Source organism: Arthrobacter sp. USHLN218, assembly GCF_037144715.1.
Classification (GTDB): Bacteria; Actinomycetota; Actinomycetes; order Actinomycetales; family Micrococcaceae; genus Crystallibacter.
The window spans coordinates 1-223978 of sequence record NZ_JBBCYT010000005.1 but is presented as its reverse complement, the minus strand read 5'-3'; the positions used below and the strand labels follow the sequence as shown (position 1 = coordinate 223978).

Genomic DNA, 223978 nt, shown 5'->3' with positions numbered 1-223978 from the left:
ACCCACGGGTTGTGGTTGGCCGCGGTGCGGGCGTTGCGCCAGTGGCGGTCGAAGTTCTTCTTGGTGCTGGTGCCCGAGGCGGACAGCGCGTCGAAGACATCCGAGGTGGCACGCGTGGCCAGGTCGGTCAGGACCACCTGGGCCTGGGCGCTCTCGAGTTCGGCGAGGTCGTTGAGGTGCTCTTCCTGCTCGAGGTCGTCGAGGAACGCGGCTTCGTACGCGCGCTGCAGGGCCTGGGCGGCCCGCTCGACGGTGGCGTCCGCGGCATAGGCCTTGGCGGACACCTCGCCGATGACCTGCAGGATCTGCGGATCCTCGCGGAAGGAGTCGGCGTTGCCGTGCGAGAAGATGCGGGTGCGGTTGCGGACCTCGGTGGCGATGTCGCGCTCGGCGGCCTTGATGCTGCCGGCGAGGACGGCGAGCAGCACGACCTGGTAGAACGCGGTCTGGTACTTGAACCGGGTGTCGAAGTCGATCACGTTGTCGGCCTCGACCACGGCGTCCTTGAAGGTGCTGGTGCCGGAGCCGGTGGTCTGCTGGCCGAAGCCGTCCCAGTCGTCGGAGTGCGTGACGCCTGGCTGGTGCGCGTTGACCACGGCGATGACCTTGACGTCGTTGTCCGTGCGCTGGGCGAAGGTGTCGATCCAGTCGGCGAAGATGCTGCCGGTCGAGTAGTACTTGGTGCCGTTGACGCGGAAGCCGCCGGTGGCCGAGTCCGGGTCCGGGCTGACCTTGGTGATGACGTCGCCGATCTTGACGGTGCCGACCTCGGTCCACGAGTTGCCGGCGATCTCGCCGTTCACGAAGCGCTCCAGCCAGACCGCGCGCTGCGGGCCGGAGGAGACCAGCCGGTCCTCGACGAAGGCGAAGTGGCCGCGCAGCGCCTGCGGGATGTTCGAGTCCGCGGCGGCGAGTTCGGTGAGCAGGCGGAACAGCTGCGGCAGGGTGGCGCCGGCACCGCCGTCGGCCACGGGAACCCGCACGGCGCCGAAGCCGGCCTTCGTCAGCTCCTTGATCTGGTCGAAGGGCAGCTGGTGGTCCTGCTCGCGGGCGCTGGCGCCCTCGGCGATGCGGGCGAAGATCGGGCGGAAGCGGTCGGCGAGGGTGTCGTAGTCGGTCTCGGCGGCGTGGGTGCTTTGCGTGGTTACGGAGGTCATGACGGGCCTTTCGTTGTTACGGAAATTCGGAAGTCGGGTGGGTCAGACGCCCGCGGGTGTCGGCTCTTGGGCGGGCTGGGGCAGTACGGCGGCGGCGGGTTCCGGTGCCTGTGCGGCGTGCGTGTGCTCCGGTTCCGGGAGTACGACGGCGGCGCGGCCGGTGCGCCGGGCCAGGAACCCAGCGGCGCCAAAGAGGAGGGCGATCACGACGGCGGCTGCCGCGGCACTCCCCCAGCCCGACGGCCAGGCGCCGTTCAGCCCCAAAAGGGCGGGCACCGTCGTCGTTAGCTGGCTGGTGAGCAGGGTGACCCAACCGGTATAGGACGTGAGGGCGGACCTGCCGAAAGCGAGGAGCAGGAAGAACAGCGTCCACAGCACGGCCCAACTGGTCCACAGCACCGCGGAGAACGGGTCGGCGGCTAGGTTGGAGACCGCGTACACCACGGCGAGCGCGGCGACGAGGCCGCAGAACCAGCCGACGCCGGCCGACCCGAGGTCGAACAGCGAGTTCAGGCCGACGTAGGTGTAGGTCAGGCCGAAGAGGACGACGCCGGCGGCGCCGAGCAGCTGGGCCGAGTCACCGGCTGCGGTCACGGCGATCAGGGCGGCCAGGATCAGCTGGAGGCCGCCGATGAGCAGGTTCAGGGTGCCGCTGTCGCGCGGCGGGATGCGTCCGAGCAGGGCCAGGCCGTTGATCAGCAGTGCCACGCCGGAGAGGATGAGGCAGATGAAGGACATGGGCATGTTCCGTCTGTGCGGGAGGGCTCGCGGAGGAGCCGGCTCGATGCTTGCCGGAACACGGTTGTGCCCGGCCGGATCTTCACCTGGGGCACCCCACCACGAAGAGGGTTGCCGTCCAACCAGCCAGGGCTTCGCGTTGGAACTCGTGATCTGTTGAAAAAGCTATGCCGCGGCGGCGGCCCGCGGCAACGGTTTGGGGCGAAGATGACGCAAGGTCACGCCCTGTTACCCGCAGCACCGGCAAAAGGTTGCAGGGGCTTGCCAGTCAGGCCCGCGGTCCGCTAGTGCAGCTGCGCCGGCCCGTCCTGCCCGGGCTTGGTTCAGTACCGCGGCCCCGCCGGCCGGCAGCGTGCCCTCAGGCGAGGCCCTTGTCCTTGAGCCAGGCGGCTGCGGCGTCCTTGGGGTTCTGCTTCGCGTCTCCGGAGACCTTCTCGTTGAGCTGCATGAGGTCCTCGGTGGTCAGTTCCTGCGAAACCTTGTTCAGGATTTTCTGGGCCTCGCTGCCGACGGCGTCGGTGCGGATCAAGGGAAGCACCTGCTGGGCTGCGAAGAGGTCCTTGGTGTCCTTCAGCGTGACCAGGTTGTTGGCCGCAATCGACGGGGAGGTCGTAAAGATGTTCGCGGCCTGGACCCGGTCGTCCAGCAACGCCTGGAGCGTCAGCGCCCCGCCGCCGTCGCTGAAGGGGACGAACTCCTTCGGGACACATCCGTAGACGGCCTTGAGTCCCGGCAGTCCCTGCGGACGCTCCTGGGCCTCGGGCGGCATTCCAAGGGCGATGCGGTCGCAGGCTTTGCCCAGGTCCTCGAGGGATTCCAGTCCGTACTTGTCCGCGGTCTGTTGCGTGACGACGAGCGAGTCCTTGTCCTCCGCGGCCGCCGGTTCCAGCACCGCGAGCCCCTCCGGCAGCTTTCCGGGCAGTTCCTTCATCACTTCTTCGGCGCTGCGCGCCGAGGTGCCCTCGTCCAGATAGCGCAGGAGATTGCCGCTGTAATCGGGCACCAAATCGATGGAGCCGTCCTGGACTGCCCGGACATAGACTTCGCGCGAACCAATCCTCGGTTTGGTGGCCGCGGGGACGCCCCCGGCATTCAAAGCCCCGGCGTATATCTCGGCAAGGGTCTCGCTCTCCGGGAAATTCGCCGATCCCACGAGCACGGGCCCCTGCGCCCCGGTCTCCCCGGCGCTGGTCTCTCCGTCCTCGAACGGGCTGGCGCTGCAGCCGGCCATTCCCAGGGCGAGCAGGAGCCCGGTGATGAGAACGGCTGGAAGTCTGAAGGTGTTCCGCATGGAGGTTTTCCTTAGAGGTAGGTCCAAGCTGTGCTCACAGGCTAGACGACTGAAAGCGAGGCAACCAGAATGCGCAGGTTTTTACGTAAGGGTTGGCAGATTCACCGGTGGGCCGATTCGCGGCCGGGGCTTCAGCACCGCGGAAGTGACATTGCCCCGGGGGCCTAGGCTTCCCGGGGCAACGCCGCTGCCCCTTCGCGGGAGGGGCACAAAGGAACGGGTCTGGGGGGTCGGCCCCGCTCCGCGGGCCGGGCCTTCCACAAGGGCGGGTGATCCGGCACACTCTGAGTCTGCCTGCCGCGGCGCCGTCGGGCCAGATTCCAGTTCTGGGGATGGGCGGAACCCCCAAATGAGTGGCAAGGGGTGTGCCTGTGTGCTTCTTTTCCGGTGGGCCGATGTTCCGGAAGGTGACGCGAACGCGTGTCCGGAGCGCCGCCGTCGTAATTTTCACTATCCTGAAGGCTGGTTTCCCGCTCCCCCACGGACACATCCCGTCCTCCGCGGGCGGCCGGCGACGACAAGGAAATGCTGACTAGATGATGGCAAGTGCAGGCGGTTCCGGCGACGATCACGGCAAGCCACGGAACCGCGTACCCGATGGCGTCCTGCGGTCGGTCGGATTCCTGTCCTTCTTCGATCGCTTCGGCACGCCGCCGATGCTCGTGGTGCTGGCTGACCGGACGGACCTGTCGCTCGGCCAGGCCGTCCAGCTGGTCGCGGCGTACGCACTGCTCTACGCCGTCGGGCAGCCGGTGTGGGGGCTGCTCAGCGACAGGTTCGGCCGCCTGGCGATCCTGCGCATGGCTCTGACGGGAGTCATGATCGGGTCGCTGGCCAGCACGCTGTCCGGCAGCTACCTGCCGCTGCTCCTGGCCCGGGCGTTCACGGGGCTGATGGCAGGCGCGCTCTATCCGACGCTGATGACGATCCTCGGCGACACACGGACCGGGATCGACCGGGCCCGCGGGCTGTCCGACCTGCAGATCTACTCATCCCTCGGGACGACCATCGCTGCCCTCGCCACCGGCACCCTGGCCGCGCTGGTGGACTGGCGGCTGGTGTTCGCGCTGCCGGCCGTGGGCTGCCTGGTCCTGCTGATCCTGCTGCGCGGCGTGGAAATCGACGGGCACTCCGGGCGCCGCGGCATCCGCCTGGGCCACGCGTTCTCGCCCTCCGCCCTGGGCATCTACGGACTGGCGGTCCTGGAGGGCGCCGTGCTGATGGGCATCCTGACGTATATCGTCCCGGCCCTGCAGAACGCCGGGGTCGGGGTCAGCCTGGCGGGCATGCTGGCCGCCGGATTCGGCGTCGGCGTCATCCTCGGGGCCCGCGTCATGCGCCGGCTGGTCCAGCGGTTCACCCGCACCCAGCTCATCGCCATCGGAGGAAGCGTGCTGGTCACGGCGTTCCTGGTTTCGTCGCTCTGGCACGTCCCCGCAGCATTAACAACGACGGCGGTACTCGTCGGCGTGTCCAACGCCGTCCTTCACTCCTCCATGCAGGGATGGGCCACCGACATTGCCCCGCAGGCCCGCGCCACGAGCGTCGCACTGTTTGCGGGCTCCCTGTTCCTCGGCAGCTCGCTGCAGAACTTCCTCACCGCCGGACTCGCCGACAACCGGCAGTACGGCACCATCTTCCTCATGGGCCTGGTCGCAAGCATCTTCCTGACGGTTATCGCTGCCCTGGGCCACGCCTCCTGGAAGCGCATTCACGCCAGCTGACTGACGGTCCGGGGCGATCCCCCGGCTCCGGACGCACCCCAACACGTGGCGGAACGAGCGCAATGCCGCAGGTCGTGAGCGCGGTCCGATTACCAGTTGGTGCCTTCGCGAAAGGGGAATCCGGGACGCGGTCCGACATTGACGCTACCCCCCTTCTCAGGGCGCAGGGGCGGAGGGTGACACAGTTCCGCCGTCCTGTGCGGATGTTAAGCACTTCCACCCGTCACATGGCCCGAATTTTTCCTCCTTTTGATCCCGCCCGGAGCAGTGTTGTAACGCTTAAACCGCAACAATCCCCAAAAGAATTGGAGCAAAAATGACGTTTCGGAACGCTAAGACCGGCCGCCTTGCAGCAGCAGTAGTTGTCGCAGGAGTGGTGACCACTGCAGGAGCAGGAGTCGCTTCGGCCGTCGACGAACCGAACGCTGCGGGAGCAGGAGCCCCCACGCCCATCAGCCAGGCGCAAGACCCCTTCGTGGCCATCTCAGCTGAGAACGTGTACGTATCGCCCAATCTGATCGTCACCGACGGCACCGCCCTCGAAACGCCGCCCGAAGAGCTGGCACCCATCGAAGAGGCCCCCGTCCCGGCACCCGACCTGCCGGTCGACGAGGCACCCGCCGAGGACGCACCCGAGGCACCGGTCCCCGCGCCGGAACTCCCGGTTGACGAGGCGCCGATTGAAGAAGCACCCGCCCCGGCACCTGAACTCCCGGCCGACGAAGCACCCGCCGAGGACGCACCCGAGGCACCGGCTGAAGACGCACCCGAGGCTCCGGCTGAAGACGCACCCGAGGCTCCGGCTGAAGACGCACCCGAGGCTCCGGTTGACGAGGCGCCGATTGAAGAAGCACCCGCCCCGGCACCTGAGCTCCCGGCTGAGGACGCCCCCGAGGCACCGTCTGAAGACGCCCCGGCTGACGAAGCCCCGGCTGACGACGCACCCGAGGCCCCGGCTGAAGACGCACCCGCCGACGAAGCCCCGGCAGCCGGTTGGAAGGCTCTCAAGGCCGAAGCCGATGCAGAGTGGAAGGCCGCCAAGGCGCAGGGCCAGGCCGACTGGAAGGACATCAAGGCCGAAGGCAAGGCCGAGTGGAAGGCCGCCAAGGCCGCTGAGAAGGCAGCCGCACCGGGCAGCTAATCTCCGTCCCGCCGTAAGGGCGGCCTCCCAGCCAGGGAGGCCGCCCTTTGCGCGCCCGGCAGTACAAATCATCTCCTCGGGACGCACACGCCTAGCACTGACGCCGCCGCGGGATGCGCTAATCGGCGAGGGCGATAACTTCCAGCCTGCTGCCGGGCCCCGCGATAACCAAGACGCGGTCGGCCAGAATATCCGCCAGCGCGCGCTCCAGCCGGACGGCTTCCGCTTCCTCCCGGTCCGGCCCCTCCCCGCTTGCCACCGGCACGTCCGGCGCGCCGGCACGGGTCCAGACCGTCACGCGGGCGCCGGTCACTTCCTCTGCCGCACGACGCCAGGGTTCAGGGTCTCCCGCAGCCACAAGGACGATGTGGCCGATGGGCCGGGACCGGGCGGGTGGGCGGGCGGGGACGGCCGGCCGCTCATGCCGCCATACGCTGAAGTGGTATCCGGCGACCAGCCCGGTGGCTGCCAGCAGGCCGAACGGAGCGCGGATCCGGTCGACCAGGCTGCCCGGCGTGGTGCCGTCGAGCAGGAGCTCAAACACCCGGTAGCCGATCACCAGCAGGGTCACCAGTGCCACCACCGCGCTGACGCCGAAGACCGTGATCAGGTAGACCCGCCGGCCCGCCGGTTCCGCCGCGCCAGCGGTTGCCCGCCCGGGTTTGCCGGGCTGCCAGCTGCGCCACCACAGCGGTCCGCCGACGGCGAGCGCGCTGATCCCGCCGAGCAGGAGGGTGCGCGGGTCCGTTCCCGCCAGGGTGTTGCCGGCAAGGGCCAGCACGGAATTAACGATGACGCCGATTCCCGTCGCTGCGGCGGCCAGGGCCACCCCGCACACCACGAGTCTCGCTCCCTCCCTGGTACCTTCCGTCCTGCCCGCCGCCACCGACGAGTGGTACAGCCAGACCACGGTGCCGACCGCTCCCGCCGCGAGCGCAAATCCCAGCGGCTCCAGCAGCTCAGCCACCGGTTCGGAGCGGTCGAAGGCGAGCCGAAGGATGATGAACAGCAGGGTTCCCCAGCCAGTCACGGCCAGCACGCTGGCACCGAGGACGCCGGCCACCACAAGCGCCACGTCAGCGAGCCGGGAGTGCAGGCGCCTGCCTCCTTCGCGGAACCAGTGCCACAGCCAGAGGAGGATGCCGGCGACGGCCCAGACCAGGGCCTGCAGCGCGAACACCCACCATGGCTTGCCGACCGCCGTCGTACCCGTCAACGAATCAACCGCCGAGTCGAACAGCGCGGCCAGCGCCGTGACGGTGCCGCCGGTGCCGATGACCAGCCCGTAGACGGTACCGGCGACGGCGGGAACCGGGGTGAGCCGAAGGGGGCCCTTCCCGGGATGCCGCCACATCCACCGGTGCCAGACCCAGACGGCGCCCCAGACCAGTGCTCCGCCGATGGTCATCCCCCACCCGGCTGTCCGCCCGGCGATCAGTTCGGACAGCGCGGCCAGCAGCGAGGTCGTGGAGATGACCATCGACACGACGTACATCGCCGCGACGTAGAGGCCCCAGGCCAGCGAGGAGCGCTCGGCCGGCTCTCCCAGCCGCCGCCACACGGACCACCAGAGGATTGCGGCCAGCGGCCCGCCGATGAGGAAGAAGGCGAAGCCCTGGGCGAGGCCGGCAACGTCGCCGGCGACGAATTCGGACCCGATCCCGAGCAGCCTGCCCAGCAGGGCCCCCGCGCCGCTGGCGGCGATGGACACCAGGACGAAGAGCAGCGTGTAGACGACCAGACGGCGCACGGTTTGCTGCACGGTCCCCGCGCCGGAGCCGGGGGCCGGTGCCAGCGCCGCCGTCACGGGGACGCCGCCTTGCTGGTGCACAAGGCGAACTGCCAGGGCGTCGACTGGACGAGCCACCGGCCGTCCTCCTTGACGAGGTCGAAGACCTCCTCGGTCTCGTAGTCGGACATGCCGAAGGGCCCGCCGTCGCTGGAGGTCACGATGAGCACCTTCACGTCCGCGGAGCTCTCCCGTTCGACCGTGGAGATCAGGGAGACCCGGAGGTTGTCCGTGTAGGGCTGCTCCGGCTCGCTGCAGCGTTCCCGCGCCCGCGCCGTCAGATACTGCGCCGCCGCGTCCTCATCGCCGTCGATGATGGCGGCCGTGTAGCGCTGGACGACCCCGGCGGGGGTCGCGGCGTCGAGGGGCTTCGGTGTGCCCCGGGTGAAAACCAGGGCCAGCGCCGCGACCACTAGGACTCCGACCAGGACAAGAATTCCGAGCAGCAGGCGCCGGGGCCTGGTCGCAGAGTCATTCATGGCATCAGTATGACCGACCGCATAGGGCCCGGCTATGTCCGCCGCGGACGTGTTTCCGCTGGCCGGAGGGCGGCGCCGAGCCCCAGGTGGCGCCGGGCGAAGTCGAGCGTTTCGCCCAGCCATTCCTCGCGTTCGCCGGCGCCCCGGGCCTTGCGTGTGCTGACCTCCGCGACGACGATCCCGGGCCAGCCGCTGCTGCCGAGGTGCTGCAGGCTCTCCGCGCAGGGCTGGTCGCCGTGCCCGGGAACGAGGTGGTCGTCCCAGCTGGTGTGGAAGCCGTCCGTCAGGTGCACGTGGCTGAGCCGGTCCCCCAGCAGCTTGATCTCGGCCAGCGAGTCGACACCGGCGGAGGCGGCGTGCGAGAAGTCCCAGGTGATGTGCTGGTAGTCCAGCGGACGCGGGTCCCAGTGCGGCAGGTAGGCTTTGGTCTCGCGCCCGCGGACCTTCCAGGGGTACATGTTCTCCACCGCGATGGTGACCCCGAAGTCTTCCATGATGTTGCGGATGCCTTCGGGGAAGTTCTCGGCGTAGCCGGACTGCCAGCGGAACGGCGGATGCACGACGACGGTGGAGGCGCCGACCTCGGCCGCCATGGCCGCGGACATGACGATCTTGTTCCAGGCCTTGCCCCAGACCTGCTGGGTCAGCAGCAGGGTCGGCGCGTGGACCGCGACGATCGGCTGCTGGTAGCGTTCGTGAAGGTTCCGGAGCGCGTCCGGGTCCTGCGAGTCCTGGTTATTGGTCACCATGACTTCCACGCCGTCGTAGCCGAGGTCCGCGGCGACGGCGAACGCGTCGTGGACCGCCAGCGGATAGACGGAAGCGCTGGACAGCGCCACTGGGATCCGGGCGCCGTTGCCTGAGGCATCGGCGGCCGTGGTCACGGCGTCACGTTGCCATTCGCCGACGCGGGCTGGAGCGCCTTCTGGACCAGCGCGGTCCCCACCGGCCGGACCGGGGCGTCGCTGTCGTAGAGCAGGTGGTCGAAGCGTTTGAGGATCAGCCCCTCCCGCAGGGCCCACGGGCAGATCAGGAGGGTGTCGACGTCGAACATTTCCATCGCTGCCTCCGCCACCATCGCGCCGGCCAGCAGCTGCGGCGCCCGCACCCGGGAGACGCCGGGCAGGTGGACGCGGTCCTCGACCGGCATGGCCACCAGCCGCTGGGTCCAGAGCGAGAGGTCGTTGCGGCGCAGTTCCCGCCGGACGTAGGGGCCGGCGGCCGACGGCGCCGCGCCGGTAATGCGCGCCAGTGACCTGAACGTCTTCGACGTTCCCGCGACAAGGTCGGGCACGCCGAGCCCGTCGAACTGCCTGATGGCCGGTTCGAGCGTGGTGCGGATGTGGTTCCGCAGGTCCTTTACGCTTCCGGCGCTGGGCGGGTCTTGCGGCAGCCATTCCCGGGTGAGGCGGCCTGCGCCGAGCGGCACCGACACCGCCACCTCGGGCTGCTCGTCGCGGGCCATCGCCATCTCGAAGGAACCGCCGCCGATGTCCAGGTCCAGCACGGTGCCGGCGCCCCAGCCGTACCAGCGGCGCACGGCCACCAGGGTCATCGTCGCTTCCTCCGGGCCGCTCAGCTCCTGCAGCTCGACGCCGGCCTCCCGCTTGACCCGGGCGAGCACCGCGTCGCCGTTGGTCGATTCCCGGATGGCGGAGGTGCAGAACGCCAGCATGTCTTCGGCATTGTGCTGGACGGCGAAGCGCCAGGCCTCGCGGACAAACGAGACCAGCTCCCGCTGGCCGGACTCCGTGATGTTGCCGGCACGGTCCAGGTAGGCCACCAGCGACAGCGGACGCTTGTGCGACGCGAACGGCACGGGCCGCGCGCCGGGGTGCGCATCCACGAGCAGCAAGTGGACCGTGTTCGAACCGATGTCGAGGACGCCTAGACGCATGGTCCCATTATGTCGCCTGAGGTCCGGGCCGGGTGAACGCAGGCCGGTCCGCCCGGAGCACTGCGGCGGACCGGCGGCATCCGGGCCCTACTTCTTGGCGGCGGCTTTGCGCCGCGTGGCGGGCTTTTTGGCCGGGCCTTTGGCCCGCTTTTCCTTCAGCAGTTCGATGGCCTGCTCCCGGGTCAGCTGCTCGATCGTGGTCGACCGGGGCACCGTAATGTTCGTGACGCCGTCGGTAATATACGGACCGAAGCGGCCCTCCTTGACCACGATGTTCTTCTCCGAGACCGGATCGACGCCGAACTCGGCCAGCGGCGGGACCGCGGCCTGCCGCCCGCGCTGCTTGGGCTGGGCGTAGATTTCCAGCGCCTGCTCGAGGGTGATCGTGAAGATCTCCTCCTCGGAGCCGATCGAGCGCGAGTCCGTGCCCTTCTTGAGGTACGGCCCGAAGCGCCCGTTCTGCACGGTGATCTCGTTGCCTTCGGCGTCCGCGCCCAGCACCCGCGGCAGGCTGAGCAGCTTCAGCGCGTCCTCCAGCGTGACGGTGTCCACGGTCATCGACTTGAACAGCGAACCGGTCCGGGGCTTGATCTTGGCTGGCTTCTTCGGCGGCTTCGGCTTGCCGTTCTTGTAGTACTCCACCGGCTGGTTGGCGATTTCCTCCGCCGTCGGCTCCGGGATCACCTCGGTGACGTACGCGCCGTACCGGCCCTCCCGGGCCACGATCGTGCGCCCGGTCTCCGGGTCCTGGCCCAGCTCCCGCTCGCCCGGACCCTGGGTCTCCATCAGCTCCACGGCCTTCTCCGCGGTGAGCTCGTCCGGTGCCAGGTCCTCCGGCACGTTCGCACGCTGCGGCTCCTCCGAGCCTTCCTCGCCCGCGCGCTCCAGGTACGGCCCGAACTTGCCCACCCGCAGGGTGATGCCGTCGGCGATGTCGATGGAGTTCACGACCCGGGGATCGATTTCGCCCAGGTCGTTGACCACGGTGCTGAGCCCGGTCTCGTGCCGGTCACCGTAATAGAAGCCGTTGAGCCAGTCCGTCCGCTTGGCCTCCCCCGCCGCGATCCGGTCCAGGCCCTGCTCCAGCTCGGCGGTGAAGTCGTAGTCCACGTAGTCGCGGAAGTGGTCCTCCAGCAGCTTGACCACTGAGAACGCGATCCAGCTCGGCACCAGCGCGGAACCGCGCTTGCGGACGTAGCCGCGGTCCATGATCGTCGAGATGGTTGCCGCGTAGGTCGACGGGCGCCCGATTCCGCGGTTTTCCAGTTCGGCCACCAGCGAGGCTTCGGTGTACCGCGGCGGCGGCGAGGTTTCGTGGCCGACGGCGGTCACTTCCTGCGGCGTCAAGCCGTCACCTTCGGCGAGGTTCGGCAGGCGGCCGCCCTCGGCGTCGTCCTGTTCGTTGCGGCTGGCGTCCTTGCCCTCTTCATAGGCGGCCAGGAAGCCGGGGAAGGTGATGACCGTGCCCGAGGCGGTGAACACGGCGTCGCGCCCGTCCGAAGCCGTAGCCCCGAGCCGGACGGTCGACGTTGATCCGCGCGCGTCCTCCATCTGGGAGGCGACGGTGCGCTTCCAGACCAGTTCGTACAGCCGGTACTCGTCATTGCCCAGCTGGCTGCGGACCTGCCCCGGGGTGCGGAACGAGTCGCCGGCGGGACGGATGGCCTCGTGGGCTTCCTGGGCGTTCTTGGACTTGCCCTTGTAGACGCGACGCGACTGCGGGACGTATTCGGGGCCGTAGAGTTCGGAGGCCTGCCGGCGGGCGGCGTTGACGGCCTGGTCGCTCAGCGCCGGCGAGTCCGTACGCATATAGGTGATGTAGCCGTTTTCGTACAGCCGCTGGGCCAGCGACATCGTGGTCCGGGCGGAGAACCCGAGCTTGCGCGCGGCTTCCTGCTGCAGTGTGGACGTGGTGAACGGGGCCGCGGGGCGGCGGGTGTAGGGCTTGTTCTCGACCGAGCGGACCGCGAACTCGGCGCCCTGCAGGGCCTCGGCCAGCGCGGTGGCGGCGGCCTCATCCAGGTGCACGGCTCCGCGGGTCTTGAGCGCGCCGCGGTCGTCGAAGTCGCGGCCGGTGGCCACGCGGTCGCCGTCGACCTGCGCCAGCTTCGCCTTGAAGCTGCCGCCCTTGGCCGTCTCCAGCGGCTCGACGGTGGCCAGCAGGTCCCAGTAGGAGGCCGAGCGGAACGCCATCCGCTCACGCTCGCGCTCCACCACCAGCCTGGTGGCGACGGACTGGACACGGCCGGCCGAAAGCCCGGCCTTGATCTTGCGCCAGAGTACCGGCGACAGCTCGTAGCCGAACAGCCGGTCCACGATGCGCCGGGTTTCCTGCGCGTCCACCAGGTCCGTGTCGATGTCCCGCAGCTCGTTCAGCGCCCGCTGCAGGGACTCCGGCGTGATTTCGGAGAACGTCATGCGGTGCACGGGAATCTTCGGCTTCAGCACCTCGAGCAGGTGCCACGCGATGGCCTCGCCCTCGCGGTCACCGTCAGTGGCCAGATAAAGTTCGTCGGCGTCCTTGAGCAGCGACTTCAGCTCGGAGACCGTCTTCTTCTTGCCGGGCGAGACCACGTAGTAGGGCTCGAACCCGTTCTCGATGTCGACGGCGAACTTGCCCACCGAGGTCTTCTTCAGCTCGGCCGGCAGGTCCGACGGCTGCGGCAGGTCACGGATGTGGCCCACCGATGCTGTGACCTCGAAGCCCTCGCCGAGGTACCCGGCAATGGTCTTGCTCTTGGCAGGAGACTCGACGATGACGAGTTTCTTGCCGGTCTTTTCGCGGGCCTTCGCTGGCACGTTGCTCCTACTGACGAATTGCTGTGGTTCTGCGGATGCGCCGCCGCTGCGGTGCGACGGTGCTTACCTGCACTAGGGTAGCCGCAACATTAGCGCAACACGGAAGCGGGGCCGCCCCCGGAAGTCTTCCGATGGGCTCAGGCGTCGTCTATATCGCCCGGCAGGAACGAGAAAACGTAGTAGAGCTTTTCGGCACCCTCGCCCCTGTTGTCGGGGTTGGTCGTCGGGCTGTATTCAAGCAGGATTTCACCGATCCGGCGGCCCAGATCCGCGCGCTGTTCCGGCGTCAGGTAGAACCGGCCGGTGCTCAGCGCCGCCAGGTGCCCTTCCTGCCGCCAGGTATCCGGGTTGGGGGTTTCCTTGTCCCGCTTCACATATTTACTGAGGCGTTCGCGCAGGTCGTTGAGTTCGACGTCGACGACGCCCAGCGTCGCGGCGCGGCTGTCCGCCACCGACGTAACGTCCAGCCGGCCGGCGGCCGCCTGCCAGTGCCGCTCGCGGCCGTCGCCCTGGTTGGCGCTGCGCTTGACGAAGCCCCACTTCTCCAGCGCACGCAGGTGGTAGCTCATGGCGCTCGGGGTCAGGCCGTGCCGCTGGGCCAGTTCGGTCGCCGTGGCCGGCTGCTGGGTATCGAACAGCTCCTCGATAACTTTCAGGCGCACCGCATGAGCCAACGCCCTGATGGCCCTGGCATCGGAGATGTTGACCCGGTCCGCCGGGCCGTTCGAAGCCTCGCCCGCGACAGGATCGAGGGAGGGCGATGCACCTTTTGTCATGACTAGTAAGTCTATCCCGCCGCGCAGGCCCGATGGCCAGCTTCCCCCGCCGCGGGCGGTAGGGCCGTTACGGGGCGGCCGGAAGCAGGAAGCCGTCCAGGACCAGGTTCCGGGTTTCCTCCAGCAGCCGCGCCGCGAATTCCGCCCCGGGCTGCTCCAGCAGGGCCGCCAGCGCGGTCACCAGCTGGCCGACGGTCAGTTCGCCGTCGCTGGCTGAGACAAGGCCGGCCAGTTCCGAACTCATCAGGTTGGTCCGCCGCAGGCCACCGCCCTGGCGCAGCAGGATGACGCCCGGATGCTCGGCCCCGGGACGCTGGTGCCGTTCCTCGGTGACGTCCTCCGCCACGGTCAGCCGCTGATCCGCGAAGTCGCCGCGGTGCCCGGCCAGCCAATCGTGCCGCTCCACGGCTGCCGCCAAGTGCGGGCCGATCGGCTGTTCCAGCGGATACGTCAGCTCCTCGAACCGCCGCAGCGCCCGGGTGCCGCCGTCGTGCGCCTTAATCTCCCCGCCGCCGTCGGGCGCCGGAGCCGCGCCGGAACGGCGCAGCCACACCATGCCGAACCCGACGGCGTCGACGTTCCGCGCCCCGAAGTCCTCCAGGTAGGCCCGGTAGACCCTCTCGTACAGCTGCGGATCCCGGTTCTCCGAGGCGTCCCGCAGCCAGGTCTCGGCGTAGGCGGCGGGGCTGAGCTGTTCGCGCTGGATGACCCACGCCTCGATGTCCGGGTCCAGCCAGGATTCCAGGCGGCTGTGCCAGGACCGGGCGTCCGCAGGGATCTCCCAGTTTCCGAGCATCTGCGCGACGCCGCCCGGTCCCAGCACCGAGGGCAGCCGCCGCACCAGCGTGGCCACAATGTCGTCCCCGGGGAGTCCGCCGTCGCGGTACGTGAACAGCTCATCGGCGGCCGTCTCCGAGGTCCGGGGCGTGATGACGAAGGGCGGGTTGGACACCACCAGGTCGAACCGCTCCCCCGCGACAGGATCCAGGAGGCTGCCGAGCCGGAGGCTGACGCGGGAGGCCAGGTTGTCCGGGTCCAGGTCGAGGGCCGGCGCGTTTAGCAGCAGGTTGAAGCGGGTGAACGCAAGCGCCCGCTCGGAGATGTCGGTGGCGGTCACGTGCCGCGCATGGCTGAGCAGGTGGAACAGCTGGATGCCGCAGCCGGTGCCCAGGTCCAGCGCGCGGTCCACGTCGCGGCGGATGGTCAGCTGCGCGAGCGTCAGCGACGCCTGGCCGATGCCGAGCACGTGGTCGTGCCGCAGGACTCCGGACCGCTGGTGCGCGCCCAGATCGCTGGCCACCCAGAGATTGGTGGCATCGAACGCGTACGGCCGCAGGTCCACGCTGGCATGGAACCGCCCGCCGTCGTTGGTGGCCAGTCCCAGCGCAACGAGCCCGTCCAGTCCCAGCCCCGGAAGGGCGGCAGCCAGGTGCGCTTCCTCGACGTCCTCGCCCAGCAGCCATAAACGTACGACGGCGGCCAGCGGGTCCGGCGCATCGGCATCGGGTTTCCGTTCGGTCGCCAGCTTGGCAGGGACCAGCTGGTCGCGGCCGAGTGCTTCGTAGGCCGCCGGCCCCAGCAGCCGCTCGACGCCGTCGACGGTGTATTCGAGGGCGCGAAGATCCGCGGCGAGGGCTGCGATCAGCCGCTGATCCGTACTCTGCGGGGCCTGCGGAACGTTGCCCGTATTGAACTCAGTCACAGAGGAAAGTCTAGGCGCGGCGGGTGGGTCGCCGGCCCGACACGTGCGGCACGGCCGGGGGACGCACCGGGCGGGCGGGTGATGGACAGGCCGGGCCTCCGGCGTGGGGTTGAAGCGGCCACGGGGACGGGCCGGGCAGCGGGCGTGGCAGGCGGAACAGTTCAGGCCGCGCTATCCAACAAGCCGGGCTCCTACCCAGCGATACGAATCAAGCGGCGCAGCCGTCCGGACAACGCAGCGTCTCGGGATTAGCGGCGCAGTCGGCGCAGTACAGCGTGAGGTTCCGGCAGCTCTGGTTCGAGCAGTTCTCGAACTTGTTCGTGGGGGCCTGGCAGCGCACGCACTCGCCAATTGTCTTGGCTTCCGGCGAGAACTCCAGATGCATCCTCTTGTCGAAGACGTAGAGCGAGCCCTCCCACAGGCCTTTGTCCGCGTACTGTTCGCCGTACCGGACGATTCCGCCGTCGAGCTGGTAGACCTCCTGGAAACCGCGGTTGACCATCAGCGAGGAAAGGACCTCGCAGCGGATGCCGCCGGTGCAGTAGGTGACCACCGGCTTGTCTTTCAGCGCGTCGTACTTGCCGGAGTCGAGTTCGCGGATGAAGTCATGGGTGGTGGCGACGTCGGGCACGACGGCGTTGCGGAACTTGCCGATCTGGGCTTCGAAGGCATTCCGACCATCGAAGAAAACGACCTCTTCCCCTGCCTGTTCCTTCACCTCGACGAGCTCGTGCAGTTCCTCGGGGCGCAGATGGGTGCCGCCGCCAACGACGCCGTTTTCGTCCACCTTTAGCTCGCCCGGGGCACCGAAGGAAACGATTTCATCGCGGACTTTGACGCTGAGCCGCGGGAAGTCCTCAGCGCTGCCGTCGGACCACTTCACGTCCATTCCACGGAAGGCCTGGTACTCGCGGGTGGTCTTGACGTACTGCTTAACCGCGTTGATTTCACCGCCGACGGTTCCGTTGATGCCGTCTTTGGAAATCAGGATCCGCCCGGTGAGCCCGAGCTTCTCGCACAGAGCCCGCTGCCAGAGGCGAACGGCCTCCGGGTCAGGAAGCGGGACGAAGGCGTAGTAAAGCACAATTCGGTTAAGAGCCACGCCTTTAAGGTTACGACGCGGCACCAAACCATAGATTGTGACCGCGCTTGATCACCGGTGCATATCCAGAGTGCCCACGGTTAGGTACTGTCATCCTATGGGCCTCGATTTCACTGCAGACGTACCCGATAACTTGCTCCCGGCCTGGGTCTCCGGCTGGTCGGCCTGCCGTGGTTACACGGCGGCCGAAGAGGCGGGCCATCCGGCCATCGTCCTCTCCGACAAGACGGGTGACTGGGAGTTTTTTGCCTACGAGCCGGGCGACGAGGAGTTCGCCGACCTGGCCAGGAACACCATCGCGTCTCCCAAGCGCATCTTCACCGTCCTGACGCGCGAACCCGAGCGTTTCAAGGCCCTGGCCCCGCAGCACGGCCTTCGGGTGCACCACAGTGACCAGTCCATGATGGTTACGAACATGTCAGATCAGGACGCCGAAGATCCCTGGTACCGCGATCCGGAGTTCAAGACGGAGATCGACCGGGACGGCAACGTGCACCGTGCCCGGGTCATGTTCGGCGAGGAAGAAGCGGCCCACGGCGTAATGGCCGTTGTGGACGGCTTCGCCGTCTTCGACCACATCGAAACGAACGAGAACTTCCGCCGCCGCGGCCTCGCGACCCACATCATGCGCGCCCTGGCCGCCTCGGCATTCGAGCACATCGTCGACACGGGCCTGCTCATCGCATCGCACGACGGCCGCATGCTGTACCAGCACCTGGGCTGGGATACCGTCTGCGACGTCATGATCCTCAAGCCCACGGACGCTGCCTGACCCGATCCTGCGGTTGCCGCACTGGGATGAAACAATGCTGTGGTGGCCCTGCATGATTCGCTGATTCCGTTGCTCGGTTCCGGTGCCGATCCGGAACAGCTCATGCACGTGCGCGAAGTACCGGCGCGCGAAGCCGTCCACGATCCCTGGCCGGACTGGGTGCACCCGGACGTTGTCCAGGCCTACGCATCCTTGGGCGTCGCGCAGCCGTGGCGGCACCAGCTGCAGGCGGCCTCGCAGGTCCACGCCGGGCGGCACACGATCATCGCCACCGGCACTGCGTCGGGAAAGTCACTCGCCTACCAATTGCCCGCGCTGGATGCCATCCACCGCACCGCCCTCGAGGACCAGGCCCGGCTGGAACCCACCGGCGCCACCGTCCTCTACCTGGCACCGACCAAGGCGCTGGCGGCCGACCAGCTGGCAGCAGTGAAATCCCTGAAGCTGCCGACCGTCCGTGCCGAGACGTACGACGGCGACACCGACCCGGGTGCGCGGCGCTGGATCCGGGACCATGCCAATTTCGTGCTCGCGAACCCGGACATGCTGCACTTCGGCATCCTGCCCAACCACACGTGGTGGGCGCGGTTCTTCCGCCGCCTGAAGTTCGTCGTCGTCGACGAGGCCCACAGCTACCGCGGGGTCTTCGGCTCGCACGTGGCGAACCTGATGCGGCGATTGCGCCGGGTCTGCGCGAGCTACGGAGCCGACCCGGTGTTCATCGGAGCCTCCGCCACGGCCGGGGAGCCGGCGGCCTCCTTCAGCCGGCTCATCGGAGCGCCGGCCGGCAGCGTCACCGAGGACTGTTCCCCGCACGGCAGCACCACGGTCGCCTTCTGGGAACCGCAGCTGACGGACCTCAAGGGGGAAAACGGCGCCCGCGAGCGCCGAACCGTGATCGCGGAGACGGCCGACCTGCTGGCCAACCTTGTGTCGGCGAGGGTCCGCACCATTGCCTTCATCAAGTCGCGGCGCGGCGCGGAAACCATCTCCAGCATCACGAAACGGCTGCTCGAGGAGGTGCATCCCTCCCTGCCAGGCCGGATCGCCGCCTACCGCTCGGGGTACCTGCCGGAGGAGCGGCGCGAACTGGAAGCGAAACTGCGCTCCGGCCAGCTCCTGGGCGTCTCCAGCACGTCCGCCCTGGAGCTGGGGATCGATATCTCCGGACTGGACGCGGTGCTCGTCGCCGGCTGGCCGGGGACCCGGGCATCGCTGTTCCAGCAGATCGGGCGCGCCGGGCGGGCCGGCCAGGACGCACTCGCCGCCTTCGTCGCCAGCGACGATCCGCTCGACACCTACCTGGTCCACCACCCGGAGGCGGTCTTCGACGTCTCCGTCGAGGCCACGGTCTTCGATCCTTCCAACCCCTATGTCCTGGGCCCGCATCTGTGTGCCGCGGCCCAGGAGCTTCCGCTGACGGCAGACGACATCGAACTCTTCGGCCCGTCCGCCGGCGGGCTGGTCGACGAGCTGACGGCGGACGGCTTCCTGCGCCGGCGTCCGGCGGGCTGGTTCTGGACGCATGCCGAAAGTGCCGCCGCCATGGTGAATCTGCGGGCCGACGGGGGCGGTCCGATCAGCATCGTCGAGAGCGAATCCGGCACGCTGCTCGGGACCATGGACTCTCCCCAGTCGCACTACCAGGCGCATACCGGGGCGGTCTATGTCCATCAGGGCACGACCTACTTGGTCGAGGAGCTGAACGAACAGGACCATTGCGCCATGGTCACGCGGTCCAACCCGGACTACTACACGCAGGCACGCGACGTCACCCAGATCGAGGTGCTGGGGGAACTGCGGGGCGAAGACTGGGGCACCGTCCGTGCCTGCTTCGGCGACGTCAAAGTCACCACGAAGGTCATCTCCTTCCAGCGCAAGGCCTTCGTTTCCAATGAGATCCTCGGCGAAGAGCCCTTGGAGCTGCCCTCGCGCGAGCTGTTCACAAAGGCCGTCTGGTTCACCATCGATGAGCCGGACCTGGCCGCCGCCGGCCTGACCGCCGCGCGGATTCCCGGCGCCCTCCATGCCGCCGAACACGCCGGCATCGGCCTGCTGCCGCTCGTCGCATCGAGCGACCGCTGGGACATCGGCGGCGTTTCGACCGCCCTGCATGCCGATACCGGCAAACCGACCATCTTCGTCTACGACGGCCACCCGGGCGGGGCCGGCTTCGCCGAGCGGGGCTACGACGCTGCACGTATCTGGCTCTCGGCCACCCGCGACGCCATCGAGTCCTGCGAGTGCGACTCGGGCTGCCCCTCGTGCGTCCAGTCGCCCAAGTGCGGCAACAAGAACAATCCGCTGGACAAGGCCGGAGCCGTCGTACTCCTCGACGCCCTCCTGCACGCTGCCAGGACGCCCCTCGAACAGCCCGTCTCCTAGGCCCTCTCGCCCCCGCAGGAACTCCTGGCCGCGTAGCCGTGCATAGGCCGCCGGGGCATCCACGGCCTCTGTAGGTGCGCACGGCCTACGTAGGCACGCCCAGCCCGCCGGGGCACGCACGGCCGCGCTGGCAATCACGGCGCGCGCCCCGGCGGCGGGCCGGCCCTGCTGACGCCCTTGGCTTCCCGCCAGGGTGAATCGAGCCAGCCGAACAACCGCAGCGGAACGGCAACATCGACGTCCACGATGTGCCCGGACGGCCCGATCCTGCGGCATTCCTCTAGGGCGGCCCCGTGTTTGCGGGCGACTTCCGCCGCCCGCAAACACGGTTCGCCGCTGATCAGGCCGCGCGTGGCATCGGCCGCTGCCAGCGCGGCCAAGTCGGCCGTCTTCGCTGCCCGGTACGACGCCGCGCCTGCCTGCACCGCCATCGCCACGGCAGCGAGCAGCAGGCACAGCAGGATCGCGATCCCGGCCGCCAGGACCGTGCCTGCGCCGAGTTCCTTCTGCCGCCCGGCAGGGCAGCTGGTCAGCCCGCGGCTCATGGAGCTGTCCCGATGCCGGCGTGCGGCTCCGCCGGAGCCGAGGCCTCGGCCGTCAGCTTCCAGCCCTCGCCGGCCCAGGGGCCGGGGACGGCTGCGCTGACCTCGACCGTGATCCACCCGCCCGCGTTCCCGGATGCCAGCACCGCCCGCGGCCCGGCAATACGCCGTACGGCCGAGGCAGCGTCAGCTCCGGACTCGCCGCGGGCAAGCTGGCGGGCCGCTGTTTGTGCCGCCTTCTCAAGCTGGAGCTGGGTTGATCCGGCCGTCGCTCCCGCCAACAGCATGGCCAGCACCGCCACCACCGCCGGAAGCACGATCGCTGTTTCGGCAGTGACCGAACCGCGTTCCCTGCGGACCTCCATCGGCCGCGGCGGCTTCGCTGCCAGGCGGAATGCCCTGCGCATATGCAGAGCCGAAAGCCGGACCATGGTGCTCACACTGCGGTCAGGGCCAGCTCAACGAGGCTCATCAGCAGCCCCCGCACTTCGCCGCTGCGCAGGATCAGTACCAGCAGCCCGGCAAAAGCCACTGCTGCCAACGTGGCGATGGCGTACTCGGCAGTGGCCATCCCCGCCTCGGAACCTGACAGGTCCCGCCACCTGCGCTGCGCCTTTTCGACACGCGCCGCCGGAAACTCGATGATGTCTGCGTCCGGGCCGGCGGCGGGCTCCGGTTCGGCGGCAGAGCCTGCGGGACGGGGTGCCAGCGATGGTGTTGATGACATTTTTCCTCCTGTGGTTGACCGCGGTGTTGCGGTATTCATGAGCTTTCCGGATGGGGATCCGGACGATCAGTGGGCTCTTCGCCTAGGTGGATATCCGCCGCATCCGCCTCCGTTGTGGAGGATGACTCGTGCCGGTCAAAGCCGGGGCAGCAGCGAGATCAAAACCGGCACGATGCCCAGGGCGACGAAGGAGGGAAGGGCGCACAGTCCCAGCGGCAGCACCAGTTTGGTGCCCAAGGCCGCCGCGCGTCGCTCGGCTTCCTGCCTGCGCCGCCGCCGGAGCTGTTCGGCCTGGGCATGGAGGATCTCGGCGGACGGCGCGCCGGTGGCCGCGCCGAAGGTCAGCGCCTCGCGGATACGGGCCAGGCCTTCGTCCTCGCCGGCGAGCGCCCACGCGCTGCCCCATTCGGTACCCAGCTGCAGAGCCGCCGCGACCTTTTCCAGCCGCATCCGCCCGTCTCCTTCGGCCGCCCTGGCGAGCGTCCGTACCGCCGCCGGCAGCGAGGTGCCGGCCCGGAACATGGCGGCCAGCAGATCCAGCATGAGCGCCGGATCCGGCAGCGGCGGATCGGCCCGGCCCCCTGCACCGGGAAGCCGCCCCGCTCTGCGGCCTGTTACCGGTCCGAACACGCGCCGCCGCCGGCCGCCGGATCCGGGCGGATCCAGCAGCAAGAAGCCGGTTAGTGCCAGCAATGCCACCGCAAGTGCCGTCAGCATCCGGGCTACTCCCGGGCCGCGGCGTTGACGAGCCGCTGCGACCAATGACGGCCGGCCGCGAGCAGGGCCAGCCCTACGGTGAGGATGAGCCATCCCGAGGGCGACCCCAGGAGGATGCCCAGCGGGTCAGCCCCCATCGCCATCCCCAGGCCGAGCCCGAGCAGCGGGAGCCAGCCCAGCAGCGTGGTCGTCGCCCGGGGTCCTGCCAGCGCGGTCCTGCGGGCAGCCGCCGCGTCGAGCTGGTGCTGCAGGTGGTGTGCATAGTTCTCCAGCAACAGTGCCAGCGGCGCACCGGTCTGTTCCGCTGCGTCCCAGCATGCTCCGAGATCCCGCCAGAGCCGAGCGGTCATCACGCTGGTCTCCGGAGGCAGGCCCGCGGGAAGCTTGAGGTGCCGCAGCGCGACAGCGACGCTCAGTCCCAGCCCGGCGGCCTGGCCGGCAGCGCGGATGCCGGGCTGCAGCAGGGCGGAAAGCGCGGCCTGCCGGAGGGTCTCCGGCGCGCCGGCATCCGGCCCGGCGGAGCCGGCCGGGCCGTCGCCACCCGCGCCGTAGAGCCTGCCCGCTTCCTCCCACATCCGCGCGGGAGTGCTGCCCGAGCGCAGCAATGCGGCCAGTTGCCGGACGAACATCGGCAGTTCGTGCAGGCAGTCCGCGTAGGCCTTGCTGCCGGCGTTGCGCGTTCGGCTGTGCCTCCGCCGGCGCTCGCGGCGGCGGACGGTCCCCTGGACGCCGAACAACAGGACGGCCGCTAGGCACAGCAGGAAAACCGGCAGCCCGCTCATGGCGCCTCGATCGCCGGCAAGGAATAGCCCGCCCGGGCCAGCCGTTCCCGGAGCGCGGCCCAGCCCGGCCCCTGGCGCAGGACACCGCCGTCCATGGCCAGTGCAGGCACCGTCGCCAACGATCCCGCCGACGTGCAGCGGATGAGGGCCAGCTCGGCGACTCCCCGTCCGCCCTCTGTCCGCTCCAGATGGATAACCAGGTCCAGGGCGCTGCCGGCCTGCAGGGCCACTGCCTCCGGCGACAGCCCGGCGAGCGCGCCCATGGCCGCCAGGCGGGCCGGCACCCCGGCCGCTGAATTGGCGTGCACGGTGCCGCCGGCCCCCGCATGCCCCGTATTCATGGCGGCGAGGAAGTCGCGCACTTCGGCGCCGCGGCATTCTCCGACCACCAGCCGGTCCGGCCGCATCCGCAACGCCTGCCTGACCAGTTCGCCCAGGTCCACGGTGCCGCTGCCTTCCAGGTTGCTGTGCCGGCTCTGCAGGCCGATCACGTGAGGATGGTCGGGGTTCAGCTCGGCGGCGTCCTCGACCAGGACCAGCCGCTCGTGCGCGGATGCCAGCCCGAGCATCGCGGACAGCAGCGTGGTCTTGCCGGACCCGGTGGCGCCGCTGACCAGGAAGCTCAGCCGGCTGCCCACGACGGCCTCCAGGTACGGGATCCAGACCGGCGTCTGCCCGAGCAGCTCGGCGAGAGTGAAGACCCGCGGACGCCGGATCCTGATCGAGAGCAGGGTCCCTTGGGTGGAGACGGGCGGGAGGACTGCGTGGACGCGGTAGCCCTCCAGGCGCACGTCCACGCAGGGGCTGCTGTCATCGAGCCGGCGTCCTCCGGCCGTCACCAGCCGGGCGGCCAGGGCCCGGACCTCGGCGTCGCTGCCGAACACCACGTCGCTCCGCCGCAGCCCTGCCGCCCCGTCCGTCCACACGTCCTCCGGCCCGTTGACGAGGATGTCCGTGACTCCGGTTTCCTGCGCCAGCCGCTGCAGCGGACCCAGGCCACGCAGGTCCGCGTTGAGCGTCTCGACGGCCTCCAGCACGGCCGCCGTCCCAAGCACCTGGCCGCTTGTCTGGACAGCCGCCGCCAACCGGGCTCCGGTAACCGGGGACGGGTCCGCCAGCACTGCGTCCCGGAAGGCGCCCAGGTCCAGCGGACTTCCCAGCGAGGTCCTGGCGGCCCTCCGCCCATGCGTTCCTGTCCGAAAGTCCACCGCTCAGCCCGCCCTCGTCCGGGCCGGCGAGACGGCCGGGCCCAAGCGCCGCAGCAGGCGGCGGACGCTGCGGTGCGCGGCCTTCTCCAGCAGCCTGCCGCGGTCCTGGGCGGCAGCCATGCCGTGCAGCCGCGGCAGGTAGCCGGCAAGTTCCACCCCCGCCTGCTCCGCGGCCAGGTCTTCGTCAACACCGGCCGGCAGCGGGCCGCGGACCACAGCGCTGGTTGGCACCGGGCGCAGGAAATCGGCCGCTGCGGCAGCTGCCGCGATCCCGCGGGTACCGGCCGGCATGAGCAGCACCGCCCGGTCCGCCACGGCCAGCCAGCTGCCCGCTTCGGCCCGGACCCGGCCGGCGTCGACAACCACCAGGTCGAAACCGGCCGCCGCACCCGCCATGACCTCGGACACGGCCTGCCTGGGAATGTCCACCGCTCCCCCGCTGCGGCCCCAGCCGAGCAGGGAAAAGCCCTGGGCGGCGGGCAGCGAGGCGCGCAGCTGGGCGGGATTGACCGTGCCCCGCACCCCGGCCAGATCCGGCCAGCGCAGTCCCTCGGCCTGTTCCCATCCCAGGCCGGCTTCCAGCCCTCCGCCCAGCTGGTCCGTGTCCACCAGCAGGGACGCATGGCCTCGGGCGGCAGCATCCGCGGCGAGCCAGCTGGCCAGCGTGGAGCAGCCGATTCCGCCGTTGGTTCCCAGCACCGTGACCACCGTGCCGCGTGCGTCACCGTGCCGGCTGCGGCTCAGGTACTCGGCCAGCCAGCCCGCGGCCTCGGGCAGTACGGCCACCCGATGGGCCGAAGCTGCAGCCGCCTGCTCCCACAGGAGCGTGGATTCGTCCGGGAAACCCGCGACGATCACGTCCGCCGCCAGCCGGGGCAATCTCGCGGCGGCATCGCTGCCGAGCACCACCACGCTGCCTTCGGGAATGTGCCCGGCCTCGTGGACCTCGAGCAGGCTGACATCCACGCCGGCCGCCGCCGCAACGCGTGCCACTTCATCGCGTAGTCGCGCCGACGCGGTCACCAGCAGCACCTCGGCTCCGTCATGCCGCGGTGTCCAATGCCGTGCCGCCAAACTCTCCGTCTGCATAACGACCAACCTGCCCCTTCCGCAGGCGGCGACGGAAGCGCCGGTACGGCCGCTGTGGACGGCGGTGAGCCTGTGGAGGACGAGACACTGGCCGCCATCGGCGAAAATGGCTGGGTGTACATGGTTCTAGCGCCGGGCTCCCCCGGCGATGGCGGCGCCGTCCGCGAGGCCACCTTCCTGCTGCAACGCGCGGACGCAACCGGCGCGCCCGCGGCACCGGCCGCCGTCGTTAGCTCAGCGGACCTTCCGGCCGCCGTGGCGGCGATGGAGGAGCCGTCCCTGCGCTGGGTCTGGGAGGGCACCCGCAGGAGCTACCTGCCGCTGCTTCGTGCCGGAACCACGGTCGAACGCTGCCACGACCTGTCCCTGACCCGGGAACTGCTCGTCCTGTCGCAGTACACTGCGGACACTCCCTACATCCGGGCCCTGCGCGCCGACGGCGGGCGCCGGCCAGCGGAGCAGACATACCGGGACGACGAACCGGACCAATTCACGCTCTTCGACCAGCAGCCGGCGTCGGCGACGATCGAGTCGGTGATGCAGGAGCTGCAGGACCAGCTGGCCGCCGTTGCCGGTTCGCCCCGCCGGGAGAGGCTCCAGCTCCTCGTGGCGGCCGAATCCGCCGGCGCCCTGGTCGCCGCCGAAATGGAACGGGCGGGCCTGCCCTGGCGCCGCGAGGTGCACGAAGAGATCCTCACCCGGCTGCTCGGCCCGCGCCCGCGGCCGGGTCACCGCCCGGCCCGGCTGGACCTGCTCGCCCAGGAGCTGTACCGGCTGCTCGGAGTTCCCGCGTTCAACCCTGATTCGCCCCAGGAGCTGCTGCGTGCCCTGCACCGGGCGGGCATTGAAGTGCGGAGCACGCGTTCCTGGGAGCTGCAGGAACACGGCCACCCGGCGATCGGGCCGCTGCTGGAGTACAAAAAGCTTGCCCGGCTGGCGTCCGCCAACGGCTGGGAGTGGCTGGATTCCTGGGCCGGCGAGGGGCGGTTCCGGACCGAGTACGTGGTCGGCGGGGTCGTCACGGGGCGGTGGGCTTCGCGGGGCGGCGGCGGGCTCCAGATCCCGCAGCAGGTGAGGGACGCGGCGCGGGCGGACGACGGCCACCGGCTGGTGGTGGCCGATGCCTCCCAGCTGGAGCCGCGCATCCTCGCCGCCCTGGCCCGGGACGATGCGCTGGCGGCAGCCGCCCGCGGACGGGACCTCTACCAGGGCATCGCCGACGCCGGGTTCGGCGGGGACCGGGCCAAGGCCAAGGTGGCGATGCTGGGCGCGATGTACGGGGCGACGACGGGCGAATCCGGCCGCCTGGTGCCGCAGCTCGCCCGGACGTATCCACGGGCCCTCGCGACCGTCGAGCGCGCGGCGCGGGCCGGCGAGGCCGGAGAAGTCGTCAGCAGCCATCTGGGCCGGGGCTGCCCCGAGCCCCCGGCGGCGTGGCGGCGTGCCCAGCTCACCGCCACCGCGGAGGAGCAGCGCCGGGCGGATGCGGCCGCACGCAGCCGGGGCCGTTTCACGCGCAACTTCATCGTGCAGTCGACGGCGGCGGAGTGGGCCCTGTGCTGGCTGGCGGAAGTACGACGGCGGCTGCGCGCCTCCGCTGCGTCCGGCACCTTCATTGGGGAGCTGGTGTTCTTCCTGCATGACGAGGTGGTCCTGCATGTGCGGCAGGACCAGGCCGATGCCGCCAGTACCCTCGTGGCGGAGGCCGCCGCGGATGCGACCCGTTTGATGTTCGGGCGGATTCCGGTCGAGTTTCCCGTCAGCATCGCCGCTGTCGATTCCTATGCCGACGCCAAGTAGCGGCTTTTCCACAGCCCGCGGACGGGCCGTAGCCGCTGCGGGCTGCGTCGCATAGCCTCGAGCCGAGGACGGCCGCGAGGGCCGGGCGGCGGAGGAGGAAAATGGCAGTCCTGACGATCGACACCGAGGCCCTGTGCGCGTCGGCCGCGTCGGCGGAGGGCGTCGCCGCCAACCTGGCCGCGTTGCGGCAGGACGCCGCCGGCAGGTCGGCCGCAGCTGCCGGCATGTCCGGTTGGGAAACCGAGGCTCTGGCATGGGGCGAGGCCTACGATGCCGCCGCAGCCGGCATCCTGGCCGCGCTGGACCAGCTGTCGGCCGCCTATGCCTCGGCCGGGTTCCACACCCGGGTAGCGGCGTCGCTCTACGCCTTCACCGAGCAGTTGTCCGGCGGGGCGCCGGCGCCGTACGAAGTCCCGCCGGAACCGGTCGCCTCGGTGTGCCCGCCGCACGCCGTGTCCGCGGTAGGGGGCCGGGTCCCGCTGATGCCGGAGTTCGGCCAAGTCGTCGCGGACGCCGCCGGCCGGGCCTGGCCCTCGGGCGATGCTGCGGCCATGCGGACCACGGCCGCCGCCTGGACCTACGTCGCGGCCGAACTCGAGGCGGAAGCGGCCCGTGCTCTCTCAGCGGCCACCTTGCCCCTCGCCGGCCAGCGGTCCACGGACGTCGCGCTGCTCGAACAGCACCACGGGCAGCTCCACCGCAGCCGCCTGGACATTGCCGAGGCGTGCCGTGCCCTCGCCGGCGACTGCACGCGCATGGCCGGGCTGGTCGAAGACGCCCACGCGCAGCTGGCGGCCGAAATCGAGTCCTTCATACGCGACGTCGCCGTGTCCGTCGGAGTCTCGGTCCTCGTGTCCGTGCTCAGCGCGGGAATCGGGGCCTTGCTCGCGAATGCCGCGGCGGCCGGCCGGCTCCTGGCTGCGGTCCGGGTCTTCCAGCTGGTCACCGATCGTTTCGCCGCCGACGCCGGCATCGCGGGCCAGCTGCTGCGCACTTCCGGATCGGCGCTGGCCGGCGGCCTCCCGAAGAGCCTGAGGACCGCGGTCCTGCCATTTGCCGGCGGGAGGCGGCAGCCGGTGCTCCGGCTGGGCGGCCTCGGCGGCCCCACGCCCGTCGGCCGTGCCCTGGAATCGGCGCGCACGGGCGGCGACTACGCCCTTTCCTTCGCCGCCTCGGGACCGGCCGGCATCCTGTCACACGGGCTGGCTAAGGCGGCCAAGACCGGCCTGGAACGGGCCGCGGGCGGCGCGGCCTTCGGCAGCCCCGCGGGCCAGTCCTTCGCCGGGAGGGTCATCCACAATCTGGACTTCGGATCCAGGTTTTCGATTGTCGCGGTGGGCGCCAGCCGGCAGCATGGCCGGCTCCAGGATGCCGACGAACTGCGTCGCCGGACGGATATCTCCGCGCGGCCGCCGCGCCCGCGCTCCCCTCCGTCACGCCGGCAACGATCGTCATGCCGGCCCGGCTGCGGGTGAAGCTCGGCGCTACTCCCCAGCCGGTCGGGCGGGACGCAGCGGAGCGGGGATTTCTTGCGACGCATCCCAGGGCATCGTCCACCCCAGGTCGTCAAAAAGATGGCTCAGCAGGATCGCGGTGAAGCCCCAGACCGTCACGCCGTGGACCAGGAAGCAGGGGCTTTTGAAGGCGTGGCCGCTGCGCTCCACGACTGCCGTACGCCGGTTTTCCGGGTTGAGCAGGTCCGCCACGGGGACCCGGAAGACCTGAGCCGATTCCGCGAAGTCCACCACGGAGACCGGCGACGGCGACGTCCACCACGCGAGCACGGGCGTCACGAGGAAATTGCTGACGGAGAGCGGGATCTCGGGCAGCGTGCCGAGGACCTCGACACCGCCGGCGTCCAGGCCGGTTTCCTCGACCGCTTCCCGCAGCGCTGCCGCCACGGGTCCGTCGTCGTCCGCGTCGATCCCCCCGCCGGGGAAGGCTACCTGGCCGGGATGGGAAGACAGCGTCGCCGCCCGCTCGATGAACAGCAGGTCCAGATCGTCCGGCACGACGGAGTGGTGGAACTCCGCGGGCGTATCGTCCAAGGCTCCGAAGAGCATCAGGACGGCAGCCGTCCGGGCTTCGTCCTCGTCCAGTTCGACGTTGTACCAGCGTTCCCGGTCGCGGACCGACAGCCGTTCGTGGAGCGGCACGCTCACCAGCTTCTCAAGATCCGCCTTGGCACTCATGCATCCAGCTTAAAACCGGCGGCGCGCAGTTCTGCCCGTGTCTGGCCGGCGCGCATGCGGGCCAGCAGTTCCTCCCGCCCGGGAGCCAGCTCGTACTTCAGGAGTTTGGCGGCCTTGTCCGGATCGACTTCCCCCTCGCCGAAGGACGGGCAAAGATCGGCCACGGCGCAGGCACCGCAGGCGGGCTTCTTCGCGTGGCAGACCCTGCGGCCGTGGAACACGACACGGTGGGACAGCATGGTCCAGTCCTTGGGCTCGAACAATTCAGCCACGTCGAATTCGACCTTGACCGCATCGGTGGATGACGTCCAGCCGAAGCGCCTGGCCAGGCGGCCGAAATGGGTATCCACCGTGATGCCCGGAGTCCCGAAGGCGTTGCCCAGCACCACGTTCGCTGTCTTGCGGCCCACTCCGGCCAGGGTGACGAGGTCCTCGAGCCGGCCGGGGACCTCACCGTTGTATTCGTCGACGATCCGGTTCGAGAGCGCCAGCAGGCTCTGGGCTTTCGCGCGGAAGAACCCCGTGGGCCGGATCATCTCCTGCAGCTCCGCCTCATCCGCCTCGGCCATGGCCTTGGCATCCGGATAGCGGGCGAACAGGGCCGGAGTCGTGGCATTCACCCGGACATCCGTCGTCTGCGCGGACAGGACCGTCGCCACGACCAGTTCGAAGGGGTTGCGGAAGTCCAGCTCCGCGACGGCGTAGGGGTACTGTTCGGCGAGGATCTTGTTGATCCGCCGCGCCCTGCGCTTGAGCGCCAGCGGGGTCTCCTCCGCGCCGGTCCTGCGCGGCCTGCGCGCAGGCCTCTCAGGCACGCTCAATGTTCGTCAGATCCCGGAGTACCCCGACGCGCCCGTCCGTGTGCTGGACCAGGAACTCATCGCCGCGGTCCTGCAGGGCCAGGATCCAGGCCCCGGGTTCCAAGGTGAACGCGACCTGGCCGGTGTTCTCATCGAACACGGGGCGTGTCCGGCCTACGGCGAACCAGAAGGCCTCGTACGTGATTTCCTCTTCCGGCTCTTCATAGTGTTCGCGCGTGGCGCTGATCGGCGTGGCTGAGGCGGTCCTGTCACCCGCCGGCACGGAGCCCATCGCCGCGGTCCTGGGGTACGACGCCGTCGCATCCTCTGCGCGTTCCTCCCGCGTGCGCTCCTCCTCCTTCGGGGCTCGGTCCGCCTCCGCAGCGGTCCGTCCGGTGGCTCCGGCCGCGGAGAGCGCGGCATCGGGCTGGCCCTTGGCCGCGTCGGGGCCGCGGGAGCCGGCGCCCGCGATGCTGTTCGCCTCGGTCTTGGTTCCGAGCTCTGCGGGCGGCGTGGTTTCCTTCGCTGCCTCGGCCGAAGCCGCAGCGCTGCCCTCCCGGGCGGAACGTCCGGCGGCGGAGGCAACGGCCTCGTCGTCCGATACCGGGATTCCCACGGCTTCGCCGTCGGCTGCGCCCGGCGCCGCCTCATCGTCCGCTGCCGGGGAGGGAGTCTTGGCTGCCGACCCGGTCGGCGCCGTTACGCGCTGGCCCGCACCGGTGCGGCCTGCCGCGGTCGCCCCTGTTCCCGAGGTGCCTGACGAGGCGGAAGCGCCAGACGTGCGCGCCGTCCCGGCTCCGGCCGCTGCCCCCGTGCCGGGGGTACCGGCCGAAGACGCAGAGCCCGCTCCGGCTGCGGCAGCTGCGGCCGCCCCGGCGACTGCAGCTCCGGCCTTCGATCCTTCGGCCTTCGACCCCGCTGCCGGCGAGGGGACGGAAGCATCTGCGGATCCGCTCTTCGTCTCGACGGCGGTGCTGCCCTGCCGGTTCCCGGCTCCGGGACGTGGCCCTTCGGCAGCTGATGCCAGGGCGCTGTGCCCGGCCGGCCCGGCGGCTGCATCTGCTGCTGCCGCCCCGGCTGAAGCACCGCCGGCTGCTGCCGCGGCCTGGCCCGTCCGGGCTGCCGGAGCCGTGGTGGCCTTGGGCTTGGCCGTCTTCGGCCGCGGCTCGATGGCGTCGCGGGCCACCGGGTGCGCGGTGGTCTCCGGCCGTCCCACGAAGTCTGCCCGGAACTGCGGAATCCAACGCGCGCAGACGGTTGCGGACAACAGGCCGAGACCGCCGACGAAGCCGATGATGGATACGGGCTTGAGCCCCGATACCAGCTCGAGGAAGTAATAGGCGGCGTTGAAGCACGCCACTACGGAGGCGAACTGGTCCACGGACAGGGACCCGATCCGAAGCTTGGTCTTCGGCGCCAGCCTCCGGATGGCGAACAGGACCAGCACGATGACCGGCAGCAGGATGCTGAGGCCGAGCTGGAAGAGACCGCCGGAGTTCCACATGTTGAAAACAATTCCCCGGAATACCCCTGCGGGCAGCACCGACGCGAGGAACAGCAGGACTACGGACAGCGCCACGGTGATGTCGCGCATCGTGAAGGGGCCTGCCACCGCCTCTCCCACGCCGTCGCGGTTGGTCACGGCAGGATCAGTCATCGTCTATCTCCGTTCGTTTCGGCCACCAGAGCCAGCTGATTTCAGCGTAGTCAACGATGTGGGCCTTCACTAGCCGAACCGCGGCGGCGGGCCGAACCCGATCTGACCGCTCGGCGCAGATTTGCAGCCTTTTACATCGCCGAATGTGACGCCGCGCACTCATGTCGGAGGCAGGCGCTAGTGTGATAATCGACACGGATGGCAGCCGCTGCCATCGGCAGGCCATGCAAGCCGCAACACGAAAGGTCTTCGAATGTCTGAAGCCAACGGTGCCTCGTCCGCAGCCAAGAGCGATGCCCTGGAGAACCTCCTCCAGGAAAACCGGAAGTTCGCACCCAGTGAGGAGTTCGCCGCGAACGCGGTCGTTCACGCCGACATCTACGCGGAAGCGGACGCCGACCGCGTGGAGTTCTGGGCCCAGCAGGCCCGCGAACTGCTGACATGGGACACGGACTTCACCCAGACCCTGGACTGGTCCGGAGCACCCTTCGCGAAGTGGTTCGTCGGCGGTACCCTCAACGCTGCCTACAACGCGCTGGACCGCCATGTCGAGAACGGCCTGGGCGACCGGGTGGCTATCTACTTCGAGGGCGAGCCCGGCGACACCCGGACCTACACGTACGCGCAGCTGACCGAAGAGGTCAAAAAGGCCGCCAACGCGTTCGAGTCCCTGGGTGTGGCCAAGGGCGACCGCGTCGCCGTCTACCTCCCGATGATCCCCGAGGCCGTCATCACGATGCTGGCCTGCGCGCGGATCGGCGCAATCCATTCGGTCGTCTTCGGCGGGTTCTCCGCGGACGCACTGCGCAGCCGCATCGACGATGCTGAGGCCAAGCTCGTCGTCACCGCGGACGGCACCTACCGCAGGGGCAAGCCGAGCCCGTTGAAGAACGCGGTGGACGCCGCGCTGGAGGCCGAGGGCCACAACGTCGGCAACGTCGTCGTGGTCAAGCGCAACGGCGAACCGGTCGACTGGCACGAGGGCCGCGACCAGTGGTGGGACGACGTGGTGGAGACCGCCCCGGCCGAGCATTCCCCGGTTCCGCATGACTCCGAGCATCCGCTCTTCATCCTGTACACCTCCGGTACCACGGGCAAGCCCAAGGGCATCCTGCACACCACCGGCGGGTTCCTCGCCCAGGGCGCATTCACGCACAGGGCGACCTTCGACCTGCACCCGGAGACGGACGTCTACTGGTGCACCGCGGACATCGGCTGGGTCACCGGCCATACGTACGTCACCTACGCCCCGCTGATCAACGGCGCCACCCAGCTGATGTACGAGGGCACGCCGGACACGCCGCACCAGGGCCGCTGGTGGGAACTGGTGGAGAAGTACAAGGTGTCCATCATGTACACCGCCCCGACGGCCATCCGCACCATGATGAAGTGGGGCGAGGACATCCCGGCGAAGTACGACCTGTCCTCGATCCGCGTCCTCGGCTCGGTCGGCGAGCCGATCAACCCCGAGGCCTGGATGTGGTACCGCCGCGTCATCGGCGCGGACAAGGCCCCCATCGTCGACACCTGGTGGCAGACCGAGACGGGCGCCCACATGATCGCCCCGATGCCGGGCGTCACCGAGACGAAACCGGGCTCGGCCCAGGTCGCGGTGCCGGGCATCGCCGTCGACGTCGTCGACGAACTGGGCGAGCCGGTGCCCAACGGGCACGGCGGCTACCTCGTCGTGCGCGAGCCGTGGCCCGCCATGCTGCGCGGCATCTGGGGGGACCCGGACCGCTACAAGGACACCTACTGGTCCCGGTTCGACAACATGTACTTCGCCGGGGACGGTGCCAAGAAGGACGACGACGGGGACATCTGGCTGCTGGGCCGCGTCGACGACGTGATGAATGTCTCCGGGCACCGGCTCTCCACCACCGAGATCGAGTCCGCCCTGGTGAGCCACCCGTCGGTCGCCGAGGCCGCCGTCGTCGGTGCCACGGACGACACGACCGGCGAGGCCGTCGTGGCATTCGTCATCCTGCGCGGCAGCGCCGCGGAGGACCCGGAGATCGTGACGACGCTGCGCAACCACGTGGGCAAGGAAATCGGCCCGATCGCCAAGCCCCGCCAGATCCTGGTCGTGCCGGAACTGCCCAAGACCCGGTCGGGCAAGATCATGCGCCGCCTGCTCAAGGACATCGCCGAAGGCCGCGAGGCGGGTGACGCCAGCACGCTGGCAGACAACACCGTCATGCAGCAGATCGCCACCTCGCTCAAGGGCTGATCCTCCAGCACCATCCGCACGGGGGCCGCCGCAGCACGTCTGCGGCGGCCCCCGTGCGTGTCGGGGCGGCGTAGCGAACCGCAGTCGTCCCGCGCTGGTGCGGCATAGTGGAACCATGACCGATCCCGCCGGCGGCAGCAGCCGCAAACTCCTGATCCTCAACGGCCCCAACCTGAACCTGCTTGGCACCCGCGAACCGCACATCTACGGCGCGGACACGCTGGCCGACGTCGAAAAGCTCGCCGCGGACGCGGCAAAAGCCCGGGGCCTGACCGTGGAGTGCTTCCAGTCCAATCACGAAGGCGCCCTGATCGACGCCGTGCATGCGGCCCGGGGCACCGCCGCAGGCATCGTCATCAATCCCGGCGGCTACACGCACACCTCCGTCGCGTTGCGGGACGCCCTCTCGGGCGTCGACCTGCCCGTCGTCGAGGTGCACATCAGCAACGTCCACCGCCGCGAGGAATTCCGCCACCATTCCTACATCTCCGGCATTGCCGAGGCCGTGATCGCCGGCGCCGGCATCAGCGGCTACCGCTTCGCGATCGAGCTGCTGGCGGACCGGCTCTAGGAAACCCGCCCGGTCCCCCGCGGCAGCCGCGGCCGCACTGCTACTTCCGGACGCACTGCCCGGCCGCCACGGTTTCCTGGTAGACCATGGATTCGTCGATCACCGGCCGGATCTCCGCCAGCGACAGGGCATAGCCGACCGGAACGTCGTCGGTGGCCTTCGCGAACACCATGCCGGAGATCCGGCCCTCCTGGTCCAGCAGCGGACCGCCGGAATTGCCCTGCGCCACGTTGGCGGCCAGGGTGTAAACCTCGAGCTTCGAGGGCTCGGAGCCGTAGATGTTCTGCACCAGCACCGTCGACCGCCCCTGGACCGTGGCCGGGTGGCTCTGGAAGGGCCCGCCGGCCGGATACCCGTGGAACGCCGCCAGGGCACCGTTCTGCAGCACATCGCCGACTGCCAGGGGCTGCAGCTCCAGGTCCTCGACCGCGAGCACGGCGATGTCACGCTGCGGGTCGAAGTGCACCACCCGCGCGGGCAGCACGCGCCCGTCCGGAATCTCGACGATCGGCTCGTTCACGCCAGCGACGACGTGGGCGTTGGTCATCACCCGGTCCGGCGCGATGACGAACCCGGAGCCGGTCTGGTTCTGCCCGCACTGGAATGCGGTGCCGGCGATTTTCAGGACGGACGCGGCGGCCTGGTTGAGCGCGGGGGTGTCCACGCTCGCGTCGGGCACAGGCGCCGGGGTTGCCGGTGCCGCCTGGTCCGTCACCATCGGGATGCCGTCTTGGACGGCGATCGAACGGGCCTGCGCCAGCCAGGTCTTGACCGGGTTCGGGGTCAACGAGTCGATCGTCTGAATGACCTTGGAGGCAGCGATCTGCTGGGAGACGAACGGGACGCCCAGCGCGCCGATGCTGAAGGCCAGCATGGACATCACCAGCGCCGCCACGGCCAGGTTCGCTGCCCCGCCGAGCAGCCGCTCCACCGGCCTGACCGCGGGGACGTCGATCTGCCCCCGGATGGCGCGGCCGACGCCGGATCCGATCGCATGCCCGAGGATGACCAGCAGGATCGCCACGGCGATGATGGCCGTCAGCCGCCAGCCCGGGTCGGGCACCCACATGCTTACGTACGGGATAGCGACGAAGGCGGCGATCGCACCCAGGACAAAGCCGACGATCCCGCCCAAGGTCACGAGGAACCCCTTGCGCAGGCCCGCAATGAGGTAGGAAAGCAGGATCAGGATCAGGACGATGTCCAGAACCGTCAGGCCGAATAGCAAGCTGTCTCCATCGATGGCCGGGAGTTTATGAACAAGTCTAATGTCCGCGGCTGGGAATATGCCCGGGCCCGGACTGGTTAAGCGGTACGGCACCCCCGGCCATAGCCCACGAGCGGAGGGGCATCCCCTTGTCTCTGAGCGAAATCGCCCTGTGGAAGATGTCACATGGACTGCTCATGCGGCAGAATGGTAGGCAGTGCCGCAGCTGGCTACGTTGCAGCTGCCAAGCAACATGACTGAAACAGGAGACTAAATGGACATCGAGATACTTCGCCGCGCACCTCTTTTCGCTTCCCTCGACGACGACGTTTTTGCCGCGCTGACGGATGAGCTGACAGAGGTTGACCTCTCGCGCGGTGCCTCGGTGTTCCGTGAGGGCGACCAGGGCGACCAGTTGTACTTCATCGTTTCCGGCAAGATCAAGCTCGGCCGCACCGCCTCGGACGGCCGCGAGAACCTCGTGGCCATCCTCGGCCCGGGCGAGCTCTTCGGCGAGATGGCCCTGTTCGATCCCAGCCCCCGTTCCACCTCCGCCACGGCCGTTTCCGAGACGCGCCTGGCCGGCCTGAAGAACGAGAACCTGCGCGGCCTGCTGGAGACCCGTCCCGAGGTTTCCGCCCAGCTGCTGCAGGCCCTCGCCCGCCGGCTCCGCCGCACCAACGACTCGCTGGCCGACCTGGTCTTCTCCGACGTTCCGGGCCGCGTTGCCAAGGCCCTGCTCGATCTGGCAGACCGCTTCGGCCGCCCGGCGACCGACGGCATCCTGGTCGCCCACGAACTGACCCAGGAAGAACTGGCCCAGCTCGTCGGCGCCTCGCGCGAAACCGTGAACAAGGCACTGGCCGAGTTCGTCCAGCGCGGCTGGGTGCGGCTCGAGGCCCGCGCCGTCGTGATCCTGGACATCCAGCGGCTGCGCCAGCGTTCCCGCTAAACCGGCTTAACGACGACGGCGGCGGCCACCTTTCGCAGGTGGCCGCCGCGGTATTTAAGGCACTGGTCCGGGATTCACGGCACCGATCCGGGCTGCTGCCGCCTCGCCCGACGCAGCTACCGCCCGCGCTGGACCGAACCGCCCTCGGTTCCCAGCGCCGTCGGAACCTCAAGCATGGGGACGTCGTCCACGACCACCAGCTGCGGGTGATAGGTCTGCGGCTGCCGCTTATGGGACAGGTAGGCGACGCAGCCGCGGGCGGTGGAGATCTTCTCCAGCATGGTTTCGACGGCGGGCGACGTCAGCTCGCTGAGGGTGCGGCCGCGCGTGTCCTCCTGGTCCGCGGTATCCCCCAGGTTGCTGGTGTCCCGATCCGCGATCACCTTCGCTGCGCTGACCCACGAGCCCCACACGCCCTTGCCGTCCAGCAGGACCGGCTGCTGGTTCACCGGCTGGGTCGCGGCGAAGTAGCGGGTGTCGAAGCGCCGGTGGGCGAAGTCCGGGCTGATCCACCGGGACAGCGGGCGCAGCAGGTCGGTGCGCAGGCCCAGTCCCCAGCGGTCCAGCAGCTCGGGAAAGCTGCTTTCCTGCTCGGCCACCAGCTGGCGGGCACGCATCCAGTCCTCGCTGTTGCCGCCCTCGACCAGGGATGCCTCGTCCTGGCCCGCCAGCAGGATGCCGGTCTCCTCGAACAGCTCGCGGATGGCCGCGATGACATGGGCCCGGGCCACCTGGTGGTCCTCGATGCCCATGCTCTCGGCCCATTTGCCGGGCGCCGGACCGAACCAGCCGACGGCGCCGTAGTCCGCATCGTCCAGGCTGCCCCCGGGAAAGGCGATCGTGCCCAGGGGCGATTTTCCGGAGCGGTAGCCCACGTAGGTCTCGGCCCCTTCGAACCCGTCCCGCACCAGGACGACGCTGCTGGCGAGGCGGGCCTTGAGCGGCGTCCGCTCACCGTGCTCCAGCCAGCTCAGGGCCGCGGCATGCTGCTCCCGCGGCAGCAGGAACCGCCGCGTTGTCTGGCGGAGCGGGCTAGCTGAACTCGGCAATCAGTTCCACCTCAACCGGAGAGTCGAGGGGCAGGACGGCCACGCCGACCGCCGATCGGGCATGGGAGCCCCCCTCGCCGAAGACCTTGCCCAGAAGTTCGGAGGCGCCGTTGATGACGGCGGGCTGGCCGGTGAAGTCCGGCTCGGAGGCGACGAAGCCCACAACCTTGACGATCCGCGTGATGCGGTCCAGGTCGCCGATGACACCCTTGACCGCCGCCAGGGCGTTCAGGGCGCAGGTCGCGGCCAGGTCCTTGGCGGTATCGGCGGAGACGGCATCGGCGCCGCTGCCCACCTTGCCCTTCGCCGGCAGTTCGCCGCTGACCATGGGCAACTGCCCGGAGGTGTAGACGTAGTCTCCCGAGACCACGGCCGGAACGTAGGCGGCCACGGGGGCCACTACTTCCGGGAGGGCCAGGCCGAGTTCGGCGAGGCGCTCCTCGACGGCTGATACGCGGGCATCCTGCTGCTGCGCCATGCTAGTTCTTCTCCCTCTTAAGGTAGGCAACAAGGTTGGTCGAATCCGGCCCCGGAACTACCTGGACCAGCTCCCAGCCATCATCTCCCCACTGGTCGAGAATCTGCTTGGTGGCGTGGATAATGAGCGGTACCGTGGCGTATTCCCATTTCGTCATAAGTCAACGGTAACGCCTGCTTGTAAACTAGGGCGCATGGCGGCTCGTAAATCCCCCCTTTTTGACACTGCTACAACGCTGGGCAAAATCGTGGCATTCCTTGGCATCAGTGCGCTCTGCGGCGTGCTGGCGGCCGGTCTGCTCGTTCCCGCAGCGGCTGTGGCAGGCGTCGGGGCAACCTCATCCATCGACTATTTCGACCAGCTGCCTGACGAGCTGCAGACCAACCCGCTCTCCCAGCCCTCCAAGATCTACTCGGCGGACAACAAGCTGATCGCCACGTTCTATGCGGAGAACCGCGTGCCGGTGACTTTGGACAAGGTCTCCCAGCACATGCAGGACGCCATCGTCTCCATCGAAGACGTGCGGTTCTTCGAGCACGGCGGCGTCGATCCCCAGGGCATCATGCGCGCCGCGGTCACCAACATGGCCGGCGGCAGCCTCCAGGGTGCCTCCACGCTGACCATGCAGTACGTCAATAACGTCCTGATCGACGCCGGAGCATCCGAGGGCAAGAGTGCCGACGAGCTGACCATCAGCGGCACCAAGTCCATCGGGGACAAGCTGCGCGAAGCCAAGCTGGCCATCGCGCTCGAGAAGGAATACTCCAAAGAGGAGATCCTGCAGGGGTACCTGAACATCGTGCTCTTCAGCGGCCAGACCTACGGCATCGAGGCCGCGGCCCAGACGTTCTTCGGGATTCCGGCCTCCAAACTGAACATCCAGCAGTCCGCCATGCTCGCCGGAATGGTCCAGTCGCCCAACTACTTCAACCCGGTATCCAATCCCGAGGCCACCAAGGAGCGGCGCAATTCGGTGCTCGCCGCCATGCTGAGCGCCAAGAAGATCACCCAGGAGGAGTACGACAAGGCGGCCGCATCGGACCTGGGCGTCGACCTGCAGCCGGTCAGCTCCGGCTGCGTCGCGGCCAGCTTCGCCGACTACTTCTGCAGCTACGTCCAGCACGTCATCATGCAGTCCGACCAGTTCGGCAAGGACTCCACCGAGCGCGCCAAGCTCCTGGCCCGCGGCGGCCTGACCATCAAGACCACCCTCGACTCCCGCCTGCAGACGGAAGCCCAGAAGCAGATCGAGGAAGAGGTGCCGATGGGCGACGCGTCGGGCGCCGGTTCCTCGATGGTGTCGGTGGAACCGGGCACCGGCAAGATCCTCGCCATGGCCCAGAACACGAAGTACAGCCCGGAGCAGGGCGCCAAGAACACCGAGCTCAACTTCAACGTGGACGCGGACATGGGCGGCACCTCCTACGGCTTCCAGCCGGGTTCGACCATGAAGCCCTTCACGACGATCGCGTGGCTGGAATCCGGCCGCACCCTGAACGAGACGGTCGACGCCACCCGCACGTCCTACCCGGCGGGCTACAACTGGAACGCCAGCTGCCTGCCGGCCGGCGCCTGGTTCGACAAGTGGGACTTCAAGAACGCGCTTCCCGGATACACCCGGCCGATGTCGGTCAGCTATGGCCTGACCAAATCGGTCAACTCCGCCACCGTGGCGCAGGCGGCCATGCTGGACCTGTGCGACATCCGCGACGCCGCCACCCGAATGGGCGTGCACCGGGCCGTGGACGGCAAGCCGTTCGAGGTCAACAGCCCGTCCTTCGTGATCGGCGGCCAGGAAGTGTCGCCGCTGACCATGTCGGCGGCCTTCGCCACGATCGCCAGCGGCGGCATGTACTGCACTCCCATCTCCCTGAACGAAGTCACGGACGCGCAGGGCAAGAAGTACGAGGTGCCGCAGAAGTCCTGCGAACGCGCCATCTCCGAGGACGTTGCCAAGGCGGTGACGGTCCCGCTGGAGAACCTGGTCAATGACAGTCCCGGCTACATGAACCCCATCGGCGTCCCCGCGGCGGCCAAGACGGGTACCACCGACGTGTCGGAGCAGACCTGGACCGTGGGCTACACCAAGGGCATCTCCACCGCCTCGTGGGTGGGCAACTGGACCAACTACGAGTCGCTGAACGACATCCCGATCAACGGCCTCTCCCGTGACTACGTGGACGGTGCCACCATCGCCGGCGCGCAGTGGACCGACTACATGAGCGCAGTCGCCCCGCTGTACAACCACGGCGGCTTCGGCAGCCCGCCCAGCGATATGGTCGGGTCCTCGGGCAGCAGGAACGACGACGACTGACCGTGGCCGCTGACAAACTGCGCCGCACCCTTGTTACTGCCGGCCGGGTGGCACTTGGTGCCGCCGCGGCCGGCAGTGCCGTGCTGGCCTACGGAAGCCTGATCGAACGCAACCTCTTCGGGGTGCGCCAGGAAACCCTGCAGATCCTGCCGCCCGGCCGCCGCCCGCTGAAACTGCTCCATCTGTCGGACATCCACATGACGCCCGGGCAGAAGCGCAAGCAGGCCTGGCTCCAGGCCCTGGCCAGCCTGGAACCGGACCTGGTCGTCAACACGGGCGACAACCTCAGCCACCGCCAGGCCCTCGACCCGCTGCTGGATGCCCTCGGCCCGCTCCGCGAGTTCCCCGGCGTCTTCGTGCCGGGCTCCAACGACTATTACGCGCCGGTCCTGAAGAACCCGTTCACGTACTTCTCCGGCCCCTCCAAGCAGCCGCCGGACTACGCGGACCGCGAGCTGCCGTGGCGGCGCATGCACGCCGTCTTCGGCGAATCGGGCTGGATCGACCTTTCCAACCGGCACCAGTCCATGGTGCTGCACGGCCTGCGGCTGGACTTCACCGGGGTCGACGACCCGCATCTGGGCCGCGACCGGTACACCGGTTTTCCCCACGGATCCTCCACCGGCGGCCAGTCGGACCACCTGCGGATTGCGGTGGCCCATGCCCCGTACCAGCGCGTCCTGGACTATTTCACCGCCGACCGCCCGGACATCATCCTTGCCGGGCACACCCACGGCGGCCAGGTCTGCATCCCCGGCTACGGGGCACTGGTCAGCAACTGCGACCTGCCGACCTGGCGGGCCCGCGGGCTGACCTACTGGGAGCATGACGGCCACAGCGTACCGTTGAACGTCTCGGCCGGGCTGGGCACCTCGCGGATGGCCCCCATCCGGATCGCCTGCCGCCCGGAAGCCGTCTTGCTCCACCTGACCGCGCGATCCTCTTGAGGCCGGAAGCCGGGCGCGGGCTATGTGTCACGGTTCACGGCTCCCCCGATTTCAGCTTTTCGCACATCTCCGCTATTCTTGAACAGTTGCTTTTGCCGATGTGAACAACGACGGCGGGGCTTCAGTTTCGGGGTGTGGCGCAGCTTGGTAGCGCGCGTCGTTCGGGACGACGAGGTCGCAGGTTCAAATCCTGTCACCCCGACGGAACTCTCCAGAGGGCCTCCGGGCCGGCTAATCCAGCCGGATCCGGGGGTCCTTTTCAGTTGCCGCAGGTTCCTCGCCCGGCGGCCGGCCCATCCACGCAACGATCCCGTTCGGCCTTCCCCTGGCCGCCGCCGCCCCGCCCATCCGGAGCGCGGCTTGATCTTTGCGCCGATTCCACAAAGTATTGGTTCCATGGCTGAAGGAGAGCGCAAGGCGCTGATCGTTGGAGCGGGAATCGGCGGGCTGGCTACGGCACTTGCCCTGCAGAACGCCGGGTGGAAGGTCGAGGTCCTGGAGCGCTCCGGATCGCTGGAACCCCCGGGAAGCGGCCTCTCGCTTTGGCCCAACGCCCTGGCCGCGCTCGAGCGCCTCGGCGTCCTGGACGAGGTCCTCGCGGCCGCTGTGCCCGTCCGCGGCGACGTGCTGGACATGGAGGGCGAGCCGATCATGCTGCTGGAGCAGCTCGAGGTCCGCCGCCGGTACGGCCTGCCCATCCAGATGATCCACCGCAACGACCTCACCTCGATCCTGGCCAAGCGGCTGAAGGTCAACACGGTCCATCTCGGACTCGGGGTAACGGCGTTCCATCTGGGCTTCCCGCGCAGCTCCGTCGAAATCAGCACGGGAGGACGGAAGAACGCCGACCTGGTGGTCGGCGCGGACGGCCTCTACTCCGTGGTCCGCAGCGCCCTGCTGGGGGTCGGCGCCCCCCGCTCCTCCGGCACCACGGCGCTGCGCGGTGTCTGCGACGCCGCCGGGCTGGACAACGGCCTGGTTCCGTGGGGCGAGATGTGGGGCGACGGCGGCGTCTTCGGCGCCACGCCGCTCTCCGGCGGCCGGGTCTACTGGTACGGCACGCTGCCGACGAAGGCCCTGGACCCGTACCGCAGCCAGGGCTGGAAGGTCGCCGCCGCCAGCACCTTCGCGCACTGGCACCGGGGCATCAGGTCCGTGATCGAGCAGACGCCCGAGAACGCCATCATGGCCCACGAACTCTTCGACCGGAAGCCCGAACCCGTCTGGTCCGCCCGCTCGGCCACGCTCGTGGGGGACGCGGCGCATCCGATGCTGCCGTTCCTCGGCCAGGGCGGCTGCCAGGCGCTGGAGGACGCGGTGGCGCTGGCGGACGCCCTCGGCCAGCACGAGGCGGTGGCCGACGGCCTGATCGCGTACGAATCGGCCCGGACCCGCCGCGCCAACAAGATCGTCTCGCAGTCCCACTCCATGGCGCGGCTGGCCCAGCTGGATTCGGAGAAGCTCCGCAAGGCCCGCAACACCACCATGCGGATGCTGCCCAAGAACTTCCGGCTCAAGCAACTGGACGGCGTCGTCGGCTACGAAGGACGTTGACAACCGCCGTCCCGAAAGGGCGTTGACAACCGCCGGCAACGGGGCTGCAATGGCTGAAGGAGCCCCTGCGCGCGGAGGTCGGCATGAGCCTGCTGGAATACGCCCAACTGGTGCTGGCCGGGCTGGCCGGCGTCGGCATCCTCGCGGCCAGCAGCCGGGCCGCCGCCGCGTCACGCGGGGCGGGGACAGACACCGCGTTCTGGTATTGCTTCGCCGGAGCCGCGGCGGCCCTGGTGCCGCTGCTGTGGGCCTATTCGCTCGGGCCGGCCGCCGGCGGTACCGTGCTGGCGTTGCTCCTGCTGGCCGGCATCCCCGCGGCGGCGCATGTCCTGAAAACGATCGGGCACCGGCGGCCCCTGCCGCCGGACCCCGCCTGGCAGCCGGCGGCCGAGGTCCACGCGGCGCTGGCGGCGCGGTGGCTGGCCTATGAGCTCAGCCCCGCTCCCCCGCCGGGCGCCAAGGTCCTGACGGATCCGGCCGCTCCGGCCACGGCCGCCATGGTCCGCGCGCTCGACCGGGCTAACCAGCTGCGGCCAGACCCGTCGGCACTCCCGGCCGCCCAGCGGACCTCGGCCTACATCCGGGCGGTCGCCGAATTCTCCCGCCGGCTGGACGAGGCGGAAGCAACCGCCGGGATCAGACGAACTGCCGGCCCGTGAGGCGCTCGTAGGCCTCCACGTAGCGCGCCCGCGTCTTCGCGACGATGTCCTCCGGCAGCGCCGGCGGCGGCGTATCGGAGGCCTTGTCCCAGCCCGAGGCGCCGGAGGTCAGCCAGTCCCGGACGAACTGCTTGTCGAAGGAGGGCTGGGCCTTGCCAGGCTCATAGGTTGCGGCGTCCCAGAAGCGCGAAGAGTCGGGCGTGAGCACCTCGTCGCCCAGGGTGATCGCACCCGTCACCGGGTCCGTGCCGAACTCCACCTTCGTGTCGGCCAGGATGATGCCGCGGCTCCGGGCGATCTCCTCGGCGCGGCGGTAGATGGCGAGCGTCGCGTCACGCAGCTTCGCGGCGATGTCGTCGCCCACGATCGCGGTCATGTCGTCGTAGGTGATGTTCTCGTCGTGCTCGCCGACCTCGGCCTTCGCCGACGGCGTGAAGATCGCCGGCTCTAGCCGCGACCCGTCGACCAGCCCGCCGGGCAGCGGAAGCTCGCACACCGTTCCGGATACCCGGTACTCCGCCAGGCCCGAGCCGGTGAGGTAGCCGCGGGCGATGCACTCGACCGGGAACATGTCCAGCTTGCGGCAGACCATGGCGCGGCCGGCCACGGCCTCGGGCACGTCGGTGGAGACGACATGGTTGGCCACCGCATCCTGGCCCACGGCGAGCTGCTCGAACCACCACAGGCTCAGCTGGGTCAGGATCCGGCCCTTGTCCGGGATCGGCGTGGCCAGCACGTGGTCGTAGGCGCTGATCCGGTCGCTCGCCACGACCAGCACCGTGTCGCCGTCGGCGTCCGCCTCCGGAACGTACAGGTCCCGGACCTTGCCGGAGTAGACGTGCGTCCAGCCCGGCAGCTCCTGGTGTCCTGGCTCGAAGTTCATGCCTGCTCCTTCGCGGTAGCGGTGTTGGCGCCCGGGGCCGGAATGCTGATGCCGCCGTTGGCCGCCTTGAGCGCGATGTCCGTGCGGTACTGCGAGCCGTCCAGGTGAATCTGCTCGACCCCTTCGTAGGCCTTCTCCCGGGCGTCGACCAGGTCTTCGCCGAGGGCGACGACGGCGAGCACGCGGCCGCCGGCGCTGACCACCTTGCGGTTTTCGTCCAGCTTGGTCCCCGCGTGGACCACGTGCACGCCCTCGAGGGCGTTGGCCTTCTTCAGCCCGCGGATCCGGTCGCCGGTCCGCGGCGTACCGGGGTAGTTCTCGGCCGCGACCACCACGGCGACGGCGCTGTTCCGGGACCAGCGCAGCTGTTCCTTCCCGTCCAGCTCCCCCTTGGCGGCGGCGAGCAGCAACTTGCCGAGCGGCGTACGCAGCCGCGCCAGCACGGCCTGGGTTTCCGGATCACCGAACCGGGCGTTGAACTCGATGACGCGCAGGCCGCGGCTGGTGACGGCCAGGCCGCAGTACAGCACGCCGACGAACGGCGTTCCCCTGTGGTCCATCTCCTTGAGCGTGGGCAGCGCGACGCGGTCCATCACCTCGTCCACGAAGCCCTCCGGCAGCCACTCAAGCGGAGTGTAGGCTCCCATGCCGCCCGTGTTCGGGCCCTCGTCGTCGTCGTGGATCCGCTTGAAGTCCTGTGCCGGCACCAGCGGAACCGCATGCTCGCCGTCGCAAATGACGAACAGTGAGACCTCGGGACCGTCCAGGTACTCCTCGATCACCACCTGCCCGCCGGCGTCGAAGCAAGATTGGGCGTGCGCCAGGGCCTCGCCGCGGTCCGAGGTCACCACGACGCCCTTGCCCGCGGCCAGCCCGTCGTCCTTGACCACGTAGGGCGCGCCGAAAGTGTCCAGCGCCGCGGCGGCCTCGTCCAGGTCCGTGGCCACCCGGGCCATCGCCGTCGGGACGTTCGCGGCCGCCATGACCTGCTTGGCGAAGGCCTTGGATCCCTCGAGCCGGGCGGCCTCCTTGCTCGGACCGAAGACCGGGATCCCTGCCTCGCGGAGCGGATCGGCCACGCCGGCGGCGAGCGGCGCCTCCGGTCCCACGACCACCAGGTCCGACTCCAGCCTGCGGGCCAGGGCCAGCACCGCGTCCGGGTCGTTGGCGTCGATCGCGTGGGTCGAAACCAACTGGGCGATCCCGGCGTTGCCTGGAGCGGCGTGGACCTCCGTGACAAACGGGTCTTCCAGCAGCGAGCGGACAATTGCGTGTTCGCGGCCACCGGGGCCGATCACAAGTACCTTCACAAGGTCTAAGCCTACTGGCCCGAGGCGCGGCCTTCGAAGTTGTTTCGGGCGCCCGGCCCCCGCAGCGACCCCTAGTATTGGTGCCATGCCCGAAACCATCAAAGCCGCCGACGCGGTCGAACTGGCCGCCGTCGAACGCAATGGCTTCATCGAGTCCCGCCACCTCGGCGCGGCCGTCGTCATGGCGGCCGACGGCTCCGTGGTCACCGCCCTCGGAGACGTCGATGCGCCGATCTTTCCGCGCTCAAGCCTCAAGCCGTTCCAGGCGCTGGCCGCCATGCAGTCCGGTGTGCCGCTGCGCGGCGCCCAGGTGGCACTGGCCTGCGCCAGCCATGTCGGCTCCTTCGACCACATGGACGTCGTCGACGGCATGCTCAAGGCCGCCGGGCTCGGCCCCGAGGACCTGCGCTGCCCGCCGGCCTGGCCGCAGGATGAGGAGTCCCGGGCGTGGCTCGTGCGCACCGAGCGCAACCAGCAGCGCCTGGCCTTCAATTGTTCGGGCAAGCACGCCGCCTTCCTCTGGGCCTGCACCGAAAACGGCTGGGACACCGCCACCTACCTGGATCCGAACCATCCGCTGCAGCGGCGCGTGATGGAGGTCGTGTCGGACTACACCGGCGAAGATGTCCGCCACCTGGCCGTGGACGGCTGCGGCGCCCCCGTCCCCGCGGTCTCGCTGACCGGCCTGGCCCGTGCCGTCGGCCGGCTCGCGAAGGCGCCCGGGGACCGCCATGCCGATGCCCGCGCGGCGACGGTGGCCACCGCGATGCTGGACTACCCGTGGGCCGTGCAGGGCAACGGCCAGGAGAACACGATCGTGATGGAGGAGCTGGGCATCCTCGCCAAGCTCGGCGCCGAGGGCGTGATGGTGATGGGTACGGACACCGGAGTCTCGGTTGCCGTCAAGATGCTGGACGGCAACGGCCGCGCCTGCTCCCTGGTGGGTCTGACGCTGCTGGCCGCGGCCGGGGCGATCGACGCCGAACAGGTCGCGCCGGTGCTGGAGAAGGTCGTCAAGCCCGTGCTCGGCGGCGGACAGCCGGTTGGCAAGATCCGGCTCGCGTCCCCGGTGATGGCGCTGCTGGACTAGGGCGCGGCATGGGAGTACGACGGCGGATCGCACCCGCCGAGGGCCAGGCGGCCCTGCGTGCGTGGCGGCAGGGATCCGCGGACCGGAAGACCACGGCCGCCGCGGTGCGCTTCAGCCTCGAGGAGCTCGCCGAGCGGGCGCCGGGCAACAGCGTCGAGGTGCGCGTGCCGCCGTTCGGCGTGGCGCAGTGCATCGAGGGGCCGCGCCACACCCGCGGCACCCCGCCGAACGTGATCGAGTGCGATGCCCCCACGTGGCTCGCGCTGGCGACGGGCGAACTGGCTTGGTCGGCGGCCGTCGGCAGCGGAAAGGTCTCCGCGTCCGGTTTGCGGGCCGAGCTGACCGGCCTGCTGCCGCTCTTCCCCGGCGGAGCCACCGCGGCCGGGCGGTAGGCTTAAGCGCATGAGTTCTGAGCACCTCCCCGCCCCCTCGGGTTCCGGGCAGCCCCGCGAAGTCAGCGTCCGCCGCGCCCCGAAGTTCGCCCCGTTCATGGGCGCCGGCATCGTGCTCGGCATCATCGTTGCCGCGATCTCCGCCTACACCGGGCCGGAGAGCGCCGAGTTCACCCGCGGCGCCACCTTCGGCTTCCTGGCCGTGGTCTTCGGCATCGTCGGCATGCTCGTGGGCGCGCTCGTGGTGCTCGTCATCGACCGGATCAGCGTGCGGCGCAGCCGCAAGATGCTCGCCGTGGAAACCGAGGACCCGGACAGCCCCGCGCCCGGCGGTGCCGAGGGCGGCCGGAAGGACCCCGGCACCGAGACCGGAACCACAGCCTGACGCCCGTCATCCATTGCCGCGGCCGCGCGGGCTCATGAGACAATACTCGGGTGGTACGCGGTGACGGAAAACTCTCCCATGATCTTCTCCCCGGCGAAAAGGGGCCCCAGGACGCCTGCGGCGTCTTCGGCGTTTGGGCTCCCGGCGAAGAAGTCGCAAAACTGACCTACTACGGTCTCTACGCGCTGCAGCACCGCGGACAGGAGTCCGCAGGCATCGCTACCAGCGACGGCAAGCGCATCAATGTCTACAAGGACATGGGCCTGGTCTCCCAGGTGTTCGACGAAACGATCCTGAACACGCTGACCGGGCACATCGCCGTCGGACACTGCCGCTACTCGACCACCGGCGGCTCCACCTGGGCCAACGCCCAGCCGACCCTGGGCGCTACCGCCAGCGGCACCGTGGCGCTGGCGCACAACGGCAACCTGACCAACTCGGCGGACCTGTTCGACAAGGTGATCGAGAAGTTCGGCAGGCCCGAACGCGGCGAACTGGCGCAGGGCAACACCACGGATACCGCCCTCGTGACGGCGCTGTTGGCTGGCGAGCCGGGCCAGACGCTCGAAGAACGCGCCATGGAGCTGCTGCCCAAGCTGCGCGGCGCTTTCTGCTTCACCTTCATGGACGAGGGCACGCTGTACGCGGCCCGGGACGAGTCCGGGGTCCGGCCCCTGGTGCTCGGCCGGCTGGAACGCGGCTGGGTCGTCGCCTCCGAGACCGCGGCGCTGGACATCGTCGGCGCCTCGTTCGTCCGCGAGATCGAGCCCGGCGAGTTTATCGCCGTGGACGAGAACGGCCTGCGCACCCAGCGTTTCGCGGAGAAGAAGCCGGCCGGCTGCGTCTTCGAGTACGTCTACCTGGCCCGCCCGGACACCGCGATCAACGGGCGCAGCATCCATGCCGCCCGCGTCGAAATGGGGCGCCGCCTCGCCGCGGAGCACCCGGTCGAGGCGGACCTGGTCATCCCAACGCCGGAGTCCGGCACCCCCGCGGCCATCGGTTACGCGGAGGCCTCCGGCATCCCCTACGGCCAGGGCCTGGTCAAGAACGCCTACGTGGGCCGGACCTTCATCCAGCCGAGCCAGACCATCCGCCAGTTGGGCATCCGGCTGAAGCTCAATCCGCTGAAGGAAGTGGTCCGCGGCAAGCGCCTGGTGGTCATCGACGATTCGATCGTCCGCGGCAACACCCAGCGCGCACTGGTGCGCATGCTGCGCGAGGCCGGCGCGGCCGAGGTCCACGTGCGGATCTCCTCGCCGCCCATCAAGTGGCCCTGCTTCTACGGCATCGACTTCGCCAGCCGCGCCGAGCTGATCGCCAACGGCATCGGCATCGCGGACGTCTGTGCCTCCCTCGGCGCCGACTCGCTCGGCTACATCTCCGAGGACGGCATGATCGAGGCCACCGAGCAGCCGCGCGAAAAGCTGTGCACCGCCTGCTTCACGGGCCAGTACCCGATCGAGCTTCCGGACGCCGAGCGGCTGGGCAAGAACCTGCTGGAGCGTTCCAACAGCACCGAACAGGAACACGGCTCCTGCGATCCCGGACCTGATTCGGACCTGGAGAACCTCCTGACCGACGACGACAAGAAAGAACACGTATGACCTCCCCTGAGCAGGGCCCCGGCCCGATCACCTACGCCAGCGCCGGCGTGGACGTCGAAGCCGGCGACAAGGCCGTCGAACTGATGAAGGGGGCCATCAAGGCCACCCACAACCAGAACGTGATCGGCGGGGTCGGCGGATTCGCCGGGCTGTACGACGTCTCCGCCCTGCTCAAGTACCGGCGGCCGCTGCTGGCCACGTCCACGGACGGTGTCGGCACCAAGGTCGCCATCGCCCAGGCCATGGACATCCACGACACGATCGGCTTCGACCTGGTCGGGATGGTGGTGGACGACATCGTCGTGGTCGGCGCCGAGCCGCTGTTCATGACCGACTACATCGCCTGCGGCAAGGTGGTGCCGGAGCGCATCGCCGACATCGTCCGCGGCATCGCCGCTGCGTGTGAGGTGGCCGGAACCGCCCTGGTGGGCGGCGAGACGGCCGAACACCCCGGGCTGCTGGGCGAGCACGAGTACGACGTGGCGGGGGCGGCCACCGGCCTGGTGGAGGCCGATGACCTGCTGGGCCCGGAGCGGGTCAAGGAGGGCGACGTCGTCATCGCCATGGCTTCCTCCGGCATCCACTCCAATGGCTATTCGCTGGTCCGCCGCGTGATCAACCACGCCGGCTGGGCCCTGGACCGCCAGGTCTCCGAATTCGGCCGCACGCTCGGCGAGGAACTGCTGGAGCCCACCAAGGTCTACGCGGCTGACTGCCTGGACCTGGCCCGCTACGAGGCGGCCGGTGTGCACGGCTTCAGCCACGTCACCGGCGGCGGCCTCGCGGCGAACCTGGCCCGCGTCCTGCCGCAGGGACTGATGGCCACCGTGGACCGCTCCACCTGGGAGCTGCCGGCCATCTTCAAGCTGGTCGGCGAGCTCGGCAACGTGCCGCAGGCGGACCTCGAGCGCACGCTGAACCTCGGCGTCGGCATGGTGGCGATCGTCGACGCGGCCGGGGCGGACGCCGCCCTGCGCCGGCTCAACGAGCGCGGCCTGACCGCCTGGACCATGGGCACGATCGGTGCCCTGGACACGTCGCTGTCCGGCCCGGACTTCGTCCAGGGCGCGAAGGGGGTCGACGGCGGCGCCGTCCGCCTTGTCGGCAGCTACGCCTGATCTTTCCGGAGCCGGCGCACAGCCTCCGGTCCCCCGGCTCAACGGAGCGGGCCCTTTCCCCTGCGGAGAGGGCCCGCTCCGTTTAACCCGCTCGGGTTGATCCCGGCGGGCGGCCCGTGCCGCACCCTGCCACGCCGCACTCTGCCACACTGGGCACATGGGTGCGTTCGTCGTCGTTGTCTTTGTCACGCCGGTGGCCCGGGGGCTGGTCTTCGAGTCCTCCCGATGGCCCCTGCACATCACGCTGGCGCGGTTCGATACCAAGGAACCGGCGGCGGACGTGGCGCAGCGGATCGGCCCCGCCCTTGCGCGTGGAGTCGGGTATCCGGTGAAGATCGGCCGGGACGACCGCTTCGGACGCAATGGCCGGGTGCGGGTATCTCTCGTGGAACCCGACGCCCGGCTCCAGGCGCTGCACGAAGCGCTGCTGGACGCCCTGGGCCCCGAGGTCCACCTGCTCAGCCCGCACCATACGCGCGCCGGTTTCCGGCCGCATATCAGCCACACGGTCGGCAGGCTGCATCCGGGCGACACGGTGGATGTCCGGCAGGCGTGCCTCGTGGATATGCGCCCCGGCGGGGACCACCGGCACCGCGAGGTCCTGGAAGTGTGGCCGGAATCCGGCGGCTAACGGGAGCACTGCGGATAACGGGAAGCGCGCGAGGCGGCGGAGGAAACGGGAGAGCACTCACCCGCGACAGCACTCATCGCAGCGGCCGCTGTCGGGCAGGCCGCTGCGATGGGAGTTCACTGCCGATGAAGCCGGCCGTCAGGCCGGCGGGAGTCAACCGATCCGGCGGGTGCCGCCGTCGTCGTCCCAGTCATCGAATTGATCCGCGTACTTGTCCTCATACTCGGAGTAGTCCGGCTCGGCCGGCTCCTCCGGATATCGGGCGGAAGCACTCTTGGCGCCGGAGAGCTCGCGCTGCAGCGCAGAGTAGTCAGTGTTCGGGGTGAAGTACTTCATCTCCCGAGCCTGCTTGGTAGCTTTTGCCTTTTGACGGCCGCGCCCCATGGCGTGACCCCCTTTTTCGCGTCGATCCGGAGGTGGTCGCTCAGGCAGCGAGCGAGGCCCCGGAATATTTGATCAATTCTGTCGTACCTATAGGGTACATGTTTTCTTGTCGGGCTGCGGCCAACGGCCCGTCCCGCGGCCCCGTAGGAACACCCCTGCGCGATGCCCGCGGCACAACCCGGACCGCCGCGCGAGGCGGCGGAACTGCGTCGGCCCCGGTAGTTTGGCTAAAGTCGAGGCTAAAGACATTCTCCCGCATCGTCGGGCCGGGTATGAGGAAGGCCAGTTTTCCCATGAGCGAACAGGACAAAAAGCCCGAAGGGAACGGCACGCCGCCCGCCCCGGGCAGCGCTGCGGGACCCGGTTCCGAACCGAGCCGCACGCCTCCTTCGCACTGGGAAAAGGGTGCAGGCGAAGCGGCGGGCGCCTCGAAGCAGGGCAACTGGTTCTCCGCCGGTCCGCCGCCGGCAGGCAAACCCGCGGCGGGGTCCGGGGACGCGGGGCGGCCTGCACTGAAGCCCCTGCTGCTGATCGGTGCCGGGATCCTCGCGGCGATCATCATCATCGTGGTCATCATCGTCAGCCTGGCCAACCGGGGAACGGAGCCGGGGTCCCCCGCTGCCTCGAGTGCGGCCGGCGCCGAGGCGACCCCCGCCGCGGACGGGGTCATCGCGGAGAACGTTACGCCGTTCGACTTCAAGTCCGGACAATGCTTCATCGACTTCAAGGCGGCTACGCAGAATGCGACCGTGGTGACCTGCGAGACGCCGCACGCGGCCCAGCTGGTCGGGACCTACTTCTACAAGGAAGCAGACAAATTCCCGGGCAAGGACGCGCTCAATGTCCAGGCAGAGAAGTTCTGCGGCGCCGTCGAGCTCAACGACCAGGCCGCCGACTACCCGGCCCTGAGGAACTCCTACGGCCTGCCGTCCGAGGGCACCTGGCAGGAGGGCGACCGGCGGATCGACTGCTTCGTCGTGTCGGACAAGGGCAACGCCATCAAAGCATCGCTGATCGACTGACCGCCCGCATAGCAGCTCAAGGCCGCGCCTGTCCGGGAAGGGCAGGCGCGGCCTTGAGCGTTTCGGCCGGTGCGGGCCGCGGACCTATTTGGCGCGCACGAGGAGCCCCTGCTGCTGGTCGGCGCCCTCGGCGGCCTCCTCTCGATCCACCAGGACGGTGTCCCCGTCGACGATGGAGCCGGCGAGGAGGCCTCGCGCCAGGCGGTCGCCGATCTCGCGCTGCACCAGCCTCCGCAGCGGGCGGGCGCCATAGGCCGGGTCGAAGCCGGTCAGGGCCAGCCATTCGCGGGCGGCGTCCGTCACCTCCAGCGTCAGCCGCCGCTCGCTGAGCCGCGCCGCGAGGGACTGCACCTGCAGGTCGACAATCCTCGACAGGTCCTCGATGCTCAGCGGATCGAACATGATCACGTCGTCGAGCCGGTTCAGGAACTCCGGCTTGAAGCTGGCATTGACCACGTTCATCACGGCCTCGCGCTTCCGGGCGTCGTCGAGCGTCGGGTCCACCAGGAACTGGGAGCCCAGGTTGGACGTTAGGACGAGGATCACATTGCGGAAATCCACGGTCCGGCCCTGGCCGTCGGTCAGGCGTCCGTCGTCCAGTACCTGCAGCAGGATGTCGAAGACTTCGGGATGGGCCTTCTCCACCTCGTCCAGCAGGACCACAGAGTACGGCCGGCGCCGCACGGCCTCGGTCAGCTGGCCGCCTTCCTCGTAGCCGACATAGCCCGGAGGAGCGCCGACCAGGCGGGACACGGAGTGCTTCTCCGAGTACTCGCTCATGTCGATGCGCACCATGGCACGCTCGTCGTCGAAGAGGAAGTCGGCGAGCGCCTTGGCCAGCTCGGTCTTGCCGACGCCGGTGGGACCCAGGAACAGGAAGGAGCCGGTCGGCCGGTCCGGGTCGCTGATCCCGGCGCGGGCACGCCGGACGGCGTCCGAGACCGACTCCACGGCCTTGGCCTGCCCGATCAGCCGGCCGCCGATGAACTGCTCCATCTGGAGCAGTTTCTGCGACTCGCCCTGGAGCATGCGGCCGGCGGGAATGCCGGTCCAGGCCGAGATGACCTCGGCGATGTCGTCAGCGGTGACTTCCTCGGAGACCATCAGCTCCGGCGCCTCAACCTGGGTTTCGGCGGCCTGGGCGGCGTCGAGCTCCTTCTGCAGGGTCGGGATCTCGCCGTAGAGGATCCGGGAGGCTTCGGCCAGGTCGCCGTCGCGCTGCGCCTTGTCCGCGAGGCTGCGCAACTCGTCCAGCTTCGCCTTCAGGTCGCCGACCCGGTTGAGCCCTGCCTTCTCCGCTTCCCACCGGGCATTAAGCGCGGCCAGCTGCTCCTTCTTGTCGGCCATGTCCGCGCGCAGCGCTTCGAGCCGCTCGCGGGAGGCCTCGTCCGTCTCGTCCGCGAGCGCCAGCTCCTCCATGGTGAGGCGGTCGACGGCGCGGCGCAGCTGGTCGATCTCTTCCGGCGCGGAATCGATCTCCATGCGCAGGCGCGAAGCCGCCTCATCCACCAGGTCGATCGCCTTGTCAGGGAGCTGGCGGCCGGTGATGTAGCGGTTGGACAGCGTCGCCGCCGCGACCAGCGCGGAATCGGCGATGGCCACCTTGTGGTGCGCCTCGTAGCGTTCCTTGAGCCCGCGGAGGATGCCGATGGTGTCCTCCACGCTCGGCTCCCCCACGTAGACCTGCTGGAAGCGCCGCTCCAGCGCGGCGTCTTTTTCCACGTTCTCGCGGTATTCGTCCAGGGTGGTGGCGCCGATCAGGCGAAGCTCGCCGCGCGCCAGCATGGGCTTGAGCATGTTGCCCGCATCCATGGAGCCCTCCGCGGCGCCGGCCCCGACCACGGTGTGGATCTCGTCGATGAAAGTGACGATCTGGCCGTCCGAGTTCTTGATCTCCTCCAGCACGGCCTTGAGCCGTTCCTCGAACTCGCCGCGGTATTTCGCCCCGGCCACCATGGAGCCAAGATCGAGGCTGATCAGCGTCTTGCCGCGCAGCGATTCCGGCACGTCCCCCGCGACGATGCGCTGCGCGAGCCCCTCGACCACGGCCGTCTTGCCGACACCGGGCTCGCCGATGAGCACCGGGTTGTTCTTGGTGCGGCGCGAGAGCACCTGGACCACGCGCCGGATTTCGGAGTCTCGCCCGATCACCGGGTCCAGCTTGCCCGACCGGGCGATGGCGGTCAGGTCCACGCCGAACTTCTCCAGCGCCTGGAACGTGTTCTCCGGGTCCGGGCCGTCCACCTTTCGGTCGCCGCGCACGCCGGGCAGGGCCGCCGCGAGGGCCTCGTGCGAGGCACCGGCTTCGCGAAGCGCCTTGCCCGCCGCCCCGCTGTCAGCGGCCAGCCCCAGCAGCAGGTGCTCGGTGGAGACGTAGGTGTCCCCCAGCCTCTCGGCCTCCTGCTGGGCGACGTTGATGACCTGCAGGATTCCGCGCGAGTACTGCGCCTGGGCCACGGAAGCGCCCGAGGACGCCGGCAGGGCCTTGATGGCCGTGCTCGCCTGGACGCTGACGGTGTCCGGGTCCGAGCCCGTGGCCTTCAGGAGCGCGACGGCGACCCCCTCCCGCTGGTCCATCAGCGCCTTGAGCAGATGGACGGGTTCGATCTGCGGATTGCCCGCCGTCGAGGCATTCATGGCCGAGGACGACAGCGCCTCCTGGCTCTTGGTGGTGAATTTGGCGTCCAATCCGAGCTCCTTCCATCCGTCGTCATACACAAGCTCCAACGCAACTAAGTTGAGTCTACTTAGCTCAACTTTGAAAGTAAAGTTGTTTGCTTCTCCCCGGCCGCCTGCTCCCCGGCCGCCTGGCTCCCCGGTGGCCGGGGAGCAGCCGCAGCCGCCGCTCCCATCGTGGCACCGGCCCGTCCGCAGGAGAAGGGCCGAAGGTGGGCGCCGGGCGGGCCGCAGGCAGGCGCTCGTGGCGTCCCGCGGGATTAGTCTTGGTCCATGGCACCATCCATCGGCGGTTTCGGCCGGGACGTCGAAACCACGCTGCAGACCGAGCGGCTGATCCTGAACCGGCCGCGCGGGGAAGACATCGACACGATGTTCCGCATCCTCTCCGACCGCCGCACCACCAGGCACAACCCCGGCGACGCCCTGAACTGGCGCGAGGAAGCCGAAGGGCTCTTCCAGCACTGGGACGAGCAGTGGGACCGGCACGGCATCGGCTATTTCGCGGTCCGTTTGCCGGATCGCGCGGAGCCCATCGGCTTCGCCGGCACCAAGCACGTCCTCTTCGACGGCCGGCCGGTGCTCAGCCTCTACTGCCGCCTCGATCACCGCTTCTGGAACCATGGCTACGGCACGGAGGCCGTGCGTGCCGTAGTCGCGCACGCCAACGAACTCCTTGAACTGCCGCCGCTGCTTGCCCGGGTCCGCCCCGACAACACCGCCTCCGCGAGGATCGTACGGGCCGCCGGATTCGAGCCCGCCCCCAGCCTTGGATCGCAGGGCGAAGATGGCTTTGAGGACGCCTACGTGCTGAACTGGACCCGGAACCTCTAGGACGCCAAGGAGCGCCGATAATGCTTGTCATTCCCTTTGCCTCGCTGCAGCCGCAGCCCTGGCGCAACGGCGGCGGCTCGACGCGCGAGATTGCCTCCGGCGGCAGCGCCGGCTCCCCCGACTGGCGGCTGAGCATCGCCGACTTGGAGAAGCCCGGGGAGTTCTCCGCCTTCCCCGGAATGGAGCGCACCTTCATGGTGGTCGAGGGCGAGGTCGCGGAGCTGACCGTGGACGGCTCGGTCCGCAGGCTGGAGCGGTTCCGGCCGTTGAGGTTCGACGGCGGCAGTGCAACTTCGTGCGCGCTGCCCACCGGCCCGTGCCGGGCACTGAACATCATGGTGCGCAGCGGCGCGGCCGGCGCCGGAGTGCTCGTGGCCGAACTGTCGAAGAAGCAGCCCCTGACGCTGGCGGAGGGCCAGTTCGCCGTGCTGCTGCAGGGCAAGGCGGAGGCTGCGGAGGGTACGCGGACCGATCAGCTCGCGCCGTTCGACACCGTCGCCGGGGGCGCTGGCCCCGCCGGCGCAACCCATGGCGTGACGATCGGCGGCCGCGGCTTCGCCGCGCTTATCTCGATCTTCGCGCTCGACGCAAGTACGTGACGCCGGCCGCTACCCGGCGTCGTTCTCCACCTTGACGGCGGACACTTCGAACTCCAGCAGGATCCGGTCCGAGACCAGCACGCCGCCGGAATCGAGGGCGGTATTCCATTTCACGCCGAATGCCTGCCGGTCGATCCGGCGCGAACCCTCGAAGCCCGCGCGCAGGTTCCCGGCGGGGTCCCGCTCCACCCCGATGAACTCGATGGGAACGGCAACCGGCTTCGTGACGCCGCGGATCGTGAGATCGCCGTTGACGATGTAGTTCCGGTCCTCGACCTGGTCGATGTGCGTGCTCCTGAAGGTGATCTCCGGGTAGTTCGGCGCATCGAAGAAGTCGTTGGTGCGCAGGTGCTCGTCCCGCTGCGCGTTGCGGGTGTCGATGCTGGCGACCTTGATGGTCAGCCGCACCGAAGAGTTGGACGGGTTCTCGACGTCGGCGCGGATGACGCCGTCGAAGTCATTAAAGGCTCCGCGGACCTTGGTGACCATGGCATGGCGGGTGGAGAACCCGATGCGCGTGTGGGCAGGGTCGAACCGCCACTCTCCGGACATCTCTGGGGTCAGTTCGGACATAGTGACGCCTCCTGGGGTTTATGGCACAAGCACTGCGTCCCCGCGGGCCGATGGATGGCAGCCCGACAGTGCATAGCGTTGCCGCTATCAACGCAATTCCAGCACATCCGATAGCGGAATGCATCTCCCGAAAGGCGGGTATACCCGCAGGCCGGGGTCCTGTTGCCGCCCCCGCGGGCGGGACTATCATCGGGCCACGCCCCTCAATAGACTGGGAGAATGACGGCCACGCAGATGCCCGACGGCATAGAGAATCTGTCCACCAGCGAATGCTGGGAACTGTTCCGGAGCACGGACGTCGGCCGGCTGGCCGTCGTGGTCGAGGGGCAGCCGGAACTCTTCCCGATCAATTACGTTGTCGACCACGGCTCGATCGTCTTCCGGACGGCGCGCGGCACCAAGCTGGACGGCGCACTGGGCGGCAGCAACGTTGCGTTCGAGACGGACGGCTACCATCCGCCCAGCAATGTCGCGTGGAGCGTCGTGGTCAAGGGACCGGCGGAGCGGCTCGCCAGCATCGAGGACGTGCTCGCCTCCAGCCTGCTGCCGCTCTTCCCGTGGCAGGGTGGCGAGAAGAACAACTTCATGCGGATTGTCCCTGACCAGGTGACCGGCCGCCGCTTCCGCGTGCAGGCCTCGTCCCGGCGGAGCCTGGGGCTCAGCGACGCCCGCCGCCTGAACGTGGAATGAGCCTGCGTGTACCCGGAATGAGCCCGGCTCAGCGCAGGTAGCCGCCCGCGTAGTGCCGGTCATAGCCGATGAAGGAGTGGTTCGAGGGGACGATCTCCTTGCCCAGCGGCGTGAGGGACACCGGGATCATCTTCAGGTTGGCGATCGCCAGCGGGATGCCGATGATGGTGACCGCCTGCGCAATCGCGGTGAGCACGTGCGCCAGTGCGATCCAGATGCCTGCCACGAGGATCCAGATGACGTTGCCCAGGGTCGACAGGACGTAAGTGCGTCCGCCCTTGTCCACCACCTTCCGGCCGAAGGGCCACAGGGCGTAGGCGCCGATCCGGAAGGACGCGATGCCGAACGGGATGGTGACGATGAGCACACAGCAGACAATGCCGGCCAGGAAGTAGCCGAGTGCGAGCCAGATGCCTCCGAGCAACAGCCAGATGATATTCAGGACAGCGTTCATGCAACCCATTGTTGCCGCTCGAGGCTGCCGGCACCATGGGGAAAGGCCCTGACCCGCCCCTAAAAGGGGAGGCCAGGGCCTTTCTGCCGGTGCCGGGTTCCGGCTAGCGGGCGTTGCGGCGGACGTTGCTCGCCGGGGCCGAGGCACGCCGGTTGCCGCGGCGGTTGTCCGGGGCCGCGGCGCGGTGTCCGGCCGATGCGGCCGCGGGAGCCGAGCGCTGGGAACCCCGGGACGACGACGGCGGCTGCGCGGCGGCGCGCTGTCCGGTGGCGGGGCGGCGCGAGCGGCCTGGCTGCTGGACGGCGTCGGTCCGTGCGGGGCGGCGGCCGTTGCCGGACGCTGCGGCCTGGCCGGCCGTGCGTGCATCACCGGTCCGGGCTGCGCCGCGGGCATCGCCTGCCCGTCCGGCGCCCCGGGAATCGGCTGCCCGTCCTGCGCCGCGGGTGGCTGCGGGCTGCCCGCCGGTGCCGGCGCCCTGCTTCCGTCCGTTCTGGCGCGCCGCGCGCTTGCGCTGCGCGTTGGCCCCGGTGGAAGTGCCCTGCTTGTGGGCGGGGCCGCGGTGGGCAGCCTTGGCCTCAGCCGCGGCACGGCGGACCTTCGGGTCCACCGCGGGGGCGGCTTCGCCGACGAGCTTCGCGACGAGCGGGGAGCTGGCCGTCACTCTCTCGAAGGCGACATCCACGCCGGCGGCCTTCATCAGCTTGCCCACTTCGAGCTTCTGCTCGGGCAGCGACAAGGTGACTACGGTGCCGTCCGAGCCGGCCCGGGCGGTGCGGCCGGAGCGGTGCAGGTAGGCCTTGTGCTCGGTCGGCGGGTCCACGTGGACCACGAGCTCCACGTCGTCCACGTGCACGCCGCGGGCGGCGACGTCGGTGGCGACCAGGACGCGCACCTCGCCGGAGGAGAACTCGGCCAGGTTCCGGTCCCGCGCGTTCTGCGAGAGGTTGCCGTGCAGGTCCACCGCCGGGATCCCGGCATCGGTCAGCGTCTTGGCCAGCTTGCGGGCGTGGTGCTTGGTTCGCGTGAAGAGCACGCGGCGTCCCAGGCCGGAAGCCAGCTCCTTGATCAGCTGCTTCTTGACGGTCAGGTCCGGGGCCACCAGCACGTGGTGCTCCATGGTGCTGACGGCTGCCTGCGGCTCGTCCACCGAGTGGGTGAGCGGATTGGTCAGGTAGCGGTTGACCAGCTTGTCCACGCCGTTGTCCAGCGTGGCGGAGAACAGCAGGCGCTGTCCCTCGGAGCCGGTGGCGTCCAGCAGGCGGCGGACCACGGGCAGGAAGCCCAGGTCGGCCATGTGGTCTGCCTCGTCGAGCACCGTGACTTCGACGGCTTCCAGCGTGAGGATGCGCTGGTTCATCAGGTCCTCGAGGCGGCCGGGGCAGGCGACCACGATATCGACGCCGGCGCCCAGCGCCTTTTCCTGGCGGGCTTGGGAGACGCCGCCGTAAATCACCGTGGTGTTCAGGCCCAGTTCCCTGGCCAGCGGCTCGATCACGGCGTTGATCTGGGTGGCGAGCTCGCGCGTCGGTGCCAGCACCAGGCCGAGCGGGCGGCCGGCGCGGCGGCGGTAGGCCGCCTCCCCTTCGGCCAGCCGCGCGACCAGCGGCAGCGCGAAGGCCAGCGTCTTGCCGGAGCCGGTCCGGCCCCGGCCCAGGACGTCGCGGCCGGCCAGCGTGTCCGGCAGGGTTTCGGCCTGAATCGGGAACGGCTCCAGGATGCCGGCGGCGGAGAGCGCGGTCACCAGCGGCGCGGGAACGCCGAGCTGCTTAAAAGAGCGCACAGAAGTAGTTAAGGTCATGGAGATCGAGAGGTACTTTCGGTCAGTGGCCCCGGCACCGGTATGGCCCAGGGTTTCGCCGAAGAAATAATCAGAGTCAACCGCCCGCGGTGGCTGCCTGCTGGCTGCAGGTCTGACGCCCCGCGCTGGAACTGCGGGAGAAGTGTGAAGCGTTCATCGACGCAGGGAACGCACCCGCGGGCGCGCTCCAAGTACCCACCAGTCTACCAGCGGCGCGCACGCCGTCCGACCGCGGCTATCCTGAGGTGGATGATGCACCAGCCTTCCACCCCGGATTCTCCCGCCCCGGACCCTGCCCCGGACAACGCCGGCCCCTCCCCCGCGTCCGCCGCGCCGGGCTCCTTCCATACCCAGCCGGTCAGCTACGTCCGCCGCGGCTCCCGGCTGCAGGGCCGCCGCCAGCAGGCCTGGGACGACTACGCGGAGGCCTTCGTCATCGACGTGCCGCGGGCGGCCGGCGACACCTCCGTGGACCCCGGCTATGAGTTCGACGCCGAGGCCGCGTTCGGGCGCCGGGCACCGCTCGTGGTGGAGATCGGCTCCGGGCTCGGCGAAGCCGTCTGCCACGCGGCCCAGGAGCACCCCGAGTGGAACTTCCTCGCCGTCGAGGTCTACCGGCCGGGCCTGGCCCAGACGCTGCTGCGCATCGGAACGAAGCAGCTCTCGAACGTCCGCGTCGTGCAGGCCAATGCGCCGGAGGTCCTCGCCACCATGCTGCCGGCAGGATCGGTTTCCGAACTCTGGGTTTTCTTCCCCGATCCGTGGCATAAGACGCGCCACCACAAGCGCCGCCTGGTCAAGGACAGCTTCGCCCCGCTGGCCGCCCGGGTCATCGAACCCGGCGGGCTCTGGCGGCTGGCCACGGACTGGTCCTCCTACGCCATCCAGATGCGGGAAGTGGGCAACGCGGCGGCAGGCTTCGTCAACGTGCACGACGGCGAACGCACGGGTCCGGCGTCCCCGCTCACCCAGGTCTGGGAAAGCGGGGTCGAACAGGAAGTGGGCGGCGCCCCGGTGCGCGAGGGCAAGGCTCCGGTGAGCACGGGCAATGCGAGCCAGAGCGAGGGCATGGACGAACTCGGCGGCTGGGCGCCGCGGTTCGAGGGCCGTGCGCTGACCAGCTTCGAGCAGAAGGCGCACGAGGCCGGCCGCGGGATCTTCGACCTGACCTTCCGCCGGACCGGGGACTGACGGCCACCGGCCGCGCCGGCGGCCGGCTCAGCCCCGGGTGACCACCGAGGCGACCGGGACCTCCTCCGCGTCCTTGATCTCGACCCGCACGATCTCCTCCGTCTCGACGGCGGTGGCGGCCGAGAGCCGGGCCCGGCCCGCCTGCGTGGCCTTCCACGTGGCGACCTGGTGCGCCTTTCCGGTGGAGTCCGTGACCCAGAGCGAGAGGATGCCGCTGTCAGGCAGGCGTTCCCCGTCCATGGCCAGCTCCGTCCCCCAGCCCTTGTGGACCAGGTCCAGCTGCACCTCCAGTCCGCTGGACGCGCTCATGGTGTAGCTGTCCTTCACCAGCCGGGGGGCGGTGACCGCGGGCCCGGCGACCGCGCCGATGACGAGCGATGCCGCGGCGACCAGCGTGACAAGGCCGGCCACCCGCCGTCGTTGCTGGCGGCGGCGCACGTGGAGTTCGGACAGCAGGCGCCGGGTGTTGTGCCGGGCCTCCTCCGGCGACGGCTGGGCCAGTTCCAGGGCGACCTCGCGCGGCACGCCTTCCAGCAAGGCCGGCAGGCCCTCGAGCCGCGCCAGTTCCGCCGCGCATTCCGGGCAGTCGCGCAGATGTTCTTCGAAGGCGCGCCGCTCGGACGGTTCCAGCCCGCCGAGGACGTAGAGCCCGATCAGCTCGCTGAGTTGCTCGTGGTTGGGTTTCATGGCTGGACCCCCATCTCCTCGAGGACGGAGCGCAGCGCCCTGGCCGCGTAGAAGGCCCGCGATTTAACGGTGCCCAGCGGCAGCGACAGGGCCTTGGCAGCATCCGCCGCCGTGAGCCTCTGGTAGTACAGGGCGAGGATGATGTTCCTGTGGTCGACGCTGAGCCGGGACAGGGCCTCCTCCATCACCACTTTGAGCAGCAGGGAATCGACCTTGTCCTCGGCGGGCGCGTCCTCCGCGGGCATCCCGGTCTCCGGTGCCCGGCGGCTGCGGCGGCGGTAATTGTCGATGATGACGTGCCGGGCCGTGCGGTAGAGGTACCCGCGCATGTTCTCCACGTCGGGACCGAGCTTCCAGACACGCAGGATGGTTTCCTGGACCACGTCGTCGGCCTGGGCCGGGTCCGAGGTGGTGGCGAGGACGAAGCGCCGCAGCGCCGCTCCGTACTCGCGGTACAGCTGCGCGACCGCTTCGTCTTCCATCGCCATGGCCGATCCCTTCGAGCATGCGCCGAATTGACACCCGTACCTGCACAGACGCCGACGGGAGGCCCCTTGGTTCAACTGCGCCGCGGCCCGCGCAGTTGAACCATTCTGGCCCCGGGGCACGTCTTTGCCAATAGTGGCCCGCACCCGGCGGCGCTGCACCGAGCCCAGCCCGGTCGAACCGATAGGACTCCTTATGAAGATCACAACCAGGGGCGCCAGCGCGCTGATGGCGGCCGCCCTCCTCGGACTCACCGGCTGTGCCGGCGGCGGAAATGACAACGAAGCTCCCCCGGCGGCGCCTGAGACCAGTGCAGCGCCGGAAACCAGCGCGATGCCCACCACGGGCGAGAGCAGTGCCGCCGCCGGATCCGTGGACCTGAAGACGGCGGACAGCTCCCTCGGCGAGATCGTGGTCGACGGCAAGGGGATGACGGTCTACTACTTCACGAAGGACACGAAGGACTCGGGCGTCAGCAACTGCACCGGCGACTGCATCGTGGCCTGGCCCCCGGTGCTGACCGAAAGCGACACCCCCAAGGTCGAGGGCGTCACGGCCAAGATCGGCACCATCGAGACGCCCGAAGGCAAGAAGCAGGTCACCATCGACGGCATGCCGATCTACCTCTGGCAGAACGACACGAAGCCGGGCGACGTGACCGGCCAGGGCGTCAACGAGGTCTGGTATGTCGTGGCTCCCGACGGGACCATGATCCGCTGACCTCAGTACTCTGGTGGGATGGCAGACATTGCATCCTGGCAGGGGATGATCGACTGGAACGAGGAGCTGCTGGTGCGGCGCACCGGCGAGGGTTCGGAGGCCTGGGCCGGGAAGGCGCGGGCCTCCGGCGTCGCGACGGAGGCGGAGCTGACCGGATGGCTCCGGGAGCAGGGCGTGACCGGCTACGCCGCCATGGCCGTTGCGTGGAAGCTGTTCGGTTACCCGGAGTTCTTCCTCAAGTCGGGCGACGAGCTGATCGACGGGCAGTATGCTGACCGGCCGGCGCTGCGCCCGATCGCCGACCGGCTGATGTCCATGGCTCTTTCCCTCGACGGGGTGTGGCTGCAGGCCCGGAAGACCTACGTTTCGGTCCATTCGCCGCGCCGCAAGTTCGCCCAGATCACGCCGGCGAACAAGGGCAGCCTGGACCTGCTGCTGCGCGTCGAGGCGGAGGACCCCCGGCTCGAGGCGGTCAAGGGCCGGTCCGGTGATCCCTTCGACCGGCGGCTGCGGTTCCGCTCGCCGGCGGAGGTCGACGACGGCGTCCTGGCCATCCTCGAGCGCGCCCTGGAGCAGAATTCCTAGACCCTTCCTCCACAGGTTCGCCCCGAAGCGCCGCCGTGCACATCCGGGCCCCCGCCGGTCCGCCCGGCCGGCATGGGCCCGTAGCGTGGCTGCATGAAGACACACACATCCATTGCGGACATGGAGGCCACGGACCGGCCGCGGGAGAAAATGGCCCGGGTCGGCATCCGGCGGCTCAGGGACGCTGAGGTGCTGGCCCTGGTCATCGGCTCGGGAACGCGGGAGGCGAGCAGCCTCGAATTGGGTCGGCTCATCCTGAAGAAGACGGGCGGTCCTGCCGGGCTGCTGGCCGTGGACGCCGAGGCCCTGAGGCAGATCCCCGGGGTGGGCGCCGCCTTGGCCGCCCGGCTGGCGGGGGCCATCGAGCTGGCGCGGCGGGCTTCGGTCAGGACTGGGGCCGCCACACAACCAGCGCCTGGCTCCGCGGCCGCGGACGCTTGCCCCGGGCCAGGGTGACCACGTCGCCGGCCAGCCCGGCCGCGAAGACGCGGCTGGCCTCGGCGCTGGTCAGGCGCCGGGTCTGGTCGAGTTCGGCGGTCAGCTCGGCCACCCGGGAACGCAGCGCGCTGACCTGGTTCTCCAGTTCGAGGATGCGCTTGATCCCCTCCAGCGAGACGCCCTCCTGGGACAGCCGCTGGACCTCGCGGAGCAGGTCGACGTCCCGCTGCGAGTACCGCCGCTGCCGGCCCCGCTGCCGGGACGGGGACACCAGCCCCATCCGGTCGTACTGGCGCAGTGTCTGCGGGTGCATTTCGGCCAGCTCGGCTGCCACGGAAATCACGAAAATCGGCGCATTGCGGTCGATGCCCATCGCCGTTCCTCCCCTCTTCACGCGTCTACAGTCGGGCCTTGGCGGCCAGCGAGGAGCGCGGGTCCGCGTCGGACGTGGCCGCGGCGAAAGCCTTCACGGCCTCCTCGGCCTGCTTGTTCAGGTTCTGCGGAACGACGACGTCGATGGTCACCAGCAGGTCGCCCGTCGCCTTCGACGTCTTGACGCCCCGTCCCTTCACCCGCAGGGTGCGGCCGGACGGCGTTCCCGCCGGGACCTTCACCTTGACGTGCTCGCCGTTCATCGTGGGGACCTCGATCTGGGCGCCCAGCGCCGCCTCGGCGAAGGTGACCGGGACATGGACGCGGATGTTGTCCCCGTCCCGGGTGTAGAAACCGTGCGGCTGGACGTTGACGGTCACCATCAGGTCGCCGTTGCCGGCCGGGCCGGGCTGTCCCTTGCCCCGGACCCGCACCTTCTGGCCGTCCTTGATACCGGCGGGGATGCGTACCTCGATCACCTCGCCGGAGGGCTCGCGGAGGCCGATCTTCGTGCCGTTGATCGAACCGGCGAAGGAAATGGAGGTCGACGCGGTCCGGTCGGCGCCTTTCCGCGGCGGTGCCTGCGGCCCCTGGAAACCGCCGCCGCCGAAACCTCCGAAGAGGTCGGCGAATTCGGGCGGGACATTGCCGCCGCCGAAACCGCCCGTTCGGGTGCCGCGGCCGGCGTGCTGGCCGAAGAGGTTGCCGAAGACGTCCTCGAAGCCGCCGGCACCGGGACCGCCGGCGCCTCCGGCCGAGAAGCGGGCTCCGCTGCCCATGGCACGGATCGCGTCATACTGCTGGCGTTCCTCGGGGTCCGAAAGCACCGAGTAGGCCTCCGAAACATCCTTGAACATCTTCTCGGCGCTGGCGTCCGACGCATTGGTGTCCGGATGGTACTTCCGCGCCAGCTTGCGGTAGGCCTTCTTGATGTCCGCGTCCGAGGCGTCCTTGGAGACACCGAGGATCTTGTAGAAATCCTTGTCGACCCAATCCTGGCTGGCCATCCGGATGCCTCCTTCTCGTCGTCGTTAATGTCGCGGGTCCCGCCGTGGCCGGCGGGACGGGTCGTGCCGGGAACTGCTTGCCCGAGGCAGGCAGTTCCCGGCAGCGGCCGTTTGGGTGTTGCCGCTTACTCCGGCACGCCCACGATGACCTGGGCGGCGCGCAGCACCCGGTCGCCGGACTTGAAGCCGCCGCGGAGGATCTGGTTGACGGTGTCCACCTTGACCTCCGGATTGGGCTGCTGCATGAGGGCCTCGTGGATGTTCGGGTCGAACTCCACCCCGGCCTCGTTGATCCGGTTCAGGCCGTACTGCTCCAACACGCCGTCCAGCTTGGTTGCGATCGCGGCGAACGGGCCGTCCGTGAGGTCGCCGTGCTGGCGGGCGGCGTCGATGTCGTCGAGCACCGGCAGCAGCGAGTTCAGGACGCCGATGACAGCCATCTCTCCGGCCACCGCCCGGTCCCGTTCCACGCGCTTGCGGTAGTTGACGTACTCCGCCTGCAGCCGCAGCAGGTCATTGCGGAGCTCCTCGACCAGGGCCTGGTCGGCCTCGGGTTCGGCCGAGGCCTCGTTGAGGATCTGCTCGGCCTGCGCCAGTGCGTCCCCGGAGTCGTGGGCCGCGTCCACGGGAGTGACATCCTCATGGTCGTGGCCTGCTGCCTCCGCGGAGGCCGCCGCATCCTGGGCGGCAGCCTCCTCCTGCGGCCCACGGACCTTGCCCGTCTCCGGGTCGATCTTCCGGTTGTCGCGGAAGCTCACCGGCTCTGACTCGTGTTCGTGCTCGTTACCGTGGTGGGGCATCGTTACTTCTTCTCTTCCTCGTCGACTACTTCGGCGTCGACAATGTCCTCGTCGGCGTTGGCAGATCCGGCTCCGGGAGCGCCGTCACCAGCAGGAGCGCCTTCACCGGGAGCGCCGGCCTGGGACTGCGAGTAGATCGCCTCGCCCAGCTTGGTCTGCGATGCCTGGAGCTTCTCGAACGCGGCCTTGACCTCGTCGTCGTTATCCTGCTTCTCCAGGGCGGCCTTGAGGGCGTCGACGTCGGCCTGGACCTCGGTCTTGACCTCGGCGGGCAGCTTCTCGTCATTGTCGGTCAGCAGCTTGCCCACGGAGTAGGCCAGCTGTTCGGCCGAGTTGCGGACGTCGGCGGCCTCGCGGCGCTTCTTGTCCTCGGCGGCGTGTTCCTCGGCCTCGCGGACCATGCGGTCGATGTCATCCTTGGACAGCGCGGTGCCGCCGGTGATGGTCATCGACTGCTCTGCGCCGGTGCCCTTATCCTTGGCGGAAACGTGCACGATGCCGTTGGCGTCGATGTCGAAGGTGACCTCCACCTGGGGGACGCCGCGCGGGGCCGGCGCAATGCCGGTCAGCTCGAAGGTGCCCAGCGGCTTGTTGTCCCGGGTGAACTCACGCTCGCCCTGGAATACCTGGATGGCGACGGAGGGCTGGTTGTCGTCCGCGGTCGTGAAGGTCTCCGAACGCTTGGTCGGGATGGCCGTGTTGCGCTCGATCAGCTTGGTCATCACACCGCCCTTGGTCTCAATGCCCAGGGACAGCGGGGTGACGTCGATCAGCAGGACGTCCTTGCGCTCGCCCTTCAGGACGCCGGCCTGCAGGGCGGCGCCGACGGCGACGACCTCGTCCGGGTTCACGCCCTTGTTGGGCTCCTTGCCGCCGGCCATCTCCTTGACCAGGTCGTACACGGCCGGCATACGGGTGGAACCGCCGACGAGCACGATGTGGTCGATGTCGGAGACCTTGATGCCGGCCTCCTTGATGACGTCGTGGAACGGCTTCTTGGTGCGCTCCAGCAGGTCCGCGGTCAGTTCCTGGAACTTGGCGCGGCTGAGGTGCTCGTCCAGGTGGACCGGGCCGTCGGGAGTCACGGAGAGGTACTGCAGCGAGATGTTGGTGGAGGAGGCCGAGGACAGTTCCTTCTTGGCCTGCTCGGCCGCTTCCTTCAGGCGCTGCAGCGCGATCTTGTCGTTCGACAGGTCGGCGCCCTTGGCCTTGGCCTGCTTCAGCAGGTAGTCGACGACGCGCTGGTCCCAGTCGTCGCCGCCGAGGCGGTTGTCACCGGCCGTGGCGCGGACCTGGATGGTGGAGAAGTCGTCCTCGTCCTTGCCGACTTCCAGCAGCGAGACGTCGAAGGTACCGCCGCCGAGGTCGAAGACCAGGATGAGTTCGTCTTCCTTGCCCTTATCGAGGCCGTAGGCCAAAGCAGCGGCGGTGGGCTCGTTCACGATGCGCAGGACGTTCAGGCCGGAGATTTCGCCGGCTTCCTTGGTGGCCTGGCGCTCGGCGTCGTTGAAGTACGCCGGAACGGTGATCACTGCGTCGGTGACCTTCTCGCCCAGGTAGGACTCGGCGTCGTGCTTAAGCTTCTGCAGAATGCGGGCGGAAATCTCCTGGGCGGTGTAGTTCTTGCCGTCGATTTCCTTCTTCCAGTCGGTGCCCATGTGGCGCTTGACGGAAGAGATGGTGCGCTCGATGTTGTTGACCGCCTGGCGCTTGGCGATCTCGCCGACGAGGACCTCGCCGGCCTTCGAGAAGGCGACAACGGAGGGCGTGGTGCGTCCACCCTCGGCGTTGGCGATAACGGTGGGCTCGCCACCTTCCAGCACGGAAACCACGGAGTTGGTTGTTCCGAGGTCGATACCTACTGCACGAGACATACGCTTGTCCTTTCTTGGCTGGCCTGGCGGCCACGGATCTCAGGCGTGCCGGCCCCAAAAAGGGCGGCTCGGGATTGAGCGTTCTGAGCTCAAGTTTACTCAGGGCCTCGGGGATGTCAACCCAACTTGAGCCGTTGGCACTCAAGTTTGGAGGTGCACCCGGACTGCTCCAGGCCACCCCCTGTCCGGAAACGCCGGAGGGGGCGGCCACCCGGCCGCCCCCTCCGCGGGAGCCACGAGCTCCATGGGACCACATGCCCGTCAGGGTCAACGCCCATGGGGATCAGACGTCGATAGGGATCATGCGTCGATGTAGGCGGGCGGCTTCGCCGGTTCCCCCTGCCGCGTTCCCCGCGACAGCTTTCCCGGCCACCAGATGCGCCGGTCGAGGTCGTAGGAGAGCGCGGGCACCAGCAGCGAACGCACCAGGACGGTATCCAGCAGCACCCCGAACGCGACGATGAAGGCCAGCTGGGCCAGGAACAGGATGGGAATGACCCCCAGCGCCGCGAAGGTGGCGGCAAGGACGATGCCGGCGGAGGTGATGACGCCTCCGGTCGCCCCGAGGCCGCGGAGGATCCCCGGCCGGGTGCCCAGCCGCAGGGATTCCTCGCGCACCCGGGTCATCAGGAAGATGTTGTAGTCCACGCCGAGGGCCACGAGGAAGACGAAGCCGTAGAGCGGGACCGACGCATCGGCTCCCGGGAACCCGAACACGTGGTTGAACAGCCAGGCCGAGACGCCGAGGGCCGTGAGGTAGGACAGGGCGACGCTGAGGATCAGCAGCACCGGCGCGACGACGGAGCGCAGCAGCAGCATCAGCACCACCAGGATCACGGCCAGCACGATCGGGATGATCTTCAGCAGGTCGGCCTGGGCCGAGTTGTTGGTATCCAGCGCGACGGCGGTGGTGCCGCCGACCAGGGCCCCGCCGTCGACCGCGTCGAGCGCGGCGCGCAGCTCGGCCACCGTCTCCTCGGCGGCCGAAGAATCCGCGACGTCCGCCAGGGTGGCATTGATGAGGACCCGCCCGTCTTCTTCCACGACCGTGCCGCCGGCCGCCAGCAGTTCCGCGTCGGCCACCCCGTCCTGGCCGCGGACAACCTCGAGGACCTCGTCGCGCAGCGCCTCGTCGGCGATGATGACGGCGGGCGACCCCGATCCGGCGTCAAAGTGCCGCGCGAGGGCATCCTGGCCGTCCGCGGAGTCCGTCTGGACCAGGACCAGCTCCGACTGCGGCACCCCGTGGGCCTGCAGCTGCAGCACGCCCAGCGATCCCGCCGCCAGGACCGCCAGCGAGACCAGCCAGGTCAGCCGCGGCCGGTGCGCGATGAGTCCGGCGATGCGGCGCCAGATTCCGCGCAGGCCCTCCGCCCCGGCGGGAACATTGCCCTCGGCGGACCGGTGCGCGTGCCGACCGGGCCGCGGAACGATCGGCCAGAAGGCCCCGCGGCGGAAGATCAGCAGCAGGGCCGGCAGCAGCGACAGCGCGGCGACTACCGAAAAGACGATGCCGATGGCCGCGATCGGCCCCAGGCTGCGGTTGGAATTCAGGTCCGAGAACAGCAGGCAGAGCAGCGCCAGCGTAACCGTCGCCCCGGAGGCGACGATTGGTTCGACCGCGGCGCGGTACGCCGTGCGCATCGCGCACCAGGCGGATTCCTCCTCGCCGAGGGCCTCCCGGTAGCGCGCCACCAGCAGCAGCGCATAATCCGTGGCGGCGCCGATCACCAGGATGAACAGAATGCCCTGGCTCTGCCCGCTGAGCTGGATCCAGCCGAGGAGCGCGAACCAGTAGACGACCAGGATGGCCGCGCACAGGGCGAAAACCGAGGTCAGCAGCACCAGGAACGGCAGCAGCAGGGCCCGGTACACCACGAGCAGGATGAGGAACACGGCCGCGAGCGCCACGCCCAGCAGCAGCCCGTCGATGCCGCCGAACGCCTCGACCAGGTCGGCCACGAAGCCCGCCGGACCGGTCACGTAACCGGTGGCGCCGTCCGGCAGCTCGGCCGCCAGCACGTCGCGCAGCCCGTCGACGGAGGCACCCACCTCGCCGTCGTCGGGCACGGGGACGATGAACTGGACCGCAGTGAGATCCTCGGCGGGAATCGGACCGGCGACCTGCGGACCGCTGCCGGACGCCAGGCCCGCCGCCTCGCCGAGCTGCTGCCCGAGCGGGGCGAGGCCGCCGAGCTCCTGCGGCGCCAGCGGGGCGTCGAATTCGACAACGACGACGGCGGGCACGGACTCGGAATCCAGGAACCGCTGCTGCCACTCCCCCGCCTCCGTCGACTCCGCACTCTGCGGCAGGAAGCCGGCCTGGTCATTGGTGGACACGTCCGAGAGTTTGCCGAAGGTCGGCCCTCCGAGGCCTGCCGCGGCCAACCAGGCCAGCACCACCAGCACGGGCACGAACACTCTCAACCAGCGGGACATCCGACCGGCCTTTCTTTGGAGGAAGCAGGCTTTTAGCTCCACTATAAAGTATCTCCATCATGGAGATACTTTGGCCGGCGCCGATGAATCCCTGTCCGCGGCCAATCGTGACTAATAGCGCAACAAGCGGCCGCGCCGTTACCTCTCACGCTGTGGCGCAGAGTACCCTCCCACTATGAAGGAAGAGGTCTACTCGCACGGCCACCACCAGAGCGTCGTCAGCGCGCATGCCGTCCGCACCGCCGAGGACTGCGCCGCCTACCTGCTGCCGCATCTCAAGCCGGGAATGCGGCTGCTCGACGTCGGCTGCGGGCCGGGCAGCATCACCGCGGACCTGGCCGAGCTCGTCGCCCCCGGCGAGGTGGTCGGCCTGGACCGCTCCGACGATGTGCTGGAGCAGGCCGCCGAGCTCGCCGCGCTGCGCGGGGTGGACAACGCCGTCTTCGTCAGCGGCAACATCTACGACCTGGACTACGACGACGACACCTTCGACGTCGTCCATGCCCACCAGGTGCTCCAGCACCTGACCGATCCGGTGGCCGCGCTGTATGAGCTGCGGCGCGTGACCAAGCCGGGCGGCATCGTCGCCGTGCGGGACGCGGACTTCCACGGGATGAGCTGGTTCCCGGAACTCCCGGAGCTGGACGAGTGGATGGACACCTACCAGCAGATTGCCCGCGGCAACCGCGCCGAGCCCGACGCCGGCCGCCACCTGCTCTCCTGGGCGCAGGCCGCCGGGTTCAGCGACATCAGCCCGTCCTCCTCCAACTGGCTCTACGCCACCGAGGAACAGCGCACCTGGTGGGGCAACGTCTGGTACGAGCGGGTCCTGCACTCGGCGTACGGCGAGCAGGCGCTGGACCGCGGCCTGCTGGACCAGGCCGGGCTGGACCGCCTCGCGCAGGGCTGGCAGGAGTGGGCCATGGCCGCGGACGGCTGGTTCCTCATTCCCAACGGGGAGATCCTCGCGCGCAAACCCTGACCAGCAAGCCCCGAGACCCGCCGGCGCAGCAGCGCCGCCCGCCGGCCGACCTGGCCCGATAGAGGAGCCCCATGCCCCTGCATACCCGTGAACAAGAGCACTTCGACGTCGTCGTCATCGGCGGCGGACACAACGGCCTGGTAGCCGCCACCTACCTGGCACGAGCCGGCCGCTCCGTGCTGGTGCTGGAGCGGCAGGACCACCTCGGCGGCGCCGCCGTCTCCGCCGAGGTTTTCCCCGGCACGGACGCCCGCCTCTCGCGCTACTCCTACCTGGTGAGCCTGTTTCCGCAGCAGATCATCGACGACCTCGGCCTGGACCTGCGGCTGATCCGACGCCGCTACTCCTCCTACACGCCCCTGCCAGGCACGGATGCGGGCCTGCTGGTGGACAACGAAGATCCCGAGGCGACGCGCGCGTCCTTCGCGGCCGTGGACGCGGCAGCCGACTTCGAGGCCTTCGGCCGCTTCTACGAGCGCACCGGAGCCATCGCCGAGCGGCTGTGGCCGACCGTGACGCAGCCGCTGCCGCGGCGCAGCGACGTCCGCGCCCTGCTGGATGATGACGAGCTGTGGGCGGACTTCTTCGAGCGGCCCCTGGGCGAGGCGATCAAGACGGCGTTCCGGTCCGATCTGGTCCGCGGCGTGGTCCTCACCGACGGGCTGATCAGCACGTTCGCCCGCGCCGAGCAGAAGGACCTGCAGCAGAACAAGTGCTTCCTGTACCACGTGATCGGCGGCGGGACCGGTGACTGGGACGTCCCGGAAGGCGGCATGGGCGCGGTCAGCGGCGCGCTGGAAAAGGCCGCCCGGGCGGCCGGCGTCCAGTTCCGCACGTCGGCCGAGGTCACCGCGGTGTCACCTGGCGGCGAGGTGGCGTACGACGGCGGCGCCGACGGCCCTTCCACGGTGCACGGGGAGTTTGTGCTCGCCAATGTGGCCCCGCAGGTGCTGGAGCGCCTCCTGGGCGACGCGGCCACCGGGACAGCGGCTCCGGCATCCGGCCGGGCCGAGGGTGCGCAGGCCAAGGTCAACCTGCTGCTCAAGCGGCTGCCCCGGCTCAAGGACAGCAGCCTGGCGCCCGAGGCGGCCTTCGGCGGCACCTTCCATATCAACGAGGCGTACACCCAGCTGGAGCGTGCCTACACAGACGCCACGCGCGGCTCGGTTCCGGCTCCGCTGCCGGCCGAGATCTACTGCCACACGCTCGCGGACCCGTCGATCCTGCCGGAGCGCCTGCGGCGGGAAGGCGCCCACACACTCACGGTCTTCACCCTGCAGACTCCGCACCGGCTGCTGACCGAGATAGACAATGACCGGCTGCGGGAGGAACTGCAGCGGGCGGTGCTCGATTCGCTCAACTCCGTCCTGGCGGAGCCGGTCGAGGACTGCCTCATGACCGACGCCGACGGCCGCCCCTGCATCGAGACCAGGACCACCCTCGACCTGGAGCACAGCCTCGCGATGCCCGGCGGCAGCATCTTCCACGGCCCGCTCTCCTGGCCGTTCGCCGAAGACGACGAGCCCCTGGACAACGCGGCGCGGCGCTGGGGCGTTGCCACCGGCCACGAGCGCATCCTGATGTGCGGCGCCGGCGCGCGCAGGGGCGGCGGCGTCAGCGGCCTGGGCGGCCACAACGCCGCCATGGCGCTGCTCGAAGAAGGCTGACCGGCGCTGCAAGGATTTCGGCCGGCGGACACGTTGTGTGGCCACGGCCTGGCCAGCGTAATATCACCTCGTGCAATTTTCCCTGTGGCTCGCCCTGGTGGGCGCCGGCACGGTCATCAGCCTGACCCCCGGCGCGGGAGCCATCAACACGATGAGCAACGCGCTCAATACCGGCTTCCGCCGCTCCATTTGGGGCATCCTCGGGCAGCAGGCCGCGCTGGTCGTCCACCTGGCCATCGTCGCCCTGGGGGTGGGCCTGCTGGTGGCCAGTTCACCGACGGCGTTCTACGCGATCAAGTACGCGGGCGCCGCCTACCTTATCTACTTGGGTGTCCGCCAGCTGCTGGCCAAGCCGGAGGCGGAGGAGGCCGTGGCCCTCAGCCGGCGGAACGAGCCGGCGTGGTCGATGTTCCGCCGCGGCCTGTGGGTGAACCTGCTCAATCCCAAGGCCGTGGTGTTCTTCCTGGCGTTCGTGCCGGGCTTCATCCGGCCGGAGACGCCGCTGGCACCGCAGTACATGGTGCTGGGAGCGACGATCGTGCTGATCGACATCCTCGTCATGTGGTTCTTCTTCGCCGCGGCCGCCCGGACGTTCCAGCGCTTCACGCGCAGCACCCGCGGCCAGCGGATCATGAGCACGGTCTTCGGCGCGCTGTTCATCGGCGTCGGCCTGCTCCTGGCCTTCTTCTAACTAGAATCGAGCCTATGTACCGGATCATCACCGTCTGCACGGGCAATATCTGCCGCTCGCCCATGGCACAGTACGTGCTGACCAAGGCCCTGGCGGAGGCCGGCCTGGCGGCCCGGGCAACGGTCGACTCGGCCGGGACGTCGAACTGGGAGGCCGGGCGGCCGATCGACGGGCGCGCGGCGGCGCGCCTCAAGCTGGCGGGCCTGCCCAGCACCGGCCACCGCGCGCGCCAGTTCCTGCCGGCCTGGTACCGGGAGCGCGACCTGATCCTGGCCCTGGACATCGACCATTACGAGCAGCTCCGGGCGGACGCGCCGGACGAGGACTCCCTCGCCAAGGTGCGGATGTTCCGTTCCTTCGATCCCGCCCTGGCGGACGAGGAGCCCGCGGCGCAGGGTATCTACGATCCGTGGTTCGGGGACGAGGCGGACTTCGAGGCCAGCTGGGACATGATCAGCGGGGCGGTTCCGGGAATCGTGCAGCACGTCAGGGCCGCTCTTGCAGCCCGCTGACAGGCCGGTGCTCATCGCCGTCGATGGCCGGTCCGGGGCGGGCAAGACCACCCTCGCCCTGGAGCTTGCCGCTCTGCTGCGCCGCCACCGCAGCGTCGGCGTTTTCCATCTGGAAGACATCTACCCCGGCTGGAACGGCCTGGAGGACGGCCGGCGCCGGTACTGGGAAACGGTGCTGGAACCGCTCTCGCGCGGCCTGAGCGCACGTTGGACGGCGTGGAACTGGACCGCGGACACCGACGGCGAGCGCCGCGTCACCGAGCCCGCCGAGGTCGTGATCCTGGAAGGCGTCGGAGCGGCCGATGCCGCCGCCCGGCAGCTCCTCGATGCGGTTATCTGGATCGAAGCGGACGCCGGACAGCGGCGCACCCGCGCCATTGCCCGGGACGGCGCTGGCTACGAACCCTACTGGGATACCTGGGCCGGGCAGGAGCAGAAATGGCTGGCCGCCGACGATGTGGCCGGCGCCGCTGACATCGTGGTCCAGGACAGCCCGGACCTGCTCTCCCCCTCCGCCGTCCTGCGGGCTCTGCTCGACCTGCCGCAGCTCGAGCCGCTGCTGGCTCTGGAACGATCGCACCTTCCGGGACCGGAGCTTCAGGTGGAACGGCTGGGCAGCTGCCCGGATTCCGCCGCCCTCTTCCGGGCCCTGTACGGCGCCTCGTCCCACGCCGTATGGCTGGACAGTTCCAACGCGGCCGCGGGCCGGCCTGTGGACCGGAACGCGGTCAGCATCATGGCCGACGGCGGCGGTCCGCTGGGGGCGCTTGCCGAGCACCGGGCGGGGACCACCACTATCACCCGGGGCCGGGTGAGCGTCCGGATCCGGGGTCCGTTCTTCCGCTGGCTGGACTCCGTCTGGGGCGGGGCGGCAGTGCAGCTCCCCGACGACGTGCCGGAGGGATTCGCGCTCGGCTGGATCGGGTGCCTGGGCTATGAACTCAAGCGCGAAACCGGGGGCAGCGACGTCGCCGCGCCGACTCCGGACGCGGCGCTGATCTTCGCCGGGCGGGGCATAGTGCTGGACCATCAGCGGCAGCTCACCTACCTGCTGACGCTGACCCACGCCGCCGGCCTCGACGAGGCGGCTTCCGCCGAGGCGGCGCGGTGGCGGGAGCAGGCCCGCCGGGCCATCGGAGCGCTGTCCGCCGGTGCGCCAGACGGCGGGGAGCAGGATGCGGGTGCGCCGTCGGACGGCGGGGAGCAGGAGGGACGTGCCCCGTCCGCCGCGGCACCGGCCTTCACGCTGCGGGACAGCCGGGCCTCCTACCTGGACAAGGTGCGCCGGGCACAGGCGGAGATCACGGAGGGCAATTCCTACGAAATCTGCCTGACCACCCAACTGGCTGCCGATGCCTCCCCCGGCCTTGACGACCTGGGCACCTACCTTGCCCTCCGCCGTCGCAATCCCGCGCCCTTTGCCACCTACCTGCGGTTCGGCGACCTGACGGTGGCCAGCACGTCCCCGGAGCGGTTCATGAGCATCCGTGCCGACGGGTGGCTGCGGGCGGAGCCGATCAAGGGCACGCGCCGGCGGCTGGAGGACCCGGCGGAGGACGCGGCGGCCAAAGCCGAGCTGGCGGCGAGCCCGAAGGACCGGGCCGAAAACATCATGATCGTGGACCTGCTGCGCAACGACCTCAGCCACTATGCCGTGCCGGGGACGCTCCGGGTCAGCCGGCTGTGCGCGATCGAAAGCTACGCCACGGTGCACCAGATGGTCTCCACGATCGATGCGCAGCTCCGGCCGGACGCTTCCCGGGCCGAGGCCGTGGCCGCCGCGTTCCCTGCCGGCTCCATGACCGGCGCGCCGAAGATCAGCACGATGGAGATCCTCGACCAGCTGGAATCCGGCCCCCGCGGCATCTATTCCGGGGCGGCCGGCTACTTTTCCCTCAGCGGCGCTTCCGACTTGTCGGTGGTGATCCGCACGCTGGTCCGCCACGGCAGCCGGCTCAGCCTCGGCGTGGGCGGTGCCATCACCGCCGACTCGGACCCGGCCGCAGAGTGGGACGAAGTCCGGGCGAAGGCCTTCGGGGTGCTCTCGACCCTCGGCGCCGCCTTTCCGGACTGACAACATCCTGCTGCTGCATCGTCGGCCTGCCGCAGAGCCTTCCTACTGCAGCGTCGCGGTCAGCCGGGCGACGTTGTCCACGTAGCGTTCCAGCCGGCTGCGCTTGGTCCACTCCTCCAGCGTGATCTCCCGGGAGACTTCGCGGTAGCTGTCCTGTACCTTGCGCATCCGCCCCACGACACCATCGCCCAGCATCATGACGGACACCTCGAGGTTGAGCGAGAAGGAGCGCATGTCCATGTTGCTCGAGCCGATTACCGCGATCTCGTCGTCCACGGTGAAGTGCTTGGCATGCAGGACGAAGGGTTTCGGGTAGAGATAGATCCGCACGCCGGCCTCGAGCAGGGCCTGGTAGTAGGACCGCTGGGCGTGGTGGACCAGGAACTGGTCTCCCTGCTCGGAAACAAAAAGTTCGACTTCGACGCCACGTTGGGCCGCCGTCGTAATGGCGTACAGGAGCGAGTCATCGGGGACGAAGTAGGGGCTGCAGATGGAGAGCCGTTCGACCGCGGCATAGATCAGCGTGTTGAACAGCCGCAGGTTGTTCTCGGTGGCAAATCCCGGACCGCTGGGCACCACCTGGCACGTCATCGGGCCGGGCTCGCGGAACGGAACGGGGGTGAACAGTTCGCCCTCGAGCGTTTCGTCCGTTTCGCTGGACCAGTCGGTGGCGAAGACGACGTTCAGGGCCGTGACGATCGGGCCTTCATAGCGGGCCATCAGCTCCACCCATTGGCGGCCCACCCGCGCGCTCGAGGCGCGGTGGTAGCCCGGATGGATCAGGTTCTGCGACCCCGTGAAAGCCACGCGCCCGTCGACCACGAGGATCTTGCGGTGGTTGCGCAGGTCCACGCGGCGCCACTGGCCCTGCACGGGAAGCAGCGGCAGCATACGGCGCCAGTCGATCCCGCTGTCCTGCAGCCACTTCAGGAAGTCCCGGTAGCCCTTGACGCGCATCGTCCCCAGATGGTCGAACAGCAGCCGCACCCGCACGCCGCGGGCCGCGGCCTCCTTCAGCGCATCGAAAAGTTCGCCCGTGATGTCGTCCCGGGACATGATGTAGAACTCGATGTTCACGAACTCCTGGGCCTCGCGCACGGCCTTGGCCATCGCGGCGATGGACCCCTTGTAGTCCGGAAAGAGCTCCGCGTGGTTGCTGTCCAGCATCGGGAACGAACCCAGGGTCCGGTTCAGCTCCGCCGCGGAGTGCACCCACTCCGGGGCTTCGCGTTCGCTGCGCGGCTCCTCCAGGTCCTGGGTGGCCGCGTGCACCCGGCTGTTGGTCTCCGCCTGCTTGGCGATCCGGCGATCGGAGAGCCGGAAGCTGCCGAACATGAAGAACAGGGCCAGGCCGACGAGCGGCAGGAAGAAAATCGCCAGGAGCCAGGCCATGGCGGTGGTGGGGCGGCGGTTGCCCGGGACGATGCCCAGGGCGATGATCCGGATGGCGAAGTCAACCACCGTCAGCAGGGTGACGGCCCATTCCGGGAAGGTGCCCAACCCCGCAAGCGACCACAGCACGGCAGTACCAGTCCTTTCGTCCCGCCGGCCCCCGGCGTGTCCTCCCCCAGCCTAATCTGCATGCGGCGGCAATCTATGCTGAAGCCATGACAGTTTTGGTGTTTCTCGACCCTGCCCACGAGAACGGCAGGGTTGCAGACCCTGCACAGCCCCAGCTGATGGCCACGGACCTCGGCGCCACCCGCGGGGATGGCGTCTTCGAATCCATGCTCGCCGTGGATGGCGTTGCGCGCAAAGTCGGGGCGCATCTGGACCGCCTGGCCAAGTCGGCGCGGAGCATGGAACTGGACATCCCGTCCGCCGACAGCTGGCGGCGTGCCATCGCCACCGCCCTGGCCGAACATCCCCCGGCCGAGGAGATCGTGGTCAAGCTCCTGGTGACCCGCGGCGTCGAGGGCGCGGACCGGCCGACGGCCTGGGTGCAGGCGGACGCGGCCGGGCCTGTCGGCCGGAGGCAGCGCCAGGAAGGCGTGGACATCCTGCTCCTGGACCGTGGGTATGACAGCTCGCTGGCCGAGCGCGCACCGTGGCTGCTGCTGGGGGCCAAGACCCTCTCCTACGCAGTCAACATGGCCACCCTGCGCTATGCCAAGGCGCACGGCGCGGACGACGTCATCTTCACCTCGACCGACGGTCTGGTGCTCGAGGGGCCGACGTCGACGGTGCTGATGGCCACCGAACGCGATGGCGTGAAGACGCTGGTCACGCCGCTGCTGGAGAACGGGATCCTGCCGGGAACCTCGCAGGGGGCACTGTTCAAGGCCGCCGCGGCCGCCGGCTGGCAGCTCGGCTACGGCCCCCTCCAGCCGCACCACCTGCTCGAGGCGGACGCCGTCTGGCTCGTCTCGAGCATCCGCCTGCTGGCCCCGGTCAAGAGCATCGACGGGAAACCGATCCCGGTGTCCGCGCCCATGACCGAGGAGCTCATGAAGCTGCTGGCCGAGGGCAGCCAGGACTGAGCCCAGCGACCCGGCCGGCCCGGCGGCTCAGGACAGCACGGGGTTCCACGTACCGGCGGTGACGGCCGCGGCCAGGGCGGCCGCCGCGATCAGCGCGCCGCCGAGCACCACCCAGATGTCGATCCGGCTGAAGGTCGACTCCCGCGCCCAAGTGCGCTCGGCGCCGCCGAAGCCGCGGGCCTCCATGGTGACGGCCAGCCGGGAGGCGCGGCGGACGGCCTGGACCAGCAGCCCGAAGCTCTGCCCCAGCGTCGCCCGCAGCCGCCGCAGCGGAGTGCCGTGCGAGCCGATGCCGCGGGCACGGCGGGCCATGCCGATGGTCTGCCATTCCTCGGCCATGAGCCCGACCAGGCGCATCGCGGCCAGCGTGCCCAGGACGAAGCGGTGCGGCAGCCTGGCCTTCTGCGCCAGCGCGTCCGCCAGGTCGGTCGGGTCGGTGCAGCTCATCAGCAGGATCGCGGGCAGGGCGATGGCCAGCCCGCGCAGCATGAAGCCGAGCCCCAGTTCGAGCGACCCCTCGCTGATCGACCAGATGCCCGCGTCGACCAGGATCCGCCCGCTGTCCGCCGAGAGGATCGCGGTGCTCCAGCCGCCCACGGCGGCGGCAATGATCAGCGGCCAGCCGCGCTGCCACAGCAGGCGCAGGGTCAGCCCGGCCAGCCCGAAGACGGCGAATTCGGCGGCGAGCGCCGTCGCGGCCGACACCCAGTCGATGGAGACGGCGAGCACCGCGGTAATGAAGACCACGGCAGCGAACTTGGCCAGCGGGTTGGCGCGGGTCAGCGGCGCGGAGTTCCCGCCAATGGTCAGCACTTCCCTCATGCCGCACCCGCTTCCAGCCGTGCGGACCCGAGCCGCAGTTCCGTCCCCCCGAGGACGGCCGTGAACTCCTCGTCGTGCGTCACCGAAACGACGGCGGTGCCGGCGTCGAGGAGCTCGGTCAGGAAGGAGGCGAGCTCGGCCCAGGTCCTCGCGTCCTGCCCGAAGGTCGGCTCGTCCAGTACCAGCACCCTGGGGCGGGCCGCCAGCACGGTGGCCACGGAGAGCCGGCGCTTCTCGCCGCCGGAGAGCGTGTAGGGGTTGGCCTCGGTCAGGTGGTCCAGGCGGAGCCGCGCGAGCAGCTCGTCCACCGCCTCGGCGCCACGGCCCAGGTGCCGCGGGCCGACCATCAGTTCATCCAGCACCGTGCCCGTGACGAACTGGTGCTCGGGTTCCTGGAAAACCGTGCCGATCCGCGCGATGAGCTGCTTCGCCTTCCATTTGAACGGGTCCGTCCCCGCCCCTGCGGCGAGTCCGACGGCGGCGCTCACCTGTCCGTCTGCCGGTGCCAGCAGTCCCGCGAGGGTGAGCGCAAAGGTCGATTTCCCGGCACCGTTGGGACCGGTGACCGTCAGGGCCCGGCCGTCGCACACCGCGGCGTCGATCCCCGACTGGACCGGCACCCGGCCGCGGCCGCGCCGGCGGGCAGGTTCCCGGGAGACGGCGAGCCGCTCGGCCGCCAGCAGGAGTTCGCCGCTGCCGGAATTGGACCGGGGCCGGGTCGCCGGAACCAGCCCGGGAACCCACACCCCCGTCGCCGCCAGCATCCGGCCGGCATGGGCGAGGACCTCGGCGGGCGGCCCGTCCTGCAGCACCGCGGGCTGCGGGGCCCCCGACGCGGAGAGGCCCGGCTGCAGCACGACGATCCGGTCGACGAGGTCCTTCCACACGCCGACCCGGTGCTCTACGACGATCATCGTGGCTCCGGTCTTGTCCAGGCTGCGGCCGACGGCGTCGCGCACCTCCAGCACCCCGGCCGGGTCCAGGTTGGCCGTGGGCTCGTCGAGCAGGACCAGCCCAGGGCGCATGGCCAGGATGCCGGCCAGCGCGAGCCGCTGTTTCTGCCCGCCGGACAGGGCGGACGTGGGGTGGTCCAGGGCCAGGCCGCCGAGTCCGACGTCGTCCAGCGCCTCGCCCACGCGCCGCCAGATTTCGTCCCGCGGCACGGCCAGGTTCTCGGCGCCGAAGGCGACGTCGTCGCCCAGCCGCGAGAGCACCACCTGGGTCTCGGGGTCCTGCTGCATCAGGCCGGCCCGCCCGCGCTGCCCGCGCGGCGGCATCCCGTCGATCAGCAGCGTGCCCGCCTCGTCGGCCCCGTCGTCGTCGTCGCCCAGCACCCCGGCCAAGGCGTGCAACAGCGTGGATTTGCCGGCTCCGGACGCTCCGAGCAGCAGCACCCGTTCGCCCGGCCGGATGTCCAGGTCCAGTCCGTGGACCGCCGCCGCGGTCCGGCCGGCGTGGCGCCAGCCCCAGCCCCGCGCTGACACCGAGGCCGGCCGCGTTGCCGCGGAGGTTCCCGCCGCGCCGGCCACCGAGGCAGCCATCAGGAGAAGACGGGCTCGGTCGCTGCCTTGCGGGACGCGAAGGAGCTGAGCGCCCCGGTCCGGGCCAGGCCGCGGGTGGCCACCCAGGACAGGGCCCCGGCGATGACCGCGCCGGAGATCGCGGTGCAGACGATGTAGAACAGCTTGTCCCCCGCCTCGTACGCGATGTTCCAGCCCCACGGAGCGAAGGAATCGTTCAGTCCGCAGAACAGCCCCGCCCCGGCACCGGCGAGCAGCGCGACCGGCAGGTTGAACTTGCGGTACAGGAACGCCGCGAAGACCAGCTCGGCACCCAGCCCCTGCAGCATGCCGGAGAGCAGCACCGTGGTGCCGTACTGCGAGCCCATGATCAGTTCGCCCGTGGCGGCGACGGTCTCGCAGAACAGGGCGGCGCCCGGCTTGCGGATGATCAGCATCCCCAGCACGGCCGGGATCATCCAGCCGCCGGCGTACAGGCCGGTCAGCGGCGGGTACAGCGCGTTGACCGGCGCCGAGACAAGGTTGGCGCCCTGGGACCAGGCCCAGAAGATGACGCCGCCGGCCACGGCGATCAGTGCCGCGACCACGATGTCGACAACGCGCCAGCTGTAGTTGGGTTTGCGGGCGGCCGCCGGCGCGGAACGTTCAAAGGTGCTCATGGAATCCTCCTGAGGTCCAGGAGGGGAGGGCGGCCCGTACGGGCAGCCCTGAGAACTCGACTCCCTTCGCCGGTACTAACCGGAGCAGGTTCGAGGGTCTGCGGTTGGCCGCACTCTCAGCGTCCCGCCCGGTGCACGGCTGCTGCCGCCTGTCCGGATCGGACGCTCCCCTGTCGTCATGTGCTGTTATCAGCGCCTTCAAGTCTACACTCCGGCCCGGCCGAAGCCCCCACCGGTTTCGAACGGTTAGGCTGGGCGTAGATGACGATTACCTATTCAAGGGAGCGGCAATGCATTTGATCCTGAAGCTGATGGGCACCGGTGTCAGCATCGCGGCCGGTTTGGCCGGAGCGAAGCTGATCGACATCCTCTGGAAGCTCGTCACCGGGAATGAATCCCCGAAGCAGGACACGGAGGCGATGGAGAACACCCTGCGCGCCACCCTGGTGTTCGCGGTGATCTCCGGTGCCGTCAGCGCCATGATCCGCGTGCTCTCGCAGCGCGGTACCCAGCACGCCATCAACCGCTTCACGAAGACGCGGGATCTGGTCTAGCAGAAATTAACGACGACGACGGAGGCCAGGCGCGAACCTGGCCTCCGTCGTCGTTCTCCAGTTGATCGCGGCCCAGCAGCTCCGCCGGACTCCCGCAGCACCCCGGCGTCCCGGCACCGTCCGGCAGCACCCCGGCGTCCCCGTTATTGGGCCGGCGGCGCCTCAGCGTCCCGGCGCAGCGCCGTCGGCATCCTGCCGCCGGTCCGCCCGCGCCGCCGCCTCCGCGGCGAGCTCGGCTTCCGCGGCCGCGGTGTCCAGCCCCTCCGCCGCGTCCGCATCCACGCTCCCGGGCTCCTCGGGCATGGGCAGGTTTTCTTCTTCCGCCGCCTTGCGGACCACTTCGTCCAGTTCGTCGATGCTCAGCGTGTCCCTGCGCAGGTGCTTGGTCCGGTAACCCGCGCGGCCGACCATGTGGGCCGAGACCGGGACGGTGAGCAGCTGGAACAGCCACGCGAGGATCAGTACCGGAACCGCGGCCCAGCTGCGCAGCTGCAGCCCCAGCCCTATGAGGAGCAGGAACAGGCCGAAGACCTGCGGCTTGGTGGCGGCGTGCATGCGCGAGAGCAGGTCCGGGAAGCGGAGCATGCCGATGGCCGCGGCCAGGGACATCAGCGACCCGACGACCAGGCAGGCGGCGGCGAGGATCTCGAGGACGGCGTCAGTGTTCATGGGGCCGCCTGTCGATCACGTAGCGGGCCACGGCGACGGAGCCGATGAAGCCGACCAGCGAAATGATGACCACGAGGGTCAAGTTGTCCTGGTGCTTCCGGACCGCCATGTCCGCGATGATGCCGGCGCAGACGATCGCGAGCAGGACGTCGATCCCCATCACCCGGTCCAGGATCGAGGGGCCCTTCACGACGCGGAAGATGGCCACCGCGGCCGCGATCGTGAGAATCGCACCGACGATGACCAGCACAATGTCCATGATGCCGGTCATCGTGCACCTCCCTGCTGCCCCTGCTGTATTCCGTCCCTGATGATGGCCATTTCCTCCCTGCTGCCGATGCTCCTGATCAGCCCTTCCTCGATCCGCAGCACCTGGTCCCGGAACCGCCCGGCCTGCTCCGGGGACTCGATGTCCAGGCAGTGCAGGTAGAGCGTGGACGTGGACCGGTCCACGTCCACCACGAGGCTGCCCGGGATGAGCGAGATGGTGTGGCCCGTGGCGGTCACGATCAGGTCGGAGCGGCTGCGCAGCCGGACCGCCAGCACCGCGTTCTTGGTCCGCGGCCCCTTGGCCACCGCCACCCACAGGACCTGGAAGCTGGCCACCGCCACGTTGCCGATGAACTTCACCACGAAGACCAGGCTGGCCAGGACGTTGAGCCTGCCGCCCAGCTCCACCGGCGGCAGATAGAAGACGTTGACGACGACGAGCGCGATCGCCAGGCCGAAGATGAGGTTGCCCGCGCTGTAGTCCTGCCAGAGGGCGCCCCACATGATGACCAGCCAGACGAGGAGCGGGATTTCCTTCAGCAGCGGGATCCGGGTGCGCGTCACGGCTGGAGTCCTTCCGCCGCGCCGGGTCCGAGCACCGCTTCGATATAGGGCACGCGCGCCAGCAGGCCCACGCCGGCCTGTTCACTGAGCTGGAAGAGCGGGCCGGCGAACACCGTCAGCGCGACGCCGAGGACGACGAGCCCGATGGTGGCACCCACCATGCTCTTGGGCAGCACGTTGCTGGTTGTCTGCGGCGCCTTTCCGGCCGCGACCTTCAGCGCGACGGCGGGTGCCTTGGCCGGCACGACGTGCTCCCCGCGGGGCGCACGGTCGGGGACGGCGGCCAGCAGGACCGGGTCCGGATGCTCCGCGTCCGCGGGAGTGCGCCAGAAGGCGCGGTTCCAGACCCGCGCCATGGCCAGCAAGGTCAGCAGCGAGGTCAGCACGCCGCCCGCGACCAGCACGTACGCCAGCGGCGTGCCCAGGTTGACGCCGGCCTGGAGCAGCCCGAGCTTGCCCAGGAAGCCGGAGAACGGCGGGATCCCGGCCAGGTTCATCGCGGGCACGAAGAACAGGATCGCCAGCAGCGGTGACAGCCGGGCCAGTCCGCCCAGGCGGTCCATGTTGGAGGTCCCGCCGCGCCGCTCGATGAGGCCGGTGACCAGGAAGAGGCTCGTCTGGACGGTGATGTGGTGTGCCACGTAGTAGACCGTGGAGGCCAGCCCGAGCACGGAGCCAAGCGCCAGCCCGAAGACCATGTAGCCGATGTGGCTGACGAGCGTGAAGGACAGCATTCGCTTGATGTCGATCTGCGCTATCGCGCCGAGGATACCGACCACCATGGTTAGCAGCGCCACGATCATCAGGAAGTTGTTGATCCGGTCCCCCGGGAACAGCAGGGTCTCGGTACGGATCAGGGCGTAGACGCCGACCTTGGTGAGCAGGCCGGCGAACACCGCCGTGACCGGCGCCGGCGCCGTCGGATAGGAGTCGGGGAGCCAGAAGGACAGCGGGAACACCGCGGCCTTGATGCCGAACGCGACCACCAGCATCAGGTGCAGGATCATCTGCGTCGAGCCGTCCAGGTCGCCGAGCTTCACGGCCAGGTCCGCCATGTTCACCGTGCCGGTGGCGGCGTAGATCATCGCGATCGACAGCAGGAACAGCATCGAGGAGATGACGCTGACCACCACATAGGTCACGCCCGCACGGACCCGGGGGCCGGTGCCGCCCATGGTCATCAGCACGTAGCTGGCCGTCAGCAGGATCTCGAAGCCGACGTAGAGGTTGAACAGGTCCCCGGTCAGGAACGCGTTCGAGACGCCCGCCACCAGGATCAGGAACGTCGGGTGGAAGATCGAGACCGGCCCGTCCTCGTCCCCGTCGGCCATGCCCTGGCCGGCGGCGTACACCAAAACGGCCAGGCTCACGCAGGTGGAAATCACCAGCATCAGCGAGGACAGCTCGTCCACCACCATGTTGATTCCGAACGGCGGAACCCAGCCGCCGATCGACACGGACTTCGGTCCGGACGTCCACGCCGTCACCAGCAGGATGAGCTCGACGGCCAGGGTCAGGGCCAGCGTGCTGACCGAGAAGAAACGCTGGGCCGACGGGTGCCGGAGCAGCAGGAACGTCAGTCCCGCGCCCATGAAGGGAAGTGCGACGGCGAGCGGCGCCAGCGACGCGGCATTCATCGGCTCCCCCTTTGCTTGGTTTTCTTTCCGGCCGGACGCTCGTCTGCGTCCTCCGGGACAAACTCGGTGGTTTCGACCGGAAGCGCCGTGTCGTCCTCGGCATCGAAACTGGACTGGTTCCGGACGCGGCGGTCTTCAATGTCGTCCTGGACCTCGTCCTGGCGGCCCAGCACCCAGGAGCGGTAGATGATGCCGAGCATGAAGGCGGTCACGGCGAACGAGATGACGATCGAGGTCAGGATCAGCGCCTGGGGCAGCGGATCGTTGTAGTCCTCGGCCGGTATGTCCGAGCGGTAGAGCGGCGCGAGTCCGGCCGCCCCGCCGGTGCTCAGCAGGAGGATGTTGGCCCCGTTGGCCAGCAGCATCAGCCCCAGCATGACCCGGGTCAGGCTTCGCTCGAGGATCAGGTAGACACCCACCGCGATGAGCACGCCCATGACCGCCAGCAGCGTAATGTTCACGGTCATCGTGCGACTCCTTCCTCGACGGGTTCCGGTGCCTCGTGCGGCCTGCCCCGATGCGGTATCGGATGCTGGTCCTCGCTGCGTTCGTCGATCTCCGCGCCGAAGCTGCGCAGCACGTCCAGGACCAGGCCGACCACGACGAGGTATACGCCGATATCGAAGAAGGTCGAGGTGACGAACTTGTGGTCGCCGAAGACCGGCAGGCTGAAGTGCAGGATCGCGCTCTGGAAGATCTCGCCGCCCAGCACCAGCGGGACCACGGCTGACAGCGACGCGAGGCACAGGCCGGCACCGAGCAGGAAGCCCGCGCTGACCGGCGAGGCCTCCGCCAGCTCGACGCGCCCTCCGGCCAGGTAGCGGACGGTCAGCGCCAGCCCCGCCAGCAGGCCGCCGGCGAAGCCGCCGCCCGGGGCGTTGTGGCCGGCCAGCAGGAGGTAGATGGAGAAGATGATCACGGAGTGGAACAGCAGCCGCGTCACGACTTCGAAAATGATGGAGCGGCGTTCCGGGGCGAGCGTGCGCCCGGCGACCAGCCAGGTCTCCTTGGCCGACGTCGCGAAGCGCCGGGCCGTGAGCAGCGCGGCCTTGTCCCCGTGCCGCTGCGGCAGCTCGGTGATGCGGTCCACGGAGCCCGAGGCGACCCCCGCGGCCCGGGTGCGCTTGTCGCCGCGGCTGCGCACGAAGATCAGGCTCGCCACGCCGGTGGCCGCGATGGCCAGCACCGAGATCTCCCCGAAGGTGTCCCACGCCCGGATGTCCACCAGGGTGACGTTGACGATGTTCGCGCCCCCGCCGCCGTCGTACGCCAGGGACGGGAACTCCAGCGACACCGGAAGCTGGGTACGGGCCGCCATCGACGTCATCGCGATGACCACCATCGCCCCGCCGACCGCCAGGCCAAGCAGCGCGCGCAGCAGCTTGAAGCCGCCGGGGGCGCGCAGCCAAAGCCGCGCGGGCAGCGACCGCAGCGCCAGCACGATCGCCACGAGCGCGATGGTCTCCACCAGCATCTGCGTCAGCGCCAGGTCGGGAGCTCCCTGCAGCGCGAAGATCAGGGCGATGCCGTAGCCGGTGACCGAGACCATCAGCACGGCCAGGAAACGCTTGTTGGCGCGGATGGCGCCCAGCGCGGCGAGGATAATGCCCACCCCGGCGATCAGCTGGGCCGGGGTGTCCGCCAGGATCCAGCTGTCCGGCCAGGGCGGATCCAGCAGGATGACCGCGCTGAGCGGCGTCACCACTGCCACGCCGAGGATGACGAACAGGTAGTAGATGAGCGAACCGCGCTGCGTCCGGCCCGTGATCCAGACCGCCGTCTCGTCCAGGACGCCGACGATTCCGCGGTAGGCGCGCTCGCCCGTGAGGCCGCCCGAGAAGCGGTCCTGGAAGGAGCCGACTTGGCCCCGGAAGCGGAAGAGCAGGTACCCGACGGCCAGGGTGATCGCGGTCAGTCCGAGCGCCGGGGTCAGCCCGTGCCAGAGCGCGAGATGCCCGTCCGGCGCCCCATCCGGCGCGTACAGGGTCACGTAGGGCTGGACGGCCTTGTCCGCCGGGCCGGGCCAGAGCCCGCCCAGCACGGTGGCCACGGCCAGGACCGCCGGGGCGGCGAGGAAGCTCGCCGGGACCGGGGTGAACGCCGTCTTCTTGACGTTCGGCTTGTACGCGAATCCGCCCCAGACGAAGCGGGCGCTGTAGGCGAAGGTCAGCATCGAGCCGATGACGATGCCCGCCAGCAGCAGGTAGCCGACCGCGCCGGAGGTCTCGGCCTCGTGCACGAACGTTTCGTAGACCGTCTCCTTGGCCACGAAGCCCAGCAGCGGCGGCAGGCCGGCCATCGACGCCGCCCCGACCACGGCCACGGCGAAGAGCGGTTTGGAGCTGCGGTAGATGCCCGAGAGCTTGCGGATGTCGCGGGTTCCGGACTGGTGGTCGATGATGCCGACGACCAGGAACAGCGTCGCCTTGAAGAAGCCGTGGGCCAGCAGGAGCGCGAGCCCGGCCAGTGCGCCGTCGCGGTTGCCGAGCCCGACCACCATCATCAGGAAGCCGAGCTGGCTGACGGTGCCGTAGGCCAGGATGAGCTTCAGGTCGAACTGTTTGAGCGCCAGCCAGCCGCCCACGAGCATGGTGAGCAGGCCGAGGCCCAGCACGGTCCAGTCCCAGTACGCGGTGGTGGAGAAGCCCGGGGCCAGCCTGGCGACCAGGTAGATGCCCGCCTTCACCATCGCCGCGGCGTGCAGGTAGGCGCTGACCGGGGTGGGGGCGGCCATGGCGGCCGGCAGCCAGAAATGGAAGGGCACCAGCGCGGACTTGCTCACCGCGCCGACGAGGATCAGGAAGATGGCGACGTCGATCAGCATGCCCTGCTGCACCAGCTCCGGCGCCCGCGCCATGATCTCCGAAATCCGGTAGGTGCCGGCGGTCTGGCCCAGCATGATCAGGCCGATCAGCATGGTCAGGCCGCCGAAGGTGGTGACCATCAGCGCCTGCAGCGCGGAGCGCCGGGCGGCCAGCCGGTTCCGGGCGTAGCCGATCAGGAGGTAGGACAGGACCGTGGTCAGTTCCCAGAATATGTAGAGCACGATCAGGTCGTCGGTGATCACCAGGCCGAACATCGCGCCGGCGAAGGCCAGCAGCTGCGCGCCGAACGGGCCGATGTTGGGGTCCTGGACCTTGAAGTACCGGGCGCAGTAGAAGAGGACCAGCGCGCCGACGCCGAGGATCAGGATGGAGAGCACCGCGGAAAGGGTGTCCATCCGGAACGCCAGCTCGAGCTTCAGTTCCGGGATCCAGATGATGGTTTCCGACGGCGGCGCATTCGGTGCGCCGGTCAGGGCGCCTTGCTCCGCGCCGGTGTAGCGGTCAAACGTGGCCAGCAGCCAGACGAATCCCGCGGCAGGTACCGCGGCGAGTATATAGAACGTCGACCGGCCGAGCTTCCGGAATATCCAGGGCGCTACGAAGGCCACCAAGAACAACAGGGCGAGCACAACGAGCACGATATTCTCCGGAGCTACCTTCTGGGGGTCGACGGCAAGACAAGGGGGAAGACAGGTTCCATTCTACCCATGGAATACTTGCCCTCCCGCCCGGGCGGTACCATCTGGCTATGAGCCACTCGCCTCACACCCCGGCCCCGCCTGGCAGGACCGGGAATTCAGCCCTGGGGGAAATCAACAAGAAGCATGTGCTGGCGTGGGCTTCGTGGGACTGGGGCTCGGCCGCTTTCAACGCGGTTATGACGACGTTCGTCTTTACGGTCTACCTGACCAGCGACGCGTTCGGCGGCGAGGACTATGCCTCCGGCATCCTGGGCTACGGCCTGGCCCTCTCCGGGCTGGCCATCGCGCTGCTCGCCCCGGTGACCGGCCAGCGGTCCGATGCCGGCGGCCGGCGGAAGTACTGGCTGGGCGTCAACAGCATTGCCGTGGCCGTGCTGACCGCGCTGTGCTTCTTCGTGTACCCCTCCCCCGGCTTCCTCTTCCGCGGCGTCGGCCTGATCGCGCTCGCCACGCTGTTCGCCGAGTTCGCGGGCGTCAACTACAACGCCATGCTGGGCCAGGTCTCCACGCCGGCCACGATCGGCAAGATCAGCGGCTTCGGCTGGGCCATGGGCTACGTCGGCGGGATCGTTGCCCTCGCGCTGGTGCTCGTCGGATTCGTCCTCCCGGAGAACGGGTGGTTCGGTGCCACCGCCGCGGACGGGCTGAACATCCGGCTCGTCGCCGTGTTCTCCGCGGTGTGGTTCATGGCCTTCGCGCTTCCCGTGCTCTTCATCGTCCCGGAGATTCCGCGCCAGCCCAAGGCGGCCAAACTCGGCATCGCGGCCTCCTACGGGCTGCTGTTCCGCCGGATCAAGGCCATTTACCGGACCAGTCCGCACACCATCTTCTTCCTGCTCGCGAGCGCGGTCTTCCGGGACGGACTGGCCGCCGTCTTCACCTTCGGCGGCGTCATCGCCGCCGGTACCTTCGGCTTCCCGCTGACCGGAGTCATCGTCTTCGCCATCGCCGGCAACGTCGTCGCCGCCCTCGGCGCCGTGGCCGGCGGCTACCTGGACGACCGGGCGGGGCCCAAGAAGGTCATCGTCGGCGCGCTGCTCGGGCTGCTGGCGGCGGGGACCGCGATCTTCCTGCTCGGCGCGGAAAGCCACAGCGTCCTGGGCGTTTCCTGGAGCGGCACCACGACCTTCTGGGTCTGCGGCCTCCTGCTCTGCCTGTTCGTCGGGCCCGCGCAGGCCTCCAGCCGCGCCTACCTGGCCCGGCTCGCGCCGCGCGGCCAGGAAGGCGAATACTTCGGCCTCTACGCCACCACCGGCCGGGCCGTCAGCTTCCTGGCCCCCACGCTCTTCGCCGTCTGCATCGGCATCTTCGGCGCCCAGCGCTTCGGCATCCTCGGCATCCTCATCGTCCTGCTGGCCGGGCTGCTGTTACTGCTGCCGGTCAAGGAGCCGCGCGAGGTTCCCATCGCGACGACGCCGGCCGCCTGAATAGTGGACGGCGCGGTGCACGGAGCAGCAGACGGTGCAGTGGCGGCTGCCCGCGGGACGGGCTCAGGCCGGGGTGCCGGGCGTAGGCGCGCGGCGCTCCTGGCCGCGGGGGCGGCAACGATCGTGCTCGGCCTGTCGGTCCGCGGCTTCGGCGCGCCCGCTTGGGCCGGCCCGGCGGGAGACGCGCTGTACGCCGTGATGGTCTACGTGGCGATCGCCTTCCTGCTCCCGCGGAAGCCCCGGCTGCCGATCGCACTCGCGGCGCTCATCGCCTGCACGGCCATAGAGCTCTTCCAGCTCACGGGGATCCCCGCCGCTCTGGCCTCCGCCTGGCCCCCGTTCCGGCTGGTCTTCGGAACCACGTTCGGACCCGCCGACCTGGCGGCCTACGCCGCGGGCTCCGCCGTCGGATTCGCCGCCGACGCGGGCATTTCCGCGGCGGCCGGGAAGGCGAAACGCCGGGCGGCGCAGTCTACGACGGCACAGTCCCGGACCGGGCGGAGAGCCTAGCGCTCGATCCTGGTGCGGTGGAAGTTCAGGTGGCTGCGCGACGCCGTCGGCCCCCGCTGCCCCTGGTAGCGGTTTCCGTACTGGCCGGATCCGTAGGCGTACTCGGCCGGGGAGGACAGGCGGAAGAAGCAGAGCTGGCCAATCTTGGAACCGGGCCACAGCTTGATCGGCAGGGTGGCCATGTTGGACAGCTCCAGCGTCACGTGCCCCGAGAACCCCGGATCGATGAAGCCGGCGGTGGAGTGGGTCAGCAGGCCAAGCCGGCCCAGCGAGGACTTGCCCTCGAGGCGGGCGGCGACGTCGTCCGGCAGGGTGACCGTCTCATAGGTGGAGCCGAGCACGAACTCGCCGGGATGCAGGATGAAGGGCTCGTCCGGATCCACCTCGACCAGCCGGGTCAGCTCGGGCTGTTCCAGCTGCGGATCGATGTGGGCGTATTTGTGGTTGTCGAAGAGCCGGAAGAACCGGTCGATCCGCACGTCCACGCTGGACGGCTGGACCATCTCCGGCAGGTAGGGTTCCAGGACGATGCGCCGGGCATCGATTTCTTTCCGGATATCCCGGTCTGAGATCAGCACCATCCAAAAATATCGCATCCGCCAGGCGGCCCTTGAATCCGTCCGCCGCGGCCTCGCAACACTTCAGAAAAGCTGTCCCTCCCCACCCGGCCGGTGCCAAGATGGGAACACAGCTGCGCCGCAAGGCAACCCCAGGGGGTAACACGCATGACCACCGCACCGCCGCGCCGTCTTCGGCCCATGCTGGCGGCGTTCGCCACCGCCGCCGTCCTGGTCCTCTCCCTGTTCGCCGCGGCTCCTGCCGGAGCCGCCGAACCGGTCCGGGATCCGGGAAGCAGCAGGGTCCTGGTCAACAAGGACCACCCGCTGAGCCCGGCCAAGTACACGCCGTCCCTGGTGAGCTGGAAGGGCACCGGGTACCGGATGCGCTCGGACGTGAGGTCCAAGCTCTCCGGCCTCTTCACGGGGGCGGCCAACGCCGGACACTCCATCGCCGTCGTCAGCGCTTACCGCTCCTACACGCAGCAGCGCGACCTCTACAGCTACTACGTCCAGACGTACGGCAAGGCCTACGCGGACCGGATCTCCGCGCGGCCGGGCTACAGCGAACACCAGACCGGGCTGGCCGTGGACGTCGGGCTCGCCAGCGGCTCCTGCGGCCTGGCCGCCTGCTTCGGCGACACCGCGGCCGGGAAGTGGGTGGCGGCCAATGCCTACAAGTACGGCTTCATCATCCGCTACCCCAAGGGCTACGAGGCCACCACCGGCTACACCTACGAGCCCTGGCACCTGCGCTACGTCGGCGTCTCATTGGCCACCGAGATGCGCTCCAAGAAGATCCCGACGATGGAGCACTACTACGTCCTGGGCAAGCCGAGCGTGCGCAGCTATGCCGACGTCCTCGCCGCGGACACCGCGGGCGAGCTCTGGCGCTATCCCGGCGGCGCGGGACGGCTCCACGCGCGGGTGCGGATCGACACCGCCTACGGCGGCGTCAGGACCGGCACCACGGTGGACTGGAACCGCGACGGCACCATCGACCTGCTCCTGCAGATGAAGGACGGCCGGCTGCTGGTCAACTACGGCAAGGCCGGCGGCGGCTTCCAGGCCCCGCGGCAGGTCGGCAGCGGCTTCGCCCGCTTCGACATCACCGCCGGCAACTGGGTGTCGGCGGACCGCTACCCGGGCGTGGTCGCCAAGCGCTGGTCCGACGGCTCCCTGTTCTACTACCGCAACGGCTCCGGCGCAGGACTCTCCGCCGGCAAGGCCTTCAGCCGCGGCTGGGGCGCCTACCGGCCGACCCTGCTGGACTGGAACCAGGACGGCAGGCAGGACATCGTCGCGGCGCGCCGGACCGGAGAGCTGTACGTCTATCCGGGCAACGGCACGGGCTCGGTCAGCACGTCCGCGTCGGCGCGCAGGCAGATCGGCGGCAGCGGCTGGGACAAGGTTTCCTCCTTCACCCCGCTCTACGGCTATGCCGCGTCCGGCTCGACCGGCTTCATGGCGAAGTTCAAGGACGGCACCCTGCGCTACTACCCCTACGCCGCCGGCCGCTTCGGCACCCGCAGCCAGGAGGGCTCCGGTTACAGCGGCTACAACGTCTTCCGCTGACCCGCGCCCGCCCGGGTGCCGGCAGCGTGGAGTACGACGGCGGAACCGCGCCTGGCGCGCGAAAGGTGCGCCCGCGCCGTCGTACTCGATGTCCGCTCGGGTGCCTGTCCGTTCAGGGGCGGCCGATCTCGGTGCGGACTGCGAGCAGTTCGGGGAAGAACGTCAGCTCCAGCGCCTTCTGCAGGAAGGCCGCGCCGGTGGAGCCGCCGGTGCCGGGTTTGTAGCCGATGGTGCGCTCCACCGTCTTCAGGTGCCGGAAGCGCCAGAGCTGGAAATTCTCCTCCAGGTCCACGAGTTCCTCGCACGCCTCGTAGACGTCCCAGTTGTCATGCGTGTTCTCGTAGATGTACTTGAACGCGGCCACCAGTTCCGGGCTGAACACGTGGGCCTCGCGGACGTCGCGCTCGAGCACGGCGGGAGGCACCGCGTAGCCGCGCCGGTGCAGCAGGGCCAGGAACTCGTCGTAGATGCTCGTCGCGTCGAGCAGGTCCGAGAGCAGGTCGTGGGCGGCCCGGTCCGCCGCGAAGACCTTCAGCATCGCCGGGTTCTTGTTGCCCAGCAGGAACTCCACCGCGCGGTACTGCCAGGACTGGAAACCGGAGGACGCGCCGAGGTCGCCGCGGAACTGCGCGTACTCGGAGGGGGTCAGCGTGGCCAGCACGGACCACTGCTCCGTGAGCGTGCGCTGGATGTGCTTGACCCGGGCGATGCCCTTCATCGCCTGGCGCAGGTCGTCGGCGCGCAGCTCGGCCCGTACCGCGCGCAGCTCGTGCAGGATGAGCTTGAACCAGAGCTCGGTGGCCTGATGCTGGATGATGAACAGCAGCTCGTCGTGGTGCTCGGGGCGGCTGACCGGCTGCTGGGCGGCCAGCAGGAGGTCCAGTTTCAGGTAGGAACCGTAGCTCATCTTGTCCGAAAAATCGGTCTCGATCCCCTGCTCGAAGCTGCGGGTGTTCTTCTCCACGGACATGGCGCTCCATTGTCGGTCCGGCGTGGCTGCCTGGCGGTTTGGTTCCAGCGTACGCGCCGCTGCCGCGGGTGCCCCGGTGCCGTCTAAAGTGGTGCCATGGACGTGGAAGAGACTCCCCTGCCGGGCATCGGGGTCAGACGTGAACTGGTGCTCGACTCCGGCCGCCGAGTGGGGATTGTCATCCACCGCGACGGGGAGACCGAGCTGATTGTCTCCAAGCTGGACGACCCGGATGCGTGCCTGGCGTCGATCCCGCTGAGCGTGCAGGAGGCGGCCACCTTGGGCAGCCTCCTGGGCGGTCCCCAACTGGTGGCCCAGCTCAGCGAAGAGCACCGCGAACTGCCGGGCATCAGGACCATACAGGTGCCGCTGACCCGGAATTCGCCGTTCGCCGGGCGGTCCCTGGGCGACGCGCACATCCGCAGCAGCACCGGTGCCTCGATCGTCGCCATCGCCCGGGCGGGCGAGATCCTGCCTTCTCCGGCGCCGTCGGAGGAGCTGCGGGCCGAGGACGTCCTGGTCATCGTCGGGACCGACGAAGGCCTGGCCGCCGCCGCGGCCATTCTGAACGGAAGCTGAGCCGCCATGGGCGGCACGACGGTTGCGCTGCTCGAACTCGGGATCATCTTCCTGGGCCTCGGCCTGCTGGGCCGCATTGCCGCACGGATGGGCATGTCGCCTGTTCCGCTCTACCTGCTCGGCGGGCTGGCCTTCGGCCACGGCGGACTCATCGAGTTCGGCGGCATCGCCGAATTCGGCCACATCGCCAGCGAGATCGGCGTGGTCCTGCTGCTGCTCATGCTCGGCCTGGAATATACGGCCAAGGAGCTGGTCACCGGCCTCGGCCAGGCGTGGCAGGCCGGGCTGGCGGACCTGGTCCTCAACTTCACCCCCGGCGCCGCCGTGGCGCTGATGTTCGGCTGGGGCGGGGTCGGCGCCATGGTGCTCGGTGGGGTGACCTACATTTCCTCCTCCGGCATCGCCGCCAAGGTGCTGACCGACCTGGGCAGGCTGGGCAACCGCGAGACGCCGACGGTCCTCTCCATCCTGGTGCTGGAAGACCTGACCATGGCCGTCTACCTGCCGATCCTGACGGCCGTGCTCGCCGGGGCCAGCTTCCTCGGCGGCCTGCAGGCCGTGGGGATCTCGCTGCTGGTCGTCTCTGCGGTCCTGCTGCTGGCGCTGCGGCACGGGCACCGCATTTCCTCCTGGATCCACAGCCCGGACCAGGAGACCTTCCTCCTCCGGCTCATCGGCGCCGCGCTCCTTGTGGCCGGGATCGCCTCGACCCTGCAGGTCTCGGCCGCCGTGGGCTCCTTCCTGCTGGGCATCGCGATTTCGGGGTCGACGGCGGAGAACGCCGTGCGGGTGCTGGAGCCGCTGCGGGACGTCTTCGCCGCCATGTTCTTCGTGGTCTTCGGCCTCAACACCGATCCGGCCACTATTCCGCCGGTGCTGGGCTGGGCCGTGCTGCTGGCCGTGGCGACGGCAGCAACGAAGATGGCCACCGGAACCTGGGCGGCGCGGCGCAGCGGCATCGGCCGCTGGGGCCAGCTGCGCGCCGGCACCACCCTGATTGCCCGCGGCGAATTCTCCATCGTCATCGCCGGGCTGGCCGTGGCGTCGGGTGCCATCGACGGACAGCTGGCCGCGCTGGTCACGGCCTACGTCATGCTGACCGCCGTGGCGGGTCCGGTGGTCGCACGCTTCGCCGAACCGCTCGTCCGCCGGCTGGCCCGCGAGCCGGAAATCGCGCGCTGACTTTCGCCACTGCGCATCTTTTCGGTTGCGGATTGGGCCTGTGACTAGCCGAAATTCCGTTTCCGGGCATAAGGTCTGATTGGCAAGGCTACTTAGGAGTGACCGGGCGCACAGCCGCCCCGACGTCCTACAACGAGGTGGAGGCGCGATATTTATGCCGCGAGCGGAGAGGCCACAATCCACGGGCCGAAATAGACCCCGCGCCCTGGCCGGCGTGACGCTGGCTTTGGGCGCGATGCTGTTAACCGGGTGCGCGCCAGAAGAAGGCCCGCCCACGTTGACCTGGTACATCAACCCCGACGACGGGGGCCAGGAAGCCATTGCGCAAAAGTGCACCGAGGCATCCAACGGTGCCTACCGGATCGAAACGTCGCTGCTGCCCAACGAGGCGGCCTCCCAGCGCGAGCAGCTGGCCCGGCGCCTGGCCGCCGGCGATTCCTCGCTGGACATCATGAGCCTGGACCCGCCGTTCATCCCCGAACTCGCCGAGCCGGGCTTCCTCGCGCCGGTCCCGGAGGACGTCGCGCAGCGGACCACCGCGAACGTGGTCGACGGCGCCCTCGCCGGAGCCCGCTGGAAGGACAAGCTGGTCACCGTCCCGTTCTGGGCCAACACCCAGCTGCTCTGGTACCGCAAGTCGGTGGCGGAGGCCGCCGGGCTGGACATGAGCAAACCGGTCACGTGGGACCAGCTCATCAAGGCCGCCGAAAGCCAGGACAAGTACCTTGGCGTCCAGGGGCAGCGCGGCGAATCGATGACGGTCTGGATCAACGCGCTGGTCGAGTCCGGAGGCGGACAGATCATCGAGAACCCCGAGGCTCCCGGCGACGAGATCCGGCTCGGCCTGACCTCGGATGCCGGCATCAAGGCGGCCGAGATCATCTCCACCATCGGCAAGGACGGGCTGGGCAGCCCCGGCCTTCCCACCCAGGACGAGAACAACTCGATGATCCTGTTCCAGGGCGACAAGGGCTCCTTCATGGTGAACTGGCCCTTCGTCTGGCCCGCCACCAACGCCGCCGTCGAATCCGGATCGTTGGACAAGTCCCTGATCGACGACATCGGCTGGACCCTCTACCCCGAGGTGAACGCCGGCGAGGAAGCACGGCCCCCGCTCGGCGGCATCAACCTCGGCGTCGGCGCGGACAGCGAGCACCCGGACCTGGCGTACCAGGCCATCGAATGCATCGTGTCTCCGGAAAACCAGGCGGAATACTTCGTGACCAACGGCAATCCGCCGTCGAACACGGAGGCCTACAAGGACCCGGCCATCAAGGAGAAGTTCCCGATGGCGGACACCATCCGCGAATCCCTGGAGCAGTCCGCCCCGCGGCCGCAGACGCCCTACTACAACGAAGTCACCACGAGCCTGCAGCAGCGCTGGACGCCGCCGTCCGCCGTGGACCCGCAAACCACGCCCGGGACCACCGCAGACTTCATCACATCAGTGCTCAGAGGGGAGAACCTGCTGTGAGTACCTCCGTGAAACCCGCCCGCCCGCAGACCGTGCAGAAGCCGCCGCCGCAGTTCAGCGACCGGGCCAAGGCGGAGCGCCGGCTCGGCTGGCTGCTGGCCGGCCCGGCCTTCGTGGTCATGCTGGCCGTCACCGCCTACCCGATCCTGCAGGCGGTCTTCGACTCGCTCTTCAACTACCGCCTCACGGCGCCGGACGAGCGCGAGTTCATCGGCCTCGGCAACTATGCCACGATCCTCACCGACCAGGTCTGGTGGCGCGACCTCGGCGTGACGCTGCTCATCACGGTGATCACCGTCGTCGTCGAACTCATCCTCGGCTTCGCCCTCGCGCTGGTGATGCACAAGGCGCTGAAGTCGGTGCGCGGCCTGCTCCGCACCGCGATCCTGGTGCCCTACGGCATCATCACCGTGGTCTCGGCCTTCGCCTGGTTCTACGCCTTCGACATCAACTCCGGCTTCATCAACAACTGGTTCGACTGGGTCCCCGGCATCGATCCGGACCTGAACTGGTTCGCCCAGGGCGGCACCTCCCTGTTCGTCATCATGGCCTCGGAAATCTGGAAGACCACGCCGTTCATCTCGCTGCTGCTGCTGGCCGGACTGGCCCAGGTGCCGGACGAGCTGACAGAGGCCGCGGAGGTGGACGGCGCCACCTGGTGGGAGCGGATGAGCCGGGTGATCCTGCCGAACATGAAGGCGGCCATCATGGTGGCCGTGCTGTTCCGGGCCCTCGACGCCTTCAGGATCTTCGACAACGTCTTCATCATGACCAACGGCGCGTTCGGCACGGAGGTGCTCTCGCTGCTGGCCTACCGCACCTCCATCAGCCGCCTCGAAATCGGACTGGGCTCAGCGGTATCGGTGCTGCTGTTCATCTGCGTGCTGCTGATCTGCTTCATCGCGATCAAGCTCTTCAAAGTCGACCTCGCCGGCGCCCGAGGGGGTAAATAATGAAAAGCAGGACCAAGGAACGGCTGGTCTGGACCGTCATCTCGATCCTCGTGCTGCTGTACGCGCTCTTCCCGGTGGCCTCCATCCTGGCGACCTCGTTCAAGGAGCCCAGCGACCTGACCTCCGGCAAGTTCCTGCCCACGAACTGGAGCAGCGTGAACTACCAGGAGATCCTGGTCGGCGACGCGCAGGAACTGTTCCTCAGCTCGCTCTGGAACTCGATCGGCATCGCCCTCATCGCCACCTTCATCGCCGTCGTGCTGGCCACGCTCTGCGCCTACGCCATCGCGCGGCTGGACTTCCCGGGGAAGAAGCTCATCCTGACCACGGCACTGGCGGTGTCCATCTTCCCGGTCATCTCGATCGTCACGCCGCTGTTCAACCTCTGGCGCAACATCGGCCTCTACGACACCTGGCCCGGCCTGATCATCCCCTACCTGTCGCTGACCCTGCCGATCTCCATCTGGACCCTGGCGGCGTTCTTCCGCCAGATCCCGTGGGAACTGGAGCAGGCGGCGCAGGTCGATGGCGCCACCACCTGGCAGGCGTTCCGCAAGGCCATCGTGCCGCTGGCCGCGCCGGGGGTATTTACGACGGCGATCATCGCCTTCTTCATCGCGTGGAACGACTTCGTGTACGGCATCTCGCTCACCTCAACGGAGGCCGCCCGGCCGGTACCCGCGGCGCTGGCCTTCTTCACCGGCGCCTCCCAGTTCGAGGCCCCGGTCGGCGCGATCTCCGCCGCCGCCATCATCGTCACCATCCCCATCGTCCTGCTGGTGCTGCTGTTCCAGCGCCAGATCGTCTCAGGCCTGACCCAGGGCGCCGTCAAGGGCTGACCCGCGCCACAGAAAGGTAGCCGAAGCCATGGCATCGATCACCCTCAACCATCTCGTCAAGCAGTACGGGGACGGGTTCCCCGCGGTCAACGATGTCAGCATCGACATCGCCGACGGCGAGTTCATCATCCTCGTGGGCCCTTCCGGCTGCGGCAAGTCGACGCTGCTGCGCATGATCGTGGGCCTGGAGGACATCACCTCCGGGGACCTGCTGATCGACGGCCAGCGGGTCAACGAGAAGGCCCCGCGGGACCGCAACCTGGCCATGGTGTTCCAGAACTACGCCCTCTATCCGCACCTGACGGTCTTCGAGAACATCGCCTTCCCGCTCCGGCTCGGAAAGGGCAAGCACAGCGAGGATGACATCCGCCGGCTCGTCACGGACGCCGCCAAGACCCTCGAGCTGACGGACCATCTCGAGCGCAAGCCGGGCAACCTCTCCGGCGGCCAGCGCCAGCGCGTCGCCATGGGCCGGGCCATCGTTCGGCAGGCCGACGCCTTCCTCTTCGACGAGCCGCTCTCCAACCTCGACGCCAAGCTGCGCGGTCAGATGCGTTCGGAAATCTCGCAGATGCAGCGCCGCCTGGGCGTCACATCCGTTTACGTCACGCACGACCAGACGGAAGCCATGACCCTCGGCGACCGGGTCGCGGTCCTGAAGAAGGGGGTGCTGCAGCAGATCGCCTCGCCGCGGGAGCTGTACGAGCAGCCGGTCAACCTGTTCGTGGCCGGCTTCATCGGCTCGCCCTCCATGAACTTCGTTCCGGCCACGGTCTCCGGCAACGTCCTGAAGACCGCCATCGGGGACATCGAGGTCGACTCCCGCAAGGCCGCCGCGATCGACGGCAAACGCCTTGTCCTGGTCGGCGTCCGCCCGGAATTCTTCGAGGACGCCTCTCTGGTGGACGAGGCCAAACTCCCCCACGGCTCCACCTTCACCGCCGAGCTGACGCACACCGAGTGGCTCGGCAACGAACAGTACGGCTACATCAACTTCGATCCCGACCCGGAGGTGCGGTCCCTGCTCGACGGACTGGCCCGCGACATGGACGCAGACGAGCTGCGCCCGCAGATCGTGGTCACCCTGGACGCGGCCAGCCGGATCCGCGGCGGCCGGCCCGCCGAGCTCTGGCTGGACACCCGGAAGCTGCATCTGTTCGATCCCGAGACCGGCGAGAACCTCACCCGCGACGCGGCCGCCGGGGCCGCCCTGACCGAGGAAGCCAACGCCGCCCGGGCCGAGGAAATCGCCGACGCACGAGGGAGGGACCGGGCCAACGTCTGATGCCGACCCGCAGCCCTCCTCGTCGGGGCCTGGACCGTACCGGCATGTCACGGTTCAGGCCCGCCGCCGTGGTGTTGTAAGCTGGACCTCGTTGTTCGGGCCGGAATTCCTGTCACGGATAACGCAGGCGGGCGTAGCTCAATGGTAGAGCGCTAGCTTCCCAAGCTTGATACGCGGGTTCGATTCCCGTCGCCCGCTCCACAGAACGTTGAAAGGCCCTGCCGGCGGCAGGGCCTTTCAACGTTGGGGGAACTGATTTTCCCTAGAACTCTTCGTGGGTCTCGAACCCGGCACGGTCCACCTTGCGGTGGAATCGCATTCCGGCGAGGCCGCCGAGCAGCGCGCCGGCCAGCGTGACCAGCAGTACCACGCCGAGGGTGATCAGGCCCGGAACAGACAAGTCCTGCACCATGGAAGTCAGGGCAGCGCTGCCGGTGACGGTGTTGACCAGGTCCATGCCGCCCGTGGCCAGCCCGATCACCGTGGCGATCACGGCCATCACGAGCGCCCACACCCACACGGCCAGGCCCTGCCGCAGTCCGTCGAAGCGCGCCATCCGGCCCGCCACGTAGCCCCCGCCGAAGTAGGCGATAAACAACAGCACCAACGCGACAACAATGGCCGTGATGCCCAGCGCACTGTTGGTGTCGGACGCCAGGGACCGCGGATCCTGCGGCAGCGCGCCGCTGTTGTAGCCGACGGCCGCGACGACGCCGGCGGCGATCGAAAAGAGCAGCACCGTCAGGGCGGCGGCGCTGAGCCAGCCGAAGAAGGCGGAGCCGACCTTGACGCCGCCGTAGGCCTGGCGCTGGTTGACGTACATCGTGTCCCGGTCCAGCGGCGTGACGGGCCGGTACGCGCTGGTGTCCGAGTAGGAGCGCTCATCGTCCAGCTGCCGCTCGGCGCTCAGGCGCTGCCGCCGCGCGCCCGAGCCCGCAGCACCCGCAGCGCCCGCCCCTGCCGCCGACGTCCCCAGCACAGTGGTGTCGTTGGAAGTCCCCGCAGCACCTGCGCCCGTCCCCGTCCGGCCCGCAGTGCCGAGCACCGTGGTGTCATTGGAGCCCGCGGCCGTCCCGCCGCCCGCCCGGCCCGGAGTATCCAGCACCGTCGTTTCATCTCTCCCGGCGCCGGTTGCGGCGCCGGTTGGCCCGGAGCCTCCCTGTGTCCCCAGCACCGTGGTCTGCGGCGCGGTCTCGGGCTCGGTCATCCGGCCGGATGCCGCCGCCCGCTCGCCGGGCCGGACTTCGCCGCCCGCATCGCCGGTCGAATTTCCGTCACTGCGGCGCGTACCGCCGTCGTTCTTGTCCTGCGCATTCGTGCTCATCAGGGCCTCCCGCTCCGGTCGGTTCGTTGGCCGTTGCGCCTGCCGCAGCAGGCCGGCCGCCTCAGCCTCCAGCGTAAACCCGGGCCTGGGGCCAGGCCAGCAGGGCCGCGCGGTTCACCTAGGCGGACATGCTGTGCGCGCGGTCATAGTTGCCGCGGCGGACACGGACTAGACTGTGGACCGATGAACCGGAAGATGTTTAAGTCGAAGATCCACCGCGCCACCGTCTCGCATGCCGACCTGCATTACGTGGGCTCCGTAACGGTGGATCTTGACCTGCTCGACGCCGCGGACATCCTGCCCGGCGAGCTGGTGTCCATCGTGGACGTGACGAACGGCGCCCGGCTGGAAACGTACACGATCGCGGGCGAACGCGGTTCCGGCGTCATGGGCATCAACGGCCCGGCAGCCCACCTGGTGCACCAGGGCGACATGGTCATCCTGATCACCTACGCGGACATGACCACGGACGAGGCGAAGGCCTACGTGCCGAAGGTGGTGCATGTGGACGCCGCGAACAAGATCGTCGAGCTCGGGGCGGATCCGGCCGAGGCCATCACGGAAGGGCTTCTGCGCCCGCCGTTCGCCGTCAAGTAGCGGCTGCGAACGCCGCGCCGTGCTGGGGGTCATCGCCGGGTTCTCCGTTGTCTGGACCATCATCCTCGTCGGCTTTGCCGTCGGCCGGGGCAATCTGCTCGGACCGGGCGGCAGCCTGGCGCTGAGCCGGCTCGCCTTCTTCGTGGCCAGTCCGTGCCTGCTGCTGGAGACGCTGAGCGAATCCGATCTCGAGGTCATTTTCTCCAGCACGCTCATCGTGGCTGCCGCCAGCGCCGTGGTGGTGGCCCTGGTCTACCTCGCGGTGGTCCGGCTCTGGTTCAAACGCGGCATCTCCGAGGGGCTCATCGGTGCAATGTCGGCGTCGCTGGTGAACTCCGCGAACCTGGGCATCCCGGTCGCGGCCTACGTGCTGGGCGACGCAACGCTCGTCGCACCCGTGCTGATCTTCCAGCTGGCGTTCTTCTCGCCGCTGTTCCTGATGGCGCTGGATTCCACCACCAGCCGGCACCGCACCACGGTTTTCAGCTTCCTGGTGCAGATCGTGCGGAATCCGATCCTGATCGGCACGGCGATCGGCCTGGTCCTGGCCGCCACCGGCTGGCAGTTGCCCGAGGTGGTGATGGAACCGATCCGGCTGATCGGCGGCGCCGCGGTCCCCGCGATGCTGATGGCCTTCGGTATTTCCCTCAACGGGTCCAAGCCGCTGCAGGCCAACGGCGGCCGCCGCAAGGATGTGCTGCTGGGCTCTGCGCTGAAGCTGCTCCTGCAGCCGGCCGTCGCCTACGTCGTCGCGCGGTACGCGCTGGGGATGGAGGGGCACCTGCTGTTCTCCGCCGTCGTCCTCGCGGCCTTGCCCAGCGCGCAGAACGTCTTTGTCACCGCGCAGCGCTACGAAAGCGGTGTGGTGATAGCCAAGGACACGGTGCTGCTGACCACGATTGCCGCGGTGCCGGCGATGATGGTGCTGGCCGGGTTGCTCGCCTGAACCAACCCGGTGTCCTTCCGGACGATGCTGTGTAGTCTGCACTCATGGCGAAACTCGAGGCTGCCGACCACGTGGAAAAAATCCGACAGGGCTACCGGTTCGAGGGGCCGGCAGTGCACCTTGGCGCGGCGATGGTGGGCGACACCACCTACGCGGATGCTCCCGTCCGGCTGCCGCTGGCGATGATGAACCGGCACGGGCTGGTGGCCGGGGCCACCGGCACCGGCAAGACCGTCACGCTGCAGGTCATCGCCGAGCAGCTTAGCGCCCAGGGCGTGGCCGTGTTCCTCGCAGATATCAAGGGCGACCTGACCGGGCTCTCCACACCCGCGGCAGGCAGCGCCAAGCTCACCACGCGGACGCAGAGCATCGGGCAGAACTGGACCTCGAGCGCGTTCCCGGTGGAATACTTCAGCCTTGGCGGCGACGGCAAAGGCGTACCGGTGCGTGCCCGCGTCTCAGATTTCGGCCCGCTGCTGCTGGCCCGCGTGATGGACCTGAATGAGACCCAGGAGTCCAGCCTTCAGCTCGTGTTCCACTACGCGGACAAGAACGACTTGGAGCTCTACAACCTTGCGGACCTACGTGCGGTCATCCAGTTCCTGGTGTCCGACGACGGCAAGGAGCAGCTCGAGTCGCTGGGCGGGCTCTCCAAATCCACCGCCGGGGTCATCCTCCGCGAACTCGTCTCCCTCGAGGCCCAGGGCATGGACAAATTCTTCGGCGAGACCGAGTTCGAAACGGGCGAACTCCTGCGCACGGCCGAGGACGGCCGCGGCATCATTTCCTGCCTGGAACTGCCGACGCTGCAAGGCAAGCCGGCCCTCTTCTCGACGTTCCTGATGTGGCTGCTGGCCGATCTGTTCGCGGAGCTTCCCGAGGTGGGCGACTTGGACAAGCCCAAGCTGGTCTTCTTCCTCGACGAGGCACACCTGTTGTTCCGCGGCGCCTCCAAGGCCTTCCTGGAATCCGTTACGACCACGGTCCGGCTGATCCGGTCCAAGGGTGTCGGCATCTTCTTCGTGACCCAGACGCCCAAGGACGTGCCCTCCGAAGTGCTCGGGCAACTCGCCAACCGCATCCAACACGCGCTGCGCGCCTTCACTCCGGACGACGCCAAGGCACTCAAGGCCACCGTCTCGACCTTTCCCATGAGCGACTACGACTTGGAGGAAGTGCTCACCAGCGCCGGCATCGGCGAAGCCGTCGTGACCGTCATGAACGAGCGGGGCGCGCCGACGCCGGTGGCCCTGACCCGTATGTGCGCACCGCAATCGACCATCGGCCCCTCGCCCGCGGAGAGCGTCGACAGCCTCGTCCGGAATTCGCCGCTGCTGGCGGTCTACGGTCCGGCCGTGGACAGCCGCTCCGCGTACGAAAAACTGAGCGGAATACCGGCCTCCGCCGCCGTCACGGGAAGTACGACGACGGCGGAGCCGGCTCCGGCCGACGCCTCCCAAACCGGCGCTGCCGGTTCCGGCCCGGCAGGTTCCGGCCCGGCAGGTTCCGGCCCTGCCGGTCCCGCGGGCGCCCGCCAGCCCACGCCGGCCGAGATCGATGCCGAGGCCCGCAGGATCGAAGAAGACATCCTCGGCCGGCCCTCAAGCCGCCCGGCGCCATACCCGCAGTCCGCCCCGCCGGCCCCGCTCCCCCAGCCCGCTCCCCCCGGCCCGACGGCCGGTCCCGCCGAGTCCGCTCGAGGTTCGCGAGGCCGCTCCGGTTCGCCGCGGCAGGCAGAGCCTCGCCAGGCACCGGAGAAAGAAGAGACGGCCGACATGATCAAGGACGTCGCCATGCAGGCCGCAACCGTACTCGGCCGTGAACTCATGCGCGGCCTCTTCGGCACCCGCCGGCGCCGCCGCTGACGGTGCCGGTCCGCCCAGAGCCCGCAACCGCCGTCGCACCCGGTTCCGTGGCGGAATTCCCGCCGCACCGCCGACCCCGCCACCGCTGTCACGCCCGTGCCCCGGCGGAATTCCCGCCGCACCGCCGACCCCGCCACCGCTGTCACGCCCGTTCCCCGGCGGAACTCCTGCCGCACCGCCGACCCCGCCACCGCTGTCACGCCCGTTCCCCGGCGGAACTCCTGCCGCACCGCCGACCCCGCCACCGCTGTCACGCCCGTTCCCCGGCGGGACATCCAGCGCACCGCCGCCCCCGCCACCGCCGTCGTAATGTACCTCACACGCGCCAAGGCTTCCTTCAGCCCAACAGGTAACGTAAGAGGGTGGGAAATTCGACGGTCCTCCGGACGGCAGCTGCTTGGCTGCTCTGCCTCATGCTCGCTGTAGCCGCCGCCGTCGTGACGATTGTCATTGTGAATGCCAAGGTTTACAGCCCGCAGCACCAGGTCCACGCGTACTTCGACGCGCTCAAGGACGGTGACGGCGCCAAGGCGCTCGGGCTGCTCCGCGCCAAGGTTCCGGACGCGAATGCCGCGCTGCTCGACGGCGCGCCACTGAAGCAGTCCGTCGCGGATATCAGCGACCTCGAAGTCGGCGACCCCGTGCACATGGACGGCGACCGCGTCGAGGTGCCGGCGAGCTACACGATTGAGGGGACGCCCCACACCACGTCGTTCGAACTGGAGAAGTCCGGCACGAGCTGGCTGTTCTTCGACCGATGGCGGTTCGTTCCGACGGAGCTGCCCACGGTCGAGGTCGGCGTGGTCAACGAAAACGAGGCATCGCTGAACGGCACGCGCGTTTCCCTGCCCGAGGGCAAGAACAAGTTCGCCGTCTTCTACCCCGGCTCGTTCGAGGCGCACTTCACGAGCGAGTTCTTTGCTGCGCCCGCGGAGGAGTCGGTGCTGACGGATCCCGAGCAGGAGGGCGAGGCCCGGCTGTCGCTGGAGACCAAGGCGACCAAGAAGCTGGTCGACGAGGTGGACAAGCAGGTTCGCGGGTTCCTGGACGGATGCGCAGAGCAGGCCGTGCTGCAGCCGGCAGGCTGCCCCTTCAGCGCGTCGATGGACCGGGTCCAGGATGACAGCATCGACTGGGAGGTCACCAAGTATCCCAAGGTGGCTATCAATCCCAGCAACGGCACATGGGTCATGGAGCCCCTGACCGGTACGGCCGAGCTCGACGTTGTTGAGATCGATCTGTTTACGGGAGCCGCGGAGCCGCAGAAGCTGGAGGAAGAGTTCAACTTCACGGGCAGCCTCTCCGTCAATGACGGCAACGTGACTCTGACACCCGTCGTCGAATACTGAGACGCAGCCGTCCGGACACCTTTGCGTCCAGCCATTCGGCAGGGTGAGGAATCAGCGCTGTGACCACGAAGGTCGTTCCATGGGCAAATATTCAAGCGGGCTGCAATAACGTACCTGCGATAGCGTGCCGAAGTGCCTCAGCTATCGAAGTGCCTCGGCAACTAGGGGGGGCAGCTTATCTGGGCACCTCCACCGCCTCAGGACCGCCAGGCGGAAACGGTACCTCGATCTGCAGGGGGGCGTCTTTGCCGAACGCACCTCGGCCGGGACCTCGCCTGAGCGGGGACCTCACCTGTGTGGGGACCGGCACTGAGAAGTTCAACGGCGGTGCCTCAGGCCGGGCTCAGCTGCGGCTCGGGAACCCTCCAAGTCCTTGACGCCGTCACACACCTCCCGCGCGCTTAGAAGGGTGGTGGTGTGGTGTCGTTGAAGGGGTCTGGTGGCGGGGGCGGGGGTGGTGTGATGCCGTGGCTGATCCAGGAGCCGTCGTGGTAGCTGGTGTAGGTTTGCCCGGTTCTGGTTTGGTGGCGGATGATGCCGTGGGGCTGTTGGGTGGTGTGCCAGCCGTCGTTGTGTTTGGCCAGGTGGTCGGGTTTGCAGCGCAGGACGAGGTTATCGAGCTCGGTTTTGCCGCCGTGTTCCCACGCCTGGGTGTGGTCGAGTTCGCAGTGCTTCCAGTGCGTGCGGCAGCCGAGCCCGCGGCAGGTTTCATCGCGTAGCCGGACTTCGCGTTTGAGCCATTCGGGCGGGTGGCGCATTTCGCGGGCCACGATGACCGCCTGGTCGTGTTCGTCGGTGATGACGGGCAGCCAGGATTTCGCCAGGCCGGCCAGCCGGCGGGCCATGCCGGGCGGGATCGGCCCGTACCCGGCCAGCTCGCCCGCCTCGTCCCCGCCGGCCGCGGTGGCCAGCGGAATCGTCACCGCCACGAACGCCTTCACGTTCCCGCCACCCCACATCTCACCGACACTGCGTTCCACCGCCGCTGCGGCGGCCCCGTCGGCCGTGCCGGCGGTACCGCTGGTGGCGGACCCGGTCCCGGCGGCCGCCGGACCGTAGAGCCCGCCCTGCCCGGCCGCGGCAGCACCGGCCGACGCCGGCCCGAAAGCCTGGCTCCCGCCATTGACGGCAGAGCCGGCCGCCGGCCCGAAAGCCGTACCGGCGGCTTGGGCAGCAGCTTCAGCAGGGGCTCCGGGGCTGCCTTCACCGTGGCTGCTGTCACCGGTACGCGCGGTTGCGGCGGTGGCCGGGGGTTGGAGGCAGAGGTCGGTGAAGACGTCGGCGCGCAGCTGGGCCAGGGTGCGGGTTTCGCCGTCGAGGGTTTTGAGGTGTTTCGCGTGCTCCTGCACCAGGCTATAGACACTCATCGCGGTATCCGCGCCGGTCTGCACGCTCAGTTCGGCCATCCCGTCCTCCTGCGGCCGGAACCACAGACCGCGGTGCTCCATCGCCCGGGCATGCCGCTCCTGAAGGGTCTGCGGGTGCAGCCGGTGCCGGGCCGCCCGGGCCCGGTCCTGCACGGTCTCGCGGACGACGTTCTCCGCTCCGGGCAGCACCTGCGCTTCGTAGGCGCCCAATACCGCGGCGGGCAGGTCGCGGGAGCCGCGCACGATCACGGTCGCCCGGCCCAGATCCACCCGCCCCTCACCCAACGCCGCCACCGTACCCGGGAAGTGCGCGCAGAGCTGGACCGCGTCGGCCAGTTCCGTGTGGAGGGTTTTCTGGGATTGGTGCAGGTGCGCGGCCAGTTCCCGCACCGTGCCCCGGTCATGGCCCTCCGGCCCCATCAGCGGGGACCCGGGTTCGGTGCGGCGGGAAGCGAACTCACCCAGCCCCCTGATGCGCAGCCCCTGCCAGGACGCTGTCACCTTCTCCACCGCGGCCAGGTACTCCAGCAGCACCCCGTCCGCCAGCCCCGCCGGGTCCTGCCGGGCCAGCACCACGGCCAGGTCCGCCGGCGCGGTGTCCCGCCAGGCCTGGAACCACTCCACCGGCCCGTGCTCCACCAGCGCCGGCGGCTTCGGCTTCGCCGCTTCCCTCGCCTGCTCCCGCTTCAACCGCTGCGCCGGAGACAACGCCCAATCCGGTACCCCATCCCCGCCCCCATCCGCCGGCGGCCCGAAGACAGTCTCGGGATCAGCGGAAACCGGCTCCACCGGACAGGAACCGCCCGGCGCAGGAGCTGGCCCTGCTACGACCCCGGCTTCACCTGACTCGGCAGGCCGGACATCACAGGCCGCGGCGGAATCCGCCGCCGCACCATCCTGTGCATCGGCAGCAGCGGGCCCAGCCGGCGCATCCTCCGGCGCTGGAACAACAGCCATCTCCGGATCCGCGGGAGTCGGAGTGGGGGTGGAGGCAGAGGCGGCCTCCTCGGCAGCGGCCGGTCCGGAATACAGGAGCTCGGGAGCCACGACAACAGGGTCCGCGGGAGGCGCGGAGAAGTGCATGACGCCCAGTCCCCTGCGCGCACGCGGACCGCGAAGACCCGCAGCCGGACCGGGCTGCGCGCACTCCCGCATCAGCCGGCCGCACTCCTCAACAAGCACCCGATAGAGCCGATACTCAAGCAGGGTTAGTCCACCGCCGGGCAGGAACGAAACGTCCTGCCACGCCGCAGCGCCTTCCTCCTTGAACTCCATGACCCCACGCTACAAGCCGCCACTGACACTATTCGAAGCACCATTATCCGAAGCCCATTCGGGATGTGGGCAACCCCGCCAACGCGCACAAAACCGCCCCTCCACAGCCGCGTGACAGCGAGGAGGACGAAGCAAAGGGATGCGGAGACAGCGACCAACGGAATGGCTGCGGCCCAACGACGGGCGGCCCGTCCGGAGTTGAACTGCTCCCCAGAAGTTGGACTGAACAATTCAGTTCCGACTACTGGGGAGCAGTTTTATGTATGCAAGCAGTTCGGCGGGCCGCCCTGTGCAGTTTTTACGTTGGGTCTAGTCGAGGCCGCGGAGGTCCAGGGTCAGCTCGCCGGAGCCGCTGCCGAGGACGACGGGGATGCCCCAGTCCTGCTGGTACAGGTGGCAGGCGGCGTGGTCCGGGATCTCGCCGCCGGGCTCGCCGTCGCAGGCGGCGGCGCGGGCGGTGATGTGCAGGACGCCTTCGGGGACGTCGGGCGAGAGCACCAGTTCGCGCACCAAACCAACGGAGGTGCCGCCGCCTGAGACCAGCAGGTTCTCCGGCGAGGCGGAGATTTTCAGCTGGGTGGGATCGCCCCACCGGTCATCGAGCTTCTGTCCCTTGGGCGCCGCGAACCGGACGGTGAGGGCCAGCGGGCCCGCTGAGACCTCGGTTTTGGGCCGCTGCGTCTGGGAGGCGCCTTCGTCGACTGTCAGGGCGTCCTTGGGGATCGGAATGCGGACGAGCTGATGCTTGTTCGCCTCGACCACGATCAACAGCGGTTCGCCGCCGCCGGCCACGCCGGAGGCGTCGACCAGGACGTCGGAGGGTTCGGACAGGCCGCGGGTCAGGGTGGAGACGGTGCGGGTGGCCGGGTCGTAGCGGCGGACGGCTCCGTTGTAGGTGTCGGCCACGGCCACCGAGCCGTCGGGCAGTACGGTCACGCCGAGCGGGTGCTGGAGGCGTGCCTGCGCGGCGTCTCCGTCGCGGAAGCCGAAGTCGAACAGTCCGGCGCCGATCGCCGTCGTCACCTGGACGTGCCCCGCCTCGGGGAAGGACAGCACGCGCAGCGCCGACGTTTCCGAATCCGCGATCCAGATGCTGCCGTTCGCGTCCTCGGCCAGGCCGGACGACTGCGCAAACCAGGAGGCGTTGGCCTCGCCGTCCTGCAGTCCTTCGAGGCCGGTTCCGGCCAGCACGGCCAGTTCGCCGCTGACGGGGTCGAAGGAGAAGATCTGGTGCACGCCGGCCATCGCCACTACGACCTTGCCCAGCGCCGAGGACCACAGCACGTCCCAGGGCGAGCTGAGCGAGACCTTCAGCGGCTCGTTGCCCAGGTGGGATGCCGTCGCCAGCGCTTCGGCCAGCTCCTCGCCCAGGTCTTCGCCCGCACCGGCTTCATCCGCCACGGAGCCCGGACCGGCTTCCGCCAGAGCCGCCGCTGCACGCTGGTTTTCCGCGTCGAGCAGCCGCTGCACGCCGTTGCCGGCCACCGTCACCACGGCGCCGGTCGCCAGGGTGAGTCCCCGCAACCGGTGGTTCACGGAGTCGGCGATAACGACGTCGTACCCCGCCTTGGCGCGGACGTCTTCCGGCAGCAGGGCCAGTCCCTGGGGCTCGTTGAAGCCGGACTCGTCCGCCGCGCCGTCCTGCCAGCCCTTCCGGCCGGAGCCGAAGGTGTTGAGGACGGTGGCCAGGTCCGGTGCCAGCTCCACGATGCGGTGATGGCCGGTGTCGGCGACGAGGAAGGTTTCCCCGGCGCTGCCCACGCCGTCGGGCAGGGTGATGACCTTGCCCGGGAAGCGCAGGTCCCCCGCCGTGGACTCGGCCGGCACGTAGGGGCCGTCGCCGCGGTGCAGCGTGCCCTTGGCTTCGTGCTCAGCGATCAGCTCCTCGACCAGGGATCCGATGCCGCCGGCATGGCCCTCGCCGGACAGGTGCGCCACGATGTAGCCCTCGGGATCGATGACCACCAGCGTCGGCCAGGCCCGCGCGGTGTAGGCCTGCCAGGTGTCCAGCTCCGGATCGTCCAGCACGGGGTGGTGGATCTCGTAGCGCTCCACGGCGGCGGCCAGCGCCACCGGATCCGCCTCGTGCTCGAACTTCGGCGAGTGGACGCCGACGGTGACCAGGACGTCCTTGTACTTCTCCTCCAGCGGACGCAGCTCGTCCAGCACGTGGAGGCAGTTGATGCAGCAGAAGGTCCAGAAGTCGAGCAGCACGATCTTGCCGCGCAGGTCCTCGAGGCCGAGCTGCTTGCCTCCGGTGTTAAGCCAGTTGCGGCCGATCAGTTCGGAAGCCCGCACCCGGTAGTTGCTGCGGATGGCGGCCTCGGCTGCCTCGGTCATGGGTCAATCTCCTTGGTTCCGGCTGGAATCTGCTGGCGCCTGGTCCTCGGACCGGGCTGTAGCCTGTTGGCGCATGGACCGCTCAAGGCGCGCGTCCCGTTCCGCCAATCTGGCAAACATATCGTTATAAGCCGCGAGGTCCGCATCGTTATTCCTGTCGGCCGCCCGATCTTTACGCTTTGTTTCCCGGGCGTCGGAGCGGGACCACATCAGGGCAACGCCGACGGCGACCGCAAGGGTGGGTATTTCGCCGATCCCCCACATGATGGCACCGCCCAGCTGCTGGTCTTCCATCGCGGAGGCGCCCCAGTCGCGGCCCATGCTGCCAAACCAGGAGGCCTGGATCAGCGACGTGGAACTGGTCAGGGCCACGCCGAAGAACGCGTGGAAGGCCATGGTGGCGAACAGCAGCACCAGCCGCATCGGATACGGCGCCCGTCGCGGCAGCGGATCCTCGCCGATCATGGTGAGGATGAACAGGTAGCCGGTGAGCAGGAAGTGCAAGTTCATCAGCTCGTGGCCCACGTGCTCGTGCAGCGCGAAGCCGAACAGCGGCGTGTAGTAGAAGATGATGATCGATCCGGCGAAGTTGGCCGCGGCGAACAGCGGGTTCGTGATCACCGCCGAATACTTCGAGTGCACCGCCCAGAGGATCCACTCGCGCAGGCCGCGGCTGCCGTCCCCGCGCGGCGTCAGTGCCTTCAGGGCCAGGGTGACCGGGGAACCGAGCACCAGGAACAACGGCACCACCATGGTGAGGGCCATGTGGTCGAGCATGTGGGCGCTGAAGAGCACCATGCCGTAGACGGCCGGAGCACCGGACGTCACGTAGGTCAGGGCGAGCAGCCCCACAATCCAGCAGGCGCCGCGGGCCAGCGGCCACTTGTCGCCGCGGCGGCGCACCCGCACCATGCCGACCAGGTAGGCGATGCCGGCGATCAGCGCGAAAGCGACCCACAACCAGTCCCAGCGCCACTGCGTGACCCATGCGGAGCCGGCCAGTTCCGGCGGGAGCTGGTAGCCGGTGAGGATGCGGGCCGGAGAGGCGTCGGTGGGCAGCTCCTCCGGGGTCGGCGGTGCCGTGCGTGCCAGCGCGACGGCGACGCCGGAGACCGCGCCCATGATCAGCAGCTCGACGGCCACCAGCTGCCACAGCACGCGGGCGGCGGACTTGGAGGACAGCTGCGGGATGACCCACTGGCGGTGCATGAAGCCGATGGCGCCGAGCAGCAGCGTGGCCAGCGCCTTGACCACCACCAGCGCGCCGTAGTCGGAGGCGACCTGGTCCAGCGAGGTGATCCGGATGCCGGCATTGATCAGGCCGGAGAAGAACACCAGGCCGAAGCTCACCAGGGCCAGCGCGGAATAGCGCTGCAGCACCTTGGCGACGGTCTCCTTGGTGCCGAGGGTCCGGGAGACGAAACCGAGCGCGATGAGTCCACCCACCCAGAGGCAGACGCCGAGCAGGTGCAGGCCGATGGAGTTCACCGCCCCGTAGTGGTCATCGCCCCCGGCGGAGTGGCCGATGAGGGCCATCGGCAGCAGCCCGCCCACGGTGGCCAGGGCCAGCGTGAAGCCCAGGGCGCTGAGCGAACGGACCCCGAAGGTCAGGGTGGCGGTGATGGCGGCGACGATCGTGATCGACAGCCAGGCCTGTCCGGTCCCGATGCCCGTCATGAAACCGACCAGTGCCGATGTGAAGGCCTGGCTGCCGTTCAGGGGCATGCCGGCGACGTCGGAGAAGGTCAGGACCAGCACCGCCACCGCGGACAGCGTCCAGACGATCGCGGCGACGGAGGCCAGCGCCATGGTCCGCGCGAACGCCGGATGTTCCGGGCCGTCGTCCTCGCTATCAGCCTTGCGCGAGGGCCGCAGCCGTTTGGGCAGGATCCCGACGGCGAACACCAGCGCGCCGATCACGGCGGCAATGGAAAGATTGTGGACGGCCTTCGCGACCGGCAGCCCCCAGCGCGTCAGCGCGCCCGGATCGGAGAGCTGGCGGGTGGCGGCGGCACCGGAGAAGATCAGCGCGCCCACCAATCCGAGTACGACGGCGGCGGCGCCAGCCAGGAGCCACGCCTTGCCTATTCCTTCGGCAGAGATAGCGGCCCCCGGTCCCGGGGTGGGCCGCGGTGAAGACTGCTGTACTGATGGTGCTGGCACGCTATCCATTCTCTACCCCCAGTAGAAATTCGGCGAATCCGAAGCACCACGCTAGGCGGCAAGGCTTGGGTTAAGCTGCAAAGCCGCCGCCGGTCATCCGGCGGCGGCTTTGCAGAAGTCAGCGGTGGTTACTTCTTGGAGACGGCGGCCTTCAGCTTCGAACCGGCGGTCAGCTTGACGCTGTGGCCGGCAGCGATCTGGATGGTCTCACCGGTCTGCGGGTTGCGGCCGGTACGGGCAGCACGGTCGGTGCGCTCGACTGCGAGCCAGCCCGGGATGGTGATCTTTTCGCCCTTGGCAACGGAAGTCGCGAAGATGTCGAAAACGGCATCCAGGACGCCGTTGACAGCAGTCTGGCTCGTGCCGGCCTTTTCGGCGACAGCTGCGACCAGTTCACTTCGGTTGATAGCCAATTTATGTCCTCCTGGACTTCGTCGGTTTGTCCGAGCTTCACACGGGCGTGCAAAGCTTCTTCGCGAAAACTTACCAGCTTGCCCGCGCGAAACCGGCAAATTCCGCGTGATCTGGGCGATTTTTCCGGTATTTCGGGCGATTTTGCCGGTTTGGCAGGACGGGCCACTCCCCGGACACGCAAAAGGCGGCAGCCCCGAGGGGCTGCCGCCTTTGAGTCAGCTGTCAGGCCGGCAGAGCGCGAAAGGCTCTTACCAGCTGGACTTCTTGATGCCGGGCAGTTCGCCGGCGTGCGCCATGTTGCGGAAGCGAACGCGGGAGATGCCGAACTTCTGGAACGTACCGCGGGGGCGGCCGTCGATCTGGTCGCGGTTGCGGAGGCGGACCGGAGAAGCGTTGCGGGGCAGCTTCTGCAGGCCCACGCGGGCGGCCTCGCGGGCCTCGTCCGACGCGTTCTCGTCAACCAGGATCTTCTTCAGTTCGAGGCGCTTTTCAGCGTAGCGCTCGACAATGACCTTGCGCTGCTCGTTGCGAGCAATCTTTGACTTCTTAGCCATGTCTTAGCGCTCCTCTCGGAATTCGACGTGCTTGCGGATCTTCGGGTCGTACTTCTTCAGGACCAGGCGGTCCGGGTCGTTACGACGGTTCTTACGGGTCACGTAAGTGAAGCCGGTGCCAGCAGTGGACTTGAGCTTAATGATCGGACGTACGTCCTTGTCCTTTGCCACTAGAGCTTCACACCCTTCGCAAGGAGCTCGGTGACGACAGCGTCGATGCCGCGGACGTCAATGGTCTTGATGCCACGCGCGGAAACCTGCAGCGTGACGTTGCGGCGCAGGGACGGAACCCAGTAGCGCTTCTTCTGAATGTTCGGATCGAACCGGCGCTTGTTGCGGCGGTGCGAGTGCGAAATGCTGTGGCCAAAGCCGGGCTTGGCTCCGGTCACCTGGCAGTGTGCTGCCATTGATCTCTCCTCCAGTTTTAGTAAATATTGACGGACCTGCACAGATGCAGCTGTATTGCCTAATCTGCGTGTAAGAGCGCCCGTCACCAGTTTTGACACCGTTATTACTGCGACTTTCCGGAGGTTGACCAGGCGGGGTGAGATCCAGCCGAAGTTCCTCGCCGCGGGGAAGACGGTGAAGTCCAGGCGCTGCTTGATGCTGATTCCCGAAGGAACCGACCCAGCAACAGCCTTAAATTCTAGGTAAACGCGGCAATTCACGCAACTTGGTCCGCTCCAGTCGAAGATCGGCGGGACGGCTGCGGTTGCGTGACTCAACGCCTTCCCAGTTTAGGGTCCGACGGCGGTGCCGCCAAACCGTGCCAGGGGCGGTTTCGGGCCGGGAAGGTTGCGCAGCAGGTCGGCCAAGGCTCGCGCAGCAGGTCGGCCGGGGCCCGCGGATCGGGTCGGCCGGGACGGCCGCTCAGCTGTTCAGCCGTGGCTCGCGCAGCACCCAGCTGGCGGGCTCCAGCAAGTGCACGATCTTCTTTCCGATCCGCTCCAGATCGGCCACGTCGCGGCGGTCCAACCCGTTGAAGACCACCTTCCGCACGGACTCCACGTGCGCGGGCGCCGCCTCCTCGATGGTCTTGAAACCCTGCTCGGTCAGGGTTGCCATGGTCACGCGGGCATCCTGCTTGCACTGGCTGCGGGTGACCCAGTCGCGCTGCTCCAGCTTCTTGACCACGTGGGACAGCCGGGACAGGGACGAGTATGTCCGGGACGCCAGTTCGCTCATTGGCAGCGTCCGGTCCTCGGCTTCGGACAGCATGGCCAGGACGGTGTAGTCAAAGAGTGTGACCTTGGCTTCCTGCTGCAGGACACCATCAAGGTTCCCCGGCAGGAGGGTGGTTACGGCGAGCAGTGCGAGCCAGGCCTGGCGTTCTTCGGGATCGAGCCAACGTGCGGAAGTCATGCATCCATTTTGCCATAGAACTTGAGCCTTCAACTTTCAAACGCCGCAAGTATTTGGTGTCGCACTCACCACGGTGCGGGCAGAAGACCAAGTTGGGAAAGTGCCCTCGATGGGAGCGGTGGGCGCCCGGCCCTAGCTCGATAGATCGGCAGCGGCCCGGGCGCGCCCGGGTGGGGCGGGGGGGCCCCCCGCCCCTCGCGCCCCCGCGCCGCCCGGGCCGGCCCCGGGTTGGGGCGCGGGGCCCGGGCCGCCGTCGTACGCCGCATCCGAAAGCTAACTGCGTGCTCCGGCTGTCTCCGGCTCTGGAGCAGGTGACCGGCCGCCGTCGTACGCCGCATCCGAAAGCTAACTGCGGGCTCCGGCTGTCTCCGGCTCGCGGACCTCCGGTATTTCGACGCCGGCGGGCAGCGTCACCGGGTCGGCGGACGGCGATGCGGTGGAATGACCGGCGGGCACGAGGTCCAGCGGCATGTCGCCGATATTCAGGAGCGGGTTGCCGTCCTGCCCCGCGACCAGCTCGCGGGCCTCTGCCTGGGTATCGACCGATGGCAAGGCTCCGGGCAGCGGGCGCTTGGCGCTCTCCGGCATGCGCCAGATGGCGAGCAGGCCCAGCACGGACATCAGCGTCAGGTAGTAGGCCGGCATCAGGTCATCGCCGGTGGCCTCGATCAGCGCCTGGGTGATCAGCGGCGTCGTGCCGCCGAAGATCGCCACGGCGAAGTTGTATGCGATACCCATGGACCCGTAGCGTCCGGCCGTCGGGAACAGGGCCGGGAGTGCCGAGGCCAGGTTGCCGACGTAGAAGGAGGTGGCGGCGCCCAGGATGGCGAGGCCGACGAAGGTCGCGATGATGTTGCCCATGCCGATCAGGAGGAACGCGGGAATACCCAGCACGATGGTGATCAGCGAGCCGACCATGAGTACGGGCCGGCGCCCGATCCGGTCCGACAGCCGGCCGGTCATCGGGATCGCTGCCGCCAGCAGGATCAGCACGGGGATGGTGAGCAGCGTGCCCTGGAAGGCGTCGTAGCCCATGGTTTCCTGGAGATACGTGGGCATGTAGGAAGTCAGCGCATAGCCGACCGTGTTGGCCGCGGCGACGAGCAGCATCGCCATCACGATGGTGCGCCAGAATCGCGCGATGATCTGGCGGTAGGTCATCGGCCCCTCGACGGCTGCCGCCTTGGCCTTATCCTCCTGGGCGTCCTGGGCCGCCTGGAAGGCCGGCGACTCTTCGATCCGCATCCGGAAGTACAGGCCGACCAGGCCCAGCGGGCCGGCGAGCAGGAACGGCAGGCGCCAGCCCCACTCGAGCATGGTTTCGTCACCCAGGGTTACCTGCAGCACGGACACCACGGCGGCGCCGAGGGCAAAGCCGAGATAGCTGCCGGTATCCAGGATGCTGGCCAGGAAGCCGCGGCGCTTGTCCGGCGCGTATTCGCTGACAAAGGTGGTGGCCCCGGCGTATTCACCGCCGGTGGAGAAGCCCTGGACCAGGCGGCAGAGGACCAGCAGCACGGTGGCCCAGCCGCCGATGGCCGCGTAGGTCGGGAGCAGGCCTATGGCGAAGGTGGAGGCGGCCATCATGATCATGGTGAGGGCCAGGGTGCGCTGGCGGCCGACGCGGTCGCCGAGGCGGCCGAACAGCAGTCCGCCAATGGGGCGGGCCAGGAAGCTGACCGCGAAGACCGCGAGGCTGCCGATCAGGCCTTCGCCCTCCGCGCCGCCGGCGAAGAAGAGCTGGCCCATCGTGACCGCGAGGTAGCCGTAGATGCCGAAGTCGAACCATTCCATGCCGTTTCCGACGACGGTGCCGCCGACGGCCTTGCGCAGCATCGGCTTCTCGACAACGTTGACGTCGTCAACGCGCAGGCGCCGTTTCCGGAAGCGCAGGGCGGACTTGCCGACGGGCCGCGCGGCACGTCCGGTGCCGTGCGCGCCGGACGACGAATCCGGCTGCGCGGCGGCAGAATCGTGGTGGACGTCTTTCGGCATTTGGGCCTTCTCTCAGAGGTCATTTGCACGGGACTTTCCCTGTCCAGGACCGCTGACGGCTCCGGACAAGCCCAGTACTTTACCGATATTGACGTGTCCGTCACAGTTCGGGAGCCGGAATCGGCGGCCTGAATAGGGCCTAAAGTCCTGTCTCCGGATGCCTCCGGACCCGCGGCTGCGACGGCCCGGCGAGGGTCCGTTTACCCCTGACATTCCGCGGCGGATCCACAAGTTGCGGACGCATGAAAAAGTCCCGGATCGAACCGCGGTCCGGAATAAGTTTTGTTGTATGCGTCACACCAGGCCGGCGAGGGGCAGATTCAGGGCCGAAACCGGACCGCGGGAACGCCCTCGGGCGACCCCGCCCCGGGCATTTGAGCTGCGCCGGGGAGCGGGGATCAGACCACTCCCGCGGCCCCCAGCCAAGTGCCGATCAGGTAGGTGGCCACCAGCGCCAGCAGGCCGCCGAGCACCACCCGGACCACCGCCGGCATGATGCGCGCCCCGCCGAGGTAGGCGCCCAGTCCGCCCGTGCCGGCCAGTGCCAGCAGCGTCGCCACGAAGGCGATCGGAACACGCAGCCCCTCAGGCGGCAGGAGGATGGCCAGGGCCGGCAGCGCCGCACCGGCGATGAACGCCACGAAAGAGGCGAAAGCGGCGTGCCAGGGGCTGACCACCTCGTGCCGGTCGATGCCCAGCTCCGCCTCCAGGTGCGCCCCGAGCGCGTCATGTTCGGTCAGTTCCTTGGCGACCTGCTGCGCGGTGGCGGAGCTGACGCCCTTGGCCTCGTAGATCGCGGCCAGTTCGGCGAGTTCCTCCTCGGGCATGGTCTCCAGTTCCCACGTCTCCTTGGCGATCAGCGCCTTCTGGCTGTCGCTGGAGCTGGAAACCGAGACATATTCGCCCAGGGCCATGGAAATGGCGCCGCCGATGACCGCGGCCAGCGTGGCCGTGAGCAGGGTGCCGATGTCGGTGGTCGCACCGGCCACGCCCACCACGATGGCGGCCACGGACACAATGCCGTCATTGGCACCCAGCACGCCGGCCCGGAGCCAGTTGAGCCTGGTCGCGATGCCGCCGCCGTGCGGCTCGTCGTCGTGCTGGCCACTGGCCGTCGCGGAGGAATCAGGTTGGCTGCCCATGGTTCCTAGCGAACCACCATTCCGGGGCCGCTTCCAGCGAGGAAAGCCAAGCCTCAGCGCGGCCTGGCCCCGGGCCGGGGCCTCAGCTGCGCGGCGTGAGCGAGGTCAGCTCGGGGTACTTCGGCCGGAGGCTGTCGCCGGAGGAAACCCCGCGCAGCCGGCGGCCCAGCCAGGGGCCGAGGTGCTCGCGGGCCCAGCGCGCGTTGGCGGCCAGCGATTCCCGCCGGGACAGCGTGGCCAGCGCCGGCAGTTCCGGCAGCTCGATCAGGTCGTCATGCTGCAGCACCTCGAGCACGCGCTTGGCCATCAGCGTGTGGCCCGCCGCGGACATATGCAGCCGGTCCTCGTCCCAGTACCGCCAGTCCTGGAATTCGCGCAGCCGCCAGTAGTCCACGATCTTCGCGCCGCGCCGGTCGGCGATCTCGCGGACCCACTCGTTGTAAATCGCCGTGCGGCCGCGGGTCTTCCCGAAAACGGCCGATCCGGCGGAATCGAAGCCGGTGAAGAGCACCACGTCCGCGCCGGATTCCACCAGCCGGGCCACGCCGTCGTCGTACATTCCCATCAGCGCGTCAATGTCCACGCTGGGCCTCAGGATGTCGTTGCCGCCGGCGTAGAGCGTCACGAGGGTCGGCCGCAGCGCCAGCGCGGGCTCGAGCTGCTCCTCGATGACCTGGCGCAGCTTCCGGCCGCGGATCGCCAGGTTGGCGTAGCCCCAGTCGGCGTCGGCGAGCATCAGCTGCTCGGCCACGCGGTCCGCCCAGCCGCGGACGCCGTTGGGCAGCTTCGGATCCCGGTCGCCGACGCCTTCGGTGAAGGAATCCCCCAGGGCAACATAACGGTGCGTAAAAGTCACCATCACAGGCTAATGGACGACGGCGGTCCCCGCCTCCGCCGGTCAGCTGGCGTTGCGCGGGGCGTACATCAGCACGGCCACGCCGACGAGCGCGATGCCGGCGCCGAGGTAGTCCCAGCGGTCCGGCCGGAAGCCGTCCACGACCATGCCCCAGGCCAGCGAGCCGGCGATGAAGACCCCGCCGTAGCCGGCCAGCACGCGGCCGAAGTTGGCATCCGGCTGCAGCGCGGCGATGAAGCCGTACGCTCCCAGCGCCATGACGCCGAGGCCGGCGAACCACCAGCCGCGGTCTTCCCGCACCGTCTGCCAGATCAGCCAGGCCCCGCCGATCTCGGCCAGCGCGGCAAGGGCAAACAGGAGGGCGGATTTGGCCAGGGTCATGGCTCCATTCTCGTCCGCGGCACGCGAAGTGCGGGCCCGGCGGCGGCCCGGCGGCTCAGAGCTCGGCCTTGCCCCGGCGCCAGTAGCCCATGAAGGCCACCTGCTTGCGGTCGATTCCGACGTCGCGGACCAGGTAGCGGCGCAGTTCGCGGATCACGGCCGCCTCGCCGGCGATCCAGGCGTAGAACGGGCGGGTGGAGCCGGTGGTGGTTTCCCACAGGATGACCTGGTCGATGTCGACGTCCTCCGGCTCCGTCCCGCGTTCGGGGGTCAGGCCTGCGGCGGGAACGGCGACGGCGGTGCGGACCGCGGCATCCAGCAGCTCGCCGTGCGGCCGGGTGCCCCGGGCCAGCCAGCTGACCTGCACGCCCGCCGGGTGGACCAGGGGCTGGAAATCGGTGGCGGCCGGGACCTCAAGGATGGCATGGCCGCTCATGTCCGCCGGCATCGCCTCCAGGATGGCCGCGATGGCCGGCGCCGCCGTTTCGTCCCCGGCCAGCAATACGTGCGAGGCCAGGCCGGGCCGCCACTCGATCCCGCCGTAGGCCTTGGCGGTGGGGCAGGTTGCGGCCTCGAGGTTCGGGCCGATGATCGTGACCCGGTCCCCCGGAACCGCGGCGCTGGCCCAGACGGACGCCGGCCCGCCGTTGCCGTCCGCGTCGAAGTGCATCACGAAATCCACGTCCAGCTCGGGCCGGTCGCCGCCGCGCAGCTCGCGGACCGTGTAGGTGCGCATGGAGCCTCGGACGCTTTCGTCCAGCGAGAGCCAGTGCTGGTACCACCCGCCCGTGAGTTCCCGCGCCCCGCTGACGCCCCCGGGCACCCCGAACTCAGGCAGCGGAACCGTTGCGCCGCCGTCGTCCGTGGCCGGGATGACCACCTTGATCCGCAGGTCGAGGGTGGGACCGCCCACGCCGAACTGGCGCAGCCCCTCCCCCGCGAACGTCACGCGGCGGAAACTCGGCGAAAGCGCGCGCACCGCGGCGACCTCGACGTCGAAGGCCAGCACCGGGGTAACGGCGGCGGTTTCGGTGGCAACAGCGGTCATGATGTGCTCCGTTCGATTTGGCTGTGGTGGCGGCCGACGGGGATGACCATCGGCGTGCCGGACACGGGGTCCGGCATGACGTGCGATTCGAGGCCGAAGACCTCGGCGACCAGGGGCCCGGTCACGACGTCGGCGGGCGCGCCCTGGGCGACGACGGCTCCGGCCTTCATGGCGATCAGGTGGTCGGCGTAGCGGGCGGCCAGGTTCAGGTCGTGCAGCACGATCGCGACCGTGGTCCCGCGCCGCCGGTTGAGGTCGGTGACCAGGTCCAGCACCTCGATCTGGTGGGTCACGTCGAGGAAGGTGGTCGGCTCATCGAGCAGCAGGATGTCCGTCTCCTGCGCGAGCGCCATGGCGATCCACGCGCGCTGCCGCTGTCCGCCGGAAAGCTCGTCGACGTCCCGGCCGGCGAGCTCAAGGGTGTCGGTGGCCGCCATCGCGGTGTTGACGGCGTCCTCGTCGCGGGCGTTCCACTGGCGGAACCAGCCCTGGTGCGGGTAGCGGCCGCGGCCCACCAGCTCCGCCACGGTCAGGCCGTCCGGCGCGACCGGGGTCTGCGGCAGCAGCCCGAGCACCTTGGCCACGTCGCGGGTGGACTGGGCGTGGATGTCCTTCCCGTCCAGGAGCACGGACCCGCCGGCGGGCTTGAGCAGCCGGGCCAGCCCGCGCAGCAGCGTCGACTTGCCGCAGGCGTTGGCGCCGACGATGATCGTGACCTTCCCGGCCGGCAGCGCCACGCTCAGGTCCCGCACCACGGTGCGCCGGTCGTAGGCGAGGGTGAGGTCGCGGGCTTGCAGGGTACGCATTTAGCCTCCTCGGCCGACGCGGTTGGTGGTGACCAGCAGCCAGAGCAGGAACGGCGCTCCCAGCGCACCGGTCACCACTCCGACCGGCAGCGACGTGCCGTCGGTCAGGTACAGGGGGAACAGGTTGGCGCCGGTGAAGTCCGCTGCGAGCACGATGACCGCGCCGACCAGCGCGGAGACCGCCAGCGAGCCGGCCCCGCGCAGCAACCGGCGCGCGATCGGTCCGGACAGGAACGCCACGAACGCCACCGGGCCCGCGGCGGCGGTTGCGACGGCGGCCAGCAGCACCGCGGTCACCACCAGGCCCAGCCGTGAGGGGGCCACGCGCACGCCCAGCCCGGCCGCGGCGTCGTCGCCCATTTCCAGTCCGCGCAGGCTGCGGGCCAGCAGCGCCGTGGCGGGCAGCAGCAGCGCCAGGCTCGCCGCGAGGATGAGCACGCGGTCCCAGTTGCTGGAGTTGAGCGAGCCGTTCAGCCAGACCAGCGCGTCCTGGGCCGTGCGGATGTCGGTGCGGGTCATCAGGTAGCTGACCAGCGCCTGCATCATCGCGGCGAAGCCGATGCCCACCAGCACCAGCCGCGCCCCGGCCGCGGAGTGCCCGGAGCGCCCGGAGCGCCGGTAGGACAGCAGGTAGATCAGCAGCGCGATTCCCAGGGCCCCGAGCATCGCCGACGCGGACACGGCCAGGCCGGTGGCCCCGAAGACCACGATCGCCGCGACGGCGGACGCGCTCGCCCCGTAGCTGATGCCGATGATGTCCGGGCTGGCCAGCGGGTTGCGCAGCATCGTCTGGAAGATCGAGCCGGCGATGCCGAACGCGATCCCGATCAGCGTGCCGATCACCGCCCGCGGCAGCTTGCTCTCCATCACGATGAAGCTCGCGCCGGGAATCCGCTCCCCCGCCAGCAGCCTGACGAAGTCCGGAATCGTCACCGTGTAGGTGCCCAGGAGGACGTTGACCAGGAAGAGGACGACGACGGCGCCCGCGAGGGCGGCGCACACGAGGCGCCGGCGGTGCCGGGCCCGGTGGCGGGGCATGCTGGCGACGGCGGGCGTCGAGGGCACGGTCCGGCCGGGCAGGGCGCCCGCGGGGGCGCTCACAGCCCGGCCGTCTTCCGCCGCCGGACAATCCAGATGAACACCGGCGCGCCGATGACCGCGGTCATGATCCCGGCCTGGATCTCGCCGGGCAGCGCGACGAGGCGGCCGACGATGTCCGCGCCGAGCAGCAGCACCGGCGCGAGCAGCAGCGCGTACGGCAGGATCCACCGGTAGTCGGGGCCCGTGAACGAGCGCACCAGGTGCGGGATGACCAGCCCGACGAAGGCGATGGGGCCGGCCAGCGCGGTGGCCGCGCCGCAGAGCACCACGACGCCGAGCGCGGTGAAGGCCCGGCTGAGCCCGACCCGCTGGCCCAGCCCGCGGGCCACGTCGTCGCCGAGCGCGAAGTTATTGAGGAGCCGGCCGGTGAACAAGGTCAGCAGCAATCCGGCGCCGATGAAGGGCAGCACGGCCCCGATCGCGTCCCAGCCGCGGCCGCCCACGCTGCCGATCTGCCAGAACCGGAAGGCGTCCAGCGTGTCCTGGCTGCTGACCAGCACGCCGTTCATCAGCGAACTCAGCCCGGCGGTCAGCGCCGCCCCGGCCAGCGCCAGCTTGATCGGCGTCGCGCCTTCCCTGCCGATGCTGGCGACACCGTAGACGACGGCTGCGGCGAGCGCCGCCCCCGCAAACGCGAACCAGATGTACCCGGTCAGCTCCGCCACACCGAAGAGGTAGATTCCGGTGACCACGGCCAGCGCGGCGCCGGCATTGACGCCCAGGATGCCCGGGTCCGCCAGCGGATTGCGCGCCACCCCCTGCATCGCCGTACCCGCCACTCCCAGCGCGGCACCGACGAGCAGCCCGGTGACCGTCCGCGGGATGCGGGAATGCACCACGGCATGGTCGCCGTTGGCCGGATCGAAGTTCGTCAGCGCCTGGACCAGGGTCTCAAAAGGAATCTGCCGCGCCCCGAACGCCAGCGACGCCAGGCACACCAGCGCCAGCATCCCGAGGGCCAGCACCAACCCGGAAACCATGCGCCCGGTCCCGGCCTTTTCCCGGGACGCCGGGGGACTGGAAGACGGCAACAGCCCTGACTCGTCGCCGCGTGCCGCAACCGGGTAATCAGCGTCCGGGGTACCGTCGGCGGACGGGCGCAGCACAGCACGGACGGGTAGACGCGCCTCTGCTCCCACATTCACCTCCGGACTGGCCCAACAAGCTTAAGTAAGGCTAGCCTACGGTGATACTGATTACGAAACGATTTACTGCCCTAATGTCCCCAGCCGGCACGAAGACCCCAGCCGATCCATTGGATCCAGCCTGCCGCCGTCTCCGGGTCCTGGCCGGCAACCGGCACCCAGTAGCGCGCCGCATCTTTCCTGACTGGCCTGGCATCGGACAGGCCCATTCGCCCGAAGTTCGCGCCCCCGGCGTCGGGCACTCAGCGCCTGGTCTCGTACCTGGCCAGGACTACGCCGTCGGGGAATGTCCGGGTCTCCACCAGGGCCAGGTTCACCCAGTTGTCCAGGGCCGTAAAGAACGGCGTACCGCCGCCCACCAACACCGGCGCGGTGGCCAGCACGTACTCGTCGATCAGCCCGGCCCGCATGGCAGCTGCGGCGAGTGTGGCGCCGCCGATGTCCATGGGCCCGCCGTCCTCGGCCTTGAGCCGGGTGATCTCGGCGACCGCGTCACCGGCGACCAGGCGCGCGTTCCAGTCGACCGTGTTGATCGTCGAGGAGAACACCACCTTGGGCATGTCCTGCCACCGGCGGGCGAACTCTATCTCCGCCGGTGTCACGCCGGGCTGCTGGTCGGCGGTCGGCCAGTGCGAGCTCATCGTCTCCCAGAGTTTGCGCCCGTACAACGCCAGGTCCGTCGCACCCACCCGGTCGGACCACCACTGGAACAGCTCGTCGGACGGCACGCTCCAGCCGAGGTCGTCGCCGGGCGCGGCGACGTAGCCATCCAGGCTCACGTTCATACCGTAGATCAGTTTCCGCATGGCGCCAGCCTCCCACGAGCCGACGTTCGCCGTACAGACCGGCACTGCGCGGAAACCATCATCGGCCAGGCCACACAGCGGCCCGTGAATGAAGGCCGCCGGAACCGCGGCAGCCGTGACCCCGGCATAATCGGTCTATGCGCGCTCCCATTGTCCTGCTCCACGGCTGGGCGTGCCCGGCAAGCTACTGGAACCCGGTGGCCGGGGTGCTCCGGGAGGCCGGGCGCCAGGTCCTGAACCTCGACCTGCCTGGCTACGGGGCGCCGCTCGAGCCGGACTTCGAGTGGACGGTGGAGAACGTTGCGGCCATGTTCGCGCTCGAACTCTCCGCCCGCTCGCCCGTCCACTGGGTGGGGCATTCGCTCGGCGGCAGCATCGCCGTCACCATCGCGGCGCGCTACCCGCGGACGACGGCGTCACTCACCCTGGTGGGCATGGTGCCGGTGGCGCCGTCCGCGGCGGCGGAGGAAAAGCTGCGCCGACTCTTCGGCGGGCCGGGAGCGCCTGATGAAGATGCAGCCGAGGAAATGCTTGCGGCATGGTTCCGCGGGGGCGAAGAACCACTGGACGAGGACCGCGAGAGGTTCCTGGCCCCCTTCAGGCTGCCGCCCGCCGTCGTACGCCAAAGCATGGAGGCCGGGATCACCGGTGCCGCCGAGGACGTGCCCGGATTGGTCACGGCCCCGACGCTCGTGGTGACGGGAACGCGGGACGGCACACGAACCCCTGACGCGGTGAAGGAGTTCCTGCTCGGGCACCCCGATTGGCAGCACGAACTGGTCACGGATGCCGGGCACATGGTGCATTGGGAACACCCAAAGGCCTGCGCGGCGGCCGTCCTGCGGCATATCAGGATGGCCGAAGGCCAGATGCCACCGGAGCTCGGGGCGGCGCGGGACTGAAGGCTGCGGGCGGTGAGCTGCCACGACTGCCGGACAGCCGGTCGGCAGCGGCTGCCCGGCAAGCGGTCGGCTACGGTTTCCGGGCGGCGTGGGTTTCTTTCTGCACCACGGGCATGATCTCGGTGGCGAGCAGTTCGATCGACTTGGCGGTCTCGGCGAAGGGCAGGCCGCCGAGGCCGACCTGGGCCATGTAGCGGTCGTGGCCGAAGGTCTCGTACTGCACCATGAGCTTGTCGATGATCTCCTGGGGGCTGCCGGCGAGCAGGCCGCCGCCGGGTCCGGCCCAGGCGTCGAATGTCTCGCGCGGGAAGTGTCCCGCGGGGCGGGGCATGTTCTGCTCGAAGTAGGCGCGGTAATACGGGTAGAAGGTGTCGCGGGCCTGCTGCGACGTGGGGGCGGCAAAGAAGTGGCCGCCCGTCCCGATGGGCAGGGCCTGCGGATCATGCCCATGCGCTGCTGCGGTCTGGCGGTAGTACTCGACATGCCGGGCGAAGTGCTGCGGCCCGGAGAGCAGCGCGATATAGAGGGGCAGGCCGAGGCGGCCGGCCCGCTCGAAGGACGCGGGCGTGCCGCCGACACCGACCCAAACGGGCAGCCTCTCCTGCAGCGGGCGAGGGGCGATGTCCATCCCGTCGATACTGTGGTGGCAGGTCCCGCGCCAGGTGAGCTGCTCCTGCTCGCGGGCGGCCAGCAGGAGCTGCAGCTTCTCCTCGAAGAGGCCGTCATAGTCGGACAGGTCGTAGCCGAACAGCGGGTAGGACTCGGTGAAGGCGCCGCGGCCGGCGATGATCTCCGCGCGGCCGTCCGAGATGAGGTCCAAGGTGGCGAACTGCTCGAACAGGCGCACCGGGTCCTGGGTGGAGAGGACCGTGACGGCGGTGGCCAGGCGAAGGTTCGTCGTCTCCCGCGCGATCGCGGCCAGGACGACCTCCGGAGCGGAGATGGCGAAGTCCTTGCGGTGGTGCTCCCCCAGCCCGATGAAGCCGATGCCGGCCTGGTCCGCGAGCTTGGCCAGTTCGATCAGCTCCTTTAGCCGCCGGTGCGGGGAAAGCGCCTCGCCGGTGGTGACGTTCCGGGTCAGCTCGCCGAAGGTAAAGATGCCGAAGTCCACTGATCTGCTCCTTATTGAAGATGGTCATCGAAGATTGCCGCTAATACTTGAAGCTTCATCCAATCCCGATTATTCCTCCCGAAAGGACCTACCCGGGAGTAACATTGGATGACAGCTAAAAGGTTCTGCCGGACCTGGGCAGGAACCTGGAGTCAAAGGGGACTGCCATGAGCACTGGAACCGATCGTCACGTGGCCGCCGGCGGAGGGGCGAACGTCAGCGAGCGCGAAGCCCGGGAGGTCGCCGAACAGGCGCGCGAATCCGAGTGGCGGCGGCCCAGCTTTGCCAAGAACCTGTACCTGGGGCGCTTCGACCTGGGGCTGATCCATCCGCATCCGGTGCCCTCCGCGGACGCGGAGGCCGCGGGCGAATCCTTCCTGGTCAGGCTCGAGGAATATGCGCGCACCATGGACGGGGCGCGGATCGAACGTGAGAGCCTCATTCCGGACGAGTACCTGGCGGGGCTGGCCCGGCTCGGCGCCTTCGGCATGAAGATTCCCGCGGAATACGGCGGCCTGGGACTATCGCTGCTGCATTACGGACGGGCTCTGATGCTGCTCGGCTCGGTCCACCCCAGCCTGGGGGCGCTGCTCTCGGCGCATCAGTCCATCGGCGTGCCGGAACCGGTCAAGGTTTTCGGCACCGAGGCGCAGAAGCGGCAGTTCCTCCCCCGCTGTGCGGCCGGCGCCGTTTCGGCATTCCTCCTCACGGAGCCCGATGTCGGTTCCGACCCGGCGCGCCTCGGCACCACCGCGGTGCCTGCGGACGACGGCGCAGCCTACCTGCTCAACGGCACCAAGCTCTGGACGACCAACGGCGTCATCGCCGAACTCGCCGTGATCATGGCCAAGGTCCCGCCGCACAACGGCGGCCCCGGCGGCATCACCGCGTTTGTGGTGGAGGCCGATTCGCCGGGCATCACGGTGGAGAACCGCAACGCGTTCATGGGGCTGCGCGGCATCGAGAACGGACTGACCAGGTTCGACAACGTGCGCGTGCCGGCGGAAAACCGGCTGGGCAAGGAAGGCCAGGGCCTGAAGATCGCGCTGACCACGCTCAACACCGGCCGGCTGTCCATCCCCGCCCTCTGCGCGGCGTCCGGGAAATGGTCGCTGAAGATCGCGCGCGAATGGTCCGCCGCCCGGGTGCAGTGGGGCCGGCCGATCGGCAAGCATGAGGCGGTGAGCCAGAAGATCTCCTTCATTGCGGCGACGGCGTTCGCGCTGGAGGCGGTCTTCGAGCTGTCCGCGTCGATGGCGGATGTGGGGGCCCGGGACATCAGGATCGAGGCGGCCCTGGCCAAACTCTGGTCCAGCGAGATGGCGTGCCGCATCGCCGATGAGCTCGTCCAGCTCCGCGGCGGCCGCGGTTATGAGACGGCGGCCTCGCTGGCGGCGCGCGGCGAACGCGCCGTCCCGGCCGAACAGCAGCTGCGCGACCTGCGGATCAACCGCATTTTCGAGGGCTCCAGCGAGATCATGCGCCTGCTGATCGCACGGGAAGCCGTCGATGCCCACCTGGCCGCCGCCGGGGAACTGGCCTCCGCCGAGGCCGACCTCGCGGCGAAGGCCAAGGCCGCGATGGGCGCGAGCGGCTTCTATGCGCGCTGGCTGCCCGGCCTGTTCGCCGGCGAGGGCATGAACCCGACCGCCTACCGGGACTTCGGCGAGCTGGCCGGCCATCTCCGCTTTGTCGAACGCAGCAGCCGCAAGCTGGCCCGGCACACCTTCGCGGGCATGGGCCGATGGCAGGCCCGGCTGGAGCACCACCAGGTCTTCCTCGGCCGGATCGTGGACATCGGGGCCGAGCTCTTCGCCATGGCCGCCTGCTGCAGCCGCGCCCAGCTGCTGCTGTCCCAGCACCCGGAGCACGGCAAGGCGGCCTACCAGCTGGCGGATACGTTCTGCCTGCAGTCCCGCGAGCGCGTGCGGACGCTGTTCGCGGACCTGTGGCGCAATTCCGACGCGGCGGACAACCGGCTGGCGGACCGGGTCCTCGGCGGGAACTACACCTGGCTGGAAAGCGGCGTGCTCGATCCGTCCGAGGGTACCGGGCCGTGGATCGCGGAGCCGGCCGAGGGCGCCCCCGCGAGGGAGGACCTGCACCGCCGCTACCGCTAGCCGCGCCCTCCCCTGCCGATACAGTGGACCCAGGCCCCCGCCGTCGTCGTAAAGGAGTTCCGCATGGGCAGGCACTGGGACCGGCTCGATGAGAGCCTGCGCCCGCAGGTGCAGGCCAGCACCGAGGAGTTCGCGCGCGTGCGCCCGGAGCTCGAGAAGGTCACGCGGGAGATGCAGTCGACCATCCGGGACGTGTTCAGGGACGCGGAACCCGCGCCGCTGTTTGTCGCCGCCCGAACCAAGAGCCTTGAGTCCTTCCGCGACAAGGCTTCCCGGACCATGCCCGCGCAGGAGCCGGGCCACCCGCCGGTGCTGGAGTTCCCGGATCCGCTGCGGCAGCTCAACGACCTGGTCGGCGTGCGCGTGATCGTCAGCCTGCCGCACGAAATCCGCGAGGCCGCGCACCTGCTCAAGCGCCAGCGCAGCGAGTTCGACTGCCGCAGCGACCGCGAGAAGGACATCGGCTACATCGAGTCCGGCACCTACGGCTACTCCAGCCGGCACCTGATCATGCGGACCATCCAGAACGACGTGGTCAAGGAGTACCAGCGCGTGCTCGGGGAGCCGGCCAAGCCGAACGGCAGCTACATCTTCGAGGTCCAGATCCGCACGATCCTGGCGCACGCGTGGTCCGAGATCGAGCACGGCATCCGGTTCAAAGCGGCGGATCCGCGCGCCTGGAGCCCGTACTTCGACCGCCAGTTCATTGCGACGGCGGCGATGCTGGAATCCGTGGAGACCGTCTTCTCCGAGCTGCACGAGCGCTACGAGGCGGTGACCGGCTACTGGGACGAGGACGGCGAGGGGGACGCGCCGCTGACGCCCAACCGGATCCGCGAGGTGTGGCAGACCCTGCTGCCGCACGTGGACCGGAAGGCGGACGACGACTGGGGCTGGGCGGCCGAGCTGCTCGCCGCCCACGGGCTGCGCCGGACGATCGAACTGGCGGGGCTGCTCGAGGCCGACGCGATCACCAAGGTCCGCCGGGCGCTGGAGCACCGCTACTCCCCCGGGCCGGACCGGCTCCTGGACGACGTCTTGCTGTGGCGCTTCGGCAAGCGGCACATCGAGCTCACCGCCGGGGAGGACAACCATCGGCGCGAGAGCCTGCTCCGGCGGCACCGGCAGATGGAGGCGTACCGGCAGGCCCACGAGGGCGATGCCTGAGGCGCGGGGTGCTGCGCAGGATTCCGCCCCTGCGCCTTAGCCCTTGCGGCGGCGAAGCCAGGCGCCGGGCTTGCCGGTGGCGATCAGCATGGCCGCCGCTGTCAGGGCAATCCCGGCGAGGGTCAGCGGCCCCACCGTGCTACCCGCCGAGGGCCACGCGATGTCCAGCACGACCGAACCGACCAGCTGGCCGCAGATCACCGTAAGGCTGGTCAGCAGGACGCCGGTGCTGGCCACGCTGATCGTTGCGCTGGCGAGGACCAGCGCCCCGAGCGGGCCGCCGAGGTACAGCCACCACGGGCCGCCCGCCAGCACCGCCCGGCCGCTCAGCGCGGCCTGCGCCGCCCACAGGACCAGCAGCACGGCAGTCCCGGCGGCGAAATTCAGGAACGTGGAGATGACAGGGCTGCCGTGCACCGTCCCCATCTGGCCGAGCATGCCCTGCTGCACACTCTGCAGCAGCCCGGAGAACAGCGGGATCAGCATGAGCAGGACCAGCCGAGCGCCCTCCGGCCCGGGGCCGGCGGGTCCGTCGGCCGCGAAGTGCGCGCTCGCGGCGACCACCGCGGCGGCGAAGGCCAGGACCGCCCCCGCCACCCGGGCGCCGCTGACGCCGATCTTGCGGCCCGGCCCCAGCCCCATCCGGTCGACGGCGAGGCTCGAGACCATCTGGCCCGTGACGATCGCAATGGTGAACAGGGACAGTCCAATCGGGCCGACCGTGGCGGCCTGGGCGAAAATGTAGAACGCGCCGATCGTGCCGGCCACAAGCCACCAGCGCGGATACTCGCGGCGCTTCAGGACCGCCGGGACCGCGCCAAGCCGGGCCCGCGCGGCCGGTCGCAGCAGCGCAAAGGCCAGCACCGCGATCAGCCCGGCAGCAAAGCTCACCAGCGCCGCACCCAGCCGGTCCTGCAGTGCGATCCCGAGCTCGCTGGTCACCCGGCTCTGCACGGCCAACCCGGACCCGCCCAGCAGCGCCAGCCCCAACGCCAGCGGCGCCGGCAGCCGGATGCCCTCGCGCGCGGGCTTGGCTCGGGGACGCTCGGATCGCACGAGCCCAACGCTACCCGCCGCCGAAGCAAACCGTCCCCGCCAAGCCGCGGTCCGCCGTCGTCCGCCCGCTCTTGACCTTGACCTTGACCTTGACCTTGACGCAGCGTCAACCTCCATAGTGGAACCCATGACAACACGACCGGACACGGGGACCGCCGAGTGGTCCATCCAGGAGGTGGCCAAGGCGGCCGGCACCACCAGCCGGACGCTGCGGCATTACCAGGACGCCGGGCTGCTGGCGCCGAGCAGGATCGGGCACAACGGGTACCGCTATTACGACGGCGGCTGCCTCCTTCGGCTGCAGCGGATCCTTCTGCTGCGCGGGCTGGGGCTGGGGCTGCCCGGGATTGCCGCCGTGCTCGCGGGCAGCACGGACACGGCCGAGGCGCTGCGCGGACACCTGGACCTGCTGCTGCAGGAACGGGACCGCCTCGAGCGGCAGATCGAATCCGTCCGGACGACGATCAGGAAGACAGAGAGGGGCGAGGAGCTCATGGCCGAGGAAATGTTCAATGGGTTCGACCACACGCAGTACAAGGAAGAGGTCGAGCAGCGCTGGGGCAAGGACGCCTATGCCAAGGGCGACCGCTGGTGGCGCGGCCTGACCGAGGCGGAGCGGTCGGCCTGGCAGGAGCGGAGCCGGCGCCTGCTGCAGGACTGGGTAGCCGCGGCCGATGCAGGTGCGGCGCCCGACAGCGAGGAGGCGCAGGAGCTGGCGCGGCGGCAGTTCGAATGGCTGGCCGGAGCGAACGGCGGGCAGGACGTGTCCTACGGCTACTTCACCGGGCTCGGCGGGATGTACGTGGCGGACCCGCGCTTCGGCGCCAACTACGGCGGCGAAGCCGGGGCCTCCTTCGTGCGCGACGCGATGCAGGTCTACGCCGACCGGCACCTGGCCTAGCTGCGCCCTGGGCGGTTCTTCAGGGGCGGCGCCGCGGGAGTTCAGCCCCGGGCGGCTACGACGTAGCGGCAGGCCTCGACGAACGGGGTCAGCAGCGCAGCGAGCTGGCCGTCCGGCGAGCCCGGCTCCTCGGGGTGCCACTGCACGGCCAGCAGCCAGCCCTCGTCCGGACGCGCCAGTTCGACGGCCTCGACCACGCCGTCCGAGGCCGTGGCAACCACGCGCAGCCGGTCGCCGAGCCGGCGGACGGCCTGGTGGTGTCCGGACTGCACGGTGATCTCGCCGGCCCCGAGCGCGTCCGCCAGCAGCGAATCGGGATGGACGGACACGGCATGCCCGGCCATCGGCGGACGCTCCTCGTGGACCTTGTGCACGGAGTCCGGCCCGAGGTCCTCGATCAGCGATCCGGCGAATGCCACGTTGATCAGCTGCAGCCCGCGGCAGATGCCGAGCACCGGCCGGCCGTTCTCCACCGCGCCGACGACCAGGTCGATCTCGGTCTCGTCCGCGGTGGCGTCCACGGCATGCACCGTCGGCTCCGCGGTGTCGCCGCCATAGCGCGACGGGTCCACGTCCCCGCCGCCCAGGATGAGCACGCCGTCGAAATCCACGGCGCTGAAGACGTGGCCGGAGGCGGAATTCACGACGACGGCGTCCGCGCCGGCCGCCTCGAGTCCCGCCACGGCATTGCGGGCCAGCCCGGCCAGCTCTTCGGAGAACCAGGCCGCATGCGACGGCGCGTCCTGGGCGTAGCTGACCGCGATCCGCGGCCGCTCTGCGCCGGTGTTCATGCCGGGTACAGCGGGTTGTGGCCGGCGGCGACCCGCTCGCCCCCGCGGACCGGTCCGGGGGCCACGCCGTCGCCGAACGGGCTGCCGCCGAGGCTCTCCCGGCCGTGCCCGCTCAGCCAGTTGGACAGGTCCGGCCCCTGCGGGATGATCTGGGTCGGGTTGATGTCCTCGTGCACCACGTAGTAGTGGGCCTTGATTTGCTCGAAGTCGATCGTGTCGCCGAAGCCGGGCGTCTGGAACAGGTCCCGCGCGTAGCCCCACAGCGCCGGCATCTCGGTGAGCTTGTTCCGGTTGCACTTGAAGTGGCCGTGATACACCGGATCGAACCGGGCGAGCGTGGTGAACAGGCGGACGTCGGCCTCGGTGATGGTGTCGCCCATCAGGTAGCGCCGCGTGCCCAGCCGCTCCTCCAGCCAGTCCATCGCCGTCCAGAGCCGGTCGTAGGCCTTGTCGTACGCTTCCTGCGAGCCCGCGAAGCCGCATCGGTAGACGCCGTTGTTGACCTCGGTGAAGACCCGCTTGTTGACCACGGCCATCTCCTCCCGCAGGTGCTCCGGGTACAGGTCCGGGGCGCCTTCGCGGTGGTACTCGGTCCATTCCGTGGCGAAGTCCAGGGTGATCTGGGGGTAGTTGTTGGTGACGACGGCGCCCGAAGCCACTTCCACGATGGCCGGCACGGTGATGCCGCGCGGGTAGTTGGGGAAGCGCTTGAAGTACGCCTCCTGCAGGCGCTCGATGCCCAGCACCGGGTCCTTGCCGCCGTCGTCGAGGTCGAAGGTCCAGCTGCGCACGTCATGCGTGGGACCGGGCAGTCCGATCGAAATGACGTCCTCGAGTCCAAGCAGCCGGCGCACGATGATGGTGCGGTTGGCCCAGGGGCAGGCACGCGCCGCCACCAGCCGGTAGCGCCCGGGTTCCACCGGCCAGCGGCCCTCGTTCGGGTTGCCCCCGCCGCGGAGGATCCGGTCCTCGATGTAGTGGGTATCCCGGTTGAACTCCTCGCCCGTGTGCACGTAGGCGCCCTTGGTGCTGAATTCGGTGGAAGCTTGGCTTTGGCTCATGCCTTCAGCCTAGCGCCCGCCGGGGACAGTCCGCCGGGATGCCCTGCTTCCAGCGAGCCAGCCCCGCCGCGCGCGCCCCCTCGGCACGGCGCAAAAGTGTGAGCTGGGTCGCTAGAGTGGGGGCGTTGGGGTCCCCGTTCGCGCCGCCGGCCCAGCCGGCACCACTCGCACCTACAAGGAGATTCTGCATGTCCACGCTAAACCAGCAGGACGGCCGCAATCCGGTCTCGGCCATGATGCGGCCCGTCAATAATCTGGTGGAACGTTTCATCCCGAGTGCCCTCGTCTTCGGCATCGTCTTGACCCTGATCGTCGCCGCCCTCGCGCTGGCCCTGACCGACGCCGGTCCGGTGGAAGTAGTGAAGGGCTGGGGCGACGGACTCTCCGGACTGCTGGCCTTCATGACCCAGATGGCGCTGGTCCTGCTGCTGGGACACACACTCGCCAACACCCGGCCGGTCCGGAGGCTGCTGGCCTTCCTCGGCGGGCTGCCGCGCGGCCAGATCCAGGCCTATGTCTTCGTGTTCGTGGTGGCGGCGGCCGCCTCGCTGATCACCTGGGGCCTCGGGCTGGTGGTTGGCGCCCTGCTCGCGAAGGAGGTGGCGGCGCAGCTTCGGGCCAAGGGCGTTCGGCTGCACTTCCCCATGCTGGTGGCCGCAGGCTTCTCGGGCTTCGTGGTCTGGCACATGGGCTACTCCGGCTCCGGCCCTCTGACGGCCGCCACCGAGGGGTCCTTCATCGCCGAGCAGCTGGGCCGCACCGTGCCGATCAGCGAGACCACCTTCTCCCCGTGGAACATCGCGGCCGCGCTCGCCACCGTGGTCGCCGTCGGGCTGGCGCTGGCCGCCGTGGCTCCCCGCGGCGACGACAAAATCATTGAACTCGGGATCGATGCCCGGGACACCGGCGTCGACATCGACGAGGATGTGGTGACCCCGGCGGACCGGCTGGACGCGAGCCGCATCCTGACCACCGTCGTCGGACTGGTCCTGGTCGCCTACCTCGCGATCCACTTCGTCCAGGGCGGGTCGCTGACGCTGGACATCGTCAACTGGTCCTTCCTGGCACTGATCTTCCTGCTGGTGCGCAACCCGTTCGAACTGATGGCGCTGGTCAAGGACGCCGCATCCAACGTCGGCGACATCCTGCTGCAGTTCCCGCTCTACGCCGGCATTCTCGGCATCATGACCGCGTCCGGCCTCATCACGGTGTTCTCCGACCTCTTCGTCAGTATCTCCACCCCGCAGACCTTCGGCGTGCTGGCACTGCTCTCGGCCGGCCTGGTCAACTTCTTCGTGCCCTCAGGCGGCGGCCAGTTCGCCGTGCAGGCGCCGATCATGCTCGATGCGGCCGAGCGGCTCGGGGTGGACCCGTCCGTGCCGATCATGGCGGTGTCGTATGGCGACCAGTGGACCAACATGATCCAGCCGTTCTGGGCGCTGCCGCTGCTGGCCATCGCCGGGCTCAAGATGCGCGACATCCTCGGCTACACGACGTTCACGCTGATCGCCTCCGGGCTGGTTTTCGCAGCCACCCTGCTGATCGTCGGGGCGGGGTAGCCGGGCCGCTTCCTCGGCCGGGACCGCAATTAACGCAGGAGGGCGTCCCTCGCACCAGGTGGCGGGACGCCCTCGGCGTTGGAACGGCTTTAGCTCGCGTCGACGGCGTCCGCCCCTTCGGCCAGCATCGGCAGGAAGGTATCCAGCGCCCACGGCAAGCTCAGCGGCGAGGCCGCGGAGATGGACAGCGTCAGCGTGTTGTCGGAATCCGCCACCAAGGCACCCTTCTCGACGGCGGGAATCTGGCCGAGCAGCGGATCCTCCAGCACCTGCTGCTTGGTCTTGTCGCTGGGAACCCAGGTCACGAAGATGTCGGAGTCCAGCTCGTTGGCCTTCTCGGCAGACCATGGAAGGAAGAATTCCTCGGAGTCGCCTGTAGCCTCGGTGACCACGTCGGCCTGCTTCATTCCGATGCTGCTCAGGAACTTCGGCCGGTTGTCGTTGGCCGTGTAGACGTTCACGGCATCGCTGGCGGCGGGGTCGAGGTTGCCGTAGATGAAGGTCTTGCCGGCCAGCTGCGGGTACTCCGCGGCTTTCTCGTCGACCATGGCCTCGGTGCTGGCGATGAGCTCCTCGGCCTCGGCGCCCTTGCCCAGGGCCTTGCCGATCATCTCGGTCGAGGTCTGCCAGTCCGTGCCATACGCCGTCTTCGGATAGGCGACGACGGGCGCGATCTTGGACAGCTTGTCATAGTCCTCCTGGGTCAGGCCCGAGTAGGCCGCCAGGATGACGTCCGGTTCCGTGGCGGCGATGTCGTCGAAGGCGATGCCATCCGCTTCGGAGTACTGCTTCGGCGCCTTTTCGGACCCGGCGCCCGCGCCGAGTTCTTCCAGCTTGGCGTCCTTCCAGGGGGTGGACCCGTTCTCGTTGCCGCCCCACTCCACCTTCGGCATCCCCACAGGAACGACGCCGAGGGCCAGGGAGACGTCGTCGTTCACCCAGGAGACGGTCGCGACGCGTTCCGGTTGTTCGTCAATGACGGTTTCCCCGTAGGCATGCTTGATCGTGACGGGGAAGGCGCCGTCGGACGCGGCAGCCGTGCCGCCCTCCGATGAGCTTCCCGCGGGTCCGGTGGAGCAGGCGGTGAGGGACAGCAGGACGGCGGCGGCCGCGGCGGCTGCCCGCAATCTGGAAAGGGCCAACGGTGGCCTCCTTGGCTTGAGCGACAGGAACAAAAGTAAGGGTAGCCTACACTCAGCGCTATTAGGGAAACGTTTTGTTGCGTATTAGGTCGCCGCCGCCTGCCCGGTCGGGCAGCGGCGTCAGTCCGCGCCGATGGCCGCGGCGCCAGCCGGCACGGTGCGCGGATCCGCTGCAGCCTCCGCCTGCCGGAAGAGCAGCAGGCCCGCGGCGACTATGCAGCAGCCGGCCGCCACGAAAAACGGGGCACTCATGCTTCCCAGCCAGGTGGCGATATGTCCGACCAGGATGGCCGAAGCGGCACCGCCCAGCCAGCGCAGGAAGTTGTAGCCGGCACTGTTCACCGCCCGAAGTCCCGTTCCCGCACTCATCGCACTGCCGGTGAACAAGGTATTGAGCACGCCCGACACGAGTCCGGAGAGCACCACGCACACCACGACGACGGACTTGATGCCGGTCGCCATGGCCAGCAGGAGGACGGCATAAAGAACGACGGCGGCGATCGCACCTCCGCGCTCTCCGAGCCAGGCGGCCACCTTCGGCGCCAGGACGACCCCGGAGAAGGCAACGCAGACGCCCCAGCCGAAGAAGATGAACCCAATGGCGATGGCCCCCTCGCCCAGCACGAAGGGCGCCCACGCGATGATCGTGAAGAAGGCCGCCGTATAGAAGGCGGAGCCGATCGAGGTCAGCAGCAGGTTGCGGTTGCGCAGGGTCAGCAGCGGATCGATCAGCCGGATCGGCTGGCGGGCGGAACGGCCCTCATCCTTCCGGAGCATGACAGCGCAGAGCACGGCACCGACCGCCATCAGGACGGCCGTGCCGGCGAACGGCCCGCGCCAGGAGACATTTCCCAGCACCGCACCGAGCAGCGGCCCGACCGCCAGCCCGGCGCCCAAGGCCGCCTCGTAGAGCAGGATTGCCCCCTGCTGGCCGCCCGATGCGGCGCCGACAATGACGGTCAGGGCTGTGGCAATGAAGAACGCGTTACCCATCCCCCAGACGGCGCGCAGCCAGATCAGCGTCTGGATGTCGCCGGCCAGGGCACACAGTCCGGCGGCCACCACAATCAGGACAAGGCCGGCGATCAGCGTGCGCTTGGTGCCGAAGCGGTAGGACATCATGCCCGTGAGCAGCATCGCGACCACCTGCACGCCCAGGTAGGACCCGAAGAGCATCGTCGCCTCGGACGGGCGGGCCCCGAGGGATTCGGTGAGCACATTCAGGATGGGATCTACCAGACCGATACCCATGAACGCGATGACGGCGGCGAAAGCCGTCACCCAGACGGTCTTGGGCTGCCCGCGCAGCGCGTCGGTCAGCCTGGGGTGTGCTGCAGTTGCTGATTGGCTCATGATTCTCCTGCCCTAGGCGGGGTGGCGGCATCGAGGGCCAGCAGCCGGGCCATGGCCGGAACGGCGTCGCGCAGATGCCGCAGGTCCTCCTCGTCAAGGCCGGCCAGCAGGTCCGCAAACTGGCCGTTGCGCTCGGCCACCAGCTCTGCGATCTGGGAGCGGCCGTCATCGGTCAGGTCGACCTGCACGGCCCGCCGGTCCTGGGGGTCCGGTACGCGCCGGACCAGCCCGAGCTTCTCCAGCCGCGAGACCATGCTGGTGGCGGTAGGCATCCTCACGCCCTCCAGGGCCGCGAGCTCCCCCATCCGCAGCGGGCCCCGGTCCAGCAGCGCCGTCAGGACGGAGGACTGCGCTGCTGAAATGTCCCAACCGGGACTGCGCCGCCGGACCATCTGGTAGACGCGGCTCAGCAGCGGGCGCAGCTCCTCTGACAGCTGCATTTCCGCGCGGCCTGCCGTTTTCTTCGTTGCCATAATGATTAGAGTATCTAACTATTAGTAATACTAAGCAAATCGGGACGCGCGTGAGCCTCACGATCCGGCCGCCGCCGTCGTTGTACTGGGAGAGAATGGGACAAGCCCGCGAGCATGAACCAGGGAGCATCAGGACCATGAGCCGCACGCACACCACCATGGACACGCCGGTCGGCGAGCTGACCATCGTCGCCGAGGACGGCGCGCTGACGGCCATCTATTTCCCCTCGCACAAGCGGCTGCCGGACCCCTCGGAGTTCGGCGCGCGGACCGAGGACGGCTTCGAGGAGGCCAAGGCCCAGCTCACCGAGTACTTCGCCGGCGAGCGCCGTGTGTTTTCCCTTCCGCTGGCGCCGAAGGGCGATGCTTTCCAGCAGAAGGTCTGGGCCCTGCTGCGCGCCATCCCGTACGGACAGACGCGTTCCTATGGCCAGCTGGCCGCCGAGCTCGGGGATCCGCGCCTGGCGCAGGCCGTCGGCAACGCGAACGGGCGGAACCCGCTGTCCATCGTGGTGCCCTGCCACCGCGTGGTGGGCGCGGATGGTTCGCTCACCGGTTATGCCGGCGGCCTGGAGCGCAAGCGCTTCCTGCTGGAACTGGAGGAGCCGGACGAGGCGAAGGCCAACAGGCTTTTTTAGCACCGCGCCTCACGCAACCGCGCCCAGGAACGTCTACAGGATGTGCAGATGAAACCGTTCGAGCAGCTGGTCACGGACCACGGGGCCATGGTGCTGCGCGTCTGCCGGCTGCTGGTCGGTCCCGGCGCGGATGCCGAAGATGCCTGGTCGGAGACGTTCCTTTCCGCCTTGAAGGCCTACCCGCTCCTGCCCGTGGACGCGAACCACGAAGCGTGGCTGGTGACGATCGCACGGCGCAAGGCCATCGACCTGCTCCGGAAACGGTCCAGGACCCCGATTCCCGCCGAACACCTGCCCGAGCGGCCATCCACGCTGGGGATCCCGGGACACAGCGACGACGAACTGCGCCAGGCCGTCGCGGGCCTGCCGCTGCGCCAGCGCGAGGCCGTTGCTCTTCACTACCTTGCCGGCCTGCCTTATGCCGAGGCGGCGGAACTGACCGGCTCGTCCGCCGACGCGGTCCGGCGCGCGGCGTCGGACGGTATTGCCAAGCTGCGGGCCCGCTACCGCGTCCTCCAGAACTCTCCGGAAGGAGCCCTGCCATGACTGCCCCGTCCTCGCCCGACCTGCTGCCCGCCCGGGCGGAACGGACCGGGCCGGCACTGCCCGAGCCGCTGGAACGGCTAAGCATTTTTGAAGGTGCACTCTTGGAACAGCTGCACGGAAGGCTGGAATCCGCCGCCCGCGAAGCCGACCTGCTCGACGTCGCCTACACGACGATCGACAGCCCCCTCGGCCCCCTGCTACTGGCGGCGACGAGCCAGGGCCTGGTCCGCGTCGCCTTCGCCAACGAGGACCACGGCGCGGTCCTCGCCGCGCTGGCCGCTGCCGTGAGCCCGCGGATCCTGCACGCGCCGGAGCGGCTGGCAGAGGCAACCGGCCAGCTGGAGGAGTATTTCGCGGGGCGCCGGCGCACGTTCGACCTGCCGCTGGACCGGCGGCTGTCCAAGGGCTTCCGGCTCAGCGTCCACCGGCACCTGCCGTTGATCCCGTACGGCAGCACGGAGAGCTACGCGCAGGTGGCGGCGGCGGTCGGGAACCCCAAGGCTGTCCGGGCGGTCGGCAGCGCCTGCGCGACCAACCCGCTGCCCGTCGTCGTCCCCTGCCACCGGGTCCTGCGCTCGGACGGCTCCGCGGGCGGGTACCTCGGCGGGCCGCAGGCCAAGGCCTGGCTGCTCGGCCTGGAGGCCGCCGCGTGACCGCGCTCTTCGAAGCCGGCCCCGGCGGACCGCGCGAGGTATCCCCCGGCGCTGTGCACATTCCCGGCTGGCTCAGCCTCCAACAGCAGCGCACGCTGGTGGAAGCGTGCAGGGAGTTCGGCCGTGGCCCGGTACCGTACCGCGCCGCCAAGCTGCCCGGCGGCCACGAGATGAGTGTGCGGACCCTCTGCCTGGGCTGGCACTGGGCACCCTACAAATACACCCGGACCGCCGACGACGTGAACGGAGCCCGCGTCCTCGGCTTTCCCGGATGGCTGGCGGACTGGGGCCGCCGGGCCCTGGCGGACGCCTACGGGGATCGGCAGGAAGGGGGCTACGAACCCGACACGGCGCTGATCAACTTCTACGAAGACACCGCAAAGATGGGCATGCACCAGGACAAGGACGAGCGGGCCGGCTTCCCCGTGGTCTCGCTCAGCGTCGGCGACGACTGCCTGTTCCGCTTCGGCAACACGGAGACCAGGACGAAGCCTTACACGGACATCCGGCTGCGCTCCGGGGATCTCTTCGTCTTCGGCGGGCCGGCGCGGTTCGCGTACCACGGGGTGCCCCGGATCTACCCCGGCACCGCCGACCCGGAATGCGGGCTCACCGGAGGCCGGCTCAACCTGACCATGCGTGTCACCGGGCTGTCCTGACAGGCCGAAGGACGAGGGAGAATCAAGGACATGGAGAAAACCGTTTCCGGCGTCGTGCTCGGCGAGGACGGGCTGGCGCGGCCGGCCTGGGCTGCGACGGACCCGCTGATGCGCGAGTACTACGACACGGAGTGGGGCGTGCCGGTGCGCGGCGAACAGGGGGTCTTCGAACGGATCAGCCTCGAGGGATTCCAGGCCGGCCTGTCCTGGGCGACCATCCTGCGCAAGCGCCCGGCCTTCCGGGCCGCCTTCCACGATTTCCAGGTCGACCGGGTCGCGGCCCTCACCGAGGACGACGTCGAACGGTTGATGGAGGACGCTTCCATCGTCCGCAACCGGGCCAAGATCCGCGCCGTCATCACGAACGCCCGCGCCGCCATCGCGCTGCGCGCCGAGGGCGGCGTCAGCGACTTCGTCTGGTCGTTCCAGCCGCTCAGCACCCCGGCGCCGCGGCATATCGGCGAAATACCGACGACGTCCGAGGAGTCCGTGGCGCTGTCCAAGGCGCTGCGCAAGCGCGGGTTCGCGTTTGTCGGCCCGACGACGATGTTCGCCCTGATGGAGGCGATCGGCATGATCGACACCCACCTTGTCGACAGCCACCGCCGCGGCAGCTCGGGCCTCTGGGCCTGACCTGTCACAAAGGAGCAGCCATTCCATCGGGCGCTGGTGAGGCGTGCCACAATGAGTGGCAGATGCGCCGGGAACGGACCCGGCCTTCTCCGGCGCGGCAAAGAGGCCGTCCCGGTGACGCTGAACGTTCCGCCGTTAAGGAGAAGACGTGACCATTCTCGTTGCCTACGCCCCGCGCCCGGAAGGCCGCGCCGCCCTCGCCAAGGGCATCCAGATGGCCACCACCCAGAACGAGAAGCTCCTGGTCGTCAACGCCAGCGCCGGCGGACCGCACAAGGACCCGGCCCTGGCCGACGGCCATGACACGGACTGGGTCAAGCGCGAACTGAGGAGCTCAGGCCTGGACGCCGAGTTCAGGCAACTGGTCCGGGGCAAGGACGCCGTGGAGGAAATCCAGGAGCTGACCGAAAGCCTGCCCGCTTCCCTGCTGATCATCGGCCTGCGCAAGCGCTCGCCGGTCGGCAAGCTGATCATGGGCAGCACCGCCCAGCAGATCCTGCTGACGGTGGACTGCCCGGTGCTGGCCGTCAAAGCCCGCTAGTTGCGCCTCCCGCTCCCGTTCAGCGCCCCGTTCGACCGGCCCGCCATGCTGGCCGCCCTCGCCGCGCACGCCGTTCCCGGGCTCGAGTCGGTGGATGCGGCGGCGGGCACCTGCACCCGCCTGTACGCCTCGGCCGCGGGCCCCGTCCTCGGGACCGTGTCGCTCGGTCCTGCCGGCGGGGAGCTGGAACTGGAGACCCGGGACACTGCGGCGGCAGCCGCTGTGACGGCGGCGGTGCGCCGCTGGCTTGACCTGGACCTTGAACCGGCGGCGGTGTCCGCGGTTCTGGGGGCGGATCCGCGGATCGGGCCTTTGGTCGCGGCCCGCCCCGGACTTCGGATCCCGGGCTACGTGGACGGCTTCGAAGGGGCCGTCTGCACCGTCCTCGGCCAACAAGTCTCGCTCGCCGCGGCCCGCACCTTTGCCGGGCGGCTGGTTGCCGCGTTCGGCACCGGCCATCCCTCCGGCCTCCACGCGTTCCCCTCACCGGAGGGCCTTGCCGCCGCCGGACCGGACGCCGTCCGGGCCGCGGTGGGCCTGACCGGATCCCGCGCCAGGACCGTCCATGCCCTGGCCGAGGCCTGCGCCGCGGGGCTGGACATCTCGCCGGAGGGCGACCACCGCCTGATCCGGCACGAGCTGCTGAAACTCCCGGGGATTGGCCCGTGGACCGCCGACTACCTCGCCATGCGCGCCCTGCATGACCGCGACGCCTTCCCCGAGGGCGACCTGGTGCTCCGGCGGGCCCTCGGGCTGGAATCGGTCAAGGAGGTCCGGGCCCACGGCTCGGCCTGGTCGCCGCTGCGTGCCTACGCCGTCTTCCACCTCTGGACGGCGCATGCCTATCTGCCCTAACGGTTTCGCATCTCCCGGCAGTTCGGCAGGCGGACCGAATCAGAGACGGTAGTACGCGGCCAGCTCCGCTTCCTGTTCGGGAGAGAGACCTTGTTCGGCCTCGATGTCGAGGTCCGGCGAATCCTTGATCGTTTCGCCGTCGTACGCCACATGAACGTCGGCTCCCTCGACCCGGGCTCCGGCCATCGGCACGAAGCGGGGCTTGGTTTCCAGCAGCCCCAGTGCGACGGTAATCCAGGCGATCCGGCCCGAGCCGCGGTCGCGGTGCACCTGGCCGACCTGCCCGAGCTTGTGTCCTTCGCTGTCCCACGCGGTGGCGTCCTGCAGCTCGTGGATGTCTTCGTTCATTCGAGTGCTCCTTCAAATAGCCGCATCTTTGACCGCATCGGCGCTTCCACTAGCAAGCCTGCTTAGTAACGAACCTAGCAGCAGGTCCGGACTTGTCAACGGTTTGGCCTCAGCGCGGCACGCCCGAGCGGTTGCCGTGGCGGCGCAGGAACAGGGCGAGCACGACGCAGAGCGCGTAGCCCGCGCCGACGAAGACCCAGCCGGTATTGAAGTTGCCCGTGGATTCCAGCAGCAGGCCGGTCAGCAGCGGCCCGGTGGCGAAGCCGGCGTACATCCCCATCGAAATCACGCCGGTGGCCGCGCCGACGCGGGCGGCGGGAACAACTTTCATCACGCCGGCCATGATCACCACGTTGGTGCCAAGTATGGTCGCCCCGTGCAGGGCCACGCCCAGCCAGAGCAGCGCGGGGGCGTCGAACTCCCCCGCGCACAGCAGTGCGGCGGCCCCGAGCACCGCGCCGATCCCCAGCATGATCAGCAGCGTCGAGGCCCGCATTCCTCTGGCCATCTGCCGGCCCCAGAGGATGCGGGACGTCACGCCGACGATGCCGGAGACGCCGGCGGCGATGCCGCCCAGCAGCAGCGAAAAACCCAGTTCCCGAACCGTGAAGAGCGGCAGGTAGACGTTGGTCGCCTGCATCCCCAGGCCGGACAGCAGGGCGTACCCGGCGAAGAGCCAGACGGCGAGCGGGAATCCTTTGCCCGGCTCCGCAGCGGGTGCCGTCCGCGCGGCGGGAGATCCCGGCGTCGTTATGGGCTTTTCGTCCGGAAGGCGGCGCAACCCGTAGAACAGGAGGGCGAGTGCGACGACGGCGGCGAGCCCCGTGGCGCCCTGCCACCCGACCCAGAGTGACATCGCCGGGAAGAACAGGCCGGCAAAGAGCTGGCTGCCTTGCACCCCGGACTGCTTGACCCCGATCCAGCCGGGACGTTTGTGCGGCGCCACGTTGTTGATGATGATGCGGTTGGTGGTGGGGTTCGATATTGCCTGCGCCGGGCCCGCGAGGACGGCCGCGATCAGCAGGACCCAGTAGTCGTGGGCCAGCGCGCCGACCACCAGGGCCAGCGCGGTGCCCGCGAAGATCAGGATCAGCTGGGCGCGGTTGGAGATCCGGTCGCTGAGCCGGCCCAGCCACATGCTGGAAAGAGCGGCGCTGGCAAAAATCGCCGTCGCCAGCAGGCCGAACTGGCCCGTGGTGATGCCCAGGTCCGCGATGATCAGCGGACTCGTCGCACTCAACCCGTAGTTCAGCAGCGGGCCGACACCCATGGCGCAGGTGAGGACAAACAAGAGGGCGCCGGCGGGCTGCTTGGTCATGGTGCTGGGGATCTCCTGGTTCGCGGGGCGGGGCTGCCCCGTTATGCAGGCTACCCGCACGGGTAGCCACGGCAGGAACCGCGCCCGCCGCGGCTACCGCGTTTCGCACAGCGGCGAGGCTAGGATCAAACCGTGTCCCCACGGCGGGGACCTGTTGTTGGGGGAAGATCGCGTGGGGACTCGCTGGATGGAGCGCTCCGGCTCCAAGTCGATAGTTCGGTTCCGGCGCGCCCGGGCCGTGCTCATCCTGGTCGTCTTGTTCTGGATCTGGCTGCTCACGGGCGGGGCCGGCGGCCTCACGGCCCTGGCGGCATCGCCGAAGGCGCTGGTCCTGGCGCTCTACGCCGGCGCCGTCGTCGTACCCGTATCCGCCCTCGCCGGGCTCACGGCCGGCGCCATGATGCTGGCCGAATGGCCTCGGCGGAGCGGCCGGGCGGCAGGCGGGGCCCGGGCTTCGAAGCCGGCGCAGGCGCTGGCCTCGGCCCGCGAGACGCTGATCCGGCTGACGCTGTGGATCCGACGGGCGACGCTTGCCCGCCTATCCACGTTTGCCCGCCTGCCCGCGTTGCCGCGCATTTCCGAACTGCCCGCGTTGCCGCGCATTTCCGAACTGCCGGGGGTGAAGCTGCTCCGGATGCCTGTGCCGTCGCGCCGGCCCGCATCCCCGCGGCCAGCCCGGTCCGCCACAGACCCCACGCTCCCCAGCCGGCCGCCGGCACCGAAGGCAGTGCCCGAGCCACCCCAAGGCCCCGCCGCTCCCCGGACCAGCGTCCCGGCTCGGCCGAGCCGTGAGCCCGCCGGGATTCCCGCACCGCCGGTCAGGCTTCCGGGGCAAGCCACCCGCATCCCCTCGCCGCCCGACTGTCCGCCGGGCATCGGAACGGCCGGGAATGCCGGGAACGGTGGCAGCATCGCGTCCTGAGCCGCGTGGCCGGCAGCGCCCCCTTCCGGCAAGGGGCCTCTAAAGCCTCCCGACCCGCCGGTACCGGCAACCAAGCCCGGGGGCCGAGCGCCACGCATGCTTCGAAGGAATGCGGCACACTTCACTGGCCTGGATGGTAGGATTCACCCCTTTTTCGCGCCGAACAGGCTGTGGCGGCTCGTAAAATTGAAGTGCCCCCACTATCCGGGCCGGCACCCCTTCTTACACACTTTCCGGGAGACCCCTATGCTTCGCACCCGTCAGCGTGTGGGCCACGACATCCTGCTGGCCCGCCACGGAAACGCCATCACCAGCATGCGCCTCGACCGGCGCACCAACTCTGTCGTTGCGCTGCTGGACGACGGCCGGCTGGACCGGGCCCCGAACATGATCTCCCCCGACATGCCGCAGCCGGTGGGGATCACCGGCCTGACCGCGGACGACCGCAAGCTGCTCGGCATCATGACGGGCACCTTCGCAGGCCTGGGCGCGCTCATGGTCGGCGGGGTGCTGGCCATGGTCCAGTTCGGCCAGCAGCTCGGCCTCACCGAAGCGGCAGCGCATATCCCGCAGTCGGCCGGCTTCTGACGGCACCTGCCGCTACGGCGCCGGCATCCCGCCGTTGACGTTGAGCGTCTCCCCCATCACGTAGCTCGACTCGGAGGACGCCAGGAAGACGTACGCCGGTGCCAGCTCTGTCGGCTGCCCGGCGCGCCCGATGGGCGTCGACTTCCCGAACTCCGGCAGTTCCTCCTTGGGCTGGCCGTCGCTGACCTGCAGCGGCGTCCAGAACGGTCCCGGCGCGACCGCATTGACGCGGATTCCGCGCGGTGCCAGCTGCTGGGCCAGGCCCTTGGTGAAGTTGTTGATCGCACCCTTCGTCGCCGCGTAGTCGATCAGGGTGGGCGAGGGCATGTATGCCTGGATCGACGTCGTGTTGATGATCGAGGACCCCGGCTTGAGGTGCGCGAGCGCCGCCTTGGTGATCCAGAAGAACGCGTAGATGTTGGTCTTGAACGTCCGGTCGAACTGCTCGTCGCTCAGGTCTTCGAGCTGCTTCACGGCGATCTGCCGCCCCGCATTGTTGACGAGGATGTCCAGCCCGCCGAGCCCGTCCGCCGCGCGCTGGACCACGTCGCGGCAGGTTGCCGAGTCCGTCAGGTCGCCCGGCAGCTGCACGACCTTGCGCCCCTCCTTCTCGATGAGCTCCGCGACGACCTTGGCGTCCTCCTCCTCTTCCGGCAGGTAGGACATCGCCACGTCGGCGCCCTCGCGGGCAAAGGCAATGGCAACCGCGGCGCCGATGCCCGAGTCCGATCCCGTGATCAGCGCCTTGCGCCCCTCCAGCCGGCCGGTCCCGCGGTAGGAGTCCTCGCCGCGGTCCGTGTGCGGAACCAGCTCTTTGTCCAGCCCCGGTTCCGGCTGGTCCTGTTCGGGCGGCTCGATGCTGGGGTAGCGCTTGACGGGATCCTGGAAGGTGTACTGGTCCTGGGCCACGGGACGGCTCCAATCTGCTTCGGAATTACTAAGCTTACTTACCAGCCTAGAGGGAGCCGTCCCGCTGTCAACGCCCTGCCCGGAATCAGACCCCGACGCGCGAAAGGAGCGCCGCGGCGGCCGCTTCGACCCCGGTGGACAGCGTCGGCTCCATGGCCGGACCGAAGAACGGTGAGTGGTTGACCGGCGCCGAGCCCGCGGCCAGCGTCCCTTCGGAGTGGCCGCCGAAGAACCAGAACACCGACGGGACGCCGATGGCTTCGGCGAGCGTGCCGAAGTCCTCCGAGCCCATCAGCGGCTCCACCTCGCTCACGTTCGCCTCCCCCAGCGCTCCGCGAAGGGCCTCCGCGGCCGCGGCGGTGGCGACAGGATCGTTGTAGTTGCGCGGGAACGTGTAAAGCTCCTCGATGGTGGGTTCCGGCGCATTCGAGGCCTCGGCCTCTGCCTTGATGATGCGCCGGAGCGCGGCGAGGACCCGGCCGCGCACGTCGTCGTCGAACGTCCGGATGTTGAGCGTGAACTCCGCCGAGGCGGGAATGATGTTTTCCTTCAGTCCGCCGTGGAAGGTGCCCACGGTAACGACGGCGGCGCGCCGGGGATCGATTTCCCGGGAGACTATCGTCTGGATCCGGGTGATCATGTGCGCCCCCAGCACGATGGGATCGACGGCGTCCTGCGGCTGCGAGCCGTGGGACTGCTTCCCGTGCAGCGTCACCTTCCACGAATCGGCCTGGCTCATGGTGTGCCCGGCGACGTACTGGATGGTCCCGGCCCGGCCCGGCATCACGTGCTGGCCGAAGATCACCTCCGGCTTGGGCGCCTTGGACCACAGCCCGTCGTCCACCATGGCCCTGGCTCCGGCCGCGGTCTCCTCGCCCGGCTGGAAAATGAACACGATGGTGCCGGACCAGTGCGCCGTCGCCCCGGCGAAGAGCTCGGCGACGGTCAGCAGCGCCGCGGTATGGGTGTCGTGTCCGCAGCCGTGCATGACCGGGACCTGGGTTCCGTCCTCCAGGACGCCCGTGGCGGTACTGGCGTAGGGCAGTCCCGTGTCCTCCCGGATCGGCAAGCCGTCAGTGTCCGCCCGGAACGCCACCGTCGGCCCCTCCCCGTTGCGCAGGATGCCCACGACTCCGGTACCGCCGCAGCCGAAGGTCTCCAGCCCGCAGGCCCGGAGCCGCTCGTCGACCAGCGCGGCGGTCTCGTGCTCCTGCATGGACAGTTCGGGGTGCGCGTGGAGGTACCGGTACAGGGCATGCAGGCGGTCCTGCTGGTCGGCGGTCAGTCGGAAGGGCTGGGGCAGTGCGGGCATGAAGGGCTCTCTCTGGCGGAACGGACGGAATGCAGTCAGGCTACGACGGCGGAGGTGCGCTGGCGGGCGAACCACGCGATGAAGATCGTACCGATGACGGAAATTGCGGTGGACATCATGCTCAGCCCGGGCACCAGCGGCAGCAGGACGAACTGGACCATCAGGACCACGCCGAACGCGATCAGGGTCGGCCGCAGCTGCTTCATGGACACGATGGCCTGCACGATCACGGCGCCCATGACGGCGGGCAGGACATACAGGCGCGCCACGGCAATCAGGTCCTCGGGGATGACGCTGATCAGCCATGTGCCCAGCAGGCCGACGAAGACCAGCAGCGACGTGAGGTGGACCGCGGCGGCGCCGCAGATGGCCATCACGGCGGCAAGATCGCCGCGCTTGGTGCCGGGCTTCGCGTTGATGTTGGTCTGCGCGACCAGTGCCGAGGGCAGCAGCTTGTTGGAGATGTTGCCGATCATGAACGCCTGGTACATCGCGGCCGGGCCGAGGATCGGGAAGTAGGTCAGCGGCTCCACAAGCCAGATGACGACGAACGTGCCCGCCACCGCGGCGAAGGCGGTCCACAACTGGGACGTTGTGACATCCAGGTTGCCGAAAATGACCAAATACAGCGGGCCGGAGAGGGAGATGATGAGGCCGGCGATCATGGTCAGCCGCCCCCAGCGGGAGGTGGTGCGGTCGAATTCATCGAGGCTGGCGGTGCTGGCGGTGTCGGTCTGGGCAGTCAGCGATGTGGACATGGCGGAATCCTTTTCGGTTCTGGTGGATCAGGCGACGGGACCGAGGCCGGCACCGTGGGCGAAGTAGGCGACGGTCAGGCCGGCGAGGATCGCGAAGCCCAGGCCCCATTCGCGCAGCCAGTTCTTGCCGAGCTTCCTCGACAGGAAGACGCACAGACCCATGACGGCCGCCGCGGACAGCAGCGTCACCACATGGGCGGCGCTCTTGGGCAGTTCCGCGGTGCCCAGGGAGATGAACGCAGCCAGCAGGGCGGCCGCCGGCACCACGGTCATGATGGCCGGGTTCACCTTGGCCAGCTTGTGTCCGCCGCGCTTGAGGATCGGGGTGAAGACCAGCGTGGCCAGCATCCACATCGCACCGCCCAGGCTCATGGCAAAGAAGGCCACCGCGAAGACCTGCTGGGTGTAGGAGTCCCCGCCCAGGGAGGCACCCATCGTCGTCGCGGAGATGTTGGCCGCCCCGGTCTCGTAGGCGGCCGACCCGATCAGGCCGATCCGGACCAGCACGGCCGGGGTGCCGAACAGGGCCAGCAGCGCCACGGCCACCAGGACCACGGCCAGCGAGGGTCCGATGGCGGCGATCGCGCCGGATCGGAAGGACGTCTTGAGCTCGTCCTGCGTCATGCCGGCGGCCGGCGCGGCCTTGCGTGCGGCGCGGATGTAGATCACCGACTGGACGATGATGACCGCAAAGACGCCGAGGCCGCAGATCCAAAGGATCGGCGAGTTGGCGACGGCCAGGATGTCCGTGGAGCTGCCGTCCAGGGGCAGGGCGAGAGGTGTCATGATGCTCTTCTCTGTGCGGAGCCGCTCTGGGCCATGTACTGGAAACTGACTTACAGTCTGCAGTGACCTGCAGCACATACACGAAAATCGCTGATATTGTTCACCAGAACGGCTACTGCACGAGAAAACGATCAGGAGCGGCGAGTGGAACTGGACGAGGAAGACCTGCAGCTCATCAACGCGCTCCAGATCGGACCGCGGCTGCCGTGGACCCAGCTGGGCGAGGTACTGGACCGGCACCCCACGTCGCTGGCGGCCCGGTGGGAGCGGCTCACCTCCGCCGGCGCGGCCTGGATCAATGCCCATCCGCTGGGCGATCCGCAGCAGATGACCCTGTCCTTCCACGACGTGCAGTGCGACCCATCCCGCCGCCAGGAGGTTGCCGCCGCGGTGGCCCGGCTGCCGGATGTCTTTACCATCGAGGAGTGCCACCGGAACCGGGACATGATCCTCACGGTCATCACGCCGACCACCACCTGGCTGGCGGACTCCGTGTACCCTCAGCTGGACCGCATCCCCGGCCTCATCCGCTACCAGTCCTCTTTCTGCACCAAGCTCCATCACGGCGCGGCCGACTGGCAGCTGGGCGCACTATCCCAGGCCCAGGTGCGGAAGCTACGCGAGCTGAGCGCTCCACCGGAGCAGTACCATGGGCCGCTTCCCGCCAGCTACCGCGACATCATCCGGCAGCTCGCACGCAATGGCCGGGCCTCCGCCGCGGATATCGCCGGGGCCACGGGGCTGCATCCGGCAACGGCGCGGCGGCAGCTGCAGCGGATCCTCAACAGCCGGACCATGGCCTTCCGCTGCGAGGTGGCCCAGAGCCTGGCGGGTTATCCGATCGTCTGCCAATGGACCGGGCGGCTGCCGGCGGGCGAGCACGATGAGGCCGCCCGCGTGCTGGCCGGCTTGGGCGGCCTGCGCCTGTGCGCCTCCACCACAGGGGACACCAACTTCATGTTCATGATGTGGCTGCGCGGCCCGGCGGACATCATGGCCGCGGAGCGTTCCATCGGAGAGCTGATCCCCCGGCTGGACCTGGTCGAAAGCGTCGTCATTGCCAGGATTCCCAAGCGCGTGGGCTGGATGCTCAAGCCGGACGGAACCGCGAGCGGAGAAGTCGTGGTCCCGGGCGAGGCCTGGTAGGGCCTCGCCCGGGACAGCCGCGGGACGCCGCGCCCCTCAGCGCGGCGTCCCGACTTCAGCGCTGCGTCAGCACTCCACCACGTTGACGGCCAGGCCACCCATCGCGGTTTCCTTGTACTTGTCGCTCATGTCCTTGCCGGTCTCCCGCATGGTGACGATGACTTCGTCCAGCGAGACCCGGTGCGTGCCGTCGCCCCAGAGCGCCATCTTGGATGCATTGACGGCCTTGGCCGCGCCGATGGCGTTGCGCTCGATGCACGGCACCTGCACCAGCCCGCCGATCGGATCGCAGGTCAGGCCCAGGTTGTGTTCCATCGCGATCTCGGCCGCGTTCTCGACCTGCGCCGGCGACCCGCCGAGCACCTCGGCCAGGCCGGCCGCCGCCATCGAGGACGCGGAACCGACTTCGCCCTGGCAGCCGACCTCGGCGCCGGAAATCGATGCCTGTTCCTTGTACAGCACGCCGACGGCACCCGCCGCGAGCAGGAACTTCACGACGACGTCTTCGCGGTCCTCCCGGGTGGCCTTGTCCATGCCGGGCGCGTAGTGCGTGGCGTAGAACATGACTGCCGGGATGATGCCGGCCGCACCGTTGGTCGGGGCCGTGACCACGCGGCCGCCGGAGGCGTTCTCCTCGTTCACGGCCAGCGCGACCAGGTTGACCCATTCCTGCCAGTACTTCGGGTCCCGGTCCTTGTCTTCCTTCCGCAGCCGGTCATGCCAGTCGGGAGCACGACGGCGAACGTTCAGTCCCCCGGGCAGGGTGCCTTCACGCTTGATCGCGGAATCCTTGCACTCCTCCATGACCTGCCAGATGTGCAGCAGGCCGGAGCGGATCTCCTCTTCGGAGCGCGAGGCCTTCTCGTTGAGCATCATGATGTCGCTGATGCCCAGGCCCGTGTTGCGGCAGTGCTCCAGCAGCTCGGCCGCCGTACGGAACGGATACGGCAGCTGCTCCTTCGACTCCTCGAGCTCCTCCGCGGCGGCGTCTTCCTCGCCCTCCCGGACAATGAAGCCGCCGCCCACGGAGAAGAACGTTGCCTCGTGAAGCACATCACCGGCGTCGTTCTTTGCCTGCAGCTTCATGCCGTTGGTGTGCCGGGGCAGCACGGTCAACGGGTGCAGGACCATGTCCTCCACCTTGTACTCGATCGTGGCCCCGGCAGCACCGCTGACCTGGGAGCAGAGCTGCAGCCTGCCGGATTCCGCCATGTCTGCCAGGCGCGAATCGACCTCGTCGGGAAGGATCAGCTCCGGTTGGAAGCCTTCCAGTCCCAGCATGACCGCCGTAAAGGTGCCGTGCCCGCGGCCGGTGGCGGCGAGCGAACCGTAGAGGTCCACGCGCAGCCCGGCCACCTGGTCGAGGACTCCGGTCGAAACCAGCTCCTCGGCGAAGACGGCGGCAGCCCGCATCGGACCCACAGTGTGCGAACTGGAGGGGCCGATCCCGACAGTGAAGAGATCGAATACGCCTACAGCCATGGTGGCCTCCTAGTGCCCTTCGGTTTCCTTGGAGACCGGAGCGACGTCCGGGTACAAGGGATGTGCTTCCGCCAGCGCCTCAACGCGGGCCTTCAGGCCCGAGAGATCCGCATCCGGACCGGCGATGAGGGCCTCGGCGATGATGTCGGCGACCTCGCGGAACGCCTCCTCGCTGAACCCGCGGGTGGCCAGGGCCGGCGTGCCGATCCGCAGGCCCGAGGTCACCATCGGCGGCCGCGGGTCGAACGGGACGGCGTTGCGGTTGACGGTGATGTCGATCGCGGCGAGGAGATCCTCCGCCTGCTGCCCGTCCAGCTCGGAGTTGCGCAGGTCCACCAAAACCAGGTGCACGTCCGTGCCGCCGGTCAGGACGGTCACGCCCTTAGCCGCCACGTCCGGCTGCGACAGGCGCTCGGCGAGGGCCTTCGAACCGGCCAGCGTGCGGCGCTGGCGCTCCGCGAATTCCTCCGAGGCGGCAATCTTGAACGCCACGGCCTTGCCCGCGATCACGTGCTCGAGCGGTCCGCCCTGCTGGCCCGGGAACACTGCCGAGTTGATCTTCTTGGCGATGTCCGCCTCGTTGGTCAGGATGATGCCGCCGCGCGGACCCGCGAGGGTCTTGTGCGTGGTGGACGTGACCACGTGGGCGTGCGGGACCGGCGACGGGTGCAGACCGGTGGCGACCAGTCCGGCGAAGTGCGCCATGTCCACCATGAGGTACGCGCCGACGGAATCGGCGATCCGGCGGAACTCCGCGAAGTCCAGATGCCGCGGGTAGGCGGACCAGCCCGCGACGATCAGCTGCGGCTTGTGCTCCTGCGCCAGGCGCTCGACCTCGGCCATGTCGATCAGGTAGTCCTGCTCGGAGACGCCGTAAGCCACGACGTTGTAGAGCTTGCCGGAGAAGTTGATCTTCATGCCGTGCGTCAGGTGGCCGCCGTGCGCCAGGTTCAGGCCGAGGATGGTGTCCCCGGGCTTGATCAGCGCGTGCATGACGGAGGCGTTGGCCTGCGCGCCGGAGTGCGGCTGGACGTTGGCGAAGCCGGCTCCGAAGAGCGCCTTCACCCGGTCGATCGCCAGCTGCTCGATGACGTCCACGTATTCGCAGCCGCCGTAGTAGCGGCGGCCCGGGTAGCCCTCGGCGTACTTGTTCGTGACGACCGAGCCCTGCGCCTGCATCACGGCGACGGCGGTGTGGTTCTCCGAGGCGATCATTTCCAGGCCGCCCTGCTGGCGGCGCAGCTCGTTGTCGATCTGGGCGGCGATCTCCGGATCGAGGGCGCCCAGGTCAGCGTTCAGGCTGGCGCTGGTGACCGCGGTGAGTGCCTGCGTCATGCGACCTCACCGCCGTTGGCCGAAGCGTACTCGTCGGCGGAGAGCAGCGGGCCCTCTTCGGAGACCTCGACGGTGAAGAGCCAGCCCTCGCCGTACGGGTCGGAGTTCAGCAGGGCCGGGTCGTCGATCGCGGCCTGGTTGACCTCGACCACGGTTCCGGTCACCGGCGCGTAAAGGTCGGAGACGGACTTGGTCGACTCGACCTCGCCGCAGGTCTCCCCGGCGGTGACGGTGGAGCCGGCCTCGGGCAGGTCAACGTAGACGACGTCGCCCAGCGCGTCGGCCGCAATCTGGGAGATGCCGACCTTGACGGGGCTGGCGCCGTCGACCCACTCATGCTCGGCAGAGTAGCGAAGGCTGGACAGGACTTTGCTCATGGGTGAAACCCTTTCAAACAGAAGGAATGGAAAACGGGTGGCACCGGACGGGACCCGGCAATAAGGCTACGCGTCGGCGTTCAGCCGCGTTGCCGGATCCTGCGCCGGAAGGTGGATTTGTTACTTTTCGCGCTTGTAGAAGGGCAGGCCGACGACCTCGAAGGGCTCGGCCTTTCCACGCAGGTCGATGTCCAGCTTGGTGCCCGGCTCGGCGAACTCGGCGTCCACGTAGGCCAGGGCAACCGGGTAGCCGAGGGTCGGGCTCGGCTGGCCGGAGGTGACCTCGCCGACCGTCTCGCCGTCCTTCAGCACCGGGTAGTGGGCGCGTCCGGCGCGGCGGCCGAGGCCCTTGAGCCCAACGAGCTTGCGTGCGGAGCCCTTCTCCTTCTGGGCTTCCAGCGCCGCGCGGCCGACGAATTCGCCTTCCTTCTTCAGCGCGACAACGGGGCCGAGGCCTGCGTCGTACGGGCTGACCTCGAGGGAGAGCTCGTTGCCGTACAGAGGCATGCCGGCCTCGAGGCGGAGGGAGTCGCGGCAGGCGAGGCCGGCCGGAACCAGGCCTTGCTCCTTGCCGGCTTCCAGCAGCGCCGTCCACAGCGCGGCGGCCTGCTCGTTCGGCACGTAGATCTCGAAGCCGTCCTCGCCGGTGTAGCCGGTGCGGGCCAGCAGCAGCTTGGCCGGGGCGCCGCCCACGGTGAAGGTCACGTCCTCCGCGGCGTAGTACTTCATGTCGCTCACGACGCCGGCCTCGGCGGCCGGGACCAGCTTGTGCAGGATGTCCACCGAGTTCGGACCCTGCACGGCCACCAGGGAGGTCGCGGCCGTGGCGTTCTCCACGGTGACGTCGAAGTCCTTGGCACGCTCGGTCATCGCTTCGAAGACCGCGTCCGCGTTGCCGGCGTTCGGCACCACGAGGTAACGGTCCTCGCCGCGCCGGTAGCTGATCAGGTCGTCGATGATCCCGCCGTCCTCGTTGCAGATCAGCGAGTACTTGGCCTTGCCGACGGCGATCGCCGACAGCTTGCCCACCAGGGCGTAGTCGAGGAACTTGCCTGCGTCCGGGCCGGTGACCCACAGCTCGCCCATGTGGGAGAGGTCGAACAGCCCGGCCGTCTTGCGCACGGCGTGGTGCTCTGCCAGTTCGCTGCTGTACTTCAGCGGCATCTGCCAGCCGCCGAAGTCCGTGAAGGACGCCCCGAGCTTCTGGTGCTCTTCGTACAGTGCGGTATAGCGCTGCGTGGTGGTTTCAGCATTCATGGTCTCTACGGAACCTTCTCGTTAGTTGGCCGACTCGGCAAATTCTTCGATGGGCGGGCAGGAGCAGATCAGGTTCCGGTCTCCGCCCGCGCCGTCGATGCGGCCGACCGGAGCGAAGTACTTGTCCACCTTCAGGTTCGGCAGCGGGAACACGGCCTGCTCGCGGGAGTACTTGCGGTCCCAGTCGCTGCTGACCACGGCGGCCGCGGTGTGCGGGGACAGCCGCAGCGGGCTCTCCTCGACGCCGAAGTCACCCTTGATGACCTGCTCGATCTCGCCGCGGATGGCGATCATGGCTTCGATGAAGCGCTCGATCTCGGCCAGGTCCTCGGACTCTGTGGGTTCCACCATCAGCGTGCCTGCCACCGGGAAGGCCAGCGTCGGGGCGTGGAAGCCGTAGTCGATCAGGCGCTTGGCCACGTCCTCGGCGGTGACGCCGGACTTGGAGGTCAGCTCGCGCAGGTCCAGGATGCACTCGTGGGCGACCAGGCCCTTGTTGCCGGTGTAGAGCACCGGGAAGTGCTCGTTCAGGCGGGACGCGATGTAGTTCGCGGCCAGCAGCGCGGTCTTGGTGGCGTTGGTCAGGCCCTCGCCGCCCATCATGGCCACGTAGGCCCACGAGATCTGCAGCACGCCGGCGGAACCGTACTTCGAGGCCGAAACCGGGACGCCCTTGCCTTCGTGCTCGGCCAGCGCGGCGTTGCCGGGCAGGAACGGCACCAAGTGCTCGGCCACTGCGACCGGGCCGACGCCGGGGCCGCCGCCGCCGTGCGGGATGCAGAAGGTCTTGTGCAGGTTCAGGTGGGAGACGTCCCCGCCGAACTTGCCGGGCTGGGCCAGGCCGACCAGCGCGTTCAGGTTGGCGCCGTCGATGTAGACCTGCCCGCCTGCCGCGTGCACGGCATCGCAGACCTGGCGGACGTCGGCGTCGTACACGCCGTGCGTGGACGGGTAGGTGATCATGATGGCAGCCAGGTCGTCCTTGTGCTGCTCGATCTTGGCCTCGAGATCGGTGTGGTCGATCGTGCCGTCGGAAGCCGTCGCGACGACAACGACCTTCATGCCGGCCAGCACGGCCGAGGCGGCGTTGGTGCCGTGTGCGGAGGCCGGGATCAGGCAGATGTTGCGCTGCTCGTTGCCCTGGGACAGGTGGTACCGGCGGATGGCCAGCAGGCCGGCGTACTCGCCCTGCGAACCGGCGTTCGGCTGGATGGACACGCCGGCGTAGCCGGTGATCGCGGAGAGCCGGGCTTCCAGGTCCTCGATCAGCTCGCGCCAGCCCTGCGTCTGGTGGTCCGGGGCGAAGGGGTGGATGGTGGCGAACTCGGGCCACGTCATGGATTCCATCTCCGCCGTGGCGTTGAGCTTCATGGTGCAGGAGCCCAGCGGAATCATGGTGCGGTCCAGGGCCAGGTCGCGGTCGGAGAGGCGGCGCAGGTAGCGCAGCATCTGGGTTTCCGAACGGTGGCTGTGGAAGACCGGGTGGTTCAGGTAGGACGAGGTCCGCTGCACGGAGGCATCCAGCTCGAAGCCCAGGCCCGAGCCGGCCGCTGCGGCGATGCGCTCGGCGGCGCCGTCAACGCCGAAGGACTCGGCCACGGCAGCCAGGTGTTCCGCCGTCGTCGATTCACCGGTGGAAATGCCCACCTGGTCCCCGTCGATGGCCCGCAGGTTGATGCCCTTGGCCTCGGCCGCGGCGATGACCTCGGCGGCCCTGCCCGGCACCTTGACGGTGAGGGTGTCGAAGAACTGCTCGGCGGCCAGTTCCAGACCGGCGTCGCGCAGCACGGTGGCAAGCGTGCGGGCCTGCGCGTTGGCGCGCTGGGCGATGGCCTTCAGCCCCTCGGGACCGTGGTAGACGGCGTACATGCCGGACACGATGGCCAGCAGCGCCTGCGCGGTGCAGATGTTGGAGGTGGCCTTCTCGCGGCGGATGTGCTGCTCGCGGGTCTGCAGGGCCAGGCGGTAGGCCGGGCGTCCGGCGGAGTCCTTGGAAACGCCGACCAGGCGGCCGGGCAGCTGGCGCTCGAGGCCCTTGTGCACGGCCATGTACGCGGCGTGCGGGCCGCCGTAGAACAGCGGCACGCCGAAGCGCTGCGAATTGCCGACGGCGATGTCCGCGCCCTGCTCGCCGGGAGGCGTGATCAGGGTCAGCGCCAGCAGGTCGGCGGCGACGGTGACCATGGCGCCGCGTTCCTTCGCTTCGGCGATGACCTGCGTGTGGTCGGCCACGCGGCCGGAAACGCCCGGCTGCTGGAGCACGATGCCGGACAGGTCGCCCTCGGGCAGGCCCGCGGTCAGGTCCGCAACCTCGACCTCGAAGCCCAGCGCCTCGGCGCGGCCCTTGACGACGGCGATCGTCTGCGGCAGCAGGTCGGCGTCGAGGACGGTCTTGCCCTCGGCATGCTTCTTGTTGCCGCGGCGCATGAGCAGCACGGCCTCGGCGACCGCGGTGGCTTCGTCCAGCAGGGAGGCGTTGGCGATGGCCAGGCCGGTCAGGTCCTCGACCATGGTCTGGAAGTTCAGCAGGGCTTCGAGCCGGCCCTGGGAGATTTCCGGCTGGTACGGCGTGTAGGCGGTGTACCAGGCCGGGGATTCGACGACGTTGCGGCGGATGACCGGCGGCGTGATCGTGTCGTAGTAGCCCTGGCCGATCATCTGGACCGCCGTGACGTTCTTGGCCGCCAGCGCGCGCAGGTCGGCCAGCACCTCGGCTTCGCTGCGGGCCGCCGGCAGGTCCAGCGGGGCCTGCTGGCGGATATCGGCGGGAACTGCCGTGTCAACCAACTCGTCGAGGCTGGCGTAGCCAACCTGCTTGAGCATCGTCTCGGCGTCGCTGCTGCGCGGGCCGATATGGCGCTCGGCAAAGGGTGCGATGGTGGGTTGAACCGTCATGAAGGAACTCCGTTATTTGGGCTGGCATGCCTGGCACGCCATGTGGATCGGGTTCCTCCCCACTCTGTATTGGACCTGAGAGATTCCGCGGAACGAATCCGCTTGCACCGTCGGTGAGCCGGTTTCATGTGTCCGGCTGCTTTCCAGAGTTGCCTCTCCGCGGCGGTACAGGTGCCTGAGAGATTCCTGGGGAGGTATTGCTCCTACGGCGCCTGCTGACTAGCACCAGCAGGACTCTCCCGCCGCATGTCGAAGGCATAATTCAGTTATTGTCGATGTGAGCATCGTAACCGTTCCGGACCGGCCTTCACAAGAAGGCTGCCGCCCGGTGACGGCCCCGCTCCCTCCGGCCGCCGCGGGGTGTCCGCGGCGGCCGGCAGGGTCTGCGTGCGCAGGTTAGTGCACGTCTGCGGGGCTTTCCTGCTGCGCCTCGTGCTCGCGCAGCTGGGCACGGAACATTTCCGCGCGGGCAACGTGGACCGGGCTCCGGCGCAGGATGGCCCAGGCGACGCCGAGGATGACGAACCAGATCGGGGTCACCAGCAGCGCCATGAGGGTGTCCGGCTGCGTGGTCAGCGCCCACAGGACGAAGGCGAAGAACGCGAACACCACCCAGACCATCGCGATGCCCCCAGGCATCTTGAACTTGGACTCATTGTGCAGGTGCGGACGGCGCTTCCGGAACGCCAGGTAGCTGGCCAGGATGATCGACCAGACGAACATAAAGCAGACCGCGGAGACCGTGGTCACCATGCCGAAGGCCTCGCCGATGCTGTCGCCGGCGTAGAGAAGGACGACGCCGGAGAGCAGCAGGACGCAGGACAGGAACAGTGCGTTCTGCGGAACCTTGCGCGAGGAGAGCTTGCCAAGGACGGTCGGGGCGTCGCCTTCCTGTGCGAGGCCGAAGACCATGCGGGAGGTCGAGTAGACGCCGGAGTTGGCCGAGGACATCGCCGAGGTCAGCACCACGAGGTTGACGATCGTGGCGGCCATGCCGAGTCCCGCCAGCGAGAACATGCCGATGAAGGGGCTGTGTCCGGCCTGGAACTCGGTCCACGGGGTGACGGCCATCAGGATGATCAGGGCGCCTACGTAGAAGAGCAGCACGCGGACGGGGATGGAGTTGATGGCCTTGGGAAGGTTCTTCTCCGGGTCCTTGGCTTCCGCCGCCGTCGTTCCCACGAGTTCGATGCCCACGAAGGCGAACACCGCGATCTGGAAGCCCGCCACGAAGCCCATGAACTCCTGCGGGAAGAAGCCGCCGTGGCTCCACAGGTTGCTGAAGGACGCCGTACCGGCGGGGGTCTCGAAACCGGTAAAGATCATGACCAGGCCCGTGACGATCAGCGCCACGATGGCGACGATCTTGATCAGGGCGAACCAGAACTCGGTTTCGCCGAAGGCCTTGACGGTAGCCAGGTTCAGTATCAGCAGGACGGCCACGGTGAAGATGCCCGGGATCCAGAGCTGGATGCCCGGCACCAGTTCATTGGCGTAGCCGGCGATCGCGATAACGTCCGCGATGCCGGTGACGACCCAGCAGAACCAGTAGGTCCAGCCGGTGAAGAACCCGGCCCAGGGACCGAGGAGGTCGCCGGCGAAGTCGCTGAACGACTTGTAGTTGAGGTTGCTCAGCAGCAGCTCGCCCATCGCCCGCATGACGAAGAACAGCATGAAGCCGATGATCATGTAGACGAAGATTACGGACGGTCCCGCAGCGGAGATCGTCTTGCCCGAACCCATGAACAGGCCGGTACCGATCGCACCTCCGATGGCGATCAGCTGGATGTGCCTGTTGCTGAGCTGGCGCTCCAGATGGGGCGCCTTCTCAGTCGAGACGGCATCAGTTTTCACGTACAGCTCCTTGAATTGACAGGGTTTCGTTCCTCTTGGGCACGATGCAGGACAGCCGGATGTCAGCCGAAAGCCCAGCCCTTGTCCGCGCGGAAATAGAGGTCGGCAGTGGTCCAGTCAGGGGGCCAGGGCCGGATGGAGGGGGTGGGCGCGACTGCGCCCTGGTTGGGGGAAATTGGCGCTCTCGCTCGGGATCGCCATCTGGAACTCCATCACGTCAGGTGGCGCAGGTACGCCACGTTGATTGGGTTCCTCCCCACTCTGTATGGAACCTGAGAGATTCGGGGTGCTGCATTGCTGCATGCGCCCTTGCCCCGACGGTGAGCCGCGCTGATGCGCGGCTGCTTTCCAGAGGTGCCTCGCCGCGGCGGTACATTGGCCTGAGAGATTCCCGGGGAGGGTTTGCTCCTTCGGCGCCTGCACTGGCAGGACTCTCCCGCCGCAGATCAAAAGCTAGTGCGCCACGAGTGACGCGACTCACACCTTAGCGGTTTCCGGCCACCCGGCGCAAGCTCTATTTCCGGCCGGCCGTTCGGTCGGCCCGGCGGGACGCGGCGTCCTGCGCCGGGTGCCTGCCACGGAATCACGCTTCCCCGCGCCCGAGCATGCCCTTCACATAGGCGGCCTGGCCGCAATGTTCCAGGCAGTCATCGAGGACGCTCACCAGCCGGACGCCGAGCGTCACATGCGGGTTCCAGCGCGTGTCCACCACGCGGTCCAGGTCCTGCTCGGTCAGCCCGCGCAGGTAGTCCACGGTGGCGGCGTGGACCTCGTCGAAGTACTCCTGGAGCAGCGCGGGCGAGGCGACGCGCACCTTGTCGACCTGCCCCGAGCTGTGGCCGAAACCGGTGTCCCCGATCTCCAGCGGCAGGCCGATCTTTGCCGCCCACCCGCCCGCGGTCCACTGCTGCCCCGTTCCGGCGACGTCGGCAATGTGGTCGTCCTGCACCCGGGAGAGGTGCCAGATGAGCCAGCCGATGGAGTTGCCTCCCCCGCCCGGGCGCACGGCGAGCTGCTCCGGCTCCAGCCCTTCGAGGATGTCGTGGACGCGTTCCCGGGCGCGGCCGTAGGCGTCGATCAGCAGGTCGTTGAGTTTCATGGAGCTAGCGTACGACGACGGCGGGGAGCCGCGCGCGACGCTAGCGGCCGTCGTCGAAGGGGCCGTCCTGCGGCGGGAACAGCCTCTGACCTGGGTCGGTGGACCATCGGGATGGGTCCGTCACCGGCCGTTCCGGTTCCAGGACGTCATCGTCCCGGTCCACGGCGGGTTCCGGTTCGGAGCCCCCGGCTTCGATTGGGCCGCCTGCTTCGCCCGGGTCCCCGGCGCGGGCGGCGTCCCTGGTCCTGTCCACCAACGCGCGCCAGGGGCCGGTCACATGGTGTTCCGGCAGCGTCGCCTGGCGCTCCCCCGCGCTGATGGAGTAGACATAGCGGTCGGGCTGGTTGGCCTCGTCGGGCAGGTCATCCCACGGGCACGAGTCGATCAGCGGCATCCAGACATCGCGCAGCTCCGGCTGGGCGACGTCCACCGCCCACCGCGTGGTCAGTCCGGCGAACCCGCCGGTGCGCCTGACGGCGATCCTCATTCCAGTACGCCCACCTCTGTCCAGGCTGCCGTGACGGCCTTGAGTTCCTCTGATTCCTTACCGTAGCGGCTTTCCGCTGCGGCCGCAGTAGCCTCCGCGAAGGCGGTGAAGCCGCTGTCGGGGCTGAGCCGGGTGCCGGTGAGCGTGTCGTACCAGATCTGCCCCGCCCGCTCCCACGCCCTGCCGCCCAGCTGGACCGCGAGCCGGTAGAAGGCGTGGTTGGGGATGCCGGAGTTCACGTGCACGCCGCCGTTGTCTCCACGGGTATCCACATAGCCCGCCATGGTGGCCGGCTGCGGATCCTTGCCGACGACATCGTCGTCGTACGCGGTGCCCGGGGCCTTCATCGACCGCAGGGCGACGCCGCTGACCTGGTCCGTGAACAGGCCCGCTCCGATCAGCCAGTCCGCCTCCTCCGCGGTCTGGCCGAGCCGGTGCTGTTCGACCAGCGCCGCGAAGACATCGGAGACCGACTCGTTCAGCGCCCCGGGCTGGTTCCGGTATTCGAGGTTGGCGGTATGCTGCATCACCCCGTGGGTCAGTTCGTGCCCGATCACCGACAGCGACTTGGTGAAGCGGTGGAAGATTTTGCCGTCGCCGTCGCCGAACACCATCCTGGTCCCGTTCCAGAAGGCGTTGTCGTAGGCCTCGCCGTAGTGGACGGTGGCGCGCAGGATCTCGCCCGCACCGTCCAGCGAATTGCGCCCGTACGCCTGCGCGTAGAGATCGAAGGTGTAGCCCAGCCCGTCGTACGCCTCGTTGACGGCCGGGTCCTGCACTTCGGCCTCGCCCTCGGTGCGGACACGGATGCCGGGCAGCCGCTCCCGATGCTGCGCGTCGCTGATCCGCCGCGTCGGATGCAAACCCTCCCCGCCCGGCCCGGTTGACGGCAGGATCCCCGGCAGTTCCCCCGTCCGGGCGCAGGACGCGTTCCGGCGCCGCCGGATCAGCGCATCCCTGCCCAAGGCACGCTGCGCCGCCTCCGCGACGGGCGCATCTTCCAGCAGGGCCAGGCGGCGGAGCAGATAAGGCGGGACGAACGAGCAGTACATGCGGACCTCCTTGCGTCTACCCTCAGCGTAGGCTTCCGCTCCGACATTTTGCTCCACGAACAACGGCTGCTTCGACCCCCGTGCGGACACCGCCGGCCGCTACTCTTGTGGCATGCCTGAGTCTGCCGCCGCGCGCAAGCGCATGCCCATCTGGGCCGTCATCGCCGTCCTGTGCCTGGCCGGGACGACGGTGTCGCTGCAGCAGACCATGGTGGTCCCGCTCCTGCCGGCATTCCAGCAACTGCTCGGCGTCACCGCCGACGACGCTTCCTGGCTGGTCACGGCCACGCTCCTGACCTCCGCCGTCGCCACCCCCATCGTCGCCCGGCTGGCGGACATGTTCGGCAAACGGCGCATGATGCTCGTCTGCATCGTGCTGATGACGGCCGGCTCCATCGTCGCCGCCCTCGGCGGGAACTTCGCCACCATCGTGGCCGGCCGCTCCCTGCAGGGCTTTTCGTCCGCGCTGATCCCGGTCGGGATCAGCATCATGCGGGACGAACTCCCGCGCGAGCAGGTCAGCTCGGCGATCGCGTTGATGAGCGCGACCCTGGGCATCGGCGGCGCGCTCGGACTGCCGTTGGGCGGGATCCTGTACCAGCAGGCCGGATGGGAATCCGTCTTCTGGCTGTCCGCCGCCGTCGGCGCGACGATCCTGGTGGCGGTGTTCGCCGTCGTCTCCGAATCCGATGTCATGACGCGCGGCCGCTTCGACTTCCTCGGAGCCGCCATGCTCTCGGTGATCCTGACGGCGCTGCTGCTGGCCATCTCGAAAGGCGGCAGCTGGGGCTGGGGCAGCGAACCGACGATCCTGCTCTTCGTCGTCACCGCCGTGGGGCTGGCGCTCTGGATTCCGTACTCGTTGAAAGTCAGCCAGCCGCTGGTCGACCTGCGCACCTCCGCACGGCGGCCGGTGCTGCTGACCAACATCGGTTCCATCATGGTCGGCTTCGCGCTCTTCGCCAACATGCTGCTCAGCACCCAGCAGCTCCAGCTGCCGACCGCCTCCGGATACGGCTTCGGGCTGGATCCCGTGGTCGCGGGGCTGGCCATGATTCCGTCCGGGCTCGCCATGGTGGTCTTCTCCCCGGTCTCCGGCGCCCTGATCAACCGCTACGGCGGAAGGGCCACGCTGATCACAGGTTCGGCCATCATGGCCGCCGCCTACATCGGCCGCGTGTTCTTCAGCGATTCCGTCGCCGCGGTCATCGTTGGTTCGACGATCGTGAGCATAGGTTCGGCCGTGGCCTATGCCGCGATGCCAAGCCTGATCATGGCCAACGTCCCGATCACGGAGACGGCCTCCGCCAACGGCCTCAACGCGCTGCTGCGGGCCATCGGAACCTCGTCCTCCAGCGCCGCCGTCGCCGCCATCCTGGCGGGCGTGACGGTGAGCGTCGGCGGCACGGTCTACCCCTCCATGGCCGCGTTCCAGGACGTGTTCTGGCTGGCGGCCCTGGCCTCCCTCGCGTGCTGCGCGGTGGTCTGGTTCGTCCCGCGCGTCGTTCCGGAACCAGTGCAGGCCGGGGCGCCGGCGGAAGCGGCGGCTGCCGTGACGCAGGCGGGCGAGAGCGCCGAGACGGTGGTCGGCGGGACGACGCAGCGGCCCGACGGCCAGCCGATCGCGCACGCGGTGGTCACCGTGATGAAGACGTCCGGCGAGCCCGTGGACTGGAGCCGGGCCAACAACGACGGCGAATTTTCCCTCGCGCTCCCCGGCCCCGGGGAGTACCTGGTGGTGGCCAATGCCGACGGCTGGGCGCCGACGTCGAAAGTCGTCCGCTTCACGGGAACCGAACACGATCAACGCATCAGGCTGACCCAGCGGCTCACCGTCACCGGCTGGGTACTGCGCGGCGGCGCGGCCCTGCCCGGAGCGCTGGTCGCGCTGAGCGCCCATTCCGGGGAGTACATCGCCTCGACCCGCACCGACAACGCGGGCAGGTACGAGCTGCGGCTGCCGCCCGCGGGCCGGTACGTGATGACGGTGGTGGAGCCCGATACGCAGCGCACGCAGTCCCGCACCCTCGTGCTCAGGGCGGAATCGGAGGTGGCCAGCTTCGACTTGGTCGGCGCCGCCCGGGAAACCCTCCTCTGAACCTGCGCTCCGGGTCCGGCTAGGCCTCCGCGGGCGAGCCGCTGCCGCGCAGTTCCTCGGTCAGGACCCAGAACATGCGCCGGAGCCGCTCCACCGCCGCGTCCGGCTCATCCGCTTTCAGCAGCGCCACCGATTCCTTCCAGCCGTCGCTCCAGAGGAAGTAGAACTCCGAGCGCCGGTACAGGTAGAGCCGGCCCAGCGAGCGCTTCAGGACGTGCTCATTCACCGCGCGCAGCTCATCGTGGTCTGCGGCATCGACGATGATGCGGATCAAGTCCAGCAGGATCTCCCGGGAGCCCGGCATGTCCCCGCTATCGAGCGCGGCCTCCAGCTGCCAGGCGCGGGCCTCCATGGCGGCGATGCCGCTGCTGCCGATCCTCGGTGCGGCCCGTTCGAAGACGGCCACGAGCACCACCTCGAGGACATCGAGCAGCTGGATGGCGTGCAGTTCATTGACGACGGCGATCTGCCGCGACTTATCCGGCAGTGTTTCCACCAGCCCCTCGTCGGTCAGCTCCGCGAGGGCCGCGGGCACCAGAGCCGCGTCCACCCCCAGCTCCTCGGCCAGCCGGGCCTCGTCAAGCGGGGATCCCGGCGGGAGGACCTCGGCAAAGATCTGCCGGCGCAGCGCCTCCGCAACGTCGGGGGCGCGGCGTGCGGGACGATCGTCTCCCATCGCGTCTCCTTGTCTTCGCACGGTCTTGGCATGGTCTTGGCACGGTTCGTTCCCGATCGCCATGTTCAGGGTAAGCCGCCCCGGTCATTGGCAAAGATGCATCCCTCATCCTAACCTAGTGAGATCCGCATCACAGGCGCGCGGGCAGATTCGCAGCGCACAATCATTCCACCGCGGGCCGGGGCGGGATGCCCCTGCCGGCGAGGACGGGACCCACCGATGATCAGGAAATACACCGCCTCGGCGGAAGCCAGCAGCCGCCACCCGCAGGATTGGGGCCGGGCGATGGCGGCGGCCCTGACCGAGCTCATCGAGCAGCGGCGCGACGACGGCGGGGACGTGAGCCACGAGGACCTGTACGGCGAGGACCTGAATCTGGTGATCGGGGCGATCCGCGGCGGGGTGGAGATCACGCTGTCCTGGGTTCCGGAGGGCGAGGACCAGGCACCGGAACGGGACGGCTTCGACATCTAAGCTTCGATATCTAAGTGGTCCGGCCCAGGTCCCGGGGCGTCCGCACCACCAGCGAGGGTTCCAGCAGCAGGTGCCGCCGGGGCCCCTGTCCCTCCGGCCCGCCGGACAAGCGGTGGGACAGCACGTCGATGATCTGGCGGGCGGCCCGGATGATTGGCGGCGAAAGGCTGCTCAGGCCGATCGCTTCCGCGACAGGGGTGTCGTCAAAGCCGACGACGGCGGGGTTCCGCCCTGGCACAGCGCTGCGCAGGTAGGCGAACGCCCCGAGTGCGAGCGAATCGCTCGCGCAGACCAGGGCTTCGGCGCCACGCTCCAGCAGCAGGCGCGCCGCATCGGCGCCGCCCTCGACCGTGTCCTCGGCCGCCGCCTGCAGCTCCGCCAGCTCCCCGGCGGAGAGGGACCCGGACATGGCCCGCAGCCAGCCGTCGCGCCGCTCCTTGCCGGCGGCGGCGTCGGCCGTCCAGCCCACGAACCCCACGGCCGCGTGTCCATTGTCCCGCAGGAACCGGGTGGCTGCAGCTGTGCCCGCCGCCCCATCGACGTCGACCCAGGGATAGGGGACCGCGAAGGGGTCCGGGCCGCCGCGCGGACGGCCAAAGCAGGCGAACGGCACGCCGTGCTCCTGCAGCCATTCCACTCTCGGATCCCCGGCATGCACGCCGGTCAGGACAAAGCCGTCGAGGTCGGCGGCGTGCAGCAGGTCCTCGATCCGCGCAATCTCCTCGCCGTCGTCGTCCGCGCTGTAGAGGGTGAGGCGGTAACCCGAATCCTGGGCCGCCTCCGTCAGCGCGTGCAGCAGCCGGTCCAGGACCGAGCCGCTGATCCCGCCGGCGGCCGGGCGCAACCGCATGCCCAGATCCATCGACCGGCGGGTGCGCAGCTGCCGGGCCGCGGCGCTGGGCCGGTATCCGCTCTCTTCAATCGCCTGCAACACGCGGTCCCGGGTCGCCGCTTTGACCCGTTCGGGATTATTGAGAACATTGGAGACGGTTTGTCGAGAAACCCCGACGGCCTCCGCCAAGCTCACGAGAGTGGGCTTTTTCCGCACCATTCGCCGATGCCCTTCCTGCCTCCGCTCCCCCGCGCGAGGCGCTGGCCCTTCAGGCAGGGGTTGCGTGAAAGAGGGTTTCTGCCAAGATGTAAACACCACAGTATGAACGTTCAAATCGGGTGTCAATGGCATCCTGAAGGAGCATCAATGACCTTCCGGCAGCCCTACCTGCACGACCTGACCGGCGTGGTCGCCGCGCCCATCCAGGCGTGGAGCGACCACCACGGCCAGATCCGGGGCGAGGGCGCGCAGGGCGCCTACTGCGGCGACGACCGCGTCCTTGCCCGGGCCGTCCTGCGCGTCAACGGCACCGAGCCGGAATGGCTTTCGACCCAGGAAAACACCTCCGGCGAGAGCGAATTCGTCTACGTCGTCCGGATGCCGGCCCAGTCGGCGGACCCGCTGGTCTCGGTGACCCGGATGCGGACTGCGGAACCAGGCCGGCTCGCGGAGTCGCTGACCTTCAAGTCCATCCGGACAGACCCGGTCCGGCTCGGTGTCCAAGTGGAACTGGTCGCGGACTCGACGCCGCTGGAACAGGTGAAGGCCGGCGGTTCAACGTCCGCAGGGTCCCTGGCACCCGGCTCCAGCGAATGGCAGTGGCGCGGCGAGGGCACCAGCGCCCGGCTGTCGGCCGAGGGAGCCGAACTCGACTTCAACGGCAGCCAGGTCCTGCTGGCCTGGGAATTCGACCTGCCGCCCGCGGACGCCGTCGTCGTTGAATGGTCCCTGGACCTGCGCAATGAAGGGTTCCCCGTGGTCGCGGCCGCCGGCCAGCCGCTGCGCACCCCCTCGGTCAGCGGCGATCCACGCCTGATCCGGCTGATGGCCCGGTCCATCAGCGACCTGAACGGCCTGCGCATCGCTGACCGGACCTACCAGCAGAACGCGTTCCTGGCCGCCGGCGCGCCTTGGGCCATGACGCTGTCCGGCCGGGACGCCTTGGTCGCGGCCCGGATGCTGCTGCTGATCGACCCGCAGCTCGCGGCCGGCACGCTCCGCGCGCTCGCCGCCCGGCAGGGCACGCACAGCTCGGGGGATTCGGGCGAGCAGCCGGGAAAGATCCTGCACGAGGTCCGGCGTGTGACCTACGAGACGGGCGAGGACGGGCGGATCCTGCAGGTGCCGCCGGTCAGTTACGAATCCATCGACGCGACCTGCCTGTGGATCATCCTGCTGCACGATGCCTGGCACAGCGGGATGTCCGATGCGCAGGTGGCGCAGTTGCTGCCGAACCTGCAGGCGGCCCTGGCCTGGCTGCAGGAGTACGGCGATTCCGACGGCGACGGTTTCATCGAGTCGCCCGGCGGCGGGTCCGGGGGTGGCTGGCAGGGCTGGAAGAATTCCCCGGATGCCATCCGTTTCCACGACGGACGGGTGGCACAGGGGCCGATCGCCTTCGCGGAGGTCCAGGCGTATGCCCATGAGGCCGCCACCGTCGGCGCGGAGATGCTGGACCATTTCGGCCTGCCCGGATCCGGCGAATGGCGGGCGTTCGCGGCCGACCTGGCCCGGCGCTTCCGCGAGAAGTTCTGGTGCGAAGACGAGGCGGGCGCGTACCCCGCCGCCGCGCTGGACCGCGACAAGCGCCCGGTGGATGCTGTTTCCTCCAGCATGGGGCACCTGCTCGGCACGGGGCTGCTGCATCCGGAGGAGAAGGCCCTGGTGGTCGAACGCCTGATGGACCGCAGCATGTTCACCGGCTACGGGGTGCGGACCATCTCGGACACCAACGGCGGGTACTGGCCCACGCGGCACCAATCCGGCTCGGTCTGGACCCACGACACGGCCTGGATCCTGATGGGCATGGGGCGGGACGGGTTCGATGAGCAGGCGGCGAGGCTGGCCCGCGGGCTGCTGGATGCCGCCGAGGGGTTCGGCTGGCGGCTGCCGGAGCTGTTCTCGGGACACGACTCGTCCCGGATGTGGCCGCCGGTTCCCTACCCGACGGCTTGCAGGCCGCAGGCGTGGGCCGCCGCGTCCGCGGTGCCGATCGCCCAGGCGCTGGGCGGTTTCAACGTGCTCGGCTGACCGGGCCGGCCGCAAGCCCGCTCCGTAGCCTGGACGAAAGGCCCGGAGCAACAGCCCGAGGCACGGAACGGCTCCGGCGGGATGGTCCCGCCGGAGCCGTTCCGTGTCGGATGGTTCTGATGCGCGTCGGATCCGCGCTGCGCGCGGGTCAGGAGTGCGGCACGTCCGGCCCGGTCGGCCAGCGCAGCAGCGCCGCCACCTTGGTTCCCGGGTCCAGGACGCCTGGCGGCACCAGCGAAACCTTGGCGTCCGTCAGCGCGGCCGCCCGGACGAGCGCCGCCGGTGCGGCCATGCTGCCGAGCACCCGGCCGCCGAGCGCGTCGCTCTTCTGCGTGGCGATCCACGGTTCCTGGTCCAGCACGAACGCCTCGTGGCCGGTCAGCGAGGCATCCTCCAGGATGAGCCGGTCCACCTGCGCCTGCTGCAGCGCGGAGACCACGTTGCCGTAGCCGGTCGCCGAGACGGGATGGCTCTGGCCCTTCTGCACGGCGAGCCTGTCCAGGATTTCCTGCTGCTGCCGCGCCCAGACCTCCGCGACGAGCCGGGAGACTGCCTCCTGGAACGCCTTCGGATCCGCCCCGCCCGTCCTGGTGTGGGATTCCACCGTCGCCTCGATGGCCCGGCTGGCCTCCGAGAGCTGGTCCACCACCAGTTCCCGCGCCCTGATATCGCCGGCCACGATCAGCAACCGGGCGCCGCAGGAGCGGACCACCTTGTCGATGGCCGCGGCAATCTCGTCCGCGTTCTTGCGCCAGATTTCTTCCGTCCGGTGCTGCCGGCGGCCCTGCTCCATGCCGCCGGTGGGCACCTTCTTGAGGTTCTCCCGGTCCCCCTCGACCGCATGCTCTTCGGCCACGCCGCCGCGGCGGGCGTACTGCAGGCGGATCTCGCCGCCGTCGCGCCCCACCTCCGCCACCACGTAGGGGAAGTCGTCGCCGCGCTGCTTGATCAGCGGCAGCAGGTCCGGCACGGTCTCGACCGAGATCTTCTCCGGCCCGGTCATGGGTCCGGGGAGGACCTCGTTCACCTCGACGTTGCCGTCCCGGACCAGCACGTAGCGGCTGACCGGCGCCGGCATCCCGGTCGCCGGGGCGATGGCTTCCTCGACCGCGCGCAGGTCCGGCTTGGAAATGCCCTGGCCGGAGAGCACGTCGCGCACCCGGTCCGGCAGGATGTCGCCGGCCCGGAGGGTGTCCACGGTTCCGGTGCTCGCGTCGACGTAGACCGTGGTCCAGGGGCCGGTCTTCCGGTAGAGGTCCGCGTACGAATTGAGCTGCTCAGCCATCAGCTGGTCACACCGCCCTCTTCTTCTTTGTCCTGGCGGCCCTGCTCGGCGTTGCGCTTGGCTGACTCGTTCCGCAGCGCCTCGAGCACCTCGGGACTGTCCGTCTCGTCGGGGAAGGGTTCGGTCTCTCGGAATTCCTCGGCGTGTCCCGGCTTGCTGCCCTGGATCAGGCCCTGGTCTTCATGCTTCATCTGGTCATCCAGAGCGGGTCCGTGCTTGTTGCTGCCCCGTTCCACCATGGCGATCTCCTTCCCGCAGCGGCCTCAGCCGCGCGCTTTATCGATCCGTAACCTCACCGTAGCACCGGCTATCTGGGCGTGGAAGGGACTCCCGGGAACCGCCCCCGGGGGCCCGAAAAGCCCGGTCATGACGCCGTGCAGGGGCTCCGGCCGGTGCCTTGAAGCGGCCCGTACTAGAGTTGAGCCGAGCCCCCAGAACGAAGGATCGTCAATGCACCACCGCATCCGCAGCGCCGGTTTGGCCGAGCGCCTCATGTCCGCCGACGAAGCAGCCGCGCTGATCCAGCCGGGAATGACCGTCGCGATGAGCGGCTTCACTGGGGCCGGCTACCCGAAGGCCGTTCCCGGATCGCTGGCCACGCTGATGGCGCGGGAGCACGACGCCGGCAAGGACTTCCGCATCAAGGTGCTGACCGGCGCGTCCACGGCGCCCGAGCTCGACGGCGTGCTGGCCGAGGCCCGGGGAATGGAGCTGCGCCTGCCGTTCCAGTCGGATCCGGCCCTGCGCAGCCAGATCAATGCCGGCGAAATCGACTACATCGACATGCATCTGAGCCATGTCGCCCAGCACACCTGGTTCGGGTTCTTCGGGCACATCGACCTGGCCGTCGTCGAGGTCGCCGGCATCCTCGAGGACGGGCGGCTGATTCCGTCCTCTTCGGTGGGCAACAACATGACCTGGCTGCGGGACGCGGACAAGGTCATCCTCGAGGTCAACGAGTGGCAGCCTGACGGGCTCGAAGGGATGCACGACGTCTACTACGGCACCGCGCTGCCGCCGAACCGCAAGCCGATCATGCTGGAGCATCCGGAGGACCGGATCGGCGAGCCCTACCTGCATGTGGACCCCGCGAAGGTCGTGGCCGTCGTCGAGACCAACGCGCCGGACCGCAACTCCCCCTTCAACCCGCCGGACGAGGCATCCACGCGGATCGCCGGCCACATCCTGGACTTCCTGGAGCACGAGGTCAAGCGCGGCCGGATGCCGGAGCAGCTGCTGCCGCTGCAGTCCGGCGTCGGCAATGTCGCCAACGCCGTGCTGGCCGGCCTGTCGTCGGGCAGCTTCCGCGGCCTGACGGCCTACACCGAGGTGATCCAGGACGGCATGCTGGACCTGCTGCGCTCCGGCGTGCTGCGGATGGCCTCGGCCACGTCCTTCTCGCTCAGCGCCCCCGGCCTGGAGGAGTTCAACGCCAACGTGGACTTCTACCACGACAAGATCCTGCTCCGGCCGCAGGAAATCTCCAACCACCCGGAGGTCATCCGGCGCTTGGGCTGCATCGCCATGAACGGCATGATCGAGGCGGACATCTACGGCAACGTGAATTCCACCCACATCGCGGGCAGCAAGATGATGAACGGCATCGGCGGCTCCGGCGACTTCGCGCGCAACTCCTTTCTCTCCATCTTCATGTCCCCGAGCACCGCCAAGGGCGGCAAGATCTCCGGCATCGTGCCCATGGTCAGCCACGTGGACCACACCGAGCACGACACGATGGTGCTGGTGACCGAACAGGGCCTGGCGGACATGCGCGGCCTGTCCCCCAAGCAGCGCGCCCGGCTGGTGATCGAGAAGTGCGCGCACCCGGACTTCCAGCCGATGCTCCAGGACTACTTCGACCGCGCCTGCCGCGACAGCCTGGGCAAGCACACGCCGCACCTGCTCGGCGAGGCGCTGTCCTGGCACGAGCGGTTCGTCGAGACGGGCAGCATGCGCCCGTAGTCCCGGGCCAGGGACTTCACGGCAAAGAATAACGACGGCGGTGCGCACCGCCGTCGTTATTCTTTGCCTGTCTGCGGGTGTTCCCGTGGCTAGCGGGCGAGGTACTCCTCGTGCTGCCGGTGCGCCTCGGCCACCTGCTCGCGGATCTTGTCCACGTCCTTGGCCTTGTTGCGGTACTTCGGCTCCATCTGCAGGATCTGGCGTTCCTCGTCGACCAGTGCCTTGAAGATGCGCTCGCGCTCCTGGAGGTCCGCGGTGTACCCGAGGTCGAGGTAGTTGACCGCGTGCCGGCGGGCGTTGTTGATGGCGGTCTGGGCCTTGCCGGCCTTGCTCAGCAGCGAGGCGACGACGGTGATCACCAGGACGCCGATGATGACGGTCAGCGACAGCCCGGTGCTGATCTCGACGACCTCGACGGGCTCGCCGCCGTTGATGAACGGCAGGTTGTTCTCGTGCAGCGCGTGCAGGATCAGCTTCACGCCGATGAAGGCCAGGATCGCGGCCAGGCCGTAGGAGAGGTAGATCAGGCGGTCCAGCAGGCCGTCGATCAGGAAGTACAGCTGGCGCAGGCCCATCAGCGAGAAGGCCGTGGCGGTGAAGACGATGTAGACGTTCTGGGTCAGGCCGAAGATCGCCGGAATGGAGTCCAGGGCGAACAGGATGTCCGTGCCGCCGATGGCCACCATCACGAGCAGCATCGGGGTCAGGGCCCGCTTGCCGTCCACCTGGGTGAAGAGCTTGTCGCCGTCGTAGTAGTCCGTGGTGTGGAACAACTTCCGGGCCAGCCGGATGATGAAGTTGTCCGCCTCGTCGCCTTCCTTCTCCGGCTTAAGCAGGTTGCCCGCGGTGAGGATCAGGATGAGGCCGAACGCGTAGAACACCCAGGCGAAGGAGTTGATCAGGGCCGCGCCGAGGAAGATGAAGCCGGTCCGCGCGATCAGCGAGAACACGATGCCGAACAGCAGCACCTTCTGCTGGTCCTCGCGGGGGACGTGGAAGCTGGCGATGATGATCAGGAAGACAAAGAGGTTGTCCACGGAGAGCGCCTTCTCCGTGATGTAGCCGGCGAAGTACTCCGAGCCCATGGCGCTGCCGCCGAAGATGAGCACCAGGATGCCGAAGATAATCGCGATGCCGACGTAGATGGACGACCAGACGGCCGCTTCCTTCAGCGTCGGCACGTGCGCCTTGCGGATGTGGAAGAAGTAGTCGAAGGCCAGCAGGGCCAGGATCACGACGATCGTGATGCCCCAGATCAGGGGTGGAACTGTCATCAGGTTCCTCTTTCGTAAGGTGGGTAGCAGCGTACCCGCAAGTCTCTTCCCCGGCTGCTGCCGGGCGCTGCATCCGGCAGGGCATCGGTGCCCGACGTGTTGACGGCTGCAGCGCTTCGGAATACTCCCTTACGCACTGCCCATTGTATCGGCACGCGGGCCGTGCGGCCGAATCGTGGCCGATCCCGTGTTCCCCGGCCAGTGGCAGGCGAGGTCCGGGCAGTTTGGTCGGTCACGGGTCGAGCATCACCTCGGAGGCTTCGGTGGAACGGTCGGTGACGGTGGTCGGCGCTTCCAGGTGGACAGCCCCCGACGGGATGAGGCCCGCGCCGCCGTAGCGTTCCATGACCCTCAACTGGGCCACTACATCCTCGCCGGCATGGGCCGCGGGCAGGTCCTTCCAGAAGGCGAAGCCGCCGCAGTCCAGCAGGGCCTGCCGGTCGAAAAGGACGCAGCCGCCCACCCAGGCCACGCGGTACAGCCGCGGGCTTCCGGACGGGATGCGCAGCCGGGCGGCGATGTGCGCGAGGTTGGCGGCGTTGTGCAGCGTCCAGCGCACAAATGCCTCGTCCGAGCGGCGGATCCGCTCCGGCTGCACGGGCCCGTCCCACAGCTCGAACGGCCGCTGTTCGTCCGGGCGGACGTCGTCCAGGTAGGACAGGCCCTGCACGGCCGAGCCGACGAACCCGCAGCCGGCCTCGCGCAGGGCGGCGGTGAGCCGGGCCAGCATGCCGGGTTCCAGCCAGACGTCGTTATCCAGGAACAGCACCAGCGGCGCCTCGGCCAGGCCCAGCAGGAAGTCGCGCTGCTCGGCCATGCCCCGGCGCGGCAGGTGGTGCTCCAGCCGGACGGGGCGGCCCTGGGCCCGCAGCACGCGGACCATGGCGGCGGCCGACGGCTGCTCCCAGGTCGGCCCGGGCTCCGTCTGGTCGCTGATGATGACGCCGAAGGAGGGGCCGTCCTGGGCGGCCAGGCCGGCGAGCGTCACCGCCAGCGCGTCCTCGCGCCCGTAGCTGGGGATCAGCACCTGCACCTCGGGCGTACCCGCCGGCGGCACGGGGCTGGCCCACTCGCCCGCCCCGCGGCGGCCGGCGGCATGGCCGGCCGCGTTGTCGGGGCCCTGGCCCGCCGTGTTGTCCGGGCTCTGGCCCGCCGTGTCGCCTGGGCCCGGGCCGTCGGCTTCGGGGCCGCGGCTCATGCCGGGCCCGTCCCAGCGGCCGGTTCCCCCGCCCCGTCCTGGGCCCGGATACGCCTGACCACCGCCGTCGTCGAATGGTCCGAGACGTAGTCCAGGATGGCCAGCTGCCCGCCGTAGGCTTCCACCGCCGGGGTTTCGGCCAGCATCTGCGCCGAGTAGTCCCCGCCCTTTGCGTAGATATCCGGCTTCAGGGATTCGATCAGCGGGATCGGCGTGTCCGTGTCGAAGACGGTCACGTAGTCCACGCAGCTCAGCGCGGCCACCACGCCGGCCCGGTCGGCCGCCGAATTGATCGGCCGGCCGGGTCCCTTCAGCCGACGCGCGGACGCATCGCTGTTGAGGGCCACCACCAGCACGTCTCCGAGCTGCTTCGCCTGCGTCAGGTAGCTGGTGTGCCCGCGGTGCAGCACGTCGAAGCAGCCGTTGGTCAGCACGATCCGCTTTCCCGCGGCTCGTTCCGTCGCGATGGCGCGGACCAGCTCGTCCGCGCCCAGCGCTGCCTCGGTAAAGGCTCCCAAGTGCCCGGCGAGGTCCGCGGTGGTGCAGACGGAGGTGCCCGGACGGTGGACGACGACGTCCGCGGCCACCTGCGCCAGGTCCTGGCTGGTGGTCAGCGGCAGCCCGGCCGCGCGGGCCAGCGTCAGGCACGCCACAAAGGTATCGCCGGCGCCGGACGCCTGCTTCTCGCTCACCGGAGATGCCCACGTCCGGTGCGTGCCGCCGTCGTGCGTCAGCAGAAGGGTGCCGTCCCGGTCCAGGGTGGACACGACGGCTTGGGCGCCGGTCGCCGCGAGCAGGTTCGGTGCGGCATCGGCCAGCAGGCCCGCCCGGTCCGCGTCCGGCTCGAACGCCAGCTCCAGCAGGCGCGCGGTCTCCTGGGCGTTGGGGGTCACCAGGTCCGGCCGGAGGGTGCGCCAGCGGCGGAGGTCGTGCGCGTCCACCACCAGCAGGCTGCCCTCGCGCTGCAGGTGGAGCACGTCCCCCAGCGGTCCTTCCAGCGCGCCGGAGCCGTAGTCGCAGAGCACGACGGCGTCCGAGCCCGCCACCGCGTCCGGCAGCGCGGCGGCCAGCTGCTGCAGGGCCTCGGCCGGCGGCCGCGGGGTGCTCTCGTCCATCCGCAGCATGATCTGGTCGCCGCCGATCACGCGGTACTTGGTGGTGGTGAGAACCTCCGGGTGCTCGATGAGCCCGGCCGTGTCCACGCCCGCGGCGGAAAGGAGGCCGCGCAGCCTGGTGCCGGCTTCGTCCGGGCCGACGAGGCCGACCATCCGCACCTTCGCGCCGAGGGCGGCCAGGTTCATGGCGGTGTTGGCGGCGCCGCCCGGCGCGTAGTCGCGATGCGCCATGTCCACCACCGGCGCCGGGGCTTCGCGGCAGAACCGGTCGATCCGGCCGCTGAACCAGCCATCCAGCATCACGTCGCCGACCACGGTCACCAGCGGTGCCGCCTCGGCCAGCCGCTCCGGCAGCCAGGCGGACAGCCCCGAGATGCCGGAGAGTCCGGCGCTCATCGCGTGGCTCCGCCGGGCAGGCCCAGGTGGACCACCTTGACCTGGCAGAACTCGTCCAGCAGTTCCGGCCCGTAGCCGAATCCGTGGCCGCTGTCCCGCCGCGGCTGGGCGGAGCCACCCGGCGCCCCGCCGAAGACGGCGTTGACTTTGACAGTGCCGACGTCCAGGCCGGCGATGGCGCGCTGGGCGTGCTCCATGTCGGCGGTCAGGACGGTGGCGGCCAGCCCGTACCGGCTGGCGGCGGCTAGTTCCAGTCCTTCCTCGAAGCTGTCCACCATGCGCACGGGGGCCACCGGGCCGAACGTTTCCTCCTGCATGACGGCCATGCTCTCGGTGCAGCCGAGCAGGACCGTGGCCGGATAGTACGAGCCCGGTCCCTCGGGCAGGGCCCCGCCCTCCGCGGCGACGGCGCCGCCGGCGATGGCCTCATCAACCTGGCGGTGCACCTCGCGGCGCAGCCGGTCATCCACCAGCGGGCCGAGCAGCGCGCCGGCATTGCGCTGCCTGGCCTCGACCACCAGCGCCTCGCTGAACGCGTCGGCCACCGCACGGTGTACGTAGATCCGCTCCACGGAGGTGCAGATCTGCCCGCTGTTGGCGAAGGCCCCGAGCGCCGCCTGCCCGGCGGCCCACACCGGATCCACGCCGTCGTCAACGAGCAGCGGATCATTGCCGCCGTTCTCGCGGACCACGTGGGCGCCCCGCTCGGCCGCGGCCCGGGCAATCCGCGCACCGGTGGCGCTGGAGCCGACGTGGGCGTAGACATCGATGCCGGGCAGGCCGGTCAGGGCCTCCCCCACGGCGGGCCCGCCGGTCAGCGTGATCAGGACGTCGGCCGGCAGCACGGTGGCCAGCATCTCGCCGAGCCGCAGGCCCAGCTGGGGGCAGCGCTCGCTCGGCTTGTGCAGCACCGTGTTACCGGTGGCCAGCGCCGCTCCGAGCAGGCCGGCGGCGACGGCCACCGGATCGTTCCACGGGGTGAGCAGGGCCGCCACGCCCCGGGGCTCCGCCACCGTGTAGTCGGCGGCCAGCCGGCCCCCGAGCAGGCTGTGGCCGCGGTGCACCGGGGCCAGCTCGGCATACTGGCGCAGCATGGACGCCCCGGCGAGGACGCCCTCCAGCGCCTGGTCCTCGGGGCGGCCGGTCTCCCGCGCATTCAGCGCAGCGAGTTCGGCGGCGCCGGCTTGGAGCGCGTCCGCGGCGGCGTGCAGGAAGCCGCTCCGCTCCGCGGCGTCGCGCTGCGCCCATCCAGGCTGCGCGCGCCGGGAGGCCGCTACGGCCTGCTCCACCTCGGCGGCGCCGGCCTCGCGGACGGTTCCGGCGACGCTGCCGTCGCGGGGGTCGAGGATCGTGATGGTCGCGTCGCCTACGTGCATGGCGGTCCCTGAAACCGTTGTCATTACGCTCCCTACTGTTCGGATCCGGCCGCGGATTCCGGGCCTCTTCCCTTCTCTCCGTACCCCGCTGGCGGCCCTTTCAGACGGTGCGATACGAACCTTTTGGCAGCTCTGGCCACGGCCCCATCCAGCACTTAGGGTAAAGCTGGAGACCGCCCCTGCCGCGAGCCGCCGGCAGCCAGGACACCAGCCGACCGCAGCAGGAGGAGCCCCATGCCGCACCACCCGCCCGCTCAGGGCAATGGAATCGAAGAGCATGGTGCCGAGGGCAAATCCGCCGCAGCCGCCACGAACGCCACCGGCGGTGCGGCCTTCGGCGGCGAGCGCCTGGCGCCGGAAGCGGCCCACGGGCTGGGCATCGGGCCGATTCTCGAACGCTTCGAAGACGTGCGCCGCATCGCCGTGCTCCGGGGCGGCGGGCTGGGCGACATGATGTTCGCGGTTCCCGCCATCGAATCCCTCGCGGCGGCCTACCCGGAGGCGCAAATTACCCTGCTGGGCACCGAAGCACACGCCGTACTGTTCCGCGCACGTCCCGGCCCTGTACACGAGATAGAACCGCTCCCCTTCGCGGAGGGCGTGCGTCCCGGCCCGGAAGATCCGGAAGCCGTGGAGGACTTCATGGAGCGGATGCGGGCCCGGAAGTTCGACCTGGCGGTGCAGCTGCACGGCGGCGGCCGCAACTCGAACCCCTTCCTGCTGCGGCTCGGCGCCCGGCACACCGTGGGAACGCGCACCGAGGACGCCGCCGCGCTGGAGCGCAGCGTCCCTTATCTCTACTACCAGCACGAGGTCCTGCGCGCGCTGGAAGTCGTCGGCCTGGCCGGCGCCGCCCCGGCCGCCCTGCAGCCGCAGCTGGCCCCGCTCCCGGACGAAGAGGAGCTGGCCTCCGAGTGGCTCGATCCGGGCCGGCCCTCACTCGTGACCATCCACCCGGGAGCCACCGACCCGCGCCGCCGCTGGCCGGCGTCGTCCTTTGCCCGGGTGGCCGCGCGGGCGGCCGCGGACGGCAGCCAGGTCCTGCTGGTCGGCGACGAGACGGACGTCCCGCTCGCCGACGAAGTCGTGTCCCTGGCCCGGGAACACACGGACGACGGCGGCAGCATCCGTTCCGTGGCAGGGCGCCTGTCGCTGGCGGAACTGTCCGCCGTGCTGCGGGCCAGCGACGTCATGCTGGGAAACGACAGCGGCCCGCGCCATCTGGCGCAGGCCGTGGGCACGCCGACGGTCGGCATCTACTGGGTGGGCAACCTGATCATGGCCGGGCCGCTGGGGCGGACCCTGCACCGGGTGCACCTGTCCTGGACAACACACTGCCCGCAGTGCGGGGCGGACGTGACCCAGGTGGGCTGGACCGCACCGCACTGCGGGCACGAGTTCGCGCTGACCGACCAGGTCCGCACAGAGGATGTCTACGCGGACCTGGCCCAGCTTAGGGCCACGAGTCTTCTTCTTCGTGGCAAATAACCATCTCGCGCACCTCGCAGCCGCGCGGCTGGCCGAGCGCGAACAGGATCGCCTCGGCCACCCGCTCCGGGTCGTTCAGGCGTGAGTCGTCCTGGGGCTTGTACTGCTCCGTACGGTCGTCGAAGAAGCGCGTTTTCATGCCCGCGGGAATCATCGTGGTGACCCCGATCCGGCCGCGGGTCTCCGCTGCGAGCGCCCGGCTGAAACCGACGACGCCGAATTTCGACGCGCAGTAGGCGGTAGCGTCGGAGACGGCCTTGATGCCGAGCGAGGAGGCGACGGTGACGACGCGGCCGTGGTTCGCTTCCAAATAGGGCAGCGCGGCGCGGACCACGGAGACGGTGCCGAGCAGGTTCACGCCGATCACCTTCTCCCATTCCTCCGCCGGCACGTCCTCCAGCCGGCCGCAGCGGTCGATCCCCGCGGCGGTCACGACGGCATCCAGTCCGTCGAGCGACTCGGCTGCCTCGCGCACCGCGGCGGCGACGGACTCGCGGTCGGCCACGTCCACTTCGAGCGCCTTGGCTCCGGCCACCCGGCTCACGTCGCGGTCCAGCACCACCGGGGTGCCCCCGGCCGCGCGGACGGCCTCGACCACGGCGGCGCCGAGCCCGGAGCCGCCTCCCGTGACCAGGACGCGGCCGGGATTGCTTGCTGCTGCGTTCATGAATGTTCCTCCTTCAGTTGACGGATCTGCATGGGGCGCCGCTCAGCCGACCTTGGCCAGGGCCGCGGCGAGCTTGGTGGTGGACCGCGCCGGATAGTAGGGGACAGTGACCGTCTGGCCGCCCCAGGACTCGAGCAGCTTGGCCTCGGGCAGCTGGTCCGCGGTGTAGTCCCCGCCTTTGACCCAGAGATCCGGGCGGAGCCGCTCCAGCGCCGCCTCGGGCGTCTGTTCGTCGAAAACCAGGACGGCGTCCACGCATTCGAGCGAGAGCAGGAGTTCGGCCCGGTCCTGCTGGTTCATGATCGGGCGTTCGTCGCCCTTGAGGCGGCTGACGGACGCGTCCGAATTGAGGCAGACGACCAGGCAGTCGCCCAGGGACCGGGCCGCCGCGAGGGTGCGGGCATGGCCGGCGTGCAGCAGGTCGAAGCAGCCGCCGGTGGCCACGACGGTCCCGCCCGCGGCGCGCGTCTGCTGGGCCACGGCGAACGCGTCACCGTCCCCGTGCAGCTGCGGCGGGGCGGGAGCCTCGTTCAGTGCGTCCACCCCGCCCGCCGCCAGGAAGGACGCGGCCTCCTGCACGGCCCGCTCCGCGGCGGAGGGGACGCTGCTGCCGGAGGCCAGTCCGACGGCGAGGGCGGCGGCGAACCGGTCGCCCGCGCCGCAGGGGTCGCCCGCGCTGACCTTCGGCGCGGGGATGGCCTGCGGCAGGCCGCCGTCGTCGAGCACCAGCGCGCCCGCGGCGCCGAGGGTGACGACGACGGACCGGCAGGACCAGCGCCGCCGCAGTTCGGCAGCGGCCCGGGCCGCGGTCGCAGTATCCCGGCCGGACAGCCCCGCGGCCTTCAGCGCCTCGGACAGGTTCGGCGTCACGGCGCCGGCGCCGGGAACCGGTTCGGCGCCGGCGGGATGCGGGTCCCAGACCACGGGGATCGTCGCCGCCAGCTCGGTGAGCAGCCCGCGCAGTTCGGCGTTCGCGGCCAGTCCCCTCCCGTAGTCGGCCACGATGACGGCATCCGCAGCGGCCACCGCGGCGAGCATCTCCGGCGTGGCCTCCGGGACCGGCGCTTCGCCGCAGCCTTCGTCGTAACGGACCACCGCCTGGCCGCCGGCCCGGATCCTGGTCTTGACCGGTGTGGGCGCGCCCGAGGGACCGGCGACGACGTCGATGCCTTCCAGTTCCCGGCGCAGCAGGGCGGAAGCGCCGTCGTCGGATATGACCGTGACCAGCCGGACATCGCGGCCGTCACGTGCCAGCATCCGGGCGACCAGCCCGGCGCCGCCGGCGCGCCGCCGGGTCGCCGCCACGTCCACCACGGGGACGGGTGCGTCCGGAGAGAGGCGGCTGGCCTCGCCGTTGACGTCGGCATCCAGCAGGAGGTCTCCCACCACCACGATCTTCATCGGGCGTCCCCCTCTCCGCCGACCCGGGCCTGGCGTGCCACCGCGGCGTCGAAGGCGCGGCAGATCATGTGCACGGCCATCAGGTGCCCTTCCTGCGCGTTGGCCGGCAGCCCCTCCACCGCCACGAATTCGTCGCAGCTGCGGGCGAGCGGGTTGGGTGCCGCGCCGGTCAGGGCCCACGTCGTCACGCCGACCCTTCGGGCTGCTTCGACCGCGTTGAGCAGGTTCGGGCTCTTGCCGCTCGTGGAGAGCAGGATCAGCACGTCGCCGTCGCGGCCGTGGCCCAGCACCTGCCGGGCGAAGAGCTGGTCGTAGCCGTAGTCGTTGGCGATGGCCGTGACCGCGGAGGATTCGGCATGCAGGGAGATGGCGGAAAACGCCTCGCGTTCGCCGTCGAACCTTCCCACCAGCTCCGCGGTCAGGTGCTGGGCCTCGGCCGCGGAACCGCCGTTGCCCGCGGCGAGCAGCCGGTGCCCGCGCATCAGCCGGCCCGCCAGCTCGTCGCCCCAGCCGGCGAGCCGTGCCGCCTGGACGCGCAGCGACTCGACCGCCGGGGCGACCTCGTCCAGGTGGGACAGTACGACGTCGACGGAGTCCGCACCGGGCTGCCCGGCAGGGCTCGCCGGGACCGGCACCAGCGCGGGGGGCGGCGCGTACGATTCGGCCGCTTCCGGTCCCGCCGGCCGGGCCGCGGCCGTCAGGCGCCTCACAGCGCCTCTCCTTCGAGCACATGCAGCGAGCCGCGCCGGGCGCCGGAGCTGCGGGCCATGCCGTAGGCCCGCTCGGTATCCGCGGCGACCCGGTCCCAGGTGTACCGGGTCCGCACCCGCTGGCGGCCCGCCCGGCCAAGCTCCGCGGCGAACTGCGGGTCGGACAGCAGGACGGCGAGCGCGTCCGCCACCGCCTCCGGATCCCGCGGCGGCACGTGCAGCCCGGTCTTGTGGTCCACCACCGTGTCGATCAGGCCGCCCACCGAGGCCGCGACTACGGGGACGCCGCAGGCCATCGATTCCAGCGGCACGATCCCGAACGGCTCGTACCAGGGCACGCAGACGACGGCGTCCGCGCTGCGCAGGACGGCCGGGATCTGCTCGCGCGGAACCTGGCCGCGCAGGACGACCTGCTCCTGCACGCCGAGTTCGCGTGCCAGCGACAGCAGCCGCTGCGCCTCCGGATCCGTTGCCAGGCCCTCCGGGCCGGCAGATCCGCCGACCACGAGCAATTCGACGTCGCCGACGCCCCGGTCCTTCAGCAGCTTCAGGGCCCGCACCGGAATGTCCACGCCCTTGCGCGGCACCATCCGGCCCAGCGCGACAATGCGGTGCCTGCGCCCGCGCTCCTCCGCGGGACCCTCCGCCGTGAAGAGGTCCACGTCCACGCCGCAGGGCGCGATCGACACGTTGCCGCGCGGGATCCCCATCGCGGCCAGTTCGAATACCTCGTCGGAGCACGTGGCGATAATCCGGTCCACGCTGCGTCCGATATTGGGTTCCAGCCACGCCCGCTGCTCCGGGCTGGTGTCCTGCGCGCCCTGGTGCCGCCGCTTCACGGTGCCGAGCGCGTGGAAGGTCTGCAGCACCGGCACCGGGTAGCCCCCGCCGGAGTGCCGCCGCGCCGCGTCGAGTGCGGCCACGCCGGACATCCAGAAGTGTCCGTGCACCACGTCCGGCGGGTTGTCCCCCCAGTCCGCACTGATGCCGTCCGCCAGCTCGCCCATGTAGGGCAGCAGTTCGTCCTTCGGCACGGGCTCGGCGGGGCCTGCGTCCACGTGCACCACTTCGACCCCGGGCCGCATGGACACCCGGTCCGGGAGGTCCCGGCTGTCCCGCCGGGTGTAGACGGTGACGAAGTGCCCCCGCCGCGCCAAGGCGGCGGACAGCTCGGCCACATGCACGTTCTGGCCGCCGGCATCCACTCCCCCCAGCACGGCCAGCGGGCTGGCGTGCTCGGAGACCATCGATATCCTCACAGCTGACTCCTCTCGGTCACTGCCATCAATCTGCCGGCGCCGGTCGCGGCTTCGGCCAGCACGGCGTCCCAGTTCTTCAGGAACGCCGCCAGGGAATAATGTTCGAGCGCGGCCTGCCGGGCGACGGCGCCGCGCGCCCTGGCCTCCTCCGGTTCCCGGACCAGCCGCGCGGCCTCGGCCCGCAGGTAGTCCACGTCTGCGGAGATCGCGCCGGCCTCCGGCGGCACCGCCCGGGCGGCCTCCGTCGTGGCCAGCACGATGACGGGCATGGCCAGGTGCATCGCCTCCAGCAGGGCCAGGCCGAGCGAGGTCCAGCGCAGCGGGTGCAGGTACGCGCGGCGGCGGGCCAGTTCCGCGTGCAGCCGCCGGCCCGGCAGGTCGCCGCACACGGCCAGCCGGTCCGGGCCGAGCCCGACCGCTTCGGGCAGCCCGTCGCCGCCCATGCCGAACACGTCCAGCGGCGCCGCCTCCGCGAAGCCGGGCAGCAGGTCCGTGCCGGTCACCCGCCAGCGCCGCACCGGCTCGTTGACCACCACGCCCAGGCGGTCCAGCTCCCCGGTGTAGAGCGGGCCGGGATCCACGATGCCGTGCTCGATCACGGTGGTGCGGGCGCCGCCGCAGTCCCAGAACAGCCGGTTGAAGTGCGTGACGTGGACGATCGGGATCTGCTGCTGGTCCGCCAGCGGGTGCACCGAGTTCGGGACGCCGCCCTTGGGCGTGTTGTGCTCAAGGAACACGGCGGGAAGGTCCTTGCCTGGGCGCCTGCCCAGCAGCCGGGCGCATTCGTCCACCTCTTCAGGGCGCTGGAGGACAACGACGTCGATGTCCTCGCGCCCAAGCATCTCCGGCGCCACATCGCGGACGTTTTCGGGCCACTCGCGGCCGGCCCGGCCCAGGCCCCAGGGCCCGCCCTCCGGGGTCGCGGGAAGCAGGTACTCATGCTGCCCGCGCACGAAGGCGTCGGTCCAGCCGCCGTGCACGTGCCACAGCAGGATCTTCATCCGTTCCTCATTCCTCTCCGGGCGGGCAGCGAGGCCACGCCAAGACACAGCCGCTGCACGGCCGCCACGACTTCCTCCGGCGCCACGTCCGCCAGGCAGGGATGCCCCGGGACCGGGCATTCACGCGCCCGGCTCAGCCGGCAGGCAGCGTTCTGGTCCCCGAGCAGCTCCACCGGCACCTTGTACGGCGCCCAGCGCACGGCCGGAACCACGGGTGAGAACAGGCTCACCACCGGGGTGCCCACGGCCGCGGCCAGGTGCGCCGGTCCGGTGTTCCCGGTGACGACGGCGGAGGCCCCGGCCAGCACGCCGGCGAGGCCGCGCAGGTCCGTTTCGCCGCCGAGGTCCAGCGCGTCCGGCCCGGCGACGGTGGCCGTGAGGCCGCGCTCCCGCGGGCCTCCGGTGACCACGACGTTGTAGCCGGCGGCGACGAGCAGCTCCACGGCCGCCGCGTGGTGCAGCGGCGGCCAGGCCCTCGCCGGCACCGCCGCCCCCGGGTGCACGGCCACGTACGGGCGGCCACCGAACAGGTCCCCCGCATCCGGGACGTCGCGCACCCGCAGCCGTCCGTCGTCGTCGTCGGGCAGCCGGTATCCGGCCGCGGACGCGATCCGCAGCGCACGCTCGGCCTCGGGCTGGTCTTCGGGGAAGTCCTCGCCCGGCTTCAGCCGCACGTCGAGCAGCGAGCCGGCGTAGTCCACCGATGCCCCGGTGATGCGCCGGACGCCGGAGAGCCGCAGCAGCATTGCGAGCGGCAGCGGCGACTGGTGGAAGGAGGTGAGGATGACGGCCTCGGTGACCGACCGCGAGCGCACCCAGTCCTGCAGCAGGGCGAGGTGCTCGTCGCTGACGGGCGGGGCCGGGTCCACGATCCATGGGCTTGCCCAGGTGAACACCTCGGCCACGCCCGGCAGCAGCTGCCCGGCCGCGGCGCCCTGCGGTCCGCAGAGCATCAGCACCTCGTTGGGTCTGGAGCCGTTCCCTGCCGCGATGGCCCTGACGGCGGGCCCGGCCAGCAGGACATCGCCGGCGCTGTCCAGCCGCGCCACCAGCACGCGGCTCATCGGCCGCCTCCCGGCAGCCCGTCAGCCGCCTGCAGGACGGGGCTCCCTTGTCCCGGCACCGGAGCCGGACCTCCCGGCCCGAACAGGAGTCCGAGGGCACCCGCCAGGTCGGGCGCCACGAGGTCGGCCTCCTCCACTTCTTCGGGGCGGGTAACCGGAGTAGGCACGAGCACGCCCCGGGCGCCCGCTGCCGCGGCCGCCTCCACGTCCGCGCCGATGTCCCCCACGAACGCGGCCTCGTCCGGCTGCAGGCCGAGCCGCTCGCAGGCCTCGAGGATCATGCCCGGCCGGGGCTTGCGGCAGCCGCAGTCGTCCTGTGGTCCGTGCGGACAGATCTCCCACACGTCGAAGGGACCCAGCAGTTCCTCCACCCGCGCGTTGACGGCGTCCACCTGGCCGCGGTCGAGCAGGCCGCGGGCGATGCCGGACTGGTTGGTCAGCACGCCGCAGGGCAGGCCGGCGGCGCGCACGGCGTCCAGCGCCGCACGGGCGCCGGGCATCGGGCGGACCAGGGCCGGATCGCCGTTGTAGGGAACGTCGATGACCAGCGTCCCGTCCCGGTCGAAGAGGACGGCGCGCGGCGGGTGCTGAGCCGGAGAAGTCATATCAGGACTGTTCCCGCCTCCGGCAGCGGCTAAACACTTCAGCGCCGACTTCTTTTCGCCGCGGCCGGATCGCCGTCCGGCGCCCGCCCGTCCCGCCGCGCATTTCCCCGCCGCCGCGCCGCGCGCCGGGCCGCTCTGGCAGGATGAAGCCATGCAGCCAGAAACCGAACCGGGCAGGACCCCGGCGCCCGACGGACTGGAACCGGACGGCCGCCCCGAACTGCTGGTGCTGCGCGCGCTGAAGCTGGGCGACCTCCTGGTGGCCGTGCCCGCGCTGCGCGCCCTGCGCCGCGCCCACCCGGACCACCGGATCCTGTACGCGGCCCAGGCGTGGCTGCGTCCGATGATGGAACTGGTCGGTTCCGTCGACGCCCTGCTGGACACCCACGGCCTCGACGTTCCCATCAGCCTCTCCCCCGGCCGGGTCGACATCGCCGTCAACCTGCACGGCAACGGCGCCGAAAGCCGCGGCCGGATCGAAGCCCTGCAGCCCCGGCGCCGGATCGGCCATTTGTCGCCCGGCTGGGACGGCCCCGGCTGGCCGGACGGACTGCACGAGCGCGAGCGCTGGGCGAGGCTGCTGGATTGGCACGGCATCCCGGCGGACCCGCTGGACTACCGGCTGCACCGTCCCGCCGAGCGCACCAGCCGGCCCGGCGCCGCCGTCCTGCATGTGGGCGCCGCCTACGGGAGCCGCCTGTGGCCCGCGGACCGCTTTGCCGCCGTCGCGCGCGAACTGGCGCTGGCCGGCCACGACGTCGTCTTCACCGGCAGCTCGGGGGAACGGCCGCGGGCGGAGGAAGTGGCCGGGCTGGCCGGGCTCGGCCCCGGCACCGTGGCCGCGGGCCGGTACTCGCTCACCGAATTCGCCGCCGTGATCGCCGATGCCGCCGTCGTAGTCTCCGCCGACACAGGCGCCGCGCACCTGGCCTCGGCCTACGCGCGGCCCTCCGTGGTCATGTTCGGCCCGGCTCCCGTGGCCGAATGGGGGCCGCCGCCCGGGCCGCACATCGTCCTGACGGACGAGGCACAGCGGCGCGGCGACACGTTCTCGGCGGAGCCGGATCCCGCGCTCCTCGCCGTGACTCCGGACGACGTGCTGGACGCCTTGTCCGGCCTCGGGGTCATGCCCGGCGCCGGCATCCTCGCGGCGGAGCCCGCGATCCGCACGGATTCGTGATCCGTATAGACTCGTGATCCGTATGGATTCGTAATCGGCACGGCTCCGTGGCGACGGGCCTTCCTACGCGGTGCGCAGCCGGCGGGCCGGGGCGGCCTCCGGTTCGCCCAGCAGCCGGCGCTGCAGCCGCACCAGGATGCGCGACAGCGCGCGCGAAACCTGCATCTGCGTCATGCCGACCCGCTCCCCCACGCGCTGCTGCGATTCCTCCTCGAAGTACCGGTAGTACAGCAGCTGCTGCTCGCGCGGCGTGAGTTCCCGGATGGCGGCGCGCAGCATCAGGAGTTCTTCGGCCCGCTCCAGGCGTTCGTCGGCCCCGCCCAGCGCATCGGCCAGGCCGCGGCCGTCCGGCGCGCTCTCGAGGGATTCCGGCCGCATGCTGCTCTGGCAGTTCAGGGCCTCGGCCACCAGCCCGGGAGCCTCTCCGACCTCGCGGGCCAGCTCGGCCAGCGAGGGCTCGCGGCCCAGTCGCTGGGCCAGCGCCGGGGCCGTCCTTGCCGCCACGGTGCGCAGGTCCTGCAGCTGGCGCGGCGGCCGGACCATCCAGCAGCTGTCGCGCAGGTAGCGCTTGAGCTCGCCGGTCACCGTCGGAACGGCGTAGGAGGGGAAATCCGTGCCGCGGTCCGGGTCGAAGCCCCGCACGGCCTTGATCAGGCCCATCCGCGCCACCTGCTTCAGGTCGTCCAGGTCCCGCCCGGCGCCCGCGTACCCCTTCGCCGCAGTCTCCGCGATTTCGAGGTGTCCCAGGACAAGTTCCTCTTCGAGCGCCAGGCGCAGCGAACCACTGGCGGCTCGGGCCTGGCGGAAGAGCTTCGTGCGGTGGCTGAGGGCAGGCTTCATCGGGCGTCACTCTCTGGTCTGCGGCCGCGGGCTGGACCCCGCGTTCACCCCAAGAGAAACATAAGCATGCTTACAAGGCAACGGCTTTTCGGAAACTCCTTGGCCGGAAATCTTTTCCTACCCCCGGAGAAGAAGGTATAAGCCGGGAGAAGCGGCCTAGGCCCCCGCGCCGGGCCGCTGCGGCTTACCGCCTGGCTTGCCGCCGGCCTTGCCATCGACCAGTTTGAGGCCGATCACACAGCCGATAATGCCTGCCAGGAACAGCAGCTTCAAGAGTCCCGCCGGTTCCCCGGAGAATAGGACCGCGTACAGCACCGTCAGCACCGCACCCAGCCCGGTCCACACCGCGTACGCCGTGCCGATGCCGATGCCGCGCATCGCGTACCCCAGCCCGGTCATGCTCAGCACCACGGCGACGAGGAAAACCGCGGTCGGCCCCGGCCGCGACAGTCCGTCCGAATAGTCCAGCGCCGTAGCCCACACGGCCTCCAGCACCGCACTGGCAATCAAAACAATCCAATGCATCGCGCTACCCCACTGCCTTCAGGCCGACAACGCAGCCGATGATGCCCAGGAGCAGCAGCACTTTTGCGAAACTGGCTCGTTCGCCGCCGAACACCATCGCGTAGGCCGCGGTCAGCACAGCACCGATGCCGACCCACACGGCGTACGCGGTTCCCACCGGGATCGTCGTCATCGCAAACGCCAGTCCGGCAAGGCTCGCCGACATGGCGATAAAGAAGATGACCGTCGGCCACAGCCGGCGGAAGTTCCGCGAGCGGCCCAACGCCGTCGCCCACACCGCCTCAAGCACGCCCGACAGGACCAGAATTATCCATTCCATTGAATAACCTCATGGCCAGTCTTGTCGCGTGCCGGGTACTGATCCGTCGTCCGGAGGCCCCGGATCGGGGCCTTGCCAAAGAAGATAGCAAAGTACGACGGCGAAGCGGGACTTTGGTGGCCGAGCCCACCAAAGGATTGGCCCGGGTCCGGTCCGTTCGGGGGCCCTGCGTGGCACGATGTAGCCATGGAGATCGCGCAAGCGCCGGCCACCCACCGCCTGCAGCCCGGCGCGCCCAGCCAGGCGGACATCGACCTCTACCGCACCCTGAGCGCCAACGCGGCGGCCGGCGTCGCAGTCGTCGCTACCTCCTCCCGCGGCCGCGACTACGCCGCCACGGTCTCCGGCTGGCTGCCGGTCTCCTATGATCCGCCGACCATGCTCGTGAGCCTCTACGGCGAGTCGCGGATCGGCGAGGCCGTCTCCACGAGCCGCTACTGGACGCTGAGCCTGCTGACCGGCGGGCAGCAGGGCATTGCCAATTGGCTTGCCAGCCCGGGCACGCCATTGGAGGGACTGATGACCCAGGTTCCCTTCCGCCGCGGGGAGGTCTCTTCGGCGCCGGTGATCGACAACGCCCTCGCGTTCTTCGAACTGGAAACCGTCGCCGCCCATCCGGCCGCCACCCATCTCCTGGTCGTGGGGGAAGTCCGGGCCATGGGCACCCTGGCTTCGGGGCGGGACGTCCTCGACCCGCTGGTCCATTTCGGATCCGCCTACCATCGGCTCAACCGCTGACCCAAGAACAGGAACAGGTACCCATGACTATCGACCGAAGCCTGGAGAACGAAAACCGGCCGGCCCCCGACAGCGACCGCAAGCCCGATTCACCCACGGACATCTCGAAGCGCTCCTGGGGCTACATCTTCAAGCGCACCCTGAACGAGTTCAGCGCGGACAAGTGCACCGACCTCGCCGCCGGCATGACCTACTACGCCGTGCTCTCGATCTTCCCCGGACTGCTGGCCGTGGTCTCCATCCTGGGAATCTTCGGCCAGGGCGAGGCCACCACCCGCACGATCATCGACCTGCTGGAGCAGCTCGGCGCGCCGGCGGACGCGATCGCCCTGATCGAAGGGCCGATCAACCAGCTGACGACGTCCAACACAGCCGGGCTCGCTCTGGCCGTCGGTATCATTGGCGCCATCTGGACCGCCTCGGGCTACGTCCGCGCCTTCGGCCGGGCGATGAACACCATGTACGACGTCGACGAGGGCCGGCCCTTCTGGAAGCTCTACCCCGTCATGCTCGGCGTGACCGTCCTCCTCGTGACCGTCGTCGTGATCATGATGCTGCTCCTCATCCTGTCGGGCGGATTCGCCCAGGCACTCGGCGACATGATCGGCCTCGGCGAAACGGCCCTCATGGTCTGGAACGTCATCAGGTGGCCGATACTCCTCGTGCTGGTGGTCTTCATGATCGCCCTGCTCTACTACGCCACTCCGAACGTCAAGCAGCCCAAGTTCCGCTGGCTGAGCATCGGGGCCATGGTCGCCATCGTCGTCATGGGCCTGGCCACCGCCGGCTTCGGCTTCTACGTGGGCAACTTCGGCAATTACAACGCCACCTACGGCGCCATCGGCGGAGTGATCGTGCTGCTGCTGTGGATCTGGATCATGAACGTCGTGCTCCTGTTCGGCGGGGAGCTCGACGCGGAGATCGAGCGCGGCCGGCAGCTGCAGGCCGGCATCAAGGCCGAGGAGAAGCTCCAGCTTCCCCCGCGCGACACCAGGCATAGCCGGAAGCTCAGCGAGAAGGCGCTCGGACTCGTGAACGATGGCCGCGATCTGCGGACCTCGCACGTGCATACGGACTACCGGAATGAGTAGCAGCCTCCTGACTTAGGCCGTGGCGCCGTCCTAAACTTGGCGAATGGGCGATGCACTCAATGCGACCTCCGTGACGGAAGAACTGCAGGACATGATCCTGCACAACGAAAACGTGGACCGCTTCCTCGATGAGCTGTCCATCTATTCCACCCGCATCCTCGGCGACACTGCCGAGATCCATTGCGGAGTGACCCTCAAGCGGCACAAACGCTCGACAACCGTGGCGCACAGCGACCCGACCGCACGCCAACTGGACGAAATCCAGCACGGCTTCGGAGAGGGCCCGTGCCTGGCGGCCATCGCTACGGGGACGACAACCATCGTGCAGGACGTACGGACCGACGACCGCTGGCCGGAGTACTTCGCCGCGGTCGCCAGGCACGGCTACTACTCCATGATGGGCGTGCCGCTCCTGCTCGAGGCCGGCGGTGGTGCCGCCCTGAACTTCTACGCCGCGCAGCCCGGGGCCTTCACCGGAGAAACGGCCCGGGTCGCCGAGGGGTACGGGCACCAGGCCTCCCGGGCCCTGCAGCTGGCCCTGCGCGTGGCCGAACAGGCCGACACGGCGTCCCATTTGAAGGCAGCCCTGGAATCGCGGACCACGATCGACCTGGCCGTCGGCATCATCATGGGCCAGAACCGCTGCAGCCAGGAGGAGGCCTTCAACATCCTCAAGTCCGCCTCCAGCAGCCGGAATATCAAGCTCCGGGATGTCGCCGCCGGCATCGTCGCCAGCTTAGGGAGCACTACGAGCACCCACTTCGACGACTGAGTCGCGGCCCCCCGGCAATACCGGCCCAAGGGTTGTCCGCCCTCCGGCCGTGGGATAGGTTGCAGGCACATGGCCCCAGCCCAGGGAGATAGCCGATGGAAGCCGAAATCATCCTGCACGTCGACGGGAGCCGCCGCGCACTTCGACTCGACACCCGGACCACCCTGCTCGACGCGCTGCGCGACCGGCTCGGCGTCTACTCGCCGAAGAAGGGCTGCGACCACGGGCAGTGCGGGGCCTGCACAGTGCTGCTCAACGGCCGCCGGGTCAACTCATGCCTCGTCTTCGCGGTCGCCCAGGACGGCGCGGAGGTCGTCACCGCCGAAGGCCTCGCCGAGGGCGGAAACCTGCACCCCGTCCAGCAGGCGTTCCTCGACCAGGACGCCTTCCAGTGCGGGTACTGCACTCCGGGGCAGATCTGCTCCGCCGTCGGCATGCTCGCCGAGGCGGACGCCGCCCAGCCGAGCTACGTCACTCCGGGCTTCGGGCCCGAGGATCCGCCGCCGGCCGCGGACCTCGATGACGAGGAGATCCGCGAGCGCATGAGCGGCAACCTCTGCCGCTGCGGCGCGTACGTGAACATCGTCGCCGCCGTCCGGCAGGCAGCCGCCGAGGGATCCGGCGCATGAAGCCGTTCGACTACCGGCGCGCCGCGGCACCCGAGAGTGCCATCGCCGACGTCGCCGGCAATCCCGGGGCCGCCTACCTCGCCGGCGGGACAAACCTCGTCGACCACATGAAGCTCGGCCTCGCGGAGCCCGCCCTGCTCGTGGACATCACTTCGCTTCCGCTGGATGAGGTCGCGGAGACGGAGGACGGCGGCGTGAGCATCGGCGCCAACGTGCGCAACAGCGACCTCGCCGCCCATCCGGTCATCCGCTCGCGCTACCCGCTGCTCTCCCAGGCCCTGCTCTCCGGCGCCTCCGGCCAGCTGCGCAACCTGGCCACCACCGGCGGCAACCTCCTCCAGCGCACCCGCTGCGTCTACTTCCAGGACGTCACCACGCCCTGCAACAAGCGCGTGCCCGGCTCCGGCTGCTCGGCGCTGGAGGGCTACGCCCGCTACCACGCCATCTTCGGCGCGTCCGATGACTGCATCGCCGTGCACCCGTCGGACATGGCCGTCGCCCTCGCGGCGCTGGACGCCACCGTCGTCGTCCAAGGCCCCTCCGGCGAGCGGAGCATCGCGCTGACGGACCTGCACCGCCTGCCGGACGGCCGCCCGGACCTGGACACCATCCTGGACCACGGGGACCTGATCACCGCCGTCCGCCTGCCCGGCCTGCCGTGGGCGGAGCGCTCGACCTACCGCAAGGTCCGGGACCGCGCTTCCTACGCCTTCGCACTTGTTTCCGTCGCCGGTGCGGTGGAGCTGGAGGACGACGGCGGCGCCCCGGGAAAGGTTCCTGTCATCCGCCAGGCACGGATCGCCTTGGGCGGAGTCGCCCACAAGCCCTGGCGCGCTACCCTCGCCGAGGAAGCCCTACGCGGGGTCGCGGCCACGCACGAGAACTTCCGGGCGGCCGCCGACGCCGAGCTGGAACGCGCCGCCACCGTGGAAGACAACGCCTTCAAGGTGCCGATGGTCCGCAACACCATGATTTCCGTGCTGCACGAACTCACCCGGGAGTACTCATGACCGCCCCCTTGGAAGCCCGGGCCATGGGCAGCAGCATCGAACGGCTCGACGGCGTAGCGAAGGTGACCGGAACGGCCCCCTACGCCTGGGAACAACCCGTCGAGCGCCCGGCCTACCTGCATCCGGTCCAGTCGACCATTGCCCTCGGCCGCGTCACCGGCATCGATACCTCCGCCGCCGAAGCCCTGGACGGTGTCATCGCCGTCCTGACCCACCACAATGCGCTGCGGCTGGAGGACACCTCGGACGGCGAGCTGGCGATCCTGCAGAACGACGCGGTGGGGTTCCGCGGCCAGTTCATCGGCGGCGTCATCGCCGAGACTCCGGAAACCGCCCGCGAGGCCGCAGCCCTCGTCGCCGTCAGCTACGACGAGGAGGCCCACGACGCCCGGCTCAGCGCCGACCGGAATGACCTCGATACGCCCGACCAGGTCAATGCGGGGTTCCCCACCGACACTTCCCAGGGCGACCCCGATGCCGCCCTGGCGGGCGCCGCCGTCGTTATTGACCGCACCTACACGACGCCGGCCGAACACAACAATCCGATGGAACCGCACACCACGGTGGCGCAGTGGACGGACGCAGGGCTGGTGCTCTACGACTCGACCCAGGGCGTCCACCAAGTGCGGCAGGCGCTCGCGCCGGTCTTCGGCCTGCCCATCGAGCGGATCCACGTCACCAGCCCGCACGTGGGCGGCGGGTTCGGATCCAAGGGCCTGCCGCACTCGCACGTCATCCTCGTGGCCATGGCGGCGCAGCTGAGCAACGGGCGTCCGGTCAAGCTCGCGCTGACCCGGCAGCAGCTCTTCTCCGTCGCCGGCTACCGCACGCCGACCATCCAGCGGGTCCGGCTCGGGGCCGACCGCGAAGGCCGGCTCACCGCCATCGTCCACGACGTCGTCGAACAGACCTCGAAAATCAAGGAGTTCGCGGAGCAGACCGCGGTGCCGACGCGCATGATGTACGCCGCGGAGAACCGCAGGACAACGCACCGGATCGCCCGGCTCGACGTGCCCGTTCCGTCCTGGATGCGCGCGCCCGGTGAATGCCCGGGAATGTTCGGCCCCGAGGTGGCCATGGACGAGCTGGCCGAGGCCTGCAGCGTGGACCCGATCGAGGTCCGCGTCCGCAACGAACCGCACATCGACCCGGAAAGCGGCCGGCCGTTCGCCAACCGGCACCTCGTCGCGTGCCTGCGCGAGGGCGCCCGGCGGTTCGGCTGGGAGCAGCGCGACCACCGTCCGCGCGTCAGGCTCGACGGCGACTGGCTGACCGGGACCGGGGTGGCGAGTTCCACCTATCCCGCGCGCAGCCAGCCCGGGTCGGTGGCCCGCATCCGCTTCGCGGACGGGCTGTTCAAGGTCTCCATCGGGGCGGCGGACCTGGGCACCGGGACCTGGACGGTGCTGACGCAGGTCGCCGCGGACGCCCTGGGCGTAGGAGTCGGGGACGTCCGGCTGGAGATCGGGGATACGGCCCTGCCCAAGGCCAGCATCGCCGGCGGGTCCACCGGGCTGTCCAGTTGGGGCACGGCGATCGCCGAAGCGGGTGAGACCTTCCTGACCAAGTACGGGACGGAGCCGGAGGACGGCGACGAACTGGAGGCGGCCGCGCCGAAGAATCCCGCCGCCGACGAATACGCCATGCACTCCTTCGGCGCCCAGTTCGCCGAGGTGAAGGTCCACCGCTTCACCGGCGAGATCCGGGTCTCCCGCATGCTCGGGGTGTTCTCCGCCGGCCGGATCGTCAATCCGCGCACGGCGCGCTCGCAGTTCCTCGGCGGCATGACCATGGGACTCGGCATGGCCCTGCACGAGCACAGCGTCATGGACCCGCGGTTCGGCATCATCGTCAACCACGACTTGGCGGAATACCACATCCCGGCCAACGCGGACGTGCTGGACATGGACGCCATCTGGCTCGACGAGGTCGATGAACACGCGGGCCCGCTGGGCGCCCGCGGAATCGGCGAGATCGGAATCGTCGGAGCCGCCGCGGCCATCGCGAACGCCGCCTACCACGCCACCGGCGTCCGGGTGCGGGACCTGCCGCTGACACCGGACAAGTTCCTCTAAGCAGAGGAAGGCCTCAGACGCTCCGCCACTCCTCGCCCGTGATGTGGCTGCCGGCCTGCGGGCCCATCTGCAGCATGCCGCCGTCCACCGCCCAGGACGCGCCCGTGACGTACGCCGACGCCGGGGAGGCCAGGAAGGCGACGACGGCGGCGACTTCCCGCGCGTCGCCCGGCCGGCCCAGCGGAATTCCGGGGCGCGAAACGGTCCGCGGGTCCACGTCCGTCTGGCCGGTCATCGGCGTCGCGATTTCACCGGGCGCCACCGTGTTGGCCGTGATCCCGTGCTCGGCCAGCTCGAGGGCGATGGTCTTAACCAGGCCGCCCAGGCCGTGTTTGGCCGCGTCATAGGCCGCCGATCCGACCCGGGGCTGATGCTCATGGACGCTGGTCACCGCGATGAGCCGGCCCCCGGAGCCCTGGTCTGCCATGAGCCGGGCCGCGCGCTGGAGGCACACGAACGCCCCGTCCAGGTCGGTGGCGACGACCTCCCGCCAGGTCTCGTAGCTGGTGTCGAGGAACTTCCGGTTCGCGCCCGTGCCCGAGTTGTTGACGAACACGTCCAGCCCGCCCAGGTCCCGGGCGAGGGCATCGACCACCGCGCCGCACCCGGGCAGCTCGGTGAGGTCCAGCCGCGCCGTCACCGCGCGGCGGCCCAGGGACCGGACCTCGTCCGCCGTCCGCTCCGCGCCCGCCTGGTCCTCGTGCCAGGTGATGCCGACATCCATGCCGGCCTCCGCGAGTGCGACGGCGGTGGCGCGGCCGATCCCCGAGTCCGATCCGGTCACGATCGCTGTCTTCGGTACAAAGGTGGTCATAGCCGTTCTCCTACCTGCGTAGCTCCTGCCTGCCCGTCCTGCTTGCTGCCATTGTGGCCGAGGGCATCCGATGCCGCCACCGAGCCGCCCTGCCGCCGCGCCCGCATGATGAACACCACATGAACGGGAGGCGGAGGTTGTGAAAAAATAGACCATGCGTCCCATGCAGCACTCCAGCAAACTCCAGAACGTCCGGTACGAACTTCGCGGCCCCATCCTGCACGCGGCGAAGAAAATGGAGGCGGAGGGACAGCGCATCCTGCGGATGAACCTGGGTGATCCCGCGCCCTTCGGGCTGGAAGCTCCGGAGTCGATCGTCGTGGACATGATCCACCATCTGCGCGATTCCCAGGGCTACTGCGACTCCAAGGGCATCTTCTCGGCCCGCACGGCAATCTCGCAGTACTACCAGACCAAGGGCCTGATGCAGATCGGCGTGGAGGACATCTTCATCGGCAACGGCGTCTCGGAACTCATCTCGATGACGCTCCAGGCCTTCCTGGAGAACGGCGACGAGGTGCTCATCCCGGCACCCGACTACCCGCTATGGACCGCCTCGGTGACGCTCAGCGGCGGCACGGCCGTCCACTACCTCTGCGACGAGGACAACAACTGGTGGCCGGACATGGCGGACGTCGAAGCCAAGATCACCCCGCAGACCAGGGCCATCGTGCTCATCAACCCGAACAATCCGACCGGCGCCGTCTACCCGCGGCACGTCATCGAACAGTTCGCGGAACTCGCGCGCCGGCACGACCTGGTCCTGTTCTCGGACGAGATCTACGAGAAGATCACCTATGACGACGCCGTCCACATCCACACGGCGGCCGTGGCCGAAGACCTCCCGGTGCTGACCTTCTCAGGCCTGTCCAAGGCCTACCGCATGCCCGGCTACCGCGCCGGCTGGGTCGCCGTCAGCGGCCCGCGCGCCGCCACCGCCGCGTACCGCGAATCACTTGAGCTGCTGGCCTCCCTGCGGCTCTGCGCCAACGTCCCGGCCCAGCACGCCATCCAGACCTCGCTCGGCGGCTACCAGAGCATCGGGGACCTCGTGAAGCCCGGCGGCCGGCTGCGCGAACAGCGCGATCTGGCCTGCAAGCTGCTCAACGAAATTCCCGGCGTCAGCTGTGTTCCGGCCGCCGGCGCCATGTACCTCTTCCCGAAGCTGGATCCGGCGGTCTACCCCTTCACCAACGACGAGCAGTTCGTGCTCGACCTGCTCGAAGACCAGAAGATCCTCGTCTCGCACGGCACGGCCTTCCACTGGCCGGCGCCGGACCACTTCCGGTTCGTCATCCTGCCGTCCGTCGCCGAGATCGAAGAGGCCGTCCGGCGGATTTCGTCCTTCCTGGCCGTCTACCGGCGGAAGGCCGAAGCCCAGGCCCTGGCCGGAGCCGCGGGCATCCCGGCGCCCTGACCCGCCGCCGTCGCTGGCGAAAAGTCAGAGCCACTTCTTCCATTTGAAGGCTCCGTACAGGGCCGCGCCGATGCCCACCATGAGTGCCAGGGCGAACGGGTAGCCCCAGAGCCAGTCCAGCTCCGGCATGTGGTCGAAGTTCATGCCGTATACGGCGCCCACCAGTGTCGGCGCGAAGAGTATGGCGGCCCAGGACGAGATCCGCTTAACCTCCTCGTTCTGCGCCAGGCTGGTCTCGGTCAGCCGCTTCATCTCCTCGTTCTGGCGCTGCCCCACCAGGGTGGAGTGCACGCTCAGCGCGTTCTGCAGCAGCGACCGGAACGCGTTGGCCCGGTCCACCACCCGGAAGACGTGGTCGTGGACGTCCCGCAGCCGCTCCCGCAGGTCGATGTCCAGCCCGTACTTCTCGGCTCCGCGCTCCAGCGTCGCCAGCATCTCGTCCAGCGGCTGGGTCGCCCGCTGGAACTCGATCACCTCGCGGTGCAGCTCGTAGATCCGGCGCGAGACGTCCGGGCTGCCGCCGAAGAGGTCGTCCTCGATCTCGTCGATGTCGTTCTCCAGCCCGGCGACGACCGGTGCATATTCATCCACGACCTGGTCCACGATCGCGTAGAGGACGGCCTGCGGCCCCTTGGCCAGCAGCTCCGGCTTGCGCTCCATCCGCCGGCGCGCCTTGGCCAGGTTGGGCGACTCCGCATGGCGGACCGTCACCACGAAGTCCGGTCCCACGAAGACGTGCAGCTCGCCGAACTCCACCTTTTCGACGTCGTCGAGGTAGCGGGCGGGCCGCAGCACCATGAACAGCGTTCCGCCGTACCGCTCCAGCTTGGACCGCTGGTGGCCGCTCAGCGCGTCCTCCACGGCGAGGTCGTTCAGGTCGAACTCCTGCGCCACCGCCCGCACATCGGCCGGGTCGGGACGGTACAGCCCGATCCATGCCATCCCGCCGGTCGTACGCATCGTCATGAACGTCTCGTCCAAGCTGCCGGGGCTGGCTACCCGTTGCCCGTCCACGTACACGGCGTTATCCACCAACGACATCTGCAGTCCTTTCCGCCCGGCCTGACTGCCTGCGCCGGACCACAGCCAATCTACCAACAGCCCCTGCGCCGGACGGTGCGTAAATTCTCCGTGAACTTCCAGCGCTTGCAATGGTGCCGTTCCCGCGCGTGGGACATGCTGGGATCCTGTCCGAAGACCCAATCCCGTGATCCCGTGGAGGAACCAATGACGCAGTCCCGCCTCGACAACTGGGACCTGCTGCCCGGCACGCTAGTGGAGATCCGCCGGAAGGGCCGGCACCTGCGGATCGGCCGGGTGGACGCGGTTTCGCTGGACGCCGAGCTGCTCTGGCTCGCGAACGACGGCGCCGTGCCCCGGCAGCTGTTCGAGAAGGCCGAGGGCTACGAAGTCTGGTCCTGCGATGCCCTGGAGGACGAGGGCCCCCTTCCGGTCGGAGGACATCGGGTCTAGCGTGTCCGCATGGATTGGAAACTCGAGCTTGTCCCCGTGCCGGTGACGGACGTTGACCGCGCCAAGCACTTCTACGTAGACCAGGTTGGGTTCAACGCCGACCACGACCACCAGGTCAGCCCCGAGCTGCGCTTTGTCCAGCTCACGCCCAAGGGATCGGCCTGCTCGATCGTGCTGGGCACCGGCATCACCGAAATGGCGCCCGGCTCGCAGAAAGGGCTGCAGATCGTTGTCGACGACGCCGCGGCGGCCCGCGAAGAACTCCTCAGCCGGGGCGTCGGCGCCAGCGAGGTCGATGTCCAGCCCTGGGGCCGGTTCGTCTACTTCAGCGATCCGGACGGCAACACCTGGGCGCTGCAGCAGCTGCCCGCCCGTGACAGTTTCTAGACGTCCGACGGCGGCAACGGGCTGCGGTTTCAGGCGATTCCGGGCGGCCGTTTCCGCGAGCACGACGGCGCCGGCCGGCCTTTCGCGCCGCGCCAGACAAGCCTGCGGGCGTGGAGACCGACACATCGCGCCATATTTCGTAAATGCTGGACCCTCCCCGACATGCAGTGTTTACTTGGCAGGGCCTGCGCTGTTCACACTGCGGCGGGGAAACTGGATCCGTACAAGTAACCAAGACACGCATGTTGGGGAATGACGCATGAGCATTGACAACCGTCTGAAGGCAGTACTCGATGGCCTGGCCAAGGCCCACCAAGAGGGAACCACCGCCGGCGGCAGCGCCGTACTCGCGGAGGCCATCGCTGCCTACCCGTTCGACGAGCGCGAGGGCGAGCTGCTCTCCGGCGGCATTCCCCGGGGGCACAAGGCACTGACGACGGCGACCTCGAAGCTCGTCAAGGCCGGCTGGATCACCAAGGGCCGCGGCGGTTGGAAGATCACCGAGGAGGGCCTGGCCGCCTCGGCCGCCTTCCCGGACGGCGCATCGCTGGCCGCAGCCATCGCTTCCGGCACGTCGGTCCCGCCGCTCCCGGCCGAGGCCAAGGCACGCAAGCCCCGGGCCGCGGCAACCGCTGCCCAGCCGTCGGACCGCCCCGCCGAGGCCCCCAAGGTCGCTGCCGCCGCCGCGTCCGCCCCGCCCGTGGTCACCGAGGCTGCCCCCGAGGCCGCCCCGGCTCCCGCCGAAGTTCCGGCACAGGAAGCCGCCCCGTCCTTCCCCCAGCCGGACGCCGTCGCCCTCGCCGGAAACTTCGCCACCGCACTCGGCGCCTCCGACTGGCAGCCCGAGGTCGAGCAGGTGCAGATGCGGCTCGACCCGTCGGACCAGCTCTGGAAGCTCGAAGTGGAGCTGCCCGCCGGTTCCTACGCCTATAAAGCTGCCATCAACCGCTCCTGGGACGAGAACTACGGAGCGTTCGGCCAGCGTGACGGCGCCAACCACGAAATCCACCACGCCGGCGGCGCGGTCCGGTTCCAGTACGACCACCGGACCAAGGACGTCAGCGTCTACTAAAGTCGGCGTCTGCTAAAGCCGCTGTCGGTGCGGCCCGGGCCTGCCCGCGGCCGGACCCTCACCTAAGGCGCTCCGGAGGGCGGTCTTCATACATGAAGACCGCCCTCCGCTGTTGCCTCTGCCCCGTCCGCCCTGTCTGGCCGCGGAATTTGTCGCGTGCGCCTGATCTGGCTGCGACCCGGCCAACGCCTCCTCGCCCCCTTGCTGTGTGCCCAGCCTGGCCCTTTTTGAATAATTTTGCAGCGCGCGGAATAAACCTGTCGGCCCTCCGGTTGACATAACTGAAGCCCGGTTCCTTATGCGCAGCAGGAATCTCTCCGGCGGAAGCCTCTGTGCGCGGATGTCATCCGCGTCCTTCCTGCCGGTTCCTGCCGTCCTCTGCATCCGCTTCCAGCGGCCGCACCGGCCCGATGACCCTTTCCGCCAGACACAGGAGGTACACCTTTGACTACTGCAGCCCACAATCCCCTGGTCAGCCTCACCCCTACCCGCATCCGCAACCTGGGTGCACTGCGCCGCGGCGATGCGGTGGAAGCCCGCTTCCAGAACGACGTCCAGTACCGCGGCCATGTGGTCCGCACGGCGCCCGGGGTCGGTCTGGTCTGGATCCGCGACGAGGCCGGCGGACGCCGCCGGGCCGTCAGTGCGTCCGACTACTCCATCTGGCGGGTCCCCGCACAGGGCTAGGCACGCAGCGCCTTTTCGCCAGCCAGCTTCCTGACGATGTCCCCGGCCGGCTCGGCTTCGGCTTCCCGATAGCCGACGCCGGCCCACAGGGACATCAGCTGGGCGTCCTGGGCTGCCGCCGCCGCGGCACGGACGGGCCGGGTCACCTGGTTGACCTGCGGGTATACCGCCGGCGCAAAGCCCGTGAAGCGCTGGATGAAGTCGTTGTCCACTCCGCGCGCCACCCGGCCTGAGAACGCCCGCGTCAGCACCGTCCCGGCGCCGCGCAGGGTGTGCAGCGCGTCCTTGTAGAACGGCGCCGCACCGGATTCCGGCGAGCGCAGCAGCGCGGTCCCGACCTGCACGGCGGCCGCTCCCTGCTCCAGCGCGGCGCGAACGTGGCTGGGCTTGCCGATCCCGCCGGCCGCGATCAGCGGCAGTTCGACCTCTCCGCGCACGCGTGGCAGCAGTTCGGCCAGCGTCAGGTCATTCGGATCCGCGCCCACGCTGAACGTCGAGCGATGCCCGCCCGCTTCGGTGGACTGGACGACCAGGGCGTCCGCTCCGACCGCCGCGGCCGCCTTGGCATCCGCCTCATCGGTGACCATAACGACGACGGCGGTGTCCACTGCGTGCAGCGCCTCCACCGTCCCGGTGTCCGGCAGGCCGAAGGTGAAGGACACGACCGCCGGCCGGACCCTCAGCAGCAGCTCGACCTTCTCGGCGTACTGGTCCGTGTCCTGCCAGTCAGGCTCGGGAACGGGCTGTTCGAGGTACTCGGCCAGCCGCCGGCGGTAGGCCTCCAGTGCCTCGATATCGTCCTCGCCAGGCGCGCCTGCACCGGCCGCCGGCACGAACAGGTTGACGCCGAACGGGCCGCGATCCAGCGACCGCACCCGGGCAACCTCCTGGTCCAGCTTGGCCGGCGGCTTCAGTGCACCGGCCAGGAACCCCAGTCCACCTGCCCGTCCCACCGCGGCGGCAAGCTCGGGCGTCGACGGGCCGCCGGCCATGGGCGCGCCGATCAGCGGGAGGGCCAGGTCTGCTACGTTCCACATGATCGAAGACTACTATCCCTCCCCCGGGCACGGCGCCTTCCCGCCGGTCACGCCGCTTCCATGTCCGGGGACGCGATTCCAGCCCGTTCCTTCACCGTTCCGTCACGGATATTCCTCCGCTCTGCCCGAACCCCTCGACCCGGTGCCGCCCTGACCGTTAGTTTGGAGCCATGGCTGCTGAGAATGACGGAACGGCGTCCCGCACCCGGCTGCTGGCCCGTGCCCTCGGCCGGGTCCAGGGAGTCGGCTTCCGCTACTGGACCAGGGACCAGGCGGAACGGCTGGGCTTGACGGGCGCCGCCCTGAATGAGCCGGACGGTACGGTGAAGATCGTGGCGGAAGGACCGCAGGAAGCCGTCGAGGAGTTCCGGCTTTTGCTGGAATCCGGCGGCACGCCGGGCCGGATTGAACGGCTCGACGCCACCTATTCACGCGCCACGGGCGAATTCACCGAGTTCGGCGTCGGCTGACACCGGACCCGGAACGGACCATGCGCCGCGCGGAACCGCTTCTCCGGCGGGGCTCCCCCGGACCGGTGGGGCTCTCCGACGGAGAACGCACCTTGGTCTCCCGGCAGGCTCTCCGGCGTGCACACCCTAGTCATCCCGCGGGTGAACGTTCAAGCTTTCGTGCAGAGATTCGTGGAGTTTCCTTCAAACCCTTGGGCATTGACCCCTAAGCGTGCTAAGCATGCTTACAGGTGAAGCAGACGCCTGCATTTCCCCCTTTGCGAAAGGTCGTCCGCAGTGACTGCCAAGAGCTTTCTTTCCCCCGAAGACCCCTTCCCTGCCGATGTGCAGGCTCTGCCCGATGCCAGGCTCCATGTCTTGAACAGCCTGGTGCACCGCCAGATTGAGCGCGAGTACGTAGGAGCCGGCGGACCAAATCCCGAGACCGAGTTCCGCCTGGAAGAGCTGCGGATCGAACTCGACCGCCGGGAATCCCTCGCCAAGCCGGAGATGGACCTTCCGGCTCCGCCGCCGCGCGGCGCTCCACTTCCGGCCTGACCCGGCCCGGACCAGCGCCGGGCCTTCCCCCAAGGGCCCCGCGGCCAACCTCAGGAGGTTGCACCATGCAAACTGTCCACGACAACCCGGCAGACTCCGAATTCGACATGTACATCGATGGAGAAATCGCTGGCTGGGTACGTTACCGGGTGGAAGGCAGCGAAATCTGGATGCTTTACACCGCCATCACCCGCGCTTTCCACGACCGCGTCCTCGCCGATCCGCTGATCCAGACGGCTCTCGACGACGCGCACCGCCGCAGGATCGGCGTCCTTCCGTTCTGCCCGCTGGTCCGGCAGTACATGCGGCTGCACCCGGAGTACCTCGGACTGATTCCCGCGGGGCGTTCGACGTTGTTCCGGCCGCGCCGCGCGTTGGAGGCTGCTGCCTCCTGAACAGGCACGGGTGTCGGCCTGCCCGGCTAGACTCGAAAAAGAGCAGCCGAAGCCGCAGACCGCAAAGGACACCCATGACCGATTCAGCGCACCGCCTGCCCCGGCGTGCCGCCGTCGTTGTTAATCCCATCAAGCACGTCGACGTGGACCTGCGCGCGCTGGCCGCCAAGGTCTGCCGCGGCGAAGGATGGGAGGAGCCGCTGTGGCTGGAAACCACCAAGGAGGACCCTGGCCAGGGCCAGACGCGGCAGGCCATCGAGGAGGGCGTGGACCTGGTCATCGCGGCTGGCGGCGACGGAACGGTGCGGTGCGTGGCAGAGGAGCTCGCGGGCACCGAGGTGCCGTTGGGGCTGCTGCCGCTGGGCACCGGCAACCTGCTGGCGCGGAACCTGGATATCGACGTCACCAACCCGGAGGGAGCGCTCCGCGCCGCACTGTCCGGCACGGAACGCAAGGTCGACGTCGTCCATATCACCGTGGACCATGCGCAGGAGTCCCACGTCTTCCTGGTCATGGCCGGCCTGGGGTTCGACGCGGCGCTGATGGGCGATACCCGCGACGATCTGAAGGACAAGGTGGGCTGGCTCGCGTACGTCGACGCCGGCATCCGGAACCTGCCCGGCAAGCCGACCAAGACGCGGATCAGGATCGACGACGGCAAGCCGTTTATCCGCCGGCTGCGCAGCGTCATGGGCGGCAACTGCGGCAAGATCGTCGGCGGGCTGGAGATTTTCCCCGGGGCCAAGATCGACGACGGTCTGCTGGAGATCATGACGGTGGCGCCGCGGGGGCGGCTCGGCTGGTTCGCGGTGCTCGCGGATCTGCTCCGCCGCGGGAAGGGCAAGGATCCGTCGATCGAGTACTTCCAGTGCCGGTCCGCCGAGGTCCAGACCACGGAGCCGCAGGACATCGAGATCGACGGCGACTACATCGGCAAGGGCACGCACCTGCTGCTGCGGGTCTACCCCAACTCGCTGCGCCTGCGCATGCCCTACGGCCCGAAGGACCCGGCCGTTCTGGTCAGTCCCGAACCGTAGCGGCCGATGCGCCGCTAGACTGGCGGGCATGGCAGAAGCAAGCACAGTATTTGGTTGGGCCTTCGGCGATCCGGGGCGCGAAGCGGACGAGGCGTACCAGCAGGAGCTGCGTGCCAGCGCCCTTGAGAACGCGCTGCAGGAGGCCAGCCGCAAGGGCGTGGAAGCCGACGCCGCCACCGCGGCCTACACCGTGGTGGACGGCGACGCCTCCCTGATCGACCATGGCGAAGCGGCGCGCGGCCGCATCGTGGTCCGCTGCACCGTCCATGTCAGCGGGCCGGGCGCCGAGAAGCTGCACGCGGAAGGCCCGATGAACGGCTGACCGGCCGGCTGTCCCGCTCGCCGGCCAGCCGAAGGAACGGGTAGGCCCGCGGGCCTACCCGTCGTCCAGGGGCTAGCGCACCTTGTCCTTGAGGAAGGCTACTGAGCGCTTCCAGGCCAGCTGGGCTTCCTCCGGGCGGTAGTTGCCCTGCGGGTTCTCGTCGTTATGGAAGGCGTGCGGGGCGTCGTAGTAGAAGTACTCGACCTCCGCGCCCGACTCGCGCCTGATCTGCTCCGCCTGTGCCTTGGCCTTTTCCACGGGGTAGGACGAGTCCTGCTTGCCGTAGTGGCCCTGGATGGCGGCGCGGACGCCGGCGTAGGAGTCCGGAACACCCTGGCCTACCCCGTAGAACGGCACGGCGGCGCCGATCTTTTCGCCCTGCTGTGCGGCGAGCGCGAGCACGAATCCGCCGCCCATGCAGAAGCCGATCGCACCCACGGTCTTGCTGGTCACCGCCTCGCTGCCGAGCAGGTAGTCCACCGCGCCGGCCAGCAGCCGGGCGCCTTCCTCCTCCGGCAGCTTCGACATCATCTCCGCCGCTTCCTTGCCGTCATGGGCGATCCGGCCGCCGTAGAGGTCCGGGGCCAGTGCCACGAAGCCTTCGGCCGCCAACCGGTCGGCTACATCGCGGATATGGTCCACGAGGCCCCACCATTCCTGGATGACGATGACGCCGGGTCCCTTGCCGGATTCGGGCAGGGCGAGGTATCCGTGGGCTTCACCTCCGGCGGACGGGAAAGTCAGGTTCTGGTGCGGGGTCGTCTCGGCCAAGTCTCCTCCTTCATAGCGGAACGTACGGTCTTCAGTCTATGGACCCGGCCGCGCCGGTCAACGAATGGCCTCCAGGAAGGCCTCGACCATGGGGGCACCGGTGACGGCTCCCAGGTCGCCATCTTCGACGAACACCGCGACGGCCAGGTCTCCCTGGGCGGCGATGACCCAGGAGTGGGTCTGCAACGGGTCCTTGTTGCCGTATTCGGCGGTGCCGGTCTTGCCGATGACCGGGTCTCCGGGCAGTGACGCCAGGTTGGACAGGTAGCCGTCCGTCACGGCCGCACGCATCATGGTGCGCAGCTGCCGCGCCTCCTCCTCGGTGAGCTCGGCGCCCTCGGCCGGCTTCGCCTCGCCGTCGTACCCGTCCACCAGCCGCGGAACGACCAGTTCGCCCTTCTCCACACTGGCCATCATGACGGCGAGCGAGAGCGGCGAGGTCTGCACCCGGCTCTGGCCGATCAGGGACGCCGCGTGGGCGGTACCCTCGCTGTCTTCGCGCGGGATGGCGCCCCAGAACGCCTCGAGCCCGATGTCCGCCGTCATGCCGACGCCGAGGGCTCCGGCTGCGTCCGCCAACTGGTCCTGCGAGAGTTTCTTGTATTCCGAGACGAAGGCCGTGTTGCACGAATGGGCAATCGCCTGGGTCAGCGTGATCTCCCCTTGGAAGGCCGGGTCGTAGCCGTCGACGTTCTCGAAGGTCCGCCCGTCCGCCGTGAACTTGGGCTCGCAGTCGACGGCGGAATCCGGCGTCAGGCCCTGCCGCATCAGGCCCAGCGCGGTGGCGATCTTGAAAGTGGATCCCGGCGCGTACTGACCGAGGAAGGCGGTGTTGTAGCCCTCGCTGCCCGGGCCGTTGGCCGCCGCGAGGATCTCGCCGGTGGACGGCCGCAGCGCGACGATCGAGCTCGGGGATTCCGTGTCCTGCAGCACCTTCTCGGCGGCGGACTGCAGCTTCGGCTCCAGCGTTAGCTGTACGTCCTTGCCGGCCTCCACGTCGGTGCTGAACAGCTCGCGGCGCGGCTCTTCTGCACCCTCGGCATCCGTCTCCCCGACCGCGGAGAAGCTCAGTCCGGCAGTGCCGGCGAGCTCCTTGTTGAACGCCGCCTGGATCCCCGAGGCACCGATCGTCTCCCCGGCGACCACGGCGCCGTCGGACTTTTCGATGTCCTCCGCCGTAGCCTCGCGGACGCTTCCGAGCACGGCCGAAGCGAAATCCCGGGTCGGGGCCAGCGGCAGCTTGTCCTCCACGGCCAGGAAGCCGTCGATCGCGTCCAGCTTCTTTTGGTCCAAGTCTTCGAAGGCGGCCTCACGCAGCGTGATGGCGTCCACGAAGGCCTCCTCGCCGTAGCCCTCGACCTTGGCGGCGTAGTCCGCGGCGTCAATATCGACGACGGCGGCGAGCGCCTTGGCAGAGTCCGCGGCCTGCGCCTTCGTCAGGCCTTTCTTGCTGATCCCGACCACGCGGACCGGGCGTTCGGTGACTATCGGCTTGCCGGCCGCGTCCAGGATGTCGCCGCGTTCCGGCTCCGCCGTGTCGAGCGAGAGCTTTTCCCCGGCCTGCAGCGAGGGCTCCACCACGGAGGGCTTCCATTCGATCTGCCACGGGACTTCGTCATTGCCGGAGCGGACCAGGCCGGCGGTGGAGGTGTAGGTCCAGTCCTGGTCGGAGTCCGGAACGTCCCACAAGTAGTTGAGGGTGACCGTGGCCTGGTCCCCCTCGGGTTCGGAGAGGGAAGACACCGTCACAGTGGGCTTCAGCGGGTCCGCGCCGGCCATGATGCCGGCCAGCTCTTCCTGGACCTGGGCCGGCTCCGAGGTGAAGGCCAGGCCGGAGACATCCCCCTTGGTCAGCGCCGCCGCCAGAGCGTCCGCGGTGCCGCGGCCGTCGTCCTCCGGAGCACAGGCCGTGGCCGTGCCGATCAGTGCCAAAGCGAGTACTGCCCCTAATACGCCGCGCTGCATGTTTCCCCCGGTCCTCGAATGTCCCTACTGAAACTATCCGCCGCCCGGCCGATCTGTCGATCCTTGCCGTTCAGGTCCGGCGCCATGGGTACGATCGGACCATGATCCGGGCAGAACGCATCGAGGACTATGTGGACCGGCTGGCATCCGGAGAGCCGACGCCGGGCGGCGGTGCCACGGCAGCCGTCCAGCTGGCCCAGGCCGCGGGACTGTTGTCCATGGCGGCCAACTTCAGCACCGGAGGCAACGAGACCGGGCGGCAGGCAGAGCGCCTCGGAGCGGCCGCGCGGAAACTCATCCCGCAGGCACTGGCTCTTGCCGACGACGACGAACAGGCGTTCGGCCAGGCCGCCGAGGCCTACCAGCTTCCCGCGGATACAGAGGCCGACGCGTCCCGCCGGAGCCGTGAGGTCCAGCACGGCCTGCGCCAGGCCGCCACACCGCCGCTGGGGCTGGTGGAACTCGGCGGCACGCTGCTCGGGCTGGCCCGGGAGCTGGAACCGGAAGCCAATCCGAACGTGCTCAGCGACATCGCGGCCGCCGCCGCATCCATCCGCTCGGCCGCCGGAACCGCCGCCGCCACCCTGGAGACGAACGCGGTCCACCTCGCCGACGAGCAGGCCGTCCGCCGGCTGCAGGACGCGGTGGTGCAGGCGGACGAGCTGGCCGCGGGCTGCGATGCTCTGTCGGCGAGGCTGCGGGCGCGCATCCGGGCCAACAACGGCTGAGTCCGGCGCGTGATCCGCCGTAACCGCCCATTGCGGAACAGCCACCGCCGCGGCAGGTGAAACGAGCCGCCGCCGGCCGCCGCGGCGGCCAACCCGCCCCGTTCCGCAACGCGCGCTACGGTTCGGATTCAGTCCGTCGGGCGCCGGATCCTTTTCGTCCCGGTGCGCCTAATCTTGGTCCATCATTCGCGCTATTTTGAAAGGCTCCGGCCATGAAGAAATTGCACGCGTGGCTGGCGGTCCTCCTGATGATCGTCGGACTGGGCCTTGTCGCTCCCAGCTCAGCCACCGCGGCATCCTATTGCGGCATCACCTGGGGATCACTCGCCAAATCGTCGTCACGCATGACCACCGCACCGATCACCAACGTCCGGGCCGGCAGGCACGCCTGCTACGACCGGATGGTCGTCGACATCAAGGGCAAACGCGCCGGGTTCGACGTCCGCTACGTCAAGCATGTCCGATCCGAAGGCTCGGGCTTCATCGTGCCGCTGCGCGGCGCCGCCGACCTGCAGGTCGTCGTCCGCGCCCCGGCCTACAACAGCAAGGGCCAGCCGACCTACACCCCGCGGGACCGCAAGAACCTCGCCGATGTCTCCGATTTCCGCACGTTCCGGCAGATTGCCTGGGCCGGCAGCTTCGAAGGACAGACCACCATTGGCCTGGGCGTCCGCGCCAAGCTGCCGTTCCGCGTCTTCACCGTCGCCGGGCCGGGCTCCCGCTCGAGGCTGGTGATCGACGTCGCCCACCGCTGGTAGCACGCAACTTAAGCTAACGACGGCGGCCGCGCGGCCGCCGTCGTTAGCGTTGGCACTCGGGTTATCACTCGGGTTCGAAGACGCTGCGCAGCCGGTCTTCTTCTTCCCGGCTGAGATTCGTCTCCAGGAGTTCGGCCTTGGTTCCGGTGAACGCTTCGGCCACCCTGTCCATCACCGCTCCGGCTGACAGCACGAACAGCGCCGAGGTACCCGGCGTGACCTTTTCGCGGATGCGCCTGATGAACGAATCGTCAATACCGACGTCGGCCAGTGAACCGGCGAGGCCGCCGACGGCAGCACCAACCGCCGCGCCCAACAAGGGGATGAAGAAGAGCAGACCGAACAGGAACCCCCAGAAGGTTCCGCCCAAGGCCCCGGCACCGGCCAGGTTATGGGTTTGCCGTGTCTTTGGTTTCTTCGCTCCCGCAGGCCACGACACGATTGCCGCATCACGGACTTCGATGAGCCCCTTGGTTTGCAGATCCAGCAGGACCCGCTCTGCCTGCTCGGCGCCGTTCTCGTCTTCGAATTTCCACACTGAAAGAGTTGCCACGGCCGTACCTTTCATTTCCGGCGGCGATTTGGACCTGTTCGAATATTCCCAAGCGGGCCGCCGTTTTGGATCACCCTTTTGGGGTGAACGGGGCCGGCCGTGCGCCAGGTTCGCCGCAGGGGTACCGGAGCCGCCGGCTCAGCCGCCTGCGAGCTTGCCGGCCATCCGCTCCCGCATGACCGCGCTGGCCGAGTTGAGGCCGATGATCTCCACCTCTGTGCCGTGCGCCCGGTACTTTTCGGTCACCGCATCGAGCGCGGCGACGGTGGAGGCGTCCCAGAGATGCGAGGCGTGCATGTCGATGACGACCTTCCGGGGGTCCCGGGCGTAGTCGAACTGGGTGTAGAGGTCGTTGGAGGAGGCGAAGAAGAGCTCGCCGTCGACGACGTAGGTGGCGACCTGCTCCCCGTTGAGTTCGAGCACGGTGCGTTCAACCGTGACGAAGTGGGCCACCCGGCGGGCGAAGAGGACCATCGCGGTCAGCACGCCGACGCCGACGCCGACCGCGAGGTTGTGGGTGGCCACCGTGACGGCGACCGTGGCCAGCATGACCGCGGTTTCGCTCTTCGGCATCATCTTCAGGGTCGAGGGGCGGATGCTGTGCCAGTCGAAGGTCGCGATGGACACGAAGATCATGACGGCGACCAGCGCTGCCATCGGAATCAGCGCCACGATGTCCCCGAGCGCCACCACGAAGACCAGCAGGAACGTTCCGGCGAGGAAGGTCGAAATGCGGGTGCGGGCGCCCGAGGCCTTCACGTTGATCATGGTCTGGCCGATCATCGCGCAGCCGCCCATGCCGCCGAAGAAGCCCGTGATGATGTTCGCCGCGCCCTGGCCCCAGGACTCGCGGGTCTTGCTGGAACGAGTGTCCGTGATGTCGTCGACCAGCTTGGCCGTCATCAGGGATTCCAGCAGGCCCACGAAGGCCATCGCGAGGGCGTACGGGAAGACAACCTGGAGGGTGTCCAGGTTCCACGGAACGTTCGGGATAAAGAGCGTCGGCAGGCTGTCCGGCAGCTGCCCCTTGTCACCGACCGTCGGCACGGTGACGGACGCCAGGACGGTGATGAGCGTCAGCACCACGATGGCGACCAGCGGCGCGGGCACCGCCGTGGTCAGCCGCGGCAGGCCGAAGACAATGAGCAGTGCCAGCGCGGTGAGCGGGTAGACCAGCCACGGGACGCCGAGGAGTTCGGGCACCTGGGCCAGGAAGACCAGGATGGCCAGGGCATTGACGAACCCGACCATGACCTGGCGCGGGATGAAACGCATCAGCCTGGCGACGCCGAGCACGGCGAGGGCAATCTGGAAGACACCGGCCAGGATCACGGCGGTGATGAAGTAGTCGATGCCGTGGGATGCCACCAAGGGGGCGACCACGAGGGCGACGGCCCCGGTGGCCGCGGAAATCATCGCCGGCCGCCCGCCCAGGACGGCGATCGAGACCGCCATCGTGAAGGACGCGAAGAGTCCCAGCCGCGGGTCGACTCCCGCAATGATCGAGAAGGCGATGGCCTCGGGGATGAGCGCCAGCGCCACGACGAGGCCACCAAGGACCTCCGTCTTGAGCAGCCGGGGGGACTTCAGGGTGCGCAGCACCGACTGGCGTTCTTCGGGGGTCAGGGCCGGCGCAGCGCCCGGCTTGGAGGCCATAGGTTCTTCCTTCACGCTGACAGCTCATCGTCGGAGTAGCGCAGCGAGAGCCAGTTCTCGCGGCTGGCGAGCGCGGCTCCCTCGGCGTCCCCGGATTCAGCGCAGCTGATGATCCGGGCATGCTGTTCCACCGAGTTGCGGGCGGCGAGGCTGCCGAACCGCTTGCGTTCCACCCGGCGCAGCACCGGCGTCCATTGTTCGAGCACGGCGGCGACGGCGGCGTTTCCGCTGGCCGCCACGAGCACCCCGTGCAACTGGTCGTCGGCCGCCAGCGCGCGGTCGACATCCTGTTTCTCCAATGCGTCGGCGAACTCGGCGTTGGCGCCGGACATCGCCGCGATCTGCGCTTCGCCCACGGACGGGACCGCCAGGCGCGCGGCCAGTTCATGCATGGCCGCCACGACCTGCTGGGCGCTGGCGGTGGATTGCTGGTCATAGGGGGCCACTGTGGTGGCCTTGCCGGGTTCGGCGATCACCAGACCAGCCCGTTCCAGCCGTAGCAGGGCCTCCCGGATTGGAGTCCGGCTAACGCCAAGCCATTCCTCGAGTTCGCTGTCGCGCAGCCGCTCCCCCGGCACGAGGGTGCCGTCGACGATGGCGTCGCGGATGGATTCATACACGTGGTCGCGCAGCAGCGATCGGCGGTGCACGCCGTGTTTCAACGGGATGGGCATAGCACATGATTTTACGGGAGCCAGCCGCCCTCGCATGCAATATATTGGGCCCGGTGGCGAGGCTCATGCCACAGGCAGGCCATTGCTCAGCAATCTTAGCTTTTCGTTGTGGCTGGCCGCGGCGATGTGTAGCGTGGGGACCAGTGGCCACGGCTGGTCCGCGACGGCGGACCGATTGATCAAAGCTCGATTGATCCCCAGCCAAAGGAGGACACCATGGAAACTGTTGAAGAGACCATCGATGTGGCCGTTCCGGTCAGCACGGCCTACAACCAGTGGACCCAGTTCGAGTCCTTCCCGAACTTCATGTCGGGCGTTGAGTCCGTCGCCCAGTTGACGGATACGACCAACCATTGGGTCACGAAGATTGGCGGCGTTGAACGCGAGTTCGATGCCGAGATCGTAGAGCAGGTTCCCGACCAGCGGATCGCCTGGCGCAGCATCGACGGCAAGTCCCACGCCGGCACCGTCACGTTCGATCGGTTGGCCGAAGGCAGCACCCGGGTGAACGTGCGCTTCGCGTGGGATCCCGAGACCTTCGTGGAGAAGGCCGGCGCGGCCCTGGGCATCGACAGTGCCCGGGTGAAGTCGGACCTGCGCAAGTTCAAGGAGTTCATCGAGTCCCGCGGCGCCGAAACCGGCGCGTGGCGCGGCGAGGTCAGCGACGGCGGCCCCACCGGCAGCGCCGCGGCGGGCCAGGCGGGAACCGGCAGCGTTCCGGAAAGCACGGACCTGCCGGGCACCGGCGGCCCCGGAACCACCGGCCTCGACGACCTGCCTCCGGGCCGGCCGGTCTAGGCCCGGCCGCTTTGCCGCGAAACGGAGATCTGCCGGCGTTCCGGACCGCCGGCCGATCTCCGTTTCGCGGCGGAACCGGGAGCACGCACGGCCCTGTCACACTTCGGAACAATCGGCCGATGCGCGCTTGTTGTACGTGTTAGCGTTCAACGTCGCCGCCGCCAACAGGCGCCGGCCAGGCCATTTCCCAAAGGATCCACAACCATGAATCGTCGCCGTCTTTCCCTGCTCGGAGCAGCCGCCGCCCTCACGCTTGCAGTGGCCGGTTGCGGAAGTTCCCAGCCCGCCCAGGACGGCTCGAGCGCTTCGGCAAGCGCCGCCCCCGTCACCCTGGAACAGGTGAAGAAAGACGGCGTGCTGACCGTCGGCACGGAAGGCACCTACCGCCCGTTCTCCTTCCACCAGGACGGCGCCGGGGAGCTGACGGGTTACGACGTCGAGGTCATCACCGAGGTCGCGAAGAAACTGGGCGTGGAGCCGAAGTTCGAGGAAACCCAGTGGGACGCGATCTTCGCTGGCCTGGAGGCCGGCCGCTTCGAGGTGATCGCTAACCAGGTGACCATCAATGACGAGCGCAAGGCGAAGTACGACTTCTCGGAGCCGTACACCGTCAGCAACGGCGTCATCGTCACCAAGGCGGACAACTCTGACATCAACTCCTTCGCGGACCTGGAGGGCAAGACCACAGCGCAGTCGCTGACCAGCAACTGGTACACCCTCGCCAAGGATTCGGGAGCCAACGTGCAGTCCGTCGAAGGCTGGGCCCAGGCCGTCTCCCTCCTGGAGCAGGGCCGCGTCGACGCGACCATCAACGACAACCTCACCTACCTCGACTACCAGTCCACCAATGACAACAAGGACATCAAGGTCGCCGCCACGACGGAGGACCAGTCGAAGGTGGGACTGGCATTCCAGAAGGGCAGCACCGACCTGGTGGACGCCGTCGACAAGGCACTGGACGAGCTGCGCGCCGACGGCACCCTGGCCAAGATCTCCGAGAAGTACTTCGGCGAAGACGTCTCCCAGTAGGCAGCTCCCAGTAGGCAGGGCCCGGTAGGCGTCTCCCGGTAGGACGCTGCGGCCCGGTCCGTCCCGGCCTTAGGGTTCGGAGACGACGCCGAGCCGCAGCGCCGCGCCCACGTACATGCCCGCGAGCGCCCGGGCCGTCTGTTCCACGGCCGAGTCCGCCGGCAGGAACGAACTGGAGTGCAGCGCCCGCGGATGCTCCGGAGCGACCACGCTCTCGTGGCCGTCCACGCCCAGGAAAGCCATCACCCCGGGCACCTTCTGGGTGAAGAAGGCGAAGTCGTCGGAGCCGCAACTGCGAAGCGGCTCGCCCAGGGGCAGGCCCGCGCGCTGGACCCACCGGGCGCCGAGGTGGGCCATTTCGTCGTCGTTCACCAGCACCGGATCGCCGCGGTCGATGCTTACCGCGGCGCGGGCCCCGAAGGCCATCGCCTGGTGCTCGGCTACCTCGCGCAGCCCCCGGTGCAAACGTTCCTGGTCCTCGGCGGTCATGCTCCGCAGCGTGCCGGCAAGCACCGCCATGTCCGGAATGACGTTGCGGGCCGTGCCCGCAGACAGCAGGCCGACGGTGAGCGTCGCGGCTTCCACGGGGTTGACGCTGCTGCGGACGAGATCATAAAGCGCGAGCGTGATCCGGGCCGCGATCGGCACGGGATCGATCGCCAGGTGCGGGTAGGCGCCGTGCCCGCCCCGGCCGTGCACGGTGATCGTGAACTCGTCGTAGGCGGCGTTGACGCTTCCGCCGAGGATGCTGACGGAGCCCGCGGGCAGGGCGTGGTGCACGTGGACCGCCAGCATCGCCCCGATCCCGGCCGCCTTCAGGCCCCCTTCGTCCACGATGTCGCGCGCACCGGAGGGGTGGCCTTCCTCGCGCGGCTGGGCGACCGCCACCACCGCGGCGGGCAGCCGGACCCTGCCGGCGGCCCGCACGAACGCGACCATCGCCGCCTGGTGCACATCGTGCCCGCAGGCGTGCATGACGCCGTTTTCCGCGGCCCACTCGACCCCGGTGTCCTCGTACAGCGGCAGCGCGTCCAGCTCGGCCCGGATCCCCACGGCCGGACCGAAGTCCGGACCGGTGCGCGCCATGAAGCCGGTCCCCGCAATGGACCTGACCGGCAGGCCCAGCGCCGTGGCCAGGGTTGCCGCGGCCGGTGCCTCCTTCCCGGACAGGCAGGGGTACTGGTGCAGACTGTGGCGGAGCGCGACGGCGGCGTCCAGCTCGCCGTCCAGCGCCTTGTTCAGCGCTTCGAACAGTTCCTGAGCAGAGTGAATCATGGGCCCTCCAACCCGTATACGCGCGCAGCGTTGCGGAACCCGATGAGTCCGGCCACCCGTTCCGCGTCCCGGCGCGACCACTCGCCGTCGTTAATCCACCGGGCCGCCGCGCGGCCGAACCCGCGGCGGAACAGCACCGCCCCCAGGTAGTGCAGCTCGGGCAGCCCCAGGGCGTCCGTGGAGAAAAGCGCCTTGTGGAACGGCGTCAGCTCGAGCGACTCGGCAATGACCGCGGCGGAGCGGGCACCCGTGTGGTTGACCGCGAGCCCCACGTCGACGTACACCTGCGGGAAGGCCTGCGCCAGGTAGCCGGCCTCCCGGTGGTACGGATAGCAGTGCAGCAGCATCATCGGCACGCCCGTGCCCCGGGTAGCCCGGAGCCAGCCGGCAAGGTGCAGCGGGTTGCAGCGGAGGAGGTCGGCGTCCGGGTCCCCGTAGCCCGTGTGGAACTGAAGGGGCTTGCCCAGCTCCACCGCCGTCCAGAGCAAGTGGCGCACCAGCACCGGGTCCTCAAGCCGCGGCGCTGTCCCAGCGGCCCTGGCTTCGTCCCCCAGCCAACGAGCGGCCGCACGCTCCACGTCCCGGGCCGACGGCGGCGAGGGGTCGAAGTCGAGGCCGCAGCGGTAGGCCGCGACGGATTTGAGCCCGGCGGCGGAGCGCGCGGCTTCGGCCAGGGCTTCGGCAAAGTCTGCCGCGAACGACGGCGGCTCTGTCCCCTTCGCGGCGACCCGTTCGGCCACGTGTTCCAGCCGGACGACCTCCCGCGCCTCTCCCCCGGCCAGCTCCGCGGTCTCCTTCGGCGTGGTCAGCTCCTCCGGGCGGCAGCCGGTGTCCACGAGGAAGGTGCCGATCCCGGCCGCGCGGAGCAGCCTCCGGTTCACTTCCGCCGGCCCGAGCTCCCGCCGGCGCGCAAGATAGTCCTCCGGATCTGCGTGCGGTTCCAGGTCCAGCAGCGGGGCGCACCAGCGGCGGATCGCGAAACCGAGCTGGCTGTCGAACGTGCTGGTGCCCGCCGGGGGCGGCCAGCTGGACTCCGTCGCCAGCGCCTCGAAGCCAGCCCGGTCCAGCGCAGCCGGGGCGACGCCGTGGCAATGATGGTCGGTCAGCACCAGCCCGTCCATGACGGACGCCCCGACCCGGTCAGTAGACACCCGCGTACCTCAGGCACTTGGCGGCGTCATCGAGGCCCTCCAATCGGCGCAATTCGTCCTGCTTCAGCGCCCGGTAGACCTGCAGCAGCTCCGGGGAGAACCAGCCTGTCACCGTCTTGTCTTCCTCGAGCGCGGCCAAGGCCTCCGCCAGCGTGGCCGGCAGCCGGAGAATCCCGGCGCGGCGCAGCTCCTTTGCGGGCATGGCCTCGATAGGGCCATCAACCAGGGCCGGGGGTTCCAGCTTGGCCCGGAGGCCCTCGAGCCCGGCCCGGATCAGCAGCCCCATCACCAGCCACGGATTGCCGGTGGCGTCCCCGGCCCGGAACTCAAGATTCAGCTGGTCGGCCGGATCCCGCCCGCCGATTTCCACCGTGGGGCAGAGCCGGAGCATGGCCTCGCGGTTGTGCCGCCCGAGGAAGGCGTGGGTGGCGGACCACCGGTGCGGCGCCAGCCTCAGGTAGGAGACTTCGCTCGCCGCGGTGAAGGCCAGGAGCGCCCTGGCGTGCCGGACGATGCCCGCCGCGAAGGAACCCGCAACGGCCGAGAGCCGGCCGGGGCGGCCGGCGTCGAAGGTCACCGGCTGGTCCGCGGTGTCCCGCAGGCTGAAGTGCACGTGCACGCCGTTGCCGACGGCCTCCGGGTCCAGCAACGGCGCGAAGGTCGCCTGCTGCCCGCGGGCGTGGGCAAGGTTCCGCACGATGTCGCGCAGCAGCACGGCCCGGTCCGCCGCGGTGAGCGCGTCCGCGGCCGCGACCGTGATCTCGCACTGATGGACGCCGTACTCGGCCAGCCAGTTCTCCGGCTGCAGGCCGGCCCCGGCCAGGATCCCCACCAGCTCGGTGCCCAGCGGCTCGGTCCGGAGCATGGCCTGCAGGGACATCGGCGGCTCGGCCGGTGCGTCCCCGGCCAGCATGAACTCGTGCTCGAAGGCGCCGAAGACCCGGAGCCCGGCTTCCTCTTCGAGCTCCCGCACGGCCCGGCGCAGGAAGGTGCGCGGACAACATTCCCATTCGCCGCCGTCGGTCTGGGTAATGTCCGCCAGCATCACGGTCAGCGGCGGCCGGCCGGGAATGCCATCGATCCGCGTCGCCGAACGCCGGTCCGGCACCAGGCGCAGGTCGCCGGTGGCGTCAAACGGGCTGCCCTCGACGATGGTCCCGAAGGCCCCCACACCGAGGTTGGCCGGCACCCAGCCGCAGCCGATTTCCGGATCGAGCCGGGCCAGGGGCATCGCCCGGCCCCGCGTGATCGCGCACAGGTCATTGGTAGCGAGGAATGCCAGTTCATGTTCAGCCATCCGGTCCCCCTCGGCTGGTTCCCGTCACGCGCGATGGGCTGATTCAACCACTTCCGGCGTGCTGCGGGAAGGGCTGGGCCGGTCCGCTTCCGCCGGTGCACTAGCCTGAACCTATGAACGTGGACTGGGAGCTGTTCTGGACGTCGCTCTGGCCGATCGTCCAGGGCGGCCTGACCGGGACCATACCGCTGTCCCTGGCCAGCTTCGTCCTCGGGCTGCTACTGGCTCTGGTGGTGGCCCTCATGCGGCTGAGCGGCAACGCCGTCCTGACCGCCCTCGGCCGCGCCTACGTATCGGTCATCCGCGGCACACCCCTGCTGGTGCAGCTGTTCGTGATCTTCTACGGGCTGCCCTCGATCGGCATCGTGATCCCGCCGTGGCCCAGCGCCATCATCGCGTTCTCGCTCAATGTCGGCGGTTATGCCGCGGAAATCATCCGCGCCGCCATCCTCTCCGTACCCAAGGGCCAGTGGGAGGCCGGGCACACGATCGGCATGTCGCGGGGACTGACACTGCGCCGGGTCATCCTGCCGCAGGCCGCGCGGGTCTCGGTCCCCCCGCTGTCCAACACATTCATTTCGCTGGTCAAAGACACCTCGCTCGCGTCACTGATCCTGGTGACCGAGCTGTTCCGGAAGGCGCAGGAGATCGCGGCATTCAGCCAGGAATTCATGCTCTTGTACCTGGAGGCCGCCTTGGTCTACTGGGTGTTCTGCCTGGTCCTCTCCAGCGGACAGACCCGGCTTGAAAGGAGGCTGGGCCGCTATGTCGCCCACTGATTCCCGCACCCCGCCCGAGAACGGCGCCAACGGCCCGGTCGTGACCGTCGAGGAGCTGCGCAAGTCCTTCGGCGAGAACCAGGTGCTCAAATCGATCGACCTTTCGGTCGCGCAGGGCCAGGTCCTGGCGCTGATCGGCCCGTCGGGTTCGGGCAAGACCACCGTGCTGCGCTGCCTGAACGGCCTGGAAATTCCCGACGGCGGACGGGTCGCCTTCCGCGGCGGACCTTCCGTCGAGTTCGGCCGGCAGGTCCCCCGCCGCGAGCTGGCCGCCCTGCGCGACCGCTCCGGCATGGTCTTCCAGCACTACAACCTGTTCCCGCACCGCACCGTGCTGGAGAACATCATCGAGGGCCCCGTCCAGGTGCAGAAGCGGCCCAAGGCCGAGGCCGTCCGGGAGGCAGAGGACCTGCTGCGCCGGGTGGGCCTGCAGGACAAGAAGGACCAGTACCCGCACCAGCTTTCCGGCGGACAGCAGCAGCGGGTCGGCATCGTCCGCGCGCTGGCGCTCAAGCCCGCCCTGCTCCTGTTCGACGAGCCCACCTCGGCGCTGGACCCGGAGCTGGTGGGCGACGTGCTGCACGTCATCAAGGAGCTCGCCGAAGAAGGCTGGACGATGGTAATGGTCACCCACGAGCTGGCCTTCGCCCGCGAGGTGGCCACCGAAGTTGTCTTTATGGACGGCGGCGTCGTCGTTGAGCGCGGCCACCCGGACCAGGTGCTGCGCGATCCGCGCGAGGAGCGGACCCGCCAGTTCGTGCACCGGCTGCTCAACCCCTTCTAACAGCCGAGCCGGCCGGCAGTCCCCCCGACTACCGACCGGCTCTATAGTGCTGCAGCGGTTTGCTTGCTGCAGCGGTTAGCTGTTGCGGCGCTTGAGCGCGACGGCTCCGGCAGCGCCGGCGACCAGGAGCAGGCCCGCTCCGCCGATGCCCCACAGGACAGCGGCATCGGCCTCAGTGGTGGCGCCGGAACGATCCACGTCCAGCTTCTGGGGGCCCTTGCCCGCAGCGCCTGCTCCGCCGGTCACCACGATGGAGGCCGTGCCGACGACGCCGGTCTCGTCACCGGTGACGGTCACCCAGTGCCGGCCCGGCTTCTCGAACGTGACCTCTTCGGAGACCACGCCCTCCGCGTTCGCCGCGGTCTCGATGGACTGCGCTCCCTTGGTGTTCTGGGCCGACTGGTTCTGGGCCACGTCGATGGTGGCTTCTTCATTGGCTTCCAAGCCGCTTGCCGTGACCACGACGCTCTCGCCGGCGGCGACGCGGGCATCGGAGACGGTGACGGACTGCTCGGGTGCAGGGTAGTCGGCGGTGTTGGCGTGCGCTGCCGTTCCTGAGGTGAACGCGATGGCCAAGGCCAGCGTCACGGCTGAAAGGGTCTTTTTCATAGCTTGATACTCGCTTCAGTTAGGGGGTGTCAGAATCGGAATCAATACGATCGTTCTTCGGGCAAGGAAAACGGCACAGCTCGGGACTGCACCGTCTCGTCGAATGTATCGTTTAACTGCGCGCCTTCCGAGACCCGGAGACGGAATTCGGCCGATGTTGTGCAAAGTTCACTTTCGCCCTCTAGGATTTGCGCCGCCGTCGTTCTTTCCTGCCGGCAGGGCCCTGCAGCGGACCCCACGCGCCGGGACATAGTCTGTATGGGACCCAATCCTGGGACCGTGAAGGAGTATGCCTTGCTTGCGATCGACCTGCTGCCGGACACGATGGTGACCCAGTCGGCCATGCTGCTGCTGGCCTTCGTGCTCTCCGCGGTCGTGGGAATCGAGCGTGAGCGCAAACTCAAGAGCGCCGGGCTGCGCACGCACACACTCGTGGGACTGGGGTCGGCGCTGTTCACCCTGGTCTCCGCCTACGGCTTCGAGAACGTGATCGGCAGCGACGTGGTCCTGGACCCCTCCCGCATCGCCGCGCAGATCGTCACCGGCATCGGCTTCCTCGGCGCCGGCGTCATCTTCGTCCGGCGCAACGCCGTGTCCGGCCTGACCACCGCCGCCTCCATCTGGATGACCGCCGCCATCGGCATGGCGTGCGCGGCCGGCATGCCGCTCATCGCGGTGCTGGCGACCCTGCTGCACCTGGCCACCGTCGTCGTCCTGGCGACCGTCGGAAGGTGGGTCTCCCCCGGCGACAAGGTCCGCGACTTCAGCGTGGAGGTGCAGGACGAAGAAGGCGTGCTGCGGCGCGTGGTGGAGCGGGCCGCCGAACTGGGTTTCGAGGCCTCGCTGAGCCGTACGCGGCGCTTCCGCCGCGACGACGGCCAGGCCATGCTGCACGCGGACCTGCGGGTCCAGCACGCCGCCGGGTCCCTCGACGAGCTGGTGGAGGGCCTGTGCGTCATGGAAAGGGTCTCGGCGGTCCAGGTGGTCAGCGACGAGAACACCTGATGGGATAATTCGATCCATGACCTTCGCGATCGCCTACCAGGGAGAACCCGGCTCCAATTCCCACATGGCCTGCACTGAAGTGCGCCCGGAATGGGAGGCCGTGCCGTGCGCCAGCTTCGAGGACACCTTCGCCAAGGTCGCCGGCGGAGAAGCCCAGCTGGCGATGATCCCGATCGACAACTCGATCGCCGGCCGGGTGGCGGACATCCACGCCATGCTGCCGGAGACCTCGCTCCAGATCATCGGCGAGCATTACCTGCGCATCCGCTTCAGCCTGCTCGGCATCCCCGGATCCAGCATTGAACAGGCCCGCGAAGTGCACAGCCACATCCACGCCCTCGGCCAATGCCGCAAGCTCATCCGCCAGTACGGCCTGAAGCCCGTCATCGCCGGCGACACAGCCGGCTCCGCCCGCGAAGTCAGCCAGTGGCAGGATCCAACCAAGGTCTCCCTCGCCCCGCCGATGGCCGCGGAGCTGTACGGCCTGGACGTGCTGGCCACCGACGCCGAAGACGACCCGACCAACACCACCCGCTTCATCCTGCTGGCCGACAAGAGCCCAATCCCCACCCGCACGGAACTGCCCGGCCCGGCCGTGACCAGCTTCGTCTTCCGGGTCCGCAACGTGCCGGCCGCGCTCTACAAGGCGCTGGGCGGGTTTGCCACCAACGGCATCAACATGACGCGACTGGAAAGCTACATGGAGGGCAACGAGTTCGCCGCCACGAAGTTCATGGTGGACGTCGAAGGCCATCCCGAGGACCCGGCCATGGTGCACGCCTTCGAGGAACTGGAGTTCTTCACCACCAAGATAAAGATCCTCGGGGTCTACCCGGCGGCACCCTTCCGGCTTTCGCACGGCGGCAGCAACTAACGACGGCGGGACCCACTTCTCTGCCTTCTTCGGCAGCCGGTGGTCCCGGCCATTCATACTTTGCTTCCCTACTGCGCTTCGGCCTTTACCCCGCCAGCCGGCCCCAAGAGATCCGGGCAGACTGCCTTATCGGTGGCCAGATTAACGGCGGCCGAGTAATCGCTGGCCGAGTCAGACCGCCCTGCCTAAACCTCCAGCCCCGCCTAAACCTCCAGATAATCCGGCCGGATTAGAGGCCTGATTTGCAGGCGTCTCCGCTCATTGGAGCCGCGCTGGCCCCGCTATCGGGCTTGCCCTCGTGTCAGTGGCCGGAGACCAGCCGCGCCCGTGGAGGCGAGAGAGGCTTGCAGCCTTTAGGTTGACACCTGCAGGTTTCAGATTGACACCTGCCTCCGGCGCCTGCCACCTGCCACCTGCAGGCGCGCTTAGAAGGGTGGTGGTGTGGTGTCGTTGAAGGGGTCTGGTGGCGGGGGCGGGGGTGGTGTGATGCCGTGGGAGATCCAGGATCCATCGGGGTAGCTGGTGTAGGTCTGCCCGGTCCTCGTCTGATGGCGGATCACGCCGTGGGGGTGCTGGGTGGTGTGCCAGCCGTCGTTGTGTTTGGCCAGATGGTCGGGTTTGCAGCGCAGGACGAGGTTATCGAGCTCGGTTTTGCCGCCGTGTTCCCACGCCTGGGTGTGGTCGAGCTCGCAGTGCTTCCAGCGCGTGCGGCAGCCGAGCCCCCGGCAGGTTTCATCGCGTAACCGGACTTCGCGTTTGAGCCACTCGGGCGGATGCCGCATCTCGCGCGCCACGATGACTGCCTGGTCGTGTTCGTCGGTGATGACGGGCAGCCAGGACTTCGCCAGGCCGGCCAGCCGGCGGGCCATGCCAGGCGGGATCGGCCCGTACCCGGCCAGCTCGCCCGGCTCGTCCCCGCCCGCCGCGGTGGCCAGCGGAACCGTCACCGCGACGAACGCCTTCACGTTCCCGCCGCCCCACATTTCATGGACACCCCGGCCCGCTGCTTCGGCAGCACCGTCGGCCGGTGGGCCGAAAAGCCCGCCCTGCCCGGCAGCGGCAGCACCGTCGGCCGGTGGGCCGAAAAGCCCGCCCTGCCCGGCAGCGGCAGCACCGTCGGCCGGTGGGCCGAAAAGCCCGCCCTGCCCGACAGCGGCAGCACCGGCCAACGCCGGCCCAAAAGCCTGGCTCACGCCGTTGATGGCAGACCCGGCGGCCGGCCCGAAAGCCGCGCCGGCGGCGGGCCCGAAGGCAGAACCGGCGGCGTCGGCAGCAGCGGTTGCGGCGGCGGCCGGGGGTTGGAGGCAGAGGTCGGTGAAAACGTCGGCGCGCAGCTGGGCCAGGGTACGGGTTTCCCCGTCGACGGTTTTGAGGTGTTTCGCGTGCTCCTGCACCAGGTTATAGACACTCATCGCGGTATCCGCACCGGTCTGCACGCACAGTTCGGCCATCCCGTCCTCCTGCGGCCGGAACCACAGGCCGCGGTGCTCCATCGCCCTCGCATGCCGTTCCTGAAGGGTCTGCGGGTGCAGCCGGTGCCGGGCCGCCCGGGCGCGGTCCTGCACGGTCTCGCGGACCACGTGCTCGGCGCCGGGCAGAACCGCCTGCTCAAACTCGCCCAATACCGCGGCGGGCAGGTCGCGGGAACCGCGCACGATCGCGGTCGCCCGGCCCAGATCCACCCGCCCCTCACCCAACGCCGCCACCGTACCCGGGAAGTGCGCGCAGAGCTGGACCGCGTCGGCCAGTTCCGGGACCAGGGATTTCTGCGACTGGTGCAGGTGCGCGGCCAGTTCGCGCACCGTGCCCCGGTCATGGCCCTCCGCACCCATCAGCGGGGACCCGGGCTCGGTGCGGCGGGACGCGAACTCGCCCAAACCCCGGACACGCTGCGCGTGCCAGGACGCGGTCACCTTCTCCACCGCGGCCAGGTACTCCAGCAGCACCCCGTCCGCCAGCCCCGCCGGGTCCTGCCGGGCGAGCACGGCGGCCAGGTCCGCGGGTGTGATGTCGCGCCAGGCTTGGAACCATTCCACCGGCCCGTGCTCCACCAGCGCCGGCGGCTTCGGCTTGGCTGCTTCCCTGGCCTGCTCCCGCTTCGCCCGCTGCGCCGGCGACAACGCCCAATCCGGCACCCCATCC

General features: G+C 69.4%; 214 protein-coding genes, 2 tRNA genes and 5 riboswitches (1 of these 221 cut by a window edge). Of the genes, 94 read left to right on the top strand and 122 right to left on the bottom strand.

Going from position 1 to position 223978, the window contains the following annotated elements:
* From WFH44_RS13410 to WFH44_RS13400, 3 genes are all read right to left on the bottom strand, one after another.
* Positions 1-1157, bottom strand: the 5' portion of a protein-coding gene (locus WFH44_RS13410) for an acyl-CoA dehydrogenase family protein (RefSeq protein WP_336714390.1). It extends 91 nt beyond the left edge of the window; 1157 of the gene's 1248 nt are visible here — the first part of the coding sequence; its start codon is at positions 1155-1157; its stop codon lies beyond the left edge, outside the window.
* 42 nt (positions 1158-1199) lie between these two features.
* Positions 1200-1895 carry an AmiS/UreI family transporter gene (locus tag WFH44_RS13405; RefSeq protein WP_336714389.1) on the bottom strand — a complete coding sequence of 232 codons (696 nt, stop codon included), beginning with the start codon at positions 1893-1895 and terminating at the stop codon, positions 1200-1202.
* Between the two features lie 41 nt (positions 1896-1936).
* Positions 1937-2049, bottom strand: a riboswitch (SAM riboswitch).
* 204 nt (positions 2050-2253) lie between these two features.
* Positions 2254-3186, bottom strand: coding sequence for an ABC transporter substrate-binding protein (locus WFH44_RS13400; protein WP_336714388.1), 933 nt, complete (start codon positions 3184-3186; stop codon positions 2254-2256).
* A 536-nt stretch (positions 3187-3722) separates the two neighbouring features.
* Here WFH44_RS13400 and WFH44_RS13395 point away from each other — a divergent pair.
* Positions 3723-4910 (top strand): MFS transporter, encoded by a 1188-nt coding sequence (locus WFH44_RS13395; RefSeq protein ID WP_336714387.1) that lies wholly within the window; start codon positions 3723-3725, stop codon positions 4908-4910.
* A 376-nt stretch (positions 4911-5286) separates the two neighbouring features.
* Positions 5287-6051, top strand: coding sequence for a hypothetical protein (locus tag WFH44_RS13390; protein ID WP_336714386.1), 765 nt, complete (start codon positions 5287-5289; stop codon positions 6049-6051).
* 118 nt (positions 6052-6169) lie between these two features.
* Here WFH44_RS13390 and WFH44_RS13385 read toward each other — a convergent pair whose 3' ends face one another.
* From WFH44_RS13385 to trhO, 8 genes are all read right to left on the bottom strand, one after another.
* Positions 6170-7918 carry a DUF5671 domain-containing protein gene (locus WFH44_RS13385; RefSeq protein WP_336714385.1) on the bottom strand — a complete coding sequence of 583 codons (1749 nt, stop codon included), beginning with the start codon at positions 7916-7918 and terminating at the stop codon, positions 6170-6172.
* A complete protein-coding gene (locus WFH44_RS13380) occupies positions 7855-8319 on the bottom strand; it encodes a hypothetical protein (protein WP_336714384.1) in 465 nt (154 codons plus the stop codon). The genes WFH44_RS13385 and WFH44_RS13380 overlap by 64 nt, the downstream gene beginning before the upstream one ends.
* A gap of 32 nt (positions 8320-8351) precedes the next feature.
* Positions 8352-9203: a sugar phosphate isomerase/epimerase family protein gene (locus WFH44_RS13375; RefSeq protein ID WP_336714383.1), complete on the bottom strand. Its 852-nt coding sequence runs from the start codon at positions 9201-9203 to the stop codon at positions 8352-8354.
* Complete coding sequence (locus tag WFH44_RS13370; RefSeq protein ID WP_336714382.1) at positions 9200-10216, bottom strand: Ppx/GppA phosphatase family protein; 1017 nt, start codon at positions 10214-10216, stop codon at positions 9200-9202. Before WFH44_RS13370 ends, WFH44_RS13375 begins: the two co-directional genes overlap by 4 nt.
* 87 nt (positions 10217-10303) lie before the next feature.
* Entirely contained in the window at positions 10304-13015 is a 2712-nt protein-coding gene (gene topA / locus WFH44_RS13365; protein ID WP_336714381.1) for a type I DNA topoisomerase, read from the bottom strand.
* Between the two features lie 137 nt (positions 13016-13152).
* A complete protein-coding gene (locus WFH44_RS13360) occupies positions 13153-13791 on the bottom strand; it encodes an ArsR/SmtB family transcription factor (protein WP_264794142.1) in 639 nt (212 codons plus the stop codon).
* Between the two features lie 67 nt (positions 13792-13858).
* Entirely contained in the window at positions 13859-15493 is a 1635-nt protein-coding gene (locus WFH44_RS13355; RefSeq protein WP_336714380.1) for a DUF7059 domain-containing protein, read from the bottom strand.
* 208 nt (positions 15494-15701) lie between these two features.
* Positions 15702-16595 (bottom strand): oxygen-dependent tRNA uridine(34) hydroxylase TrhO, encoded by an 894-nt coding sequence (trhO, locus tag WFH44_RS13350; RefSeq protein ID WP_336714379.1) that lies wholly within the window; start codon positions 16593-16595, stop codon positions 15702-15704.
* A gap of 97 nt (positions 16596-16692) precedes the next feature.
* Here trhO and WFH44_RS13345 point away from each other — a divergent pair, with 97 nt between their 5' ends.
* Positions 16693-17367 carry a GNAT family N-acetyltransferase gene (locus WFH44_RS13345; protein ID WP_336714378.1) on the top strand — a complete coding sequence of 225 codons (675 nt, stop codon included), beginning with the start codon at positions 16693-16695 and terminating at the stop codon, positions 17365-17367.
* Positions 17368-17409: 42 nt separating this feature from the next.
* A complete protein-coding gene (locus WFH44_RS13340) occupies positions 17410-19752 on the top strand; it encodes a DEAD/DEAH box helicase (RefSeq protein WP_336714377.1) in 2343 nt (780 codons plus the stop codon).
* A 134-nt stretch (positions 19753-19886) separates the two neighbouring features.
* Here WFH44_RS13340 and WFH44_RS13335 read toward each other — a convergent pair whose 3' ends face one another.
* From WFH44_RS13335 to ssd, 7 genes are all read right to left on the bottom strand, one after another.
* Positions 19887-20297, bottom strand: coding sequence for an Rv3654c family TadE-like protein (locus WFH44_RS13335; RefSeq protein WP_336714376.1), 411 nt, complete (start codon positions 20295-20297; stop codon positions 19887-19889).
* Positions 20294-20701, bottom strand: coding sequence for a TadE family protein (locus WFH44_RS13330; protein WP_336714375.1), 408 nt, complete (start codon positions 20699-20701; stop codon positions 20294-20296). The genes WFH44_RS13335 and WFH44_RS13330 overlap by 4 nt, the downstream gene beginning before the upstream one ends.
* A gap of 29 nt (positions 20702-20730) precedes the next feature.
* The gene (locus WFH44_RS13325; protein WP_336714374.1) at positions 20731-21021 is read right to left on the bottom strand and encodes a DUF4244 domain-containing protein; all 291 of its coding nucleotides are present in this window, start codon (positions 21019-21021) and stop codon (positions 20731-20733) included.
* 135 nt (positions 21022-21156) lie between these two features.
* Positions 21157-21738: a type II secretion system F family protein gene (locus tag WFH44_RS13320; protein ID WP_336714373.1), complete on the bottom strand. Its 582-nt coding sequence runs from the start codon at positions 21736-21738 to the stop codon at positions 21157-21159.
* A gap of 5 nt (positions 21739-21743) precedes the next feature.
* Positions 21744-22520, bottom strand: a complete 777-nt coding sequence (locus tag WFH44_RS13315; RefSeq protein ID WP_336714372.1) for a hypothetical protein — start codon at positions 22518-22520, stop codon at positions 21744-21746.
* The gene (locus WFH44_RS13310; RefSeq protein WP_442892909.1) at positions 22517-23728 is read right to left on the bottom strand and encodes a TadA family conjugal transfer-associated ATPase; all 1212 of its coding nucleotides are present in this window, start codon (positions 23726-23728) and stop codon (positions 22517-22519) included. Before WFH44_RS13310 ends, WFH44_RS13315 begins: the two co-directional genes overlap by 4 nt.
* 3 nt (positions 23729-23731) lie before the next feature.
* Positions 23732-24817: a septum site-determining protein Ssd gene (gene ssd / locus WFH44_RS13305; RefSeq protein WP_336714371.1), complete on the bottom strand. Its 1086-nt coding sequence runs from the start codon at positions 24815-24817 to the stop codon at positions 23732-23734.
* A 120-nt stretch (positions 24818-24937) separates the two neighbouring features.
* Here ssd and WFH44_RS13300 point away from each other — a divergent pair, with 120 nt between their 5' ends.
* Positions 24938-26617, top strand: a complete 1680-nt coding sequence (locus tag WFH44_RS13300) for a bifunctional 3'-5' exonuclease/DNA polymerase (RefSeq protein WP_442892913.1) — start codon at positions 24938-24940, stop codon at positions 26615-26617.
* Between the two features lie 101 nt (positions 26618-26718).
* Positions 26719-28092, top strand: a complete 1374-nt coding sequence (locus WFH44_RS13295) for a WXG100-like domain-containing protein (protein WP_336714369.1) — start codon at positions 26719-26721, stop codon at positions 28090-28092.
* Positions 28093-28101: 9 nt separating this feature from the next.
* Here the strand turns inward: WFH44_RS13295 and WFH44_RS13290 are convergent, their stop codons facing one another.
* Genes WFH44_RS13290 through WFH44_RS13280 form a run of 3 tightly spaced genes read right to left on the bottom strand, consistent with a single transcriptional unit; the run spans position 28102 to position 31266 of the window.
* Positions 28102-28809: an NUDIX hydrolase gene (locus WFH44_RS13290; RefSeq protein WP_336714368.1), complete on the bottom strand. Its 708-nt coding sequence runs from the start codon at positions 28807-28809 to the stop codon at positions 28102-28104.
* Entirely contained in the window at positions 28806-29630 is an 825-nt protein-coding gene (nth, locus tag WFH44_RS13285; protein ID WP_336714367.1) for an endonuclease III, read from the bottom strand. The genes WFH44_RS13290 and nth overlap by 4 nt, the downstream gene beginning before the upstream one ends.
* Positions 29617-31266: a hypothetical protein gene (locus WFH44_RS13280; protein ID WP_336714366.1), complete on the bottom strand. Its 1650-nt coding sequence runs from the start codon at positions 31264-31266 to the stop codon at positions 29617-29619. The genes nth and WFH44_RS13280 overlap by 14 nt, the downstream gene beginning before the upstream one ends.
* Positions 31267-31519: 253 nt before the next feature.
* On the opposite strand from WFH44_RS13280, the gene acs reads away from it, so the two are divergent.
* Positions 31520-33496 carry an acetate--CoA ligase gene (acs, locus tag WFH44_RS13275; RefSeq protein WP_336714365.1) on the top strand — a complete coding sequence of 659 codons (1977 nt, stop codon included), beginning with the start codon at positions 31520-31522 and terminating at the stop codon, positions 33494-33496.
* Positions 33497-33611: 115 nt separating this feature from the next.
* The gene (gene aroQ, locus WFH44_RS13270) at positions 33612-34067 is read left to right on the top strand and encodes a type II 3-dehydroquinate dehydratase (RefSeq protein ID WP_336714364.1); all 456 of its coding nucleotides are present in this window, start codon (positions 33612-33614) and stop codon (positions 34065-34067) included.
* A gap of 40 nt (positions 34068-34107) precedes the next feature.
* On the opposite strand, the gene WFH44_RS13265 is transcribed toward aroQ, so the two are convergent.
* The gene (locus WFH44_RS13265; RefSeq protein ID WP_336714363.1) at positions 34108-35295 is read right to left on the bottom strand and encodes a MarP family serine protease; all 1188 of its coding nucleotides are present in this window, start codon (positions 35293-35295) and stop codon (positions 34108-34110) included.
* A 253-nt stretch (positions 35296-35548) separates the two neighbouring features.
* Between WFH44_RS13265 and WFH44_RS13260 the strand changes: the two genes are divergently transcribed.
* Positions 35549-36226, top strand: coding sequence for a Crp/Fnr family transcriptional regulator (locus WFH44_RS13260; RefSeq protein WP_262103977.1), 678 nt, complete (start codon positions 35549-35551; stop codon positions 36224-36226).
* Between the two features lie 116 nt (positions 36227-36342).
* Here WFH44_RS13260 and WFH44_RS13255 read toward each other — a convergent pair whose 3' ends face one another.
* Genes WFH44_RS13255 through WFH44_RS13245 form a run of 3 tightly spaced genes read right to left on the bottom strand, consistent with a single transcriptional unit; the run spans position 36343 to position 37910 of the window.
* Positions 36343-37275 carry an NUDIX hydrolase gene (locus WFH44_RS13255; protein ID WP_336714362.1) on the bottom strand — a complete coding sequence of 311 codons (933 nt, stop codon included), beginning with the start codon at positions 37273-37275 and terminating at the stop codon, positions 36343-36345.
* The gene (locus tag WFH44_RS13250; RefSeq protein WP_336714361.1) at positions 37259-37753 is read right to left on the bottom strand and encodes a RidA family protein; all 495 of its coding nucleotides are present in this window, start codon (positions 37751-37753) and stop codon (positions 37259-37261) included. The genes WFH44_RS13255 and WFH44_RS13250 overlap by 17 nt, the downstream gene beginning before the upstream one ends.
* 1 nt (position 37754) lies before the next feature.
* Complete coding sequence (locus WFH44_RS13245; protein ID WP_262103980.1) at positions 37755-37910, bottom strand: DUF4177 domain-containing protein; 156 nt, start codon at positions 37908-37910, stop codon at positions 37755-37757.
* A gap of 36 nt (positions 37911-37946) precedes the next feature.
* Here WFH44_RS13245 and WFH44_RS13240 point away from each other — a divergent pair, with 36 nt between their 5' ends.
* The 5 genes from WFH44_RS13240 (at position 37947) to WFH44_RS13220 (ending at position 43227) form a co-directional block, all read left to right on the top strand.
* Positions 37947-40067 carry a transglycosylase domain-containing protein gene (locus WFH44_RS13240; RefSeq protein WP_336714360.1) on the top strand — a complete coding sequence of 707 codons (2121 nt, stop codon included), beginning with the start codon at positions 37947-37949 and terminating at the stop codon, positions 40065-40067.
* Between the two features lie 2 nt (positions 40068-40069).
* A complete protein-coding gene (locus WFH44_RS13235) occupies positions 40070-41014 on the top strand; it encodes a metallophosphoesterase (protein ID WP_336714359.1) in 945 nt (314 codons plus the stop codon).
* A gap of 128 nt (positions 41015-41142) precedes the next feature.
* Positions 41143-41216 (top strand) — tRNA-Pro (locus tag WFH44_RS13230).
* Between the two features lie 194 nt (positions 41217-41410).
* Positions 41411-42568 (top strand): FAD-dependent monooxygenase, encoded by a 1158-nt coding sequence (locus WFH44_RS13225; protein ID WP_336714358.1) that lies wholly within the window; start codon positions 41411-41413, stop codon positions 42566-42568.
* A gap of 83 nt (positions 42569-42651) precedes the next feature.
* Entirely contained in the window at positions 42652-43227 is a 576-nt protein-coding gene (locus tag WFH44_RS13220) for a hypothetical protein (protein ID WP_336714357.1), read from the top strand.
* Here the strand turns inward: WFH44_RS13220 and WFH44_RS13215 are convergent.
* Both WFH44_RS13215 and purD read right to left on the bottom strand, forming a co-directional pair.
* Positions 43205-44110, bottom strand: a complete 906-nt coding sequence (locus tag WFH44_RS13215) for a phosphoribosylaminoimidazolesuccinocarboxamide synthase (protein WP_336714356.1) — start codon at positions 44108-44110, stop codon at positions 43205-43207. The two genes, WFH44_RS13220 and WFH44_RS13215, sit on opposite strands and share 23 nt — an antisense overlap.
* Positions 44107-45420 carry a phosphoribosylamine--glycine ligase gene (gene purD / locus WFH44_RS13210; protein ID WP_336714355.1) on the bottom strand — a complete coding sequence of 438 codons (1314 nt, stop codon included), beginning with the start codon at positions 45418-45420 and terminating at the stop codon, positions 44107-44109. Before purD ends, WFH44_RS13215 begins: the two co-directional genes overlap by 4 nt.
* An 85-nt stretch (positions 45421-45505) precedes the next feature.
* Here purD and WFH44_RS13205 point away from each other — a divergent pair, with 85 nt between their 5' ends.
* From WFH44_RS13205 to WFH44_RS13180, 6 genes are all read left to right on the top strand, one after another.
* Complete coding sequence (locus WFH44_RS13205) at positions 45506-46510, top strand: asparaginase (RefSeq protein ID WP_336714354.1); 1005 nt, start codon at positions 45506-45508, stop codon at positions 46508-46510.
* Positions 46511-46518: 8 nt separating this feature from the next.
* A complete protein-coding gene (locus WFH44_RS13200) occupies positions 46519-46902 on the top strand; it encodes a sterol carrier family protein (protein ID WP_336714353.1) in 384 nt (127 codons plus the stop codon).
* Positions 46903-46912: 10 nt separating this feature from the next.
* Positions 46913-47287: a hypothetical protein gene (locus WFH44_RS13195; protein WP_336714352.1), complete on the top strand. Its 375-nt coding sequence runs from the start codon at positions 46913-46915 to the stop codon at positions 47285-47287.
* Between the two features lie 50 nt (positions 47288-47337).
* The gene (gene purF, locus WFH44_RS13190) at positions 47338-48894 is read left to right on the top strand and encodes an amidophosphoribosyltransferase (protein ID WP_336714351.1); all 1557 of its coding nucleotides are present in this window, start codon (positions 47338-47340) and stop codon (positions 48892-48894) included.
* Positions 48891-50012: a phosphoribosylformylglycinamidine cyclo-ligase gene (gene purM, locus WFH44_RS13185; protein ID WP_336714350.1), complete on the top strand. Its 1122-nt coding sequence runs from the start codon at positions 48891-48893 to the stop codon at positions 50010-50012. The genes purF and purM overlap by 4 nt, the downstream gene beginning before the upstream one ends.
* A gap of 157 nt (positions 50013-50169) precedes the next feature.
* On the top strand, positions 50170-50643 hold the full coding sequence (locus tag WFH44_RS13180; RefSeq protein WP_336714349.1) for a 2'-5' RNA ligase family protein: 474 nt from the start codon (positions 50170-50172) through the stop codon (positions 50641-50643).
* 153 nt (positions 50644-50796) lie between these two features.
* On the opposite strand, the gene WFH44_RS13175 is transcribed toward WFH44_RS13180, so the two are convergent.
* Positions 50797-51027, bottom strand: coding sequence for a DUF3073 domain-containing protein (locus WFH44_RS13175; protein ID WP_264797453.1), 231 nt, complete (start codon positions 51025-51027; stop codon positions 50797-50799).
* A gap of 293 nt (positions 51028-51320) precedes the next feature.
* On the opposite strand from WFH44_RS13175, the gene WFH44_RS13170 reads away from it, so the two are divergent.
* Positions 51321-52049 (top strand): septum formation family protein, encoded by a 729-nt coding sequence (locus tag WFH44_RS13170; protein ID WP_336714348.1) that lies wholly within the window; start codon positions 51321-51323, stop codon positions 52047-52049.
* Positions 52050-52133: 84 nt separating this feature from the next.
* Here WFH44_RS13170 and clpB read toward each other — a convergent pair whose 3' ends face one another.
* Positions 52134-54737: an ATP-dependent chaperone ClpB gene (clpB, locus tag WFH44_RS13165; RefSeq protein ID WP_336714347.1), complete on the bottom strand. Its 2604-nt coding sequence runs from the start codon at positions 54735-54737 to the stop codon at positions 52134-52136.
* 261 nt (positions 54738-54998) lie between these two features.
* Between clpB and WFH44_RS13160 the strand changes: the two genes are divergently transcribed.
* Positions 54999-55559 (top strand): GNAT family N-acetyltransferase, encoded by a 561-nt coding sequence (locus WFH44_RS13160; RefSeq protein ID WP_336714345.1) that lies wholly within the window; start codon positions 54999-55001, stop codon positions 55557-55559.
* A 20-nt stretch (positions 55560-55579) separates the two neighbouring features.
* The gene (locus WFH44_RS13155) at positions 55580-56158 is read left to right on the top strand and encodes a HutD/Ves family protein (RefSeq protein ID WP_336714343.1); all 579 of its coding nucleotides are present in this window, start codon (positions 55580-55582) and stop codon (positions 56156-56158) included.
* 9 nt (positions 56159-56167) lie between these two features.
* On the opposite strand, the gene WFH44_RS13150 is transcribed toward WFH44_RS13155, so the two are convergent.
* Positions 56168-56731 carry a YceI family protein gene (locus WFH44_RS13150; protein ID WP_336714341.1) on the bottom strand — a complete coding sequence of 188 codons (564 nt, stop codon included), beginning with the start codon at positions 56729-56731 and terminating at the stop codon, positions 56168-56170.
* 219 nt (positions 56732-56950) lie between these two features.
* On the opposite strand from WFH44_RS13150, the gene WFH44_RS13145 reads away from it, so the two are divergent.
* Complete coding sequence (locus tag WFH44_RS13145) at positions 56951-57421, top strand: pyridoxamine 5'-phosphate oxidase family protein (RefSeq protein WP_336714340.1); 471 nt, start codon at positions 56951-56953, stop codon at positions 57419-57421.
* A 28-nt stretch (positions 57422-57449) separates the two neighbouring features.
* Here WFH44_RS13145 and WFH44_RS13140 read toward each other — a convergent pair whose 3' ends face one another.
* Both WFH44_RS13140 and WFH44_RS13135 read right to left on the bottom strand, forming a co-directional pair.
* Complete coding sequence (locus WFH44_RS13140) at positions 57450-57875, bottom strand: YccF domain-containing protein (protein WP_336714338.1); 426 nt, start codon at positions 57873-57875, stop codon at positions 57450-57452.
* Positions 57876-57978: 103 nt separating this feature from the next.
* On the bottom strand, positions 57979-59655 hold the full coding sequence (locus tag WFH44_RS13135) for a DEAD/DEAH box helicase (protein WP_336714337.1): 1677 nt from the start codon (positions 59653-59655) through the stop codon (positions 57979-57981).
* A 267-nt stretch (positions 59656-59922) separates the two neighbouring features.
* Here WFH44_RS13135 and trmB point away from each other — a divergent pair, with 267 nt between their 5' ends.
* On the top strand, positions 59923-60864 hold the full coding sequence (trmB, locus tag WFH44_RS13130) for a tRNA (guanosine(46)-N7)-methyltransferase TrmB (protein WP_336714335.1): 942 nt from the start codon (positions 59923-59925) through the stop codon (positions 60862-60864).
* Between the two features lie 27 nt (positions 60865-60891).
* On the opposite strand, the gene WFH44_RS13125 is transcribed toward trmB, so the two are convergent.
* Positions 60892-61551 (bottom strand): zf-HC2 domain-containing protein, encoded by a 660-nt coding sequence (locus WFH44_RS13125; RefSeq protein WP_336714333.1) that lies wholly within the window; start codon positions 61549-61551, stop codon positions 60892-60894.
* Positions 61548-62039, bottom strand: a complete 492-nt coding sequence (locus WFH44_RS13120; RefSeq protein ID WP_336714331.1) for a sigma-70 family RNA polymerase sigma factor — start codon at positions 62037-62039, stop codon at positions 61548-61550. Before WFH44_RS13120 ends, WFH44_RS13125 begins: the two co-directional genes overlap by 4 nt.
* 193 nt (positions 62040-62232) lie before the next feature.
* On the opposite strand from WFH44_RS13120, the gene WFH44_RS13115 reads away from it, so the two are divergent.
* The 3 genes from WFH44_RS13115 (at position 62233) to WFH44_RS13105 (ending at position 63798) form a co-directional block, all read left to right on the top strand.
* Complete coding sequence (locus tag WFH44_RS13115) at positions 62233-62757, top strand: COG4315 family predicted lipoprotein (RefSeq protein WP_336714330.1); 525 nt, start codon at positions 62233-62235, stop codon at positions 62755-62757.
* A gap of 18 nt (positions 62758-62775) precedes the next feature.
* Positions 62776-63342 carry a DUF5655 domain-containing protein gene (locus tag WFH44_RS13110; RefSeq protein ID WP_336714329.1) on the top strand — a complete coding sequence of 189 codons (567 nt, stop codon included), beginning with the start codon at positions 62776-62778 and terminating at the stop codon, positions 63340-63342.
* 93 nt (positions 63343-63435) lie between these two features.
* Positions 63436-63798: a UPF0758 domain-containing protein gene (locus tag WFH44_RS13105; RefSeq protein WP_336714327.1), complete on the top strand. Its 363-nt coding sequence runs from the start codon at positions 63436-63438 to the stop codon at positions 63796-63798.
* On the opposite strand, the gene WFH44_RS13100 is transcribed toward WFH44_RS13105, so the two are convergent.
* The 5 genes from WFH44_RS13100 to WFH44_RS13080 form a co-directional block, all read right to left on the bottom strand.
* Positions 63728-64153: a heat shock protein transcriptional repressor HspR gene (locus WFH44_RS13100; protein ID WP_264797438.1), complete on the bottom strand. Its 426-nt coding sequence runs from the start codon at positions 64151-64153 to the stop codon at positions 63728-63730. The two genes, WFH44_RS13105 and WFH44_RS13100, sit on opposite strands and share 71 nt — an antisense overlap.
* A 25-nt stretch (positions 64154-64178) precedes the next feature.
* Positions 64179-65159, bottom strand: coding sequence for a DnaJ C-terminal domain-containing protein (locus tag WFH44_RS13095; RefSeq protein ID WP_336714325.1), 981 nt, complete (start codon positions 65157-65159; stop codon positions 64179-64181).
* Positions 65160-65284: 125 nt separating this feature from the next.
* Positions 65285-65959, bottom strand: coding sequence for a nucleotide exchange factor GrpE (locus tag WFH44_RS13090; RefSeq protein ID WP_336714324.1), 675 nt, complete (start codon positions 65957-65959; stop codon positions 65285-65287).
* Between the two features lie 2 nt (positions 65960-65961).
* Entirely contained in the window at positions 65962-67833 is a 1872-nt protein-coding gene (dnaK, locus tag WFH44_RS13085) for a molecular chaperone DnaK (RefSeq protein ID WP_336714322.1), read from the bottom strand.
* 300 nt (positions 67834-68133) lie between these two features.
* On the bottom strand, positions 68134-70272 hold the full coding sequence (locus WFH44_RS13080; RefSeq protein WP_336714321.1) for an MMPL family transporter: 2139 nt from the start codon (positions 70270-70272) through the stop codon (positions 68134-68136).
* A 175-nt stretch (positions 70273-70447) separates the two neighbouring features.
* Between WFH44_RS13080 and WFH44_RS13075 the strand changes: the two genes are divergently transcribed.
* The 5 genes from WFH44_RS13075 to pabB all read left to right on the top strand — a co-directional run bounded on the left by WFH44_RS13075 (position 70448) and on the right by pabB (position 76198).
* Positions 70448-71254, top strand: a complete 807-nt coding sequence (locus WFH44_RS13075; protein WP_336714320.1) for a class I SAM-dependent methyltransferase — start codon at positions 70448-70450, stop codon at positions 71252-71254.
* A gap of 71 nt (positions 71255-71325) precedes the next feature.
* The gene (locus WFH44_RS13070; RefSeq protein WP_336714319.1) at positions 71326-72921 is read left to right on the top strand and encodes a phytoene desaturase family protein; all 1596 of its coding nucleotides are present in this window, start codon (positions 71326-71328) and stop codon (positions 72919-72921) included.
* A 70-nt stretch (positions 72922-72991) separates the two neighbouring features.
* Positions 72992-73612 carry a LysE family transporter gene (locus WFH44_RS13065; RefSeq protein ID WP_336714318.1) on the top strand — a complete coding sequence of 207 codons (621 nt, stop codon included), beginning with the start codon at positions 72992-72994 and terminating at the stop codon, positions 73610-73612.
* A 14-nt stretch (positions 73613-73626) separates the two neighbouring features.
* Complete coding sequence (locus tag WFH44_RS13060) at positions 73627-74124, top strand: low molecular weight protein-tyrosine-phosphatase (protein WP_336714316.1); 498 nt, start codon at positions 73627-73629, stop codon at positions 74122-74124.
* On the top strand, positions 74111-76198 hold the full coding sequence (gene pabB / locus WFH44_RS13055) for an aminodeoxychorismate synthase component I (protein WP_336714315.1): 2088 nt from the start codon (positions 74111-74113) through the stop codon (positions 76196-76198). The genes WFH44_RS13060 and pabB overlap by 14 nt, the downstream gene beginning before the upstream one ends.
* A gap of 42 nt (positions 76199-76240) precedes the next feature.
* Here pabB and cls read toward each other — a convergent pair whose 3' ends face one another.
* Positions 76241-77719, bottom strand: coding sequence for a cardiolipin synthase (gene cls, locus WFH44_RS13050; RefSeq protein ID WP_336714314.1), 1479 nt, complete (start codon positions 77717-77719; stop codon positions 76241-76243).
* An 86-nt stretch (positions 77720-77805) separates the two neighbouring features.
* On the opposite strand from cls, the gene WFH44_RS13045 reads away from it, so the two are divergent.
* A complete protein-coding gene (locus WFH44_RS13045; RefSeq protein WP_336714313.1) occupies positions 77806-78678 on the top strand; it encodes an aminodeoxychorismate lyase in 873 nt (290 codons plus the stop codon).
* A gap of 27 nt (positions 78679-78705) precedes the next feature.
* Here WFH44_RS13045 and WFH44_RS13040 read toward each other — a convergent pair whose 3' ends face one another.
* From WFH44_RS13040 to WFH44_RS13030, 3 genes are read right to left on the bottom strand one after another with little or no spacing between them, the layout of a single operon-like run.
* Positions 78706-79500 carry an energy-coupling factor transporter transmembrane component T family protein gene (locus tag WFH44_RS13040; RefSeq protein ID WP_336714312.1) on the bottom strand — a complete coding sequence of 265 codons (795 nt, stop codon included), beginning with the start codon at positions 79498-79500 and terminating at the stop codon, positions 78706-78708.
* Positions 79497-81041 (bottom strand): ABC transporter ATP-binding protein, encoded by a 1545-nt coding sequence (locus tag WFH44_RS13035; protein WP_336714310.1) that lies wholly within the window; start codon positions 81039-81041, stop codon positions 79497-79499. Before WFH44_RS13035 ends, WFH44_RS13040 begins: the two co-directional genes overlap by 4 nt.
* Positions 81041-81679, bottom strand: coding sequence for an ECF transporter S component (locus WFH44_RS13030; RefSeq protein WP_336714308.1), 639 nt, complete (start codon positions 81677-81679; stop codon positions 81041-81043). The genes WFH44_RS13035 and WFH44_RS13030 overlap by 1 nt, the downstream gene beginning before the upstream one ends.
* A gap of 44 nt (positions 81680-81723) precedes the next feature.
* A riboswitch (TPP riboswitch) is annotated at positions 81724-81861 on the bottom strand.
* Positions 81862-81969: 108 nt separating this feature from the next.
* On the opposite strand from WFH44_RS13030, the gene WFH44_RS13025 reads away from it, so the two are divergent.
* Complete coding sequence (locus tag WFH44_RS13025) at positions 81970-82233, top strand: DUF4235 domain-containing protein (RefSeq protein ID WP_336714306.1); 264 nt, start codon at positions 81970-81972, stop codon at positions 82231-82233.
* A gap of 162 nt (positions 82234-82395) precedes the next feature.
* Here WFH44_RS13025 and mnhG read toward each other — a convergent pair whose 3' ends face one another.
* From mnhG to WFH44_RS12995, 6 genes are read right to left on the bottom strand one after another with little or no spacing between them, the layout of a single operon-like run.
* Entirely contained in the window at positions 82396-82902 is a 507-nt protein-coding gene (gene mnhG / locus WFH44_RS13020) for a monovalent cation/H(+) antiporter subunit G (RefSeq protein WP_442892908.1), read from the bottom strand.
* Positions 82892-83173, bottom strand: coding sequence for a monovalent cation/H+ antiporter complex subunit F (locus tag WFH44_RS13015; protein ID WP_336714305.1), 282 nt, complete (start codon positions 83171-83173; stop codon positions 82892-82894). The genes mnhG and WFH44_RS13015 overlap by 11 nt, the downstream gene beginning before the upstream one ends.
* Positions 83170-83736, bottom strand: a complete 567-nt coding sequence (locus WFH44_RS13010; protein ID WP_336714304.1) for a Na+/H+ antiporter subunit E — start codon at positions 83734-83736, stop codon at positions 83170-83172. Before WFH44_RS13010 ends, WFH44_RS13015 begins: the two co-directional genes overlap by 4 nt.
* Positions 83733-85373 (bottom strand): Na+/H+ antiporter subunit D, encoded by a 1641-nt coding sequence (locus WFH44_RS13005; RefSeq protein WP_336714303.1) that lies wholly within the window; start codon positions 85371-85373, stop codon positions 83733-83735. The genes WFH44_RS13010 and WFH44_RS13005 overlap by 4 nt, the downstream gene beginning before the upstream one ends.
* The gene (locus WFH44_RS13000) at positions 85370-85840 is read right to left on the bottom strand and encodes a Na(+)/H(+) antiporter subunit C (RefSeq protein WP_336714302.1); all 471 of its coding nucleotides are present in this window, start codon (positions 85838-85840) and stop codon (positions 85370-85372) included. Before WFH44_RS13000 ends, WFH44_RS13005 begins: the two co-directional genes overlap by 4 nt.
* Complete coding sequence (locus tag WFH44_RS12995) at positions 85837-88836, bottom strand: Na+/H+ antiporter subunit A (RefSeq protein ID WP_336714301.1); 3000 nt, start codon at positions 88834-88836, stop codon at positions 85837-85839. The genes WFH44_RS13000 and WFH44_RS12995 overlap by 4 nt, the downstream gene beginning before the upstream one ends.
* Before the next feature lie 110 nt (positions 88837-88946).
* Between WFH44_RS12995 and WFH44_RS12990 the strand changes: the two genes are divergently transcribed.
* Positions 88947-90326, top strand: coding sequence for an MFS transporter (locus tag WFH44_RS12990; RefSeq protein ID WP_336714300.1), 1380 nt, complete (start codon positions 88947-88949; stop codon positions 90324-90326).
* 15 nt (positions 90327-90341) lie between these two features.
* Positions 90342-90836 (top strand): ribosomal maturation YjgA family protein, encoded by a 495-nt coding sequence (locus WFH44_RS12985; protein WP_336714298.1) that lies wholly within the window; start codon positions 90342-90344, stop codon positions 90834-90836.
* Here WFH44_RS12985 and dcd read toward each other — a convergent pair.
* Positions 90833-91414, bottom strand: a complete 582-nt coding sequence (dcd, locus tag WFH44_RS12980) for a dCTP deaminase (protein ID WP_262104028.1) — start codon at positions 91412-91414, stop codon at positions 90833-90835. The two genes, WFH44_RS12985 and dcd, sit on opposite strands and share 4 nt — an antisense overlap.
* Positions 91415-91561: 147 nt before the next feature.
* Between dcd and WFH44_RS12975 the strand changes: the two genes are divergently transcribed.
* Positions 91562-92968 (top strand): M15 family metallopeptidase, encoded by a 1407-nt coding sequence (locus tag WFH44_RS12975; protein WP_336714297.1) that lies wholly within the window; start codon positions 91562-91564, stop codon positions 92966-92968.
* A 112-nt stretch (positions 92969-93080) separates the two neighbouring features.
* Here WFH44_RS12975 and WFH44_RS12970 read toward each other — a convergent pair whose 3' ends face one another.
* Positions 93081-93938, bottom strand: a complete 858-nt coding sequence (locus WFH44_RS12970; RefSeq protein WP_336714295.1) for a tryptophan 2,3-dioxygenase — start codon at positions 93936-93938, stop codon at positions 93081-93083.
* Positions 93939-94034: 96 nt separating this feature from the next.
* Between WFH44_RS12970 and WFH44_RS12965 the strand changes: the two genes are divergently transcribed.
* The 7 genes from WFH44_RS12965 (at position 94035) to WFH44_RS12935 (ending at position 100451) form a co-directional block, all read left to right on the top strand.
* Positions 94035-94517, top strand: coding sequence for a cation:proton antiporter regulatory subunit (locus WFH44_RS12965; protein ID WP_336714294.1), 483 nt, complete (start codon positions 94035-94037; stop codon positions 94515-94517).
* 6 nt (positions 94518-94523) lie between these two features.
* On the top strand, positions 94524-95699 hold the full coding sequence (locus tag WFH44_RS12960) for a cation:proton antiporter (protein ID WP_336714292.1): 1176 nt from the start codon (positions 94524-94526) through the stop codon (positions 95697-95699).
* 154 nt (positions 95700-95853) lie between these two features.
* A complete protein-coding gene (locus WFH44_RS12955; protein WP_442892907.1) occupies positions 95854-97173 on the top strand; it encodes a sugar ABC transporter substrate-binding protein in 1320 nt (439 codons plus the stop codon).
* Positions 97170-98126 carry a carbohydrate ABC transporter permease gene (locus WFH44_RS12950; RefSeq protein WP_336714289.1) on the top strand — a complete coding sequence of 319 codons (957 nt, stop codon included), beginning with the start codon at positions 97170-97172 and terminating at the stop codon, positions 98124-98126. The genes WFH44_RS12955 and WFH44_RS12950 overlap by 4 nt, the downstream gene beginning before the upstream one ends.
* On the top strand, positions 98126-98965 hold the full coding sequence (locus WFH44_RS12945) for a carbohydrate ABC transporter permease (protein WP_336714288.1): 840 nt from the start codon (positions 98126-98128) through the stop codon (positions 98963-98965). Before WFH44_RS12950 ends, WFH44_RS12945 begins: the two co-directional genes overlap by 1 nt.
* 28 nt (positions 98966-98993) lie before the next feature.
* Positions 98994-100250: an ABC transporter ATP-binding protein gene (locus tag WFH44_RS12940; protein ID WP_336714286.1), complete on the top strand. Its 1257-nt coding sequence runs from the start codon at positions 98994-98996 to the stop codon at positions 100248-100250.
* A gap of 127 nt (positions 100251-100377) precedes the next feature.
* Positions 100378-100451: transfer RNA gene (locus WFH44_RS12935), tRNA-Gly, on the top strand.
* Between the two features lie 61 nt (positions 100452-100512).
* Here the strand turns inward: WFH44_RS12935 and WFH44_RS12930 are convergent.
* Positions 100513-101574 carry a hypothetical protein gene (locus WFH44_RS12930; RefSeq protein ID WP_336714285.1) on the bottom strand — a complete coding sequence of 354 codons (1062 nt, stop codon included), beginning with the start codon at positions 101572-101574 and terminating at the stop codon, positions 100513-100515.
* 183 nt (positions 101575-101757) lie between these two features.
* Between WFH44_RS12930 and panD the strand changes: the two genes are divergently transcribed.
* The 4 genes from panD (at position 101758) to WFH44_RS12910 (ending at position 106331) form a co-directional block, all read left to right on the top strand.
* On the top strand, positions 101758-102171 hold the full coding sequence (panD, locus tag WFH44_RS12925) for an aspartate 1-decarboxylase (RefSeq protein WP_336714284.1): 414 nt from the start codon (positions 101758-101760) through the stop codon (positions 102169-102171).
* Positions 102172-102190: 19 nt separating this feature from the next.
* Positions 102191-103117 (top strand): AEC family transporter, encoded by a 927-nt coding sequence (locus WFH44_RS12920; RefSeq protein ID WP_336714283.1) that lies wholly within the window; start codon positions 102191-102193, stop codon positions 103115-103117.
* A gap of 44 nt (positions 103118-103161) precedes the next feature.
* Complete coding sequence (locus WFH44_RS12915) at positions 103162-104982, top strand: helicase HerA-like domain-containing protein (protein ID WP_336714281.1); 1821 nt, start codon at positions 103162-103164, stop codon at positions 104980-104982.
* A 362-nt stretch (positions 104983-105344) separates the two neighbouring features.
* On the top strand, positions 105345-106331 hold the full coding sequence (locus tag WFH44_RS12910) for a hypothetical protein (RefSeq protein ID WP_336714280.1): 987 nt from the start codon (positions 105345-105347) through the stop codon (positions 106329-106331).
* Positions 106332-106732: 401 nt separating this feature from the next.
* Here WFH44_RS12910 and WFH44_RS12905 read toward each other — a convergent pair whose 3' ends face one another.
* The 17 genes from WFH44_RS12905 to WFH44_RS12825 all read right to left on the bottom strand — a co-directional run bounded on the left by WFH44_RS12905 (position 106733) and on the right by WFH44_RS12825 (position 125086).
* On the bottom strand, positions 106733-108406 hold the full coding sequence (locus WFH44_RS12905) for an HNH endonuclease signature motif containing protein (protein WP_336714279.1): 1674 nt from the start codon (positions 108404-108406) through the stop codon (positions 106733-106735).
* A gap of 876 nt (positions 108407-109282) precedes the next feature.
* Positions 109283-111313, bottom strand: a complete 2031-nt coding sequence (locus WFH44_RS12900; protein WP_336714278.1) for an NHL domain-containing thioredoxin family protein — start codon at positions 111311-111313, stop codon at positions 109283-109285.
* 3 nt (positions 111314-111316) lie between these two features.
* Positions 111317-113485, bottom strand: coding sequence for a cytochrome c oxidase assembly protein (locus tag WFH44_RS12895; protein ID WP_442892906.1), 2169 nt, complete (start codon positions 113483-113485; stop codon positions 111317-111319).
* A gap of 119 nt (positions 113486-113604) precedes the next feature.
* Entirely contained in the window at positions 113605-113889 is a 285-nt protein-coding gene (locus WFH44_RS12890) for an HU family DNA-binding protein (RefSeq protein WP_264797324.1), read from the bottom strand.
* Between the two features lie 249 nt (positions 113890-114138).
* Positions 114139-114444 carry a 30S ribosomal protein S14 gene (rpsN, locus tag WFH44_RS12885; protein ID WP_264797322.1) on the bottom strand — a complete coding sequence of 102 codons (306 nt, stop codon included), beginning with the start codon at positions 114442-114444 and terminating at the stop codon, positions 114139-114141.
* Between the two features lie 3 nt (positions 114445-114447).
* Positions 114448-114615: a 50S ribosomal protein L33 gene (gene rpmG, locus WFH44_RS12880; RefSeq protein ID WP_005266311.1), complete on the bottom strand. Its 168-nt coding sequence runs from the start codon at positions 114613-114615 to the stop codon at positions 114448-114450.
* A complete protein-coding gene (rpmB, locus tag WFH44_RS12875) occupies positions 114615-114851 on the bottom strand; it encodes a 50S ribosomal protein L28 (RefSeq protein ID WP_262108008.1) in 237 nt (78 codons plus the stop codon). The genes rpmG and rpmB overlap by 1 nt, the downstream gene beginning before the upstream one ends.
* A 463-nt stretch (positions 114852-115314) precedes the next feature.
* On the bottom strand, positions 115315-115806 hold the full coding sequence (locus tag WFH44_RS12870; RefSeq protein ID WP_336714276.1) for a MarR family winged helix-turn-helix transcriptional regulator: 492 nt from the start codon (positions 115804-115806) through the stop codon (positions 115315-115317).
* A gap of 345 nt (positions 115807-116151) precedes the next feature.
* A complete protein-coding gene (locus WFH44_RS12865; RefSeq protein WP_336714275.1) occupies positions 116152-117801 on the bottom strand; it encodes an MFS transporter in 1650 nt (549 codons plus the stop codon).
* A 398-nt stretch (positions 117802-118199) separates the two neighbouring features.
* Entirely contained in the window at positions 118200-118943 is a 744-nt protein-coding gene (locus WFH44_RS12860) for a VIT1/CCC1 transporter family protein (protein WP_336714274.1), read from the bottom strand.
* An 82-nt stretch (positions 118944-119025) separates the two neighbouring features.
* Positions 119026-119799 carry an SGNH/GDSL hydrolase family protein gene (locus WFH44_RS12855; RefSeq protein ID WP_336714554.1) on the bottom strand — a complete coding sequence of 258 codons (774 nt, stop codon included), beginning with the start codon at positions 119797-119799 and terminating at the stop codon, positions 119026-119028.
* Positions 119800-119841: 42 nt separating this feature from the next.
* The gene (locus WFH44_RS12850; protein WP_336714273.1) at positions 119842-120180 is read right to left on the bottom strand and encodes a YnfA family protein; all 339 of its coding nucleotides are present in this window, start codon (positions 120178-120180) and stop codon (positions 119842-119844) included.
* Positions 120181-120235: 55 nt separating this feature from the next.
* Positions 120236-121228, bottom strand: coding sequence for a siderophore-interacting protein (locus WFH44_RS12845; RefSeq protein WP_336714272.1), 993 nt, complete (start codon positions 121226-121228; stop codon positions 120236-120238).
* Entirely contained in the window at positions 121225-122034 is an 810-nt protein-coding gene (locus tag WFH44_RS12840; RefSeq protein ID WP_336714271.1) for an ABC transporter ATP-binding protein, read from the bottom strand. The genes WFH44_RS12845 and WFH44_RS12840 overlap by 4 nt, the downstream gene beginning before the upstream one ends.
* Positions 122035-123072: a FecCD family ABC transporter permease gene (locus WFH44_RS12835; RefSeq protein ID WP_336714553.1), complete on the bottom strand. Its 1038-nt coding sequence runs from the start codon at positions 123070-123072 to the stop codon at positions 122035-122037. It abuts the gene before it with no gap.
* Between the two features lie 59 nt (positions 123073-123131).
* Entirely contained in the window at positions 123132-124115 is a 984-nt protein-coding gene (locus WFH44_RS12830; RefSeq protein WP_336714270.1) for a FecCD family ABC transporter permease, read from the bottom strand.
* Between the two features lie 407 nt (positions 124116-124522).
* Entirely contained in the window at positions 124523-125086 is a 564-nt protein-coding gene (locus tag WFH44_RS12825; RefSeq protein WP_336714269.1) for a dihydrofolate reductase family protein, read from the bottom strand.
* A gap of 137 nt (positions 125087-125223) precedes the next feature.
* Here WFH44_RS12825 and WFH44_RS12820 point away from each other — a divergent pair, with 137 nt between their 5' ends.
* Positions 125224-125988, top strand: a complete 765-nt coding sequence (locus WFH44_RS12820) for an alpha/beta fold hydrolase (RefSeq protein ID WP_336714267.1) — start codon at positions 125224-125226, stop codon at positions 125986-125988.
* Positions 125989-126058: 70 nt separating this feature from the next.
* Here WFH44_RS12820 and WFH44_RS12815 read toward each other — a convergent pair whose 3' ends face one another.
* A complete protein-coding gene (locus WFH44_RS12815) occupies positions 126059-127099 on the bottom strand; it encodes an LLM class flavin-dependent oxidoreductase (protein ID WP_336714265.1) in 1041 nt (346 codons plus the stop codon).
* A 167-nt stretch (positions 127100-127266) separates the two neighbouring features.
* Here WFH44_RS12815 and WFH44_RS12810 point away from each other — a divergent pair, with 167 nt between their 5' ends.
* Both WFH44_RS12810 and WFH44_RS12805 read left to right on the top strand, forming a co-directional pair.
* Positions 127267-129219: an acyl-CoA dehydrogenase family protein gene (locus WFH44_RS12810; protein WP_336714264.1), complete on the top strand. Its 1953-nt coding sequence runs from the start codon at positions 127267-127269 to the stop codon at positions 129217-129219.
* Positions 129220-129282: 63 nt separating this feature from the next.
* Entirely contained in the window at positions 129283-130386 is a 1104-nt protein-coding gene (locus tag WFH44_RS12805) for a GTP pyrophosphokinase (protein WP_336714262.1), read from the top strand.
* A gap of 36 nt (positions 130387-130422) precedes the next feature.
* Here WFH44_RS12805 and WFH44_RS12800 read toward each other — a convergent pair whose 3' ends face one another.
* On the bottom strand, positions 130423-131442 hold the full coding sequence (locus tag WFH44_RS12800; RefSeq protein WP_336714261.1) for a DMT family transporter: 1020 nt from the start codon (positions 131440-131442) through the stop codon (positions 130423-130425).
* A gap of 127 nt (positions 131443-131569) precedes the next feature.
* Here WFH44_RS12800 and WFH44_RS12795 point away from each other — a divergent pair, with 127 nt between their 5' ends.
* Positions 131570-132343: a MerR family transcriptional regulator gene (locus WFH44_RS12795; RefSeq protein ID WP_336714260.1), complete on the top strand. Its 774-nt coding sequence runs from the start codon at positions 131570-131572 to the stop codon at positions 132341-132343.
* Positions 132344-132384: 41 nt separating this feature from the next.
* Here the strand turns inward: WFH44_RS12795 and WFH44_RS12790 are convergent, their stop codons facing one another.
* Both WFH44_RS12790 and WFH44_RS12785 read right to left on the bottom strand, forming a co-directional pair.
* Positions 132385-133134 carry a gamma-glutamyl-gamma-aminobutyrate hydrolase family protein gene (locus tag WFH44_RS12790; protein ID WP_336714259.1) on the bottom strand — a complete coding sequence of 250 codons (750 nt, stop codon included), beginning with the start codon at positions 133132-133134 and terminating at the stop codon, positions 132385-132387.
* A complete protein-coding gene (locus WFH44_RS12785; protein ID WP_336714258.1) occupies positions 133131-134195 on the bottom strand; it encodes a glutathione S-transferase family protein in 1065 nt (354 codons plus the stop codon). Before WFH44_RS12785 ends, WFH44_RS12790 begins: the two co-directional genes overlap by 4 nt.
* A gap of 188 nt (positions 134196-134383) precedes the next feature.
* Between WFH44_RS12785 and WFH44_RS12780 the strand changes: the two genes are divergently transcribed.
* Positions 134384-135754 carry a short-chain fatty acid transporter gene (locus tag WFH44_RS12780; RefSeq protein ID WP_336714257.1) on the top strand — a complete coding sequence of 457 codons (1371 nt, stop codon included), beginning with the start codon at positions 134384-134386 and terminating at the stop codon, positions 135752-135754.
* 89 nt (positions 135755-135843) lie between these two features.
* On the opposite strand, the gene WFH44_RS12775 is transcribed toward WFH44_RS12780, so the two are convergent.
* The 3 genes from WFH44_RS12775 to WFH44_RS12765 all read right to left on the bottom strand — a co-directional run bounded on the left by WFH44_RS12775 (position 135844) and on the right by WFH44_RS12765 (position 138722).
* A complete protein-coding gene (locus WFH44_RS12775) occupies positions 135844-136896 on the bottom strand; it encodes an iron-siderophore ABC transporter substrate-binding protein (protein ID WP_336714256.1) in 1053 nt (350 codons plus the stop codon).
* A 120-nt stretch (positions 136897-137016) separates the two neighbouring features.
* Positions 137017-138249, bottom strand: a complete 1233-nt coding sequence (locus tag WFH44_RS12770; protein ID WP_336714255.1) for an MFS transporter — start codon at positions 138247-138249, stop codon at positions 137017-137019.
* Positions 138246-138722, bottom strand: a complete 477-nt coding sequence (locus WFH44_RS12765) for a MarR family winged helix-turn-helix transcriptional regulator (RefSeq protein WP_336714254.1) — start codon at positions 138720-138722, stop codon at positions 138246-138248. The genes WFH44_RS12770 and WFH44_RS12765 overlap by 4 nt, the downstream gene beginning before the upstream one ends.
* Before the next feature lie 137 nt (positions 138723-138859).
* On the opposite strand from WFH44_RS12765, the gene WFH44_RS12760 reads away from it, so the two are divergent.
* From WFH44_RS12760 to WFH44_RS12730, 7 genes are all read left to right on the top strand, one after another.
* Positions 138860-139360: a methylated-DNA--[protein]-cysteine S-methyltransferase gene (locus tag WFH44_RS12760; protein ID WP_336714253.1), complete on the top strand. Its 501-nt coding sequence runs from the start codon at positions 138860-138862 to the stop codon at positions 139358-139360.
* A gap of 48 nt (positions 139361-139408) precedes the next feature.
* Positions 139409-139906, top strand: coding sequence for an RNA polymerase sigma factor (locus tag WFH44_RS12755; protein WP_336714252.1), 498 nt, complete (start codon positions 139409-139411; stop codon positions 139904-139906).
* Complete coding sequence (locus WFH44_RS12750; protein ID WP_336714251.1) at positions 139903-140559, top strand: methylated-DNA--[protein]-cysteine S-methyltransferase; 657 nt, start codon at positions 139903-139905, stop codon at positions 140557-140559. The genes WFH44_RS12755 and WFH44_RS12750 overlap by 4 nt, the downstream gene beginning before the upstream one ends.
* Complete coding sequence (locus tag WFH44_RS12745; protein WP_336714250.1) at positions 140556-141218, top strand: alpha-ketoglutarate-dependent dioxygenase AlkB family protein; 663 nt, start codon at positions 140556-140558, stop codon at positions 141216-141218. Before WFH44_RS12750 ends, WFH44_RS12745 begins: the two co-directional genes overlap by 4 nt.
* A 30-nt stretch (positions 141219-141248) precedes the next feature.
* Positions 141249-141851, top strand: a complete 603-nt coding sequence (locus tag WFH44_RS12740) for a DNA-3-methyladenine glycosylase I (protein WP_336714249.1) — start codon at positions 141249-141251, stop codon at positions 141849-141851.
* 148 nt (positions 141852-141999) lie between these two features.
* On the top strand, positions 142000-142392 hold the full coding sequence (locus WFH44_RS12735; RefSeq protein ID WP_336714247.1) for a universal stress protein: 393 nt from the start codon (positions 142000-142002) through the stop codon (positions 142390-142392).
* Positions 142393-143247: a DNA-3-methyladenine glycosylase family protein gene (locus WFH44_RS12730; RefSeq protein WP_336714246.1), complete on the top strand. Its 855-nt coding sequence runs from the start codon at positions 142393-142395 to the stop codon at positions 143245-143247.
* A 39-nt stretch (positions 143248-143286) separates the two neighbouring features.
* On the opposite strand, the gene WFH44_RS12725 is transcribed toward WFH44_RS12730, so the two are convergent.
* Positions 143287-143595: a PRC-barrel domain-containing protein gene (locus WFH44_RS12725; RefSeq protein WP_336714245.1), complete on the bottom strand. Its 309-nt coding sequence runs from the start codon at positions 143593-143595 to the stop codon at positions 143287-143289.
* A gap of 109 nt (positions 143596-143704) precedes the next feature.
* Complete coding sequence (locus tag WFH44_RS12720) at positions 143705-144913, bottom strand: MFS transporter (protein WP_336714244.1); 1209 nt, start codon at positions 144911-144913, stop codon at positions 143705-143707.
* Positions 144914-145085: 172 nt separating this feature from the next.
* Here WFH44_RS12720 and WFH44_RS12715 point away from each other — a divergent pair, with 172 nt between their 5' ends.
* Positions 145086-145835 carry a hypothetical protein gene (locus WFH44_RS12715; RefSeq protein ID WP_336714242.1) on the top strand — a complete coding sequence of 250 codons (750 nt, stop codon included), beginning with the start codon at positions 145086-145088 and terminating at the stop codon, positions 145833-145835.
* Between the two features lie 246 nt (positions 145836-146081).
* Positions 146082-146423, top strand: a complete 342-nt coding sequence (locus WFH44_RS12710) for a hypothetical protein (protein ID WP_336714241.1) — start codon at positions 146082-146084, stop codon at positions 146421-146423.
* 12 nt (positions 146424-146435) lie between these two features.
* Here the strand turns inward: WFH44_RS12710 and WFH44_RS12705 are convergent, their stop codons facing one another.
* The 4 genes from WFH44_RS12705 to WFH44_RS12690 form a co-directional block, all read right to left on the bottom strand.
* On the bottom strand, positions 146436-147332 hold the full coding sequence (locus tag WFH44_RS12705) for an SDR family oxidoreductase (protein ID WP_336714239.1): 897 nt from the start codon (positions 147330-147332) through the stop codon (positions 146436-146438).
* 85 nt (positions 147333-147417) lie between these two features.
* Positions 147418-148644: an amidohydrolase gene (locus tag WFH44_RS12700; protein WP_336714238.1), complete on the bottom strand. Its 1227-nt coding sequence runs from the start codon at positions 148642-148644 to the stop codon at positions 147418-147420.
* A 35-nt stretch (positions 148645-148679) separates the two neighbouring features.
* Positions 148680-149402, bottom strand: coding sequence for a hypothetical protein (locus tag WFH44_RS12695; RefSeq protein WP_336714237.1), 723 nt, complete (start codon positions 149400-149402; stop codon positions 148680-148682).
* Between the two features lie 27 nt (positions 149403-149429).
* Positions 149430-150188, bottom strand: coding sequence for a DUF5058 family protein (locus tag WFH44_RS12690; RefSeq protein ID WP_336714236.1), 759 nt, complete (start codon positions 150186-150188; stop codon positions 149430-149432).
* Between the two features lie 144 nt (positions 150189-150332).
* Here WFH44_RS12690 and WFH44_RS12685 point away from each other — a divergent pair, with 144 nt between their 5' ends.
* Entirely contained in the window at positions 150333-151334 is a 1002-nt protein-coding gene (locus tag WFH44_RS12685) for an Lrp/AsnC family transcriptional regulator (protein WP_336714235.1), read from the top strand.
* A gap of 66 nt (positions 151335-151400) precedes the next feature.
* Here WFH44_RS12685 and WFH44_RS12680 read toward each other — a convergent pair whose 3' ends face one another.
* From WFH44_RS12680 to WFH44_RS12640, 9 genes are all read right to left on the bottom strand, one after another.
* The gene (locus WFH44_RS12680; protein ID WP_336714234.1) at positions 151401-152816 is read right to left on the bottom strand and encodes an L-serine ammonia-lyase; all 1416 of its coding nucleotides are present in this window, start codon (positions 152814-152816) and stop codon (positions 151401-151403) included.
* Between the two features lie 9 nt (positions 152817-152825).
* The gene (glyA, locus tag WFH44_RS12675; protein WP_336714233.1) at positions 152826-154151 is read right to left on the bottom strand and encodes a serine hydroxymethyltransferase; all 1326 of its coding nucleotides are present in this window, start codon (positions 154149-154151) and stop codon (positions 152826-152828) included.
* Complete coding sequence (gene gcvH, locus WFH44_RS12670) at positions 154148-154528, bottom strand: glycine cleavage system protein GcvH (protein ID WP_336714232.1); 381 nt, start codon at positions 154526-154528, stop codon at positions 154148-154150. Before gcvH ends, glyA begins: the two co-directional genes overlap by 4 nt.
* 120 nt (positions 154529-154648) lie before the next feature.
* Complete coding sequence (gcvT, locus tag WFH44_RS12665; protein ID WP_336714231.1) at positions 154649-155785, bottom strand: glycine cleavage system aminomethyltransferase GcvT; 1137 nt, start codon at positions 155783-155785, stop codon at positions 154649-154651.
* Between the two features lie 21 nt (positions 155786-155806).
* Positions 155807-158680 carry an aminomethyl-transferring glycine dehydrogenase gene (gene gcvP, locus WFH44_RS12660; protein ID WP_336714230.1) on the bottom strand — a complete coding sequence of 958 codons (2874 nt, stop codon included), beginning with the start codon at positions 158678-158680 and terminating at the stop codon, positions 155807-155809.
* A gap of 153 nt (positions 158681-158833) precedes the next feature.
* A riboswitch (glycine riboswitch) is annotated at positions 158834-158932 on the bottom strand.
* Between the two features lie 144 nt (positions 158933-159076).
* Positions 159077-160534, bottom strand: a complete 1458-nt coding sequence (cycA, locus tag WFH44_RS12655; RefSeq protein WP_336714229.1) for a D-serine/D-alanine/glycine transporter — start codon at positions 160532-160534, stop codon at positions 159077-159079.
* Positions 160535-160892: 358 nt separating this feature from the next.
* A riboswitch (glycine riboswitch) is annotated at positions 160893-160983 on the bottom strand.
* A gap of 134 nt (positions 160984-161117) precedes the next feature.
* The gene (locus WFH44_RS12650; RefSeq protein WP_336714228.1) at positions 161118-161633 is read right to left on the bottom strand and encodes a mycothiol transferase; all 516 of its coding nucleotides are present in this window, start codon (positions 161631-161633) and stop codon (positions 161118-161120) included.
* Positions 161634-161673: 40 nt separating this feature from the next.
* Positions 161674-162120: a protealysin inhibitor emfourin gene (locus WFH44_RS12645; RefSeq protein ID WP_336714227.1), complete on the bottom strand. Its 447-nt coding sequence runs from the start codon at positions 162118-162120 to the stop codon at positions 161674-161676.
* Positions 162117-163172 carry a M4 family metallopeptidase gene (locus WFH44_RS12640; protein WP_336714226.1) on the bottom strand — a complete coding sequence of 352 codons (1056 nt, stop codon included), beginning with the start codon at positions 163170-163172 and terminating at the stop codon, positions 162117-162119. Before WFH44_RS12640 ends, WFH44_RS12645 begins: the two co-directional genes overlap by 4 nt.
* Positions 163173-163284: 112 nt before the next feature.
* Here WFH44_RS12640 and WFH44_RS12635 point away from each other — a divergent pair, with 112 nt between their 5' ends.
* Positions 163285-165270: an MFS transporter gene (locus WFH44_RS12635; protein WP_336714225.1), complete on the top strand. Its 1986-nt coding sequence runs from the start codon at positions 163285-163287 to the stop codon at positions 165268-165270.
* Positions 165271-165289: 19 nt separating this feature from the next.
* Here WFH44_RS12635 and WFH44_RS12630 read toward each other — a convergent pair whose 3' ends face one another.
* Positions 165290-165946, bottom strand: a complete 657-nt coding sequence (locus tag WFH44_RS12630; RefSeq protein WP_336714224.1) for a GntR family transcriptional regulator — start codon at positions 165944-165946, stop codon at positions 165290-165292.
* A gap of 219 nt (positions 165947-166165) precedes the next feature.
* Here WFH44_RS12630 and WFH44_RS12625 point away from each other — a divergent pair, with 219 nt between their 5' ends.
* Positions 166166-166420 carry a hypothetical protein gene (locus WFH44_RS12625; RefSeq protein ID WP_336714223.1) on the top strand — a complete coding sequence of 85 codons (255 nt, stop codon included), beginning with the start codon at positions 166166-166168 and terminating at the stop codon, positions 166418-166420.
* A 10-nt stretch (positions 166421-166430) separates the two neighbouring features.
* Here the strand turns inward: WFH44_RS12625 and WFH44_RS12620 are convergent, their stop codons facing one another.
* A complete protein-coding gene (locus WFH44_RS12620; RefSeq protein WP_336714222.1) occupies positions 166431-167471 on the bottom strand; it encodes a LacI family DNA-binding transcriptional regulator in 1041 nt (346 codons plus the stop codon).
* A 147-nt stretch (positions 167472-167618) separates the two neighbouring features.
* Here WFH44_RS12620 and WFH44_RS12615 point away from each other — a divergent pair, with 147 nt between their 5' ends.
* Positions 167619-169502: a glycogen debranching N-terminal domain-containing protein gene (locus WFH44_RS12615; RefSeq protein ID WP_336714221.1), complete on the top strand. Its 1884-nt coding sequence runs from the start codon at positions 167619-167621 to the stop codon at positions 169500-169502.
* A 148-nt stretch (positions 169503-169650) separates the two neighbouring features.
* Here WFH44_RS12615 and WFH44_RS12610 read toward each other — a convergent pair whose 3' ends face one another.
* Positions 169651-170787: a baeRF2 domain-containing protein gene (locus tag WFH44_RS12610; RefSeq protein ID WP_336714220.1), complete on the bottom strand. Its 1137-nt coding sequence runs from the start codon at positions 170785-170787 to the stop codon at positions 169651-169653.
* Entirely contained in the window at positions 170787-171026 is a 240-nt protein-coding gene (locus WFH44_RS12605) for a hypothetical protein (RefSeq protein ID WP_336714219.1), read from the bottom strand. The genes WFH44_RS12610 and WFH44_RS12605 overlap by 1 nt, the downstream gene beginning before the upstream one ends.
* A 211-nt stretch (positions 171027-171237) precedes the next feature.
* Here WFH44_RS12605 and WFH44_RS12600 point away from each other — a divergent pair, with 211 nt between their 5' ends.
* On the top strand, positions 171238-172749 hold the full coding sequence (locus WFH44_RS12600; protein WP_336714218.1) for an acetyl-CoA hydrolase/transferase family protein: 1512 nt from the start codon (positions 171238-171240) through the stop codon (positions 172747-172749).
* 89 nt (positions 172750-172838) lie between these two features.
* Here the strand turns inward: WFH44_RS12600 and WFH44_RS12595 are convergent, their stop codons facing one another.
* The 4 genes from WFH44_RS12595 to WFH44_RS12580 all read right to left on the bottom strand — a co-directional run bounded on the left by WFH44_RS12595 (position 172839) and on the right by WFH44_RS12580 (position 178132).
* Positions 172839-174023, bottom strand: a complete 1185-nt coding sequence (locus WFH44_RS12595; protein WP_336714217.1) for a TerC family protein — start codon at positions 174021-174023, stop codon at positions 172839-172841.
* 232 nt (positions 174024-174255) lie between these two features.
* A complete protein-coding gene (locus WFH44_RS12590) occupies positions 174256-175221 on the bottom strand; it encodes a glycosyltransferase family 2 protein (protein WP_336714216.1) in 966 nt (321 codons plus the stop codon).
* Positions 175218-176732, bottom strand: coding sequence for a D-glycero-beta-D-manno-heptose 1-phosphate adenylyltransferase (gene rfaE2, locus WFH44_RS12585; protein WP_336714215.1), 1515 nt, complete (start codon positions 176730-176732; stop codon positions 175218-175220). The genes WFH44_RS12590 and rfaE2 (WFH44_RS12585) overlap by 4 nt, the downstream gene beginning before the upstream one ends.
* The gene (locus WFH44_RS12580) at positions 176729-178132 is read right to left on the bottom strand and encodes an aldehyde dehydrogenase family protein (RefSeq protein ID WP_336714214.1); all 1404 of its coding nucleotides are present in this window, start codon (positions 178130-178132) and stop codon (positions 176729-176731) included. Before WFH44_RS12580 ends, rfaE2 (WFH44_RS12585) begins: the two co-directional genes overlap by 4 nt.
* A gap of 210 nt (positions 178133-178342) precedes the next feature.
* Between WFH44_RS12580 and WFH44_RS12575 the strand changes: the two genes are divergently transcribed.
* Positions 178343-179596 (top strand): glycosyltransferase family 9 protein, encoded by a 1254-nt coding sequence (locus WFH44_RS12575; protein WP_336714213.1) that lies wholly within the window; start codon positions 178343-178345, stop codon positions 179594-179596.
* Here WFH44_RS12575 and WFH44_RS12570 read toward each other — a convergent pair.
* The 7 genes from WFH44_RS12570 to WFH44_RS12540 all read right to left on the bottom strand — a co-directional run bounded on the left by WFH44_RS12570 (position 179562) and on the right by WFH44_RS12540 (position 186303).
* The gene (locus tag WFH44_RS12570) at positions 179562-180263 is read right to left on the bottom strand and encodes an SDR family oxidoreductase (RefSeq protein WP_336714212.1); all 702 of its coding nucleotides are present in this window, start codon (positions 180261-180263) and stop codon (positions 179562-179564) included. The two genes, WFH44_RS12575 and WFH44_RS12570, sit on opposite strands and share 35 nt — an antisense overlap.
* Positions 180264-180305: 42 nt before the next feature.
* Positions 180306-181664, bottom strand: coding sequence for a D-glycero-beta-D-manno-heptose 1-phosphate adenylyltransferase (rfaE2, locus tag WFH44_RS12565; protein ID WP_336714211.1), 1359 nt, complete (start codon positions 181662-181664; stop codon positions 180306-180308).
* On the bottom strand, positions 181661-182302 hold the full coding sequence (locus WFH44_RS12560) for a D-sedoheptulose-7-phosphate isomerase (RefSeq protein ID WP_442892912.1): 642 nt from the start codon (positions 182300-182302) through the stop codon (positions 181661-181663). The genes rfaE2 (WFH44_RS12565) and WFH44_RS12560 overlap by 4 nt, the downstream gene beginning before the upstream one ends.
* A 68-nt stretch (positions 182303-182370) precedes the next feature.
* Positions 182371-183633: a glycosyltransferase gene (locus WFH44_RS12555; protein WP_336714210.1), complete on the bottom strand. Its 1263-nt coding sequence runs from the start codon at positions 183631-183633 to the stop codon at positions 182371-182373.
* Entirely contained in the window at positions 183630-184634 is a 1005-nt protein-coding gene (locus tag WFH44_RS12550) for a glycosyltransferase (protein WP_336714209.1), read from the bottom strand. The genes WFH44_RS12555 and WFH44_RS12550 overlap by 4 nt, the downstream gene beginning before the upstream one ends.
* Positions 184631-185698 (bottom strand): glycosyltransferase family 9 protein, encoded by a 1068-nt coding sequence (locus WFH44_RS12545; protein WP_336714208.1) that lies wholly within the window; start codon positions 185696-185698, stop codon positions 184631-184633. The genes WFH44_RS12550 and WFH44_RS12545 overlap by 4 nt, the downstream gene beginning before the upstream one ends.
* Positions 185695-186303 (bottom strand): D-glycero-alpha-D-manno-heptose-1,7-bisphosphate 7-phosphatase, encoded by a 609-nt coding sequence (locus WFH44_RS12540; protein ID WP_336714207.1) that lies wholly within the window; start codon positions 186301-186303, stop codon positions 185695-185697. The genes WFH44_RS12545 and WFH44_RS12540 overlap by 4 nt, the downstream gene beginning before the upstream one ends.
* 151 nt (positions 186304-186454) lie before the next feature.
* Between WFH44_RS12540 and WFH44_RS12535 the strand changes: the two genes are divergently transcribed.
* Complete coding sequence (locus tag WFH44_RS12535) at positions 186455-187483, top strand: glycosyltransferase family 9 protein (protein ID WP_336714206.1); 1029 nt, start codon at positions 186455-186457, stop codon at positions 187481-187483.
* A gap of 63 nt (positions 187484-187546) precedes the next feature.
* On the opposite strand, the gene WFH44_RS12530 is transcribed toward WFH44_RS12535, so the two are convergent.
* From WFH44_RS12530 to WFH44_RS12520, 3 genes are all read right to left on the bottom strand, one after another.
* A complete protein-coding gene (locus WFH44_RS12530) occupies positions 187547-188323 on the bottom strand; it encodes a sigma-70 family RNA polymerase sigma factor (RefSeq protein ID WP_336714205.1) in 777 nt (258 codons plus the stop codon).
* A 156-nt stretch (positions 188324-188479) separates the two neighbouring features.
* Positions 188480-188848 carry a DMT family transporter gene (locus WFH44_RS12525; RefSeq protein WP_336714204.1) on the bottom strand — a complete coding sequence of 123 codons (369 nt, stop codon included), beginning with the start codon at positions 188846-188848 and terminating at the stop codon, positions 188480-188482.
* Positions 188849-188852: 4 nt separating this feature from the next.
* Positions 188853-189167 carry a DMT family transporter gene (locus tag WFH44_RS12520; protein WP_336714203.1) on the bottom strand — a complete coding sequence of 105 codons (315 nt, stop codon included), beginning with the start codon at positions 189165-189167 and terminating at the stop codon, positions 188853-188855.
* Positions 189168-189177: 10 nt separating this feature from the next.
* A riboswitch (guanidine-III (ykkC-III) riboswitch) is annotated at positions 189178-189243 on the bottom strand.
* 110 nt (positions 189244-189353) lie between these two features.
* On the opposite strand from WFH44_RS12520, the gene WFH44_RS12515 reads away from it, so the two are divergent.
* The 6 genes from WFH44_RS12515 to WFH44_RS12490 all read left to right on the top strand — a co-directional run bounded on the left by WFH44_RS12515 (position 189354) and on the right by WFH44_RS12490 (position 195482).
* Positions 189354-189905: a flavin reductase family protein gene (locus WFH44_RS12515; protein ID WP_336714202.1), complete on the top strand. Its 552-nt coding sequence runs from the start codon at positions 189354-189356 to the stop codon at positions 189903-189905.
* Positions 189906-189928: 23 nt separating this feature from the next.
* A complete protein-coding gene (locus WFH44_RS12510) occupies positions 189929-190996 on the top strand; it encodes a YihY/virulence factor BrkB family protein (protein WP_336714201.1) in 1068 nt (355 codons plus the stop codon).
* 43 nt (positions 190997-191039) lie between these two features.
* The gene (locus WFH44_RS12505; RefSeq protein WP_336714200.1) at positions 191040-191768 is read left to right on the top strand and encodes a GAF and ANTAR domain-containing protein; all 729 of its coding nucleotides are present in this window, start codon (positions 191040-191042) and stop codon (positions 191766-191768) included.
* A gap of 95 nt (positions 191769-191863) precedes the next feature.
* Positions 191864-192397 carry a (2Fe-2S)-binding protein gene (locus WFH44_RS12500; RefSeq protein ID WP_336714199.1) on the top strand — a complete coding sequence of 178 codons (534 nt, stop codon included), beginning with the start codon at positions 191864-191866 and terminating at the stop codon, positions 192395-192397.
* Positions 192394-193407 (top strand): FAD binding domain-containing protein, encoded by a 1014-nt coding sequence (locus WFH44_RS12495; RefSeq protein WP_336714198.1) that lies wholly within the window; start codon positions 192394-192396, stop codon positions 193405-193407. The genes WFH44_RS12500 and WFH44_RS12495 overlap by 4 nt, the downstream gene beginning before the upstream one ends.
* Positions 193404-195482 carry a xanthine dehydrogenase family protein molybdopterin-binding subunit gene (locus WFH44_RS12490; protein ID WP_336714197.1) on the top strand — a complete coding sequence of 693 codons (2079 nt, stop codon included), beginning with the start codon at positions 193404-193406 and terminating at the stop codon, positions 195480-195482. Before WFH44_RS12495 ends, WFH44_RS12490 begins: the two co-directional genes overlap by 4 nt.
* Before the next feature lie 13 nt (positions 195483-195495).
* Here the strand turns inward: WFH44_RS12490 and WFH44_RS12485 are convergent, their stop codons facing one another.
* Positions 195496-196296, bottom strand: a complete 801-nt coding sequence (locus WFH44_RS12485; protein ID WP_336714196.1) for an SDR family oxidoreductase — start codon at positions 196294-196296, stop codon at positions 195496-195498.
* A gap of 154 nt (positions 196297-196450) precedes the next feature.
* Between WFH44_RS12485 and WFH44_RS12480 the strand changes: the two genes are divergently transcribed.
* Positions 196451-197713 carry a pyridoxal phosphate-dependent aminotransferase gene (locus tag WFH44_RS12480; protein ID WP_336714195.1) on the top strand — a complete coding sequence of 421 codons (1263 nt, stop codon included), beginning with the start codon at positions 196451-196453 and terminating at the stop codon, positions 197711-197713.
* 24 nt (positions 197714-197737) lie between these two features.
* On the opposite strand, the gene WFH44_RS12475 is transcribed toward WFH44_RS12480, so the two are convergent.
* A complete protein-coding gene (locus WFH44_RS12475; protein ID WP_336714194.1) occupies positions 197738-198754 on the bottom strand; it encodes a magnesium and cobalt transport protein CorA in 1017 nt (338 codons plus the stop codon).
* Between the two features lie 186 nt (positions 198755-198940).
* Here WFH44_RS12475 and WFH44_RS12470 point away from each other — a divergent pair, with 186 nt between their 5' ends.
* The 4 genes from WFH44_RS12470 to WFH44_RS12455 all read left to right on the top strand — a co-directional run bounded on the left by WFH44_RS12470 (position 198941) and on the right by WFH44_RS12455 (position 201332).
* Positions 198941-199186, top strand: coding sequence for a hypothetical protein (locus WFH44_RS12470; RefSeq protein WP_336714193.1), 246 nt, complete (start codon positions 198941-198943; stop codon positions 199184-199186).
* A gap of 9 nt (positions 199187-199195) precedes the next feature.
* Positions 199196-199573 carry a VOC family protein gene (locus tag WFH44_RS12465; RefSeq protein WP_336714192.1) on the top strand — a complete coding sequence of 126 codons (378 nt, stop codon included), beginning with the start codon at positions 199196-199198 and terminating at the stop codon, positions 199571-199573.
* A 259-nt stretch (positions 199574-199832) separates the two neighbouring features.
* A complete protein-coding gene (locus WFH44_RS12460; RefSeq protein WP_336714191.1) occupies positions 199833-200645 on the top strand; it encodes a pullulanase X25 domain-containing protein in 813 nt (270 codons plus the stop codon).
* A 444-nt stretch (positions 200646-201089) separates the two neighbouring features.
* Positions 201090-201332, top strand: a complete 243-nt coding sequence (locus tag WFH44_RS12455) for a hypothetical protein (protein WP_336714190.1) — start codon at positions 201090-201092, stop codon at positions 201330-201332.
* On the opposite strand, the gene WFH44_RS12450 is transcribed toward WFH44_RS12455, so the two are convergent.
* A complete protein-coding gene (locus WFH44_RS12450; RefSeq protein WP_336714189.1) occupies positions 201329-202369 on the bottom strand; it encodes an NAD(P)H-dependent flavin oxidoreductase in 1041 nt (346 codons plus the stop codon). The genes WFH44_RS12455 and WFH44_RS12450 overlap by 4 nt on opposite strands.
* 170 nt (positions 202370-202539) lie before the next feature.
* Between WFH44_RS12450 and WFH44_RS12445 the strand changes: the two genes are divergently transcribed.
* From WFH44_RS12445 to WFH44_RS12425, 5 genes are all read left to right on the top strand, one after another.
* Positions 202540-202839: an acylphosphatase gene (locus tag WFH44_RS12445; RefSeq protein WP_336714188.1), complete on the top strand. Its 300-nt coding sequence runs from the start codon at positions 202540-202542 to the stop codon at positions 202837-202839.
* Positions 202840-203115: 276 nt separating this feature from the next.
* On the top strand, positions 203116-203376 hold the full coding sequence (locus WFH44_RS12440) for a hypothetical protein (RefSeq protein ID WP_336714187.1): 261 nt from the start codon (positions 203116-203118) through the stop codon (positions 203374-203376).
* Between the two features lie 65 nt (positions 203377-203441).
* Complete coding sequence (locus WFH44_RS12435) at positions 203442-203771, top strand: GNAT family N-acetyltransferase (protein WP_336714186.1); 330 nt, start codon at positions 203442-203444, stop codon at positions 203769-203771.
* A 74-nt stretch (positions 203772-203845) separates the two neighbouring features.
* A complete protein-coding gene (locus WFH44_RS12430) occupies positions 203846-204808 on the top strand; it encodes a diacylglycerol/lipid kinase family protein (RefSeq protein ID WP_336714185.1) in 963 nt (320 codons plus the stop codon).
* Between the two features lie 28 nt (positions 204809-204836).
* Positions 204837-205130 (top strand): hypothetical protein, encoded by a 294-nt coding sequence (locus tag WFH44_RS12425; RefSeq protein ID WP_336714184.1) that lies wholly within the window; start codon positions 204837-204839, stop codon positions 205128-205130.
* 72 nt (positions 205131-205202) lie between these two features.
* On the opposite strand, the gene WFH44_RS12420 is transcribed toward WFH44_RS12425, so the two are convergent.
* Both WFH44_RS12420 and WFH44_RS12415 read right to left on the bottom strand, forming a co-directional pair.
* A complete protein-coding gene (locus WFH44_RS12420; protein WP_262107917.1) occupies positions 205203-205901 on the bottom strand; it encodes a dienelactone hydrolase family protein in 699 nt (232 codons plus the stop codon).
* 57 nt (positions 205902-205958) lie between these two features.
* On the bottom strand, positions 205959-207866 hold the full coding sequence (locus WFH44_RS12415; RefSeq protein WP_336714183.1) for a penicillin-binding transpeptidase domain-containing protein: 1908 nt from the start codon (positions 207864-207866) through the stop codon (positions 205959-205961).
* 101 nt (positions 207867-207967) lie between these two features.
* Here WFH44_RS12415 and WFH44_RS12410 point away from each other — a divergent pair, with 101 nt between their 5' ends.
* Positions 207968-208594, top strand: coding sequence for a cyclodeaminase/cyclohydrolase family protein (locus tag WFH44_RS12410; protein ID WP_336714182.1), 627 nt, complete (start codon positions 207968-207970; stop codon positions 208592-208594).
* A 212-nt stretch (positions 208595-208806) separates the two neighbouring features.
* The gene (locus WFH44_RS12405; RefSeq protein WP_336714181.1) at positions 208807-209352 is read left to right on the top strand and encodes an AMIN-like domain-containing (lipo)protein; all 546 of its coding nucleotides are present in this window, start codon (positions 208807-208809) and stop codon (positions 209350-209352) included.
* A gap of 64 nt (positions 209353-209416) precedes the next feature.
* Here the strand turns inward: WFH44_RS12405 and WFH44_RS12400 are convergent, their stop codons facing one another.
* The 3 genes from WFH44_RS12400 to WFH44_RS12390 all read right to left on the bottom strand — a co-directional run bounded on the left by WFH44_RS12400 (position 209417) and on the right by WFH44_RS12390 (position 212235).
* Complete coding sequence (locus tag WFH44_RS12400; RefSeq protein ID WP_336714180.1) at positions 209417-209905, bottom strand: DUF1269 domain-containing protein; 489 nt, start codon at positions 209903-209905, stop codon at positions 209417-209419.
* Between the two features lie 138 nt (positions 209906-210043).
* Complete coding sequence (locus WFH44_RS12395) at positions 210044-211561, bottom strand: SulP family inorganic anion transporter (RefSeq protein WP_336714179.1); 1518 nt, start codon at positions 211559-211561, stop codon at positions 210044-210046.
* A gap of 11 nt (positions 211562-211572) precedes the next feature.
* A complete protein-coding gene (locus WFH44_RS12390; RefSeq protein ID WP_336714178.1) occupies positions 211573-212235 on the bottom strand; it encodes a GntR family transcriptional regulator in 663 nt (220 codons plus the stop codon).
* A 216-nt stretch (positions 212236-212451) separates the two neighbouring features.
* On the opposite strand from WFH44_RS12390, the gene WFH44_RS12385 reads away from it, so the two are divergent.
* The gene (locus tag WFH44_RS12385) at positions 212452-213033 is read left to right on the top strand and encodes an SRPBCC family protein (protein WP_336714177.1); all 582 of its coding nucleotides are present in this window, start codon (positions 212452-212454) and stop codon (positions 213031-213033) included.
* Between the two features lie 204 nt (positions 213034-213237).
* Positions 213238-214062, top strand: coding sequence for an amino acid ABC transporter substrate-binding protein (locus WFH44_RS12380; RefSeq protein WP_336714176.1), 825 nt, complete (start codon positions 213238-213240; stop codon positions 214060-214062).
* 69 nt (positions 214063-214131) lie between these two features.
* On the opposite strand, the gene WFH44_RS12375 is transcribed toward WFH44_RS12380, so the two are convergent.
* Genes WFH44_RS12375 through WFH44_RS12365 form a run of 3 tightly spaced genes read right to left on the bottom strand, consistent with a single transcriptional unit; the run spans position 214132 to position 217785 of the window.
* On the bottom strand, positions 214132-215337 hold the full coding sequence (locus WFH44_RS12375) for a M20 metallopeptidase family protein (protein ID WP_336714175.1): 1206 nt from the start codon (positions 215335-215337) through the stop codon (positions 214132-214134).
* On the bottom strand, positions 215334-216488 hold the full coding sequence (locus WFH44_RS12370; protein WP_336714174.1) for an amidohydrolase family protein: 1155 nt from the start codon (positions 216486-216488) through the stop codon (positions 215334-215336). Before WFH44_RS12370 ends, WFH44_RS12375 begins: the two co-directional genes overlap by 4 nt.
* Positions 216478-217785 carry a glutamine synthetase family protein gene (locus WFH44_RS12365; RefSeq protein WP_336714173.1) on the bottom strand — a complete coding sequence of 436 codons (1308 nt, stop codon included), beginning with the start codon at positions 217783-217785 and terminating at the stop codon, positions 216478-216480. The genes WFH44_RS12370 and WFH44_RS12365 overlap by 11 nt, the downstream gene beginning before the upstream one ends.
* A gap of 113 nt (positions 217786-217898) precedes the next feature.
* Here WFH44_RS12365 and WFH44_RS12360 point away from each other — a divergent pair, with 113 nt between their 5' ends.
* Complete coding sequence (locus WFH44_RS12360) at positions 217899-218564, top strand: amino acid ABC transporter permease (RefSeq protein WP_336714172.1); 666 nt, start codon at positions 217899-217901, stop codon at positions 218562-218564.
* Positions 218551-219348: an amino acid ABC transporter ATP-binding protein gene (locus WFH44_RS12355; RefSeq protein WP_336714171.1), complete on the top strand. Its 798-nt coding sequence runs from the start codon at positions 218551-218553 to the stop codon at positions 219346-219348. The genes WFH44_RS12360 and WFH44_RS12355 overlap by 14 nt, the downstream gene beginning before the upstream one ends.
* 75 nt (positions 219349-219423) lie before the next feature.
* Here WFH44_RS12355 and WFH44_RS12350 read toward each other — a convergent pair whose 3' ends face one another.
* The gene (locus WFH44_RS12350) at positions 219424-219957 is read right to left on the bottom strand and encodes a hypothetical protein (protein WP_336714170.1); all 534 of its coding nucleotides are present in this window, start codon (positions 219955-219957) and stop codon (positions 219424-219426) included.
* Between the two features lie 294 nt (positions 219958-220251).
* Between WFH44_RS12350 and WFH44_RS12345 the strand changes: the two genes are divergently transcribed.
* On the top strand, positions 220252-220962 hold the full coding sequence (locus tag WFH44_RS12345; RefSeq protein WP_336714169.1) for an MgtC/SapB family protein: 711 nt from the start codon (positions 220252-220254) through the stop codon (positions 220960-220962).
* A gap of 16 nt (positions 220963-220978) precedes the next feature.
* Complete coding sequence (locus tag WFH44_RS12340; protein WP_336714168.1) at positions 220979-221836, top strand: prephenate dehydratase; 858 nt, start codon at positions 220979-220981, stop codon at positions 221834-221836.
* Positions 221837-222261: 425 nt separating this feature from the next.
* Here WFH44_RS12340 and WFH44_RS12335 read toward each other — a convergent pair.
* Positions 222262-223978, bottom strand: a 1717-nt coding sequence (locus WFH44_RS12335) for an HNH endonuclease signature motif containing protein (RefSeq protein ID WP_336714167.1), incomplete at its 5' end; no start/stop codon positions are given.

Bases quoted from the DNA above. Each gene is read 5' to 3' on its own strand.
- WFH44_RS12765 (WP_336714254.1), bottom strand. From the start codon at position 138,722: ATGGCAACGAAGAAAACGGCAGGCCGCGCGGAAATGCAGCTGTCAGAG.
- WFH44_RS13015 (WP_336714305.1), bottom strand. From the start codon at position 83,173: ATGACCGGCATCATGGACATTGTGCTGGTCATCGTCGGTGCGATTCTC.
- panD (WP_336714284.1), top strand. From the start codon at position 101,758: ATGAACCGGAAGATGTTTAAGTCGAAGATCCACCGCGCCACCGTCTCG.
- WFH44_RS12385 (WP_336714177.1), top strand. From the start codon at position 212,452: ATGGAAACTGTTGAAGAGACCATCGATGTGGCCGTTCCGGTCAGCACG.
- WFH44_RS12425 (WP_336714184.1), top strand. From the start codon at position 204,837: ATGGCAGAAGCAAGCACAGTATTTGGTTGGGCCTTCGGCGATCCGGGG.
- WFH44_RS12595 (WP_336714217.1), bottom strand. From the start codon at position 174,023: ATGACAGTTCCACCCCTGATCTGGGGCATCACGATCGTCGTGATCCTG.
- WFH44_RS12580 (WP_336714214.1), bottom strand. From the start codon at position 178,132: ATGACAACGGTTTCAGGGACCGCCATGCACGTAGGCGACGCGACCATC.
- WFH44_RS12760 (WP_336714253.1), top strand. From the start codon at position 138,860: ATGAGCCGCACGCACACCACCATGGACACGCCGGTCGGCGAGCTGACC.
- WFH44_RS12740 (WP_336714249.1), top strand. From the start codon at position 141,249: ATGGAGAAAACCGTTTCCGGCGTCGTGCTCGGCGAGGACGGGCTGGCG.
- WFH44_RS12945 (WP_336714288.1), top strand. From the start codon at position 98,126: ATGAAAAGCAGGACCAAGGAACGGCTGGTCTGGACCGTCATCTCGATC.
- WFH44_RS13110 (WP_336714329.1), top strand. From the start codon at position 62,776: ATGGCAGACATTGCATCCTGGCAGGGGATGATCGACTGGAACGAGGAG.
- WFH44_RS12810 (WP_336714264.1), top strand. From the start codon at position 127,267: ATGAGCACTGGAACCGATCGTCACGTGGCCGCCGGCGGAGGGGCGAAC.
- WFH44_RS13380 (WP_336714384.1), bottom strand. From the start codon at position 8,319: ATGAATGACTCTGCGACCAGGCCCCGGCGCCTGCTGCTCGGAATTCTT.
- WFH44_RS12380 (WP_336714176.1), top strand. From the start codon at position 213,238: ATGAATCGTCGCCGTCTTTCCCTGCTCGGAGCAGCCGCCGCCCTCACG.
- WFH44_RS12575 (WP_336714213.1), top strand. From the start codon at position 178,343: ATGCCGCACCACCCGCCCGCTCAGGGCAATGGAATCGAAGAGCATGGT.
- WFH44_RS12545 (WP_336714208.1), bottom strand. From the start codon at position 185,698: ATGAGCCGCGTGCTGGTGGCGCGGCTGGACAGCGCCGGCGATGTCCTG.
- WFH44_RS12600 (WP_336714218.1), top strand. From the start codon at position 171,238: ATGCACCACCGCATCCGCAGCGCCGGTTTGGCCGAGCGCCTCATGTCC.
- WFH44_RS12520 (WP_336714203.1), bottom strand. From the start codon at position 189,167: ATGGAATGGATAATTCTGGTCCTGTCGGGCGTGCTTGAGGCGGTGTGG.
- WFH44_RS13290 (WP_336714368.1), bottom strand. From the start codon at position 28,809: ATGAGTGCCAAGGCGGATCTTGAGAAGCTGGTGAGCGTGCCGCTCCAC.
- WFH44_RS12965 (WP_336714294.1), top strand. From the start codon at position 94,035: ATGGACGTGGAAGAGACTCCCCTGCCGGGCATCGGGGTCAGACGTGAA.
- WFH44_RS12540 (WP_336714207.1), bottom strand. From the start codon at position 186,303: ATGACTTCTCCGGCTCAGCACCCGCCGCGCGCCGTCCTCTTCGACCGG.
- WFH44_RS12605 (WP_336714219.1), bottom strand. From the start codon at position 171,026: ATGGTGGAACGGGGCAGCAACAAGCACGGACCCGCTCTGGATGACCAG.
- WFH44_RS12590 (WP_336714216.1), bottom strand. From the start codon at position 175,221: ATGAGCCGCGGCCCCGAAGCCGACGGCCCGGGCCCAGGCGACACGGCG.
- WFH44_RS12695 (WP_336714237.1), bottom strand. From the start codon at position 149,402: ATGTCCACATCGCTGACTGCCCAGACCGACACCGCCAGCACCGCCAGC.
- WFH44_RS13040 (WP_336714312.1), bottom strand. From the start codon at position 79,500: ATGAGGGAAGTGCTGACCATTGGCGGGAACTCCGCGCCGCTGACCCGC.
- WFH44_RS12475 (WP_336714194.1), bottom strand. From the start codon at position 198,754: ATGTCGTTGGTGGATAACGCCGTGTACGTGGACGGGCAACGGGTAGCC.
- WFH44_RS12375 (WP_336714175.1), bottom strand. From the start codon at position 215,337: ATGATTCACTCTGCTCAGGAACTGTTCGAAGCGCTGAACAAGGCGCTG.
- WFH44_RS12830 (WP_336714270.1), bottom strand. From the start codon at position 124,115: ATGGTTTCCGGGTTGGTGCTGGCCCTCGGGATGCTGGCGCTGGTGTGC.
- WFH44_RS12450 (WP_336714189.1), bottom strand. From the start codon at position 202,369: ATGTGGAACGTAGCAGACCTGGCCCTCCCGCTGATCGGCGCGCCCATG.
- WFH44_RS12840 (WP_336714271.1), bottom strand. From the start codon at position 122,034: ATGCGTACCCTGCAAGCCCGCGACCTCACCCTCGCCTACGACCGGCGC.
- WFH44_RS12395 (WP_336714179.1), bottom strand. From the start codon at position 211,561: ATGGCCTCCAAGCCGGGCGCTGCGCCGGCCCTGACCCCCGAAGAACGC.
- WFH44_RS13105 (WP_336714327.1), top strand. From the start codon at position 63,436: ATGAAGACACACACATCCATTGCGGACATGGAGGCCACGGACCGGCCG.
- gcvP (WP_336714230.1), bottom strand. From the start codon at position 158,680: ATGACGGTTCAACCCACCATCGCACCCTTTGCCGAGCGCCATATCGGC.
- WFH44_RS12990 (WP_336714300.1), top strand. From the start codon at position 88,947: ATGAGCCACTCGCCTCACACCCCGGCCCCGCCTGGCAGGACCGGGAAT.
- WFH44_RS13140 (WP_336714338.1), bottom strand. From the start codon at position 57,875: ATGAACGCTGTCCTGAATATCATCTGGCTGTTGCTCGGAGGCATCTGG.
- WFH44_RS12850 (WP_336714273.1), bottom strand. From the start codon at position 120,180: ATGACCCTGGCCAAATCCGCCCTCCTGTTTGCCCTTGCCGCGCTGGCC.
- WFH44_RS12795 (WP_336714260.1), top strand. From the start codon at position 131,570: ATGACAACACGACCGGACACGGGGACCGCCGAGTGGTCCATCCAGGAG.
- WFH44_RS13200 (WP_336714353.1), top strand. From the start codon at position 46,519: ATGGGAGTACGACGGCGGATCGCACCCGCCGAGGGCCAGGCGGCCCTG.
- WFH44_RS13045 (WP_336714313.1), top strand. From the start codon at position 77,806: ATGACAGTTTTGGTGTTTCTCGACCCTGCCCACGAGAACGGCAGGGTT.
- WFH44_RS13260 (WP_262103977.1), top strand. From the start codon at position 35,549: ATGGACATCGAGATACTTCGCCGCGCACCTCTTTTCGCTTCCCTCGAC.
- WFH44_RS12755 (WP_336714252.1), top strand. From the start codon at position 139,409: ATGAAACCGTTCGAGCAGCTGGTCACGGACCACGGGGCCATGGTGCTG.
- trmB (WP_336714335.1), top strand. From the start codon at position 59,923: ATGATGCACCAGCCTTCCACCCCGGATTCTCCCGCCCCGGACCCTGCC.
- WFH44_RS13370 (WP_336714382.1), bottom strand. From the start codon at position 10,216: ATGCGTCTAGGCGTCCTCGACATCGGTTCGAACACGGTCCACTTGCTG.
- WFH44_RS12750 (WP_336714251.1), top strand. From the start codon at position 139,903: ATGACTGCCCCGTCCTCGCCCGACCTGCTGCCCGCCCGGGCGGAACGG.
- WFH44_RS12350 (WP_336714170.1), bottom strand. From the start codon at position 219,957: ATGAAAAAGACCCTTTCAGCCGTGACGCTGGCCTTGGCCATCGCGTTC.
- rfaE2 (WP_336714211.1), bottom strand. From the start codon at position 181,664: ATGAAGATCGTGGTGGTGGGAGACCTCCTGCTGGATGCCGACGTCAAC.
- WFH44_RS13145 (WP_336714340.1), top strand. From the start codon at position 56,951: ATGACGGCCACGCAGATGCCCGACGGCATAGAGAATCTGTCCACCAGC.
- WFH44_RS12360 (WP_336714172.1), top strand. From the start codon at position 217,899: ATGAACGTGGACTGGGAGCTGTTCTGGACGTCGCTCTGGCCGATCGTC.
- WFH44_RS12500 (WP_336714199.1), top strand. From the start codon at position 191,864: ATGGAAGCCGAAATCATCCTGCACGTCGACGGGAGCCGCCGCGCACTT.
- WFH44_RS13160 (WP_336714345.1), top strand. From the start codon at position 54,999: ATGGCACCATCCATCGGCGGTTTCGGCCGGGACGTCGAAACCACGCTG.
- WFH44_RS13240 (WP_336714360.1), top strand. From the start codon at position 37,947: ATGGCGGCTCGTAAATCCCCCCTTTTTGACACTGCTACAACGCTGGGC.
- WFH44_RS13195 (WP_336714352.1), top strand. From the start codon at position 46,913: ATGAGTTCTGAGCACCTCCCCGCCCCCTCGGGTTCCGGGCAGCCCCGC.
- WFH44_RS13180 (WP_336714349.1), top strand. From the start codon at position 50,170: ATGGGTGCGTTCGTCGTCGTTGTCTTTGTCACGCCGGTGGCCCGGGGG.
- WFH44_RS13075 (WP_336714320.1), top strand. From the start codon at position 70,448: ATGAAGGAAGAGGTCTACTCGCACGGCCACCACCAGAGCGTCGTCAGC.
- WFH44_RS12535 (WP_336714206.1), top strand. From the start codon at position 186,455: ATGCAGCCAGAAACCGAACCGGGCAGGACCCCGGCGCCCGACGGACTG.
- WFH44_RS12710 (WP_336714241.1), top strand. From the start codon at position 146,082: ATGCTTCGCACCCGTCAGCGTGTGGGCCACGACATCCTGCTGGCCCGC.
- WFH44_RS12460 (WP_336714191.1), top strand. From the start codon at position 199,833: ATGAGCATTGACAACCGTCTGAAGGCAGTACTCGATGGCCTGGCCAAG.
- acs (WP_336714365.1), top strand. From the start codon at position 31,520: ATGTCTGAAGCCAACGGTGCCTCGTCCGCAGCCAAGAGCGATGCCCTG.
- WFH44_RS12485 (WP_336714196.1), bottom strand. From the start codon at position 196,296: ATGACCACCTTTGTACCGAAGACAGCGATCGTGACCGGATCGGACTCG.
- WFH44_RS12930 (WP_336714285.1), bottom strand. From the start codon at position 101,574: ATGAGCACGAATGCGCAGGACAAGAACGACGGCGGTACGCGCCGCAGT.
- WFH44_RS13080 (WP_336714321.1), bottom strand. From the start codon at position 70,272: ATGTCCCGCTGGTTGAGAGTGTTCGTGCCCGTGCTGGTGGTGCTGGCC.
- mnhG (WP_442892908.1), bottom strand. From the start codon at position 82,902: ATGAACACTGACGCCGTCCTCGAGATCCTCGCCGCCGCCTGCCTGGTC.
- WFH44_RS12955 (WP_442892907.1), top strand. From the start codon at position 95,854: ATGCCGCGAGCGGAGAGGCCACAATCCACGGGCCGAAATAGACCCCGC.
- WFH44_RS13100 (WP_264797438.1), bottom strand. From the start codon at position 64,153: ATGGGCATCGACCGCAATGCGCCGATTTTCGTGATTTCCGTGGCAGCC.
- WFH44_RS13325 (WP_336714374.1), bottom strand. From the start codon at position 21,021: ATGTCATCAACACCATCGCTGGCACCCCGTCCCGCAGGCTCTGCCGCC.
- WFH44_RS13175 (WP_264797453.1), bottom strand. From the start codon at position 51,027: ATGGGGCGCGGCCGTCAAAAGGCAAAAGCTACCAAGCAGGCTCGGGAG.
- WFH44_RS12445 (WP_336714188.1), top strand. From the start codon at position 202,540: ATGGCTGCTGAGAATGACGGAACGGCGTCCCGCACCCGGCTGCTGGCC.
- WFH44_RS12940 (WP_336714286.1), top strand. From the start codon at position 98,994: ATGGCATCGATCACCCTCAACCATCTCGTCAAGCAGTACGGGGACGGG.
- WFH44_RS12495 (WP_336714198.1), top strand. From the start codon at position 192,394: ATGAAGCCGTTCGACTACCGGCGCGCCGCGGCACCCGAGAGTGCCATC.
- WFH44_RS12550 (WP_336714209.1), bottom strand. From the start codon at position 184,634: ATGAAGATCCTGCTGTGGCACGTGCACGGCGGCTGGACCGACGCCTTC.
- WFH44_RS13090 (WP_336714324.1), bottom strand. From the start codon at position 65,959: ATGCCCCACCACGGTAACGAGCACGAACACGAGTCAGAGCCGGTGAGC.
- WFH44_RS12865 (WP_336714275.1), bottom strand. From the start codon at position 117,801: ATGCCGAAAGACGTCCACCACGATTCTGCCGCCGCGCAGCCGGATTCG.
- WFH44_RS13060 (WP_336714316.1), top strand. From the start codon at position 73,627: ATGTACCGGATCATCACCGTCTGCACGGGCAATATCTGCCGCTCGCCC.
- WFH44_RS12490 (WP_336714197.1), top strand. From the start codon at position 193,404: ATGACCGCCCCCTTGGAAGCCCGGGCCATGGGCAGCAGCATCGAACGG.
- WFH44_RS12570 (WP_336714212.1), bottom strand. From the start codon at position 180,263: ATGAACGCAGCAGCAAGCAATCCCGGCCGCGTCCTGGTCACGGGAGGC.
- WFH44_RS13120 (WP_336714331.1), bottom strand. From the start codon at position 62,039: ATGGCGATGGAAGACGAAGCGGTCGCGCAGCTGTACCGCGAGTACGGA.
- WFH44_RS12645 (WP_336714227.1), bottom strand. From the start codon at position 162,120: ATGAGGATCGCCGTCAGGCGCACCGGCGGGTTCGCCGGACTGACCACG.
- WFH44_RS13215 (WP_336714356.1), bottom strand. From the start codon at position 44,110: ATGAACTTCGAGCCAGGACACCAGGAGCTGCCGGGCTGGACGCACGTC.
- WFH44_RS13035 (WP_336714310.1), bottom strand. From the start codon at position 81,041: ATGGCTGCCTCGGTGGCCGGCGCGGCGGGAACCTCCGCGGCAACGCGG.
- WFH44_RS12785 (WP_336714258.1), bottom strand. From the start codon at position 134,195: ATGAGCCAAAGCCAAGCTTCCACCGAATTCAGCACCAAGGGCGCCTAC.
- WFH44_RS12435 (WP_336714186.1), top strand. From the start codon at position 203,442: ATGCAAACTGTCCACGACAACCCGGCAGACTCCGAATTCGACATGTAC.
- WFH44_RS12725 (WP_336714245.1), bottom strand. From the start codon at position 143,595: ATGAACGAAGACATCCACGAGCTGCAGGACGCCACCGCGTGGGACAGC.
- WFH44_RS13400 (WP_336714388.1), bottom strand. From the start codon at position 3,186: ATGCGGAACACCTTCAGACTTCCAGCCGTTCTCATCACCGGGCTCCTG.
- WFH44_RS13330 (WP_336714375.1), bottom strand. From the start codon at position 20,701: ATGCGCAGGGCATTCCGCCTGGCAGCGAAGCCGCCGCGGCCGATGGAG.
- WFH44_RS12355 (WP_336714171.1), top strand. From the start codon at position 218,551: ATGTCGCCCACTGATTCCCGCACCCCGCCCGAGAACGGCGCCAACGGC.
- WFH44_RS12405 (WP_336714181.1), top strand. From the start codon at position 208,807: ATGAAGAAATTGCACGCGTGGCTGGCGGTCCTCCTGATGATCGTCGGA.
- WFH44_RS12805 (WP_336714262.1), top strand. From the start codon at position 129,283: ATGGGCAGGCACTGGGACCGGCTCGATGAGAGCCTGCGCCCGCAGGTG.
- WFH44_RS13395 (WP_336714387.1), top strand. From the start codon at position 3,723: ATGATGGCAAGTGCAGGCGGTTCCGGCGACGATCACGGCAAGCCACGG.
- WFH44_RS13225 (WP_336714358.1), top strand. From the start codon at position 41,411: ATGGCTGAAGGAGAGCGCAAGGCGCTGATCGTTGGAGCGGGAATCGGC.
- WFH44_RS13335 (WP_336714376.1), bottom strand. From the start codon at position 20,297: ATGAGCCGCGGGCTGACCAGCTGCCCTGCCGGGCGGCAGAAGGAACTC.
- WFH44_RS12690 (WP_336714236.1), bottom strand. From the start codon at position 150,188: ATGACACCTCTCGCCCTGCCCCTGGACGGCAGCTCCACGGACATCCTG.
- rpsN (WP_264797322.1), bottom strand. From the start codon at position 114,444: ATGGCTAAGAAGTCAAAGATTGCTCGCAACGAGCAGCGCAAGGTCATT.
- glyA (WP_336714233.1), bottom strand. From the start codon at position 154,151: ATGACGCAGGCACTCACCGCGGTCACCAGCGCCAGCCTGAACGCTGAC.
- WFH44_RS12635 (WP_336714225.1), top strand. From the start codon at position 163,285: ATGCCTGAGTCTGCCGCCGCGCGCAAGCGCATGCCCATCTGGGCCGTC.
- WFH44_RS12835 (WP_336714553.1), bottom strand. From the start codon at position 123,072: ATGCCCCGCCACCGGGCCCGGCACCGCCGGCGCCTCGTGTGCGCCGCC.
- WFH44_RS12430 (WP_336714185.1), top strand. From the start codon at position 203,846: ATGACCGATTCAGCGCACCGCCTGCCCCGGCGTGCCGCCGTCGTTGTT.
- WFH44_RS12900 (WP_336714278.1), bottom strand. From the start codon at position 111,313: ATGACCGAGGCAGCCGAGGCCGCCATCCGCAGCAACTACCGGGTGCGG.
- WFH44_RS12825 (WP_336714269.1), bottom strand. From the start codon at position 125,086: ATGCGGAAACTGATCTACGGTATGAACGTGAGCCTGGATGGCTACGTC.
- WFH44_RS12960 (WP_336714292.1), top strand. From the start codon at position 94,524: ATGGGCGGCACGACGGTTGCGCTGCTCGAACTCGGGATCATCTTCCTG.
- WFH44_RS13320 (WP_336714373.1), bottom strand. From the start codon at position 21,738: ATGCTGACGGCACTTGCGGTGGCATTGCTGGCACTAACCGGCTTCTTG.
- WFH44_RS13155 (WP_336714343.1), top strand. From the start codon at position 55,580: ATGCTTGTCATTCCCTTTGCCTCGCTGCAGCCGCAGCCCTGGCGCAAC.
- WFH44_RS12340 (WP_336714168.1), top strand. From the start codon at position 220,979: ATGACCTTCGCGATCGCCTACCAGGGAGAACCCGGCTCCAATTCCCAC.
- WFH44_RS13115 (WP_336714330.1), top strand. From the start codon at position 62,233: ATGAAGATCACAACCAGGGGCGCCAGCGCGCTGATGGCGGCCGCCCTC.
- WFH44_RS12975 (WP_336714297.1), top strand. From the start codon at position 91,562: ATGACCACCGCACCGCCGCGCCGTCTTCGGCCCATGCTGGCGGCGTTC.
- WFH44_RS12615 (WP_336714221.1), top strand. From the start codon at position 167,619: ATGACCTTCCGGCAGCCCTACCTGCACGACCTGACCGGCGTGGTCGCC.
- WFH44_RS13170 (WP_336714348.1), top strand. From the start codon at position 51,321: ATGAGCGAACAGGACAAAAAGCCCGAAGGGAACGGCACGCCGCCCGCC.
- WFH44_RS13030 (WP_336714308.1), bottom strand. From the start codon at position 81,679: ATGAGCACCTTTGAACGTTCCGCGCCGGCGGCCGCCCGCAAACCCAAC.
- WFH44_RS13070 (WP_336714319.1), top strand. From the start codon at position 71,326: ATGCCCCTGCATACCCGTGAACAAGAGCACTTCGACGTCGTCGTCATC.
- WFH44_RS12505 (WP_336714200.1), top strand. From the start codon at position 191,040: ATGGGCGATGCACTCAATGCGACCTCCGTGACGGAAGAACTGCAGGAC.
- WFH44_RS12790 (WP_336714259.1), bottom strand. From the start codon at position 133,134: ATGAACACCGGCGCAGAGCGGCCGCGGATCGCGGTCAGCTACGCCCAG.
- WFH44_RS12720 (WP_336714244.1), bottom strand. From the start codon at position 144,913: ATGACCAAGCAGCCCGCCGGCGCCCTCTTGTTTGTCCTCACCTGCGCC.
- WFH44_RS12700 (WP_336714238.1), bottom strand. From the start codon at position 148,644: ATGCCCGCACTGCCCCAGCCCTTCCGACTGACCGCCGACCAGCAGGAC.
- WFH44_RS12640 (WP_336714226.1), bottom strand. From the start codon at position 163,172: ATGTACTGCTCGTTCGTCCCGCCTTATCTGCTCCGCCGCCTGGCCCTG.
- gcvT (WP_336714231.1), bottom strand. From the start codon at position 155,785: ATGAATGCTGAAACCACCACGCAGCGCTATACCGCACTGTACGAAGAG.
- WFH44_RS12915 (WP_336714281.1), top strand. From the start codon at position 103,162: ATGGCGAAACTCGAGGCTGCCGACCACGTGGAAAAAATCCGACAGGGC.
- WFH44_RS12390 (WP_336714178.1), bottom strand. From the start codon at position 212,235: ATGCCCATCCCGTTGAAACACGGCGTGCACCGCCGATCGCTGCTGCGC.
- WFH44_RS13360 (WP_264794142.1), bottom strand. From the start codon at position 13,791: ATGACAAAAGGTGCATCGCCCTCCCTCGATCCTGTCGCGGGCGAGGCT.
- WFH44_RS12970 (WP_336714295.1), bottom strand. From the start codon at position 93,938: ATGTCCGTGGAGAAGAACACCCGCAGCTTCGAGCAGGGGATCGAGACC.
- WFH44_RS13245 (WP_262103980.1), bottom strand. From the start codon at position 37,910: ATGACGAAATGGGAATACGCCACGGTACCGCTCATTATCCACGCCACC.
- WFH44_RS13300 (WP_442892913.1), top strand. From the start codon at position 24,938: ATGGTTCTAGCGCCGGGCTCCCCCGGCGATGGCGGCGCCGTCCGCGAG.
- dnaK (WP_336714322.1), bottom strand. From the start codon at position 67,833: ATGTCTCGTGCAGTAGGTATCGACCTCGGAACAACCAACTCCGTGGTT.
- WFH44_RS12625 (WP_336714223.1), top strand. From the start codon at position 166,166: ATGATCAGGAAATACACCGCCTCGGCGGAAGCCAGCAGCCGCCACCCG.
- WFH44_RS12780 (WP_336714257.1), top strand. From the start codon at position 134,384: ATGTCCACGCTAAACCAGCAGGACGGCCGCAATCCGGTCTCGGCCATG.
- WFH44_RS12860 (WP_336714274.1), bottom strand. From the start codon at position 118,943: ATGGGCAGCCAACCTGATTCCTCCGCGACGGCCAGTGGCCAGCACGAC.
- WFH44_RS13250 (WP_336714361.1), bottom strand. From the start codon at position 37,753: ATGGCGCAGCAGCAGGATGCCCGCGTATCAGCCGTCGAGGAGCGCCTC.
- WFH44_RS13150 (WP_336714341.1), bottom strand. From the start codon at position 56,731: ATGTCCGAACTGACCCCAGAGATGTCCGGAGAGTGGCGGTTCGACCCT.
- rpmB (WP_262108008.1), bottom strand. From the start codon at position 114,851: ATGGCAGCACACTGCCAGGTGACCGGAGCCAAGCCCGGCTTTGGCCAC.
- WFH44_RS13000 (WP_336714302.1), bottom strand. From the start codon at position 85,840: ATGACCGTGAACATTACGCTGCTGGCGGTCATGGGCGTGCTCATCGCG.
- WFH44_RS12465 (WP_336714192.1), top strand. From the start codon at position 199,196: ATGGATTGGAAACTCGAGCTTGTCCCCGTGCCGGTGACGGACGTTGAC.
- WFH44_RS12515 (WP_336714202.1), top strand. From the start codon at position 189,354: ATGGAGATCGCGCAAGCGCCGGCCACCCACCGCCTGCAGCCCGGCGCG.
- WFH44_RS12480 (WP_336714195.1), top strand. From the start codon at position 196,451: ATGCGTCCCATGCAGCACTCCAGCAAACTCCAGAACGTCCGGTACGAA.
- WFH44_RS12895 (WP_442892906.1), bottom strand. From the start codon at position 113,485: ATGGATAGCGTGCCAGCACCATCAGTACAGCAGTCTTCACCGCGGCCC.
- WFH44_RS13280 (WP_336714366.1), bottom strand. From the start codon at position 31,266: ATGACTGATCCTGCCGTGACCAACCGCGACGGCGTGGGAGAGGCGGTG.
- WFH44_RS13405 (WP_336714389.1), bottom strand. From the start codon at position 1,895: ATGTCCTTCATCTGCCTCATCCTCTCCGGCGTGGCACTGCTGATCAAC.
- WFH44_RS12410 (WP_336714182.1), top strand. From the start codon at position 207,968: ATGATCCGGGCAGAACGCATCGAGGACTATGTGGACCGGCTGGCATCC.
- aroQ (WP_336714364.1), top strand. From the start codon at position 33,612: ATGACCGATCCCGCCGGCGGCAGCAGCCGCAAACTCCTGATCCTCAAC.
- WFH44_RS13025 (WP_336714306.1), top strand. From the start codon at position 81,970: ATGCATTTGATCCTGAAGCTGATGGGCACCGGTGTCAGCATCGCGGCC.
- gcvH (WP_336714232.1), bottom strand. From the start codon at position 154,528: ATGAGCAAAGTCCTGTCCAGCCTTCGCTACTCTGCCGAGCATGAGTGG.
- WFH44_RS12620 (WP_336714222.1), bottom strand. From the start codon at position 167,471: ATGGTGCGGAAAAAGCCCACTCTCGTGAGCTTGGCGGAGGCCGTCGGG.
- WFH44_RS12510 (WP_336714201.1), top strand. From the start codon at position 189,929: ATGACTATCGACCGAAGCCTGGAGAACGAAAACCGGCCGGCCCCCGAC.
- WFH44_RS12630 (WP_336714224.1), bottom strand. From the start codon at position 165,946: ATGGGAGACGATCGTCCCGCACGCCGCGCCCCCGACGTTGCGGAGGCG.
- WFH44_RS12415 (WP_336714183.1), bottom strand. From the start codon at position 207,866: ATGCAGCGCGGCGTATTAGGGGCAGTACTCGCTTTGGCACTGATCGGC.
- WFH44_RS12525 (WP_336714204.1), bottom strand. From the start codon at position 188,848: ATGCATTGGATTGTTTTGATTGCCAGTGCGGTGCTGGAGGCCGTGTGG.
- WFH44_RS13125 (WP_336714333.1), bottom strand. From the start codon at position 61,551: ATGAAACCCAACCACGAGCAACTCAGCGAGCTGATCGGGCTCTACGTC.
- WFH44_RS12820 (WP_336714267.1), top strand. From the start codon at position 125,224: ATGCGCGCTCCCATTGTCCTGCTCCACGGCTGGGCGTGCCCGGCAAGC.
- WFH44_RS13005 (WP_336714303.1), bottom strand. From the start codon at position 85,373: ATGAATGCCGCGTCGCTGGCGCCGCTCGCCGTCGCACTTCCCTTCATG.
- WFH44_RS12365 (WP_336714173.1), bottom strand. From the start codon at position 217,785: ATGGCTGAACATGAACTGGCATTCCTCGCTACCAATGACCTGTGCGCG.
- WFH44_RS12650 (WP_336714228.1), bottom strand. From the start codon at position 161,633: ATGAAACTCAACGACCTGCTGATCGACGCCTACGGCCGCGCCCGGGAA.
- WFH44_RS12845 (WP_336714272.1), bottom strand. From the start codon at position 121,228: ATGACCGCTGTTGCCACCGAAACCGCCGCCGTTACCCCGGTGCTGGCC.
- WFH44_RS12870 (WP_336714276.1), bottom strand. From the start codon at position 115,806: ATGACTTCCGCACGTTGGCTCGATCCCGAAGAACGCCAGGCCTGGCTC.
- WFH44_RS12470 (WP_336714193.1), top strand. From the start codon at position 198,941: ATGACGCAGTCCCGCCTCGACAACTGGGACCTGCTGCCCGGCACGCTA.
- WFH44_RS13220 (WP_336714357.1), top strand. From the start codon at position 42,652: ATGAGCCTGCTGGAATACGCCCAACTGGTGCTGGCCGGGCTGGCCGGC.
- WFH44_RS13095 (WP_336714325.1), bottom strand. From the start codon at position 65,159: ATGGCCAGCCAGGATTGGGTCGACAAGGATTTCTACAAGATCCTCGGT.
- ssd (WP_336714371.1), bottom strand. From the start codon at position 24,817: ATGCAGACGGAGAGTTTGGCGGCACGGCATTGGACACCGCGGCATGAC.
- purM (WP_336714350.1), top strand. From the start codon at position 48,891: ATGACCTCCCCTGAGCAGGGCCCCGGCCCGATCACCTACGCCAGCGCC.
- WFH44_RS12610 (WP_336714220.1), bottom strand. From the start codon at position 170,787: ATGGCTGAGCAGCTCAATTCGTACGCGGACCTCTACCGGAAGACCGGC.
- WFH44_RS13205 (WP_336714354.1), top strand. From the start codon at position 45,506: ATGCCCGAAACCATCAAAGCCGCCGACGCGGTCGAACTGGCCGCCGTC.
- rfaE2 (WP_336714215.1), bottom strand. From the start codon at position 176,732: ATGAGCGCCGGACTCTCCGGCATCTCGGGGCTGTCCGCCTGGCTGCCG.
- WFH44_RS12770 (WP_336714255.1), bottom strand. From the start codon at position 138,249: ATGAGCCAATCAGCAACTGCAGCACACCCCAGGCTGACCGACGCGCTG.
- WFH44_RS13345 (WP_336714378.1), top strand. From the start codon at position 16,693: ATGGGCCTCGATTTCACTGCAGACGTACCCGATAACTTGCTCCCGGCC.
- WFH44_RS13295 (WP_336714369.1), top strand. From the start codon at position 26,719: ATGGCAGTCCTGACGATCGACACCGAGGCCCTGTGCGCGTCGGCCGCG.
- WFH44_RS12680 (WP_336714234.1), bottom strand. From the start codon at position 152,816: ATGGCTGTAGGCGTATTCGATCTCTTCACTGTCGGGATCGGCCCCTCC.
- WFH44_RS13315 (WP_336714372.1), bottom strand. From the start codon at position 22,520: ATGAGCGGGCTGCCGGTTTTCCTGCTGTGCCTAGCGGCCGTCCTGTTG.
- WFH44_RS12530 (WP_336714205.1), bottom strand. From the start codon at position 188,323: ATGAAGCCTGCCCTCAGCCACCGCACGAAGCTCTTCCGCCAGGCCCGA.